The organism is Bradyrhizobium sp. CCBAU 11361 (assembly GCF_028128935.1).
In the GTDB taxonomy this organism is placed as follows: Bacteria; Pseudomonadota; Alphaproteobacteria; order Rhizobiales; family Xanthobacteraceae; genus Bradyrhizobium; species Bradyrhizobium niftali.
This window is the reverse complement of the sequence record NZ_LBJZ01000001.1, coordinates 115,665-346,350: the sequence shown is the minus strand read 5'-3', so window position 1 is coordinate 346,350 and position 230,686 is coordinate 115,665. Positions and strand designations below refer to the sequence as shown.

198 protein-coding genes, 1 pseudogene and 3 riboswitches (2 of these 202 only partly in view) are annotated in these 230,686 nt (G+C 65.6%); of the genes and pseudogenes, 116 read left to right on the top strand and 83 right to left on the bottom strand.

Going from position 1 to position 230,686, the window contains the following annotated elements:
• On the bottom strand, window positions 1-919 hold the start of the coding sequence (locus XI08_RS01480) for a hybrid sensor histidine kinase/response regulator (protein WP_271573049.1). It extends 1,775 nt beyond the left edge of the window; the window shows 919 of its 2,694 coding nt (coding positions 1-919); its start codon is at window positions 917-919; the stop codon falls past the left edge of the window.
• Window positions 916-1,941: an ABC transporter substrate-binding protein gene (locus XI08_RS01475; protein WP_271573048.1), complete on the bottom strand. Its 1,026-nt coding sequence runs from the start codon at window positions 1,939-1,941 to the stop codon at window positions 916-918. The genes XI08_RS01480 and XI08_RS01475 overlap by 4 nt, the downstream gene beginning before the upstream one ends.
• 294 nt (window positions 1,942-2,235) lie before the next feature.
• On the opposite strand from XI08_RS01475, the gene XI08_RS01470 reads away from it, so the two are divergent.
• The 3 genes from XI08_RS01470 (at window position 2,236) to XI08_RS01460 (ending at window position 21,784) form a co-directional block, all read left to right on the top strand.
• Window positions 2,236-2,982: a hypothetical protein gene (locus XI08_RS01470; RefSeq protein ID WP_271573047.1), complete on the top strand. Its 747-nt coding sequence runs from the start codon at window positions 2,236-2,238 to the stop codon at window positions 2,980-2,982.
• Between the two features lie 71 nt (window positions 2,983-3,053).
• Entirely contained in the window at window positions 3,054-20,078 is a 17,025-nt protein-coding gene (locus tag XI08_RS01465) for a leukotoxin LktA family filamentous adhesin (protein WP_271573046.1), read from the top strand.
• 11 nt (window positions 20,079-20,089) lie between these two features.
• Window positions 20,090-21,784, top strand: a complete 1,695-nt coding sequence (locus XI08_RS01460) for a ShlB/FhaC/HecB family hemolysin secretion/activation protein (protein WP_271573045.1) — start codon at window positions 20,090-20,092, stop codon at window positions 21,782-21,784.
• Between the two features lie 129 nt (window positions 21,785-21,913).
• On the opposite strand, the gene bluB is transcribed toward XI08_RS01460, so the two are convergent.
• The 3 genes from bluB to cobU are packed head-to-tail and all read right to left on the bottom strand — an operon-like array spanning window position 21,914 to window position 23,833.
• Window positions 21,914-22,546, bottom strand: coding sequence for a 5,6-dimethylbenzimidazole synthase (gene bluB, locus XI08_RS01455; protein WP_271573044.1), 633 nt, complete (start codon window positions 22,544-22,546; stop codon window positions 21,914-21,916).
• A 4-nt stretch (window positions 22,547-22,550) separates the two neighbouring features.
• Window positions 22,551-23,333, bottom strand: a complete 783-nt coding sequence (cobS, locus tag XI08_RS01450) for an adenosylcobinamide-GDP ribazoletransferase (protein WP_271573043.1) — start codon at window positions 23,331-23,333, stop codon at window positions 22,551-22,553.
• The gene (gene cobU, locus XI08_RS01445; RefSeq protein ID WP_271573042.1) at window positions 23,330-23,833 is read right to left on the bottom strand and encodes a bifunctional adenosylcobinamide kinase/adenosylcobinamide-phosphate guanylyltransferase; all 504 of its coding nucleotides are present in this window, start codon (window positions 23,831-23,833) and stop codon (window positions 23,330-23,332) included. The genes cobS and cobU overlap by 4 nt, the downstream gene beginning before the upstream one ends.
• 126 nt (window positions 23,834-23,959) lie before the next feature.
• On the opposite strand from cobU, the gene cbiB reads away from it, so the two are divergent.
• On the top strand, window positions 23,960-24,901 hold the full coding sequence (gene cbiB / locus XI08_RS01440; protein WP_271573041.1) for an adenosylcobinamide-phosphate synthase CbiB: 942 nt from the start codon (window positions 23,960-23,962) through the stop codon (window positions 24,899-24,901).
• Between the two features lie 11 nt (window positions 24,902-24,912).
• Complete coding sequence (gene cobD, locus XI08_RS01435; protein WP_271573040.1) at window positions 24,913-25,878, top strand: threonine-phosphate decarboxylase CobD; 966 nt, start codon at window positions 24,913-24,915, stop codon at window positions 25,876-25,878.
• Here the strand turns inward: cobD and XI08_RS01430 are convergent.
• Together XI08_RS01430 and cobO are read right to left on the bottom strand one after the other, a co-directional pair.
• Window positions 25,867-27,315, bottom strand: a complete 1,449-nt coding sequence (locus XI08_RS01430) for a cobyric acid synthase (protein WP_271573039.1) — start codon at window positions 27,313-27,315, stop codon at window positions 25,867-25,869. The two genes, cobD and XI08_RS01430, sit on opposite strands and share 12 nt — an antisense overlap.
• An 11-nt stretch (window positions 27,316-27,326) precedes the next feature.
• Entirely contained in the window at window positions 27,327-27,962 is a 636-nt protein-coding gene (cobO, locus tag XI08_RS01425; protein WP_271573038.1) for a cob(I)yrinic acid a,c-diamide adenosyltransferase, read from the bottom strand.
• A 40-nt stretch (window positions 27,963-28,002) separates the two neighbouring features.
• A riboswitch (cobalamin riboswitch) is annotated at window positions 28,003-28,222 on the top strand.
• A gap of 96 nt (window positions 28,223-28,318) precedes the next feature.
• Between cobO and XI08_RS01420 the strand changes: the two genes are divergently transcribed.
• From XI08_RS01420 to cobJ, 7 genes are read left to right on the top strand one after another with little or no spacing between them, the layout of a single operon-like run.
• On the top strand, window positions 28,319-28,693 hold the full coding sequence (locus XI08_RS01420) for a DUF1636 family protein (protein WP_135172683.1): 375 nt from the start codon (window positions 28,319-28,321) through the stop codon (window positions 28,691-28,693).
• Complete coding sequence (cobW, locus tag XI08_RS01415) at window positions 28,690-29,739, top strand: cobalamin biosynthesis protein CobW (RefSeq protein WP_271573037.1); 1,050 nt, start codon at window positions 28,690-28,692, stop codon at window positions 29,737-29,739. Before XI08_RS01420 ends, cobW begins: the two co-directional genes overlap by 4 nt.
• Complete coding sequence (gene cobN, locus XI08_RS01410; protein WP_271573036.1) at window positions 29,739-32,987, top strand: cobaltochelatase subunit CobN; 3,249 nt, start codon at window positions 29,739-29,741, stop codon at window positions 32,985-32,987. Before cobW ends, cobN begins: the two co-directional genes overlap by 1 nt.
• A complete protein-coding gene (cobG, locus tag XI08_RS01405; RefSeq protein WP_271573035.1) occupies window positions 32,984-34,147 on the top strand; it encodes a precorrin-3B synthase in 1,164 nt (387 codons plus the stop codon). The genes cobN and cobG overlap by 4 nt, the downstream gene beginning before the upstream one ends.
• Complete coding sequence (locus tag XI08_RS01400) at window positions 34,147-34,776, top strand: precorrin-8X methylmutase (protein ID WP_271573034.1); 630 nt, start codon at window positions 34,147-34,149, stop codon at window positions 34,774-34,776. The genes cobG and XI08_RS01400 overlap by 1 nt, the downstream gene beginning before the upstream one ends.
• Window positions 34,777-35,508, top strand: coding sequence for a precorrin-2 C(20)-methyltransferase (locus XI08_RS01395; protein WP_271573033.1), 732 nt, complete (start codon window positions 34,777-34,779; stop codon window positions 35,506-35,508).
• A complete protein-coding gene (gene cobJ / locus XI08_RS01390; protein ID WP_271573032.1) occupies window positions 35,505-36,239 on the top strand; it encodes a precorrin-3B C(17)-methyltransferase in 735 nt (244 codons plus the stop codon). Before XI08_RS01395 ends, cobJ begins: the two co-directional genes overlap by 4 nt.
• Here the strand turns inward: cobJ and XI08_RS01385 are convergent.
• Window positions 36,215-36,961 (bottom strand): cobalt-precorrin-6A reductase, encoded by a 747-nt coding sequence (locus XI08_RS01385; RefSeq protein WP_271573031.1) that lies wholly within the window; start codon window positions 36,959-36,961, stop codon window positions 36,215-36,217. The two genes, cobJ and XI08_RS01385, sit on opposite strands and share 25 nt — an antisense overlap.
• Between XI08_RS01385 and cbiT the strand changes: the two genes are divergently transcribed.
• From cbiT to cobT, 8 genes are all read left to right on the top strand, one after another.
• A complete protein-coding gene (cbiT, locus tag XI08_RS01380; protein WP_271573030.1) occupies window positions 36,960-38,141 on the top strand; it encodes a precorrin-6Y C5,15-methyltransferase (decarboxylating) subunit CbiT in 1,182 nt (393 codons plus the stop codon). The genes XI08_RS01385 and cbiT overlap by 2 nt on opposite strands.
• The gene (locus tag XI08_RS01375; RefSeq protein ID WP_271573029.1) at window positions 38,138-38,506 is read left to right on the top strand and encodes a cobalamin biosynthesis protein; all 369 of its coding nucleotides are present in this window, start codon (window positions 38,138-38,140) and stop codon (window positions 38,504-38,506) included. The genes cbiT and XI08_RS01375 overlap by 4 nt, the downstream gene beginning before the upstream one ends.
• The gene (cobM, locus tag XI08_RS01370) at window positions 38,503-39,285 is read left to right on the top strand and encodes a precorrin-4 C(11)-methyltransferase (RefSeq protein ID WP_271573028.1); all 783 of its coding nucleotides are present in this window, start codon (window positions 38,503-38,505) and stop codon (window positions 39,283-39,285) included. The genes XI08_RS01375 and cobM overlap by 4 nt, the downstream gene beginning before the upstream one ends.
• Window positions 39,285-40,595, top strand: coding sequence for a cobyrinate a,c-diamide synthase (locus tag XI08_RS01365; RefSeq protein ID WP_271573027.1), 1,311 nt, complete (start codon window positions 39,285-39,287; stop codon window positions 40,593-40,595). Before cobM ends, XI08_RS01365 begins: the two co-directional genes overlap by 1 nt.
• A complete protein-coding gene (cobA, locus tag XI08_RS01360; protein ID WP_271573026.1) occupies window positions 40,592-41,323 on the top strand; it encodes a uroporphyrinogen-III C-methyltransferase in 732 nt (243 codons plus the stop codon). The genes XI08_RS01365 and cobA overlap by 4 nt, the downstream gene beginning before the upstream one ends.
• A gap of 45 nt (window positions 41,324-41,368) precedes the next feature.
• Window positions 41,369-41,586: riboswitch (cobalamin riboswitch) on the top strand.
• A 37-nt stretch (window positions 41,587-41,623) separates the two neighbouring features.
• The gene (locus XI08_RS01355) at window positions 41,624-42,301 is read left to right on the top strand and encodes an energy-coupling factor ABC transporter permease (protein ID WP_271573025.1); all 678 of its coding nucleotides are present in this window, start codon (window positions 41,624-41,626) and stop codon (window positions 42,299-42,301) included.
• 40 nt (window positions 42,302-42,341) lie between these two features.
• Complete coding sequence (cobF, locus tag XI08_RS01350) at window positions 42,342-43,091, top strand: precorrin-6A synthase (deacetylating) (RefSeq protein WP_271573076.1); 750 nt, start codon at window positions 42,342-42,344, stop codon at window positions 43,089-43,091.
• Between the two features lie 10 nt (window positions 43,092-43,101).
• Window positions 43,102-44,154 (top strand): nicotinate-nucleotide--dimethylbenzimidazole phosphoribosyltransferase, encoded by a 1,053-nt coding sequence (gene cobT, locus XI08_RS01345; RefSeq protein WP_271573024.1) that lies wholly within the window; start codon window positions 43,102-43,104, stop codon window positions 44,152-44,154.
• Between the two features lie 6 nt (window positions 44,155-44,160).
• On the opposite strand, the gene XI08_RS01340 is transcribed toward cobT, so the two are convergent.
• The gene (locus XI08_RS01340; protein ID WP_271573023.1) at window positions 44,161-44,733 is read right to left on the bottom strand and encodes a histidine phosphatase family protein; all 573 of its coding nucleotides are present in this window, start codon (window positions 44,731-44,733) and stop codon (window positions 44,161-44,163) included.
• Between the two features lie 72 nt (window positions 44,734-44,805).
• A riboswitch (cobalamin riboswitch) is annotated at window positions 44,806-45,008 on the top strand.
• 113 nt (window positions 45,009-45,121) lie between these two features.
• On the opposite strand from XI08_RS01340, the gene XI08_RS01335 reads away from it, so the two are divergent.
• Window positions 45,122-47,479, top strand: a complete 2,358-nt coding sequence (locus tag XI08_RS01335; RefSeq protein ID WP_271573022.1) for a TonB-dependent receptor — start codon at window positions 45,122-45,124, stop codon at window positions 47,477-47,479.
• A gap of 12 nt (window positions 47,480-47,491) precedes the next feature.
• Window positions 47,492-48,913 (top strand): PepSY domain-containing protein, encoded by a 1,422-nt coding sequence (locus tag XI08_RS01330; RefSeq protein ID WP_271573021.1) that lies wholly within the window; start codon window positions 47,492-47,494, stop codon window positions 48,911-48,913.
• Between the two features lie 154 nt (window positions 48,914-49,067).
• On the opposite strand, the gene XI08_RS01325 is transcribed toward XI08_RS01330, so the two are convergent.
• Complete coding sequence (locus XI08_RS01325) at window positions 49,068-50,435, bottom strand: amidase (protein ID WP_271573020.1); 1,368 nt, start codon at window positions 50,433-50,435, stop codon at window positions 49,068-49,070.
• Window positions 50,416-51,606: an MFS transporter gene (locus XI08_RS01320; RefSeq protein WP_271573019.1), complete on the bottom strand. Its 1,191-nt coding sequence runs from the start codon at window positions 51,604-51,606 to the stop codon at window positions 50,416-50,418. Before XI08_RS01320 ends, XI08_RS01325 begins: the two co-directional genes overlap by 20 nt.
• A 26-nt stretch (window positions 51,607-51,632) precedes the next feature.
• Between XI08_RS01320 and XI08_RS01315 the strand changes: the two genes are divergently transcribed.
• Window positions 51,633-51,968, top strand: a complete 336-nt coding sequence (locus tag XI08_RS01315; RefSeq protein WP_027549002.1) for a hydroxyisourate hydrolase — start codon at window positions 51,633-51,635, stop codon at window positions 51,966-51,968.
• Here XI08_RS01315 and XI08_RS01310 read toward each other — a convergent pair whose 3' ends face one another.
• Genes XI08_RS01310 through XI08_RS01295 form a run of 4 tightly spaced genes read right to left on the bottom strand, consistent with a single transcriptional unit; the run spans window position 51,969 to window position 55,837 of the window.
• Window positions 51,969-52,784 carry an ABC transporter permease gene (locus XI08_RS01310; RefSeq protein ID WP_271573018.1) on the bottom strand — a complete coding sequence of 272 codons (816 nt, stop codon included), beginning with the start codon at window positions 52,782-52,784 and terminating at the stop codon, window positions 51,969-51,971.
• Window positions 52,784-53,647, bottom strand: a complete 864-nt coding sequence (locus XI08_RS01305) for an ABC transporter permease (RefSeq protein ID WP_271573017.1) — start codon at window positions 53,645-53,647, stop codon at window positions 52,784-52,786. The genes XI08_RS01310 and XI08_RS01305 overlap by 1 nt, the downstream gene beginning before the upstream one ends.
• 19 nt (window positions 53,648-53,666) lie before the next feature.
• Window positions 53,667-54,713, bottom strand: coding sequence for an ABC transporter substrate-binding protein (locus XI08_RS01300; protein WP_027548999.1), 1,047 nt, complete (start codon window positions 54,711-54,713; stop codon window positions 53,667-53,669).
• 29 nt (window positions 54,714-54,742) lie between these two features.
• Complete coding sequence (locus XI08_RS01295; RefSeq protein ID WP_271573016.1) at window positions 54,743-55,837, bottom strand: ABC transporter ATP-binding protein; 1,095 nt, start codon at window positions 55,835-55,837, stop codon at window positions 54,743-54,745.
• Between the two features lie 88 nt (window positions 55,838-55,925).
• On the opposite strand from XI08_RS01295, the gene XI08_RS01290 reads away from it, so the two are divergent.
• Window positions 55,926-57,305 carry an amidase gene (locus XI08_RS01290; protein WP_271573015.1) on the top strand — a complete coding sequence of 460 codons (1,380 nt, stop codon included), beginning with the start codon at window positions 55,926-55,928 and terminating at the stop codon, window positions 57,303-57,305.
• Here XI08_RS01290 and XI08_RS01285 read toward each other — a convergent pair whose 3' ends face one another.
• Together XI08_RS01285 and XI08_RS01280 are read right to left on the bottom strand one after the other, a co-directional pair.
• Entirely contained in the window at window positions 57,306-58,055 is a 750-nt protein-coding gene (locus XI08_RS01285) for an aspartate/glutamate racemase family protein (protein ID WP_271573075.1), read from the bottom strand.
• 2 nt (window positions 58,056-58,057) lie between these two features.
• Window positions 58,058-58,792: a GntR family transcriptional regulator gene (locus XI08_RS01280; RefSeq protein WP_271573014.1), complete on the bottom strand. Its 735-nt coding sequence runs from the start codon at window positions 58,790-58,792 to the stop codon at window positions 58,058-58,060.
• A gap of 174 nt (window positions 58,793-58,966) precedes the next feature.
• Between XI08_RS01280 and XI08_RS01275 the strand changes: the two genes are divergently transcribed.
• The 5 genes from XI08_RS01275 to hydA (XI08_RS01255) are packed head-to-tail and all read left to right on the top strand — an operon-like array spanning window position 58,967 to window position 63,744.
• Window positions 58,967-59,971 (top strand): ABC transporter substrate-binding protein, encoded by a 1,005-nt coding sequence (locus XI08_RS01275; protein ID WP_271573013.1) that lies wholly within the window; start codon window positions 58,967-58,969, stop codon window positions 59,969-59,971.
• Window positions 59,955-60,806, top strand: a complete 852-nt coding sequence (locus tag XI08_RS01270; RefSeq protein WP_271573012.1) for an ABC transporter permease — start codon at window positions 59,955-59,957, stop codon at window positions 60,804-60,806. Before XI08_RS01275 ends, XI08_RS01270 begins: the two co-directional genes overlap by 17 nt.
• Window positions 60,806-61,582 (top strand): ABC transporter ATP-binding protein, encoded by a 777-nt coding sequence (locus XI08_RS01265; protein WP_271573011.1) that lies wholly within the window; start codon window positions 60,806-60,808, stop codon window positions 61,580-61,582. The genes XI08_RS01270 and XI08_RS01265 overlap by 1 nt, the downstream gene beginning before the upstream one ends.
• Before the next feature lie 3 nt (window positions 61,583-61,585).
• Window positions 61,586-62,323, top strand: a complete 738-nt coding sequence (locus tag XI08_RS01260) for a maleate cis-trans isomerase family protein (RefSeq protein ID WP_271573010.1) — start codon at window positions 61,586-61,588, stop codon at window positions 62,321-62,323.
• Window positions 62,324-62,334: 11 nt separating this feature from the next.
• Complete coding sequence (gene hydA / locus XI08_RS01255) at window positions 62,335-63,744, top strand: dihydropyrimidinase (protein WP_271573009.1); 1,410 nt, start codon at window positions 62,335-62,337, stop codon at window positions 63,742-63,744.
• Window positions 63,745-63,789: 45 nt separating this feature from the next.
• Here hydA (XI08_RS01255) and XI08_RS01250 read toward each other — a convergent pair whose 3' ends face one another.
• The 6 genes from XI08_RS01250 to XI08_RS01225 all read right to left on the bottom strand — a co-directional run bounded on the left by XI08_RS01250 (window position 63,790) and on the right by XI08_RS01225 (window position 69,424).
• Complete coding sequence (locus tag XI08_RS01250) at window positions 63,790-64,626, bottom strand: transporter substrate-binding domain-containing protein (RefSeq protein WP_271573008.1); 837 nt, start codon at window positions 64,624-64,626, stop codon at window positions 63,790-63,792.
• A 71-nt stretch (window positions 64,627-64,697) separates the two neighbouring features.
• On the bottom strand, window positions 64,698-65,186 hold the full coding sequence (locus tag XI08_RS01245) for a MaoC family dehydratase (RefSeq protein ID WP_271573007.1): 489 nt from the start codon (window positions 65,184-65,186) through the stop codon (window positions 64,698-64,700).
• A 9-nt stretch (window positions 65,187-65,195) separates the two neighbouring features.
• Window positions 65,196-66,779 (bottom strand): acyl CoA:acetate/3-ketoacid CoA transferase, encoded by a 1,584-nt coding sequence (locus tag XI08_RS01240; RefSeq protein ID WP_271573006.1) that lies wholly within the window; start codon window positions 66,777-66,779, stop codon window positions 65,196-65,198.
• Window positions 66,780-66,795: 16 nt separating this feature from the next.
• The gene (locus XI08_RS01235) at window positions 66,796-67,938 is read right to left on the bottom strand and encodes an acyl-CoA dehydrogenase family protein (protein ID WP_271573005.1); all 1,143 of its coding nucleotides are present in this window, start codon (window positions 67,936-67,938) and stop codon (window positions 66,796-66,798) included.
• A gap of 16 nt (window positions 67,939-67,954) precedes the next feature.
• Complete coding sequence (locus XI08_RS01230) at window positions 67,955-68,323, bottom strand: tautomerase family protein (RefSeq protein WP_271573004.1); 369 nt, start codon at window positions 68,321-68,323, stop codon at window positions 67,955-67,957.
• Window positions 68,324-68,326: 3 nt separating this feature from the next.
• Entirely contained in the window at window positions 68,327-69,424 is a 1,098-nt protein-coding gene (locus XI08_RS01225; protein WP_027548984.1) for a LacI family DNA-binding transcriptional regulator, read from the bottom strand.
• On the opposite strand from XI08_RS01225, the gene XI08_RS01220 reads away from it, so the two are divergent.
• From XI08_RS01220 to XI08_RS01165, 12 genes are all read left to right on the top strand, one after another.
• The gene (locus tag XI08_RS01220; protein WP_167770401.1) at window positions 69,327-69,569 is read left to right on the top strand and encodes a hypothetical protein; all 243 of its coding nucleotides are present in this window, start codon (window positions 69,327-69,329) and stop codon (window positions 69,567-69,569) included. The genes XI08_RS01225 and XI08_RS01220 overlap by 98 nt on opposite strands.
• A gap of 39 nt (window positions 69,570-69,608) precedes the next feature.
• Window positions 69,609-70,517, top strand: coding sequence for a 4-hydroxy-tetrahydrodipicolinate synthase (dapA, locus tag XI08_RS01215; protein ID WP_271573074.1), 909 nt, complete (start codon window positions 69,609-69,611; stop codon window positions 70,515-70,517).
• A 14-nt stretch (window positions 70,518-70,531) separates the two neighbouring features.
• Complete coding sequence (locus XI08_RS01210; RefSeq protein WP_271573003.1) at window positions 70,532-71,722, top strand: CaiB/BaiF CoA transferase family protein; 1,191 nt, start codon at window positions 70,532-70,534, stop codon at window positions 71,720-71,722.
• Entirely contained in the window at window positions 71,719-72,882 is a 1,164-nt protein-coding gene (locus XI08_RS01205) for an acyl-CoA dehydrogenase family protein (protein WP_271573002.1), read from the top strand. Before XI08_RS01210 ends, XI08_RS01205 begins: the two co-directional genes overlap by 4 nt.
• A gap of 11 nt (window positions 72,883-72,893) precedes the next feature.
• Window positions 72,894-73,301 carry a MaoC/PaaZ C-terminal domain-containing protein gene (locus XI08_RS01200; RefSeq protein WP_271573001.1) on the top strand — a complete coding sequence of 136 codons (408 nt, stop codon included), beginning with the start codon at window positions 72,894-72,896 and terminating at the stop codon, window positions 73,299-73,301.
• A 3-nt stretch (window positions 73,302-73,304) separates the two neighbouring features.
• Window positions 73,305-73,736, top strand: a complete 432-nt coding sequence (locus tag XI08_RS01195; protein WP_271573000.1) for a MaoC/PaaZ C-terminal domain-containing protein — start codon at window positions 73,305-73,307, stop codon at window positions 73,734-73,736.
• Window positions 73,733-74,686, top strand: coding sequence for a dihydrodipicolinate synthase family protein (locus XI08_RS01190; RefSeq protein WP_271572999.1), 954 nt, complete (start codon window positions 73,733-73,735; stop codon window positions 74,684-74,686). The genes XI08_RS01195 and XI08_RS01190 overlap by 4 nt, the downstream gene beginning before the upstream one ends.
• A gap of 11 nt (window positions 74,687-74,697) precedes the next feature.
• A complete protein-coding gene (locus XI08_RS01185) occupies window positions 74,698-75,000 on the top strand; it encodes a DUF4286 family protein (RefSeq protein ID WP_271572998.1) in 303 nt (100 codons plus the stop codon).
• 122 nt (window positions 75,001-75,122) lie between these two features.
• Window positions 75,123-75,959, top strand: coding sequence for an ABC transporter substrate-binding protein (locus XI08_RS01180; RefSeq protein WP_271572997.1), 837 nt, complete (start codon window positions 75,123-75,125; stop codon window positions 75,957-75,959).
• A 19-nt stretch (window positions 75,960-75,978) separates the two neighbouring features.
• Window positions 75,979-76,710, top strand: a complete 732-nt coding sequence (locus XI08_RS01175) for an amino acid ABC transporter permease (protein ID WP_271572996.1) — start codon at window positions 75,979-75,981, stop codon at window positions 76,708-76,710.
• On the top strand, window positions 76,707-77,507 hold the full coding sequence (locus tag XI08_RS01170) for an amino acid ABC transporter ATP-binding protein (protein WP_271572995.1): 801 nt from the start codon (window positions 76,707-76,709) through the stop codon (window positions 77,505-77,507). Before XI08_RS01175 ends, XI08_RS01170 begins: the two co-directional genes overlap by 4 nt.
• Before the next feature lie 15 nt (window positions 77,508-77,522).
• Complete coding sequence (locus tag XI08_RS01165) at window positions 77,523-78,452, top strand: dihydrodipicolinate synthase family protein (protein WP_271572994.1); 930 nt, start codon at window positions 77,523-77,525, stop codon at window positions 78,450-78,452.
• Here XI08_RS01165 and XI08_RS01160 read toward each other — a convergent pair.
• The 6 genes from XI08_RS01160 to XI08_RS01135 are packed head-to-tail and all read right to left on the bottom strand — an operon-like array spanning window position 78,449 to window position 84,010.
• On the bottom strand, window positions 78,449-79,753 hold the full coding sequence (locus XI08_RS01160; protein ID WP_271572993.1) for an LLM class flavin-dependent oxidoreductase: 1,305 nt from the start codon (window positions 79,751-79,753) through the stop codon (window positions 78,449-78,451). The genes XI08_RS01165 and XI08_RS01160 overlap by 4 nt on opposite strands.
• A gap of 4 nt (window positions 79,754-79,757) precedes the next feature.
• On the bottom strand, window positions 79,758-80,516 hold the full coding sequence (locus tag XI08_RS01155; protein WP_271572062.1) for an ABC transporter permease: 759 nt from the start codon (window positions 80,514-80,516) through the stop codon (window positions 79,758-79,760).
• Window positions 80,513-81,328 (bottom strand): ABC transporter permease, encoded by an 816-nt coding sequence (locus XI08_RS01150; protein WP_271572992.1) that lies wholly within the window; start codon window positions 81,326-81,328, stop codon window positions 80,513-80,515. Before XI08_RS01150 ends, XI08_RS01155 begins: the two co-directional genes overlap by 4 nt.
• The gene (locus tag XI08_RS01145) at window positions 81,325-82,341 is read right to left on the bottom strand and encodes an ABC transporter substrate-binding protein (RefSeq protein ID WP_271572991.1); all 1,017 of its coding nucleotides are present in this window, start codon (window positions 82,339-82,341) and stop codon (window positions 81,325-81,327) included. The genes XI08_RS01150 and XI08_RS01145 overlap by 4 nt, the downstream gene beginning before the upstream one ends.
• A 23-nt stretch (window positions 82,342-82,364) precedes the next feature.
• A complete protein-coding gene (locus XI08_RS01140) occupies window positions 82,365-83,150 on the bottom strand; it encodes a class II aldolase/adducin family protein (protein ID WP_271572990.1) in 786 nt (261 codons plus the stop codon).
• Window positions 83,147-84,010, bottom strand: a complete 864-nt coding sequence (locus tag XI08_RS01135) for an ABC transporter ATP-binding protein (protein ID WP_271572989.1) — start codon at window positions 84,008-84,010, stop codon at window positions 83,147-83,149. Before XI08_RS01135 ends, XI08_RS01140 begins: the two co-directional genes overlap by 4 nt.
• 302 nt (window positions 84,011-84,312) lie before the next feature.
• On the opposite strand from XI08_RS01135, the gene XI08_RS01130 reads away from it, so the two are divergent.
• The 13 genes from XI08_RS01130 to XI08_RS01070 all read left to right on the top strand — a co-directional run bounded on the left by XI08_RS01130 (window position 84,313) and on the right by XI08_RS01070 (window position 99,943).
• Window positions 84,313-84,951 carry a GntR family transcriptional regulator gene (locus tag XI08_RS01130; protein ID WP_271572988.1) on the top strand — a complete coding sequence of 213 codons (639 nt, stop codon included), beginning with the start codon at window positions 84,313-84,315 and terminating at the stop codon, window positions 84,949-84,951.
• 67 nt (window positions 84,952-85,018) lie between these two features.
• A complete protein-coding gene (locus XI08_RS01125) occupies window positions 85,019-85,798 on the top strand; it encodes an SDR family oxidoreductase (protein WP_271572987.1) in 780 nt (259 codons plus the stop codon).
• Window positions 85,799-85,805: 7 nt separating this feature from the next.
• Window positions 85,806-86,951 (top strand): pyridoxal phosphate-dependent aminotransferase, encoded by a 1,146-nt coding sequence (locus XI08_RS01120; RefSeq protein ID WP_271572986.1) that lies wholly within the window; start codon window positions 85,806-85,808, stop codon window positions 86,949-86,951.
• Between the two features lie 11 nt (window positions 86,952-86,962).
• The gene (locus tag XI08_RS01115) at window positions 86,963-87,844 is read left to right on the top strand and encodes an alpha/beta fold hydrolase (protein ID WP_271572985.1); all 882 of its coding nucleotides are present in this window, start codon (window positions 86,963-86,965) and stop codon (window positions 87,842-87,844) included.
• Between the two features lie 4 nt (window positions 87,845-87,848).
• A complete protein-coding gene (locus XI08_RS01110; protein ID WP_271572984.1) occupies window positions 87,849-89,102 on the top strand; it encodes a Zn-dependent hydrolase in 1,254 nt (417 codons plus the stop codon).
• Between the two features lie 8 nt (window positions 89,103-89,110).
• Window positions 89,111-89,641: a flavin reductase gene (locus XI08_RS01105; protein ID WP_271572983.1), complete on the top strand. Its 531-nt coding sequence runs from the start codon at window positions 89,111-89,113 to the stop codon at window positions 89,639-89,641.
• Window positions 89,628-91,235, top strand: coding sequence for a MocR-like pyridoxine biosynthesis transcription factor PdxR (pdxR, locus tag XI08_RS01100; protein WP_271572982.1), 1,608 nt, complete (start codon window positions 89,628-89,630; stop codon window positions 91,233-91,235). The genes XI08_RS01105 and pdxR overlap by 14 nt, the downstream gene beginning before the upstream one ends.
• Window positions 91,236-91,661: 426 nt before the next feature.
• Window positions 91,662-93,671, top strand: coding sequence for a hydantoinase/oxoprolinase family protein (locus XI08_RS01095; RefSeq protein ID WP_271572981.1), 2,010 nt, complete (start codon window positions 91,662-91,664; stop codon window positions 93,669-93,671).
• Window positions 93,668-95,248: a hydantoinase B/oxoprolinase family protein gene (locus tag XI08_RS01090; RefSeq protein WP_271572980.1), complete on the top strand. Its 1,581-nt coding sequence runs from the start codon at window positions 93,668-93,670 to the stop codon at window positions 95,246-95,248. Before XI08_RS01095 ends, XI08_RS01090 begins: the two co-directional genes overlap by 4 nt.
• A 10-nt stretch (window positions 95,249-95,258) precedes the next feature.
• Window positions 95,259-96,554 carry an aminotransferase class III-fold pyridoxal phosphate-dependent enzyme gene (locus tag XI08_RS01085; RefSeq protein ID WP_271572979.1) on the top strand — a complete coding sequence of 432 codons (1,296 nt, stop codon included), beginning with the start codon at window positions 95,259-95,261 and terminating at the stop codon, window positions 96,552-96,554.
• The gene (locus XI08_RS01080; protein ID WP_271572978.1) at window positions 96,551-98,233 is read left to right on the top strand and encodes a long-chain-fatty-acid--CoA ligase; all 1,683 of its coding nucleotides are present in this window, start codon (window positions 96,551-96,553) and stop codon (window positions 98,231-98,233) included. Before XI08_RS01085 ends, XI08_RS01080 begins: the two co-directional genes overlap by 4 nt.
• 103 nt (window positions 98,234-98,336) lie before the next feature.
• Window positions 98,337-99,269: an N-carbamoyl-D-amino-acid hydrolase gene (locus tag XI08_RS01075; RefSeq protein WP_271572977.1), complete on the top strand. Its 933-nt coding sequence runs from the start codon at window positions 98,337-98,339 to the stop codon at window positions 99,267-99,269.
• Window positions 99,270-99,274: 5 nt separating this feature from the next.
• On the top strand, window positions 99,275-99,943 hold the full coding sequence (locus XI08_RS01070; protein ID WP_271572976.1) for a flavin reductase family protein: 669 nt from the start codon (window positions 99,275-99,277) through the stop codon (window positions 99,941-99,943).
• On the opposite strand, the gene XI08_RS01065 is transcribed toward XI08_RS01070, so the two are convergent.
• Window positions 99,940-100,602 (bottom strand): aspartate/glutamate racemase family protein, encoded by a 663-nt coding sequence (locus tag XI08_RS01065; RefSeq protein ID WP_271572975.1) that lies wholly within the window; start codon window positions 100,600-100,602, stop codon window positions 99,940-99,942. The genes XI08_RS01070 and XI08_RS01065 overlap by 4 nt on opposite strands.
• A gap of 56 nt (window positions 100,603-100,658) precedes the next feature.
• Between XI08_RS01065 and hydA (XI08_RS01060) the strand changes: the two genes are divergently transcribed.
• The 13 genes from hydA (XI08_RS01060) to XI08_RS01000 all read left to right on the top strand — a co-directional run bounded on the left by hydA (XI08_RS01060) (window position 100,659) and on the right by XI08_RS01000 (window position 116,230).
• Window positions 100,659-102,128 (top strand): dihydropyrimidinase, encoded by a 1,470-nt coding sequence (gene hydA, locus XI08_RS01060; protein WP_271572974.1) that lies wholly within the window; start codon window positions 100,659-100,661, stop codon window positions 102,126-102,128.
• Between the two features lie 16 nt (window positions 102,129-102,144).
• Window positions 102,145-103,119, top strand: a complete 975-nt coding sequence (locus XI08_RS01055; RefSeq protein ID WP_271572973.1) for an NAD-dependent epimerase/dehydratase family protein — start codon at window positions 102,145-102,147, stop codon at window positions 103,117-103,119.
• A complete protein-coding gene (locus tag XI08_RS01050) occupies window positions 103,119-103,868 on the top strand; it encodes an SDR family oxidoreductase (protein WP_271572972.1) in 750 nt (249 codons plus the stop codon). The genes XI08_RS01055 and XI08_RS01050 overlap by 1 nt, the downstream gene beginning before the upstream one ends.
• On the top strand, window positions 103,865-105,301 hold the full coding sequence (locus XI08_RS01045; RefSeq protein ID WP_271572971.1) for an NAD(P)-binding domain-containing protein: 1,437 nt from the start codon (window positions 103,865-103,867) through the stop codon (window positions 105,299-105,301). Before XI08_RS01050 ends, XI08_RS01045 begins: the two co-directional genes overlap by 4 nt.
• A 119-nt stretch (window positions 105,302-105,420) precedes the next feature.
• Window positions 105,421-107,040, top strand: a complete 1,620-nt coding sequence (locus XI08_RS01040) for an ABC transporter substrate-binding protein (protein ID WP_271572970.1) — start codon at window positions 105,421-105,423, stop codon at window positions 107,038-107,040.
• 28 nt (window positions 107,041-107,068) lie between these two features.
• Window positions 107,069-108,103, top strand: a complete 1,035-nt coding sequence (locus tag XI08_RS01035; RefSeq protein WP_271573073.1) for an ABC transporter permease — start codon at window positions 107,069-107,071, stop codon at window positions 108,101-108,103.
• Window positions 108,100-108,948 carry an ABC transporter permease gene (locus XI08_RS01030; protein WP_271572969.1) on the top strand — a complete coding sequence of 283 codons (849 nt, stop codon included), beginning with the start codon at window positions 108,100-108,102 and terminating at the stop codon, window positions 108,946-108,948. The genes XI08_RS01035 and XI08_RS01030 overlap by 4 nt, the downstream gene beginning before the upstream one ends.
• Window positions 108,945-110,615, top strand: a complete 1,671-nt coding sequence (gene nikE / locus XI08_RS01025) for a nickel ABC transporter ATP-binding protein NikE (RefSeq protein ID WP_271572968.1) — start codon at window positions 108,945-108,947, stop codon at window positions 110,613-110,615. Before XI08_RS01030 ends, nikE begins: the two co-directional genes overlap by 4 nt.
• 142 nt (window positions 110,616-110,757) lie before the next feature.
• A complete protein-coding gene (locus XI08_RS01020) occupies window positions 110,758-112,362 on the top strand; it encodes an ABC transporter substrate-binding protein (RefSeq protein ID WP_271572967.1) in 1,605 nt (534 codons plus the stop codon).
• A 17-nt stretch (window positions 112,363-112,379) separates the two neighbouring features.
• On the top strand, window positions 112,380-113,321 hold the full coding sequence (locus XI08_RS01015) for an ABC transporter permease (protein ID WP_027548944.1): 942 nt from the start codon (window positions 112,380-112,382) through the stop codon (window positions 113,319-113,321).
• Window positions 113,318-114,241 (top strand): ABC transporter permease, encoded by a 924-nt coding sequence (locus XI08_RS01010; RefSeq protein ID WP_027548943.1) that lies wholly within the window; start codon window positions 113,318-113,320, stop codon window positions 114,239-114,241. The genes XI08_RS01015 and XI08_RS01010 overlap by 4 nt, the downstream gene beginning before the upstream one ends.
• Before the next feature lie 19 nt (window positions 114,242-114,260).
• Entirely contained in the window at window positions 114,261-115,250 is a 990-nt protein-coding gene (locus XI08_RS01005; RefSeq protein ID WP_027548942.1) for an ABC transporter ATP-binding protein, read from the top strand.
• Window positions 115,247-116,230 (top strand): ABC transporter ATP-binding protein, encoded by a 984-nt coding sequence (locus tag XI08_RS01000; RefSeq protein ID WP_027548941.1) that lies wholly within the window; start codon window positions 115,247-115,249, stop codon window positions 116,228-116,230. The genes XI08_RS01005 and XI08_RS01000 overlap by 4 nt, the downstream gene beginning before the upstream one ends.
• Before the next feature lie 16 nt (window positions 116,231-116,246).
• On the opposite strand, the gene XI08_RS00995 is transcribed toward XI08_RS01000, so the two are convergent.
• Window positions 116,247-117,587 (bottom strand): aspartate aminotransferase family protein, encoded by a 1,341-nt coding sequence (locus XI08_RS00995; protein ID WP_271572966.1) that lies wholly within the window; start codon window positions 117,585-117,587, stop codon window positions 116,247-116,249.
• 24 nt (window positions 117,588-117,611) lie between these two features.
• Complete coding sequence (locus XI08_RS00990; protein WP_271572965.1) at window positions 117,612-118,523, bottom strand: GntR family transcriptional regulator; 912 nt, start codon at window positions 118,521-118,523, stop codon at window positions 117,612-117,614.
• 100 nt (window positions 118,524-118,623) lie between these two features.
• Between XI08_RS00990 and XI08_RS00985 the strand changes: the two genes are divergently transcribed.
• The 5 genes from XI08_RS00985 to XI08_RS00965 are packed head-to-tail and all read left to right on the top strand — an operon-like array spanning window position 118,624 to window position 124,716.
• The gene (locus tag XI08_RS00985; protein ID WP_271572964.1) at window positions 118,624-119,784 is read left to right on the top strand and encodes a C45 family autoproteolytic acyltransferase/hydolase; all 1,161 of its coding nucleotides are present in this window, start codon (window positions 118,624-118,626) and stop codon (window positions 119,782-119,784) included.
• Complete coding sequence (locus XI08_RS00980; RefSeq protein WP_271572963.1) at window positions 119,784-121,349, top strand: ABC transporter substrate-binding protein; 1,566 nt, start codon at window positions 119,784-119,786, stop codon at window positions 121,347-121,349. The genes XI08_RS00985 and XI08_RS00980 overlap by 1 nt, the downstream gene beginning before the upstream one ends.
• Window positions 121,350-121,358: 9 nt before the next feature.
• Window positions 121,359-122,303, top strand: coding sequence for an ABC transporter permease (locus tag XI08_RS00975; protein ID WP_271572962.1), 945 nt, complete (start codon window positions 121,359-121,361; stop codon window positions 122,301-122,303).
• On the top strand, window positions 122,300-123,112 hold the full coding sequence (locus XI08_RS00970) for an ABC transporter permease (RefSeq protein WP_271572961.1): 813 nt from the start codon (window positions 122,300-122,302) through the stop codon (window positions 123,110-123,112). Before XI08_RS00975 ends, XI08_RS00970 begins: the two co-directional genes overlap by 4 nt.
• Complete coding sequence (locus XI08_RS00965) at window positions 123,109-124,716, top strand: ABC transporter ATP-binding protein (protein WP_271572960.1); 1,608 nt, start codon at window positions 123,109-123,111, stop codon at window positions 124,714-124,716. The genes XI08_RS00970 and XI08_RS00965 overlap by 4 nt, the downstream gene beginning before the upstream one ends.
• A 62-nt stretch (window positions 124,717-124,778) precedes the next feature.
• On the opposite strand, the gene XI08_RS00960 is transcribed toward XI08_RS00965, so the two are convergent.
• The 3 genes from XI08_RS00960 to XI08_RS00950 all read right to left on the bottom strand — a co-directional run bounded on the left by XI08_RS00960 (window position 124,779) and on the right by XI08_RS00950 (window position 127,927).
• Window positions 124,779-125,717: an acetamidase/formamidase family protein gene (locus tag XI08_RS00960; protein WP_271572959.1), complete on the bottom strand. Its 939-nt coding sequence runs from the start codon at window positions 125,715-125,717 to the stop codon at window positions 124,779-124,781.
• An 8-nt stretch (window positions 125,718-125,725) separates the two neighbouring features.
• Window positions 125,726-127,144: a cytosine permease gene (locus tag XI08_RS00955; protein ID WP_271572958.1), complete on the bottom strand. Its 1,419-nt coding sequence runs from the start codon at window positions 127,142-127,144 to the stop codon at window positions 125,726-125,728.
• A 288-nt stretch (window positions 127,145-127,432) separates the two neighbouring features.
• On the bottom strand, window positions 127,433-127,927 hold the full coding sequence (locus XI08_RS00950; protein WP_027548931.1) for a MarR family winged helix-turn-helix transcriptional regulator: 495 nt from the start codon (window positions 127,925-127,927) through the stop codon (window positions 127,433-127,435).
• Window positions 127,928-128,086: 159 nt separating this feature from the next.
• Here XI08_RS00950 and XI08_RS00945 point away from each other — a divergent pair, with 159 nt between their 5' ends.
• The 10 genes from XI08_RS00945 to XI08_RS00900 all read left to right on the top strand — a co-directional run bounded on the left by XI08_RS00945 (window position 128,087) and on the right by XI08_RS00900 (window position 138,828).
• Window positions 128,087-129,364 (top strand): amidohydrolase/deacetylase family metallohydrolase, encoded by a 1,278-nt coding sequence (locus XI08_RS00945; RefSeq protein WP_271572957.1) that lies wholly within the window; start codon window positions 128,087-128,089, stop codon window positions 129,362-129,364.
• A gap of 12 nt (window positions 129,365-129,376) precedes the next feature.
• Window positions 129,377-131,767, top strand: a complete 2,391-nt coding sequence (locus XI08_RS00940; RefSeq protein ID WP_271572956.1) for a xanthine dehydrogenase family protein molybdopterin-binding subunit — start codon at window positions 129,377-129,379, stop codon at window positions 131,765-131,767.
• Entirely contained in the window at window positions 131,764-132,597 is an 834-nt protein-coding gene (locus XI08_RS00935) for an FAD binding domain-containing protein (protein ID WP_271572955.1), read from the top strand. Before XI08_RS00940 ends, XI08_RS00935 begins: the two co-directional genes overlap by 4 nt.
• Window positions 132,594-133,793 carry a xanthine dehydrogenase family Fe-S subunit gene (locus XI08_RS00930; protein WP_271572954.1) on the top strand — a complete coding sequence of 400 codons (1,200 nt, stop codon included), beginning with the start codon at window positions 132,594-132,596 and terminating at the stop codon, window positions 133,791-133,793. Before XI08_RS00935 ends, XI08_RS00930 begins: the two co-directional genes overlap by 4 nt.
• A gap of 72 nt (window positions 133,794-133,865) precedes the next feature.
• Window positions 133,866-135,020, top strand: coding sequence for an ABC transporter substrate-binding protein (locus tag XI08_RS00925; protein WP_135172767.1), 1,155 nt, complete (start codon window positions 133,866-133,868; stop codon window positions 135,018-135,020).
• A gap of 70 nt (window positions 135,021-135,090) precedes the next feature.
• Window positions 135,091-135,963, top strand: a complete 873-nt coding sequence (locus tag XI08_RS00920) for a branched-chain amino acid ABC transporter permease (RefSeq protein WP_271572953.1) — start codon at window positions 135,091-135,093, stop codon at window positions 135,961-135,963.
• Window positions 135,960-137,006, top strand: a complete 1,047-nt coding sequence (locus XI08_RS00915) for a branched-chain amino acid ABC transporter permease (protein ID WP_271572952.1) — start codon at window positions 135,960-135,962, stop codon at window positions 137,004-137,006. The genes XI08_RS00920 and XI08_RS00915 overlap by 4 nt, the downstream gene beginning before the upstream one ends.
• Window positions 137,006-137,788, top strand: a complete 783-nt coding sequence (locus tag XI08_RS00910; protein ID WP_271572951.1) for an ABC transporter ATP-binding protein — start codon at window positions 137,006-137,008, stop codon at window positions 137,786-137,788. Before XI08_RS00915 ends, XI08_RS00910 begins: the two co-directional genes overlap by 1 nt.
• Window positions 137,781-138,485: an ABC transporter ATP-binding protein gene (locus XI08_RS00905; RefSeq protein WP_027548923.1), complete on the top strand. Its 705-nt coding sequence runs from the start codon at window positions 137,781-137,783 to the stop codon at window positions 138,483-138,485. Before XI08_RS00910 ends, XI08_RS00905 begins: the two co-directional genes overlap by 8 nt.
• Window positions 138,478-138,828, top strand: a complete 351-nt coding sequence (locus XI08_RS00900) for a Rieske (2Fe-2S) protein (RefSeq protein WP_271572950.1) — start codon at window positions 138,478-138,480, stop codon at window positions 138,826-138,828. Before XI08_RS00905 ends, XI08_RS00900 begins: the two co-directional genes overlap by 8 nt.
• Window positions 138,829-138,934: 106 nt before the next feature.
• Here the strand turns inward: XI08_RS00900 and XI08_RS00895 are convergent, their stop codons facing one another.
• From XI08_RS00895 to XI08_RS00885, 3 genes are all read right to left on the bottom strand, one after another.
• Complete coding sequence (locus XI08_RS00895) at window positions 138,935-139,795, bottom strand: alpha/beta hydrolase (protein WP_271572949.1); 861 nt, start codon at window positions 139,793-139,795, stop codon at window positions 138,935-138,937.
• 123 nt (window positions 139,796-139,918) lie between these two features.
• Window positions 139,919-141,454 carry a glucosamine inositolphosphorylceramide transferase family protein gene (locus XI08_RS00890; protein WP_271572948.1) on the bottom strand — a complete coding sequence of 512 codons (1,536 nt, stop codon included), beginning with the start codon at window positions 141,452-141,454 and terminating at the stop codon, window positions 139,919-139,921.
• Window positions 141,455-141,483: 29 nt separating this feature from the next.
• Window positions 141,484-142,674, bottom strand: a complete 1,191-nt coding sequence (locus tag XI08_RS00885) for a glycosyltransferase family 4 protein (protein ID WP_271572947.1) — start codon at window positions 142,672-142,674, stop codon at window positions 141,484-141,486.
• 278 nt (window positions 142,675-142,952) lie between these two features.
• Here XI08_RS00885 and XI08_RS00880 point away from each other — a divergent pair, with 278 nt between their 5' ends.
• The gene (locus XI08_RS00880) at window positions 142,953-145,049 is read left to right on the top strand and encodes a GumC family protein (RefSeq protein WP_271572946.1); all 2,097 of its coding nucleotides are present in this window, start codon (window positions 142,953-142,955) and stop codon (window positions 145,047-145,049) included.
• Window positions 145,050-145,156: 107 nt separating this feature from the next.
• Here XI08_RS00880 and XI08_RS00875 read toward each other — a convergent pair whose 3' ends face one another.
• On the bottom strand, window positions 145,157-146,503 hold the full coding sequence (locus XI08_RS00875; RefSeq protein WP_271572945.1) for a lipopolysaccharide biosynthesis protein: 1,347 nt from the start codon (window positions 146,501-146,503) through the stop codon (window positions 145,157-145,159).
• Between the two features lie 432 nt (window positions 146,504-146,935).
• On the opposite strand from XI08_RS00875, the gene XI08_RS00870 reads away from it, so the two are divergent.
• Window positions 146,936-148,159 (top strand): FAD-dependent oxidoreductase, encoded by a 1,224-nt coding sequence (locus tag XI08_RS00870; RefSeq protein WP_271572944.1) that lies wholly within the window; start codon window positions 146,936-146,938, stop codon window positions 148,157-148,159.
• 30 nt (window positions 148,160-148,189) lie between these two features.
• On the opposite strand, the gene XI08_RS00865 is transcribed toward XI08_RS00870, so the two are convergent.
• Window positions 148,190-149,326 carry a GNAT family N-acetyltransferase gene (locus tag XI08_RS00865; protein ID WP_271572943.1) on the bottom strand — a complete coding sequence of 379 codons (1,137 nt, stop codon included), beginning with the start codon at window positions 149,324-149,326 and terminating at the stop codon, window positions 148,190-148,192.
• A gap of 224 nt (window positions 149,327-149,550) precedes the next feature.
• Between XI08_RS00865 and XI08_RS00860 the strand changes: the two genes are divergently transcribed.
• Entirely contained in the window at window positions 149,551-150,837 is a 1,287-nt protein-coding gene (locus tag XI08_RS00860) for an O-antigen ligase family protein (protein ID WP_271572942.1), read from the top strand.
• 20 nt (window positions 150,838-150,857) lie between these two features.
• A complete protein-coding gene (locus XI08_RS00855) occupies window positions 150,858-151,883 on the top strand; it encodes a glycoside hydrolase family 5 protein (protein WP_271572941.1) in 1,026 nt (341 codons plus the stop codon).
• A gap of 37 nt (window positions 151,884-151,920) precedes the next feature.
• Here the strand turns inward: XI08_RS00855 and XI08_RS00850 are convergent, their stop codons facing one another.
• From XI08_RS00850 to XI08_RS00750, 21 genes are all read right to left on the bottom strand, one after another.
• A complete protein-coding gene (locus XI08_RS00850) occupies window positions 151,921-152,547 on the bottom strand; it encodes an FMN-dependent NADH-azoreductase (RefSeq protein ID WP_135172780.1) in 627 nt (208 codons plus the stop codon).
• Window positions 152,548-152,550: 3 nt separating this feature from the next.
• Window positions 152,551-154,122 carry an isochorismatase family protein gene (locus XI08_RS00845; RefSeq protein ID WP_271572940.1) on the bottom strand — a complete coding sequence of 524 codons (1,572 nt, stop codon included), beginning with the start codon at window positions 154,120-154,122 and terminating at the stop codon, window positions 152,551-152,553.
• Between the two features lie 74 nt (window positions 154,123-154,196).
• A complete protein-coding gene (locus XI08_RS00840) occupies window positions 154,197-155,045 on the bottom strand; it encodes an MBL fold metallo-hydrolase (RefSeq protein ID WP_011086154.1) in 849 nt (282 codons plus the stop codon).
• 31 nt (window positions 155,046-155,076) lie between these two features.
• A complete protein-coding gene (locus tag XI08_RS00835; RefSeq protein WP_271572939.1) occupies window positions 155,077-155,961 on the bottom strand; it encodes an amidohydrolase family protein in 885 nt (294 codons plus the stop codon).
• Window positions 155,958-157,079 (bottom strand): vWA domain-containing protein, encoded by a 1,122-nt coding sequence (locus XI08_RS00830; RefSeq protein WP_271572938.1) that lies wholly within the window; start codon window positions 157,077-157,079, stop codon window positions 155,958-155,960. The genes XI08_RS00835 and XI08_RS00830 overlap by 4 nt, the downstream gene beginning before the upstream one ends.
• Window positions 157,076-157,957: an AAA family ATPase gene (locus XI08_RS00825; protein WP_271572937.1), complete on the bottom strand. Its 882-nt coding sequence runs from the start codon at window positions 157,955-157,957 to the stop codon at window positions 157,076-157,078. Before XI08_RS00825 ends, XI08_RS00830 begins: the two co-directional genes overlap by 4 nt.
• Window positions 157,958-157,967: 10 nt before the next feature.
• Complete coding sequence (locus XI08_RS00820) at window positions 157,968-158,990, bottom strand: xanthine dehydrogenase family protein molybdopterin-binding subunit (protein ID WP_027548907.1); 1,023 nt, start codon at window positions 158,988-158,990, stop codon at window positions 157,968-157,970.
• Complete coding sequence (locus XI08_RS00815) at window positions 158,991-160,577, bottom strand: xanthine dehydrogenase family protein molybdopterin-binding subunit (RefSeq protein WP_271572936.1); 1,587 nt, start codon at window positions 160,575-160,577, stop codon at window positions 158,991-158,993.
• An 11-nt stretch (window positions 160,578-160,588) separates the two neighbouring features.
• A complete protein-coding gene (locus tag XI08_RS00810; RefSeq protein ID WP_027548905.1) occupies window positions 160,589-161,065 on the bottom strand; it encodes a (2Fe-2S)-binding protein in 477 nt (158 codons plus the stop codon).
• A 6-nt stretch (window positions 161,066-161,071) separates the two neighbouring features.
• Entirely contained in the window at window positions 161,072-161,890 is an 819-nt protein-coding gene (locus tag XI08_RS00805; protein WP_271572935.1) for an FAD binding domain-containing protein, read from the bottom strand.
• Between the two features lie 2 nt (window positions 161,891-161,892).
• Entirely contained in the window at window positions 161,893-162,336 is a 444-nt protein-coding gene (locus XI08_RS00800) for an SRPBCC family protein (RefSeq protein ID WP_027548903.1), read from the bottom strand.
• Window positions 162,337-162,338: 2 nt separating this feature from the next.
• The gene (locus XI08_RS00795; protein WP_271572934.1) at window positions 162,339-162,776 is read right to left on the bottom strand and encodes an SRPBCC family protein; all 438 of its coding nucleotides are present in this window, start codon (window positions 162,774-162,776) and stop codon (window positions 162,339-162,341) included.
• An 11-nt stretch (window positions 162,777-162,787) separates the two neighbouring features.
• A complete protein-coding gene (locus XI08_RS00790; RefSeq protein ID WP_271572933.1) occupies window positions 162,788-165,694 on the bottom strand; it encodes a flotillin family protein in 2,907 nt (968 codons plus the stop codon).
• 27 nt (window positions 165,695-165,721) lie between these two features.
• Window positions 165,722-166,555: a phosphoenolpyruvate hydrolase family protein gene (locus XI08_RS00785; protein ID WP_271572932.1), complete on the bottom strand. Its 834-nt coding sequence runs from the start codon at window positions 166,553-166,555 to the stop codon at window positions 165,722-165,724.
• Window positions 166,556-166,558: 3 nt separating this feature from the next.
• Complete coding sequence (locus XI08_RS00780; protein WP_271572931.1) at window positions 166,559-168,775, bottom strand: ABC transporter permease; 2,217 nt, start codon at window positions 168,773-168,775, stop codon at window positions 166,559-166,561.
• Window positions 168,768-169,550, bottom strand: a complete 783-nt coding sequence (locus tag XI08_RS00775; protein ID WP_271572930.1) for an ABC transporter ATP-binding protein — start codon at window positions 169,548-169,550, stop codon at window positions 168,768-168,770. Before XI08_RS00775 ends, XI08_RS00780 begins: the two co-directional genes overlap by 8 nt.
• Window positions 169,543-170,625, bottom strand: coding sequence for a branched-chain amino acid ABC transporter permease (locus XI08_RS00770; RefSeq protein ID WP_271572929.1), 1,083 nt, complete (start codon window positions 170,623-170,625; stop codon window positions 169,543-169,545). The genes XI08_RS00775 and XI08_RS00770 overlap by 8 nt, the downstream gene beginning before the upstream one ends.
• Before the next feature lies 1 nt (window position 170,626).
• Window positions 170,627-171,637, bottom strand: a complete 1,011-nt coding sequence (locus XI08_RS00765; protein ID WP_135172790.1) for a branched-chain amino acid ABC transporter permease — start codon at window positions 171,635-171,637, stop codon at window positions 170,627-170,629.
• 190 nt (window positions 171,638-171,827) lie between these two features.
• On the bottom strand, window positions 171,828-172,655 hold the full coding sequence (locus XI08_RS00760; RefSeq protein WP_271572928.1) for a helix-turn-helix domain-containing protein: 828 nt from the start codon (window positions 172,653-172,655) through the stop codon (window positions 171,828-171,830).
• Between the two features lie 120 nt (window positions 172,656-172,775).
• Window positions 172,776-174,026, bottom strand: a complete 1,251-nt coding sequence (locus tag XI08_RS00755) for an ABC transporter substrate-binding protein (RefSeq protein ID WP_271572927.1) — start codon at window positions 174,024-174,026, stop codon at window positions 172,776-172,778.
• Window positions 174,027-174,258: 232 nt separating this feature from the next.
• Window positions 174,259-175,017, bottom strand: coding sequence for an SDR family NAD(P)-dependent oxidoreductase (locus XI08_RS00750; protein WP_271572926.1), 759 nt, complete (start codon window positions 175,015-175,017; stop codon window positions 174,259-174,261).
• Window positions 175,018-175,183: 166 nt separating this feature from the next.
• Between XI08_RS00750 and XI08_RS00745 the strand changes: the two genes are divergently transcribed.
• Genes XI08_RS00745 through XI08_RS00720 form a run of 6 tightly spaced genes read left to right on the top strand, consistent with a single transcriptional unit; the run spans window position 175,184 to window position 181,049 of the window.
• Window positions 175,184-176,443 carry an extracellular solute-binding protein gene (locus XI08_RS00745; RefSeq protein ID WP_271572925.1) on the top strand — a complete coding sequence of 420 codons (1,260 nt, stop codon included), beginning with the start codon at window positions 175,184-175,186 and terminating at the stop codon, window positions 176,441-176,443.
• A gap of 2 nt (window positions 176,444-176,445) precedes the next feature.
• Window positions 176,446-177,387 (top strand): carbohydrate ABC transporter permease, encoded by a 942-nt coding sequence (locus tag XI08_RS00740; protein WP_271572924.1) that lies wholly within the window; start codon window positions 176,446-176,448, stop codon window positions 177,385-177,387.
• Entirely contained in the window at window positions 177,380-178,228 is an 849-nt protein-coding gene (locus XI08_RS00735; RefSeq protein ID WP_135172796.1) for a carbohydrate ABC transporter permease, read from the top strand. Before XI08_RS00740 ends, XI08_RS00735 begins: the two co-directional genes overlap by 8 nt.
• A 22-nt stretch (window positions 178,229-178,250) precedes the next feature.
• Window positions 178,251-179,348: a Gfo/Idh/MocA family protein gene (locus XI08_RS00730; RefSeq protein ID WP_271572923.1), complete on the top strand. Its 1,098-nt coding sequence runs from the start codon at window positions 178,251-178,253 to the stop codon at window positions 179,346-179,348.
• Between the two features lie 10 nt (window positions 179,349-179,358).
• Window positions 179,359-180,003, top strand: coding sequence for a ThuA domain-containing protein (locus XI08_RS00725; RefSeq protein ID WP_271572922.1), 645 nt, complete (start codon window positions 179,359-179,361; stop codon window positions 180,001-180,003).
• The gene (locus XI08_RS00720; protein WP_271572921.1) at window positions 180,000-181,049 is read left to right on the top strand and encodes a LacI family DNA-binding transcriptional regulator; all 1,050 of its coding nucleotides are present in this window, start codon (window positions 180,000-180,002) and stop codon (window positions 181,047-181,049) included. The genes XI08_RS00725 and XI08_RS00720 overlap by 4 nt, the downstream gene beginning before the upstream one ends.
• 11 nt (window positions 181,050-181,060) lie before the next feature.
• Here XI08_RS00720 and XI08_RS00715 read toward each other — a convergent pair whose 3' ends face one another.
• Complete coding sequence (locus XI08_RS00715; protein ID WP_271572920.1) at window positions 181,061-181,939, bottom strand: IclR family transcriptional regulator; 879 nt, start codon at window positions 181,937-181,939, stop codon at window positions 181,061-181,063.
• A 167-nt stretch (window positions 181,940-182,106) separates the two neighbouring features.
• Between XI08_RS00715 and XI08_RS00710 the strand changes: the two are divergent.
• The 9 genes and pseudogenes from XI08_RS00710 to XI08_RS00670 form a co-directional block, all read left to right on the top strand.
• Window positions 182,107-182,391 (top strand): annotated as a pseudogene (locus XI08_RS00710) (MFS transporter); the annotation flags it as partial.
• A 103-nt stretch (window positions 182,392-182,494) separates the two neighbouring features.
• Window positions 182,495-183,748, top strand: a complete 1,254-nt coding sequence (locus tag XI08_RS00705; protein ID WP_271572919.1) for an MFS transporter — start codon at window positions 182,495-182,497, stop codon at window positions 183,746-183,748.
• Between the two features lie 63 nt (window positions 183,749-183,811).
• Window positions 183,812-184,774 carry a nitrilase gene (locus XI08_RS00700; protein WP_271572918.1) on the top strand — a complete coding sequence of 321 codons (963 nt, stop codon included), beginning with the start codon at window positions 183,812-183,814 and terminating at the stop codon, window positions 184,772-184,774.
• Window positions 184,775-184,781: 7 nt separating this feature from the next.
• Window positions 184,782-185,399, top strand: coding sequence for a flavin reductase family protein (locus XI08_RS00695; protein WP_271572917.1), 618 nt, complete (start codon window positions 184,782-184,784; stop codon window positions 185,397-185,399).
• A gap of 104 nt (window positions 185,400-185,503) precedes the next feature.
• Window positions 185,504-186,454, top strand: a complete 951-nt coding sequence (locus XI08_RS00690) for a PDR/VanB family oxidoreductase (RefSeq protein WP_271572916.1) — start codon at window positions 185,504-185,506, stop codon at window positions 186,452-186,454.
• Between the two features lie 17 nt (window positions 186,455-186,471).
• Window positions 186,472-187,812 carry a Rieske 2Fe-2S domain-containing protein gene (locus XI08_RS00685; RefSeq protein ID WP_027548883.1) on the top strand — a complete coding sequence of 447 codons (1,341 nt, stop codon included), beginning with the start codon at window positions 186,472-186,474 and terminating at the stop codon, window positions 187,810-187,812.
• Window positions 187,809-188,285, top strand: a complete 477-nt coding sequence (locus XI08_RS00680; protein WP_135172806.1) for an aromatic-ring-hydroxylating dioxygenase subunit beta — start codon at window positions 187,809-187,811, stop codon at window positions 188,283-188,285. Before XI08_RS00685 ends, XI08_RS00680 begins: the two co-directional genes overlap by 4 nt.
• 7 nt (window positions 188,286-188,292) lie before the next feature.
• Window positions 188,293-189,909, top strand: a complete 1,617-nt coding sequence (locus tag XI08_RS00675) for an ATP-dependent acyl-CoA ligase (protein WP_271572915.1) — start codon at window positions 188,293-188,295, stop codon at window positions 189,907-189,909.
• 2 nt (window positions 189,910-189,911) lie between these two features.
• Window positions 189,912-190,640: an SDR family NAD(P)-dependent oxidoreductase gene (locus XI08_RS00670; RefSeq protein WP_027548880.1), complete on the top strand. Its 729-nt coding sequence runs from the start codon at window positions 189,912-189,914 to the stop codon at window positions 190,638-190,640.
• Between the two features lie 6 nt (window positions 190,641-190,646).
• On the opposite strand, the gene XI08_RS00665 is transcribed toward XI08_RS00670, so the two are convergent.
• The 4 genes from XI08_RS00665 to XI08_RS00650 form a co-directional block, all read right to left on the bottom strand.
• Window positions 190,647-191,129, bottom strand: a complete 483-nt coding sequence (locus XI08_RS00665) for a MarR family winged helix-turn-helix transcriptional regulator (RefSeq protein ID WP_027548879.1) — start codon at window positions 191,127-191,129, stop codon at window positions 190,647-190,649.
• A complete protein-coding gene (locus XI08_RS00660; protein ID WP_027548878.1) occupies window positions 191,129-191,623 on the bottom strand; it encodes a MarR family winged helix-turn-helix transcriptional regulator in 495 nt (164 codons plus the stop codon). The genes XI08_RS00665 and XI08_RS00660 overlap by 1 nt, the downstream gene beginning before the upstream one ends.
• A gap of 153 nt (window positions 191,624-191,776) precedes the next feature.
• Window positions 191,777-193,342, bottom strand: a complete 1,566-nt coding sequence (locus XI08_RS00655) for an indolepyruvate oxidoreductase subunit beta family protein (protein WP_271572914.1) — start codon at window positions 193,340-193,342, stop codon at window positions 191,777-191,779.
• Window positions 193,339-195,498, bottom strand: a complete 2,160-nt coding sequence (locus XI08_RS00650) for an indolepyruvate ferredoxin oxidoreductase subunit alpha (RefSeq protein ID WP_271572913.1) — start codon at window positions 195,496-195,498, stop codon at window positions 193,339-193,341. The genes XI08_RS00655 and XI08_RS00650 overlap by 4 nt, the downstream gene beginning before the upstream one ends.
• A 364-nt stretch (window positions 195,499-195,862) precedes the next feature.
• On the opposite strand from XI08_RS00650, the gene XI08_RS00645 reads away from it, so the two are divergent.
• From XI08_RS00645 to XI08_RS00630, 4 genes are read left to right on the top strand one after another with little or no spacing between them, the layout of a single operon-like run.
• On the top strand, window positions 195,863-196,969 hold the full coding sequence (locus XI08_RS00645) for a cupin domain-containing protein (protein WP_271572912.1): 1,107 nt from the start codon (window positions 195,863-195,865) through the stop codon (window positions 196,967-196,969).
• A 41-nt stretch (window positions 196,970-197,010) separates the two neighbouring features.
• Window positions 197,011-197,919, top strand: coding sequence for a fumarylacetoacetate hydrolase family protein (locus XI08_RS00640; protein ID WP_271572911.1), 909 nt, complete (start codon window positions 197,011-197,013; stop codon window positions 197,917-197,919).
• On the top strand, window positions 197,919-198,356 hold the full coding sequence (locus XI08_RS00635; protein WP_271572910.1) for an acyl-CoA thioesterase: 438 nt from the start codon (window positions 197,919-197,921) through the stop codon (window positions 198,354-198,356). Before XI08_RS00640 ends, XI08_RS00635 begins: the two co-directional genes overlap by 1 nt.
• Window positions 198,353-199,075: a hypothetical protein gene (locus XI08_RS00630; protein ID WP_271572909.1), complete on the top strand. Its 723-nt coding sequence runs from the start codon at window positions 198,353-198,355 to the stop codon at window positions 199,073-199,075. The genes XI08_RS00635 and XI08_RS00630 overlap by 4 nt, the downstream gene beginning before the upstream one ends.
• Before the next feature lie 50 nt (window positions 199,076-199,125).
• Here the strand turns inward: XI08_RS00630 and XI08_RS00625 are convergent, their stop codons facing one another.
• From XI08_RS00625 to XI08_RS00615, 3 genes are all read right to left on the bottom strand, one after another.
• A complete protein-coding gene (locus XI08_RS00625; RefSeq protein WP_271572908.1) occupies window positions 199,126-200,970 on the bottom strand; it encodes a caspase family protein in 1,845 nt (614 codons plus the stop codon).
• A gap of 286 nt (window positions 200,971-201,256) precedes the next feature.
• Window positions 201,257-201,889, bottom strand: a complete 633-nt coding sequence (locus tag XI08_RS00620; RefSeq protein WP_271572907.1) for a tetratricopeptide repeat protein — start codon at window positions 201,887-201,889, stop codon at window positions 201,257-201,259.
• A 281-nt stretch (window positions 201,890-202,170) separates the two neighbouring features.
• The gene (locus XI08_RS00615) at window positions 202,171-202,524 is read right to left on the bottom strand and encodes a hypothetical protein (RefSeq protein ID WP_271572906.1); all 354 of its coding nucleotides are present in this window, start codon (window positions 202,522-202,524) and stop codon (window positions 202,171-202,173) included.
• Between the two features lie 1,153 nt (window positions 202,525-203,677).
• Here XI08_RS00615 and XI08_RS00610 point away from each other — a divergent pair.
• Window positions 203,678-203,887 carry a PRC-barrel domain-containing protein gene (locus tag XI08_RS00610; RefSeq protein WP_027548869.1) on the top strand — a complete coding sequence of 70 codons (210 nt, stop codon included), beginning with the start codon at window positions 203,678-203,680 and terminating at the stop codon, window positions 203,885-203,887.
• 507 nt (window positions 203,888-204,394) lie between these two features.
• Here the strand turns inward: XI08_RS00610 and XI08_RS00605 are convergent.
• From XI08_RS00605 to XI08_RS00575, 7 genes are all read right to left on the bottom strand, one after another.
• Window positions 204,395-205,018: a class I SAM-dependent methyltransferase gene (locus XI08_RS00605; RefSeq protein WP_271572905.1), complete on the bottom strand. Its 624-nt coding sequence runs from the start codon at window positions 205,016-205,018 to the stop codon at window positions 204,395-204,397.
• Window positions 205,019-205,235: 217 nt separating this feature from the next.
• Window positions 205,236-205,781 (bottom strand): peptidoglycan-binding domain-containing protein, encoded by a 546-nt coding sequence (locus tag XI08_RS00600; protein ID WP_333926649.1) that lies wholly within the window; start codon window positions 205,779-205,781, stop codon window positions 205,236-205,238.
• Window positions 205,782-205,980: 199 nt separating this feature from the next.
• Window positions 205,981-206,460, bottom strand: a complete 480-nt coding sequence (locus XI08_RS00595) for a hypothetical protein (protein ID WP_271572904.1) — start codon at window positions 206,458-206,460, stop codon at window positions 205,981-205,983.
• A 217-nt stretch (window positions 206,461-206,677) separates the two neighbouring features.
• Window positions 206,678-207,391, bottom strand: coding sequence for an ABC transporter ATP-binding protein (locus XI08_RS00590; RefSeq protein ID WP_271572903.1), 714 nt, complete (start codon window positions 207,389-207,391; stop codon window positions 206,678-206,680).
• Complete coding sequence (locus tag XI08_RS00585) at window positions 207,388-209,157, bottom strand: branched-chain amino acid ABC transporter ATP-binding protein/permease (RefSeq protein WP_271572902.1); 1,770 nt, start codon at window positions 209,155-209,157, stop codon at window positions 207,388-207,390. The genes XI08_RS00590 and XI08_RS00585 overlap by 4 nt, the downstream gene beginning before the upstream one ends.
• Entirely contained in the window at window positions 209,154-210,197 is a 1,044-nt protein-coding gene (locus XI08_RS00580; RefSeq protein WP_271572901.1) for a branched-chain amino acid ABC transporter permease, read from the bottom strand. Before XI08_RS00580 ends, XI08_RS00585 begins: the two co-directional genes overlap by 4 nt.
• Window positions 210,198-210,239: 42 nt before the next feature.
• Window positions 210,240-211,388, bottom strand: coding sequence for an ABC transporter substrate-binding protein (locus XI08_RS00575; RefSeq protein WP_271572900.1), 1,149 nt, complete (start codon window positions 211,386-211,388; stop codon window positions 210,240-210,242).
• Between the two features lie 631 nt (window positions 211,389-212,019).
• On the opposite strand from XI08_RS00575, the gene XI08_RS00570 reads away from it, so the two are divergent.
• Genes XI08_RS00570 through XI08_RS00540 form a run of 7 tightly spaced genes read left to right on the top strand, consistent with a single transcriptional unit; the run spans window position 212,020 to window position 219,352 of the window.
• Window positions 212,020-212,802, top strand: a complete 783-nt coding sequence (locus XI08_RS00570) for an aspartate/glutamate racemase family protein (RefSeq protein WP_271572899.1) — start codon at window positions 212,020-212,022, stop codon at window positions 212,800-212,802.
• Between the two features lie 15 nt (window positions 212,803-212,817).
• Complete coding sequence (locus tag XI08_RS00565) at window positions 212,818-213,246, top strand: organic hydroperoxide resistance protein (RefSeq protein WP_333926648.1); 429 nt, start codon at window positions 212,818-212,820, stop codon at window positions 213,244-213,246.
• A gap of 25 nt (window positions 213,247-213,271) precedes the next feature.
• Entirely contained in the window at window positions 213,272-214,450 is a 1,179-nt protein-coding gene (locus XI08_RS00560) for a thiolase family protein (RefSeq protein ID WP_271572898.1), read from the top strand.
• Window positions 214,447-215,688: an SDR family NAD(P)-dependent oxidoreductase gene (locus tag XI08_RS00555; RefSeq protein WP_271572897.1), complete on the top strand. Its 1,242-nt coding sequence runs from the start codon at window positions 214,447-214,449 to the stop codon at window positions 215,686-215,688. Before XI08_RS00560 ends, XI08_RS00555 begins: the two co-directional genes overlap by 4 nt.
• A 34-nt stretch (window positions 215,689-215,722) precedes the next feature.
• Window positions 215,723-216,505, top strand: coding sequence for a cyclase family protein (locus XI08_RS00550; RefSeq protein WP_271572896.1), 783 nt, complete (start codon window positions 215,723-215,725; stop codon window positions 216,503-216,505).
• A gap of 57 nt (window positions 216,506-216,562) precedes the next feature.
• Complete coding sequence (locus XI08_RS00545) at window positions 216,563-217,720, top strand: ABC transporter substrate-binding protein (RefSeq protein WP_271572895.1); 1,158 nt, start codon at window positions 216,563-216,565, stop codon at window positions 217,718-217,720.
• 9 nt (window positions 217,721-217,729) lie between these two features.
• On the top strand, window positions 217,730-219,352 hold the full coding sequence (locus XI08_RS00540) for an ATP-dependent acyl-CoA ligase (protein WP_271572894.1): 1,623 nt from the start codon (window positions 217,730-217,732) through the stop codon (window positions 219,350-219,352).
• Between the two features lie 12 nt (window positions 219,353-219,364).
• Here the strand turns inward: XI08_RS00540 and XI08_RS00535 are convergent, their stop codons facing one another.
• The gene (locus XI08_RS00535) at window positions 219,365-219,871 is read right to left on the bottom strand and encodes a MarR family winged helix-turn-helix transcriptional regulator (protein WP_271572893.1); all 507 of its coding nucleotides are present in this window, start codon (window positions 219,869-219,871) and stop codon (window positions 219,365-219,367) included.
• A 290-nt stretch (window positions 219,872-220,161) separates the two neighbouring features.
• On the opposite strand from XI08_RS00535, the gene XI08_RS00530 reads away from it, so the two are divergent.
• Genes XI08_RS00530 through XI08_RS00520 form a run of 3 tightly spaced genes read left to right on the top strand, consistent with a single transcriptional unit; the run spans window position 220,162 to window position 224,134 of the window.
• Window positions 220,162-222,480, top strand: a complete 2,319-nt coding sequence (locus XI08_RS00530) for a bifunctional salicylyl-CoA 5-hydroxylase/oxidoreductase (protein WP_271572892.1) — start codon at window positions 220,162-220,164, stop codon at window positions 222,478-222,480.
• Between the two features lie 16 nt (window positions 222,481-222,496).
• Window positions 222,497-223,675, top strand: coding sequence for an acyl-CoA dehydrogenase family protein (locus tag XI08_RS00525; RefSeq protein WP_271572891.1), 1,179 nt, complete (start codon window positions 222,497-222,499; stop codon window positions 223,673-223,675).
• Between the two features lie 18 nt (window positions 223,676-223,693).
• Complete coding sequence (locus tag XI08_RS00520) at window positions 223,694-224,134, top strand: RidA family protein (RefSeq protein WP_271572890.1); 441 nt, start codon at window positions 223,694-223,696, stop codon at window positions 224,132-224,134.
• A 91-nt stretch (window positions 224,135-224,225) separates the two neighbouring features.
• Here XI08_RS00520 and XI08_RS00515 read toward each other — a convergent pair whose 3' ends face one another.
• The 6 genes from XI08_RS00515 to XI08_RS00490 all read right to left on the bottom strand — a co-directional run.
• Window positions 224,226-227,348, bottom strand: a complete 3,123-nt coding sequence (locus XI08_RS00515) for an efflux RND transporter permease subunit (protein WP_271572889.1) — start codon at window positions 227,346-227,348, stop codon at window positions 224,226-224,228.
• Window positions 227,345-228,589, bottom strand: coding sequence for an efflux RND transporter periplasmic adaptor subunit (locus XI08_RS00510; protein ID WP_271572888.1), 1,245 nt, complete (start codon window positions 228,587-228,589; stop codon window positions 227,345-227,347). The genes XI08_RS00515 and XI08_RS00510 overlap by 4 nt, the downstream gene beginning before the upstream one ends.
• A gap of 60 nt (window positions 228,590-228,649) precedes the next feature.
• On the bottom strand, window positions 228,650-229,033 hold the full coding sequence (locus XI08_RS00505) for a hypothetical protein (protein WP_271572887.1): 384 nt from the start codon (window positions 229,031-229,033) through the stop codon (window positions 228,650-228,652).
• 259 nt (window positions 229,034-229,292) lie between these two features.
• Window positions 229,293-229,850: an HdeD family acid-resistance protein gene (locus tag XI08_RS00500; RefSeq protein WP_167770477.1), complete on the bottom strand. Its 558-nt coding sequence runs from the start codon at window positions 229,848-229,850 to the stop codon at window positions 229,293-229,295.
• A 155-nt stretch (window positions 229,851-230,005) separates the two neighbouring features.
• Window positions 230,006-230,491 (bottom strand): DUF992 domain-containing protein, encoded by a 486-nt coding sequence (locus XI08_RS00495; RefSeq protein ID WP_027548848.1) that lies wholly within the window; start codon window positions 230,489-230,491, stop codon window positions 230,006-230,008.
• On the bottom strand, window positions 230,492-230,686 hold the end of the coding sequence (locus XI08_RS00490; RefSeq protein ID WP_271572886.1) for a hypothetical protein. 405 nt of this gene lie beyond the right edge of the window; only the last 195 of its 600 coding nucleotides appear in the window; the start codon falls outside the window, past its right edge; its stop codon occupies window positions 230,492-230,494. It lies immediately after the preceding gene.

The window sequence follows — 230,686 nt, the reverse complement described above, 5'->3', positions numbered from 1 at the left end:
CCAGCACCGCGCAGGCGAGCAGAACGACGAGGAGAAACGTCGAGCGGCCGATCGACGCGTAGATCGGCGCATAGGCTTCGGTGAGCGGAAGCTCGACGAACACCACCCAGCCGAGCGAGGGCACCGTCGCATAGGTCGACAGCACGCGTTGACCGGACAGATCTTCCTTGACCAGACCGCCTGACGGTGGCCCGACGCCATCGAGCGCGGCGCGAACGTCGGCATGTCCCGAAAGATCGCTGCGGCGTAGCGCCGGCCACAGATCGGGATGTGCGATCAACAGCCCCATGCGGTCGACCACATAGGCCTTGCCGGTATTGCCGACCCTGATCCCCGCGACGAGGTCCCAGATGAAGCGCAGATTGACCTCGGCGACGATCACATTGGGACCGCGGCCGACGCCGCGCGCGGCGATCGTCATGAACGGCTCGGTGTCGCCGAAGAAGTACACCGGCCCGTAATAGGTCCGGCTTTCGTTGGCGCCACGGAAGGCGGGCGAAGCGGAAAGGTCGATCCTGCTGCCGATACGGTCCGCGACGCGGCGCGACACGCGCACCTGCTCGCGGCCTTGCGCGTCGAGCTCGGCGATTTCCGCGATCGCGGGCGAGAGGCGCAGGAGGCGGATCGCGTTCAGGCGCTCGTCCTCGTTCGTCGACAGCTCCGGGGGCAGGCGGGAGAGCCATCTGATCTGGTTTTCGATCTGGCCGATGAACTGGCCGATCTGAATGGCCGCGGACGCTGCCTGCTCGCGCTGGGTTGCCGCGAGGAGCTGCTTCTGCTCGCGATAGGAGAACCAGACGTCGAAGCCGGTGTTGATGGCGAGCGCGGCAAAGGCGAGGGCGACGATCGAGTAGAGATATTTGCGGAACAGCCGGCCGGGAGGCGTCCGCAAATGTCCCTGGTCGATCGTCTCGTTCACTCGCGGATCTCGTCGGCGCGTGCGAGCAGCGTGAATGGTATGGTCAAGCCGAGCGTGCGGGCAACCGTGCGGTTGATCAGCAATTCGTATTTTCGCGGCGATTGCACCGGCAGATCGCCGGCCTTGGTGCCGCGCAGGATGAGATCGACATAGTCGGCCGAACGGACTTCCAGCGTCGGCCCGTAGCTCATCAGCCCGCCTGCATCCATGAAATAGTGGAAGGGATAGATCGTCGGTACGCGATACTTGGCGGCTGCCGCGACGATCGCCTGCCGGTTGACCACCAGAAAGCTGTCGACGAGGGCAATCATTGCCGCCTTGGGCGGTTCGGAGAAGCGGCTGACGGCTTCGTCGATCTCGGTTGGCGCGCCGACGGGGGTGGGGGCAACGGACACTCCCGATGTCGCAGCTTCTTGCTCGATCGAATCGAGAAAGAAGCGCCCCGCACGAGGTGTGGTCGCCGGGTTGAACAGGACACCGACGCGGGTAACATCCGGCACGGCCTCCCGGACGAGCTGAAGCCATTTGCCGCCCATCTCGGCGGTGCTGCTGGTAAAGCCGGTGACGTTGCCACCGGGGTGCGCAAGGCTTTCGACGAAGCCGTTGCCGACAGGATCGTTGGCGGTCGCGAAGACGATCGGAATGGTCTTGGTGGCTGCAAGGACCGCTGCGGTTTCGATCGTCGACCCCGTCAGGATCACATCCGGCTTGAGCTCCAGCAGCTCCTGAATCGCCGCCTTCAGTTTGTCCGGTGGGCCGAAGGTCGAACGGAGTTCGAGGCGGAAGTTGACGCCTTCGACCCAGCCTCGCTGCCTGAGCCCGACGATGAGACCACCCAGGCGCGAGGTCGGGGTGTCGATCATGCTCCTTCTGGTCAGTTCGTCGTCGAGCGACAATGCCGTCAGCGATGCGACGACCCGCATGCGATCAGGTGTTGCGCCGAGCGCGAGCCATCCCGCAGCGGTTGCGCTCGCAAGGCGAATGAACCCGCGGCGATCGACCGCGAAAGGCCGTTCGTTCATGAAATTCTTTGCATGATGCTTGCCCCGAGGCGGATGCTTAGCGCGAACGGCCGGCAACCACAATTGATGAAAAAATGCGCTTGTGAATGTTCATTCGCAGCGTTTGGCAACCCGATACCGTATTCCTACGCCGCTGAGGAGTCGCTGTTTCGAGCCTTGTCTGCTCCGTGATGTTTTGTAACGCCTTGTGGCATTGCAACATTTTCCGTCTCGGGTACGACGGTAGTTCGGAGAAGCCGATTTCGTGACTGCCGATTTTTGAAGCGTTCTTTCAAGTTGTTTCGAAGGTTTTCGATGCGCAAAATCTATCTCGTTCCGGCCCTCGTCGGTCTTCTCACCTCCGTTGCTGCGGGTCCGTTGGCGGCCCAGAGCGCCGTTCCAAAGCAGAAGGCCGCGCAGGCTCCGAAGGCTGCCGCGGCTGGGGCTGCTCCGGCAGCCGGCGCTCCGGCGGCGGCCACGACCGAGGCGCCGAGCGCCGGCGCGGATGACAAGGTCAAGGCGATCGACGGCTTCCGCTCCGCCAAGTTCGGCATGAGCGAAGCCGACGTGCGCGCGGCGATGATCAAGGACTTCAACGCCAAGCCCGACGCCATCAAGGCGCAGGACAACGCGTCGGAGCTGACGCATAGCATCCTCATGTCGGTTCCAGAACTGCTGCCGAACGGCGGGACCGCCGAGCTCTCCTACGTGTTCGGCTACAAGTCCAAGTCGCTGATCCAGGTTGGCGCCGTCTGGTCGAAGGGGACCGACGCGGCGATGACGGCGGAGAAGCTGTTCTCGAACGCCAATATCCTGCGCGCCCATTTCATGGGCGAAGGCTTCAAGCCTGATTCCATCGCGGTCAACATGCCTGTTGCCGGCGGCATCGTGATGTTCCGCGGCAGCGACGCCAAGGACCGCTCGGTGATCCTGCTGCTCCAGGGCACGTTCGAGAACAAGGAGAACAACCAGCGTGTGCTGACACCGACCAGCCTCCTGCTGTTCTACGTGGCCGACGCCAAGAGCCCCGACATCTTCAAGCTTCCGCCCGGCCAGTTCTGATGCCGGACGCTTCCACGACATTCTCCCACCCGGTTGTGGATCGGCGTCAATGCCGATGACGAGGATATGAAATGCGCGGACCATCTGCGACGCGAAATAATGACGAGCTGACGCTGCGGGGGCTTGCGCGCTTCCGTTCGATGTCGCTGCTCTGCGCGATGCAGATGGTCTTTCTGCCGGTGTTCAGCGTCCGCCTTCAGGCGCAGACGGCGAACGTCATCGTTCCGGATGGCCGCACCGGGACTTCTTTGCACACCTCCGGCAGCGTCACCAACGTCACGACGTCGACGGTCTCCGGCAACAACGCCTTCAACTCGTTCTCGCAATTCAGTGTCGGGCAGGGCAACACCGTCAACCTGCAGCTGCCGGCCGGCACGCAAAACCTCGTCAACATCGTTCGCGACGCGCCGGTCTACGTCAACGGCACGCTGAACTCCTACATGAACGGCGCGATCGGCGGTAACGTCTATTTCGCCGATCCCAAGGGTTTTGTGGTCGGCCGTTCCGGCATCGTCAATGTCGGCAGCCTCAACGTCTCGACGCCGACGCGCGAGTTCACCGACAGCCTGATCGGTGCGGGCGGGGCGATCAACCAGTCGGCGGTCGGCAATTTGATGGCCGGCTCGTTCCCGGTCTCGCCCGACGGCAACATCCGTATCTACGGCCGGGTCAATGCCCAGGACGGCGTGCGGCTGACCGGGCAGAACGTCTATGTCGGCGGCGCCAGCCAGCGCGACATCGCCAATCTCGATCACGCCGCGAAATTTGCAGCCTCCGTCAACTCCAAGGGGCTGCGCAGCGCCAGCGCGATCACCGTCAGCAACGGCTCGATCCGTATCGGTGCGGTCAACAACGCTAGGGTCAACGGGCGTCTGACCGCGCGCAGCAAGAGCACGACGCCGAGCAACATCACCGTTCAGGCCGGCAACAACATCGAGATCGGCAAGAACGCCAGGCTGAATATCGCCAGCAGGACCGGCGATGCCGGCGAGATCCGGCTGAAGGCGGCCCAGAACCTGACTGTCGCGGGCGGGGCCAGGTTCAACGCCAGCGCGAAGACGGGCAATGCGGGCCTCGTCGATTTCAGCGCGAACGGAATCATCGACATCGGCCAAGGCATCAAAGTCAACGTCAGTGCGGACAACGGCAAGGCCGGCACGCTGCTGATCGACCCCACCGACGTGGTCGTGGGCGATGCCGCCCAGGGCGACTCCGGCGTGACGCTGTCGAACAGCTCCATCGCTAATGCGCTCGCCGGGCTCAGCGCGGGTGCCGACTACCTCATCCAGGCGGATCATTCCATCACGCTCGCCGCGCATGCGATGATCGATGCCCGCCGTCTCGATGGCTCCGGCCATTCGACCGGCAACGCCAACAACGTCATCATCGACGCGCCCAACATCGAGATCATGAATGGCGCGCAGATCCTGGCCCAGTCGGTCAATTTCGGCGGGACCACCTACGCCGACGGTAACGTGACGCTGAGGGCGACGGCGAGCGACATCAAGCTGTCCGGCCAGGCCACCGCCGAGACGGCGATCACGGTCGACGGCAAGATCACCGGCGGCATCATCTCGATCACCGCAACCTCGACCGCCGTGTCAAGTTTCCTGAACGGTTCTGTGGTTGGTGATTTCGCGCTTGTCGGCTCGACGCTGGCCGCCTCGCTGCTCGGGCTCAATGGCGGCTATGTCGCGGCAAGCGCCACTGCGACCATCAACATCAACAGCCATGCCGACATCAACGGCCGCGGCGATGTCACCATTTCCGCGCATGCCACGGAGACCGCGTCGGATCCGGCGGTCGCCTCCACCTTGCTTGGCAGCCTGACGCCGGTCGCGGCCGGCGTGGTCGTCGGCAAGATCGACGGCACTGCCACGACCAACGTGGCCTCGGGCGCGACGGTCAACGCCGGCGGCAACCTCGAGATCAAGGCGCTCAACGATGCGACCATCGCCGTCTCTGCCCTCGCGGTATCGACCAGCGCGCAGATCGTCCCGACGGTGGCCTATTCCAAGGGATCAGTGTCGACGACCGCCAACGTCGCGACCGGCGCGCATATTGCGGCGGGCCTGGTGAACACGACCGGCAGCACCCTGAAGGTGCGCGCGATCAACAACAATTCCTTCTCGACCAGCGCAACGTCGGTCGCGGCACCCGGGACGGGGGCGAGCGGCGCCGTCGGCGGGGCGTTCGCCATCAGCGACATCACGACGTCCGTGACCGCGACGCTCGGCGCATCGCTCGGAACCGATACCGCCAACCGGATGAACGGCTCCGTTCTCGTTGAAGCGACGTCGGACACGACGAGCAATTCCACGATGGCCTCGTCCATCGCCGGCCTGCCGGCGCTGATCGCGGCGATCGAACGAGGACTGCGCGCCGTCACCTCGCCGACGTCGATCATCAGGGACCATATGGGCTCGCTGATGCCGTTGAGCTTCGATTTCAAGGTCGCAGGCGCGCTGTCGCTGGCCAACAGCAGCCAGAGCGCGACCGCTGCGATCGCGCAAAATCCGAGCGGCGGCGCGCCGAGCATCTATGCCAGCGGCAACGTTGCCGTTGCCAGCAATGTCATCGATCGCGGCGTTCGCAGCAATGCGACGTCCAGCGCGATCACGAAGGATCCGGTGTCCGGCGAGAGCACCGCGATCAGCGCGGCCGTCGCCTGGGGCAATTTCACCCACAACTCGAACGCTTATGTCGGCAACGGAACCCTGATCAACGCGGCGAACATCGCTGTCGATGCCACCACCGAGCTGCCCATCACCAACACCTGGCTGAAGTGGGATGGACTGGGTGCGGTGCTGAGCCACCTGAACGGCAATCTCGGCGTCGGCGGCAACATCCTGACCAGCTATGCCAACGCCACGGCGGATGCCGGAGACACGATCGGCATCGCCGGTTCGCTCAACCATTTCGTCGTGAACAACAACACGACGGCGTGGGTGGCCGGCAGCGCGAGCCTGACGGCGACCTGCGCCACCGCGGCCTGCGGCAGTGGCACCGGCTGGTCGGTCGGGATGGACAATGGCGACGTCCATACCTACAACGCCAGCATCCAAATCGCGGCCACCACGACCACGGCGTCGATCGACGCCGCCGGCAATGTCGGCACGCTCGGCTTCCTGTTCGGCAACACCTCGGGCGGCTCCTCCGTCGGCGGCGCGCTCAATCTCGTCCAGTTCAACACCAATACCATCGCCGGCGTTTCGGACCGCGCGACGCTGCGTGCGGCGGACGACATCGCCGTCAACGCGATCACTTCAGACCGGTTCGTCGCTGTCGCACCGTCGTCCGGCAAGGCTGCCGGCACGCTGGCGCTGAATGGCATCACTTCGCTCGGTTTCCTGAACAACACGACGCACGCGTCGATCTCGAGCCAGGCCACCGTCTATGCACCGACCGTCGGCATCCTGGCGCAGCAGGATCTGTCGGTCGTGACGCTGTCCGGCGCGATGAGCTATAACGGGAGCGGCGGTTCGGCGGTCGGCTTGTCGGTCGCCTATCTCGGCGCAAATACCGACACCTCCGCCTATATCGGCGACAACCATTCCGACATCCGGCCCGGCGTGTTCAGCGCCAACGATCCGTTCGCTGGCACCAGCGGCGGAAGCGGGGCGGTCAATGTCGACAATCTGACACTCAGCGCGACCACGTCGGGGCGAATCACCGCGGCCGCCGTGGCGGCAGCCGTCTCCGACCCGGCTTCGTCGAATTTCTCCGACAAGGCAGGCGCTGCCGGCGCCGCCTCGACCGGAGGCACCGCCGGCGTGACGACGGCGGCGGGCAAGATCGGTTCGACTTCGGGATCGAGCACCAGCGGCTTCAGCCTCGACCTCGCCGGCAGCTCGTCGGTGAGCGACGTCTCGCTCGGCACCAGCGCCTATATCAAAAACACGACGGTCAACAAGTACACCACGACCGGCGCCGTGCTGACCAACACGATCGTTCAGGCGCTGAACGACACCATGCTTAATAATGGTTCCGGTTCCGCGGCGCTCAATCTGGCCGGAGGGTCCGCCCAGGGAGCTGCGATCGGCGGCGCGATCGCGGCGGCGATGTCGAACAACGCGACACTCGCCTACATCTACGGCACCACCATGAACAACCAGAGTTCGGTGACGGTGCAGGCGCTCAATGGCGGCTCGGAGACCGTCGTCGCCATCGGCGTCGCGGGATCGAAATCCAATGCTGCGTCGCTGTCGGCCTCCGTCGGCATCATCACGGACAGCGCCAACGCCTATATCGAGAGCTCGACGATCACGGGCCAGTCCTCCGGCGTCAACCGCGCGCTCGAGGTCGACGCCTACCAGACGGCGAACATCGCGATCGGCGCCGGCTCGCTCTATATATCGGGTGGCCAGGCCGGCGTCGGCATCGGCCTGACATATGCGTCGATTGCCGATCCCTCGGGCGGAAACGCGACCGACGCGCACATCCGCTCGAGCTCGATCTCGAACTACGATACGCTGCTGGTGATGGCCGACAGCGCCAGCGTGATCGCGGCCGGTGCGGCCTCGGGCGGGGCAGGGTCCAACGGGCTTGCCGGCGCGATCGTCGTCAGCGAGATCTCGCCCACCACGACCGCCTACATCAACAGCGGCGCAACGGTGAACATCAACGTTGGACGCGTGACGGTGCTGGCGGACAGCGGCGCTGTGTCGGCGCTGGACACCGCGCTCGGCAACCTCGTCAAGAAGTCGAACAACAATCATCTCGCCGAGGACACCTGCACGGTCGCCGGCGGCACGGGCGGGCAGAACTGCATCGACTTTGGCGCGGCTGCGCTCAACGGGGGCACGGGTAACGGCCCGGGGGCCAGCATCATCTCCGTTGCGGGGCTCATCCAGGCCGGCAAGAACAATGTCGGCGCCTCGATCGTCTACGACACGATCGCAACGACGCATTCGGCCTATATCGCCAACGTCTTGATGACGGCCGCCAGCAACGGCAATGTCAGCGTGAGTGCGGTCGACTCCTCCAAGATCCAGTCGGTCACCATCGGCTTCGGTCTGGCGACCGGACAGTTTGCGGGGGTCGGCGGCACGACGATCAGCAGCATCTCAAATACTGTTTCGGCGGCCATCGGCAACAACCTGTCCAGCGCGTCGCAATCGGCCATCACGGCCAAAAGTATTTCCGTCAACGCGACCGACAATTCCAGCATCACCGGAACCGCCGCCGTCGCCGGCGCCTCGACGCAAGGCAGCGCCGCGGGCCTGGCGCTCGTCTACAGCAGCATCGCCAACAATGTCAGCGCCGGCGTTACCGGCTCCAAGCTGACCGCCTCGGGCAACGTTGCCGTCGGTGCGAACTCGAATGCCAGCATCTCGACGGTCGCCGTCGGTATCGCGATGTCCTCGCAGGTCGGGCTGGCCGGCTCGGTCGCCACCAATCTGATGGGGACCAACGTCACCGCCAGCATCACCGCGGCCGGCACCAACGGTATCAACGGCGCCGACGTCACCGCCACCAACAACGTCGCCGTGATCGCCGGCAACAACGACAAGGCGGGCGTGTTCGCCGGCGCTGTGTCGATCAGCAAGGGGGCGGCTGGCGGTGCGGGTTCGCTGGTCACCAACCAGATCACGGGGACCACCGCGGCCTATATCAGCGGGGCGAACACCAAGGTCGACGCGCTCGGGACCAGCAGCACCGATACGCTGTCGGTCAACAACGGCTCGCTCGTGCATGCCTTCGATCTCGGCACGGCGCATGCGCCGACCGACACCACGCCCGACCTCACCGAGAACCAGGACACCGTGCGTGGCCTTGCCGTGGTCGCGAGCTCGCATCAGGCGGTCGTGACCAACGTAGCTTCGCTGGCCGCGAGCAGCGGCATTTCCATCATGATCAACCCGATCACCAACGTGATGAGCGGGGTGACGAGCGCCTATATCGACAGCGCGGCCATCGACACGCGCCTGACTTCTTCGACGCTGAAGCCGCAGATCGAGGTCGCCGCATCCAGCTTCTCCTATTCGGGCGCGTTCGGTGCCGGCATCGTGGCTCCGACCGGCAACGGCGGCGGCGGCGCCACCATCATCAGCACCACGATGCAGCGCGGTACGTTCGCCTACATCACCAATGCCACGGTCGGCGGCGTGCAGTCGTCGAGCCCGACGGTCGGCGCCGTCACCGTGAAGGCCAATGCCGAACAGGATGCGTCCTCGATCGCGATCGGCTTCAACACCGGCTCGGTCGGGCTGAACGTCTTCCAGGCAACGACGGAGGCCTATGTCGACGGCGGCGCGCTGACGGCCTCGTCACTGACGGTGAACGCCACCAACAACACCGGCATCTACTCCGCGAACGGCTCCGGCGCCTATGGCAGCCAGGCTGCGATCGGCGCGGCGTTCCTGGTCCAGGTCTCCTCGAACCGGACCGAGGCCTATGTCGGCGACGAATTCCACTATCAGGGCAATGGCGCGGCACACACGACCGCGCTCAATCTGAGCGGCGCGCTCGACGTCGAGGCCAACACCAAGAACCGCTTCGAGGCCTATGCGATCGGCGGCGCGCTCTCGACCGGCACGGCCGCGATCGCCGGCATGGCGAACATCGAGATCGCCAACAACACGACCATCGCTGGAGTGTACGACACCACGCTGCAGTCAGTGACGGGCGGCGCGGCCGGCGCGGTTACCATCAACGCGGCCGAGGACGTGGCGATCAAGGAGATCGCGGGTGCGCTCGCAGTCGGCGCGAGCGGGGCGGGGGTCGGCGTCGGCGCCGCCGCCAACGTCATCGTGTTCAAGAGCCGGACCGTTGCCGAGAGCTGGAACAGCAATCTGAACTCGTCCGATGCGATCAATGTCAGCGCGCTCAGCACCAAGGAAGTGCTGTCCTACGCGGTGACGGCCGGCATCGGTGGCAGCGTCGGCATCGGCGCGACCGTCGGCGTCATCATCATCGGCACCAACACCGCCGATGCCGACACCCAGGGCCAGCAGACCGGCCAGCTCAATCAGGGCAACAACGGCACCATCGCGTCCGTGAACAACGGCACCAACAACTCGCATGGCAGCAACGCGGTCGCCAGCGGAACGGCCGGCAATCCGAACAGCGCCAACGTCAGCTCGACCTACGACGTCAGCAGCGTGCTGAGCGGCGGCAACGACGCTGTCGTCGCGCAGATCGCGGGCGGCAACGTCACGGGCACGCAGGTCAATGTCACTGCCACCAGCGCCAATGCGGCCAAGATGTATCTTCTCGGCGCCGGCTTTGCGAAGAATGTCGGCATCGGAGCGGGCATTGGCTACACCAGCGTCAACAGCACCGTGCTCGCCAATTTGAGTGACTACGGACGCAACGGCTCCGGCGTGCTGGTGGCCGCAGATACGCCTTTGGCCGTCTCGGCACCGGTTGTCACCGTTGCGGCGGTCGTCAAGGACGCGACCACCGGACCTTATGCCGGCAAGACCATCGACACCGAGGCGATCGCCGGCGGTGCGGCGCTTTACTTCGGCGCCGATGCGGCTGTCGCGGTCGGCAATGTCAGCAACTCCGTGGTGGCGATGCTTGGCGGCCAGATCACCGGCACGGGCGGCACCGGCACTGGCGCCGCCGTCATGGCGCAGGATTCGACGACCCAGGTGGTCTTCACCGGCGGCGTCACCGGCGGCGCCGTGGCTGTCGGCGCTTCGGTCGCAACGGCAAGCCGAACGAGCTCGGTCGCTGCGAGGGTTCTGAACGGCTCCACCGTCAACGTCTCGACTCTGGCAGTTGGAGCAAGCGGCGCCGGCACGCTGACGACGACGGCCACGGCACTCGGCGGCGGCATCGTCGCGGGCGTCGGTGCGGATGCGGAGGCCCACGAGAACTCGTCCGTGCTGGCGGAGATCGGCAGCAGTGCCTCGATCACGACGTCCGCGACCGACGTCGGCACGCTGGTGTCGGCGTCGATCACGCCCAATCTTGCGAGCGAGGCGATCGGCGTTTCGGTCGGCGGCGGTGCCGTCGGCGTCGCCATCGCCAAGTCCACGGTCGGCGCCACGGTGACGGCCGATGTCGGCGACAACGCTAGCTTCTCCGGCGGTGCGCTCGCCGTGACCGCCATGGCGCTGGTTCCGACCAGCGGCACGACGACCTACGCCAAGGCGCTCGCCGGCGGCGGCGGTTCGCTGATCGGCGCGCAGGGGAGCTACGCCGTGGCGTCCGAGAACGCGACGGTGAGCGCCTATGGCGGGACGGGGATCCGGCTTCCCAACGCCAACGTCACTATCGCGGCAGAGAACGACAGCGCCCAATACGCCGAGGGAACCGGCCTTTCGAGCGGCTTCCTGGCGCTCGGTGCTACCGTCGCGCAGACGTCGTCGAGCGCGCACACCTATGCCTATCTGGGTGCGCCTGCCGACATGGATACCCTGAACCATGGCAACTACACCGGTATCCTCCGCATCACGGCGACCGGCACGGATACCAACGTCTCCAACGCGACGGTGGGCGCGGGCGGCACCTATGCCGGCGCGGCGGCGGTCGCGACCACCAGCTCGACCGCCGTAACCAATGCGCGGTTCGACGGTAGCGCGAGCGATGACACGCTCTATTTCGGCGGCCTCCGCATCAATGCCAAGCACACCACGAATTATGCCGCCAGCGGCGACGCCTACCAGGCCTCCACGGCCGGCGTCTCCGCCGGCAAGGCGCAGAACGACGTCGACTCGACCACCACTGCCGAGATCGGAACGCACCTGATCATCAATTCGGCGGGCGGCAACATGGTCGTCATCGCCAACGACATCGTCAACCAGGCCGGCGGCGGCGCACGCTCGGGCTCCGGCGGCTCGTTCTCGGGGGCTGCTGCACTCAGCACCTCGACCGTCACCCAGACCGTCACCACCAATATCGGCGCCGGCACGGTCCTGAGCCTCAACGGCGATCCGCGGACATCGGCGGCGTTCATCAATATCGAGGCCTACAATACGCTGAACACCAACGACACCGCGAGCCTCGCCACGGCCAGCTTCTTCGCTGGCGGCGGCGCCGAATCCAAAATGACGGCGAATGCCACGCTCGCGGTCAACATCAATGCCCGCGAGCTGTTCAGCGTCGGCAAGATCTATATCGGCACGGCCGCGAAGATGGCGGCGGCGAACAACGCCAATGCCAGCCTCTATGGCGCGATCGCAGGCGTCGGCGCCAGCACCAACAGCTGGGTCCACGCCATCCAGTCCGTCAATGTCGGCGATAATGCGAAGATCGCGGCCTGGCGCGACATCACCATCTACGCGGGCCTCGCCGGCGACGGAAGCGTCTTCAGCAGCGTGCAGGCGACGGCGACGACGGTCGTCTACAACAACACCGCCATTCCGATCTCCACGCTTTATCGCGGCACGGCCAATGCCGACGACACCACGAGCCTGACGCTGGCCCCCACCTCGAGCATCCTCGGCGCGCGCGACATCTATCTCGGCGCAACGCAAGGGCAGGTCACTGCGGCCGGTAACGGCAGCAACTACAATCCGTATCTGGACATCTTCAGCGCCAAGAACAGCGACAACCACAGCCACACCAGCGGAACCGGCGATGTCGCGCTCAATGGCCTGGTGGTGGCCGGCGTCAACAACGATCTGACGATCACGATCGAGCTCGGTGCGACCGCGCCGACACTGAGCACGACCAGTCCGTATTCCCTGCTGACAAACGGCTCTTCGTCGGTCCTTGAGCTCGTCTCCGACGTCAATCATTTCAGCCCGGTGATGAGCTGGAACCACCAGACGGTCCAGTACGCCATCGTCGGCAACTTCAATCCCTACCAGCTGGTGGTCGACCAACTGGCGAGGCTCACCGGTCTGACTGCGACGCAGGTCCGCTCGCAGCTCGCGGCGGCGACGCCCACGGCGCCCGCCAGCATGACGCCGTCTGGCACCGATCCGACCGGCGACATCCAGCGCCAGATCGACACGTTGATCAAGCAGGCGCCGTTCACCTCCGACGCGCCCGGCAACGCCTTCGCATTCGGCGACATCCTGGTGTCCGCCGGCAACGTCTCGATCCTGGCCCAGAAGCTGACCGGAAACAGCGGCACGAATCCCGCCCCGCCCGCGGTCATCGCGCGCAGCTCGCCGCTGATCAAGATCGAGAACAAGGGCCTCGACTTCATGAGCCTGGGCAACCTCACGGTCACCGATGTGACCGGAGGTAACATCACCTATCGCCAGATCGACCATGTCGACCCGGATTCGCATTCCAATGTGACCTTCACCGCGATGCCGAGCGCGACGCCGGTCATCGATGTCTCCGCCACCTACAACCGTCTGGATCCCGACAGCGGCCAGGGCATCGACCAGAACGGCAACGTGCTGACCCGCACGCCCGACATCTATTTCAATGGCGCCGTCAACAACGCGAACGGCCTGCTCAAGATCATCAACAATCTCGGCAGCGTCGTCGCATCGCAGTCGCTCAGTGCCGCGACCGTCCAGATCGTGGTGCCCAAAGGCACCTTCACCTTCCTCGGCGGTATCGGGAGCTTCTACGACAGCGGCAGCGCGGTCACCTCGCAATGGGCCACCACTGAAAACAGGCCGGAAGACACGCTGACCGCGGTGATGACGGCGGCGACCTATCTCGGCGCCTACGGCGACTACTATACCGCTCCGCATATCGCTTCGGGAACCGATCACCCCTATTTCTATTACTGCTGCACCGACGGCAGCCACGGCGTGTATCAACCCGTCGGCAACGCCGACGCCAGCACGATCTTCACCGCGCGCATGCTGATGACGTATTACGACGGCACCTCGCTCTATTCATCGATCTTCCTGCCGGTGGGCAGGGGTACGCCTGGGAACACCAGCACTCCCGATGCCGGCAGCGTGCCTGACATCGCGACCCTCAAGATCATCGAGGGGCAGTCGCAGGACTCGGCCAATGTCGTGCTCGCGCAGTGGAAGAAAACGACTTATGACGGCCGCAACGTCTACACCGATAGCGGTCCGTACAAGACGCCGTTCAACTGTGCGTCAGCCTGCGACAGCTCGGGCTTCTTCCAGGTGATCAACATCCAGCCGGATGCGATCACGCCGAAGACCGCAGATGCGCCGGCCACCGCGACAGCCACCCGGACCATCAGCGGTCAGGCGGTCATCATCTCGGCGTCGGTGATCAACATCAACGGCATCATCCAGGCCGGCTCGAGCAGCAACTACTCGGTCAACATCGGCGCCGCTGCGTACGATGCCATCTATGGCAGCAACGGCCTCAAGAATCGCAACGGCGGCGCGGATTTTGCCGCGGCCCAGGCCAATGCGCGGAACGGCGTCTATTACGACATCTCGGGCTCCGTGACGGCGTCGGCCAGCGGCGACGCCAAGATCGGGGTCAGGTACAACGCTCTCACCGACCAGCTCATCCTGAATGGCGTGGCGCAGGGCGCCGGCGGCTACGTCTACCTCAACGGCAAGATCATCTCGACCTCGACCGACAACACCCAGACCCAGGGTAACATCGAGATCAAAGGCGGCGCCGGCACGGTCACCGTCAACAACACCAGCGGGCTCCAGCTCGTCACCAACACCATCAATACCAGCGTCACTGCCCAGAGCGTGGTCGAGATCGTCGACCAGCTCAAGGGGAAGACGACGTGGTGGGTTTACGATCCCAAGGCTGCAAGCAGCCAGCAGGTGTCGCGGTACGAGACCAACAGTGTCACTGCGGCCGCGATCGACCCGTCGATGCTTACGGCCAGGACCGGTACGGCGGGCGTCCAGTACGCGACGCAGGAGAACATGCTCTATCAATGGGTCGACACCGCGACGCTGGATCGTCTACCCACCAGCACGCAGTTCGACTACGGCTGGAGCTTCACGCCCAATCAGGTCACCGGCGAGAACTGGACCCGCTCGACCAACCTGGTTTCAGGCACGCAGAGCAGCAACTATCAGAAAGTCACCACCGCCACAGGCAGCTATCACTGGGCGGGAGGCGTGAACCCGGATGGGAGCCCCGTTGGACTCAACACCCATTCCAACGCGTGCTGCGGCGCGGACGCCCAGTACAACTGGTACCAGGCGATCTATGATCACCTGACGCTCACGCTGACCAACACGGTCAAGGCGTCGAACCCGATCAACATCAAGTTCATCGGCGGCAGTAGCAGCGACGTCGTGGTCAATTCGACCTCGGGCATCGTCATCAACGGGTCGATCAACAACCAGCAGGGCACGACGACGCTTGCCGCCACCGGCACCAACTCGTCGATCACCGTCGGCGCCAATGCCAACAACCCGGTGATCTCGGGGACGAGCGTGACGCTTCGGGGTGACGGCGGTATCGGCACGCTCGGCACCACCAAGGCGCCCGTCCAGGTGCAGCTCTATGGCGGCAGCCTGACCGCGAGCTCGATCGACCGCGACATCGCGATCTCGGCCATCGGCGCGCTGTCGATCAACCAGGTGAAGGTGAACTCGGCAGGCGCGACGCCGCAGGGCAGCGTCTTCCTCTCGGCGACCGGCGACATCAACTCGGCGTCCGCCTATAACGTCGCCAATCCCGTGGTGATCGGCAAGAACATCGAGATCAACTCCACCTCGGGTGCGATCGGCGCGACGAGCGCCGTCGTCAACGGCGCGTCCACCCTGACCAACATCAATCCGCTGGTGATCCAGGCGACGGGCACGACACAGGCGAGCGGCGCCGTCGATGGCGGCGTTCTCGACAGCGCATCGGCCACCGGCACCTATATCATCCAGTCCAAGGGTGATTTGCGCCTCGGCACGGTCCAGTCGACCGGCGGCCCGGTATTCCTGGAGGCGGCGGGCTCCGACAACAACCCGGCCAACATCCTGAATGGCCGGGCGGCGGTCGGCCTCACCCAGGCGCAGAGCCAGCATCTCCAGGACGTCTGGACGAGCCTCGACCTGCTCAGCGGCAACGCCGCCACCAATGCCGTCAACAGCTACCAGTCGATGGTGACGTCGGCCTACAACGACTACTTCCAGCTCAAGAACATCGCGTTCACGAACGGCAGCACCTACAACCCGACCTCGGTGGGGCTGACGGTGCTGCGGGCGCAGGTGGCGGCCAAGCTCGGCATCGATCCCGCCAACGTCTCGACGACGCAGATGAAGAACGAGGCCACGACGCGGTTCCTGAGGGATCAGTTCCTGCTCGGCAAGATCACCACCGACGAACTCAAGAGCTCGCTGACGACATTGCTCGGCACCGCACCCGCGGATCCGCTGGCGACGTTGTTCGGCAGCTCGCTGTCGACGACCCTGTTCACCAAGCTGTTCGACGGCGTCACGACAGCCAATCAGCGCTTGCCGAGCAACACGGCGCTGCAGACGGCGCTGAACGCCTACAATGCGAACTACAGCTACACGCTCGCATCGACCGAGCGGGTCTACAGCATCATCACCGCGGGCTCGCAGTGGACGCAGAGCCAGCTCGCCTACACGGTGTCGTCGTCGGCCGTCGGCGCGGCGCCGCCGCCGATCGACGACAACGTCGTGGCCAATGTCAGCGCGAACCAGATCATGCTCTACGCGCCGCGCGGCTCGGTCGGCAATTCGGCCGCGCCCCAGACGTTCACCTTCACCAGCGTCGATTCCTCCTCGCTGACGCCGGAGCAGAGGGGATTGCTCGCCACCGCCGGTCCCGGCCAGCTCACCGTCGGCGCGGTCACGAATCCGACGACCCATGTCACGACCTATACGGTCAGCCTGTCGCAGCAGAACCTCGTCGTCGTCGACAACCCGATCGCGATCTCGGCCAAGGCGCTGACGAATATCTATCTCGGCAGCAAGAACAGCCTCGCGCTCGGCGGCGTCACTGCGAATTACGGCCCGATCACGGCCGCGCAGGCCAACGGCATCCAGGTGACCGGCCGCGGCGACGTCAAGCTCGACGCCGTGACCAGCATCTTCGCCAATGTGAGCGGGCCGGTGATATCAGGTGATATCGGCAACCTGACCCTGATCGCCGAGCACGGCAATGTCGGTGCCCCCGGGGCCGCCGGAAGCAATCCCGCGACCAACACCAACGCGCTTCAGATCGCGTTCGCCGATCCGGGCAACGACCAGCTCGACCAGGTTTCGTCGGCGCAGGGCATCTATGTGAAGCAGACCACCGGCGATCTCATCCTCGGCAACATCGCCGCCGGCAATGCGATTCAGCTCGCCGCGACCGGCAGCATCTACGCCGAAGCCGACTTCACGGATCGTACAGCGATCCACATCCTGGGCGCCGACCTCGATCTGCGCGCCGGCGGCAACATCGGCTTCAACGGCTCGACCTTCCAGCCGCTGCAGGTGAACATCTCCGGCGCGGTGACCGGCTCGGCGGTCGGCGATCTCAGCATCCTCGCCGTCACCGGCGATCTCGCCGTCGGCACGAGCGGCGCCTATGGGGCGCTGACGGCGGGCGGTGCCCTGACGCTGAACGTGCCGCGCGGCGCGCTCACCATCAATACCAGCATCACCAGCGCTGGCCTGATGCAACTGCTCGCCAACCGCGGCATGACCTTCGCGGCCGGCACCAGCGCGGCGCCGGTGGTTGCGACCAGCAGCTCGGGCGGCGTGACGCTGGTCGCCGCGACGCTGTCGATGGGCGCCTATTCGGCCATCAATGCGGCCGGCCTGATCTCGGTGACCACCACGGGCGATGCGACGATCGGCCAGCTGAATTCGTCGCAATCTTACGCGGCGGCCTCGAACGCGCCCTCGATCATCGTCACCGCTGGCGGCGTCGCGTCGCTGGGCGCGATCGTCGACAATGGTGACGGGCAGACCAAGTTCATCGCCTCCGGCGCGGGCGCCGAAGTGTCGCTGAGCGCATCGAACGGCATCGGCAACGCGACGAGCCGGTTCGCCCTCAACGCCGCGCGCCTGTCGGCGAGCGCGAGCGCCGGCGACATCTACGTCAAGACGCTCACCGACACTGAGACGAGCCTGCTGTCGGCGGTCAAGGGCAACGTGGACATCATCGGCACGGGCGGCCTGACGCTCGACCAGGTAGTGGCGGGCACGGCGACGGGCGCGAGCGGGTCTTTCCGCGCTGTCGCCAACAACGGCAGCATCGTCATCGGCACCGCCGACAGCAGCGGCTCGCAGACGGTCCACGCCGGCCAGAACGTGACGTTCAAGTCGCTGGCGACCACCGGCAATAGCGGCGACGCCGGCAACATCAATGTCACCGCCGACAACGGGTTCATCCTGGCCGAGACGGTGACCTCAGGCGGCATGACCACGCTTGGCTCGGTCTCGGCGCACGGTTCGGCGACGCTGCTTGCCGTTACGACCATCACCGGCAACACGCTTGCGGCGACGACCGGCTCGGCCCTGCTGACGGCCGGCGGCGGCCCGATCAACTGGAACGTCCTCAACGTCGGAACGACGCTGGGAGCGACGGCGAGCCAGGGCAGCATCACGTTCCAGACCGCGCAGAGCGGCGGCACGCAGACCATTCACGCCCGCGACAACGTGACCTTTAACGCGCTGACCACGACGGGCATCAACGGCGATGCCGGCAGCATCAATGTCACCGCTGACAACGGCTTCATCCTGGCGCAGACGGTGACGTCTGGTGGCGTGACGAGCCAGGGCTCGGTCTCGGCCAACGGCTCGGCAACGTTGCTCGCCGCCACGACCATCACCGGCAACACGCTTGCGGCGACGACCGGCTCGGCCCTGCTGACCGCCGGCGGCGGCCCGATCAACTGGAACGTCCTCAACGTCGGAACGACGCTGGGCGCGACGGCGAGCCAGGGCAGCATCACGTTCCAGACCGCGCAGAGCGGCGGCACGCAGACCATCCACGCCCGCGACAACGTGACCTTCAACGCCCTGACCGCCATGGGCATCACCGGCGATGCCGGCAGCATCAACGTCAACGCCGACAACGGTTTCATCCTGGCGCAGACGGTGATGGCCGGTGGCGTGCCGACGCTCGGCTCGGTCTCGGCCCATGGTTCGGCAAGGCTGATCGCCGCGGGCACCAACACCGGTCATAACCTCACGGCCTCGACCGGCAACGCAGTCTTGAGCGGAACGGTCGTTCGTTGGGATAATCTCAACGCGGGCGGCACGCTCGATGTCACCGCGACCGCCGGAGGGATCACCGTTGGCACCGCCATCAGCGGCGGCACGCAGACCCTGCACGCCGTGAACGACATCGTCTTCAGCCAGCTCACCACGACGGGTATCCCGGGCGATGCCGGCGACCTCAACGTCAAGTCCGACACGGGCTCGCTCCGCGGCGGATCGATCTCAGCGCACGGCGATACGCATTTCGATGTGGCCGGATCGGTCTCGCTCGACCGGATCAGCGGCGACACCGTCAGGATGACCTCGTCGGGTGACCTGACGATCGGCTGGGTCAGCGTCGTGAGGGAGCTCGACCTGGCGGCAGATACGATCAACGTCAAGGGCGAGCAGATCCGCTCGAACCCGCCGATCCCGCTGATCATGAACGTCACCGGCTATAACGGCGGCGTCGCGAAGTCCGCCAACATCTCGATCGATCCGGACAGCATCATCGTCAACCAGTTCAGGGTGGTGGACGCGAACTTCTTCACCGATGCGCACGCCGTGACGATCCTGAACGGCTACGTGCCGGGCCAGCTCATGCTCACCACCGCCACGCAGCAGGTGTTGCTCAACAACCGCACGCCGGCGCCGTCCAACTGGCCGACGCTCCAGCTCTACCAGCCGGGCGGCCTGTTCACGATGAGCCAGGTCGGCAACGCCAATGTCAGCAATGCCTATGTGGTGTTCTACACCGGCGACGTCTCGGCCACCGTCACCAACTACGGGCCGACCCACATCTGCTGCAACAACTTCACCGGCGCCAGCATGGCGCGCAACATCTCGGTCGACGGCGAGGGCAGCGAGAGCATCGAGACCTGGATGGCGAAGAAGGACGGCGGGACGTTCTACCTGCTCGGCCTCTCCGGCCAGGCGCGTCTCGATGCGCTGCTGACGCCGCGGCCGGTCGAAACCATCGGTTCCGGCCCCGCCGTGAATATCGAGGGATTGAGCGACATGCGTAAGCTCCGCCGTCAGGGACAGCGTGTGGGTCGCACCGGCTGGAGGGATGCAGCGGTTGAGGCGGCGAAGCCGGCCGTTGGCCGTCTCGCGCAGGCATGGTAACGGGATTCGGGATGCGGATTCTCGGGGCAGCGTTGGCGGTTGGAGTGGCAGCGTCCTGCATCGCTTCCGCGCGCGCGCAGGTGCCCTCGATCAATCCCGGCGTGATCCAGAACGACGTCGACCGGCAGCGTCGCCAGCTCGAGCAGCAGAGCGCGCCGCCAAAGCTCAGCGGGCCGGCGGTGATCGGCGGCGAGCGGGAAAAGTCCCAGCTCCTGAAGCCGGGCGGGCCGAAATTCCGCCTGCGCAAGGTCGAGTTCGACGCGTCCAAGTTCATCACGCCTGCGGAGCTCGACGAGATCGCCAAGAAATATGTCGGCAAGGACGTCGACATCGCCTCGCTGTTGCAGCTCGTCGCCGACATCAATGCCGTCTACACCGCGCGCGGCATCGTCACGGGCATCGCGACGTTGCCCGATCAGGATGCCAAGGGCGGGGTGGTCAAGATCAAGCTGACCGAAGGCCGGCTCCAGAAGACGACCATCGAGGGCAACGAGCAGACTCGCACCGACTACATCCTTCAGCGCGTCAAGGAGCCGGAAGGCGAGGTCCTCGACGTTCCGAAACTCAATCGCGACGTGATCTGGTTCAACCGCACCAACGATGTGCAGATCAAGGCGCTGCTCCAGCCCGGCACGAGCTTCGGCCTGACCGACCTCCAGTTCGCGGTGATCGAGCCGCCGGTCGACACCTGGCAGCTCTTCGTCGACAACCAGGGCGTGGAGAACACCGGCCGCTGGGAAGGCGGCACGTTCTACAAGCGCCACGGCCTGTTCGGCGTCGACGACCGCCTGACCTTCTACGGCGTCCGCTCCGACGGCAATCTCAACGGCAACGCCGCCTACAGCATTCCGGTCAATCCCTGGGGCGGCCGCGTCGGCGTCAGCTACACCGAAGGCAAGATCAAGATCATCCAGGGACCGTTCGTCGCGCTCGACGTCACCGGACGCTCCAGCCAGGCCGCCGTCAATTTCAGCCAGCCGGTCTGGGTGACGCAGGACTGGCTGGTGCTGCTCAACGGCGCGGTGACCGAGGGCAAGACGGTGAGCCGCTTTACCACGGTCGCCGTCACCGACGATCACTACGACAAGGCCACGGCCGGCGTCTCGGTGACCAATTCCGGCAACAGCTATTCGATCACGGTCTCGCCGGCGGTGAACTACATCGAATGGCAGGACCACGTGCTCGGCAACAACCGCACGTTCAACACCTATACCGGCTCGCTGATCGCGACCAGCGCGGCGGGACCGGCGAATTTCAGCACCAACGTGCTTGCGAGCTGGCAGTACACGCAGGAGAAGCTGCTGCCGGGCGACCAGATCTTCTCGATCGGCGGCCCGACCACCGTGCGCGGCTATCCCTCCAACTCGGCGTCCGGCGACAGCGGCTATTATTTCAACGCCGAGCTGCACTACAACTGGTCGCAATGGCTCAAGGGCTTCGACACCTACATCTTCACCGACTGGGGTGCGGTGTATTCGACATTCCCCGGCGTCACCGAACTCGGCTCGGTCGGCGTCGGTTTCTCCTGGACCTACGCGCCGTTCATGACGTTCGAGGCAAATTACGCGACGCCGTTGAAGATGGCCGTCTCGACCCAGAACCATTATGAGGCCTATGGCCGCGTCATTTTCCGGCCGTTGTTGATGTTCCAGAAGCAGGAAAGCGCCGCGCCTGTGGCGGCGGTTGCCGGCAAGAGCAAGTCGTAGCGAGAGGTTGCACTGCTTCTCTCTGTCGTCATTGCGAGGAGCTCTTGCGACGAAGCAATCCAGAATCCGTCCGCAGAGAGATTCTGGATTGCTTCGCTGCGCTCGCAATGACGGAGGAGGGCGCGTTTGTCAGCGCCGCAGCGTGAACTCCTCCGCCCCGCGCCGGTGCTCCCACTTCGCCTGCTCCAGCTCGGGCTGGTCGCATTCGGTCTCGGGATAGCCGATGCAGAGATAGGCGATGAATTTCCAGGTATCAGGCACGTCGAGAATGGTGTGGATGCGATCCGGATGCAGGATCGACACCCAGCCGAGCCCGATGCCCTCGGCGCGCGCGGCGAGCCACATCGCGGTGATCGCGGCGACGACTGAATATTCCGTCGTCTCCGGCATCGTCGCGCGGCCGAGGCCGTGCCCGATGTCGCTGGCCTTGTCCGCGAACACGGCGAGGTGGCCGGGGGCCTGTTCGAGGCCTGATAGTTTCAGCGTCGCATAGCGCGCCGCGCGCTCGCCTGAGTAGCAATCGAGCGCATCGGCGTTGCACGCCCTGAAGTCGTCGATCACGGCGCGGCGCCGTGCGGCGTCATCGACGGTGACGAAGCGCCAGGGCTGACTCAGGCCGACCGAGGGCGAGAGGCAGGCGGTTTCGATCAGGCGTTCCACGGCGCCGTCCGGCAGCGGATCGGTGCGAAAGCGGCGCACGTCACGGCGCCATACGAACAGCTCGCGCAGATGTTGGCGGAAGGTGTCGTCGAACTCGACCATGGGGTCAGTGTCCCATCTGGAAAGCCGCGGCAACGAGCAGGATCACGATCTCGCCGGTCTGCTCGAAGGCGCCGAGGATGTCGCCGGTCTGCCCGCCGATCTGGCGGATGGCAAGCCGTGCCAGGATCCAGCCGGCAAGCGACAGCAGGATCAGGCCGACGAGGGCCTTACCCGGTCCAAGTGCGAGGGTGAGCGCGAGAGTTCCAACGGCAAAGGCGATGGCGACGCTGCGGCCCGGCGGCGATCCGGCGCTTGCCGACAGACCGTCAGGCCGCGCCGGCGGTACCAGCGACATGAAGGCCGGCACGCCCGCGCGGGCGGCGCAATGCGCAGCGCACAGCGCCAGCGTCACCAGCCACGGATTGGCGATCGTTGCGAGCGCGCTCCAGCGCAGGCCGAATGACAGGATCAGCGCGCAGACGCCATAGGTGCCGATCCGGCTGTCGCGCATGATCTCCAGCTTGCGCTCGCGCGTCCGGCCGCCGCCGAGCCCGTCGGCGGTATCGGCAAGGCCGTCCTCGTGCAGCGCGCCGGTGATGAGGGCGGTTGTGACCAGTGCGAGCAGGGCGGCAAGGTTCGGCGTCAGTCCGAGCCGGCTGAAGATCTTGTAGACCAAGGCGCCTGCAAGTCCGACCAGCAGGCCGGCGACCGGCAGCGCCCAGGTCGCGCGCGCGATGGCGCCGTCGGCCGCGGGCTTTGACGATCCGACGGGCAGGAGCGTGACGAACGACGCCGCGATCCTGAGATCGGCGATGACATCCCGGATCGTCTCTGCGCCCGGCATCATTTCAGCTTCATCGGCAGTCCGGCGACCACGAACTCGACCTCGTCGGCAACGCCGGCAAACGTCTGGTTCATGATTCCGGCAGCATCGCGATAGGCGCGCGCCAGCGCGTTGTCGGGCACGATGCCGAGGCCGACCTCATTGGTGACCATGATGACCGGACTGCGCAAGCGAGGGAGAACCTCAGCGAGGTGCGTCACCTCGCGCGACCAGTCGCGCTCGGAATGCAGCAGGTTGGACAGCCATAGCGTCAGGCAATCGACCAGTCTCGCGCCGCCGCCCTCGGTTTCGACCAGGGCCTGCACCAGGTCGAGCGGCACCTCGCGCTCGATCCAGTCGGCTCCGCGTCGCGCGCGATGCTTTGCGATGCGATCCTCCATTTCGGCGTCGAGCGCCTCGGCCGTGGCAATATAGACGGGCCGCCCGGGAAAGGCCTGCGCGCGCGCCTCCGCGCGCCGGCTCTTGCCCGATCGCGCTCCGCCCGTGATCAAGATGACGGCCATAAAAGTCTCCTGTCGGCCAGCACTAATCACCAAACGGGGCCAAAGACAAAGCCGAAATCAGGCGGGCGGGGGCTTGCGCTCGGCCGGAGCTTTGCGCAACAGGGGCGGAGCGAGACGGAGATTTGCGTGGGCTTTGCGGGTGCGATGGCGGTGGCGATGGCGGTGGATGCCCTGTTGGGCTGGCCGGCGCCGCTGTTCGCGCGGATCGGCCATCCCGTGACCTGGCTCGGCCGGCTGATTACGACGGTCGACACCGCCTGGAATCGGCCGTCAGATCCGCCGGCGTTCCGCCGCGCCGCGGGCGTTGCCGGCGCGCTCGTGGTGATTGCAGTCTCTGCCGCTCTCGGCTGGGTCCTTCAGTCCGTGCTCGCGCTGGGCTGGATCCAATTCGTGCTGGTGGGCATCCTCGCGTGGCCGCTGGTCGCGCTACGCTCGCTCGATGATCACGTGGCCGCCGTCGCAAGCCCCTTGCAGGCTGGCGACATCGCCGGCGCACGCGAGGCAGTCTCGCGCATCGTCGGCCGCGATCCCGCGACGCTCGATGAAGCCGGCATCGCTCGCGCGGCGATCGAGAGTCTTGCGGAAAACGCCTCCGACGGCATCGTGGCGCCCGTGTTCTGGGGCGCGCTGTTCGGCCTGCCCGGCATCTTCGGCTACAAGGCCATCAACACGCTGGACTCCATGATCGGCCATCGCAGCGAGCGACACGAAGCCTTTGGCTGGGCGGCGGCGCGGATCGACGATGTCGCCAACTTCATTCCGGCGCGCCTGACCGGGTTTCTGTTCGTGCTGCTGGCGCCGCGCCGGGCGGAGGCATTGTCGTGCATGACGCGCGATGCCCGCCGGCATCGCTCGCCCAATGCCGGCTGGCCGGAAGCGGCGATGGCCGGCGCGCTCGGCGTGCGGCTCAGCGGTCCCCGGATCTACCACGGCAGCATCACCAACGAGCCCTGGCTCAACGAAGGCGCGCGCGATCCGCTCGCCGCCGATATCACGCAAGGGTTGACCGTCTACCGCCGCGCCATGCTGCTGCTCGCAGGCCTGCTTGCGATCCTCAGCTTCGCGTGAAAGAACAGGACATGCGCGAGCACGGTGGAAATCTCGATCTGGCCCAGCAGCGTTTTGGCGGGCGCGCCGAGGACTGGATCGATCTCTCGACGGGGATCAACCGGCTGCCTTATCCGGTGGGCGAGGTCAGCATGCGCGCGTGGAGCGCGCTGCCGTCGCGGGCCGAGATCGACGCCCTGCATCAGACGGCGCAGCACGCTTACCGCACCAACGCGGCGCTCGTTGCGATGGGCGGGGCGCAAGCCGCCATTCAATTGCTGCCGCAACTTGGGCCGCGCGGCCACGCCCGCATCCTTGCGCCGACCTACAACGAATATTCCGGGGTCCTGTCGGCTGCGGGCTGGGACGTCCAGGAGGTCGCGGATCTTGACGCGCTGGCGGACGCGGACCTCGCCATCGTCGTCAATCCCAACAACCCCGATGGCCGGTGCCATACGCCGAAGGACTTGCTGGCACTGCTGCCGCGCGTCGGCCGTCTCGTCATCGACGAGAGCTTTGCCGATGCCGTTCCGCAGCTGTCGCTTGCGCCGGAAGCGGATCGAACGGGGCTGCTGATCCTGCGGTCCTTCGGGAAGTTTTATGGTCTGGCTGGCCTGCGGCTCGGGTTTGCGATCGGTGGCGCGGCCGACATCGCAGCGATCGCCGCGATGTCGGGGCCATGGCCGGTCTCGGGGGCCGCGATCGCGATCGGCTGCCGCGCATTGCGCGACGATGCCTGGGCGAAATCCACCTCGGCGCGGCTTGTGCGCGACTGTGCCCGTCTCGACGACATGGCGCAAGTAAAGGATTGGACGCTCGTCGGCGGCACGCCGCTGTTCCGTCTCTACGAGACGCCAGATGCACTTGCAGCGCAGGAACAGCTCGCGCGTGGCCAGATCTGGTCGCGCGTCTTCACGCAGAAACCGACATGGCTGCGGCTCGGGCTTCCCGGCAGCGAAGCCGAATGGACGCGCCTTGCCGAGGTCCTAGCGCGCTAGCGAAAGCAGGCCTTCGACGTCGAGATGCTTTTCGATGTGGTCGGCGAGCGCGTCAAGCGCGCTCTCGACCCTGGCATGATAAGGCTCGTCGCCTGCGGGAATGTCGAGCTTGGCCAAATACGCCTTGCGGAAATCATCGGACGTGAACAGGCCGTGCAAATAGCTGCCCTGCACACGGCTGTCGCTGGAGATCGCGCCTTCCGGCTCGCCATTCAATGTCGCGAACGGCCGCGTGCGATCCGGCCCGTCGGTGCGGCCGATGTGGATTTCGTAGGCCTCGATCGGTTGATCCGTGGCGGCGTGCACGGCCGCAACACGCGTCAGCGTCTTCTGCGGGCTCATCACCGTCTCGACATCCAGAAGTCCGAGGCCCGGCGTGTCGCCGGCAGGGCCTTCGATGCCATCGGGGTCGGCGACGCTGCGTCCGAGCATCTGATAGCCGCCGCAGAGGCCGAGGATGTGGCCGCCGCGGCGATAATGCGCCAGGAGATCAATGTCCCAGCCCTGCGCGCGCAGGAAGGCGAGGTCGCCGCGGGTCGATTTGGAGCCGGGGATGATGACGAGCCTCACGTCGCCGGGGATCGCTTCACCCGGACGGACCATCACGAGATCGACGCCGGGTTCGAGCTTGAGCGGATCGAGATCGTCGAAATTGGCGATCCGTGACAGCGCGAGGCAGGCGATCTTGCATTGGCCCGGCTTTCGCGCGTCGCTGAGGCCCAGCGCGTCCTCGGCCGGCAGCTCGCCGGCGCGCGCAAACCAGGGCAGCACGCCAAAGCCGCGCCAGGACGTCTTCTGCTCGATCAGCTTGTAGCCGTCATCGAACAGCGTGGGATCGCCGCGAAACTTGTTGATGACAAAACCCTGGATCATCGCGGCATCGTCAGGGTCGATCACCGTCTTGATGCCGACGAGCTGGGCGATGACGCCGCCCCGGTCGATATCGCCGACCAGCACAACCGGCACATCAGCCTTTCGGGCAAAGCCCATATTGGCGATGTCGGCCTTGCGCAGGTTCACCTCGGCGGGACTGCCGGCCCCTTCGACCAGCACGAGATCGGCCCGCGCCTTCAGCCGCTCGAAGCTCTCCAGCACGGAGCCCATCAGCTGTGGCTTCATCGCCGCATAGTCACGCGCACGCGCAGTTGCGATGCGCTTGCCATGCACGATGACCTGCGCTCCGACATCGGTCTCCGGCTTCAGAAGCACCGGATTCATGTCGGTGTGTGGCTCGACGCCGGCGGCGAGGGCTTGCAGTGCTTGTGCGCGGCCAATCTCGCCGCCATCGACGGTCACGGCCGCATTGTTCGACATGTTCTGTGGCTTGAAGGGAAGCACGCGCAGGCCGCGCCGCGTGAAGGCGCGCGCGAGACCGGCGACGATGAGCGACTTGCCCACGTCCGAGCCGGCCCCCTGGATCATCAATGCGCGCGCCATCGCGTGTATCTTCAGAACTCGACGCCGGCCTGCGCCTTGATGCCGGAGCGGAACGGATGTTTCACCAGCGTCATCTCGGTGACGAGGTCGGCGATCTCGATCAGCTCGTCCTTGGCATTACGCCCGGTGAGCACGACATGCGTCATCGCAGGCTTTTGCGTGCTGAGGAATTCGACGACCTCGGCGATATCGAGGTAGTCGTAGCGCAGCGCGATGTTGATCTCGTCGAGCACGACCATGCGCAGGTTCGAATCGAGGATCAGCTCCTTGGCCTTCTCCCAGCCGGCGCGCGCGGCCGCGATGTCGCGGGCGCGGTCCTGCGTCTCCCAAGTGAAACCTTCGCCCATCGCATGGAACTGGCAGAGATCGCCGAAATGACCCGTGAGCAGGCGGCGCTCGCCGGTGTCCCAGGCGCCCTTGATGAACTGCACCACCGCGCAGGGGAAGCCATGGGCGACGCAGCGCACGATCATGCCGAAGGCCGAGGACGACTTGCCCTTGCCCGCGCCGGTATGGACGATGATGAGGCCTTTTTCGCCGCTCTTGGTGGCCATGATCTTGTCGCGGGCGGCCTTTTTCTTCGCCATTTTTTGAGCGTGGCGGGCGTCGGTTTCCTCGCCCGTTTGGGTATCCGGTTCAGGCGTCATCGTACCTGGTCCTTCGGCTTGACAAGAGGCGGCCGGGGGCAAATGGTGGCCCGGCGTTGGTTCCTGTCCTATGACAGGCGAAGAGGGAATGCGATAGGGTCCGAATCGGCAAGATTTGGGTCCAAAATGCAGCCGCCCCCGCGACCGTGACCGGAGAGATGCCCGAAGCCACTGACCCCTCACGGGATCGGGAAGGCGGGGATCGAAGGGCAAAACCCTGCTCCGCAAGCCGGGAGACCTGCCAGCGCGGACGATTTTTGGACCGGCGGACGGGGTGTTCCGCGACGGGGAAACGGACCCTCGCAAGATCGGTTCGTGGGCCTCTTCGCCTCCCGCTGTTTATTCTGGAAGAGGCGATGACCGTCACACTTCACGTCTGCATTACCTGCCGCGCCGGCGAGACGCCTGGCGAGGGCGAAGTCACTCCGGGCAAGCGCCTTCACGGTGCGATCCTGGAGGCCGGCGTGCCCGATGGTGTCAATGTGGTTCCCGTCGAATGCCTGTCGGCCTGTAACCAGGGCTGCTCGGTCGCGCTCAGCGCGCCCGGCCGCTGGTCCTATGTCTATGGCCGCCTGTCGGATGCCAACGCGCGCGACGTGATCGCAGGCGCCGCGGCCTATGCGGCCGCGCCCGACGGCCTCGTGCCCTGGCGCAGCCGCCCCGAGATCTTCCGCAAGCAGTCGCTTGCCCGCATTCCCCCCATTGCCGTCGTGCCGGAGGCCGCCGAATGAATTCGCTCGCAAAAGTCCCTGTCACGGTGGTGACCGGCTTTCTCGGCTCCGGCAAGACGACGCTGATCCAGCATCTTCTCGCAAATCCCAACGGCAAGAGGCTCGCCGTGCTCGTCAACGAGTTCGGCAGCGAGGGCGTCGACGGCCAGATCCTGAAGTCCTGCGCCGATGCCAATTGCCCGGAGGAAAACATCGTCGAGCTCGCCAATGGCTGCATCTGCTGCACCGTTGCCGACGATTTCATCCCGACCATGGAGCTGTTGCTGGCGCGGCCCGTAAGACCCGATCACATCCTGATCGAGACCTCGGGCCTCGCGCTGCCCAAGCCGCTGCTCAAGGCGTTCGACTGGCCGGAGATCCGCTCGCGCATCACCGTGGACGGCGTGATCGCGCTGGCCGATGCCGAGGCCGTCGCCGCCGGACGCTTTGCCCCGGATCCGGCCGCGGTGGAAGCGCAGCGCGCGGCGGACGAAAATCTCGATCACGAGACGCCGCTGTCGGAAGTGTTCGAGGACCAGATCGCCTGTGCCGACATCGTGCTGCTGACCAAGGCCGATCTTGCCGGCCCGGCCGGACTCGAAGCGGCCAAGGCTGCCATCACCGCCGAGATGCCGCGCCGCGTGCCGATGCTCCCCATCACTGATGGTGCGATCGACGCCCGCGTCATCCTCGGCCTCGGCGCTGCCGCCGAGAATGATCTCGCCGCGCGCCCGTCGCATCACGACGGCGAAGAGGAGCACGAGCACGACGATTTCGCTTCCGTCGTGATCGACCTTCCGGAGGTGGCGGATATCGACACGCTGGTCGCCTCGGTTCAGCGCCTGTCGCGCGAGCAGAACGTGCTGCGCGTCAAGGGTTACATCGCGGTCGCGGGCAAGCCGATGCGCCTGCTGCTCCAGGCCGTCGGCGAGCGCGTGCGCCACCAGTTCGACAAGCCCTGGGGCGCGATCGCGCGGCAGTCAAAGCTCGTCGTGATCGGCGAGCACGGCGATATCGACGAGGCCGCGATAAGAGCGGGACTTGGTCTTTCAGGATCTGGCATCTGATGCACGTCGTCTTCCGCGAGAGCCGCGGTCTGGAAGAGACCGCGACGCCAAGGGACATCGGCCAGGACCCGGCCGATCTCGTGGTGCTCTCGTACTCGGATTCCGATCTGGCCGCGTTCGCGGCCGGCTGGCGGCGAGGCCGCGACAGCCTGCCGTCGCTGCGGCTCGCCAATCTCGCGGAACTGCGTCATCCGCTTTCGATCGACACCTACATCGAGCGCACGCTGGCCCAGGCACGCGGCATTCTGGTCCGCCTGATCGGCGGTGAGTCCTATTGGCCCTACGGACTCGCGGCTCTCCAGCAACTTGCGAAGGCGCGCGGCATCGTGCTCGCCGTGCTGCCGGCCGATGGCCGCGACGACACACGGCTCGATGCATACTCGACTCTGCCGGTCTCGACGCTGCGCCGGTTGAAGGTGCTCTGCGACACCGGTGGTCCGGTCGCAGCGCAAGCGGCGATCGCGCAGCTTGCGCTGGCCTCGGGCCTCTATGCCGGTCCAGTGGTCGGCGAGACGACCGTGCCCGAGATGGGCTTCTATGATCCCGCGCGCGGCGTCATCGTGGCGATACCGGACGGCGAAGGCAGGCCTCGCGCGCTGGTGACGTTTTATCGCTCGTACTTGACCGCCGCGGACACCGGTCCGGTCGATGCGCTGATTGCCGCGCTGCGCGAGAAGGGATTTGACGCCTATGGCGTGTTCGTCACCTCGCTGAAGGCCGCGGGCGTTGCGGACTGGCTGCGGGCACACCTTGCGCAAGATCCTCCGGCCGCGATCGTCAATGCGACCGCGTTCTCCGCGGTCGGCGATGACGGCACGACACCGTTCGATGCTGCATCGTGTCCTGTGTTCCAGGTCGCGCTCTCCACGGCGCGGCGCGAGGACTGGGCGGAATCGCTGCGCGGCCTGTCGCCCGGCGATCTTGCGATGCATGTGGTGCTGCCCGAGGTCGACGGTCGCCTGTTCGCGGGCGTGGTGAGTTTCAAGTCGGCAGCGGAACGTGATCCCGATTTGCAGTTTTCGCACCTTGCGCATCGGGCTGATGAGCAATGCGTGAAGGCCGTTGCCGCACGTATCGCAGCCTGGCAGAAGCTCGCGGTGAAGCCGGCCGGCGAGAAGCGGCTGGCGATCGTGCTGTCGAACTATCCGGGCCGTCCGCACCAGATCGCGCACGCGGTGGGTCTCGACGCGTTGGCCTCGGTCGAAGCGTTGGTATCAGATCTCGCGGAGACTGGCTTCTATCTCGCGCCGGTTCATGCGCTCGGCGAGACGCTGCTGAGGCAGCAACTCACCTGGAGCCTCGCCGATTATCGCGCGGCGCTCTCGCGTCTTCAGCAATCCTTGCAGGATGATCTCGCGCAAGCCTGGGGCGCGCCGGAGAGCGATCCGAGCTGCCGCGATGGCGCGTTCCACTTCGCCGCGATCCAATGCGGCAAGTCGATCATCGCGGTTCAGCCGGGGCGCGGCGATGCAACCACGCGCGACGCCGACTATCACGATCTCGCCCGCACGCCGCGGCATGCCTATGCCGCGTTCTATCTCTGGCTCCGCGAGCAGGGCTGTGATGCTGTCGTGCACATGGGCGCGCATGGCACGCTGGAATGGTTGCCCGGAAAATCCGTGGCGCTGTCATCGAGCTGCTGGCCGGAAGCCCTGATCGGTGATCTGCCTGTCATTTATCCTTTTATCGTCAACGATCCCGGCGAGGCCGCGCAGGCCAAGCGGCGCATCGGCGCCGTCACCATCGGCCATCTGCCGCCGCCGCTGGCAAGCTCGACCGTGCCGGAAGGCTTGCGCCGGCTTGAACAGCTCCTCGACGAATATTCGACGGCCGATGGTCTCGATCCCGCCCGCCGCCAGCGCCTGATCGCCGCGATCCGCGACGAGGCGCGCGCGGCCGGACTGGAGGACGACCTCGGCCTCGATGCATCGGCAGCACCAGCCGAGGCGATCCCGCGGATCGATCGCTTTGTCTGCGATCTCAAGGAAAGCCAGTTCGGCGACGGCCTGCACGTATTCGGCCGCGGCGCCTGCGGCGAAGCGGAGCGGGACGCGTTGCGCGCCGCACTCGCGGGGAAGCGCATCGCGCCGGGGCCATCAGGGTCGCCCTATCGCGGGCGTCAGGATGTGCTGCCGACGGGACGCAATCTCTTCGCCGTCGATCCGCGCGCCGTGCCGACGCCGTCGGCGCATGCGCAAGGCATCAAGCTCGCGGAAGAGCTGCTTCGCCGCCACTTGCAGGATCACGGCGACTGGCCGAAGGGCCTCGTCATCGATCTCTGGGGCTCGGCGACGATGCGCACCGCCGGCGAAGAGTTCGCGATGGCGCTGCATCTGGCGGGGCTTGCACCGCGCTGGGATCACGCCTCCGGCCGCGTCACCGGCTATGACATCATCGCGCCAGCCGAGCTCGGCCGTCCCCGCATCGACGTCACGCTGCGGCTGTCGGGCCTGTTCCGCGATGTCTTCTCCGGCCTCGCCCAGTTGTTCGAGGCGGCGGCCGAGGCGCTCGCCGCGCGCGAGGAGGAGGGCGACGAGAATCCGTATCGCCACCGTGCGTCCCGCGTGTTCGCGCCGCGCCCCGGGCAATACGGCGTCGGTCTCTCGGCGATCCCTGATGCCTTCACGCCTGAGACGCGCGATGCGGCCGGCGAAGCCTGGCTGTCGGCGTCGTCCTGGGCATTCTCCGCTGACGGCGCGATCAGGCCCGATCGCGCCGGCATCGAACAGCGGCTCGCGTCGGCCGATGCCTTCGTCCACGTCCAGGACTTGCCGGAAACCGATCTTCTGCTCGCCGCAGACTATGCCGCGCATGAAGCCGGCGTTGCGGCGGCCGCCGCACATCTCGGCGCGATTGCGCCGTCGCTCTATCATCTCGACGCGACGCGTCCCGAGCAGCCGCATGCGCGCACGCTGACGGAGGAAATCTCACGCGTGGTCCGCGCGCGCGCGGCCAATCCGGCCTGGATCGCCGGCATGATGCGCCATGGTTTTCGCGGCGCCGCCGAGATCACCGCAACACTCGAGCACATGGCCGCCTTCGCCCATCTGGCGGACGCCGTGCCGCCGCATCTGTTCGATCTCTATTACGATGCGACGCTCGGCAATGCCGATGTGCGCGCCTTCATGGCGAACGAAAATCCGGCGGCGCTCGCCGCGATGGAAGCATGTTTCACCCGTCTGCATGAGGCCTCACTCTGGCGAACGCGCCGCAATTCGATCGCGGCAGCGTTGCGGGAGGCGTCATGAGCGCGGCCATGGTCAAGGGCTGGTGCCCCGGCGCGCTACGGCCGATGCAATCGGGCGACGGCCTCGTGGTCCGCGTGCGCCCGTTCGGCGGCCGGCTCGATGCGGCGCAGATCTCGGGACTGGCGCATCTGGCCGAACGCCATGGCAACGGCCTGATCGATGTCACCAGCCGCGCCAATCTCCAGATCAGAGGCGTCAGCGAAGGCAGCCACCGGCTGCTGCTCGACGGTCTTTCGCAACTGGCGCTGCTCGATCCCGACGCCGACGCCGAATCCCGGCACAACATTCTGGTGACGCCGTTCTGGCACGCGGGCGACGAGACCCAGGCGCTTGCCGCCGAGCTCGAGGAGGCGCTCGAGAACAGTGCGCTCCCGCTTCCGACGAAATTCGGCTTTGCCATCGATGACGGCACGTCGCGCGTGCTCGCCGGCGATTCCGCGGATGTGCGGATCGAACGCGATCGCGCCGGCGGACTGCTGGTGCGGGCCAATGGCGCCAGCCTCGGCCGTTCCGTTGGACGCGGCGAGGCTGTGACCGCCGCGCTCGCGCTCGCAAATTGGTTCGTGACATCAGGCGGTGCCAGGGGCGGGCGAGGGCGGATGGCGACGCATCTTGCCGCCGGCGCGGCCCTGCCTGACGCGTTGTGCGGTGAGGTCGAGCCGGTGCCGATCATGGCCGCGGCGCGTCCCGGCCTTTATCCGCAGGGCGCGATGGTCGGCGTCGCCTTCGGGCAAATGCCGCATGCGACGCTCAGCCAGTTCGCCGGCTGCGGGCATGCGCTGCGCATGACGCCGTGGCGGATGGTTCTGAGCGAAGGCAAGCGGACGATGCCGTCCACGGCTGGTCTTATCACCGAAGCCTACGATCCGGCGCTGCGTGTCATCGCCTGCAGCGGCGCGCCGCGCTGCCGCGAGGCGCATGCCGATACCCGCGCGCTGGCGGCAGCGTTAGCGCCGAACATCGGTGCGGCCGCACGGCTTCACGTCTCCGGCTGCGCCAAGGGCTGCGCTCATTCCGGTGCGGCCGCGATTACGCTGGTCGCGACCGGCGCCGGCTTCGATCTCGTGCGCGGCGGTTCGACGCGCGACGAGCCCATCCTGCGCGGCTTGAAGCGCGACGATATCGTCGGCAATCCCTCCATCCTGATGGGAGGGCATTGATGCCGCATGTCTACGAGACCGACGGCGCGGCGATCTACCGGCAATCCTTTGCGACCATCCGCGCCGAGGCCGATCTTGCGCGTTTCACGCCCGATGAGGAACAGGTCGTCGTTCGGATGATCCATGCCGCCGGCATGGTGGGCCTGGAAGCGCATATCCGCTTCACATCAGGCATGGCGACCGCCGCGCGTGCAGCGTTGCAGAAGGGGGCGTCGATCCTGTGCGATGCGCGCATGGTCTCCGAGGGAATTACGCGCGGGCGACTTCCCGCGGCCAATGCCGTCATCTGCACGCTGGGCGATGCCGCCGTCCCGGCGCTGGCGCAATCCATGCGCAACACGCGTTCGGCCGCGGCGCTTGAGCTGTGGCGGCCGCATCTGGGTGGTGCGATCGTCGCGATCGGCAACGCGCCGACCGCGCTGTTTCATCTTCTCAACATGCTGGAGGACCCGGGCTGCCCGCGGCCGGCGGCGATCATCGGCTGTCCGGTCGGCTTCGTCGGCGCGGCCGAATCCAAGGCGGCGCTGATGGCCGATCCGCCGGTCCCGGCGCTGACGGTCGAGGGCCGTCTCGGCGGTTCCGCGATCACCGTTGCGGCCGTGAACGCGCTGGCGAGCCGGAGCGAATAGATGGGACGCATCATCTGCTGCGGTCTCGGCCCCGGTGATCCCGATATGATGAGCGTGCGCGCCGATCGCACCGTGCGCGGCGCGCAGCACGTGGCTTATTTCCGCAAGAAGGGTCGGCCGGGCCAGGCGCGCCGCATCGTCGAGGGCATGCTCGCCGGCGGCGTCACCGAATATCCCATGGAATACCCGGTCACCACCGAGATCGCTTTCGACAGTGCGGAATATGTCCAGCTGCTCGCGGTCTTCTACGACGAATGGGCCGAGCGCCTGGCGCGGCTGGCACGCGCGGTCGACGTGGTCGTGCTCTGCGAAGGCGATCCCTATTTCTACGGCTCCTTCATGCATCTGCATACGCGCTTGCAGGGACGCGTCGAGATCGAGGTGATCGCCGGCATTCCCGGCATGGTCGGCTGCTGGAATGCCGTGGGACAGCCGATCTCGCTCGGCGACGACGTGACGACGGTGCTGATGGGCACGCTAGCGGAGGACGAGCTCGAGCGGCGCATGCACGATTCCGATGCGCTGGTCATCATGAAGACCGGCCGCAATCTTGCGAAAGTGCGGCGCGCGCTTGCCGCCGCCGGCCGGCTCGACGATGCCTGGCTGGTCGAGCGCGGCACGATGCCGGGCGAGCGCGTCGCGCGGCTCGCCGAGATCGATGCCGCCGACTGCCCCTATTTCGCGATCGTGCTCGTGCACGGCAAGGGTCGGCATCTGGACGCCGCCGAATGATGGGCGCGCTGACCATCGCCGGCCTCGGACCGGGCAGTGACGCGCTGGTGACGCCCGAGGTCTCCGCCGCACTGGCCTCCGCGACGGATATTCTGGGCTACGCGCCCTATGTCGCGCGCGTGCCGCCGCGGCCGGGGCTCACGCTGCATCCATCCGACAACCGCGAGGAGCTGCAACGCGCGCACGAGGCGTTGCGTCTGGCCGCCGAAGGCGGGCAGGTCGTCGTCGTGTCCTCCGGCGATCCCGGCGTGTTCGCGATGGCGTCGGCCGTGTTCGAGGCGCTCGAACTGGCGCCGCAATATCGCGAACTCCCGATCCGCGTGCTGCCCGGCATCACCGCGATGCTGGCGGCGGCCGCGCGTGCCGGCGCGCCGCTCGGCCATGATTTCTGCGCGATCAATCTCTCCGACAATCTCAAGCCATGGGCGCTGATTGAGAAGCGCCTGCGGCTGGCTGCGGAAGCCGATTTTGCCATCGCGCTATACAATCCGCGCTCGGCGAGCCGACCGGAAGGATTTGGCCGCGCGCTCGCGGTGCTGAAGGATGCCGGCTGCGGCGAGCGGCTCGTGATCTTCGCGCGAGCGGTTAGCGCATCCGACGAGAAGATCGAGACCGTCACGCTCAACGCGGCGCGGCCCGAGATGGCCGACATGCGCACGCTGGTGATCGTCGGCAACTCGCAGACGCGCCGTGTCGGCCGCTGGGTCTATGCGCCGAGGCAGGTGCGATGACCGAGCCACTGCATGATCTCGGCCACGCTCTCGACCCGCTGGCGCCCGGGCAACTCCGGCCGCGCGATCATGATCACGGGCAGGCCGAGCGTGCGGGCCGCGTCGATCTTGGCGCGCGCGCCATCGCCACCGGAATTGCGGGCGACGATCGACATGATGCCGCGCGTGCGCAGCATGTTCAGCTCGCCATCGAGCGTGAACGGTCCGCGCGACACGATCACGTCAGCCGGGAAGGGCAGCGGCGCTTCGGGTGGATCGACGAAGCGCAGCGTGTAGGCGTGTTGCGGCTTGGTCGCGAACGGCGCGATGTGCTGGCGGCCGATGGCGAGGAACAATTTTGCCGGCAAGTCGGGCAAAGCGGCGACCGCTGCATTGACGTCGGCGACCTCGATCCAATTGTCACCGGGCGCCTTGGCCCAGGGAGTGCGCTCGAGCGCGATCAACGGCGTGCCCGTTTCCGCGCACGCCCCGACGGCGTTGCGGCTCATCTCGGCGGCAAAGGGATGCGTCGCGTCGATCACATGCGTGATGCCTTCGCAGCGCATGTAATCGGCGAGCCCGCTCACGCCGCCGAAGCCGCCGATGCGGGTCGGCAGCGGCTGCTCGGCAGGCGCACGGGTGCGGCCGCCATAGGAATAGACGGCATCAAGCCCGGCGCGCGCGATCTCCGCCGCAAGCTGGCTCGCATCGCTCGTTCCGCCCAGAATGAGGGCGCGTGTCATGGCTGATCCCTGGCTGACCATCATCGGTATCGGCGAAGATGGCCTTGCCGGGCTGTCCGAGGCAAGCCGAAAGGCGATGCGTGAAGCCGAAACCGTCTTCGGCGGCGAGCGGCACCTCGCGCTCGCGGGCGTGACCGGGCGCGGCCATCCGTGGCCGGTGCCGTTCGATGCGGAGGTCGTGCTCGGCCGCCGCGGCCGGCCGACGGTGGTGCTCGCCTCCGGTGATCCGTTCTGGCACGGCGCCGGCGCAAGCCTTGCCGAGAAGCTCGAGGCGGGCGAGTGGGTCGCACATTCGGCGCCGTCGACATTCTCGCTTGCCGCCGCGCGGCTCGGCTGGCGCCTCGAAGCCGTTGCCTGTCTCGGTCTGCATGCTGCGCCCTTCGAGCGCCTCGTGCCGCACCTCGCACCTGGCGCGCGCATCATTTGCCTCGTGCGAGATGGCAATGCCGCGGGAGACCTCGCAAAGTGGCTGAGCGAGCGCGGATGGGGCGCCTCCGCTTTCTGGACGCTTGCCGCGCTCGGCGGGCCGCGCGAAAGCATTGCGGAACATCGTGCCGATGGCGTTGCCGGCGATCTCGCCGGAAACCTGGTCGCGGTGGCCGTGGAGGCGAGGGGAGCGCAGGGCATTCCCCGCAGCGCAGGACTTGCAGACGATCTCTTTGCCCATGACGGCCAGATCACCAAGCGGCCGGTACGAGCGCTCGCGATTTCGGCGCTGGCCCCGCGCCCGGGCGAACGGTTGTGGGACATCGGCGCCGGCTCGGGTTCGATCTCGGTCGAGTGGGCGCTCTGCGGCGGGACGGCGACTGCCATCGAGATGCGCGAGGATCGCGCCGCGAATATCCGCAGCAATGCGTCGGCGTTCGGATTGGCGCATCGGATCGCTGTTGTCACGGGCCGTGCGCCCGAAGCTTTCGCTGGGCTGGATGCGCCGGATGCCGTCTTCATTGGCGGTGGTCTCGATAGCGCGATGTTCGACGCGATATGGCGGCTCCTCGCACCGGGCACACGGCTCGTCGCACATGCGGTGACGCTGGAGACGGAAGCGCTGCTGAGCGAACTGCACCAGCGCCACGGCGGCGAGTTGATGCGGGTCGAGATCGCCCATGCCGGCCCGCTCGGCCGCTACCGATCCTGGGAGGCGGCGCGTCCCGTGGTGCAGTGGAGCGCGGTCCGATGAAGGTCGCCGGGCTCGGATTCAGGCAGGATGTCACCCTGGCCTCGTTGCGTGAGGCACTGCTGGCGGCCGGCGGCGCTGAAGGCCTTACGGCAGTGGCGACCGTCAGCGACAAAGCCGACGCGGAGGCGTTGAAGCAGCTCGCGCGCGAATGCGGTGTGCCGATCAAGGCGGTGCCGCCCGATGTGCTTGCCGGCATCGACACGCCGACGCAGTCAAGACTCGTCGCGGAAAAATTCGGCACGGGATCGGTCGCCGAAGCCGCGGCCCTTGCCGCGGCTGGCCCTCGTGCGCGATTGATTGCGACCCGGGCGGTCTCGCAGGATCGCACCGCGACGGCTGCAATCGCGGAAGGAGACGGCGCATGACGGTGCATTTCATCGGCGCCGGGCCGGGCGCTCCCGATCTGCTGACGTTGCGCGGACGCGACCTGATCGCCGCCTGTCCGGTTTGCCTTTATGCCGGCTCGCTGGTGCCTGAGGGTGTGCTGACGCATTGCCCGCCGGGCGCGCGCATCGTCAACACGGCACCGTTGTCGCTCGACGAGATCATCGCGGAGATTTCCGCCGCGCATGCCGACGGCAAGGACGTCGCGCGCCTGCATTCCGGCGATCTCTCGATCTGGTCGGCGATGGGCGAGCAGCTCCGTCGTCTCCGTGCACTCGGCATTCCCTTCACCGTGACGCCCGGCGTTCCGTCCTTCTCCGCCGCCGCGGCAGCTCTCGAAGCGGAGCTGACTTTGCCGGGGCTCGCACAGACCGTCGTGCTGACGCGTACGCCAGGCCGCGCCAGCGCGATGCCCGAGGGCGAGAAGCTCGCCGCCTTCGCTGCCACCGGCGCGGTACTTGCCATCCACCTTTCGATCCATCTGCTCGACCAGGTCATTGCGGAGCTCCTGCCTCACTACGGCGCGGACTGCCCGGTCGCTGTGGTCTGGCGCGCGAGCTGGCCGGACCAGCGTATCGTCCGCGCCACGCTTGCAACGCTCGACGCGGCCGTCGGCAGCGAGATGGAGCGCACCGCGCTCATTCTGGTCGGCAAGACATTGGGCTCGGCTGATTTCGACGAGAGCCGTCTCTATGCCGCCGATTACGATCGCCGCTATCGGCCGGTCGGCGCCGAGCCGCGCTTTCCGGAGGCCTCCTGATGCCGGCAGGGCTCGTCATCTCCGCGCCTGCCTCCGGTGTCGGCAAGACGACGCTGACGCTGGCGCTCGCGCGCGCCTGGCGCAATCGCGGATTGAACGTGCAGTGCTTCAAGAGCGGGCCCGATTATATCGATCCCGCCTTCCACGCGGCCGCCACGGGCCGCGCCTCCGTCAATGTCGATAGCTGGGCGATGGATCGCGCGACGATCAGCCATCTCGTCAGCCGTGGCGCGGACGCTGACGTTGTCCTCGCAGAAGGTTCGATGGGTCTGTTCGACGGCGTCGCCGCGCGTGGCGTCTCGGGCACCGGCGCCACCGCCGACATTGCGGAGATGCTGGGCTGGCCGGTGCTGCTGGTGATCGATCCTTCGGGACAGGCGCAGACCGCGGCGGCGATCGCCGCGGGTCTCCGCGACTACCGCCCTGGCGTGCGCCTTGCCGGCGTCGTGCTCAACCGGGTCGCCAGCCAGCGCCATGAAGACCTCGTACGGCGTGCACTTGACGACGCCGGCATCGCCGTGTTCGGCGCGCTGCCGCGCCATGCCGAGATCAACCTGCCGAAGCGGCATCTCGGCCTGGTGCAGGCCGAGGAGCAGGCCGAGATCGGCAAGCTGATCGACGAGGCCGCGCGCTTCGTCGCCGAGCATGTCGATCTCGATGCGGTGCTGCGATCGGCAGCCAGCTGGTCGCCGCAATCCGCGGCGAACGGTCTGAACGTGACGCCTCCCGGGCAGCGGATTGCGCTTGCCCGTGATGCCGCGTTCTCCTTCGTCTACCCGCATATGCTGGAAGCCTGGCGTGCGGCGGGCGCCGACATCTCGACCTTCTCGCCACTTGCCGATGAAGCGCCCGATGCGAGCGCCGATGTCTGCTGGCTGCCCGGCGGCTATCCCGAGCTTCATGCCGGGAAGATCGCGGCCAACGCGCACTTTCGCAGCGGCTTGCGCGCCTTCGCCGAGACACGACCGGTGCACGGTGAATGCGGAGGCTATATGGTGCTGGGAACCGCTTTGACCGACGCCGACGGTGTCTGCCATGAGATGGCGGGCCTGCTCGGCCTGGAGACCAGCTTTGCCAAGCGCCGCATGCATCTGGGCTATCGTCTCGCCGAACTCGCCGCGCCGATGCCGGGACATCGCGCCGGCGCACGCCTGCGCGGCCATGAGTTCCACTATTCGACCATTCTTGCCCAGCCCGACACGGCGCTCGCGGTCGTGCACGATGCGACCGGTGCTGTCATCGCCGAGACCGGTTCGCGCCGGGGCAATACCACCGGCACGTTCTTCCATCTGATCGCGGAGGACCGGTGAGCGGTTTTGTCTCCTTCATCTCCGCCGGTCCCGGCGACCCCGATCTTCTCACGCTCAAGGGTGCCGCCAGGCTGCGCGAGGCCGATGTCGTGCTCTATGACGACCTCGCCTCGGGCGCGATCCTCGACCTCGCCCGTCCCGGCGCCAATCTCGTTGCGGTCGGGAAGCGGGCCGGGCGGCCCTCGACCAAGCAGCATCACGTCAACCGCCTGCTGGTCGACTATGCCGCGACTGGCGCGCGCGTGGTGCGGTTGAAGTCCGGCGATGCCGGCATCTTTGGCCGGCTCGAGGAGGAGCTCGAAACGCTGCGCGAAGCCGGCATCGGCTATGAGATCGTTCCCGGCGTCACTTCGGCCTGCGTGGCCGCTGCGCAAGCCGGCATACCCCTGACCCGGCGCCACACCTCGCGTCGGGTGCAGTTCGTGACCGGGGCCGACGTCACCGGAGAGTTGCCGCAAAACCTGAACTGGGCGGCGCTGGCCGACCCGGAGGCGACGACCGTGGTCTATATGGGCCGCCGCACCTTTCCGGCCCTTGCCGCAAAGTTGATCGCGCACGGCCTCGCGCCGACCACTCCGGCGCTGTTCGCCGAATCCCTCGGCCGGCCCGACGAGCGGCTGGTCCGCACCACCATTGTCGAGCTGGCCGAGCAGCTTGCGCGGGGCGGGGCGGCTTCGACGGCCGCCGTGATCCTGTTCGGCGCACTGGCGGGAGAATACCCGTCATGATGGTCTCAATCGCCCTTCAGCCCTTGACGCCCGGCTGGCGAAAGGGGCACACAGGACGGGCATGGTGCTCGATGCGGTGCAAACCGCCGAAGCATAATCGGGAATGGGGGTGGGCGGACAGTTGCGCCGCCCAAAACCCCAGCCGCCCCCGCGACTGTAAGCGGTGAGGGGCTCCGATCAGCCACTGGGCCGCAAGGCTCGGGAAGGCCGGAGAACCCCAGTGAACCGCGAGCCAGGAGACCGGCCGTGCATGTTTTGTGGCCAAGGCCGTCGGGTGTGACGGCAGGAAGGAACTGAACCATGCATATCGAACCCGGCGTCGTATCGGGCGCCAAGCTCGTGTTGAGTTACGCAACCGGCATCGCCGTGGGCGGCGTTGCGTTGAAGCTCGCGGTCGAGACCATGCGCGAGCAGGGCATCACATCGTTCGCGGCGCGGACGCTCGCCACCACGGGCCTCGTGTTCGTCTTCTTCGAGATCCTGCCGCACTTCCCGGTCGGCGTGTCCGAGGTGCACTTCATCCTTGGCTCGACCCTGTTCCTGCTGTTCGGGGCAGCGCCGGCGGCCTTCGGCCTTGCGTTCGGCCTGCTGTTCCAGGGTGTGTTCTTCGAGCCGCCGGACCTGCCGCAATACGGCATGAACGTCACCACGCTGCTGGTGCCGCTGTTCGCGATCCAGGCGATCGCCGGACGGATCATTGCCCGCAACACCGCCTATGTCGATCTCAGGTATCGCCAGGCGCTGGCGCTTTCGACGACCTATCAGGCCGGCGTCATCGCCTGGGTCGCGTTCTGGGCGCTCTATGGTTCCGGCTTTGGCGCGACCAACCTCGTCAACATCGCGACCTTTGCGGCCTCCTACGCGCTGGTCATCGTGATCGAGCCGCTGGCCGATCTCGCCGTGCTGGCGCTGGCAAAATCGCTGCGCGGCGTCACCGCGCCCGGCCTCGTCACGCCGCGCCTGCACAACGCGGCTTAAGAGACAAGGGGCGGCCGCGATGGCCGCCCCCACACGCGCGATGCTCACGCTCTCCCTGATAGGCATCGGTTGCGGTGATCCCGAGCAGCTTACGCGCGCCGCCGTTCAGGCCATCAACGCGGCCGATCTCATCCTGATCCCGCGCAAGGGGACGGCGAAATCCGATCTCGCCGATCTCAGGCGGACGATCTGCGCGGATGTGCTCACCAATCCAACGACGCGCATTGCCGAGTTCGACCTTCCCGTGCGCGACGCCGGTGAAGTGGACTATCGCAAGGGTGTGGACGATTGGCACGATGCGGTCGCGGCGACGTGGTCGCGGGCAATCACGAGCCATCTCGAAGGTGACGGCAAGGTCGCGCTGCTGATCTGGGGCGATCCTTCGCTTTACGATTCCTCGCTGCGCATTGCGCGCCGGCTCGATCCCTTGCCGGAGATCGAGGTCATCCCCGGTATCACGTCGATCCAGGCGCTGTGCGCGGCGCATGCGCTGCCGCTCAACGACATCGGCGAGCCCTTTCTGGTCACGACGGGAAGGCGCTTGCGCGAGGGCGGCTGGCCGCAGGGCGTCGACACCGTGGTCGTGATGCTCGATGGCAGCACCGCATTCCAGTCGCTCGATCCGGCCTGGCTCGACATCTGGTGGGGCGCTTATCTCGGCATGCCCGATCAGATCGTCATGTCCGGCGCGCTTGCCGAGGTAGGGCCGCGCATCGCCGCGCTGCGGCAGCAGGCGCGCGAGCGGCATGGCTGGATCATGGACAGCTACATTCTCAAGCGCAGGCCGTAAGCGAGGCAGCATGCTCCCCGACTGGGTCACCCAAAAATGCCCCGAAATCTCCGCGGTCCATCGCGAGGCGGCGATCGCGCGGCAGGCGCAACTGACGAAGCCGACCGGCGCGCTCGGCCGGCTCGAGCAGCTCGCGATCGAGCTCGCGGGCCTGCAAGCGACCAAGCAGCCGCGCGCGGCACGCGTGCCGATCATCATTTTCGCCGGCGATCACGGCATCGTCGCGCAAGGCGTGTCGGCCTATCCGCAAGGAGTGACCACCGCGATGATGGCGAATTTCGCCTCCGGTGGCGCTGCGATCTCGGTGCTGGCGCGGGAGCTTGGTTCGAGCCTGGAGGTGGTTGACGCCGGCACGTTGGCGCCGGAGGCGGTAGCAGGCATCGTCATCGACAAGCCGCGCAGCGGCACACGCGATTTCAGTGTCGAGGCTGCGCTCGCACCGTCCGAGCTGGCCTTCGCCTTCGAAGCCGGCCAGCGCGCCGTCGCGCGCGCGGAAGCCAGCCAGCCCGATCTTCTGATCTTCGGCGAGATGGGCATCGGCAACACCACGACCTCGGCGGCGATCGCGGCGAGCCTGCTCGGCGTGAGCGCCGAGGAAATCGCCGGCAGCGGCACCGGCGTCGATGCCGCTGGCCGTGTGCATAAGGCGCGCGTGATCGATGCCGCGATTGCGCGTCACGGCGTTGCGGGTGCGCCGCCCGAAAAAATCCTGTGCGCCGTCGGCGGCCTCGAGATCGCGGCCATCTGCGGCGCCATCATTGCGGCCGCGCAGCGCCGCATCCCTGTATTGATCGACGGCTTCATCGTGTCGGTCGCGGCGCTGGCGGCCGTGCGCCTCAATCCGTCCTGCCAGCCGTTCCTGCTGCCCTCGCATCAATCGGCGGAGCAGGGGCATCGTCTGGTGCTGCGCGCCCTGAACGTGCAGCCGCTGATCAGCCTCGATCTCAGGCTCGGGGAGGGATCGGGCGCCGCCATCGCGCTGCCGCTGGTGCGGCTCGCCTGCAGCCTTCACAACGGCATGGCGACCTTCGCGCAGGCCAATGTGCCGGATCGCCCGGCCTGATCCGGCTCATGCTGTGCGCTGATTGACCGACGCGACGCGCCAGCCGGTCGCGAGCCGGTCGATCCGGGTCAGCGACAGCGGATCGATCACGAAGCGCAGCGCGGCTTGCGGCGCAAGATCCAGCGCGATGCACAGCGCGGCGCGGATCGTGCCGGAATGCACGACGAGCGTTGCGGGTCCAGCTTCGATCCGTGACAGCCCATGTCGGACGCGCGCGACCTGCTCCTCAAAGCTTTCACCTCCCGGTGGTCGTGCGCGCGCCGGATCGCCCCAGAATTGCGCGTAGGCATTGCCGCCCATTGCGGCGAGGTCGTCATGCCGGCGGCCGGTCCAATCGCCGAAATCCTGCTCGCTGAACTCGCCCACCAGCTCCGGGTCGAGCCCCAGCACGCGCGCGGTCTCGACCGTGCGCCGCGACGGGCTGGCATAGCTCGCAGAGTCCCGCGGCAGGTGCTGCCGCAGCGCTTCCAGTCGCGTGCGATCGCCGAGATCGGCGGGCGCATCCGGCGCGTGGATCGTGCCTTTGATGCCGTCGACGGGCGCATGACGGATCAGCCAAAGGAAGGTCTCGCCTTCCATGCTTCTCTCCAAGGAAGTTGGTCGCTGTGGCAATAACGCCGCAACTGGTACATTGACTCTGTCTCGATCGTAATCCTAGATGCTCGCGACGGTTTCCCCCGAGAGGGGATGAAAAGGGAATGCGGTGCGGGGATGTTTTCCCCAACGCCGCGGCTGCCCCCGCAACTGTAAGCGGATAATCCTTCGTCAGACGCCACTGGGTCCTCGGTCCCGGGAAGGCGACGAAGTGGTGACGACCCGCGAGCCAGGAGACCTGCCGTCAGCCGTGGTCACACGCGAAGATGTCGGTCGGGGAGTACAGACATTCGGCTTCATCGGAAGGCTGACAAGCCAAGGGTGAGACCTCGTTCGCTGTGACGTGCCACTGACGTCATACCGAGGTCCCGCTGTGTCTTCTATTCGTCTTGGACGATCGCGCCGTTTCCTGCTCGCCTCCGCTGCCTTCACGTCGTTTACAGTCGCCGATCTGCCTGCCGCGCTGGCGCAGCAGGTCCGCGAACCGCTGCCACCCGTCGAGGTGTCGCCCAACCAATCCCGCAAGCAGGCGAGGCCAGCCGGCCGGGACGCGCAGAGTGCGCGTCGCGCAACGCCGCGCCGGCCGGCGGCCGCATCGGCGGCGCCCAAGCCTGCCGTGCCAGCCGCGGAGGCGCCAACGCCGCTCAACAGCAACGCGGTGGCCGAGAGTGCCTCGCGTCTCGGCCTCACCGTGCGCGAGACGCCCGCGACCGTCGAGGTGATCTCGGCCGCGACCATGCGCGAGCAGGGCTATCGCACCGTGTCCGAGGTCGCCCAAGGTGCGGTCGGTGTCACCTCCGGCGACGCTCCGGGGGAGCCGGCAGGCTTCTCGATGCGCGGCTTCACCAACAGCCAGATCAACACGCTCTACAACGGCATCAAGATCGGCCCGCAGAACATGACCTCGCGGATCATGGACACGGCCAATCTGGAGGCCGTGGAATTCCTGAAGGGCCCGGCCTCGCTGATCTCGGGCGAGGGCGCCGCCGGCGGCTCGATCAACCTCGTCACCAAGCAGCCGCACACCGGAGCGATCCGCAACGAGGCAGACTTCTCGTACGACTCCCTGAATTCGTTCCGCGCGCATTACGGCTCCGGCGGCAGCACCAACGTAGAAGGACTCGACTATCGCTTCGACATCAGCCGCTCCTCGCTCAACGGCTTTGTCGACGACACCAATACCAAGACGCTCGACGTGTCCGGCCAGCTCAACTACCGCGTCTCCGACAGTCTCAAGGTCTGGGGCGCGATCGAGTACCGCGAGGATCGCGGAAAGGCCTATTGGGGCGCGCCGCTGGTGCCGGTCGCGTTCAGCGGCTCGCATGCGACGACGGGGATTGTCTCGGGCAACTACGTCTCGAACTTCAACAAAACCAATCTAGGAGCGGTCACGATCGACGACCGCACCTTCAACACCAACTACAACGTTCTCGACAACCGCAATGTCGCGCAAGAAGTCTGGCTGCGCGGCGGGTTCGAGTTGAAACTGGCGCCCGACCTGACGCTGAAGAGCCAGGTCTATGGCTATGGTGCGGAGCGGACGTGGTTCAACAACGAGGTCGAAGCGTTCAATTCGACCACGAACATGGTGGATCGTGAGCGCTTCTATGTCGCACACAGCCAGCGCCTCGTCGGGAACATCACCGACCTGACCTGGGATGCGAATATCGCAGGTTTTGACAATCGCCTGGTCACGACGCTGTCCTCGAGCTATCTCGATTTTGTCAGGCCGGGCGCCGCAAATTTCCCCGGTGACTCCGTTTCGTTGGTCAATCCCGACCGCGGCTTTTACGGCCTGCTCACGACCAAGCAGCAGACCGCGCGCATCGACAACGAGGCGCTGTCGTTCGAGGATCGGCTGAAGCTGACGCGCAGCTTCGCACTGGTCGGCGGTCTCCGCGTCGAGCATATCGGGCTCGACCGCAACTCGACCGACAAGAACGGACTGGAGAAGGCCGGCTTCCCGTTCACGCAGGACTGGGCGCCGGTGACGGGCCGCATCGGCTACACCTGGGAGGCCGTTCCCGGCCTGACCTTCTTCAGCCAGTACGCCACCGGCGCCGACGTATCCGCCAACAACATCTTCCTGTTGTTGCCGACCCAGCCGCTGGACCTGACGACGTCGCGCACCTACGAGACCGGCGTCAAGCATCTGTTCTGGGACAACCGGGCGGAGTGGTCGTTCTCGGCCTACGACATCCTGCGCAAGAACGTCTATGCAGCGGCCGGCGGGCAGGCGCTCAATATTGCGGGACGGCAGGAGTCGAAGGGCGTCGAGCTCGCAGCATCGGTGCGCCCGATCGAGCCCCTGCGGCTGTGGGGCAACATCGCCTATGTCGATGCGCGCTATGCCGACTACAATTTCGTCGGCGGCTCGTTCTCGGGCAACACGCCGCCGAACGTGCCGCGCATCGTCGCGAATGCTGGTGCGTCGTACCGGTTCTTCACGCCGTGGCCGGTGGAGCTCGGCATCGTCGGCCGCCACGTCGGCGACCGCTACAACACCGACGCCAACACGGTAACGATGAACGCCTACACGGTCGGCGACGTCTATGCCTTCGTCGACATTCCCAAGACGGTCTTCAACGCCGTCGATCAGGCTCGCCTGGCCTTCCGGGTACGCAACTTCACCGACAAGCGCTACGCGATCTGGGGCGATCCGTTCTATCCCGACCAGATACTCCTGGGCGCGCCGCGCACCTACGAGATCTCGGCGGCGTTCAAATGGTAGGGCGCTGAGCGCATGATGGGCGCGATCGTCCTGCTGCATCGCTGGCTCGGGATCGCGTTCTGTCTGCTGTTCGCGATGTGGTTCGCGACCGGCATCGTGATGCATTTCGTTCCGTTTCCGTCATTGACGGAAGCGGAACGTTTTGCCGGCCTTGCTCCGGTCGAGCGCGTGCAGGCCACCATGGCGGTTGCCGATGCCGTGGCTGCAAGCGGGATCGCCGATGCTACGCGCGTGCGCCTGATCCAGCGGAGCGACGGACCGGTCTACGTCGTGTCGGGGCCCTCGCGTTCGCGCGCGGTCCGCGCTTCCGACCGGCAGGATGCATCGGTGTCATCGCCCGAGGTCGCGCTCGCCATCGCGCAGGCGCATGCGCGCCAGCGCGGCCTGGATGCCGCGCATGCGGCTGTCGTTGCGCACGCGGACTACGACCAGTGGAGTGTACCGAACGGCTTTGATCGCCACCGGCCGCTGTTTCGCGTGGCCCTTGGCGATGCCGCCGGAACGGAGATCTACGTCTCGTCCCGTACTGGCGAAACCGTCCTGGATACGACGCGGAGCGAGCGCGGCTGGAATCTCGTCGGCAGCGTGCTGCACTGGATCTACCCGACGGTTCTGAGAAGCAATTGGGCGCTGTGGGACGGCGTGGTCTGGACGCTATCGCTGCTGGCCCTGATCGCCGCGATGTTGGGAACGGTGCTCGGGATCGCGCGGGTGAGGATGCAGGGACGTCAGATCTCCTCGCCCTATCGCGGCTGGCATGCTCTGCATCATATCGTCGGCCTGGCGGCAACAGCCTTCGTGCTGACCTGGATCTTCAGCGGCTGGCTCTCGATGGACCACGGCCGGCTGTTCTCGCGCGGGCAGTTGACCCCCGCTGAGGCTAGCGTGACGAACGCCTTGCCGGACTGGAAGACGGCCGCCTCGCTCGATGGGAAGCCGGTATCGTCCTCAGCTCGCGAAGTCGAATGGCTTGGCTTTAACGGCATGGTCTATCGACGCGAACGGATTGGTCTCGACCAGCAGGTTTTGGTCCGGCTGAACGTCCGAGAGGCAGGCGTGTTCAGCGCGCAAGAGGTCGAGAGTTTGATGACGCGCCTTGCGGCCGGCTGCGGCGTGTCGTCCGTTCTTGCGGTCAATGACGACTATCCCGCGCAATCCATTGTCCCGGGGGCTCCCGTCTACCGTGCCCGCTGTGGCGACCTCTGGTTCGACATCGACAGCGCCGACGGCAGCGTGCTGCAAAGGCTGGATGCGTCGCGGCGGGCCTATCGCTGGTTCTACGGCGCGCTGCACACGCTCGACTTTCCGGTCCTGTTGGCGCATCCGCGGTTGCGCGATGTCCTGATCGTCGGCTTCTGCGCGCTCGGGCTTGTGTTCTCGATCACCGGAATCGTCATCGGGTGGCGGCGGCTGCGTCTGTCTTTCGCCGGCTAGACGGGCGCGCGCGGCGCCCGATCAAACAAAAAATGCGAAAACAACCCCATGCACAGTAGCCGGTGATAATGGAATCAACGGCTTACGCACGTGTCGACGCGATTTGACCCGTCGGGCAAAACAGGGGTATGTTGCTATTATTCCGAAATCGTCGCTACGCCTGCAACTGCGCCTCGATCTGCCGGGCGGCGCGCAGCAGCGTGCGGTCCTGGCCGCGCCGGGCGATGATCTGGAGGCCGAACGGAAGCCCGCGCGTGTCGGTCCCGCACGGAATCGAGATCGCCGGCAAGCGGGCGTGATTGACGAAGGGCGTGAACACGGCATGCCCGCGCGGGCTCGCGGGGCGGCCACCGATCATATCAGGCCCCAGCTGGGTGAACGGCCAGGCGACGCAGGGGACGGTTGGCGTGAGCAGCAGATCGGCTTCAGTGAAGAAGGCCGCGAAGGCATTGGCGATCGCGGCGCTCGCCACCAGCGCACCGGCAACGTCCGCGCCTGACCAGGAGAGCCCTCGCTCGATCTGCCTGGCGATGTCAGGATCGAAGACAGTCGGGTCCTTGCGGAAGACGTCGCCATAGAGCGCGGCGAGGCCGGCATGCTGAAGCGGCATAAGGGCGTCTTCCGTCGCGCCGGCGGGCCAGACGGGATCGCGCTGCGAAATAGGCAAGCCTGTAGCGGCTAGCCGCGCGATGGCTGAAACGAGTCCATTGGCGACCACATCATCGACGGCAACATCAAGCCCGAGCCGCGGGGAGAACGCGATGCGCAGGCCGGCAAGATCATCGGCTCCTCGCGCGATGATGGCCGAATCCGGATCGCGCGGATCGGCGCCGGCCATGGCTTCGAACGCCAGCGCGATATCGGCAACATCGGCGGCGATCGGCGCGATGACCGACAGGCCGAAGAACGGCTCGGCGAAACCGGGCCCATAGGGGATCGCGCCATAGGACGGCTTGAAGCCGGCGACGCCGACATGGGCCGGAGGCCTGCGACTGGAGCCGCCCGCATCGGTGCCGATCGCGAGCGGCACGAGGCCGGCGGCGACGGCCGCGGCCGGTCCGCCCGACGAGCCACCGGGCGTCAACGCGGGATCGAAGGGATGTCGCGTCGGCCCGAACAGCGGCGATGTCGTGACGCCCTTGCTGGCGAATTCGGAGGTTGCGCCAATGCCGACGACGACCGCGCCGGCCTTGCGCAGCTGCGCGACCGCAATTGCATCCTGTGGCGCGATGAAATCGGCGAACAGGCGCGAGCCCTGCGTGATACGCCAGCCGCTGGCCCAGATGTTGTCCTTGACGACGATGGGCACGCCGGCGAGCGGCATTGTCTCGCCGGCACGCAGGCGTTCGTCGACCGTGGCGGCATCGGCCAGCGTGCGCGCGGGATCGATCGTGACCACTGCATTCAACGCCTTGGCGGCCTCGATGCGGTCGAGGGCAGCCCTGGCGGTCTCGACGGCGCTCGTCCGTCCAGCCGCGACATCGGCCGCGATCTCGCGGGCGCTATGTGCTGGCTTTGTCATGGCCTCCCCAGATCAGCGCCACTGTGCCGCAGAGAGCGAGGCAGGCCAAGGCAAAGAACGCCGCGCCAAGGCCGGCCACACCGTCCAGGATCGACACCACGGCCGGCGCCGCCAGAAGGCCGGCATAGGACGCGGTCAGCACCGCGCCGGTGGTCTCGCCGATCCGGTCCTGCGGGGCGAGGCGCGCGATCTCGGCGATGAAGACGCCGTTCCAGCCCGACGCCGTCAGGCCGAACAGCGCCACCACTGCGAACTGCCAGGTACGGCTGAGCGATCCGCCGTCGAGGCCGAGCAGCGCAGCGCAGAAGGCCATGCCGAGGCCGATGACGATGAGCACGGCGCGGGAGGCGTCGAGGCGCATGGCGACGTAGCCCCAGCCGAGCCGGCCGATGAGACCGCCGGCTTGCGCGCAGGCGAGCGCCATGCCGGCCTCGATGTGGCTGAGGCCGAGCTCGCGCGTGCCGAGCGTGACGAAGACCGTGTTGAGCGACACCTGCATCGCGCTGAACGGCATCGAGGCCAAGGCCAGCATCGCGATGCGCCGGTCCGCCGTCATCAGCGCCAGCCGCGCGCGGAGATCGAGCTTCGGGGGCGGGACGACCTTGCCGGCGTAGGCCGGCCGCAGCCACTCGAACAGCGCGATCGCGAGCAGCGCCAGGGCGGCAACGGCCGCATAGCACCAGGCCGGCCCGAACGCGATGGCGATCGCGGGCAGGGCCAGCGAGCCGCAGACCGCGCCGATCTGGTTGCCGGTCTGCCGCACCGAGAAGACGAATGCGCGGCGCTCGGCGGTCACCAGCCGCGCCAGCAGCGCCGCGCTTGCGGGCGTCTCGGGCCCCATGGCGAGGCCGAGGCAGAGGCCTGCGGCCAGCAGGGCGGCGCTCGATCCGAGTGAAGCCAGCGCCATGCCGACGACGATGGCCGCCGCGCACAGGCTCGCGATCCGCAGCGAGCCGACCCGCGCGATGAAGCCGCCGCCCCAGAACGAGGCGGGGATACCGACGGCGAACACCGCGCATGAGAACATCGAGAGCTGCCAGACCTCGATATGGGCGCGTGGCGCGACCACGCCGGGCGCGAACAAGGCGAGCGCGACGAGGGCCTGGAGCCAGGTCATCGCGCCCAGGGCTGGCAGCAGTGCTGGCCGAGCGGCAGCGTTTCCGTCTATCATGGTGGCGCGCTCAGCGGAGGAACATGGTGGCAGGCGGTATTTCCATTCACGCGGTCGATGTGGCAAGCGGACAGCCCGCGCAGGGGCTGCGCGTCGAAATCTGGCGGATCGATCCCGACTCCTCGCGCATCGCCGACGGGCGGCTCGGCGCCAACGGCGTGCTCGATCACCCCATTGCGCAAGGCGCCGGCGTGACGGCCGGCGAGTACGAGGTCCTGTTTCATCTCGGCGAGTTCTTTAGCGACAGCGGCGGTTTTCTCACGGTGACGCCGTTCCGCTTCCGCATCAAGGAGGTCGACGAGCATTTTCACCTGCCGCTGAAATTCACGCGCTGGGGTTATTCGCTGTTCCGCGGCGCCTGATCAGTTCGTCAGCCGCCGCGACAGGCCCGTGACGCGCTCCATGACGGCGACCAGCGCGACAGTCGCGATGATCAGCACACCCGACAGCGCGGCGATGGTGACATCCAACTTGCCTTCGAGATCCTGCCACATCCGGATCGGCAGCATGTCGGTGGCGGCATCGCGCAGGAACAGCGAGACCGGCACGTTGTCGAAGGACGACATGAAGGCGATGAAGGCGCCCGCGATGATGCCCGGCCGGATCAGCGGCAGCACGATCCGGCGGAACGTATAGAGCCGGCTGGCGCCCAGTACCGCGGAGCTCTCAAGCAAAGTCGGCTCGAGCTGGGCGAGCGCTGCGATCGTGTTGCGCACCACATAGGGAACGCAGACCACGGTGTGGCCGATCACCAGCGTCAGCGGCGACACCGGCAGGCCGACCAGTGAGAACAGCATCAGGGCGGCAAGCCCGAAGGCCAGCGCCGGCAGGACCAGCGGCGACATGAAGAGGGAATCGAGCAGCCGTGCCGACAGCGTCCGCGAGCGCGAGATCGCAAGCGCGGCGGCGACGCCGAGGACGACGGACAGGCCCGTCGCCCACAGCGCGACGATGAAGCTGTTCTTGGCCGCGAAGTGCAGCTGCCAGGCATTCCACAGTTCGGCGTACCAGCGCAGCGAATAGCCCGGCGGCGGGAACCGCAGCGAGAAGCCGCTGGTGAAGGAGACGATCAGCACCACCAGCGACGGTGCGATGATGATAACAAGCGCGATCACCGCGATCACGGTCATGACCAGCTCGAAGCTGATCGCCTCCAGGGTGCGCTTGCGACTGCTCATCACGCGCCTCCATAGCCGCGCGACAGGCGGCCGAGCGTGGTGAAGACGGAGACGACCGCGAGCACCGCGAGCAGGAAGATGATCGAGATCGCGGATGCAAAGGGCCAGTTCTGCAGTGTGGAGGCCTGCTGATAGAGATACATCGGCATGAACAGCATCTGTCCGCCGCCGATCAGCGACTGGGTGATGAACGCCGTGATCGCGGCGGCATAGGTCAGCGTGCAGCCGGCGATCACGCCCGGCAGCGACAGCGGCAGCACGATCCTGAAGAAGGTGCGCCAGCTCCCGGCGCCGAGCGAGCAGGAGGCATCGTCGAGATTGGGGTCGATGCGGCCGAGTGCGGTGATCAGCGGCAGCGTCATCAGCGGCATCTGCACCTGCGCCAGCGCGATCACGACGCCGAACTGGGTGTAGAGCAGCTTCAAGGGCGTATTGATGATGCCGAGCGATTGCAGCGTCGCGTTGATGATGCCCTGGCGGCCGAGGATGACGATCCAGGCGAAGGTGCGCACCACGACGCTGGTCAGGAGCGGCAGCAGCACGATCAGGATGATGACGGTCTGGAGCTTTGGCCCGACCCGCTGGTAGAGCCAGGCAATGGGAAAGCCGAGCACGAGGCACACGGCCGTCACCTCGGCGCCCAGCAGCAGCGTCGAGCCGAGCACCCCCAGGCTGAAGGGATCGGTGAGGAAGTGCAGGTACTGGCCGAGCCCCCAATGGAGCCCGGCCGTGTCGTTGTGCAGCGAGAGCCAGAGCAGTTGCAGCAGCGGCGCCACGAAGAAGACCAGGAAGAACAACGCCAGCGGCACTGCCAATCCCATCCCGTAGGAGGTCACGTCCCGTGATGCCGGTGCTGCACCCATCGTCAGATCCTTAAAGCTCTTAGATCTTGATCTCGCGGTTGAAACGCTCGATCCATGCCGAGCGCTGCTCGTTGATCTTCTTCCAGTCCTGGAACACGAACTTCTGCTTCAGTTCGGCCGTGTCCTTGGCGAGCACGCGCGCGATCTCGCCGCCCATCGTCACCTTGGAGTTGGTGGGCACGATCAGGTAGGGCGGGTTCATCAGCGTGGTCTGCACTTCCGGCGTCAGCGCCGCCTCGATCAGCTTGAAGGCAAGCTCGCGGTTCGGCGAGTTCTTGACGATGTGGATCGTGGTCTTGAAGGCGATGGCGCCTTCCTTCGGGGCCACGAACTCGACCGGCACGCCGCGCGCTTTCAGGATCTGGATGGCGTTGAAATTGCCGGGCGAGATGTCGATCTGGCCCTGCTGGAACAGGGTGGCGAGCGCGCCGGGATTGGCGGCCACGGCCGCGAGATTGGGCTTCAGCTCTTCCAGCGCCTTGAAGCCGGGATCGACATTGGCCTCCGAGCCACCGCGCATCTTGGCGATCTCGACCAGCCATCCGGTGCCGAGCGTCGAGTTGAGGTTGGTGATGCCGACGCGGCCCTTGAATTCCGGCTTCCAGAGATCGGCCCAGGAGGTCGGCGGCGTCTTGACGGCTTCCGGATTGTAGGTGAGGCCGACGACCTGGAAGAACGGGGCGGGGCCCATCGGCTCCTGCGCCTCGGCAATCAGGTCCTTGTAAGAGGCGCTCTTCTCGACCGGGTAGGGCTCGACCAGATCCTGGCCGATCGCGACGAGGGCGGGGCCGGGATCGTGCAGCATGACGTCGATCGGCGGATTGGCCTTGGCGGCATTGACCTTCGCGATCTGGTCGACCGAGAGCATGGGATCGAGCACCATCGCGGCGTCCGCGTTGGCTTTGCGGAAGGCCGGCACCAGCACGGCTTTGTGCGCTTCCTCCCAGCTTCCGGTGAAGGTCGCAAACACCAGCGGGCGGGCCTGGGCGAAGCTCAGGCCGGGAAACGCCTTCATGGCGCCGAGTGTGAGTGCGGTCGTCATCAGGCTTCGGCGGTTCATGATCATGTGGAACTCCCTCTGAACAAGGACTGGATCTAAAGCGTTGCGGGAAAGGCGTTGGCGAGCGACGGGGCGAGCGGTGCGAGGCGCACCGCGGCGCCGTTCTCCAGCGCGCGCGTCTCGCCGATGCGCGCCTGCGAGACCTTGACGCCGGAGCCGTCCGCGGTCGTGACTTCGTGCACGACGGTGGCGCCCAGCGGCAGCGACATGCCGACCACGCCGGCGAAGCCGGTTTCGTCGCCGACGAATTGCAGGTGCTCGGGCCGGATGCAGACGGTGACGCGGCCACCTTCGGCGAGCGCGCCGCCGGCGGGCCGTGCGATGATCTCCGCGCCGGCATCGAGACGCACCTTGGCGGCGGTGCGGTCCGCCGAGACCACGACACCGGGCATGCGGTTGGTCGAGCCAACGAAGGTGTTGACGAACAGCGTCTGCGGACGGTCGTAGACGTCGGACGGCGAGCCGAATTGCTCGAGCTTGCCATGGCTCAGAACGGCGACGCGGTCGGCCATCGACAGCGCCTCTTCCTGGTCGTGCGTCACGATCAGCGTGGTGATGCCGGAGACGCGTTGCAGCCGCTTGACCTCGATCTGCATGTCGAGCCGCAAATTCTTGTCGAGCGCGGCAAAGGGCTCGTCGAGCAGCAGGATCGACGGCTTGATCGCGAGCGCGCGGGCCAGCGCCACGCGCTGCTGCTGACCGCCCGAGAGTTGCCGCGGCAGCCGCTCGGCCATTGCAGGCAGTTGCACCAGCTCCAGCAGGCGCTGCGCCTCGCGCTGGCGGCTCGCCTTGTCGATGCCGCGCGCGGCGAGCCCGTAGGCGACGTTCTCGCTGATCGACAGGTGCGGAAACAGCGCGTAGTTCTGGAATACGATGCCGACCGCGCGGCGGTTCGGCGGCAGCGTATCGACGATGTCGTCGCCGATGATGATCCGCCCTTGCGTCTGCGCGATGAAGCCGGCGATGATCCGTAGCAGGGTGGTCTTGCCGCAGCCTGACGGGCCGAGCAGGGCGATGATCTCGCCGCCCTTGATGTCGAGATTGATGTTCTCGACCGCGAGTGCGCCGCTCGGATAGCGGTGCGTGACGGCGTCGACGACGAGCGAACGTCCGCTTGGCGCATCAGCCATGGTGTTGCCTCCCGTTGGTCCAGAGGAGAAAGCAAGTCTCGTGCCCGAAGCGCTCGCCTTTCGATGCGCGTTTTGGCATGGTGGCCGAATGACATCGGTTTGCGACCTCACGGCCACGGAGCTTGCGCGCGCCATCGCCAGGGGCGAGCTGTCCTCGCGTGAGGCCGTCGAGGCACACCTCGCGCGGATTGCGGACCTCGATACCCAATTGGCGGCGTTCGTCACGGTCGATGCGGAGGGCGCCCGACGTGCGGCGGACATCTGCGATGCCGCGCCCGCGCCGATCGGACCCCTGCATGGCGTGCCGATAGGGATCAAGGACCTCAGCGACACCGGCGAAATCAGGACAACTTACGGATCGGCTCTGTTCCGCGATCACGTCCCGGCCGAGGACGATCTCGTGGTCGCGCGGCTGCGGTGCGCCGGTGCGATCATTCTGGGAAAGACCAACACGCCGGAGTTCGGCTTCGGTGCGGTCTGCACCAACCGGTTGCGCGGGCCGACGCGCAACCCCTTCGATCGCGAACTGACCTCCGGCGGATCGTCGGGCGGCTCCGCCGTTGCGGTCGCGGCCGGCATGGTGCCGCTGGCGCATGGCACTGATTTCGGCGGCTCCGTGCGCACGCCCGCCAGCTTCTGCGACGTCGCCTCGATCCGGCCGACGCCCGGCCGCATTCCGTCGCCGCGCCGTCCGCTCGGATGGGACATGCTGGCGACCCACGGCTTCCTCGCCCGCGGCGTTGACGACCTCGAACTTGCGCTGTCGGTATGCGGGGGAAGCGACGCGCACGATCCGCTCTCGGCCGGAATTGTCAGTGACGACCTGGCGATCGCAGGACGGCCCCGGATCGCCGTCACGCCCGATTTCGGCGTCGCGCCGGTTGCGCGCGACGTTCGAGCTCGCTTTGCCTCCGCCTGCGAGGGGCTCGCGCGTGTTGCCGATCTCGTGCCTGCCTCGCCCGATTGCGCCGGCGCGATCGAGACCTTTCGGACGCTGCGCGCCGCTCACATTGCCAACAATTATGGTGATCTGCTGAGAACGCGCCGCGCCGAGCTCACGCCCACCGTGATCTGGAATATCGAGGTGGGCGCAAAACTCTCCGCCGAAGATTATCTCAACGCCGAGCGCCGCCGCACGGCCATCTACCGCAGCTTTCGCGAGCTGTTCACGCGCGCCGACTTCCTGGTCGCGCCGGCGGCATCGGTCTTGCCCTGGCCGAACGAGATCGGCGATGTCACCGCCATCGACGGCACTCCGCTGGAGACGCCGATCGACTATCTCGCCGTCACCTTCATCGTGTCGCTGGTCGGCTTTCCGGTCCTGACCCTGCCGGCACCCCGGGGAGTGAACGAGTTGCCGTTCGGCATCCAGATCATCGGGCCGCCGGGATGCGAATCCCGCTTGTTTGCCTTCGGCCGCATCATCGAGAACGAATTGGGTTTTTCGCATCGCCGGCCGCCTCTCTGATCAGCTGTCGCGATGCTCGAGCCGGGCGGCGAGCGCGTCGGCAAGACCGATGGTCGGCTTGGCGGCGGGCCGGCGGAACGTGCCCACCGTCGCCTTGCGCAGGCGCAGCGCCACCAGCGCCTCGGCCTGCTTCACGGCGGCAATGACCTGATCGACCACTGGGACGGGGACCCGGTCGGCGACGCGTTCGGCAAGGCCCGAGAGCGGTGCGCCGGCGAAGATCAGCACGTCGGCCTCGTCCTCGACGATGGCGCGCTGCGCGAGATCGACCAGCACATTCTCCTTCTCGGTGCCGACCTCGGAGATCGCCTGGAACGGCGTGTCGAGCATGCGGATGCCGGCGCAGCGATCCCACAGCCCGTGGGCGCGGACGCACTCTTCGTACCAGGGCCCCAACGCCTGGGCGAAGGTGACGATGGCGAAGCGGCGGCCGGCCATGCACGCCGTCAGCATCGCCGCTTCCGCCATGCCGACCACGGGAATGTCGAAGGTCTCGCGCGCGGCGAACAGGCCGGGATCGCCGAAGGCGGCGATGATCGCGGCATCGACCTTGTTGTGCTGTTCGGCCAGCATCTCCAGCGCAATGGCGCCGCCGATCTGCGCCTCGGTCCGCGTCGCGATATAGGGCACGCCGCGGGTCGCGGTGCAGGGGATCAGCTCCGTGCCGGGCGAGACCGCGCGCTGCCCGACCCGCATCATCAGCTGCGTGACTTCGGTGCTGGTGTTGGGGTTGAGCAGCAGCAGCTTCATGGTCATGCCGCCGTCTGCTTGGCTTGAGAGGTGGCGATCACTTCGAGCAGGGCGGTGCCGGTGCGCCGGACATGGGCGCCGAGCAGGCGGCCGGCCGCTTCGCTGTCGCGCGCCTCGAGCGCTGCCAGGATATCGGCGTGCTCGTCGACCGAATTGCTCCAGCGGCTGTTAGCGCCGAGCGCGAGGTAGCGCGCGCGTTCGGCGCGGGAGATCAGCGTCTCGTGCGCCTCGCGCAGCGGCGTGTTGCGCGCCATGCGGACGATGGTGTTGTGGATCTCGCCGTTGATGGCGAAGTAATCGTCGAGCTTGCCGTTGCGGTGATGACCCTCCATGCGGGTCTGAAGCGTGCGCAGGCGGGCGAGATCGCGATCGGTGGCGCGCTCCGCGGCAAGCTCTGCGGCCAGCCGCTCGATGCCGGCCAGCGCCTCGAACAGTTCCGAAATGCCGTCGACGGCGATGTCCGCGATGCGAGGGCTGCGATTGGGGCGCAGCTCGATCAACCCTTCCGCCGCCAGCACCTTCATCGCCTCGCGCAAGGGGGTGCGCGACACGCCGAGCTCCTTCGACAGCCTGGTTTCCTGGGTCTGCGATCCCGGCGGCAGCTCGCCACGGATGATCATCGTCCGCATCCGCGCGGCGGCGCGCTCATGCAGGCCCATCCGCTTGAGTTTGGGCGACTTTCGTCCCTTCGGCGCTTCCGATTTCTGCTGCACGCGTGCCTCACTGCTTGCGCTCATCTTAGCCGTTTCCAGCCCTTTGACTTGCTCAAAATACCGACGCATCTCGCTGAAAACAATGGCACAACGCGCAAATTGTATGCAGCATGCAGAATCCCCGTTGCGCTGCCGCAAAGGCCGACCGATGATCCCTGGCGACGCGCGAGACCTCGCGCCTTCGAAACGGAGTAGGCGATGCGGACGAGATTGCGGTGGGGCCTCGTGGTGATGGCGGCGATGTTCGGTGGAAGCGATCTCGCCTCCGCGCAGACCGCCAAGATCAAGCTCGGTTACGCCAAATGTGCACACTGCCTGCCGATGTCGCTCATTGCAGGCATGGCGAAGGGTGTCGAGGTCGAGGCCACCGGCTTCAACTCGGGCAATGACGTTCTCACCGCGCTGGTGTCGAAGAGCATCGACGTCGCCCAGGTCACCTACCTCCACTACATCACGGCGCTCGACAAAGGCTTTGACGTCGTCGCCGTGTCCGGCCAGATCAATGGCGGCTCGGAATGCCTCTCCTCCGCGAAGCTGAACCTGCCGCCGGAGGACTGGGCTACGTTCAAGGCGACCGCTCTGAAGGCGAAGAGCGACGGCCAGCCGCTGAAGGTCGCAGCGTCCCGCGGCAATGCGCAGGACATCCACATGCGCGGCGCGTTCCTCAAGCAGGGCGTCGATCCCAACAAGGACATCCAGTTCATCAACATTCCCAATCCGTCGGACCACCTCGCAGCCTTGCAGCGGGGCGAGGTCGACTTGATCTGCTCGGTCGAGCCGTTCGCCTCGCAGATCAGGCTCGCCGGCGCCGGCAAGCACTTCGTGCTGCCCTACGACCAGGCCGCCGGCAATCTGACCAACCTCATCGTCACCCGATCCGACGTGATCGCCAGCCAGCGCGCCGGCGTCCAGGGCGTGGTCACCGCGGTGGTCGAGCTTGACAACAAGCTGATCGCCGACAAGGCGCCGTGGATCGACGTCATCAACAAGCTCACCGGCCTCGACAAGACGGTGGCGACCGAAGCGCTGAAGAATGCCTCGCCGGATCCCGCGATCCATCGCTCGCAGACGCTCGCGATCGCCGCGATGATGCGCGATCTCAAATACATTGCGAAGGACGTCTCCGCGGACGCGGAGAAGAACATGGACTATTCGTTCCTCGAGCAGGCTACGGGAAAGCCGAAGAATGACCTCGGTTATTGACGCCGCGCCGGCAAGGGGCGCGTTCCGGCTGACACGGGCGTTTCAGGGGCTCGAACGCGTCGTCGTCCCCGCGCTGCTGATCGCCGGTTGGGAGGCCTTCGCCCGCAGCGGCGTGCTGCCGCCGGCGCTGCTGCCGGCGCCGAGCGCGGTGCTGCATGCGCTCGGTGACTGGGTGTTCGGCTTCGACGAGACCACGCAGACCTATTCGGGCCACTGGCTGCGCGATGCGCTCGCCAGCGCTCTTCGCGTGTTCGGTGGCTTTGCGCTGGCAAGCCTCTTCGGCATCCTCGCCGGCGTCGCGATCGGCTGGTCGCGCCTGTTCGAGAAGACGCTGGAGCCGACGCTCCAGATGCTGCGGCCGATCCCGCCGGTGTCCTGGATTCCGCTCGCGATCATCTGGTTCGGCATTGCCGACAAGCCGGCGATCTTCCTCGTGTTCCTCGGCGCCTTCTTTCCCGTGCTGATGAACAGCATTCACGGCGTCAAGACCGTGGACCACAATCTCGTGCGTGCCGGCGCGATGATGGGCGCAAGCCAGCGGCAGATGCTGACCGACATCGTGCTGCCGGCGGCATTACCCTCGATCTTCGCAGGCCTGCGCATCGCGGTCGGATCGGCCTGGATGCTCACGGTCACCGCCGAGATGGTCGCGGTCAAGAGCGGCCTCGGCTACGTGCTGTGGGATTCCTACTACTTCCTGCGCTACGACATCGTGTTAGCTGCGATGATCTCGATCGGGCTGCTCGGCTATCTCTCCGATCTCGGCCTCAAGGCGATCATGGCGCGCACGCTGCGCTGGCAGCAGACGACCACCGTGCAGGGCAGGGCAGGCTGATGGCGGCAATCGAGCTTCGCAACATCGTCAAGGTGTTTTCGGACAAGCGGCGCGGCCGTGACTTGCTCACCCTCGACAACATCAATCTCGACATCGAGGCCAATGACTTCGTCTGTCTGCTCGGTCCGTCCGGCTGCGGCAAGTCGACGCTCCTGAACATCATCGCCGGCTTCGAGCAGGCGACGAGCGGCCGCACGCTGGTTGGCGGCAAGCAGGTGGAGCGGCCCGGCTCGGACCGTGGCGTGGTGTTCCAGCAGCCGACCCTGATGCCGTGGCTGACGGCGATCGACAACATCGCGTTCCATCTCAAGCTCAAGGGCGTCAGCAAGGCCGAGCGGCACCACCGCGCCATGGAGTTCATCGATCTTGTCGGCCTCAGCGGTTTCGAGCACCATCATCCTTCCGAAATGTCCGGCGGCATGAACCAGCGCGTCGGCATCGCCCGCGCCCTCCTGATGAACCCGGGCGTCATCCTGATGGACGAGCCGTTCGCGGCGCTGGACGCCCAGACCAAGCTCGAAATGCAGGAGGAGCTGGTCGCGATCTGGCAGAAGCGCCGCTGCACCATCGTTTTCGTCACCCACAGCGTCGATGAGGCGCTGGTGCTCGGCAACAAGATCGTGGTGATGACGAAGCGGCCGGGCCGGATCCGCGAGGCCGTCAATTTCGACCTGCCGCGCCCGCGGGACATCACCAGCCCCGAATTCAACGACGCCAAGCGCCACATCCTGGCTTTGATCCGCGAGGAGTCGACGCGCCTTGCGCAGGCGTCGTAGAGTATGGTCATGCGCAAGCGTCTCGGCATGATCACGCCGTCCTCCAACTCGGTGCTCGAGCCCGTCACCAGCGTCATGCTGCATGGCGTGGCTGATGTCACCGCGCATTTCTCCCGCTTCCGCGTCACCGAGATTGCACTGGACGCCGCTGCGCTGAGCCAGTTCGATGCTTCCGCGATGCTGCCGGCGGCGGATCTGCTGGCGGATGCCAAGGTCGACGCCATCGCCTGGAACGGCACGTCCGCAAGCTGGCTCGGCATCGGCCGCGACCGGAGCCTCTGCGAGGCGATCACGGCGCGCACAGGCGTGCCGGCCACCACGTCGACGCTCGCCTGCATCGATGCCGCCCGTGCGCTCGGCGCCAAACGGGTCGGCCTCGTCTCGCCCTACACCGACGACGTGCAGCGGCGGATCGGCGATGTCTGGGCCGAGGAGGGAATCGCCCCGCACACGGAGCGGCACCTCGGACTGCGCGACAATTTCTCCTTCGGCGAGGTCGCGCCTGCGACGATTGCCGGCATGATCCGCGCCGTCGCGGCCGACGGCGCCGACGCCGTCGTCATCCTCTGCACCAATCTTGACGGCGCGGCGCTTGCGGTCTCACTCGAGCGGGAACTGGATATTGCGGTGCTGGACTCGGTTGCGGTCACGCTTTGGCGAACCCTGAGCCTCGCCGGGGGTGAGATCAGGGCTCTTGCGTCGTGGGGCCGGATCTTCCAGACATCAGCGATCATCAAGTGACGGAGACGCAAGTGACGCAGCTCGATCTCGCCATTCGCGGCGGCACCATCGTGACGGCCAGCGACGAATTTCGCGCCGATATCGGCATCCGCGACGGCCGCATCGTCAGCATTGCCGATCATCTCGAGGGCGCGGCGCGCGAGATCGACGCGACGGGCCTGCTGGCGCTGCCGGGCGGGATCGACAGCCACGTCCACATCTCGCAAGCTTCCGGCCCCGACGTGGTGATGGCCGACGATTTTGCCTCGGCGACGCGCGCGGCGGCGGCCGGCGGCAACACCATGGTGCTGCCCTTTGCGCTTCAGGAGAAGGGCACCTCGCTGCGGACCTGCGTCGAGAACTACCGCAAGCTCGCCGAAGGCGAGTGCTACATCGACACCGCCTTCCATCTCATCATCTCCGATCCGACCGCGGTCGTGCTCGGTCAGGAACTGCCGGCCCTGGTCAAGGACGGCTACACCTCGTTCAAGGTGTTCATGACCTATGACGACCTCGTGCTCAGCGACAAGCAGCTGCTCGAGGTCTTCGACGTCGCGCGCCGCGAGGAGGTGCTGGTCATGGTCCATTGCGAGGGCTACGACGCCATCCGTTTCCTCACCTCCAAGCTGGAACGCGAGGGCCATATCGCGCCTTACTATCACGGCGTCTCGCGGCCGCAGGCGGTCGAGCGCGAGGCGACGCATCGCGCCATCAGCCATGCCGAAATCGTCGGCGTCCCCATCATGATCGTGCACGTCTCCGGGCGCGAGGCGATGGAGCAGGTGCGTTGGGCCCAGCAGCGCGGGTTGCCGGTGCATGCGGAGACCTGTCCGCAATACATCACGCTGACGGCCGACGACATGAAGGGCCTGAACATGGACATTACGGGCGCGAAATACGTCTGCTCGCCTCCGCCGCGCGACGCCGAGAGCCAGCAGGCGATCTGGGAAGGCATCACATCAGGTGTGTTCCAGACCTTCTCGTCCGACCACTGTCCGTTCCGCTACGACGATCCCAGGGGCAAGCTGACGCCGAACGCACGCACCTCGTTCCGCTGGGTGCCGAACGGCATCCCCGGCGTCGAAACGCGGCTGCCGATCCTGTTCTCCGAGGGCGTGTCGAAGGGACGGATCAGCTTGCAGAAATTCGTCGAGCTGACCGCGACCAATCACGCGCGCATCTACGGCCTCTATCCGCGCAAGGGCTCGATCGGTGTCGGCTTCGATGCCGACATCGTGCTGTGGGACCCCAAATTGAAGAAGCCGATCCAGCAGGCCGATCTGCATCACGGCGCGGACTATACGCCGTGGGAGGGGTTCGACGTCACCGGCTGGCCCGTCACGACGGTTGCCCGCGGCCGCGTGGTGTACGAGCACGGCAAGATCGTCGGCGACAAGGGCGCGGGCGAGGTGCTGAGCCGCGGCAAATCCAGCCTGGTGTGATCGCCACTCGATGTGGGGATCACATCGGGTAGGCGGTCTCTGCCCTCAGTTCGTCGGCCCCTCGCCACGAATGACGAATGTCGTGGCCTTCAGCTTGGTCATGCCGAACTTGTCGAACAGCTTGTCATAGGTGCCGTCGGCGCGGATCGCGGTGAGTGCGTCGGCAGCGGCCTGGGCCAGCAGCTTGTCGCGGAAGGCGAAGGTGATGTCGGTGCCGGCGATGTCGCGGACCCAGATCTTTGCGATGCCCTTCTGTTCCAGCGAGTTGGCGGTCTCGTTGATGTTGAGCGCGGCCTCGAGCTGACCGGCGCGCAGCGCCGCCGAGGTGGCGGTGACGGTGGTGAAGGTGCGCAGCTCGACCGGCTTGAGGCCCTTGGCCTCCATCGCGGTGCTAAACTCGCGCGCCTTGCGCTCGGTGTAGGTCGCCGATTCCACGCCCACGACGCGGCCGGCGAGATCCTCGAATTTCTCCAGCTTCAGGCTTGAGGAGGGGTCGGTGTAGATGCTGATCGCCTGCTGCGCGTAAGGCACGAGGTAGAGCATCTTCGAGCGCTCCTCGGTCCAGAACAGGCCGGTGTTGATGGCGTCGAACCGCCCCGAGCGCAGCGCCGGGATCATCGGCGGGAAGTCCATGCGCAGGAACACCGCCTCGACGCAGATGCGCTTGGCGATCTCGCGGGCGAGCTCGACATTGAGGCCCTGCAACTCGCCCTTGTCGTCGACGAATTGCTGCGGCGGCAGCGTCGGGTTGATCGACATCTGCCATTTCGGCGCTTCGATCAGGCTCGATGCCGGCACCTTCGGCGTACAGGTCTGGGCGCCGGCTGCCTGGGACAGGCCGATCAGCAGGGCGAAGGCGGAGAAGGTCTTGGGAAATCGCATCTGAATACTCCGATCAAATCGTGGGTGGCAGAGGAGCCGTTCTCCGGTCCGACGTCTTTTTCATTGTCTCGTCACATGGCCGCCGTCGCGTCGCGATCGGCCTGCCTGGTCAGGATCAGCGAGGTGTGGCGGGCCGCCGTCACCACCTCGTCGCGCTGGTTGAGAAGGTCGAGCGTCTCGATGACGATGCCGCGCGCGGGATTCCTGGTCGGCCGCTTCTCGACGAAGCGGAAGCGGACGCGCAAGACATCGCCGGCGACGATCGGCGCCTTGAACCGCACCTCGTCCCAGCCGAGCGAGGCGACGGATGTCTCCTCGTACAGCCTCAGCTCCGACTTCAGTCCTTCCATCAGCGACAGGCCGAACAGTCCGTGGCCGATCACCGCGGGAAAACCGCGCGACTCTGCATAGTGGGCATCGACGTGGAGCGGATGATGGTCGCGCGTGACGTCGGCGAAGACTGCGATATCGGCCTCCGTCACAATGTGCATGGCGGTTTCGAACTCCGCGCCGAGCGCGATGTCCTCGTAACGGAGATTGATCGGGGCGCTTGTGTCCATCTAGATCCCTCAGGCGACCTTGCGCGGCCGCGCCGGCAGGGCCTTGAAGCTCTGCGCGATGCCCATGGGCCCGGAGCGGAAGATGCGCGGATCCATGTCCTTCAGTTGCGGGCTGATGCGCGGCCGAAAGCCCATATGGGCGAGGATGTCCTCCTCCAGGCGCGCGCCCGGCGCGATCTCGGTCAGGGTCACGCTGCCATTCTCGAGCTCGAACACGGCACGCTCGGTGACGTAGCTGACGTGCTGGCCACGCTGCGCGGCGAGCGAGGCACTGAAGCTGATCTGGCCAACCTGCGGCACGAATTTGCGGAAGGCGCCGTCGCGCCGGATCGCGAGGCGCCCGTTCTCGACGCCGATGTCGAACTTGCCACCGGTCATGGTGCCGCTGAAGATCAATCGCTTGGCGTTCTGCGTGATGTCGATGAAGCCGCCGGAGCCGTCACGGCGCTCGCCGAAGCGGGTGACGTTGACGTTGCCGGCCTCGTCGACCTCCGCGAAGGAGAGGAAGGCGCAGGAGAGGCCACCGCCGTCGTAGAAGTCGAACTGATAGGCCTGGTCGAGGATGACGCGCGGATTGATGGCAGTGCCGAATTCGCGCGCATGGCCCGGCACGCCGCCGACCACGCCGGATTCCACCGTCAGCGTGATCAGGTCCGAAATGCCTTCCTCGGCAGCGACATTGGGGATCATCGCGGAGATGCCGACGCCGAGATTGACGACGTCGCGCGGGCGAAGCTCGAAGGCGGCGCGGCGGGCGATCACCCGACGCTCGGTCGGCGGATCGGGTGTGATCATCGCCACCGGCACACGCGTTTCGCCGCAGCGCGCCGGATCGTAGGCCGTGCCGTAGGTCTGCATCTGATCGGGCTCGAGCACGACGTGGTCGATCAGGAAGCCCGGAATCTTCACCATCTGCGGATGGATCGCGCCGCGCTTCACGATCCGCTTGACCTGGCAGATCACGGTGCCGCCGGCATTGTGCACGGCCTGCGCGATCGACAGGTCCTCGCGCGTCGTGCCCTCGTGCTCCATGCTGATATAGCCGTCTTCGTCGGCGGAGGTGCCGCGGATGATGGCGACATCGGGCGGAGCGGGGACGCGGTACAGCAGCCAGGACTGGCCGTGCAGTTCGAGCAAGTCGACCAGCGGCGCGGTGGTGCGCTTGTTCATGCGGCCGCCGTCCTGGCGCGGATCCATGTAGGTGTTGAGACCGACATGGGTGAGCACGCCGGGATGTTTTGCCGCCATGGCGCGGCAGAGCTGGCTCATCACCCCTTGTGGAAAGTTATAGGCGTCGATCAGCTCGTCGCGGACGAGGCGCATGAACGGCACTTGCAAGCCGAAATTGCCGCCGATCACGCGCGCGATCAGGCCTTCATGGGCGAGATGGCAGAGGCCCTTCTCGGTCACGGCGCCGACGCCGGTGATGTTGATCAGCGTCAGATTGTGCGGGCCCTGGCCACTGATGAAGCGTTGCTCCAGCGCGTCGAGGATGGCTTCGGCTGCGCCAGTGCCGCCATTGCCCCCGACGATCAGCGTGTCGGCATCGCGGATGAGGCCTGCGGCCTCTGCCGCGGTGATGATGCTCAGCATGACCGCACGCCCCGCATCACGCGGCCTCCTTCTCGACCTGGCGGGCGATGATCAGCCGCTGGATCTGGTTGGTGCCCTCGTAGATCTGGGCGAGGCGCACGTCGCGGAACAGCCGCTCGATGCGATACTCGCGCGAATAGCCGTTGCCGCCGTGGATCTGGAGCGCGTTGGAGACGTGCTTCATCGCCATGTCGGTCGTGAACAGTTTTGCCTGCGCCGCCTCCTTGGCGATCGGCTCGCCGGCATCGTGCAGGCGCGCGGCGTGATGGATTAGAAGCCGCGCGGCGGCGATGTCGGTCGACATGTCCGCGAGCATGAACTGAACCGCCTGGAAGCCGATGATGGCCTGGCCGAACTGCTTGCGGTCGCGGGCATAGGCGGTGGCGTCCTCGAAGGCGGCCTGCGCCATGCCGAGCGCCATCGAGGCCATCATCAGCCGGCTGAAGTTGAAATTGCTCATGGCCATCTTGAAGGCCTGGTTCTCCGTCCCCATCACGCTGTCCGCCGGCAGCTGCACGTCGGAGAAGGTGATCTGGCAGTCTTCGAGGCCGTGCATGCCGAGAAGCTCTTCGTTCTTGCCGCGGGCGATGCCGGGCAGGGCGCCGTCGACCAGCAGGCAGGAGATGGCGCGATGGCCCGCATCCGCGCCGGTGCGCGCGAACACCATGATGCGATCGGCGACGCCGCCGAGCGTGACCCAGGCCTTGGTGCCATTGAGCCGCCAGCCGTTGCCGTCGCGCACCGCATTGGTGCGGATGCCGGCGACGTCGGAGCCGTGGTCGGGCTCCGAGACGGCGGTCGCGGGAATGATGTCGCCGCTGAGAATTTTGGGGATCAGCGCCTTGTGCGCATCGGTGCCGTGATGGTCGAAGAACAGCGCCGCCTCGACAGGGATCGCGAAGGCATTGGCGACTGCGCCGGAGCATCGCGCCAGCTCCTCCATCGCGATGCAGGCCGCGACCGCATCGAGCCCTGCGCCTCCAGCGCCCTCACGCAGGCAGATGCCGAACAGGCCGAGATCGGCCATGCCCTTGTAGAGCGTGCGGTCGAAACGGTCCTCGCGGTCGATCGTGGCCGCGCGCGGGAGGATCTCTGCCTCCGCGAAGCGGCGCGCTGTGTCGCGCAGGGCTTTCTGGTCTTGGGAGTAGAAGCGGTCCATGGTGTGCGGGCTCCCGTCAGTCGCTGGCGAGCTTGGAATCGTGCGAGACCTCGCTGCGGTCGCGATCGAGGAAATAGACCGCGACGTCGTCGCCGGGCACGCCATAGGCGCTGCATACGCTGCGGGTCAGCGCGATGGCGGCGGCGCGGCGCTCGGCCTCGCTGCGGCGAAACGCGTGCACCTTGAGCAGGATGCGCTGTCCGGCGTCCCCAGCTCCCGTCGTGCCGGCATGGGCGTAGTCGTCGGGCGCAATGGTCAGGAAATAGAGCGTGACCGTATCCGCGGTCACGCCGAACGCCGACATCAGGCCGTCGGTCACGGACCTCGCCAGCGCAGCCTTGCGCTGGATTGGGGCTTGCGGGGCTAGCACTTCGACATAGGGCATCGATCAGACCTTCGCGGGCTTGGACGCAGACGATTTGGCCGCAGACGATTTGGACGGGGATTTGGGCTTCGTGGACCTGGCCGAGACCGGGGCGTCGAGCTGGCGGCAGGAGTCGCGCTTGATCAGCCGGGCGCCGACGCGATATTCGCGAACGCCGTCGTTGCCGTTGCCCTTCGCCTCCATGCGATGCAGCAAGCGGTCGACGGCGAGATTGGCGAGATCGCGCGCGCCGTTGTCGACGATGCTGATGGCGGGCCGATGCCATTCGAACCACGGCATGTCCTCGTAGCAGAGCAGCGAGAGATCGTCGGGGATCGCGATGTTCCGCTCCGCCGTCACGCGCAGCACGCCGAGCGTTGCCTCGTGGTTGGCGACGAAGATCGCGCTCGGCGGGCGCGGGAGGTCCAGCAGCTCGCGGCAGCCCGTCGCACCGGTCTCGGGAACGAAATGGCCGGCATGAATCAATGTGTCGTCCCTGGTGATGCCGGCTTCGCGCAGCGCGCGGACATAGCCGGACAGCCGCTCGCGGCCGGACGTCGTGTCCTGGCGGCCGACGATCAACCCGATGCGCTTGTGGCCGAGCTCGATCAGGTGGCGCGTGCCGAGATAGGCGCCCTGCGGATCGTCCGCGAGCACGGTCTCGAGATCGGTTGCGTCATCGCGCCGCACCAGGCAGACGATCGGAACATCCTTCGCCAAAGCCTTGAGCTGCGGGCCGTTCTTGCCGGTGGGGACGACGATCAGCCCGTCGATGCGATGGTCGACCAGCGTGGTGAGGGTGTCGCTCTCCTGCTGCGGATCGTCGCCGCCGATGCACAGAAGCATCTGATAACTCAACGCCTTCAGGCGCGCCTGCACCACTTCGGCCATCACCTGGAACGAGGCGTTGGTGAGATTGTGCACGAGCAGCGCGACGAGCCGCGATTGTCCGGTCTTCAGTCCGCGCGCGATGGGGTTCGGCCGATAGCCGAGCTCGCGCGCGATACGCGTCAGGCGCTGCTGCGTGCGCTCGCTGGTCAAGCCGGTTCCAGTCAGTGCGCGCGAGGCGGTACTGACCGAAACGCGGGCCGCCTGTGCCACATCTTTGAGCGTGACGGTCATCAAACCTGCCGATAGACTGCAATCGATTGCAAGAACGCTATGGGCTATTTCCACATGGATCAAGCCCAAAAAATGGATGGTGTTGCTCAATGCAGAGCCAGTTACGCAATCGATTGCAAAAATACTGCGGATATTCCGCAGTTGATCGTTGTCCTCTAAATCAACTTGATCACCCGGCAGCTCCCTGATGAAGACGTTTCGCGGCACCTACACCGTCATGATCACCCCGTTCACGCAAGGCGGCGACGTCGATGTCGCGGCGTTGCGCGCCTTTGTCGACTGGCAGATCGCGGAAGGCATTCATGGGTTGATCCCGCTCGGCTCGACCGGCGAATTCCTGTCCCTCGACGATGACGAGAAGGCGCTGGTGGCGGAGGTCGTCATCGGCCAGGCCGCGGGGCGCGTGCCCGTGCTGATCGGCACCGGTGCGGAGGATACCCGCGAGGTGGTTCGTCTCAGCCGCCGTGCCGAAAAGCTGGGCGCCGACGGCGTCATGATCATTCCGCCATTCTACTCGACGCCGACCGACGACGAGCTCGTCCATCACTATAAGACGGTGGCCGACGCGATCGCGCTGCCGATCATGGTCTACAACAACCCGGCGACCGCCAATGTCGATCTCAAGCCACAGCTGGTGGCGCGCATCGCTGAGATCGACAATTGTCTCTATATCAAGGAGTCGACGCTGGAGGTGACGCGGGTGCGCGACATCATCCGGCTCTGTGGCGACAAAATGACCGTGTTCGGCGGCATCCTCGGCTTCGAATCCTTCGTCGAGGGCGCGCAAGGCTGGGTCGCCGTCGCCTCCAATGTCGTGCCGTCCGAGATGGCGCGCATCTTCAGCCTCGTCGCAGACGAGGGCGCCATCAAGGAGGCGCGCGAGCTCTATCTGAAATATCTGCCGGTGATCGAATTCGTCGGCGGCCAGGCCTATGTCGCCGGCAGCAAGGCGCTGCTCGGCCATATGGGGCTTGCGGTCGGCGACCCGCGCCCGCCGCGCCTGCCATTGCCGGCCGCGCAGGACGCAGCTGCGCGTGCATTGGTCAAGACGTTCGATCTCGCGTGGCGCGGCGCGTCCATTGCGGCTGCTTAAACGGGTGTGACCGGATGAACCTGCTCGACGGCGTCAAGATCCTCAGCTTCAACCATTATCTCGCAGGCCCGCTGGCCGCACAGACGCTCGCCGATCTCGGCGCCGACGTCATTGCGGTCGAGCCGATCGAAGGCGCGTTTCAGCGCAACTGGGCGGTGGCCAATCATTTCGTCGCGGGCGACAGCGTCAATCATCTGGCGACCGGGCGCAACAAGCGCAGTATCGCGGTCGATCTCAAGCATCCCGACGGCATCGCGGCCGTGAAGAAGCTGGTGACGACCTCCGATGTCGTGATGGAGAACTTCCGGCCGGGAACGATGGCCAAGCTCGGCCTCGGCTACGAGACGCTGAAAGCGATCAATCCAGGCCTCATCTATGCGGTGGCAACCGGCTTCGGATCGGAAGGGCCCTACAAGGATCGTCCCGGCCAGGATCTGCTGCTTCAGGCCTTGTCGGGCCTTGCGATGCGAACCGGGCGCGCCGATGGCGAGCCGACCGCTGTCGGCGCGGTGATCGTCGATCAGCATGCGGCCTCGCTCTATGCCATGAGCATTCTCGCCGCGTTGTTTGCCCGGACCAAGACGGGGAAGGGGCAGCTCGTCGAGGTGAACCTCTATCAGGCCGCCCTCGATCTCCAGGTCGAGCCGCTGACCGCCTGGCTCAATGGCGCGCCGTCGCCGACGCCGCGCGGTCCGGCCGGAATCGCCGCCTGGTTCAGTCCCGGGCCTTACGGCATTCACGCGACGGCCGACGGCCATCTCGCGATCTCCATGGCGGCGCCCAAGGCGCTCGCGGCAGGGCTCGACTGCGAAGAGTTGAAGCGGTTCGGCGAGGCTGACAGTTTCTCGAAGCGCGAGGAGATCACGCGGATCGTCGCGGCGCGCCTGAAACAGAAGTCGACTGCCGATTGGCTGCCCTCGCTTGAAGCGGCGCGGATCTGGCACGCGCCGGTGCAGGACTATCGCGACCTCGAGGCCGATCCCCAGCTCAGACATCTCGGCGTGTTCAAGAGCGCCGAGAGTGCAGGGGGCGCGCAAATCCGGATGGTCGCGCATCCCGCGCGCTATGACGGCCGGACACCGGAGGTGCGGCTGGTTCCGCAGCGGTTGGGTGCGCAGACGCGCGAGGTGCTCGGCGAGATCGGCTACGGCGCTGCCGACATTGACGCGATGATCGCCGGCAAGGCGGTGGGAGTGGCGCGATGATCGACTTTTCAGTCCCCGAGGATACCCGCCTGCTGGTCGATACCGTCCGCCGCTTCGTGGAGACGGAGGTGCAGCCGCTCGAGGACGAGGTGGAGCGGACGGCCAAGGTGCCGGCCGGTGTGCTGGCAGTCACCAAGGCCAAGGCCCAGAAGCTCGGCCTGTATGCGATGAACATGCCGGCCGATGTCGGTGGCGGCGGGCTGTCCTGCGTCGAGCATTGTCTCGTCGAGGAAGAGTTCGGCAAGACCTCCGATGCATTGATCCGCCGTGTGTTTGGCCAGGTCTATCCGATGCTGATGGCCTGCAAGGGCGATCAGGTCGAACACTATCTGCTGCCGACGGTGAAGGGCGACAAGATCTGCGCCATGGCGATCACCGAACCGGGCGCCGGCTCCGACGCGGCATCGATCAGCACCACCGCTCATCTCGATGGCGACCAGTGGGTGCTCAACGGGACCAAGCATTTCATCAGCGACGGCGACATCGCCGATTACGTGATCCTGATGGCGCTGACCGACAAGGAGAAGCGCGCCCGGGGCGGCATCACGCTGTTTTTGGTCGATCGCGGTACAGCTGGCTTCAAGGTCGCGCGCACGCAGCCGATGATGGGCCACCGCGGCTATGGCCATGCCGAGCTGAGCTTCGAGGACTGCCGGATTCCGAAAGCGGCCGTGCTCGGCGAGGTCGGCGGCGGCTTCAAGCTGATCATGCAGAGCGTGCTCCAGATCCGGCTCGCCCATATCGGGGCGCGTGCCGTCGGCATGGCGCAGCGGGCGCTGGAGATGATGCGCAAGCATGCCGGCGAGCGGCGTCAGTTCGGCCAGCTCATCGGTGACTTCCAGATGGTGCAGAAACTGATCGCCGATTCCGCCACCGAGATCTTCGGCGTCAAGATGATGGTGATGAACGCCGCCTGGGACATCGATCAGGGCCGGGATGCGCGCGACAAGGTCTCGATGATCAAGGTCGCGGCGTCCGAGATGCAGGGCCGCGTCGTCGACCGCGCCATCCAGGTGTTCGGCGGCATGGGCTTCAGCAAGGACCTGCCGCTGGAGCGCATGTATCGCGACGCGCGGGTCACCCGCATCTATGACGGCACCTCCGAAATCCACCGCATGCTGGTCGCGCGCAGCACCATCAAGAACGGCTTGCAGCTCTAGGGAAACGACCGATGTCTCACGCACCTCTCAGGCCCGGCGCCGTCTTCGCCTTCCGCAAGACCATGACGGTGGCGGAGCAGGCGATGTTCACCGGCATCAGCGGCAATCTCGGCGGTCTCTATGTTGATGCCGTTCGCGCCAAAAAGGCCGGCGCCTCCAACATGGTCGCCTTCGAGCTCGCGGTCGGCGGCCTTGCCACGACCTGCCTCAGCCAGCTCGGCGGACCGACGCGGCGGATCGGCAGCATCGCGCTGAATTTCGCTGCGCCCGTGATTGTCGGCGAGTCCGTCGAGGCCAAGGCCGAGATCGTCTCGGTTGCCGGTGATGACGCGGTCTGCCGTGTCACCTGCACGCTGTCGCCCTCGGGGGCGACCGTGGTGGACGGTACCGCGACGCTGGTTCCGTTCGCGAAGGGCTGAGCCATGTACGAGCCGAAATCCTTCGACGATCTGAAGGTGAACGACAGGGTCAGCCTCAGCAAGACCATCACAGAGGCGGATGGCGCGCTCTATATTGCCGCGACCGGTGATTTCGGCCCCGTCCATGTCGACGAGGTCTATGCGGGCGCAACGCGCTTCGGCCGCCGGCTCGCGCCGGGGATCATGGTCGCGGGGCTCTGCACCAGCATCCTCACCAGCGAACTGGTTGGCACGATCGGCGTCTCTGTCGAGGACCGGTTCTGGTTCACCGGCCCGGTGTTCTACGGCGACACGCTCACCTTCGACGTCTGGATCGCCGAGCAGCACGACGAGACCCGCACGATCATCTGGGAGGCAAGCGCCCGCAACGAGAGCGGCCTCGAGGTGCTGAAGGCGCGCGCGAGCCTGAAATTCCCGCGGCGGAAACCGTCATGAGCAAGCCGATGAAGAAACCCGATTTGCGCGGCGTCACGGTCGCGACCGTGCTGCCCTTCAAGGACGACAGCGCGATCGACTGGGACGGCTACGCCCGCGTGCTCGACTATTGCGCATGCCCGGACGGCATCGCGGCCGTGTTCGTCAACGGACATGCCGGCGAGGGCGGGTCGCTCTCGGACGACGAGCGACAGGCGGTGATCGAGCGGACGCGCAGGCAAATCGGCGGCAAGCCGCTGCTTTCAGGCATCATCGCGCATTCCACCGCGGAGGCAATCCATCAGGCGCAGCTCGCGGAAGCTGCCGGCGCCGATTGCGCCGTGTTGTTCCCGCCGGCACCGCTTGGTGGCGGTGCATCGGCGACCTCGCGTGCACCGGTGGCCTTCGTACAGTCGGTTAGTTCCGCCATCGGCATTCCAGTGTCGATCTTCCAATATCCACTGGCGTCCGGATTTGGCTACTCGCCGGAGACGCTGGCGAAGATCGCAGCGCTCGACGGTGTCATCGCCATCAAGGAGGGCAGCGACACCATCTTCGCCTATGACGAGAACCGCCGGGCCGTGAAACAGGCCGATCCCACCGTCGCGATCCTGCCGTCGAATTTCAACTGGTTCCTGCCGCAGCTTGCCATCGGCGGCGACGGCATTCTCTCGGGTCTCGTCAGCCTCGCGCCGGATCTGTTCGTCGCGCTCTGGCAGGCGGCGCTCGCTGATGATCTCGCTGCGATGCGCGCGGTCAACGAGCGGCTCTATCCGATCGCGCGGGCGATCTACGGGCCGGCGCCGATTATGGACATGCACACGCGCATGAAGGTCGGGCTCAAGGCGCTCGGCCTGATCCGCAATGCGGATCCGCGACCGCCGTTGCTGCCGGTCGTTCCTGCGCTGTGCGACGTCATCACAACGACCGTCGGCGCGGCGCGCGCGGCCGGCAACATCCGCCTGGCGTGACGGAGGCACGGATGCCCAACGAGGCCTTCATCCACATCGTGCGGGTCGATATCGATCCCGAGCACGAGGCCGCGTTCAACGCCTGGTACGAGCAGAGGCATTTTCCCGATCTGCTCGCCTGTCCCGGCTGGCTGTCCGCAAGGCGCTTCGTCTCGATCGGCGAGGGACCGAAATACGCGGCCATTTACGAAGTCGCGGGACGATGGGCGTTCGAGACGCCGGAGTTCCTGAAGGTGAAGGGATTCGGTCCGTTCGAATCCCTGGTGAAGAACTTCATGCGAATCCAGCTCAAGCCGATGTCGGGACCGGCTTGAGGGAGCGAAGACGATGCTGCCTGTCGTGTCGTGAGATCCGGCCGGCCACATCCAAGAAACATTGAGGGGGAAACCCGGACGAGGGACTGCATCGGTCATTGGCGTCTTACTGGAGGTATCACATGCTCTCGACACTGCTTCGCCTGAGTGCGGCTGTCGCACTCGCTCTCGCATCCACGGCCGCGCATGCGGCCTGTACGCCTGGGATTACCGACGACAATCTGATTGCGCCCGGCAAGTTGCAGCTCTCGATCAATCCGACCAACCCGCCGCAGCAATTCGTCGACAAGGACGGCCAGTTGCAGGGCCTCAACGTGGAACTCGCCGCCGAGCTCGGCAAGCGGTTGTGTCTTCCGGTCGAACTCGTCCGGATGGATTTTCCGGCGATGATACCGGCCATGGCCGCGGGCCGCATCGACGGCATCGACACCGGCATGTTCTGGACCGAGGAACGTTCGAAGCTGATGTTCATGGTGCCGTACGCCATCCAGGCGATTTCGGTCGTTGTTGCGCCCGACAGCGGCACAAAAATTGCTACCGAGAATGATCTGATCGGAAAAACATCTGCCGTCGAGGTCAGCACCTACCAGATGAACTGGCTCAAGAAGCTCAGCGATGCGAGCGTGGCGAAGGGCGGCGCAGCCGTCGAGATGCGAACGTTTCCCACCGCCACCAACGTCGTCAGCGCACTGCTCGCAGGGCAAGTGGACAACGCGCTGCTCGTCGATAGCGTGGCGCGCGATCTCACAAGCCGCGGCCGCGTCAAGGAAGTGCTGAGCGGGCTCGGTACAGCACGCACCACGCTCGGCTTCCGCAACAAGACGGTGGTCGACGCCGTCGTCAAGGCGCTGAACGCGATGCGCGCCGACGGCAGCTACCAGGCGCTGTTCGACAAGTTCGGACTGACCAGCATGCCGGCCGATCAGCCGCTTGCGATCGCCGGCCCGGGTCCGGCCTGATACCTACGGAGACGAGCCGATGAGCCATTTCAGTCCGACGGCCGCCGTCAACTACTTCTTCAACTACTTCCTGATGAAGGGGGTGCTCGTCACCATCGGCTTGACGGTGGCGGCGGTCATCGGCGGATTGATCCTCGGCATGGTCATCGCGTTGATGCGCATGTCGTCCAACCCGGTGCTGTCAGGCTTCTCGCGCTTCTACATCTGGTTCTTCCGTGGCACGCCGCTCTTGATCCAGCTCGTGGTGATCTACAGCGGCTTGCCGCAGCTCGGGATCAAGTTCTCCGTGATCACCTGCGCGCTGGTCGGCTTGATCCTCAACGAGGCGGCCTACCTCGCCGAGATCGTGCGCAGCGGCTTCATGGCGGTTTCGGCGGGGCAGCGCGAAGCCGCCTGGGCGCTCAGCCTGTCGCCCTGGGTGACGTTCCGCCGTGTGACCCTTCCGCAGGCGTTCCGGCTGATGATCCCGCCGCTCGGCAACTCCATCAACTCGCTTCTGAAGGCGACGTCGCTCGCCTCGGTGATCTCGGTCGAGGAGCTCATGCGCCGCAGCGACATGCTGATGCAGGAGCATTTCCAGATCCTCGAAGTCTACGCGGCGGCCACGGCCTATTACCTGATCCTCACCTCGGTCTGGGATGCGATTCAACGCCGGCTGGAGAAGCATTTTGGCCGGTCGAGTGCCGCGAAGTCGAGGCGGATCGCGGCGACGGCGCCGGTTGCGCAGGCAAGCGTGGAGGCCCGGGCATGAGCGAGATGTCGATGAATACGGCCAGTGGTGTCGAAGGCGCAACGGCGCAACCGCAATTGCGCGATGTGCCTGCGGTTCGCATGGAGGCCGTCTACAAGCACTATGGCGACTTCACCGCGTTGAACCAGGTCGATCTCAAAGTCGCCAAGGGCGAGAAGATCGTGGTCTGCGGTCCCTCCGGCTCGGGCAAGTCGACGCTCATCCGCTGCATCAACCACATCGAGAAGCACGACGAGGGCCTGATCTACGTCAACGGCATCGAGCTCGATCATCAGCGCAAGAACATCGATGCGGTCAGGCGCGACACCGGCATGGTGTTCCAGAGCTTCAACTTGTTCCCGCACATGACGGTGCTGGAGAACTGCGTCTTGGCACCGATGACGGTGAACAGCATGAGGGAGGCGGAGGCAAAGGACCTCGCCATGCATTTCCTGACAAAGGTCCGGATTCCGGACCAGGCCGAGAAATTTCCCGGCCAGCTGTCGGGCGGCCAGCAACAGCGCGTCGCCATCGCACGCGCGCTGTGCATGCGGCCGAAGATCATGCTGTTCGACGAGCCGACCTCCGCACTCGACCCCGAGATGGTCAAGGAGGTGCTGGAAACGATGAAGAAGCTCGCGGAGGAGGGCATGACCATGCTGTGCGTGACCCACGAGATGGGCTTCGCCCGCGAGGTCGCCGACCGCATCGTGTTCATGAACGAGGGCAAGGTTGTCGAGCAGGCTGCGCCGGAGGAGTTCTTCCAGCATCCGAAGTCCGAGCGGGCGCGGACGTTCCTCGACCAGATCATTCACTAGCCGATGTCGAGCGGGATGCGGACATTCGGCGATCGCCTGCGCGGCATCCATGCCGCCACGATCGTGCCGATGACACCCGATTATGGGATAGATGAGGCGCAGCTGGCGGCGCATCTCGCCGCGGTCGCGTCCACGCCGGGCATCAATGGGCTGTTGGTCAACGGCCACGCCGGTGAGAATTTTGTGCTGTCGCTCGCCGAAAAACAGCGCGTGGTGGAGCTGGCGCGCGAGTACGCACCGAAAGACTGCCTGATCGTCTCTGGCGTCAATCACGAATCGAGCCTGGAGGCCGCGCGCGAGGCGGCTGCGCTGGAGCGGGCGGGCGCGGACGGGCTTCTGGTGTTCCCTCCCAACAGCTGGGCGCTCGGTCACGCCGATGACTGCGTCATCGCGCATCACCGCCATATCCGCGAAGCGACAACCGCACCCTTGATGCTCTACGCTGCACCAGTTGGTGCGGGAGCCATGGCCTATGCGCCGCCGCTGCTGGAGCAGCTCATCGCCGATCGCCGCTTCGTCGCAATCAAGGAAGGCAGCTGGGAGGTCGCGACTTACGAGCAGAATCTGAGGTTGATTCAGAAGCTGCGTCTGGAGTTCGTTGTGCTCGGCTCCGGTGACGAACATCTGCTGACAAGCTACCTCGTCGGCTCGGCCGGCAGCCAGGTCAGCCTTGCCTGCGTCGTGCCCGAACTCGTGGTCAGCCTCTGGAAAGCTGCCGAGGTGGGCGATTGGGAGCGGGCGCGGGCCGCGCACGAGAAGCTGTATCCGCTTGCGGTCGCGATCTACCGCGATGCGCCGGGAGGACGCGCGACGGTGCGGCTCAAGGCCTGCCTGAAGCTGCTCGGACGTCTGGCGTGCGACGCGGTACGGCCGCCGCAGCCGCCGGCGACGCGAGGCGAGTTGCAGGCGCTCGAGCAGGCGCTGCGGATCGCCGGCGCGCTCTAAGCCTGGAAGAACGGATTGGCCGGCCGCGCAAGGCCGAGGTGATCCCGCAACGTCGTCCCCTCATAGTCCGCACGGAACAGCCCACGCTCCTGCAGAAGCGGCACGACGAGCTCGACGAAATCCGCGAACCCTTCGTGGAAATAGGGCGGCATGACATTGAAGCCGTCGGCGGCCTGCTCCTCGAACCAGAGCTGGAGCGTGTCGGCGATGCGCTCGGCCGAGCCGCACAGCACCCAATGGCCGCGGGCGGCGGCGGTGAGATTGTAGAGATCGCGCAGCGTCATGTTCTCGCGGCGGCCCTTGGCGAGCATGACGCTGGCGAAACTGTGATAGCTGTCGGACGGAGCGATGTCAGGGATCGGTCCATCGAGATCGTAGGCCGACATGTCCCGGCCGAAGCGGTCGGACAGGATCGCGAGCGCATTGCTGCCGCTGACAAAGCTCTGGAGCACGTTGAGCTTCTCGAACGCCTCCTTGTCGGTGCGGCCGACGACGGGCATCACGCCCGGCAGCACCGTGACGTCGTCGGCCTTGCGGCCGAACGCCGGCAGTCGCGTCTTCAACGACCTGTAACCGGCCTTGGCCTCCTCGATGTCCTGCACCACCGAGAATACGATGTCGGCGGTGCGTGCGGCGAGAGCCTGGCCGGCCTCGGAGCCGCCGGCCTGCAGCACGACGGGGCGCCCTTGCGGGCTGCGGCCGATGTTGAGCGGGCCCTTCACCTTGAAGAACACGCCGTCATGGTCGATCGGGCGGAGCTTTGCCGGGTCGATGTAGAGACCGCTCGCGCGGTCGGCGACGATGGCATCGTCAGCCCAGCCGTCCCACAGGCCTTTGACGACATCGAGGAATTCGCCGGCCATCTCGTAGCGCCGCGCGTGGTCGGGATGGGTGGTGCCGAAATTCGCGGCCGTGGCCGGATTGGCCGTCGTCACCGCATTCCACGCCGCGCGTCCCCCGGAGATGTGGTCGAGCGAGGCGAACACGCGCGCGACCGAGAACGGATCGCTGTAGGTGGTCGAGACAGTCGCGCCGAGGCCGATGTGGCTGGTCGACGTCGCGAGCGCGGCGAGCATCGTCAGCGGCTCGAGCCGCAGCGTGTAGGAGGGATGGGCGGCGGCATCGGCATAGAGATTGTCGCCCATGAAGATCAGGTCGAACTTGCCGCGCTCGGCGGTGCGGCCGATCTCCTGGATCGCCGCAAAGTCCTGGAAGCTGTCGACCGCGCCGGGATAGCGCCAGCCGGCGACGTGGCTGCCGGTTCCCAGGATGAACAGTCCGAGATGCATCTGTCGTTTCATGGCGTCATGTCCAGAACAGGATCTTGCGTTCGAGGAAACCGATCAGGCCGAAGAAGGCGAGGCTCGCCGCGGATGCGACGAAGATCGCTGCCCAGACCTGGACGAAGTCGATCTGGAGCACGGCCTGGTAGATTACCCAGCCGAGCCCGCCATGCGCGCCGAGCATCTCGGTGACGATGGCCACGATCACGCTGCGCACGGTCGAGACGCGCATGCCGGCGAGCAGCAGCGGCAGGGCAGTCGGCAGGCGCAGGCGCCACAGCACACCGAAGCGGCTTGCGCCAAAACTCTTCATGAGATCGACGGCGCGGCGGTCGACACGGTCGAGCCCGGCCAGCATCGAGAGCAGGATGGTGAAGCTCACCGCCATCGCCACCATCACGATCTTCGAGCTGACGCCGATGCCGAACCAGAGCAGAATCAGCGGCGAATAGCCGACCACGGGCACTGAATTGATCGCGGTCGCGAGCGGCAGGATTGCACTGCGAAGCGCCGGAACCAATGCGATTGCGACGGCGAGGCCGATACCGATCAGGCAGCCGAGGCCGTAGCCGACCAGCGCTTCGAGCAGGGTGTAGCCGGCAGCGTCAATAAGTGTCGCGCGCTTGGACCAGAGGCCTGCGAGGATATCGCTGACGGCGGGCAGAACATAGGCCGGCAGATGCAGTCCGCGCGCCGCGCCTTCCCAGCACGCGACCAGGAGGACGGCGCCCAGGATGCCGCGCTGGACGGCGAGCGAAGGTGAGGCAAGCGCGCGGCTCATTGCTCGGCGTTCCAGAACACCAGCCGTCGCTCGACCGCGGCGACGACCGCATAGAAGCCGGTGCCGAGTAGCGCGGCGGCGAGCAGGGCGGCCCAGATCGCGACGACGTTCTCGGTGAACATGGCCTGGAGCAGCAGCACGCCGAGCCCGGTGGTGTCGCCGAACCATTCGCCGACGATGGCCCCGACCAGGCTGAGCGATGCGGCCAGCCGCAGCGCGACGAAGATCTGCGGCAATGCGGTTGGAAGCTGCAAGCGGAGCAGGAGCTGGCGGTTGGAGGCGCCGAAGCTGCGCATCAAGGCGACCTGCTTGGGATCGACGGTTTCGAGGCCCAGCAGCGTGTTCACCGTCACCGGAAAGAAGGTCAGATAGAACGCAATGATCGCCTTGGCGAGCAGCGTATTGCCGAACCACAGCACCACGAGCGCCCCGAAGGCGATGACCGGAATGGTCTGCGACACCACGAAGATCGGAAACACCATCTCGCGCAGCGCGCGGACGCGGAAGAACATGACGCCCATGAGCACGCCGAAGGCGCCGCCGGACGCAAAGCCGATCAGGGTTTCGGCGAGCGTGCGCAGGAAGCCGTCGACATAGGCGCGGGGTGTGGCCGCCATCGCCAGCAGGATGGTGCTGAGGCGCGGCAGGTAATAAGGCCGGATGCCGAACAGCTGCACCGCGCCTTCCCAGATCACCGCCGCGATGGCGAGGCCGAGCAGGAGCCGGATCAGCTTGCGCAGTGAAGCCGGCATTGCCATCGACCGCGCCGCCGCGCCGGCGTCACCAAGCGAAGTCGCCGCAGGGCTGGTCACGGCAGCCGATCCGCCTGCGGAACGCCCTGGATGAAGCTTGCATCATACGCGGCGGCAAGATCCACCGGCTTGGAGATGACGCCGTACTTCAGGAAGAAATCGTGGGCGGTCTTGACGGCGTCGGGATCGATCCAGAACATGCCGTTCTTCGCCGCCGTGCCTGCGGTCATCAGGCGCTTCACCTCGGTGAGCATGAATTCCTGCTGCGCGCGGTCGAGCGTCGGGGCTGTGGCCATCACGGTGTCGACGGCGCCCTTGGGATCGGAGAAAGCGTCCTTCCAGCCGTTCAGCGAAGCACGCAGGAATGCCTTGACCAGCTCCGGCTTTTCCTTGGCGGTCGCCTCGGCCACGATCAGCGTGTCGCGCGGGAAGGTGATGCCGTAATCCTCGGCGACGAAGGTCTTCAAACTGTCCTTCGGCATGCGCGCCTGGATGGTGTAGAACTCGTTGTAATAGGTCGCCGTGACCACATCGACGCTGCCGTCCACGAAGGGCGTCACCGAAACCTGCTGCGGCTGGATCTTCAGTTCGTCCGGCTTGATGCCTTCCTTGGCCAGCATGCCGTTCAGCACATGGTTGGCGCCGGTGAACCAGGTGGTGACCGTCTTTCCTTTAAAATCCTGGATCGTCTTCACCGGGCCGTCCTTGCGGGTGACGAAGATGAAGGGCGTGATCTGGTGCGACACGCCGATGCAGACGATCGGCAGTCCCTTGTCGCGCGCGGCGAACACGCTGTCGGTGCCGCCGGACAGGCCGAACGTGTCGGCGCCGGTCGCGACCAGGTTTTCGGTGAGCAGGTTGGGCCCGCCGGGATTGATGGTGAGGTCGATGCCCTCGGCCTTGTAGTAGCCCTTGGCGGCCGCAACGTAGAATCCGGCGAACTGTGCCTGCGGCAGCCATTTCAGGCGCAGGCTGGCCTTCTGCAATTCGGCGGCTGGCGCGGCCGTGACAAGCGAGCCGGTCGCCACTGCGATGGCGGAGAGGACGGAGAAAGCGTGGCGTCGGCTCAACATGGTCATACTCCAGGCGGTGAAAATCAATTGCGATAAGACGGATCGGTGCGGTCGAGCTGGCGCATCAGCGCCGGCCATTCGCGTTCGCCGGGCACGAGGATGTCGCCCTGCAATTCCCAGAACTGGCGCGCGGCTTTCTCGCAGACCTCGTGCGACGGCATGACCAGCTTGGCGCCGGCAGCAGCCGCAGCCTGCATCTGGAGCTGGATCCGCGCGGCGCGTTCGAAATAATACAGCAGCATGAAAGCCTCGCCGGGCGTGCGGCCGACGGTGAGGATGCCGTGGTTGCGCATCAGCATGACCTTGTGTGGACCGAGGTCGCGCACCAGGCGAACCTGCTCGTCGAGGTCGATGGCGACGCCTTCGTAGTCGTGGAAGGCCTGGCGGTCGTAGAAGCGCATCGCGAACTGGCTGAGCGGCAACAGGCCTTTCTCTTGCCCTGAGACCGCGACGCTCGCGTCGGAATGGGTGTGCAGCACGCAGGCCGCGTCGTGGTTCGAGGTGTGGATCGCGGCATGGATGACGAAGGCCGCAACGTTGACGGCCTGCGGCGTGTCGTCGAGCTTGTTACCCCCAGTGTCGATCTTCACCAGGCTCGACGCCGTGATCTCGTCAAACAGCAGGCCGTAGGGATTGATCAGGAACTGATCCTCGTGGCCGGGCACGCGCAAGGAGATGTGGTTGTAGATGAGGTCGTCCATCCCGAGCTTGGCGACCATGCGATAGCAGGCCGCGAGCTTGACCCGCGCATCCCACTCGGCTGGCTCGATCCCGCGCGGCGCGGCTTGCGGCGCTGACATCGCGTTCACGGCGTCTTCTCCTGCGCGATGGAGGATTGGAATGACTTCATGCTTTCCTCCTCGATGGCATCGAGCAGCGTGCGCTTGAGGCGCACGAATTCGGGGGAGGTGACGATCTCGGGCCGGCGCGGACGGGGAAGGTCGACGACCTGTTCGAGCTTCACCGAGCCGGGACGCGCCGTCATGACGAGCACGCGGTCGCCGAGGAAGATCGCCTCGTCGACGTCATGGGTGATGAAGAGAATGGTGCGGCGGTATTTCTGCCAGACGTCGAGCAGCCAGCGCTGCATCATCGCCCGCGTCAGCGCATCGAGCGCGCCGAACGGCTCATCCAGCAGCATCAGATCGCGTTCGAAAAGGAAGGTCCGCATCAGGGCGACGCGCTGGCGCATGCCGCCGGACAATTGATTGGGATATTGCTTCTCGAAGCCGGCGAGCCCGAACTCGGGCAGCATCTTCAGCGCCTTGGCGCGCGCCTGCTCGCGCGGCATGCCCTCGACCTCGAGCGCGAGGATGGCGTTGTCGACGACGTTGCGCCAGGGAAACAGCAGGTCGCGTTGCGGCATGAAGGAGACGCGGCCGAGCAGGTCGGCGGCATGGCAGCTCTTGCCCTCGAAGCGCAGGATGCCGCCGGTATCAGGCTCCTCGAGGCCCGCGACGATGTTGAAGAGGGTGCTCTTGCCGCAGCCGCTCGGGCCGACGACGGTGACGAACTCGCCGGGGGCAACGCTCGCCTGGAGTCCCGAGAGAGCAGCGACCGGACCGAAGGTCTTGTTGATCGCACGCAATTCGAGCAGCGGCTCAGGCTTCGGTTGCGCCTGCGGGGCTTCGGTGGCCGGTCCGGGATTGGGGAGGCGGGCAGCCTGCACCGGGATGTCCTTGTATAATGGCGGCGGCCATTCGCATACGAAAGCGGGCCGCGTCGAAATCTCTTAGCAACTCGTGTGCCAGTGCGATTTCGCGTCAAATCAGGCATAAGATTTGCGAGTTCGAAGGTGGATATCCGGGAGCTGCGCGCGTATCCGCGAGAAAATCGGTCCGTTCACTGGAAGTTTGGTGCCATTTTGTATACGTATATCGATATCGGAGAAACATGATGGCGGATATTGGTGCACATGCCGGAGGCGAGCGCGTGAAAAATGGGCACGAAACCCTCAGCGCGGGCCCCGGCATGACGCTCGCCGAGAGCCTGCGCCAGAAGCTCGAAGGGGCAATCGCGGCGGGGCATCTCGAGCCGGGCAGCCGGCTCGACGAGCAGGAGATCGCCCAGCGCTTCGGCGTCTCGCGCACGCCGGTGCGGGAGGCGTTCCGCCTGATGGCCGCCAACAACCTGGTCGAGCTGCGCGGCCGGCAGGGCGCGACAGTCCGCAGCATCAAGGCGCAGGCGCTGATCGAGATGTTCCAGGTCATGGCGGAGCTGGAGGGGCTCTGCGCGCGGCTCGCCGCCAGGCGCGTTTCCCAGGCCTGGGGGACTGAAATTGGCGAGATTCACCAGCGGCTTGTGGCGGCGGGTGAAACCGGCGACATCGACGTTTTCTACGACATCAACCAGGAATTTCACGAGGCGATCTACGAAGCCTCGCGCAACGCCTTCCTGGCCGAGCAGACCCGCAAGCTTCGCAACCAGGTGGCGGCGTATCGCCGCCGGGTGACGCGCATGCCGAACCGGATCGCCGACACCTTCCGCGAGCATGAGGCGATCATGCAGGCGATCCTGGCCCATGATCCGGAGCGGGCGCACAGCGCTATGCGGGACCATGTCAACCTGCTCGGCGACAACCTTTTGGACTTCCTGGCCGCCTTCGAATGACCCTGGGGTCGCTTGGTATGCAAATTGCTAGACCTTGTATATCTGGCTTGCATCCTGGAGACCCGGAGTGGACCTTAAGCTGACGAACAAGACCGCCCTGATCACCGGCGCGTCGAAAGGAATTGGACTTGCGGTGGCCGAACTCTTCGCCGCGGAGGGCTGTCATTTGCATCTCGCCGCCCGCAACGGCGAGGCCATGCTCCAGGCCAAGCGCGATCTCGAAGCCCGCTTTGGCGTGAAGATCACCATCCACGCGCTCGACCTGTCGAGCACAGCTGTGATGGAGAAGCTCGCGGCCGAGGTCGGCGACATCGACATCCTCATCAACAATGCCGGCGACATCCCGGCCGGTTCGCTGGAAATCCTCGACGACGCGGCATGGCGGCGCGGCTTCGATCTCAAGGTGTTCGGCTACATCACGCTGTCGCGTCTCTATTATCCGCGCATGAAGGGCAAGGACGGCGTCATCATCAACATCATCGGCAATTCCGGTGAGAACTGGGACGCGAGCTACATCGCGGGCTCGACCGGCAACGCCGCGCTGATGTCCTTCACCAAGGCGCTCGGCGGCCGCAGCCTCGATCACGGCGTGCGCGTCGTCGCGGTCAATCCGGGGCCGGTTGCCACCGACCGCATGCTCAAGATCATGAAGCGCAAGGCGATCGACATGCTCGGCGACGAAAGCCGCTGGGAAGAGCTGTTCGACAAATATCCCGGCAAGCGGCCGGCGACATCCGAAGAGGTCGCCGATCTCGTCGCCTTCCTGTCCTCGCCGAGGTCCGGCTACATCACCGGCACCGTGGTGACGATCGACGGCGGCATCGCAGCTCGCGGCTCGGTGATCTGAGGCGTCGATGTCGAAGCCTCAATCCGCGGCACTGGTCCGCAACCGCTATTTCGACGAGCTCTCGGCGACGCCGGGACTCTACTGGCTCGGCCAGAACACCAACCATGTCGAGAGCCACCCCGCCGTGCGCGAGGCGATGCTGCGCTCGATCGAGGCTGGCGAGTTCAACGCCTATGCCCCGCCGCTCGGCTTCGAGGCGCTACGCGCTGCGATCGTCGCCGACCTCGGCACACCAGGCGCAGAGGCGCTGGTGACCGAGGGCGGCGTCAACGCGCTGGCGATGATCTGTCGCGCGCGCTGCAAGCCCGGCACAACGCTGGTGACGACCGATCCGACCTGGAAATGGCCGTGCCTGTTCGCGCGCCAGCAGGGCGCCGAGGTGATCGAGATTCCGATCTACGATCCGGCCTGCAACTACCGCCTGACGCCCGAGGCGCTGAAGGCGAATGTCGATGAGCGCACCGCGATCATCTATCTCGTCGATCCCAACAATCCGCTCGGCATCCGCTACACGCGCGAGGAGATCGAGAGTTTTGCGGCGATTGCGCGCGATTGCGGCGCGCTGCTGGTGCACGACTGCACCTACCGCGATTTCGCCGATGGCCACACGCCGGCGCTTCACGTGGCGCCGCAAGGCTCGGTCGTTTCGACCAGCTTTTCGAAATGGCTCGGCCTTGCCGGCCTCCGCATCGGTGCTCTGGTCGCTGCTCCCGATCTGTTCGAGGAACTGGTGCTGACGTCCACGAGCGTGCTCGGCGCGAGCGTCATCGCCCAGCGCGCGGCGCAGGCGGGGCTCTCCGTCAAGGCCGAATGGATGAAGAAGGTCCGCAGCACCGACCGGGCCAACAAGGCGATGATCCAGGAGGCGGCTGCGGCGATTGAAGGATTGGCGCTGCCGATCATGCCTTCGCACGGAAACTTTCTGGTGCTGGAGACCATCGCGGCGGGCATCCGTCCCGAGGCGCTGGTCGAGTGCTATCGCCGGCAGGGCATCATGATCCGCCAGGGCACGTATCACACGCAGCGCTTCGGCGACCGTTTCGTCAAGATCAGCACCTCCGTGCCGCAGGCGTGGGTCGAGAAGCTCTGCACGCTGCTGCCGGACATGGTTGCGCAGGCGCGCACGCTCAACGACCTGCCGCCGCAATTCTAGGGATGATGCCGATGACGATGATCTCCACCAAAGACGGTGTGAAGCTCCATGTGGAGGAGGCGGGTGAGGGCACGCCGATCCTCTTCATCCACGAATTCGGCGGCAATCACGAAAGCTGGGAGCCGCAGCTGCGTTATTTCAGCCGGCGCCACCGCTGCATCACCTACGCCGCGCGCGGCTATCCACCGTCGGATGTGCCTGACAGCGTGGAGGCCTTTTCGCAGGCGATCGCCGCTGACGATGCGGTCGCCGTGCTCGATGCGCTCCGAATCGAGAAGGCGCACATCGTCGGCCTGTCGATGGGCGGCTTCTGCACGGTGCATTTCGGCCTGCGCACGCCGGAACGCGCCTTGTCGCTTACCGTGGCTGGCGCAGGCTATGGCTGCGAGAAGGAGTTCGAGGAGTATTTTCGCGGCGTCTCGCTTGAAGTCGCCGACAATTTCGAGAAACAGGGCGCCAGGGAATTCTCGAAGATCTATGCGCTTGGCGCGAGCCGCGTGCAGTTCCAGAACAAGGATCCGCGCGGCTGGCAGGAATTCGCCGATCGCCTCGCCACCCATTCCGATCGCGGCGCTGCCAACACCATGCGCGGCGTCCAGGCGCGGCGGCCGTCTTTCTACGATCTCGAGGACGGCTTGAAGAAGATGATGGTGCCGACGCTGGTCGTCGTCGGCGACGAGGACGATCATTGTCTGCAGCCCGGCATCTTCCTGAAGAAGACCATTCCGGCCTGCGGTCTCTCCGTCTTCCCCAAGACCGGCCACACGCTCAATCTGGAAGAGCCGGCGGCGTTCAACGCGCTGCTCGCCGAATTCATCGCTCAGGTCGAGGCTGGGCGCTGGCTGCCGCGCGATCCGCGCGCATTGCCGGGTCAGATCATGCGCACGAAGTAGGTCGATGGGATCGAGCACCTTGATCAACGCCGATCGGCTCTGGACCCGACTGATGGCGCTCGCCGAGATCGGCGCAACGCCGGCCGGCGGGGTCAACCGCCAGGCACTGAGCGACGGCGAGATTGCCGCCTGGCGCCGCGTCATCGGCTGGGCACGCGAGGCGGGCCTGACGCCGTCGACGGATGCCGCGGGAAACCTGTTCCTGATGCTGGCCGGGCGCGATCGCGCAGCGCCGCCGCTCCTGCTCGGCAGCCATCTCGACAGCCAGCCGACCGGCGGGAAATTCGACGGTGCGGCCGGTGTCATGGCGGCGCTGGAGGCGACGGTCGCGCTCGCCGAGCAAGGCGACGCGCCGGCACGCGATGTGATCGTGGTCGCCTGGATGAACGAGGAAGGCTCGCGCTTTGCCCCGGGCATGATGGGCTCGGAGGCCTTTACCGGCGAACGCGATATGGACGTAATCCGCGCCGCGCGCGATGCAGACGGCATCAGCGTCGGCGAAGCGCTCGATCGTTTCCACAAGGCTTTTCCTTATCTGCCGCACAGGCCGCTCGGCTTTGCGGCCGGAGCCTATCTCGAATTGCACATCGAGCAAGGGCCGCTGCTGGAGGCGGCCGCCTGCATCATCGGTGTCGTCACCCGCATCCAGGGCAAGAAGACGTTTCAGGTGGTGGTCGAGGGCGCCGAAGGACACGCCGGCACGCTGGCGCAGCAGGAGAGGCGGGATGCGCTCGCGGCCTTTGCCCGGATGGCGACCGCGCTCCATGCGGAGATCGGCGCCATCGATGCTGATATCAAATTCACCATCGGCCGGGTTACGGTCTCGCCGAATGCACCGTCGGTGGTGCCTTCGCGCGTCAGCTTCAGCATCGATCTGCGCCATCCTGACAATGCTGTGCTCGATGCCGCGGGCGCGCGCATCGCGGCTCTTTGTCAGGAGAACGCCGCGCCTTGCACGGTCACGGTGACACCGCTCGTCGATGCGCCGTCGAACGATTTCGATGGGCGCCTGCGGGCAAGCATCGCAGAAGCGGCGCGCGACCAGGGTCATCCTGCGATGGCCATTCTCTCAGCCGCCGGTCACGACGCCCGCCACCTCGCCAAGATCTGTCCCGCAGCGATGATCTTCATCCCGTGCCGCGATGGCGCAAGCCATGTCGAGCACGAATGGGCCGAGCCCGATCATGTTGCCGCCGGCGCCTCCGTGCTGGCACAGGTGCTGCGCGAGCTGGCGTTTGCACCTGGCATTGAAGCGTGAGGACGCCGATGCAGGACGTGGCCCCACAGGACTACCGCGATGCGATGGCCTGTCTCGGCGCGGCCGTCAACATCGTGACGACCGACGGCAGCGCGGGTCGCGCGGGATTTACCGCATCCGCGATTTGCAGCGTCACCGACGATCCGCCGACGCTCCTGGTCTGCATCAACCGCGCGTCCTCGGCCTATGCCAGCGTGACGCGCAACGAGGTGGTGTGCGTCAACGTGCTCGCGGCCCGGCACGAGCCGCTGTCCCGGCTGTTCGGCGGCAAGGTGCCCGCCGAGGAACGGTTTGCCGCGGCCGCGTGGTCGACACTCGCAACCGGTGCGCCGGTGCTGGCCGACTGCGCCGCGGCGTTCGACTGCCGGATTGCCGATATCGTCAACGTCGGCACGCATGACGTGCTGTTCTGCCGCGTCGTGGCCCTGCAAAGATCCAGCTGCACCGACAATCTGATCTATTTCGGCCGCACCTACCACACGGTCGGGGTGACCGATCCAGCCGAGGCTGGACCCGAATCCGCTCTTGACGCATCCTGAGGTGAGGCTGGCGATCGCCGGCCGTTCCAACAGTCACCTCTGCGCGATGGACAAGAGCCGTCAACCGAACAAGCGCGTATCTCTCGCCGGGATGCATATCGACCGGACGTCGGCCGTGCCGCTGCACTTGCAGATCGCGGCCCACATAAGGGGCTGCATTCTGCGCGGCGTCTTTCCGGCCGGAACGCAATTTCTGGGATCGCGCGAGATCGCGCGGGAGTTGGGCTGCTCGCGCACGGTGGTGTTGACCGCGTGGGACCTGCTCTACGCCGAAGGCTATCTTGAATCGACCCCGCGCGGCAGCGTCATGGTGGCATCAGTCGCAACACCACATGCGGAGCTGACGTCGGTCGCCTCGCCCGCGGCCGCGCCCGCCCATATGTCGAAGCGCTGGCAATCGCTGCTCGCCTTCGACTACGAGACCAACTGGCCGTCGGAGTTCAGTCCCGGCGCACCCGATATCTCGACGTTCCCCTTCAAGGACTGGTCGCGCCTGCTGCGCCAGGCCTGGCAAAATCCGCGCGAGCAGGAGTGCCTCGATCTCCCGCCCGAAGGTCATCCGCGGCTGCGCAGCGAGATTGCAAATTTCCTCGGCTCGGTGCGCGGCCTGGTCTGCTCGCCGGAGGAGGTTGTCGTCACGTCAGGCACGTCGGGGGCGCTCGATTTCTGTAGCCGAATGATCCTCGATCCCGGCGACGAGGTCTGGGTCGAGGAGCCCGGCTTTGTCGAGGCGCGATGGGCCCTCACGGCGGCCGGCGCGAAGCTGGTTCCGGTTCCGGTCGACGACAAGGGGCTGGTCGTCTCGGAAGGGATCAGGCGCGCGCCGGGGGCGCGGCTGATCGTGGTCACGCCGTCGCATCAGTACCCGCTCGGCGTCAGCATGGGGCTGGAGCGGCGTCTCGAGATGCTCGACTGGGCCAACAAGAACGATGTCTGGGTGATCGAGGACGACTACAATTCGGAGTTCAGGCATCAGGACAGCATGATCGCCTCCTTGCGCTCGCTCGATCGCGAGGGGCGGGTGATCTATTTCGGCACCTTCTCGAAGATCATGATGCCGGCCTTGCGGCTCGGCTACATCGTCGCCAACAGGCATTTCATCGATGGGTTTTCCCGGGGCCGCGCGCGGATCGACGTCCACACCTCCGGCGTCGGTCAGCTGGCGCTGGCGGAGTTCATGCGGGAGGGGCATCTGCTGCGGCATCTGCGCGGCATGCGCCGGGTCTACGCCGTCAGGCGAAAGGCGTTGATCGACGCGATCGCCGCGCTGATGCCTGACGATCTGTCCGTGTCCGCGGCGGTGACGGGACTGCATCTGGTGGCGCTGTTCACTGATGCGATGCGGGCGCGGATGAGTGATCGCGAGGCGGCTGCGGTCCTGAAGCAGGCCGGCATCCACGTGCAGCCACTGTCGCAGAATTTTCTGGCGCAGCCGACGCTGCAAGGCCTGGTGTTCGGCTACGGGCGGCTGCGCGTCGAGGATGCATCTCCGCTGCTTGCGAGAATCGCGGCTTGCATCGGCAGCGGCCGCCGCAATGCACCATCCGACCCGGCAATATCGTCTCTGACTGTTCGTACAATAAAGAGAGGCTGAGCCGACCGCCATGCATAGCTCATAGGCAGGCGAATATCCCGCGGTACCGTTCGATCGCCTGCAAATTAGACAGACGATTCTGAGCGCTCCGATTGCGGTGCAGCAGGCGTCATGATTTGTGCGGAGAAATCCGTGGTGCGCTGCACTTTTCCCGCGTGGAACAGTCCTCGTTGACGTGCTCCTTGTGCGGGCAGCGTTGCACCAAAACGTGCAGCAGGTGGCGCGGTGCGCGGCGTCGCTCGCGCGCTGGTCTAGTGGTTTGCGACAACTCTGGCCCTATCCCGCGCCCATCGCTCTGTCGCACGCTCGCTCATGGTGGCATGACAGGGGATGCATGATGAGCGGTCTCGGTTTGGCATTGGACGTTGCGATGGACGGGAAGGACCCGGCGTCCGGTCAGGACGTCATCCGTAGCTGACCCTGCACATGAGCGAATCCGAAAATCACTGGGAAGTCGGCACCGATATCGGTGGCACCTTCACCGACATCATCGCGATCCGGCGTGGCTCCGCGGAGGCACGGATCGCGAAGGTGCCGTCGCGCCCGCAGGCGCCCGTTCAGGCGATGCTCGAGGCCATCGAGGCGGTGGGCCTGCGCAAGAGCGAGGTCAAGCGCTTCGTCCACGGCACCACGCGCGTCACCAACGCCATCGTCGAGGGCCGGCTGCCGAAGGTGGCGCTGGTTGCGACCCAAGGCTTTGCCGACGTGCTCGAGATCGCGCGTTATCGCCGCCGCGATCTCTATCGTCTCGACATTCCGCCAAAATCGCCGCCCCTGGTGCCGCCGGAACGATGTTTCGGGCTCGCCGAGCGCCTCGATCACGAAGGTCGGGTGCTGAAGGCGCTTCAGGACGCCGAGATCGAGCGGCTGGTGGCGTGGCTGAAACAGACCGGCGTGCAGAGCGTCGCGGTGGCCCTGCTGCATGCCTATGCCAACCCGGTGCACGAAAAAATGCTCGGCGAGCGTCTCAAGGACGTCGTCGCCCATGTCTCGCTGTCGCACGAGGTCAATCCCGAGGCGCGCGAATATGAGCGGACCTCGGCAACCGTGTTCAACGCGGCCGCGATGCCGATCGCGGTGGAATATCTGAGCGAGCTGGAACAGCGGCTGCCGATCGGCCCCGGCTTGCAGGTGTTCCACTCGGCCGGCGCGATGATCCCGATTTCCGCGGTGAAGCGGCGGCCGCTGGTGATGGCGATGTCGGGCCCCGCGGCGGGCGTCTCGGCCTCCGTCAGCATCGCGCGTCAGCTCGGCACGTCGCGCATGCTGACCTTCGACATGGGCGGCACCACGACCGACGTCTGCCTGATCGTGGACGGCCAGGCCGAGATGACCGACGGCCGCATGCTCGGCGACAAGCCGCTGCGCCAGCCGATGCTCGCGGTTCATTCCATCGGTGCCGGCGGCGGATCGATCGTGCGCAACGGTCCGGGTGGCCTGACGGTCGGGCCGGAGAGCGCAGGCTCCGAGCCGGGGCCGGCCTGCTACGGCCGTGGTGGCACCGAGCCGACGATCACGGATGCCAACGCGGTGCTCGGCTATCTCAATCCCGAAACAAAACTCGGCGACCGCATCGGGATCGACATCAAGGCCGCCGCTGATGTCATCGCCCCGATCGCCCGCGCACTTGGATTGAGCCTGACCGAGACGGCGCTCGGCATCATCAAGGTCGCGAATGCCACGATGGCCCGCGCGCTTCGCCGCGTCACCGTCGAGCGCGGCATCGACGGGCGCGACTGCACGCTGCTCGCCTTCGGCGGCGGCGGCCCGATGCACGCCGCGGGCCTTGCCGATCTCTACGGGATTGCAGCGGTCGTCGTGCCCAGCGCATCGAGCGCGTTCTCGGCGCTGGGCTGCCTCACCGCCGATTTCAGCTTCCTCCAGCAGCAGACCTTTCGCGCGGCGCTCGATGGCATCGATCTCGCGCGCGTGTCGGAACGGATCGGGACGTTGATCGCCGATGCGTCGGCACCGCTCATCGCGAATGGGGTTGCGAAGGCGGAGATCCAGGTCGAGCTGGTAGCCTTGATGCGCTACGCGGCGCAGAACGACGCCATTCCGGTGCCGTTTGCACTGCCGCTCGACGTGGCGCGGCTGAAGAAGGACTTTTTGACGAGGCATCACGAGCTGTTCGGCTACGCGACCGGCGAGCCCTGCGTCATCGAGTCCGTGCGGGTGCAGGCCCGCCGCCCATCGACAACTGTCGTCAGCCGGCCGGCGACGGCGGCGAGGGCGGTGTCGTCAGGCAAGCGGAGCTGCTCGTTCGACGGCTTCCACGATATCGCGACAGCGATCATCGACCGCGCTTCGCTCACGGAGACCGTCAGCGGTCCGGCCATCATTGAGGATGCGTGGTCAACAGTGGTCGTGCCACCCGGCTGGCAAGCGAGGCCAGACGCCGCCGGCAATCTGTTCCTGACGCGGAGGGACGCATGAAGCTCGACCCGTTCGTCGTCGAAGTCATCAGGCACGGGCTTTCCGCCGCGGCCGAAGAGATGAGCCTGGTGATGACGCGCTCGGCGCGCTCGCCGCTGTTGCGCGAGGCCGGCGACCTGTCGTCCGCGATTACGGACGGTCGCGGCGGCCTGGTCGGGCAGGGTCGCGACATCCCGATCCATCTCGGCGCGATGGCCTACACCGTTCCGGAACTTCTGAAGGTCGTGCCGATCGAGACCCTGAACGACGGTGACGTGCTGATCTACAATGTCGGCGCGCTCGGCGGCAATCATCTCAACGACGTCAAGGTCGTGCGCCCCGTCTTCGTCGACAGCGAGATCGTGGCGTTCGCGGTCAGCCTCGCGCACTGGCCCGATATCGGCGGCACCTGGCCCGGCAGCTATTTTGCGAAAGCCATCGACACGTTCCAGGAGGCGATGCGCATTCCGCCGGTGCTGATCGCGACTGCGGCCGGCGTCAACGCCCCGATCGTGCAGTTGCTCAAGGCCAACGTTCGCGACCCTGAGTCCTGCGAGGGCGATCTGCTCGCGCAGATCGCGGCGACCAAGGCCGGCGAGAAGCGCATCGTCGAGCTCTGTCGCGAGCACGGCAAGGCGGTCTTCACGGCGACGCAGTCGCGCCTGCACGATCTCTCCGAGATCGAGATGCGCAAGGCGCTGCGCGCGCTGCCGGATGGCGTCTACGAAGGCGAGGATTACCTCGACGACGGCGGCGTCAACAACGCGCCGGCGCGGATCCACGTCAAGATCACCATCGCAGGCGACGAGGCGACCTTCGACCTGTCAGGAAGCTGCGACCGCGTCTCGAACTTCTGCAACACGACGCCGTTCATGGCGCGCTCGGCTGTCGCCTATGCCGCGCGCATCATGAGCGGACGCGACATGAACCAGAATGCGGGTGCACTCCGGCCCCTAACCATCATCACGCGCCCGGGCTCGATCCTGGAGCCGGGCTGGATGGCGTCGGTTGCCGCCGGCAACCACGAGACCTCCATGCGCATCGTCGACGCGATCTTCCGCGCGATGCAGGACACGATTCCCGAGCGGCTGTCGGCCGGCGGCGCGACCACCGCCGGCGTGCTGTTCTTTGCCGAACCGCGGCCGAACGGTTCCTGGAAGATGCTCTACGAGGTCCATGGCGGCGGCGAGGGCGCGCGGCACGATCGGGCCGGCATGTCGGCGACCCGCGTGCATCTGTCCAACACGTCGAACACGCCGGTCGAGGTGATCGAGGCGAGCTACGCGATCCGCCTCGAGCAGCAAGCCATTCGCCGGCAGTCCGGCGGCGCGGGGGCTCATCGCGGCGGTGACGGCTCCGTCCGCACCTATCGCATCCTCGCACCCTCGATGCACCTGACCACCTGCATCGAACGCATGGTGATTGCGCCGTTCGGCATGCGGGGCGGCGAGGCCGGCAAGGCCTGCCGCATCTCGCTGCTCCGGCGGGGCGCGAACGTTGCGATCGACGGCAAATCAAATTTGGTGTTGCAGCAGGACGATCTCGTCACGATCGAGATGTGCGGTGGCGGTGGCTGCGGCGCCGCGTCTGCGGAGTGAGGGGATTGCGATGAGCAAATTGTTGCGAACCGGGCTGAATGCGGGCGAGAGCGCACCCATGGCCGTGGTCGGCGGCGAGGGTGTCTACTTTCACCTCGCGGACGGCCGCAAGCTCATCGACGGCAGCAACACCGGCGGCGGTCTCGGGCATCGTCATCCCGCGATGGTGGAGGCGATCCGCCGCGCAGCCGATACGCCGGTCGTGAACGAAGGGTGGACCTGGGTCGGCCGCGAACAGGCCGCCGACGACCTGATGGCCACCGCGTTCAGGGGTGAAGAGGATTGGGTTGGCGCGGTCCGCTTCTGCATCAGCGGCAGCGAGGCCAACGACATGGCGCTCTCGCTCTGCCAGGCGCTGACGCAGCGTTCGGCACTGGCAACGCGCGAGCGCGCCTATCACGGCATCACCGGCCTGTCGCGCAGCATGACCGTGCAGCCGCAATGGCATGGCGGGCTGGCGGTGCACTCAGGCGGCTCGCAGCTGCCGGCTCCGATGGCGCCGGTACGGATTTTGGCAGCGCCGGATGGCGCGATCTACGGCGCGCCGGCCAACAATACGCCGCCGAGCGAATATCTCGCGGATGCCCCGCGCCTGCTCTCCGACACGGCGGCGACGATCATCGACTACACGCAAGGTGGCATCTATTACGACGGCGCCTATCAGGACGAGGTGGCGCGCTGCGCGCGGCAGGCGGGCTCGTACTGGATTGCGGACGAGGTCGTGACCGGCGCGGGGCGCGCGGGACGCTGGTTCGCATTTCAGGGAGCCGAAAGCCGCCCCGACATCGTCACGCTCGGGAAGTCGCTCGGCGGCGGCGCGGCAGCGGTGGCCGCAGTCGTGGTGTCGAAAGATATCGTCGAGCGGCTCAAGGGCACGAGCTGGCAGAATTACGGCACGCTGCGCGGTCATCCCATCAGCATGGCCGCCGTCAGCGCCTATTTGAAGGTCGTCGGCGACGACAGGATTTTGGATCACGTAGCGAGCCTCGAAAAGCTGTTCACCCGCCGCCTGCTCGCGATCGCGCAGAAACATCCGAGCGTGCAGCGCGTGGCGGGGCAGGGACTGCACTGGACGGTCGAGCTGCACGGTCCGGACTGGCGCACTTGGCATGCCGACACCACCGAGGTGCCGATCGCCTCGCGTGTGGCGGAGCGAGCGCTGGAGGCCGGCGCGGTGATCGGCACCAGCGGCGAGCAGACCTCACTGTTCCTGGCGCCGCCGCTGGTTATCTCCGAGCGCGAGGCTACGCTGCTGCTCGATGCGCTCGACCACGGCCTCGATATTGCCGACGAGGAGCACGGGTGAGCGCGGACCACGCAACACCCCATCGCTCGCCGGCCTGGCCGGCGGATGAGCCCTGGCATCTCGCGATGCCGGAGGGGACCCTTTACGACGCGCTGGCACGCGCGGCGAATGACCGGCCGTCCCATTCGGCGACGGTATTCTACGGCGCGAGCCTGAGCTACGCGGAGCTGCGCGAGCGCGTCGACGCCTTGGCGGGTTTCCTGCAGGGTGCTTGCGGCGTGAAGCGTGGCGACCGCGTCATGATCGCGCTTCAGAATTCGCCGCAATATGTCATCGCCTATTATGCGGTGATGCGGGCGGATGCCGTGATCGTGCCGGTCAACCCCATGAACAGGACCGTCGAGATCGCGTATTTGGCATCGGACAGCGGCGCCAGGGTTGCGATCCTCGGCAGCGATTTGGGCGACGTGTTTGCGCCGTTGGTGGGTAACGCCATCACTCATGCGATCGTCGCGCAGTATCGCGACGAGGTTCCGGTCGCGCCCCCCTATACGCTGCCGTCCTGCGTGACCGAAGCGTCGACGGAGGTGCCGTCGTCGCCGGGCTGGCATTCCTGGTCGAACGCAATCGCGCAAGGCTTGCGGCCCGGCGCAATGACCGCGGGGCCGGACGATCTGATGATCCTGCCCTATACGTCGGGCACGACAGGCAAGCCCAAGGCCTGCATGCACAGCCATCGCAGCGCGCTGTTCACCGCGGTGCTGCAGGCCCGCTGGTACGGGCTCGGCGGCGGCGATGTGATGACCGGCTTCATGCCGCTGTTCCACGTCGCGGGCATGCAGGGCTCGATGAATGCGGCGATGGTGACGGGCGCCACGCTGCTGCTGATGGCGCGGTGGGACAAGGATCTGCTGCCCGATCTGTTCGAGACCTATGGCGTGACGTTCTGGAACGCAGCCCCGACCATGATCGTCGACGTCCTCGCAAGCGCCCGGTTCCGCGACCGGTGTTTTGCGAAGCTGAAGGTGCTGACAGGCGGCGGCGCTGCGATGCCGGCGGCGGTGGCCGAGCGGCTGAAGGGACGCTTCGGCCTCGATTTCGTCGAGGGCTACGGCATGACCGAGACCATGTCGCCGACGCACCTCAACCCGATGGCTGCGCCGAAGCGGCAGTGCCTCGGCATCGCCGTGCAGGAGACGGATGCAAGGATCGTCGATCCCGAGAGCCTGATCGAGCTGGACGACAACGTGGTCGGTGAGATCGTCGTGCACGGGCCGCAGGTGCTGCAAGGCTACTGGAACCGCCCGCAGGCCGACGCTGAGGCGTTCATCGAACTCTCAGGCAAACGGTTCCTGCGCACGGGCGATCTCGGTTATCGCGATGCCGACGGCTTTTTCTTTGCGGTGGACCGCCTCAAGCGGATGATCAATGTCAGCGGCTTCAAGGTGTGGCCGGCGGAGGTGGAGGCGGCGATGTACCAGAACCGCGCCATCAGGGAGTGCTGCATCGTCTCTGCGCCGGACGATTATCGCGGCGAGACCGTCAAGGCCCTGGTGGTGCTGGACGAGGCGATGCGCGCGACGACATCGGCGGACGACATCGTTGGCTGGGCGCGCGGTGCCATGGCGAGCTACAAGGCGCCGCGCGCCGTGGTCTTTGTCGATTCCCTGCCGCGCACCGCGAGCAACAAGATCAACTGGCGTCTTCTTCAGGATGCCGAATGGGGGCGGACCGCATGAGGTGTGCCCGGCTGGAAATTCGGTGCGAGGCTGCGTTATGCTGCGCGCGTCAGACAATCATCGAAGCTGCGGCTTCGCCCAAGAGATCACCAGGAAATCGCTGATGCGTATCGTCAATGTTGCCGCCGCCCAGATGGGCCCGATTCAGAAAGCCGACAGCCGCGAGGCCGTGGTCAAGCGCATGATCGCGCTGATGGACGAAGCCAAGGCCAAGGGCGCCGACCTGATCGTCTATCCGGAACTGGCGCTGACGACGTTCTTCCCACGCTGGTACGTGGAGGACCGGGCCGAGTTCGACAACTGGTTCGAGCGCGAGATGCCGAGTGCGGCAACGAAACCGCTGTTCGAGCGCGCTGCGCAGCATCGGATGGCGATGAATTTCGGCTATGCGGAGCTGACACCCGACGGCCATCACTTCAACACCGCTGTTCTCACCGACAAGTCTGGCAAGATCGTCGGCAAATATCGCAAGGTCCATCTGCCGGGCCACGTGGAATACGACACCAAGCGCTCCCACCAGCACCTGGAGAAGCGCTATTTCGAGCCGGGCGATCTCGGCTTCAGGGTCTGGCGCGAGCTGGGCGGCATCATCGGCATGGCCATCTGCAACGACCGGCGCTGGCCCGAGACCTATCGCGTCATGGGCCTGCAGGGCGTCGAGATGGTGCTGATCGGCTACAACACACCCTCCGTGAATGCGGAGAAGAGCGAGGAGGGCGTCGAGAAGCGCCTGTTTCACAACCGCCTCTCGGTGCAGGCCGGCGCCTATCAGAATGCGACCTGGGTGGTCGCGGTGGCCAAGGCCGGCAATGAGGATGGACATCCGCTGTTCGGCGGCAGCCTGATCGTCGATCCCAATGGCGAGATCGTCGCCGAGGCGAGGACGGAGGACGACGAGGTTCTGGTTCACGCTTGCGACCTCGATGCCACCGTTTTCGGCAAGACCACGATCTTCGATTTTGCCCGGCATCGCCGCATCGAGCATTATGGCCTGATCACCAGCCAAACCGGCGCGGTGCCGCCGCCGGGGAAGTGACGTCGATGGCAGGCAAGGACTCATCGGGCATTCCCCTGCGCGAGCTCGATCCGCGCGATCGCTACAAGCTGCTCTGCGGCGTGGTGGTGCCGCGGCCGATCGCGCTGGTGACGACGCTGGACGAGAACGGGGTGGTGAATGCCGCGCCGTTCAGCTTCTTCAACGTCTTCTCCGAGAGTCCTGCGCTGATCGTGCTGGGGCTTCAGCACAAGCCGGATCACAGCCCGAAGGACACGACCCGCAACATCCATCGCGACGGCGAGTTCGTGGTTCACATGGTGGATGAGGCGCTGTCGGGAGCGATGAACGACTGCGCGGTCGATTTTCCCTCCGGCGACAGCGAGGTCGTCGCGACCGGGCTTGCCACGCTGCCCTCCATCGATGTGAAGGTGCCGCGCCTTGCCGCGGCGCCCTTCGCGCTGGAATGCCGCCGCCACGTCGTGATGACCTTCTCGCCCGATCGCGAGCTTTTGGTCGGCGAGGTGCTCAGGATTCACGCCCGCGAAGGCCTCGTCGACGAGGCCAACATGTATGTCGATCTCGACGCCTACCGGCCGATCGGCCGCATGTTCGGCAATCTCTACACGACGCAGCGGGATACGTTCGCGCTCGTGCGCGAGAGCCACGCGCAATGGCTCGCGCGGCAGGACGCCAAAGAGCCGAAGGACGCCTAGTGAGCCGAGAACTGCACCGTACCCAGTGCCATGGTGACGGCCGCCTGTGTCGGGTCGATCACGGGAATACGAAGCGCGTCTTCCAGCGGGCGGCGATGGCGCGCCATGCCGGCGCAGCCCATCACGATGGCGCGGGCGCCGTCCTCGTCGCGCAGCGCGCGGCCGATGTCGATCATCTTGGCCAGCGTGCCTTCGCCCGAGGCGGTTTCCGCAACGCTCATGTTGAGCGGCCGTTCGCCGGCGAGGCGGTCGGTCAGGCCCATCTGCCTGAGATAGCGCATGTGTCGGGGGATCGAGCGCTGGGCAATGGCGATGACGCCAAACGTCTCTGCGCGGGCCAGCGCCGTCAGCACGCCGCACTCGGCGATGCCGAACACCGGCCGGTCGGTGCCCTCGCGGCAGACCTGAAGACCGGGGTCGCTGTAGCAGGCGATGACGAAGGCAGCCGAGCTGTTGTCGCTTTCCACCAGCCGGCGCAGCGGCATCGCGACGCCGTCGACGTCGGCCTGGCTTTCAATGCCGAATGGACCCTCGGCCAGGCTCTGGCAGACCAGTTCCGGCCCGCTCTCGAAACCGAGCGGCTTCAAGGCATCTTCCAGCCCTTGCGTCACCGCGGGATTGGAGTTCGGATTGATAACGAGAATGCGTGGCCGGGGCATGCTGGTCTTTCTACGAAATTGCGATCACGTGCCTCAAGCCTATCACGGAGTGCCTCATGACTGAACCCACCTACGACCTGATCATTCGCGGCGGCCGCGTCGCGACCACAACGGATGTGTTCGAGGCCGACGTCGCCATCTCCGGCGAGACCATCGCAGCCGTCGGTCGCGGCCTTCCGGCGGCCAAGCGCGAGATCGACGCGCGCGGCAAGCTGGTGCTGCCTGGCGGCGTCGACAGCCACGCCCATATCGAGCAATTGTCCGCGGCCGGCATCATGAATGCCGATACGTTCGAGAGTGCGACCGTCTCAGCCGCGTTCGGCGGCACCACCACGGTGATCCCGTTCGCCGCCCAGCACGTCGGCATGAAGCTGCCGCAGGTGGTGGAGGACTATCACGCGCTGGCGAAGAAGGGCGCGGTGATCGACTACGCCTTTCACATGATCATTGCCGACGCGACCAGGGAGACGGTCGAGGAGCACATTCCCGCGCTGGTCAAGCAGGGGCATGCGTCGATCAAGATCTTCATGACCTATGACCGGCTCAAGGTCGACGACGAGCCGCTGCTCGACATCCTCCTCGCCGCGCGGCAGTCTGGCGCGATGCTGTGCGCGCACGCCGAAAACCACGGCATCATCGCCTGGATGGTGAAGCGCCTGCTCGCGCGCGGCTACACGCTGCCGAAGTACCACGCGGTCAGCCACGCCCGCGTGTCGGAAGCCGAAGCCTTCACCCGGCTGATCGGCATGGCGGCGCTGATCGACCAACCGATCATGATCTTCCATGTCTCGACCGCCGAGGGCGCCAAGGTGATCCGCGACTCGCGCGGGCAGGGGCTCAAGGTGTTCGCCGAGACCTGTCCGCAATACCTGTTCCTGACCGCCGCCGATCTCGACAAGCCGGGCGCGGACGGCGCCAAATGGATGTGCAGTCCGCCGCCGCGCACGCATTCCGACCAGGAGGCGCTGTGGCAGGCGCTGTCGCTCGGCGATCTCCAGACCATCTCGTCGGATCACGCACCCTATCGCTTTGACGAAACCGGCAAGCTGCGCGCGGGGCCCAATCCCAACTTCAAGCAGGTCGCCAACGGCCTGCCGGGACTGGAGCTGCGGCTGCCGCTGCTGTTCGACGCCATGGTGTCGAAGGGGCGGCTGGGCCTGGAAAAGTTCGTCGAGCTGACTTCGACCGCGCCGGCCAGGATCTACAATCTGCATCCGCGCAAGGGCTCGATCGCGGTCGGCGCCGACGCCGATATCGCGATCTGGGATCCCAACCGCGAGACCGTGATCGCCGACGAGATGATGCACGATCTTGCCGGCTACACGCCGTTTGCAGGCCGCAAGCTCAAGGGCTGGCCTGTGTCGGTGTTGTCGCGCGGCCGCGTGATCATCGACGGCAATAAGTGCCTGGCGAGCGCCGGCAGCGGCAAGTTCCTCGCGCGCAGCGGCGGTGAGGCGGCCAAGCCCACCGGCCGGCTCGTCGCCGACATGGATCCGGAGCGGAATTTTGGAGCGAAGCTGCTGTGACGGTGGATCGCTCCCGATGAAGATCGTCATCTTCGGCGGCACCGGCTTTGTCGGCCTCAATCTCGCGGAGGTGTTGCTCGCGCGCGGTCATGACGTGACGCTGTATGACCGCAAGCAATTGCCGCCGGGAGCGGAACGATCCTTTGTCGATTACCGGGACCGGCTCACGGTTGTTCAGGGCGAGATCACGGACGTCGAGAGGATCGACGCGCTCGTCAAGCAGGGCTTTGATACGATCGTTCTCGGGGCCGCCATAACTGCCGGGGACCAGCTCGAACGGTCCACCACCTCGAGCATCCTCGAGATCAACGTGATGGCTCAAATACCGATCTTGAGCGCAGCGATCCGTCGTGGCGTTCGACGCGTGGTCAACCTCTCGTCCGCGTCCGCCTACGGTGCGGCGGGACAGCGCTATTCGGTATTGGACGAGGAGACGCCGTGCGATCCCGTCTCGTTCTACGCGATCAGCAAGTTCACCTCGGAGCGCTCGGTGGCACGGCTGGCCGAGCTATGGGGCGGCGATTTCCTCAGCGTCCGTCTGAGCGCCGTGTTCGGTCCGTGGGAGCGGATCGGAAAGGTACGCGACACGCCGAGCCTCCAGTTCCAGATTCTGGCCGAGTTCGCTCGCGGCGAACCGGCCCTCATGCCGGGACCCGGGATCAAGGATTGGATCTACGCTCCGGATGCGGCGGAAGCCGTGGCGGTGCTGATCGAAGCCGAGCGGCCGCGCCACCGGCTCTACAACATCTCGACCGGCGAGGCATGGTCGGCCCTGCAATGGGGCGAGGCCTTTGTGGCGCTGCACCCCGGCCTGCAATGCCGGCTGGCGGCGCCGGGCGAGAAGACGTTCATCAGGCTGCACGGCGCCGATCGCGCGCCGCTGTCGGTCAAGCGGATGGCCGATGAATTCGGCTGGCGTGCGCGGTTCGGCTGTGCGGAGTCCGCGGCTGCCATGAGCGCTTGGTGGATGCAGCACAAGGAGGCGATCTGATGCGGCTGCAGGGGCGCACGGCCATCATCACCGGCGCGGGCTCGGGCATCGGCCGCGCCAGTGCAAAGCTTTTTGCGGAAGAGGGCGCCCAACTTGCTTTGGTCGATCGCGATGCCGCAGGTCTTCAGGAAACGCTGAGCCTCGTGCGCGAGGCAACGACGCATGTCGGCGACGTCGGTGATGCCGGTTTCGCCGAGAGCGTTGTCGGTGATGTCGTAGCGCGGCATGGACGGCTCGACATCTTGATGACCGCGGCCGGCTTCTCCTGCGGCGGCACGGTGCTGACGACGAGCCCGGACGATTGGGACGCGGTGTTCCGCGCCAATGTCGGCGGCACCTGGCTGTGGGCGCGGGCCGCCGTGCCTCACATGCAGCGGCAGAACAGCGGCTCGATCATCACGCTGGCGTCGCAGCTCGCGATTGCCGGCGGCAAGGGCAACAGCGCCTATATCGCCGCCAAGGGCGCGATCGTCAGCCTGACGCGGACGATGGCGGTGGATTTCGCCACCGACGGCATTCGTGTCAACGCGATCGCACCGGGCGCGATCGACACGCCAATGCTCCGCCGCAGCTTTGCCCGTCACGCCAATTCGGACGAGGTGCGCGAAGCCTCCCGCAGCCGCCATGCCATGAAGCGCTTCGGCCAGGCGGAGGAAATCGCGCAGACGGCGCTGCATCTCGCCAGCGATGCGTCCTCGTTCACGACAGGCACCGTGATGGTGGTCGACGGAGGCTGGCTCGCGGCATGAGTGACGCGCTGACAGAGCTCGAAGCCGATATTCGCGCCGATCTCGCCATGATCGCGCATCCGGGCGCGGCGTGGCTCGACCCGAAGATCGGGCCTGATGGCAAGCCGGCGCTGGACGTGCTCATCATCGGTGCCGGCCAATCCGGCATCGCCATCGGCTTCGGTCTGATGCGCTCCCGCGTCAGCAACATCCTGCTGCTCGACAAGGCCGCGGAGGGGAAGGAGGGCCCGTGGCTCACCTATGCCCGCATGCCGACGCTGCGCAGCCCGAAGGACTACACCGGCCCGGACCTCGATATTCCCAGCCTGACCTACCAGTCCTGGCACGAAGCCCGCTTCGGCAAGCAGAGCTGGCAGGAGCTCGGCCTGATCGAACGCGGTCATTGGGCCGAGTATCTGCTCTGGCTGCGGCGCACGATCGGATTGCCGGTGCGCAACGGTTGCGAGCTTCTCGATATCGCGCCGGCGTCCAATGGCCTGCTCGCCGCCCGCGTAAAACGTGCAGACGGAGTCGAGACGCTTTATGCGCGCAAGATCGTGCTGGCGACGGGGCAGGAGGGGATGGGCGACTGGATAATCCCGGAGCAGTTGCGTGATCTGCCTGCGAGTTCGGTCGCGACCGTCGCCGACGACATCGATTTCGAAAAGCTTCGCGGCAAGCGGGTTGCCGTGATCGGCGCTGGCGCATCCGCCTTCGACAACGCGGCGACCGCGCTGGAGGCGGGCGCCGCCGAGGTGCATCTGCTGTGCCGCCGCGCGCAGATCCAGGTGATCCAGCCCTATCGCTGGCTGACCTTTCGCGGCTTCCTGCGCCATCTCAGCGATCTCGACGATGCCTGGCGCTGGCGTTTCATGCGCACCATCCTCGAAATGCGGGAAGGCTTTCCGCAGCCGACCTATGATCGCTGCGCGCGTCATGCCAAGTTCACATTGCACGAGGGCGCGCCGGTTGAGGCGGCCCGGGAGACGGGCAAAGGCGTCGAATTGCAGACGCCGCGCGGCGCTATCGCGGCGGATTTCGTCATCTGCGGCACCGGGATCGACATGAACTTTGCCGGGCGCGGCGAGCTCAGCGGGTTTGCCGGCAACATCGCGACCTGGGCCGACCGCTATCAGCCGCCGGAGGGCGAGCGCAACCAACGGCTCGGCCGCTTTCCCTATCTCGCCGATGATTACGCCTTCACCGAGCGCGTAGCCGGCGAGACGCCGTGGATTTCCGACATCCATCTCTTCGCCATCGCCTCCTCCATGAGCTTCGGCCCGTCGGGATCGTCGATCAACGCGATGACGACCGCCGTCCCGAAGCTGGTCCACGGCCTGACGCGCGGCCTGTTCCGCGCCGATGTTGCGCGGCATTGGGCTTCGCTCAGCGCCTATGACGTGCCGCAGGCCGTGGTCACGCGACCGGCGCGAAGATCGGGGGAAACGCGATGATCATCCATGCGCCGCCGCGACGAAGCCTCCCCAACAGCGCACCATGAGACTGGCGCGCAACTTGCTTGTTTCTTAACCTGCCTTGCTGGCGTTCTCTTTCGAAATTCAGGGAAAAACGAATGCGTTTTGTGTCTTTCAGGCCGGCATCCTCCGTGCTCGCCACTGTCGCGCTTCTGCTCATCGCGAACGCGCCTTCGCAGGCCCAAACCAGGGCGGAAACGCTGCGCTATGTGACGGGCGCATCCGTCAACACGCTCGATCCCAACATCCCCGGCTCGACGCGCGAGTCCTTCGCGCTGAGCATGAGCACCTACGACCGGCTGGTGGCGTTCGGCCGCAAGCAGCTCAACGGCAAATGGGTGTTCGATCTCGACACGATCACCGGCGAGCTTGCCGAATCCTACGACGTCAGTCCCGATGGACTGAAGCTCACCTTCCGCCTGCGCAAGGACGCCAAGTTCCAGGACGGCTCGCCCGTGACGGCCGAGGACGTGAAATGGTCGCTCGACCGCTGCGTCACCGCGCCGATCCTCGGCAAGGCGCAGCTCCTGACCGGCTCCTTGACGTCGGCCGACCAGTTCAAGGTGATCGATCCGCTCACCATCGAGGTGACGCTGCCGAAGCCCGACAAGCTCGCGCTGCCGAATTTGGCGACCGTCTATCCCATGATCATCAACTCGAAGTTGGCGAAAGAGCATGCGACCGCGGATGATCCCTGGGCCACCGCCTGGCTCAAGGAGCACACCGCCGGCAGCGGCGCCTATGTGGTCGAGACTTTCAAGCCGGGCGAGCAGGTCATCCTCAAGCGCGACGAAGCCTGGAACCGCGGTTCGGCCAACAAGCCCGCCTTCTTCAAGCGCGTGATCGTGCAATCCGTGCCGGAACCGGCGACCCGCGCCAACCTGGTCGAGCGCGGCGATGCCGACATCGTCGTCGATCTCCAGGCCAGCGACGTGCAGTCGCTCGAGGCCAAGGGCAAGCTCAAGGTGATCTCGACGCCGCAATACAATGCGATCACCTTCGTCTCGATGAACAACCAGATCCCGCCCTTCGATAACGTCAATGTCCGCCGCGCCATCGCCTTTGCGCTGCCCTATGACGACATGTTCAAGGCCGCGCTGTTCGGCCGCGGCGCGCCGCTGTTCGGCGCGACCTGGGCGGACGGCAAGCCGGCGAACGGCATCTATCCGTTCCAGGCGCCGGTGAAGACCGATCTCGACAAGGCCCGCGAATATCTCAAGGCCGCCGGCCTTCCCGAAGGTTTTGCCACCACGTTCAGCTTCAATGTCGGCCAGGCCTCGACGGCCGAGCCGATGGCTTCGCTGGTGAAGGAATCGCTTGCGAAGATCGGGATCAAGGTCGACATTCAGAAGCTGCCGGATGCGCAGATGTCGACGCAGATCAACGAGAAGAAGCTGCCGTTCTTCACCGAGGGTATCGTCGCCTGGCTGCCCTCGACCGACTATTTCTACCGCAACTTCTACACCGGCAATCAGCGCTGGAATTACAGCTCCATCAACAATCCCGAGATCGCCGCGATCGCGCAGGAAGCCCGCTTCGAGCCTGATAAGGCCAAGTACGAGGAGGACGGCCGCAAGCTCAACGCGATTCATTTCAGCGAGATGCCGCAGATCCCGCTGTGGCAGCCCAACCAGGACGCGGTGATGGCGTCGTCGATCGAAGGCTATACCTACGAGTTCCATCGCCAAGTGGATTATCGCGACGTCAGCCGCAAGTGAGATCGGCAAACGAGAGAGGCTCTGAATGGTGATGACCGGACTTGGCGCAACGATGGTGCGGGCGGGCAGGCGGCTTCTGTCGTCGCTGCCGGCGCTGTTCGGCGTGCTGGTCTTCACCTTTCTCCTGATGCGCGTCCTGCCCGGTGATCCCGCGGTGTTCTTCGCCTCGGGACCCAATGCCGGCAAGGAGGAGATCGAGCAGATCCGCAAGCAGATGGGGCTCAACAGGCCGGTGCCGGAGCAGCTCGTGTACTATCTCTCCGACATCGGCCACGGCAATCTCGGCCGCTCCATGATGACCGGGCAGCCCGTGCTGAAGGATTTGCGCGAGCGGCTGCCGGCCTCGCTCGAGCTCACCTTCACCGCGCTCCTGATCGCATTGATCGCGGCGGTGCCGCTCGGCGTCGTCGCGGCGCTGCGGCCGGGATTGATCGTCGATCACGGCGTGCGGCTGTTCTGCGCGCTCGGCGTCTGCGTGCCGACTTTCGTCTCGGGCCTGCTGCTGATCTATGTCTTCTATTATCTGCTCGGGCTTGCGCCTGATCCCACCGGGCGGATCGACGTCTTCACCTCGCTGCCGCCGCAGCGCACCGGCTTTCTGTCGATCGATTTCCTGCTGGCCGGCGATTTCGAGGGCTGGTGGGCGGCCTGCAAGCAGCTGGTCCTGCCGGCCGTGAGCATGGCCCTGTTCGTCATCGCGCCGCTGGCACGGATCACGCGCGCCTCGATGTTGGTGTCGCTCGGCAGCGATTTCGTGCGCACCGCGCGCTCGGTCGGACTGTCCTGGCGCAAGGTCGTCGTCACCTACGCGCTGCGCAACGCGATCCTTCCCGTCATCACAATCGCCGGCATCGTGTTCTCGACCATGCTGGGCGCCAACGTCCTGGTGGAGAAAGTGTTCTCCTGGCCGGGCGTTGCCTCCTACGCGCTCGATGCGCTGCTGTCCTCCGACTATGCGCCGGTGCAGGGCTTCGTGCTGCTGATGGCGAGCCTGTTCGTGCTGGTCAATCTGGTGGTCGATGTCTGCTACGGCATCGCCGATCCCAGGGTGTCGATCGAATGACCAGCGCCACTCTCCGTCATTCGGTCTGGATCCTGCGCGGCAATCCGCTCTCGGCCGTCGCCGCGACCGGCGTTCTGCTATTCATCCTGGTTGCGATCTTCGGCCCCTGGATCGTGCCTTACGATCCCGTGGCCTCCAACGTTTCGGAAGCGCTGCTGCCGCCGAGCGCGGCGCACATCGCCGGCACCGACCAGCTCGGGCGCGACGTGTTCAGCCGCCTCGTCATCGCGGCGCGGCTCGATCTCGCCATAGCAGTCTCGGCAGTGGGCATATCCTTCGCGATCGGTGCCGTCGTCGGCTCGTTTTGCGGCTATGCCGGCGGCAGGCTCGATCGTGGCGTCGGCCGCTTCGTCGACGTCATGATGGCCTTTCCGCTGTTCGTGCTGGCGATGGCGATGGTCGCGGCCCTCGGCAACCGGATCGAGAATATCGTGATCGCGACCGCGATCATCAACCTTCCCTTCTACATCCGCTTCGCGCGGGCCGAGGTCAACGTCCGGCGCAATGTCGGCTGGGTCGAGGCCGCGCGCGCCTGCGGCGAGAGCCATTTCTCGGTGGTGCTGCGCTTCCTGCTGCCGAACATCCTGCCGGCGATGGCGGTGCAGATCTCGCTCAACCTCGGCTGGGCCATTCTGAATGCGGCCGGCCTGTCCTTCATCGGCCTTGGCGTCAAGCCGCCGACGCCGGAATGGGGCATCATGGTCGCGGAGGGCGCGCGCTTCATCTCGACCGGACGGTGGTGGCTGGTGGCCTTCCCGGGCCTCGCGCTGATGCTCGCCGTGCTCTGCTTCAATCTGCTCGGTGACGGGATGCGGGACATTCTCGATCCCCGCATGCGCACATGAGCGAAGAGCTGCTCAGGATCGACGATCTCCACGTCTCGTTCTCGACGCGGCGCGGCATGGTCGAGGCCGTGCGCGGCGTGACGCTCACGGTCAAGGCCGGCGAGATGCTCGGCCTCGTCGGCGAGAGCGGCTCGGGCAAGTCGGTCACCGGTTTTGCGACCACGCGGCTGCTGGATGCGGCCGGGCGCGTCACCGGCGGCAAGATCCTGTTTCGCGGGCAGGACGTGACAAAACTCCGGGGCGACGATCTCCGTCAGCTCCAGGGCGCCGCGATGTCGATGATCTTCCAGAATCCGCGGGCGGCGCTCAATCCGATCCGGGCGATCGGCTTGCAGATCGCGGATGCGATCCTCACGCATAAGCGGATATCGAAGGACGCCGCGCGCGCCGAGGCGCTGGAGCTGCTGCGCGCCGTCCAGATCCGCGACCCCGAGACGCGGATGAACGCCTATCCGCACGAGCTCTCCGGCGGCATGTGCCAGCGCGTCATGATCGCGATCGCGATCTCCTGCAATCCCGCGCTGCTGATTGCCGACGAGCCGACCACCGGCCTCGACGTCACCACGCAGAAGGTGGTGATGGACCTGCTGGCCGACATCGCCGCTGCGCGGGGCATGGCGACGATCCTGATCACGCACGATCTCGGGCTCGCGGCCCGCTATTGCCGCCGCATCGCGGTGATGGAGCGTGGACGCATCGTCGAGGAGGCTGGTCCCAGGACGCTCTTCTCCACGCCGCAGCACGCCTACACCAGGCGCCTCGTGGCGGCATCGCCGACCGCGACGTCGCGGATCGAGGATCTCGTGACGGAGGAGGAGCGGGAGCGCCAGGCGACGTTTGTCAGCAAGCCCAGGCCCGAGCCCGCGCACGGGACGCCGCCGCTGCTGGAGGTGCGCAAGCTTGCGAAACGTTTCGACCAGGGTTCTGCGGCGGTCGCGGACTTCTCGATGACGATGGCCGGCGGCGAGAGCGTCGGCCTCGTCGGCGAGTCCGGCTCGGGCAAGAGCACGACGTCGCGGATGATCTGCCGCCTGATCGATCCGAGCGAGGGCGACATCGTCTTCGACGGGCAGTCGATCGGCCATGTGGCGTCGCGCGATTTTCACCGCTCGCCCTTGCGCAAAGACATTCAAATGGTCTTCCAGGACCCGAACGAGAGCCTCAACCCGCGCTTCACCGCCTTCGACTGCATCGCCCATCCCCTGATGCGGCTCGGCGGCATGCGGGCAGGCGACGCGCTGCGCACGCGGGTCGAGGAATGTGCCGAGCGCGTGGGACTGCCGCTCGATCTCTTGCCGCGATTTCCGCACCAGCTCTCCGGCGGCCAGAAGGCGCGCGTCGGCATTGCGCGCGCCATCGCGTGCCGGCCCCGCCTTCTGGTGCTGGACGAGCCGACCGCCGCGCTCGACGTCTCCGTGCAGGCGGTGGTGCTGCAACTGCTCGACCGGTTGCGGCGCGAGAACGACATCGCGCTGCTGTTCGTCAGCCACGATCTCAACGTCGTGCGCATGCTCTGCGATCGTACCATCGTGCTGCGCAATGGCGGCATCGTGGAACAGGGCGAGAGCCGGGCGCTGTTCGACAATCCGAAGACCGACTACACGCGCAAGCTGGTCGAGGCGATCCCCCATATCGAGACCGGGCCGACGCTGGCGGCGGCGCTTTGAGGCCAGGATCGTCCAAAATGGCGGTGAGATCCCGCTGGCGAAGGCCTGGTTACTGGCATACCATTTGCACGCCAATGGGCTTCGGTTTCACCTGCTCTTGGCCAATGATTGGCCGGCATCACGGCATTACTGGGAGGACTTAATGGATCGCAGGACCGTATTGAAGGGACTGGCTGGCGCGAGCGGTCTGGCATTGACGGGTGGCCTTTCGGCCCCGGCGATCGCCCAGGGCGCAGCGGGGCGCACCCTGCGCTTCGTGCCGCAGGCCAACCTCGCCAATTTCGACCCGATCTGGGGCACGCAATATGTCGTGCGCAACGCCGCGGCGATGGTCTGGGACACGCTTTACGGCGTCGATTCATCGCTCCAGCCGCAACGTCAGATGGTCGAGTCCGAGGAAGTCACCGACGACGGTATGACCTGGACGTTCAAGCTCCGATCAGGGCTCAAATTCCATGACGGCGAGCCGGTGCTGAGCAAGGACGTCGTCGCGAGCCTTGTGCGCTGGTCGGCGCGCGATCCGATGGGGCTCATGATCAAGGCGCTCCAGCAGGAGTTGACCGCCGTCGATGACCGCACCTTCAAGTTGGTGCTCAAGCAGCCCTTCCCGAAGCTGCTCTATGCGCTCGGCAAGAACAACTCGCCGTGCGCCTTCATCATGCCGGAGCGGATTGCGCAGACCGATCCGTTCAAGCAGATCACCGACTATGTCGGCTCCGGGCCGATGAAGTTCGCCAAGGGCGAATGGGTGCCCGGCGCGAAAGCGGTGTTCGAGAAGTTCGCCGACTACGCGCCGCGTCAGGAAAAGTCCTCGTGGCTTGCCGGCGGCAAGCAAATGCTGGTCGACCGCATCGAGTGGGTGGTGATGCCGGATCCGGCCACCGCGGCTGCCGCGTTGCAGAATGGCGAGATCGACTGGTGGGAGAATCCGATCGCGGACCTCGTGCCGGTCCTGAAGAAGAACAAGAACATCAGCGTCGATATCGGCGATCCGCTCGGCAATGTCGGCTCGTTCCGCATGAACTTCCTGTATCCGCCCTTCAACGACGTGCGGGCGCGGCGCGCGGTGCTGTTGGCGCTGAGCCAGGAAGACTACATGCGCGCGATCGTCGGCGACGACACCGCGCTCTGGAAACCGCTGCCGGGCTACTTCACGCCGGATACGCCGCTCTACACGGAAGTGGGCGGTGAGATCCTGAAGGGCAAGCGCGATCTCGACGCGGCCAAGAAGCTGCTCGCCGAGAGCGGCTATTCCGGCCAGCCGGTGACGTGTCTCGTGGCGCAGGACCAGCCGATCACCAAGGCGATGGGCGATGTGACCGCGGACCTCCTGAAGAAGCTCGGCATGAATGTCGATTTCGTCGCGACCGACTGGGGTACGGTCGGCTCCCGTCGTGCGCAGAAGACGCCGCCGGGACAGGGCGGCTGGAACATGTTCCACACCTGGCATGCGGGTGCGGACTGCATCAATCCGGCCCCGTACACCGCCATTCGCGCCAACGGCGACAAGGCCTGGTTCGGCTGGCCCACCAGCGCCGGCACCGAAAAGGAGGTCACATCCTGGTTCGAGGCCAAGAACCTCGACGAGGAAAAGGCCACCATCAACCGCCTCAACAAGGCGGCGATGGATGACGTCGTCTATGCGCCGACCGGCTTCTTCCTGAGCTACACGGCGTGGCGCAAGAACGTCTCCGGCATCACAAAGGGGCCGTTGCCGTTCTTCTGGGGCGTATCGAAGTCCGCATGATCGTGCACTGAAGTCAGATGCTCTCCTACATCCTCCGTCGCATCGTCGCGACCTTGCCGGTGATGGCAATCGTCGCGCTGTTCGTGTTCAGCCTGCTTTACATCGCGCCGGGTGATCCGGCCGTGGTGATCGCGGGCGATCAGGCAAGCCCGGAGGATGTGGAGCGCATCCGCCAGAGCCTCGGTCTCGACCGGCCGTTCCTGATCCAGTTCGGAAGCTGGGTCTGGCGCATCCTGCACGGCGATCTCGGCACCTCGATCTTCACCAATCTGCCGGTCTCGACGATGATCGGGCAGCGTCTCGGACCGACGCTGTCGCTGATGATCGTCACGCTGCTGCTCACGATCGTGGTCGCGGTGCCGCTCGGCGTGGTGGCGGCGTGGAAGGCCGGCAGCCTGATCGACCGCGTCATCATGGGCTTTGCCGTGTTCGGCTTCTCGCTGCCCGTCTTCGTGGTCGGCTACATGCTTGCCTACATCTTCGCGCTCGAACTGGAATGGCTTCCGGTGCAGGGCTACACGCCGCTTGCCCAGGGCTTTTGGCCCTGGCTGGAGAATTTGATTCTGCCGGCGGTCGCGCTCGGCTGCGTCTACATCGCGCTGATCGCGCGCATCACCCGCGCCACCATGCTCGAGGTGCTGCAGCAGGACTATATCCGCACCGCGCGGGCCAAGGGGCTCGGGCAGGGCGGCATCCTGTTTGTTCACGCGCTGAAGAACGCGGCGGTGCCGATCGTGACCGTGATCGGGATCGGCATCGCGCTCCTGATCGGCGGCGCGGTCGTCACCGAAAGCGTGTTCGCGATTCCCGGCCTCGGCCGGCTCACCATCGACGCGATCCTGCGCCGCGACTATCCCGTCATCCAGGGCATCGTGCTGCTGTTCAGCTTCGTCTACGTCCTCGTCAATTTGATGATCGACGTCATCTATACGCTCGTTGACCCGAGGATCCGCTATTGACCGACACCACCGTCAATCCGCAATCGCTTCCGGCCGGGTTCGTCCTCGCGCCGCAACTGCCGGAGATCCTTCGGCCGGTCAAGATCCGGCGCGGCTTCATCGGCTTTCTGCGCGGTCATCCGACGGTCGCCATCGGCGGCGCGCTGCTGCTGATGCTGGTCCTGATCGCGATCTTCGCACCTTATCTCGGAACGGTCGATCCGACCGCGCTCGCGCCCGCCAAGCGCACGCGTGCGCCGTCGGCGGACTACTGGTTCGGCACCGACGTGCTCGGCCGCGACATCTATTCGCGCGTGCTGTTCGGCGCGCGGGTCTCGCTTACGGTCGGCCTGTCCGTTGCGATATGCGCGTCCGCTATTGGCCTTGCGATCGGCATCGTCTCCGGCTTCGTCCGCTGGGCCGACGGCATCCTGATGCGCTTCATGGACGGCCTGATGTCGATCCCGCCGATCCTACTGGCGATCGCGCTGATGGCCTTGACGCGCGGCAGCGTCGGCAACGTCATTCTGGCCATCACCATCGCCGAGATCCCGCGCGTCTCGCGGCTCGTACGCAGCGTGGTGCTGTCGCTGCGCGAGCAGCCCTACGTGGATGCGGCGGTGGCGTGCGGCACGCGCACGCCGATGATCATCCTGCGTCATATCCTGCCCAACACGCTCGCGCCCATGCTGGTCCAGGCGACCTATATCTGCGCCAGTGCCATGATCACTGAGGCGATCCTGTCCTTCATCGGTGCCGGCACGCCGCCCACCATTCCGTCCTGGGGCAACATCATGGCCGAGGGCCGCGCGCTGTGGCAGGTCAAGCCCTATATCGTGTTCTTTCCGGCGGCCTTCCTGTCCGTCACCGTGCTTGCCGTGAATCTGCTCGGCGACGGCCTTCGCGATGCGCTCGATCCGCGCATGGCCAAGAGCCTCTGATGTATCGAGGCTGATCACCATGGCGTTGCTCGAAGTCGAGAACCTTCAGACCCACTTCCGGACGCCCAGCGGAATCAACCGCGCGGTCGACGGCGTGTCCTTCCATGTCAACGAAGGCGAGACGCTCGCCATCGTCGGCGAGTCCGGCTGCGGCAAGTCGGTGACCTCGATGTCGCTGATGCGGCTGATCCCGGAGCCGCCGGGCAGGATTGCCGGGGCGATCCGCTTCGCGGGCAGGGACCTGCTCAAACTATCCGATCGCGAGATGCGCGCGATCCGCGGCAACGACATCTCGATGATCTTCCAGGAGCCGATGACGAGCCTCAATCCGGTCCTGACCGTCGGCCGCCAGATCCGCGAGACGCTGATGATTCACCAGGGCCTGGACAAGCAGGCCGCCGAAGCGCACGCGATCGAGATGCTGACGCTGGTCGGCATTCCCGAGCCGAAGCGGCGCGTGCGCGAATATCCGCACCAGCTCTCCGGCGGCATGCGCCAGCGCGTGATGATCGCGGTTGCGCTGGCGTGCAATCCAAAACTTCTGATCGCGGACGAGCCGACCACCGCGCTGGACGTGACCATCCAGGCGCAGATCCTGAAGCTGATGCTCGACCTCAAGAGCCGGGTCGGGGCTGCGATCATCCTGATCACACATGATCTCGGCGTCGTCGCCGAGATCGCCGAACGCGTCATGGTGATGTATGCCGGCCGCAAGGTCGAGGAGGCGCCGGTCGCCGAGCTGTTTCGCTCGCCGCGGCATCCCTATACGCAAGGTTTGCTCGGCGCCGTGCCGCGGCTTGGCTCGTCGCTGACAGGCACCGCGAGACGGCTCGCCGAGATTCCCGGTCAGGTGCCGGATCTCCGCAAGCCCATCACTGGCTGCGTCTTCGCCGGGCGCTGTGCGCTCGCGACCGATCTCTGCCGCCAATATGCACCGGGGCTCGAAGAGAAGGCGCCTCGCCACGTCGCCGCCTGTCACTACGCGGCCAAGGGAGCCGTCGCGGCATGAGTCCTCCTCTGCTCCAGGTCAACGACCTCAAGAAGCATTTTCCGGTCAGCAAGGGTCTGTTCGGGCGCAAGTCCGAATGGGTCTATGCGGTCGACGGCGTGTCCTTCGAGATTGCGCGCGGCGAGACGCTGTCGCTGGTCGGCGAGTCCGGCTGCGGCAAATCGACGGTCGGCCGCGCCATCCTGCGGCTGTTCGACATCACTTCGGGCCAGGTCATCCTCGACGGCCAGCGTATCGACGACGCGCATCCGAGCACGATGCGCCAGATGCGTCGGCGCGTGCAGGTCGTGTTCCAGGATCCGTTCTCCAGCCTCAATCCGCGCATGCGCGTGCGCGACATTCTCGCGGAGCCGATCCGCAATTTCGGCCTCGCCAAATCCGCGGAAGATCTCGAGGTGCGCGTCACGGCGCTGATGGACACCGTTCGTCTGCCGCGCGAGGCGCTGAACCGCCGGCCCCACGAATTCTCCGGCGGCCAGCGCCAGCGCATCGGGATCGCGCGGGCGCTCGCGGCCGAACCCGAGCTGATCGTCTGCGATGAGGCGGTCTCCGCGCTCGACGTCTCGGTCAAGGCGCAGATCGTCAATCTGCTTCAGGACCTCCAGCAGAAATTCGGCCTCGCGCTGCTGTTCATCAGTCATGACCTCGCCATCGTCGAGCACATGACCCATCGCGTCGCGGTGATGTATCTCGGCAAGATTGTCGAGGTCGCGCCGCGCCGGGAGATCTTTGCCGCGCCAAGGCATCCCTACACCAAGGCGTTGCTCTCGGCGGTACCGCTGCCCGAGCCGGGTGCCCAGCGCAACCCGATCATTCTCGGCGGAGACGTGCCGAGCCCGATCAATCCGCCGAGCGGATGCCGCTTCCACACCCGTTGTCCGTACGTGTTCGACCGTTGTCGCACGGAAGAGCCGCAGCTCCGTGCCGCCGAAGGCGATCAATGGGTGGCGTGCCATTTGGATGCATTGCCGGCGGGATGAGTCCCGGGAAACGGCGTCAGCCCATGGCGGTCAGGGCCCGGCGGATGGCGGTGAAGATGTCGTTGATCTGCTCCTCAGTGATGATCAAAGGTGGCGAGACCAGGAGCGTATCGCCGCTGCCGCGGATCAGGATGCCGTCCTCATAGCAGCGGCTGGCGCACTCAGTGCCGCGCGCCCCCGGTGCGCCCTCGCGCGGCTTCAGGTCGATTGCGGCCAGCAGCCCGATGTTGCGGATGTCGATGACATGGGGAAGGTCGCGCAAGCCGTGCGCGTGGTTTTCCAGAACCGGCGCGAGGCGGTGCGCCCGCCCGAACAGGTCGAGATCCTGGTACACGTCGAGCGCGGCAAGACCCGCCGCGCAGGCGAGCGGATGGGCCGAATAGGTGTAGCCGTGGAACAGCTCGATCGCGTTGTCCGGCCCCTGCATGAGCGCGTCGTAGACCTTGCCGCTGACGATGACGCCGCCCATCGGCACGGCAGCGTTGGTCATGCCCTTGGCGCAGGTGATGAGGTCGGGCGTCACGCCGAAGGCGTTGGCGCCGAATGCTGCGCCGAGGCGTCCAAACCCCGTGATCACCTCGTCGAAGATCAGGAGAATGCCGTGCTGGTCGCAGATCTTGCGCAGCCGCTCGAGATAGCCGACCGGCGGCGGCAGCACGCCGCCGGAGCCGGTCACGGGTTCGACGATGACGGCGGCAACGGTCGAGGGATCGTGCACTTGCAGCAGCTTTGTCAGCTCGTCGGCAAGATGCGCGCCCCATTGCGGCTGGCCCCGTGAGAACGCCATGTGCTCCGGATCATGCGTGTGCGGGAGGTGGTCGACTTCAGGGAGCAGCGGGCCGAAATCCCTGCGGTGGCGGACGATGCCGCTCACCGACAGGCCGCCCCAGCCCATGCCGTGATAGGCCTTGGCGCGCGAGATGAAGCGGATCCGGCTGGCCTCGCCGCGGGCGCGGTGATAGCCGCGCGCGATCTTCAGCGCGGTGTCGACCGATTCCGAGCCCGAATTGGTGAAGAAGACATGGTCGAGCCCCGCGGGCGCGATCTCGGTGATGCGCCGGGCAAGCTCGAAGGCGGCCGGATGGCTCATCTGGAACGAGGAGACGAAATCGAGCTTCGCCGCTTGCGCCTGGATCGCATCGACGATGCGCCGCTGCCCGTGTCCCGCGTTCACGCACCACAGCCCCGCCATGCCGTCGAGAATGCGCCTGTTGTCATCGGTGACGTAGTGCATGCCCTCGGCGGCGACGAAGATGCGCGGCTTCGACTTGAATTGCCGGTTCGGCGTCATCGGCAGCCAGAACGGCTCCATGGCCTCGCGGGTGAGGGGGCTGTTGGAGGAAGCGAAGGCGCTCATGGGCATGACAACTCTTGTACGTGTTCAGGAGGATTTTGACGGAGCGGAATTGGCGGGGCTGCGTTTGAGCTTGGCGGCGCCTTCGAGATGCCGGCGCAGCAGGGCGGCGGCGGCCTCGTTCTGGCCGGCTTCGAGCTGGTCGAGGATGGCGAGATGCTCGCGGCAGTTCACGATCACGCGCTCATGGCCGAAGGTCCAGTCGTAGTTTCCGAAGCGCCGCAGCCGGTTCTGCTGCTGAACCGCGACCAGCAGATAGCGGTTGCCCGACGCGGCGGCGAGGCCTTCGTGAAAGGCCGCGTTCATCTCGTAGAGCGCGATGCTGACCGTGTCGCTCCACGGCATCGCCAGCATCTCCTGATGACGGCGGCGCATCTCGGCGGCCCATGCCGGATCGAGCTGAAATCCTGGTTCGAGCAGGCCCGCAGGCTCGATCAGCAAACGGTAGCGATAGCTTTCGTCGCGCGCCTGTGAATCTGCGAGGGTGGGCTGGAAGCGCCAGCCATGTCCCGGCTTGCGCTGGACTGCGGCAACTTCGGCAAGCCTGGTGAGGACGCGCTGCACGATCGGCCGCGTCGCATCGTAGCGCTGCATCAGGTCGCGTTCCGAAACCTCATCGGGCAACCGGCCGGCGCGGCGATCGCGCGCGATGGCGAGGAACAACCGGTCGGTATCGTCGGGGCTTGGCTTCGGCGGCGTCTTGTGCGGGGCAGGTGTGGTCTCGGCGACGAAATAGCCGCGACTGGCGCCGGCGTGGACGAGCTTACGTCGTGCCAGGAACTTCAGCGCGGCGCGCACCGGCGTGCGTGAGACCTGGAGGCGCGCGGCCAGCGCAACTTCGGCAAGACGTGTTCCGGGTGCGAGCTGTTCGCTCCGGATCAGGTTCATGATCCCGGCGGACAGTTCGCGCTGAAGACGGCTTGGGGACGCTTTTTCCAAGGTCGATTTCGAGGCTGAAGATTTTTGTTTCATGTCATCACAAAATACATTAGGCTTCGCCGGAAGGCAAAAGGAACTTCAAGAAGGAATTTGGCGTCCCATGGTCGAGCCCTTTCCCCTCATCGAAATCTCCGGTCCTCCGCGCGAGCGTGGACGTCAGTACGGGCAGAAGGCGGCGGGCCGGATCAAGAAGGGGACGACCCATTACTTCGCGCAGTTGAAGGAGCTCTCGCTCGATGCGAAGGGCGTGGCCGCGCTGGTGCGCGACTATCTGCCCGTCATCGAGGCGTTCGAGCCGAGCTATATCGAGGAGATGCGCGGCATCGCCGAAGGCGCCGACGTTCCGTTCGAGGACGTCGTCCTGCTCAACGCCCGCACCGAGATCATCAAGCTTGCCAACCCGGCCATCCGCGCGCGGCTGAAGACGCCCGACGAGCCCGACGGCTGCACCGGCGTCGTTGCGCTGCCGGCGGCGACCGCCAATGGTCGCCTGATCCATGCCCAGAACTGGGACTGGAAGCGCGAATGCGCGGAGACCGCGGTAGTGCTTAGGGTGCGGCGCGATGACGGTCCTGATCTCATGACCTTCACCGAGGCCGGCGCCCTCGGTCGTTGTGGCTTCAACGCTGTCGGGATCGCGATCACCGCGAACTATCTCCAAAGTGACCGTGATTATCGCCAGGTCGGCGTGCCGCTGGCGCTGATCCGGCGCAAGGTGCTGGAGCAGGAGCATCTCGCGCTCGCGATGCGTGCCGTCTATTGCACCAGGAAGTCGGCGGCCAACAACATGATCGTCAGCCATCGCGAGGGCGTGGCGATCGATTTCGAATGTGCGCCGGATGAGACCTTTCAGGTGCATCCGCAGAACGGCCTGCTGGTGCACGCCAATCACTTCGTGAGCCCGGTTGCGCTCGGCAAGCTCAAGGACGCCGGCATCCAGGATACGCCTGACAGTCTCTACCGCGACATCCGCGTTCGCGATCTGCTTCAGCCGCACATCGGCAGCATCACCTTCGACACCGTCAAGAATGCGCTGTTCGACGAGTTCGCCTATCCCTGGTCGGTGTGCCGCCCGCCGCGCCGCAACCTCAGCAACAATCTCAGCGCCACCGTGGCGATGATCCTGATGGAGCCGGCGAGCGGGCTGATGCAGGTGGCGCCGCTGCCGGCGCTCAATCGCGAGTTCACCAGCTACCGGCTCGAGATCGACGAGATCGGGCGCGCCGCGTTCGAGCGGTCGGCCGCGGCGGGGGCGGCGTGATGCGGCGGCGTCGGCCATCGCCGGTATGGGCGGTTGGTCTCGCCGCCTTGGCCCTGCTGGCCATGCTGGGGAAGGCCGGCGCTGAAACCTTGCTGCGGACGCGGCTCAACGCCGATATCCGGTCGACCGATCCCGGTACCAATCGCGATGCCAACACCGACGGCGTGATCGCGCATGTGGTGGAAGGGCTGGTCGCGTTCCGCGACGATACTTCGATCGGCCCGATGCTGGCTGACAGCTGGAGCGTTTCGAGCGACGGCAAGACCTACACGTTCCGCCTGCGGCAGGGCGTCAAGTTCCACAATGGTGCGACCATGACCGCGGATGACGTGGTGTGGTCGCTGAAGCGCTGGCTCGACCCGGCAACGCAATGGCGCTGCCTGTCCGAGTTCAGCGCCACCGGAATCGCGCTGATCGAGAAGATCGAGGCGCCGGACCCGCAAACTGTCGCCATCACGCTCGATCAGCCGAGCGCCTTGTTCCTCCCCACTGTGGCGCGGCCCGATTGCGGCCAGACCGCGATCATTCACCGCGACTCCGTCGGCGCGGACGGCAAGTGGATCGCCCCGATCGGCACCGGCCCGTTCAAGCTCGCCGAGTGGAAGCGCGGACAATATGTCGATGTCGTCCGCTTCGACGGCTACGTCTCGCGCAGCGAGCCGCGTAACGGCTACACCGGTGCCAAGGACGCCAAGGTCGATCGCGTGCGTTTCAACGTGATCCCGGACAGCTCTGCCGCGAAGGCGGGGCTGCTCAGCGGCTCGCTCGACGTCATCATGAGCCTATCGATCCCCGATCTCGAGGAGCTCAAATCGCGTCACGAGGTGCAGCTCAGCATCACGCCCGCGCTCGGCCTCACCGGCATCCTGTTCCAGACCAAAGACCCGTTGCTGAAGGACGTGCGCATCCGCCGCGCCATCGCGCTGTCGATCGACACCGCGCAGATCGTCGATGCCGTGATGATGGGCACCGCGCGTCCGAACAATTCCGCGCTGCCGCTCGGCAGCCCGTTCTATAGCGAGGCGCAGTCGCACGGTTATGCGCAGAATATCGCGGAAGCCAAGAAGCTGCTGCTGGAGGCCGGCTACCGCGGCCAGCCGGTCAAGATGATCACCAACAAGCGCTACAGCTTCGTGTTCGACTCCTCCGTGCTGGTGCAGGCGATGGCGCAGACCGTCGGGATCAATATCGAGCTCGAGGTGATGGACTGGGCGGCGCAGCTCGATCGCTACAACCGCGGCGACTACCAGTCGATGGCCTTTACCTATTCGGCGCGGCTCGATCCCTCCTTGAGCTTCGAGATGCTGACCGGGCCGAAGGCGACGCAGCCGCGCAAGGTCTGGGACAATCCGCAGGCGCAGGACATGCTGCGCCAGTCGATGATGATCGACGATCCCGCGAAGCGGCAGGCGCTGTTCGACGACATGCACAAGCGCTTCATCGCCGACGTGCCGATGATCGTGCTGTTCAACGGCGCCGAGCTGACGGCGCTGCGCAAGGGCATCAAGGGCTATGCCGGCTGGCTGTATCCGCAGCCGCGGTTCTGGGGTGTCACGGTCGAGTAGGGCGGCGCCATGTTGGGTTACCTCGCAAGACGGCTGGCCATGACGATCCCGACGCTGCTGCTGGTCGCGATCGCCGTGTTTGCGCTGGTCCGCCTCATCCCCGGCGATCCCGTGCAGGTGATGCTCGGCGATGCCGCCGACCCCGCGCAGGCGGCGCAGCTCCGCATGCAGCTCGGGCTCGACCAGCCGATTCCGGTGCAGTTCATGCACTGGATCGCCAAGCTTGCGGCCGGCGATTTCGGGCACTCCATCACCAACAATCTCGCGGTGCTGCCGCTGATCCTCGACCGGTTCCAGGTCAGCGCGGTCATCGTGCTGGTGGCGGTTGCCGCGGCCGCCTGTATCGCCGTCCCGGCCGGTCTCGTTGCGGCCTGGAAGCAGAACAGCCTGCTCGATCTCTCCGTCGTCGGCGGGGCCACGCTGCTGCTGTCGATCCCGAGCTTCTGGCTCGGCCTGCTGTTGCTGCTCCTGTTCGGCCTCAAGCTGAAATGGCTGCCGGTGATCGGTTATGTGCCGTTTGCGGAGAACTTCTGGCAGGCGGCGACCTTCATCGTGCTGCCGATCGCGACGCTCACCATGGTCGAGATCGGCGTACTCACGCGCATGGCACGTGCCGCCTCCATCGAGGTGCTCAGGCTAGAATATGTCACGCATGCGCGCGCCAAGGGCGTACCGGAATGGCGCGTGCTTGCCCGGCACGTCCTGCCCAACGCGTTCGCGCCGACCTGGACGCTGATCGGCCTCGTGCTCGGCCATCTCCTCGGCGGCATCGCCGTGATCGAGACCGTGTTTACTCTGCCCGGCCTTGGCCGGCTCCTGGTCGATTCGATCTTTGCACGTGACTATCCGGTGGTGCAGGGCTGTCTGCTGTTCACTGCCGTGATCTACGTCGTGGTCAATTTGATCGTCGATCTTTGCTACCCGCTGTTCGATCCCAGGGTGACGGTGGCATGAGGATGCGCGCCAACACCGCAATCGGCGGCGCGTTGATGGCGCTCCTGCTCGGCGCGGCCGTCACCGGAGCCTTCTGGACGCCGTTCGATCCGCTGCGCATCAATTTGCGCGCGCGGCTTCAGGCGCCGTCGCCCATTCACTGGCTCGGTACCGACGAATTCGGCCGCGACGTGCTGAGCCGCATCATGGTCGGCGCGGGCGCCAGCGTCGTGATTGCGCTGGTCACGGTGATGCTGGCGATTGCGGCCGGCATGGTGATCGGCTGCACGGCCGGTTACATCCGCGGCTGGGTCGACCGCGTCATCATGGCGGTCAATGACGCGCTGCTCGCCTTCCCCGGCATCCTGCTGGCGCTGGCCGTGATGATCGTGGTCGGCGCCAACAAGGTCGGGCTCATTCTGGCGTTGGGTCTTGCCTATATCCCGTCGGTCGTCCGCGTGGTGCGTGGCACGGTGCTATCGATCCGCGAGAAGGAGTATGTCGAGGCGTCGCGCGTCATCGGCAATTCCGAGGGCTATTCGATGATCCGCCATGTGATGCCGAATGCGATTGCGCCGGTTGCGGTGCTCGCAACCAGCATGTTCGGCTGGGTGCTGCTGGCCGAGAGCGCGCTGAGCTTCCTCGGCCTCGGCGTGCCGCCGCCGGCACCGACCTGGGGCAACATGCTGGCGGCGAGCCGTCCGTTCATGGAGACGGCGGCCTGGCTCTCGATCGCGCCGGGCCTCTGCATCGCGCTGACGCTGCTCGGCATCAACCTGCTCGGCGATTCCTTGCGCGATCGCCTCGACCCCAGGATGGCGCACGGATGACGCTGCTGTCGGTCGAGGATCTCCGTATCGAAGTATCGGCCAGCAAGGCCGTGATCGTGGAGGGCGTCTCCTTCGCGGTCGAGCGTGGCGAGTTCCTCGCCGTCGTCGGCGAATCCGGCAGTGGCAAGACGGCGGCCGCGCGCGCCGTGCTCGGCCTGCTGCCATCAGGTCTTCGCCAGGCTGGCGGCCGGATCGTGCTCGACGGCATCGACCTCGCCAGCGTCTCTGCGCGACAGATGCGGGCGCTGCGCGGGCCGACCGTTGGCATGGTGTTCCAGGAGCCGATGGTCTCACTCAACCCCGCCATCAGCGTCGGCGCGCAGATGGCGGAGGGGCTTGGCCTGCATGAGCGGCTTGGCAAGCGCGAGATCCGGCGCCGCTGCCTCGATATGCTCGCGCGGGTTCAGATCCGCGATCCCGAGCGGACCTTTGATGCCTATCCGCACGAATTCTCCGGCGGCATGCGCCAGCGCATCATGCTCGCCTCGGTGATGCTGCTGAAACCGAAGCTGCTGATCGCGGACGAGCCGACCACGGCGCTGGACACCCTGACCCAGCGTGAGGTGCTCGACCTCATGGTCGGGCTCGCCCGCGATCACGGCACGTCGGTGCTGCTGATCACCCACAATCTTGGCCTTGTGTCGCGTTATGCGCAGCGCGCGCTGGTGTTGCGCCAGGGCAGGATGGTCGAGACCGGAACGACGCGGCAAATCCTGTCCTCGCCGCGCGAAGCCTATACCAAACGGCTGGTCGAGGCCTTGCCGCGCCGCGGCACCACGACCAAGGCGCGGCAGGCCGGCGAACCCCTCGTCAGCGTACGGGGCCTCAAGGTCGGCTTCGCCGGGCGGCAGCGATTGTTCCGGCGCGATGCCGGCGTCCCGGCCGTCAACGGCGTCGATCTCGACATCGCCGCCGGCGAAACGGTTGCGGTGGTCGGCGGCAGCGGCTCGGGCAAGACCACGCTCGGCCGCGCCATGCTGCGTCTCATTCCGACCTCGGGCGGAGAGATCAGGTTCCGGGGCAGGGACGTCACGTCAAGTGTCGACCGCGACTTTCGCCTCGCCTCGCAACTGGTGTTCCAGGATCCTTATTCCTCGCTCGATCCACGGATGCGCGTCGGCGAGATCGTCGCCGAACCGCTGCGCCACGTGCCGCAGTTGACGGCGAGCGAGCGCGACAGGCGCATGGAAGCGATGCTGGAGGAGGTCGGGCTTGTGGGCCTCGGCAAGCGCTGGCCGCATGAATTGTCCGGCGGTCAGCGCCAGCGGATCGCGATTGCGCGTGCCATCGTGCGCGAGCCGGCCTTCGTCGTGGCGGACGAGCCGGTCTCGGCGCTCGACATGACCATCCAGGCCCAGGTGCTGAAGCTGTTCGAGCGGCTCCAGGCGCAATACGGCTTCGCCTGCCTGTTCATCAGCCATGATCTCGCCGCCGTCGAGCAGGTCGCCGACCGGGTGGTGGTGATGCAGGGCGGGCGGATCGTCGAGCAGGGATCGCGTGACGAGATCTTCGATCGTCCGCAGCATGACTACACCAAGGCGCTGCTCGCGGCCGCGCCCGTGCTGGACTTTGCTGGGGCGGCAACTGCGCGCGCCTCGGGCTAAGCGGGATCTTGCGTATGAAGCGTTCTGCCGATCGATCCAGGTCTTGAACCCGGCGGCATCGGTCACGGCATGCGTGATTTCGCCAGCACGCAGTGAATGCCCTTGTTGCCGTCGACCAGCTGCGTGACGCGCAGGTCTGCGGCGATCGAGCAGAGCGTATAGGCATCCTGGGCGCTGAGGCCGCTGCGCTCGCGGATCAGCGCGATCATGTCGCGCAGCGCGGCCTTGGCGGCGTCGTCGAGATCCTCGTCAAAGCCCATGGTGATCCAGTCGGACGCCGTCTCGGCGCGCGGCGAGGCGAGGCGAAGATCGCGGCGGACGTGGAATTCGAAGGTGCCGGTGAGCGCCGCCTCGATCGCGGTCAGGCAGACTTCGCCATCGCCCTGGAGCGCGTGGCCGTCGCCGGCGGAGAACAGCGCGCCCGGCACGAAGACCGGAAAATAGAGTGTGCTGCCGGCGCCGAGCTCCTTGTTGTCCATGTTGCCGCCGAACGCGCGTGGCTCCTTCGAGGACAGCCGGCCCCAGGCGGGCGGTGGCGCGACGCCGAAATTGCCGAAGAAGGGGGAGAGCGGCAGCTCCTGTCCCCAAGGGAGTTTTGCGACGTTGCGCACGCGGTCCAGCGGAATGTGGATGCGGCGGAACTCCGGAAAATCCTCAGGCAGCGTGCCGAGCGTCGGGACCTGGAGATTCCAGCCCCAATTGCAGCGCAGCTCGATGTTCAGCACGCGCACTTCGAGGACGTCGCCAGGCTCGGCGCCCTCGATGTGGACAGGTCCGGTGAGAAGGTGCGGGCCCGGACCGCGGAACGCGCTTGCCAGCACTTCCGCATGTCCGGGCACGCTGTCGAAGCCGAGCGACGGATCGGGCAGATCGTCCGGCTCGCCCGACAGGGTCTCGATGGTGACGCGGTCTCCGGATGCGATCCGGAGCACCGGCTTCAGACGTCCGTCCCAGAGTCCCCACTGGACGTTTCCGGGGGTGGATCGCAGGACGAAGTCCATGATCTCGGCTACCTTCCCGCGCTGCTCGCAACGATCGAGGAGGGCGACGTGACGTGCTTGCCCAGCGCCAGATAGACCAGCCCCGAGACCCCGATTCCGAACAGCCAGCTCAGGTCGGCCCCGCCCAGGAGGTTGATCGAGACCGGCCCCTGGAGCGCGCCGACGAGGCCGTCCTCCACCAGCCATCCGGCGACGAGACCGGCGAAGAACGCGATCATGCCGGCCCAGTTGATGTCGCCATAGGCGCTGGTCTCCGGCGAGCGGTAGAGCTCGGCGACGTCGATCTTGCCCTTTCGCTTGATGAAGAAATCCGCAAGCACCACGCCGGCCCACGGGCTCATCCACAACAACAGGCTGATCATCCAGTTGTCGAACGCCTTCGCAAAGGACGGCGCGAAGATGAAGTACAGCGTCACCAGATAGCCGGCGACGCCGACGATGACGGTGAGCCAGAAGCGTGAGAACTTCAGCCCCGCGCTCAGCGCCGCCAGTGTCGCCGAGTAGACGTTGAGGATGTTGGTCGCGATCGGGCCATGCAGCACCATCAGCAGGACGAGGATGCTGACCGGTCCGCCGAACACCGCACTGACCATCTTTGCGGGATCGGTGTCCAGCGTCGTCGAGGCGATGGTCGCGCCGAGAATGCCGAGCCAGACCGTCGGCACGAACATGCCGACATAGCTGTACCAGAACACGGATTTCGACGACACGCTTCGCGGCACGAAGCGCGAATAGTCGGAGGCCCAGGTGACCCAGGAAATGCCCCAGCCGACGCCGATCGCGGTCATGAGCAGGGTCAGCATCGCCAGATGCGCGCCAGGCGGCAGCGACGTCGTGAGGCTCCAGTTGACGACACCGGGGCGCGTCCAGGCCAGAATGCTCATCAGCACCATGACGGCGATGGTGGGCGGCACCGTGTATTTCTCGAAGGTGCGGATCGCGTAGAACCCGTAGACGCCGATCAGGACCTGCGCCGCCATCACCAGGGTGATGATGACGATCTCGATCAGCCAGGTGTCGGGCACGCCGAACTGGCCGAGAATGCCGATCGAAACCTTCACCGGGAAGTAGGTGTTCACGCCGATCCAGCCCAGCGTCATCACGAACATCAGGATGCTGGGCAGGTAGGCGCCGCGGACGCCGAACGCGGACCGGCTCAATACCATCTGGTTGACGCCGGTCTTGTGCCCCATCACCGTGAAGGTGGCGAAGATCGCGCAACCGACGATGTTCCCGAGCACGATGACCGCGATCGTCTCCATCAGTCCGAGCTTCAGGATGATGCCGAGCGCGCCGAGCGCCCAGTTGACCGGCGCGATGTTGGCGCCGGCCCAGATCCACATCTGCTGCGGTCCGGTCGAGTCCCGGTCCCCATCGGGAATTGGCTCGATGCTGTGAATATCAGCGCGAAGTTCGGAATCCGTCATGACATCCCCCAATACGAAGCACGCTGCGCATCGTCGCAGCATAAATCGTGCCATTGGTCGCACAGCCGCCGGAGCAGGGCGTGCGCCGATGCCGGATGCAATGTGGTTCGCGCCGGATTGCTGTTGAAATTTCAAATGCGATCGACGTCACGCGCAGGCTTGTATCGGCTCATGTCGAGCCACCTGTTTGCAACCCGGCGACCGGCGCGGAGCCTCAGGGTCTTGCGCGCGCGAGCAGCGGTACGATGATAAATTGGGCAGCCCAACTCAAAAGTGCAGCAGCCGCTTCTAGTCGAATAGGGCAGCGGCGCTGTCGCGGCTGGGATTGCCGGCCACGATGCGCTGCATCATTTCGATGAAGAGCGCCTGTTCCCGCTCGCTCAAATCGCCGAGCGTCGCGCGGTGCGCCCGTCGCGCCGCGCCCTCGATCTTGACCAGCAGGGCGGCGCCGGCAGGCGTCAGGCGGCACAATCGCGCGCGGCGATCGTCCTTGTTGATGGCGCGCTCGACCAGACCTCGTGCGGCGAGCCGCTTCAACGCGCCGGTCGTCGTCGTTCGATCGAGGGCGATATCGGCCGCCAAAGTGGTCTGATCGGCGGTTTCGCGCACCGCCAGCGCCGAGAGCAGGCTGTATTGCAGCGGCGTGACCTCGAACGCGCCGCAGGCTTCCTGAAACAGCGCGACATGAATCTGGTGCAGCCGCCGGATCAGATAGCCGGGACGTTGCGACAATGGCCAGGGGCGGTGCTTGCCCCCGCTGCGACGCGTCTTCCCTTGCCGCAATGCACGCTCTCCCAAGCTGGAACCCCGCCGCGCTTAGCTCGATTCGAGTGCGCCCGCCACCGTCAGATCATGGCACGAAGCTTGCTTTTGTCAAAATGCGAAGCATGCTTCGTATTTTCAGGGGCGAAGCAATCGCCGCCGTGAGGAGAGGAGAGCGCCATGTCCATCACTGCCAGCTTCGACCTTCTGCTGCGCGGCGGTCGCGTGATCTGCCCGGCCTCGGGCGTGGACGGCATCAGGGACGTCGCCATCCGCAACGGCAAGATCGCGGCGGTCGCGCCGGACATCCTGCCGACGAGTGCGAAGGAGGTCGTCGATGTCGGCGGCAAGCTCGTGCTGCCCGGGCTGATCGACACCCATGCGCATGTCTATCAATATGTCTCCGGCCGCTTCGGCATGAACCCCGACATGGTCGGCGTGCAGTCGGGCGTGACGACGGTGATCGACCAGGGCGGTCCGTCCTGCATGACGCTGCCGGGCTTTCGTCATTTCATCGCCGAGCCGTCCCATACGCGCGTCTATGCCTTCCTGTCCGCCTATCTCGTCGGCGGACTCGAGGGACATTATTATCCGCAGCTCTACAGCCCCGACGGCGTCGACATCGACGCGACCGTCAAGGCGGCGACGGCCAATCTCGACATCGTGCGCGGCATCAAGGCCCATGCCGAGATCGGCGGTTTTGCGCGCTGGGGCATCCGCGTCATCGAGATGGCGGCGGAGATCGGCAGGCGCGCCGATCTGCCGGTGTATGTGCATTTCGGCCAGCTCTGGGGCCTGCCCGAGAGCGGCGCCAATGGCGAGGATGCCGATACGATCCTCACGCGCGTGATCCCGCTCTTGCGCGAGGGCGACGTTCTCGCCCATCCGTTCACGCGCCACCCCGGCGGCTTCGTCAACCGCGAGGGCGAAGTGCATCCGGTGATCCAGGCGGCGCTCGATCGCGGCCTGAAGGTCGATGTCGGCCACGGCAGTCATTTCTCGTACCGGCTCGCGAAGAAGGCGATCGCCGCCGGCATCATTCCGACCACGCTCGGCGCCGACATTCACGGCTACAATACCCATGTGCCCGCGCCGGCCGGGACGCCCGACCAGCACGAGGACGAGGAGAACCATCCCTTCGCGGGGCAGGCCAAGTTCAGCCTGGTCCAGGCGATGAGCTCGATGATGGCGCTCGGCCTGTCGCTGGAGCAGGTGGTGCCGATGGTCACCGCCAATCCCGCAAAAATGCTCGGCCGCAGCGAGGAGATCGGCGCGCTCAAGGTCGGCATGGACGCCGACGTCTCCGTGCTCGCGGAGAAGAACGGCCGCTTCGTGCTCAAGGATAACGAGAAGAACGAGGTGATCGCCGAGCGCCTGCTTCAGCCGGCCTTCTGCCTGCGCGCCGGCACGCGCTTCGACGCGGTCGCGCCGATCCTGCCGCAGGCCGTCGCGGCGTAAGGCCGCGCGGTGATGGAGAACGCCGGCGTGCGCAACGAGCGAGAGTTTCCTTCAGGCAGATCCGGGCAGGGCGTCGGCGCACGGCTGCCGCGGAAGGAGGACGACCGCCTGATGCGCGGCCGCGGCCAGTTCGTCGGCGACATCAGGCTTGCGGGTCTTCAGGACGTCGCCTTCGTGCGCAGCCCGCTGGCGCATGCGCGCATCCGCGGCATCCACGTGCCCGAGCGTCATCGTGGCAGCGTCTTCACAGAGGCGGACCTTGTCGGCGTCAAACCGATCCGCGCGGTTTCAGGACTTCCGGGTTTCAAGATCTCGGAGCAGCCGGTGCTCGCCACCGGCAAGGTGCGCCAGGTTGGCGAGCTCGTCGCCATGTGTCTCGCGCCGACGCGGGCCGAGGCGGAGGACATCGCGGCCTCCGTGACGCTGGATCTGGAGGAGCTGCCCGCGATCACCGACATGCTGAAGGCGCGCGAGCCGGCTTCCGCGCTGGTGCACGAGCATTGGGGCGACAACGTCTTCCTGGAGACCAATTACGAGGTCGACATATCAGCTGCACTCGACGCGCCGATCAAGGTGACGCGCGAGATCTCGACCGCGCGGCAATGCATGTCGCCGCTCGAAGGCCGCGGCGTGGTTGCGACCTTCGATTCCAGACTCGATCAGCTCACGCTGCATTCAGCCGCCCAGATGCCGCATATCACGCGCAGCGGCCTTGCCGAATGCTTCGGCATGGAAGAGGGCCAGATCCGCGTGATTTCACCCGATGTCGGCGGCGGCTTCGGCCACAAGGGCATCCTGCTGCCCGAAGAGGTCTGCCTGTCCTGGCTGACGATGCGCTGCGGCCATCCCGTGCGCTGGACCGAGGACCGCCGCGAGCATCTCGTCGCCAGCTCCAATTGCCGCGAGCACCACTACAAAATCACGGTCTATGCCAACAGCGACGGGACGTTGCGCGGCATCGATTGCGAGGCGACCGTGGATTCCGGCGCGTACTCGTCCTACCCGTTCTCCGCCTGTCTCGAAGCCGCGCAGGTCGCAAGCATTTTGCCCGGTCCCTACAAGATGCCGGCCTATCGCTGCCGCACTTTCTCCGTTGCCACCAACAAATGTCCGATCCTGCCGTATCGCGGCGTCGCGCGCACCGGCGTCTGCTTTGCGCTGGAGTTGATGCTCGATCTGGTGGCGGCCGAAGTCGGGCTCGAGCCCGGCGAGGTGCGGCTGCGCAATCTGGTACAGCCGGAGCAGATGCCGTTCGACAACATTACCAGGAAGCATTTTGACAGTGGCGACTATCCGGAGGCGATGCGGCGCGCGCTCGCTTCCATCGATGTCGAGGCCATTCGCGCCAAGCAAAGCCTGGACGAGGCCGATGGCCGCCGCATCGGCGTCGGCGTCTCCATCTATTGCGAGCAGGCGGCGCACGGCACCTCGGTCTATTCCGGCTGGGGCATCCCGATGGTGCCGGGCCATGAGCAGGCATCGGCGCGGCTGACGCCCGACGGCGGCCTCGAGCTGCGCGTCGGCGTGCATTCGCACGGGCAGGGCATGGAGACGACGCTCGCCCAGGTCGCGCATGAAATGCTGGGGATAGACGTCGCAAAAATCCGCATCATCCTCGGCGACACCGCGATGACGCCCTATTCGACGGGCACCTGGGGCTCGCGCTCGATGGTCATGGCCGGCGGTGCGGTGGCCACCGCCTGCCGCGAGCTCGGCGAGCGTGCAAGGCGCATCGGCGCCAAATTGTTGCAGCATGATCCGGCCTCGGTCGTGTTGCAGAATGGCGAGGTGCGCGGCGTCAATGGCAGCGTCAGCCTGAAGGCGATCGCCCACACCTGGTATCGCCGTCCGCAGGATCTGCCTGCCGACGTCGATCCCGGCGGGCTCGAAGTGACGCAGGGCTACAAGCCCGTGCGCGACAGCGGGACCTTCAGCTACGCCGCGCATGCGGCCGTCGTCGCGGTCGACCCTGATGTCGGCGAGGTCGAGATCCTCGACTATGTCATCGTCGAGGACGGCGGGGTGCTGGTCAACCCGATGGTGGTCGACGGCCAGATCTATGGCGGTCTCGCCCAGGGCATCGGCACGGCGCTCTACGAGGAAATGCCGTTCGATGCCTCCGGCCAGCCGCTGGCGACGACGCTCGCCGACTATCTGCTGCCCGGTGCGACCGAGGTCCCGGCGGCGCGGCTCGATCACATGGAGACACCGTCGCCCTACACGCAGTTCGGCGTGAAGGGCATCGGCGAGGGCGGTGCCATCGCGCCGCCGGCCGCGATCGCCAACGCCGTCAACGACGCGCTGCGCCCGCTCGGTGTCGAGCTGATGCAGTCGCCGATCACGCCGCATCGTGTCGTCGCAGCCGTGCTGGCCGCGCGCGCGGCCGAACGGAGCGCGGCATGAAACCGGCTCCGTTCAGTTACGAGCGCCCGCGCGATCTCAATTCGGCGCTGTCGATGCTGGCAGCAAGCAATGGATCTGCGAAGATCATCGCCGGCGGCCAGTCGCTCGGGCCCATGCTCAATCTACGGCTGGTGCAGCCGGAGCTGATCGTCGACATCTCCGGCCTTGCCGAGCTCAAGCAGGCCGGGCTTTCCGGCGGCGAGCTGGTGCTCGGGGCCCTGGTGACGCATGCCGACATCGAGGACGGGCGCACGGCCGACGTGACCCGCGGCGCCATGCGCGGCGTCGCGGCTAACATCGCCTATCGCGCCGTGCGCAACCGCGGCACGATCGGCGGCTCGCTCAGCCATGCCGATCCCGCCGCGGACTGGGTTTCCGCGCTCGCGGCCTTGGGTGCGCGCGTCACGCTGCGCAGTCTTGCCGGTGCGCGCACGATGGCGATCGAGGCCTTCGTCGTCGGCGCGCTGGAATCGGCGCTGCACGCCGGCGAAATCGTCGAGGCGATCCATGTGCCGGCCCGAGCGGCCTCCGCGCATTGGGGCTATGCCAAGAGCTGCCGCAAGACCGGCGAGTTCGCCCATGCCATCGGCGCGGTCCTTGTCGATCCCGCCGCCACCGCCCGCGTCGTGATCGGCGCGATCGACACGGCGCCGATCGTCGTGACCGATGCGGCGGAGCTGTTCGGTGGCCGGATTGCGGCCGACTACAAGCAGCGTTTCGACGCCCGTGTTGCTGATGCTCTTCTGATGAAGGCCGGCATCGACGATGCCGCGCAGCGCCATATCCATGTCAGCGTGTTGAAGCGCGCGGTCCTGGAGGCCGCCGCATGAATACGATCGCGCTTCATGTCAATCGCCGCGCGGTGGAGGTGTCGGCCGAGCCGCGCACCAGCCTTGCCGACTTCGTGCGCGACAAGCTCGACCTGACCGGTACGCATCTCGGCTGCGAGCACGGCGTCTGCGGTGCCTGCACCGTGCTGCTCGATGGCGTGCCGGCGCGCTCCTGCATCACCTATGCGGTGGCCTGCGAGGGCGCCGACGTCACCACGATCGAAGGCCTCGATGAGGACGAGGTCACAACCGAGCTGCGCGCCGCCTTCACCCGTGAGCATGCGCTTCAATGCGGCTATTGCACGCCTGGCATGCTGGTTTCGGCGCGAGATCTGGTGTTGCGTCTGCCTGACGCCGACGAGCGGCGCATTCGCGTCGGCCTGAGCGGCAATCTCTGCCGCTGCACCGGCTATGTCGGCATCGTGCGGGCCGTGCAGTCCGTGATCGAGGCGAGGCGCGCGCGCAACATCGCGCCGCAGACAGGTGGCGGCCGGACCAGTCTCGGCCCCGCCGGATCGGGGCGAGCCACGTCAGATCGAAGCGAGCCTCAGCCTGCGCGGCAGGCGTTGGCCGCGGCATCAGACCGCGCCGCGGCAGGCACCATTCCCGACTTCACCCCGGCGACCATTCTCGATCAGCGCTTCACGCTGCCGCACCCGCCGGCAAAGGTGTTTGCGATGTTCGACGATATCGCCGGCATCGCAGCCTGCCTTCCCGGCGTGTCGCTGACGGCGCCGCCAAGGCCCGAGCGCGTCGGAGGCGTGATCCGGGTCAGGCTCGGGCCGATCGCAGCAAGCTTCGAGGGCGCCGCGCGCGTCGAACGCGATCCCGCGACACTCTCCGGCCGCATCATCGGCATCGGCACCGACCAGCGCAGCCATTCGGCGACACAGGGCGAAATCCGTTATCGCCTGATCCCGCTCGAGGGCGGCACGGCGACCGCCGTCGAACTGTCGATCGGCTACACGCTCACGGGCATGCTGGCGCAGATCGGCCGGCCGGGCCTGGTGCGGGATCTCGCCAGGCGCCTGGTTGCGGAGTTCGCGGCAAATCTCGACCGCCACATGTCGGGCGCGCCGTCGGCGCAGGCGGCCCCGGCGGAGCTCAGCTTCTGGTCGCTTGCATCAGACGTTTTGCGCGCCCGGCTCGCGCGCATCCTTGGCCGCGTCTTCACCGGAAAAGGTGGAGCGGAATGACCGGCGCGCGTGCCGCAGAGTGACGAAGCCTGGACTGCTAGACATCAACAGCGTGGGATTTGGAGAGACAACATGACACGAGCACTCGGACTGGTTGGGACAATCGCGCTGGCGACGGCCCTGGTCGGCGGCGCCGTACAGGCGCAGACCATCAAGATCGGCGTCAACGAACCGCTCACCGGCGCGTTCGCGGCGTCCGGCACCTACGTCGTCAATGGCGCCAAGATCGCCGCCGACGAGATCAACGCCAAGGGCGGCATCCTGGGCAAGAAGATCGAGCTGGTGATCGAGGACAACAAGAGCAACCCGACCGAAGCGGCCGCCGTTGCCGAGAAGCTCATCACCAGCGACAAGGTGCCGGTCCTAATGGGGGCCTGGGGCTCGAGCCTGACGCTCGCGGTGATGCCGAAGCTGATGGAATACGAGACGCCGATGGTGGTGGAGACCTCGTCCTCGGGCAAGATCACGACGACGGGCAATCCCTTCATCTTCCGCATCTCGCCGCCCTCGGCGGTCGAGGCCGCGGCGTTCAAAGGTATCGTGGACAAGCTCGCCCTGAAGAAGGTCGACTTCCTCGTCATCAACAACGACTGGGGCCGTGGCACAGCCGAGGACTTCAGCAAGATGATGAAGGACAAGGGCATCACGATCGGCCTGGTCGAGACCATGGACCAGGGCGCGCAGGACATGAGCGCCCAGCTCTCCAAGATCAAGAGCTCGGATTCCGAGACCGTCATCGTCACGACCGCGGTCGACCAGCTGACGCTGATCTTCAAACAGGCCGCTGCGCTCGGCCTGAAGAAGCGCATCATCACCACCGGCGGCTCGCAGAATCCCGACCAGATCATCGCCCAGGCGGGAGCCGCCGCCAACGGCACCATGCATCTGACGACCTTCCTGCCGTGGTTCCCGGACAAGACGCCGAACCCTGAGGCGACCAACTACTTCATCACGGAATGGAAGAAGCGCGGTTTCGAGTTCGCCGGCTGCACCGAGAGTTTCCGCGGCTATGACGGCATCCGCACCGCGGCGGCCGCGATCGAGAAGGCGGGCAAGGCCGAGCCGGCTGCGATCAAGGCGGCGTTCTGGGACATCAACATCAAGGGGCTCAACGGCGACATCGTGTTCCGCAAGTCCGGCCCCGAGGGCAAGGAGAGCGGGCAGAGCCAGCCGAACGTCTATCTCATCGAGATCAACGACGGCAAGGTCGAGATGAAGACGCTCTAGCGTCAACCAGCCCTGGGCGAGGGCGGCACATCGCGGCCCTCGCCGACATCTGGATCAAACGGGAACAGCCTTGAGCGAGTTTCTCCAGCATCTGGTCAACATGCTCGTGCTCGGCGGCACCTATGCGCTGCTCGGGATCGGGCTGACGTTGATCTTCGGCATCATGAACGTGGTGAATTTCACGCATGGCGTGCTCTACACGTTCGGCGCCTACATCATGTTCATCGTGGTGCAGCAGATCGGGCTGAACTTCTTCCTGGCGTTGCCCGTCGCCGTCCTGGCCGGGTGGCTATTGGGGGCGGCTATCGAGCTGACATTGCTGCGGCCCCTGCGTGGCTCCGACATCGACATCACGATGCTGGTCATGATCGGTGCCTGGATCGCGATGCAATCAGGCACATTGTGGATCTGGGGCGGCGTCGCCAAATCGGTGGCGACGCCGTTTCCCGAGGCGCCGCTGGTGCTCGGACCCGTATCCGTGTCCTGGCTGCGGCTGTTCGTGCTTGCCGCCGCGGCACTGCTGATCCTGGTGACGTACCTGCTGATCAACAGGACGAGCCTCGGCCGCGCGATGCGGGCAACGTTCCAGGACCACGACACGGCCTCGCTGATGGGCGTCAATGTCGACATGATCTACACCTCGACCTTCGCGATCGGCTCCAGCCTTGCCGCGGCAGCGGGAGCCCTGCTCGGACCGGTCTACGTGATCTTCCCGCAAATGGGCGATCTCGCCGCCGTCAAGGCCTTCGCCATCGTCATTCTCGGCGGTCTCGGCAACATCACGGGCGCGGTGATCGGCGGCTTCATCCTGGCTTTGGCCGAGGAACTCGGCGCCGGCTACGTTTCATCTGGCTATCGCGATGCGATGGGCTTCGTGATCATCATCGCGGTTCTCATCTTCAAGCCGACCGGCCTGTTCGCCCGCGCGGAGCGCGTCGGATGAGAATAGCCCTCACCATTCTCGCCGTTGCTGCCCTTGCCTCGGTGCCGCTCTGGCTGCGCGATCCCTATCTCCTCAATGCGCTGATCACGACCGGAATCTTCGTCATCGGCGCGATGAGCCTCAATCTTCTGCTCGGCTTCACCGGCCAGCTCAGCCTCGGTCACATCGCCTTCTTCGGCATCGGCGCCTATGTCAGTGCGCTGACGTCGCTCGGCTTCGACGTCGGCCTGCCCGGAGGCTTTCGTCTGGTTCACGCGCCCTGGCCGCCCATCGTGGGATTCGTGCTCGCGATCATCATCGCCGGATTGTGCGGCTATTTCGTCGGGCTGCTGTCATTCCGCGTCCGCGGTGCCTATTTCGTCATTGTCACCATCTCCTTCGCTGAGGTCGTGCGGCTGGTCGCGCTGAACTGGGTCGAGCTGACGCAAGGTCCGCTGGCGCTGACCAACATTCCCTCCATTGGGCTGCCGTTGCCCGGCTTTGGCGAACAGACGCTGCGCACCAAGCTGCAGAACTACTATCTCGTGCTGGTCGTGGCTCTCATCGCCTATCTGCTGATCGCGCGCCTCGTTCGTTCCCATTTCGGCCGCGCCATGCGCGGATTGATGGAGAATGAGACGCTCGCCGTCTCCGTCGGCATCGACGTGACGAAGACGCTGACGCTGGCGGCGGTGATTTCGGCCGCGATCGCGGGCGCGGCCGGCAGCCTCTATGCCCACTACATCCGGATCATCGATCCGGAGGTGTTTGCCTTCATCAACACCGTCACCATGGTCATCATGGTCATCAGCGGCGGCAAGGGCTCGCTTGCCGGTCCGGTCGTCGGTGGCCTGATCTTCGGGCTGCTGCCGGTCGCGCTGCGTCCGGTCATGGCGCCGGAGGCGCAGTGGATCGCCTATGGCGGCGTGCTGATCGCCATCCTGTTCGTACTGCCGCGCGGTATCGTGCCCTCGCTCGCGCAGCGATTTCGTAGGAGTCGGAGCGGCACAACGGCGCTGGCGCCGGTGGCCCTCGCCGAGACAGCCGTCAAGGAGCGGGCGTGATGACGGCGCGCAGCGTTGCCATGACGATCGAGCAGGTCGCGGTTCGCTTCGGCGGGCTCGTCGCGATCTCCGACATGAGCTTCACCGTGGGCGAAGGCGAGATCGTCAGCCTGATCGGGCCGAACGGCGCCGGCAAGACCACCGCCTTCAACGTCATGACCGGCTTTCTGACGCCGAGCGCGGGCCGCGTCACCTATCAGGGCACGACGCTTACCGGATTGAAGCCGCACGAGATCGCGGACCTCGGCCTGATCCGCACCTTCCAGCGCACCAGCGTGTTTCCCAACGACACCGTCTACGACAACCTCCTGATCGGACTGCACCGTCAGGGCAGGGTCCGGCTGCTTGACGCCATCCTCGGCCTCCCGGGCGCGCGCGCCTCGGAGCGCAAGCTGCGACAACGGGCGAGCGAGCTGATCGAATGGGTCGGTCTCGAACGCCGAGCCCACGATGCGGCCGGCTCGCTCTCCTACGGCGAGCAGCGCCTGGTCGGCGTCGCGCTGGCGCTCGCGGCGGAACCCTCGATGCTGCTGCTCGACGAACCCGTCTCGGGCATGAATGCCTCGGAGACGCACCGGTTTGTCGAGCTCATCCGCAGCATCCGCGATCGCGGCATCACGATCCTGCTGGTCGAGCACGACATGCCGATGGTGATGACGGTCTCGGATCGCATCGTGGTGCTCAACTACGGCCGCATCATCGCCGAGGGGACCCCGGACGTGATCCGCAACGATCCTGCCGTGATCGAGGCCTATCTCGGGCATGGAGCGGCGCGTGCTTGAGATCCGCGACATGGTGTGCGGCTATGGCGGCGTCACCGCGCTGCGCGGCATCTCGCTCGACGTGAAGGCCGGGCAATTGGTGGCGCTGATCGGCGCCAACGGCGCCGGCAAGAGCACGACGCTACGCGCGATTTCCGGCCTTGTGCCGCCGCGCGCAGGCCAAATGCGGTTCGAGGGCATCGACATCACCGGGGCGAGGCCCCCGCGCGTGCTGGCGAGCGGGATCGCGCATTGTCCGGAAGGGCGGCGCGTGTTTCCGCACATGAGCGTCGAGGAAAATCTCGACATGGGGGCTTACCTCCGTCGTGGTTCGGGCGAGATCGCGGCCGATCGCGATCGCATCTACACGGAATTTCCGCGGCTCGCCGAGCGGCGCCGGCAGGCAGCGGGCACGCTGTCCGGTGGCGAGCAGCAGATGCTCGCGATCGGGCGTGCGCTGATGTCGCGGCCGCGGCTGATCATGTTCGACGAGCCCTCGCTCGGCCTTGCCCCCAACATCGTCGAGCGCACCTTTGCGATCATCCGCGGCATCCGCGATGCCGGCACCACGGTGCTGCTGGTCGAGCAGAACGCGTTCGCTGCGCTGGAGATGTGCGACCACGCCTATCTGCTCGAGAACGGCCGCATCGTTCTGTCCGGTGCCGGCTCTGAGCTGATCGAGAACGAGCATGTGCGGAAGGCCTATCTCGGTGGATGATCCGGCGGTCCGTCCGGACGAGCCGGCGTGGATTCCGGTCTGTGATCTCGGCCGGCTGAAGGCAGAAACGATCGTCCGCGTCGCCGGGCGCGACCTGCTGGTGATCTGGAACGAGGGCGATGTCATCGCGTGCGAACGCGCGTGCCCGCACGAACAGGCGGATCTCGGCTTGGGGCAGGTGGCGGCGGGCCGGCTGCAGTGCCCGCGCCATGCGGCGTCGTTCGATTTGCGCGACGGGACGATTACTTCGGGATGGCCGAGCCCACCGTTGCGGCTCTATCCGGTCAAGGTCACGGGAGAGCAAGTCTGGATCGCGGCGCAGGAACGACAACCGGGGCGATGATCGCGTCATGCCCCTGTTTTGCCCGACGTGTCAAAGCCATCCGCGGCGCGGATTTACCTTTGCAAACAACGGCACTCTACTGTGCATGGGGTTGTTTTCGCGTTTTTTAGTCCAGCAGCCGGCGGGCGGCGTCGACCAGAGCGCCGTCCGGCCGACGCAGCGCCTCGAGGATGGTGAAATGGTCGGCGCCGGCAACCGGAATGAGCTTGCCGGGCGCCTGCGCGGCCGTACGCTTCTCATGGAAGTTGATTGAATCCATCACCAGGGCCGGCAACTCGCTGCTGCCATAGGCGATATCGAGCCGCTTTGGCGTCACGGGCAGGCGAAGCGGCGAGAGCGTGGCGATTTCCTCATCCGTCAGCTTCAGCGCGTTGTTGAGGCCGGTATCGCGGATCGGCGCCAGGTCGTAGACACCTGATATCGCAAGCCCGGCATGGACGCGCGGATGGTCCAGCGCCATCGCCACGAGGTGGGCGCCGGCTGACCAGCCCGACAGGACGACCGGTCCGCCGACGCCATAGGATTCACCATGGGCGGCGAGCCAGTCGAGCGCGCGCGGGATTTCGGCGACGATGTCGGTCAGGGACACTTCGGGCGCCAGCGAATAGCCGGGAATGGCGACCGACCAGCCATGTGCGGCGACGCCTTCGACGAGCATGGCGAACAGCTCGCGGGAATTGCGCTGCCAGTAGCCGCCGTGCACGAACATCAGGCAGGGCGCATCGGGCTTTGCGGCGGGGTAGAGATCGATCTTGTTGTTCGCCCGCTCGCCGTAAGGCAAATCGAGATGAGACTTCAGCGTACCGCGCAGCCGACTGGAGGCTTCGTTGCGCTCGGCGATCAGGGCAGGGCTGTTCTTGACCGCCGCATTGTTGTCATAGGCGGCGCTGCGTTCCGCCTGGGACAGTTCGGCCCATTTGCTGCGAGGGTCGAACGGCCGATGTGTCGAGCTTGTGTTGTTGACCATGGAGTCTCCGAGCGGCCGGTCGTGGCAATGATCGGCGTCGCTCGCTCCTGTCTGCCACGAATCCCGTTTGAATTGCACATCGCTTGCGCTCAGACGAGGGATGCGCCGTTCGCGGAACTTGTTTCAGCAGGCCGTGGATGGACGGGTCCGCGGCGGCAAAACCGCCGATGGAAATTGACGCGCAAAGGCACTCGTCTTCGGCTGAACACGCGATCCATCGATCACCTCGAGCCGGCCGCAGCGGTTCAGGGTGTGCAGCTTTCGGCCGGGCCATGTCGGTCCGGGCTTGAGCGAGTGGCGGACGATCTGCTTGAACGTCGTCGGCGATAGTTCGACGACTTCCGCGAGGCCAAGCGCCGCGCCGTATCCGTCAGCGCAATTCTGCACCGGTCGCCACAGCCTGTCGTTGATGGTGACGAAATTCCCAGCCGGTCGCGTACTCGCGCGATCGATCAGGACCGGGTTGCTGGCATGAGGCAGCCAGGGGCCGAGCAGGCGGTCGGCGTAATAGATCACGAGCGAATCCGAATAGCCGCCGGTTCCGTCGCGCCAGGCGCCAAACAGATAGTTCAGGCCGTTGTGCCGCGTGATCGTCACGTCGGCGAGCTCGAGGCCCGAGAGCAGCGTCGTGTGCCGCTCCCATTTGTCCGGAAACCGAACGCATTTGTAGAGGGCGACGTCCCCGTTGACCGAGCTCTCCGGGATCATCCACAACTCGCCATCGTCCTCGATCAGGAACGGATAGGACAGGTGCCAGGGCTCTTCCAGCACGGGCACGACGTCGCCGACTGGCCCGCTGTCACCAAACTCGATCGCCGAAATGATTCCCTTGCCGACACGGTGATCGAGATCCTCAAAAAAGACGAACGTTCGTCCACGCCAGGTGACGGGAAAGGGATCGGCGTAGAAGTGGTTGCCGGGGTCTCCCAGAACGTTCCAGCGAGGCCCGGAGAGATCTCCCGTCTGCCAGACACCTGCGCCGTCGTTGAAGCGCCATCCGATATGCCAATGCGGGGCGTAGCAGCAGAGACGATAGATCTCCTTGGAGATCGAGGCGGCGAGGCCGCGCGCGACATAGCCAAGCGGTCCACGGCGAGTTGCATCGCCGGCGGGGCGTGCTAGCTGCGGCAGGATGCGCGGCCGTCCCGACAGGATTGCCGCCACCATGGTCAGGGTTCGCGCCATGACCGTTTCGAGCGCACCGCTCAGGCCGGCCGCAATCTCTCCCGACGGGTGACCGCGATCGAGCACGGCGCCGTCGATCTCGTTGACGATGTCGATCACCGGCAGCTCGCCGCCGAGAATGGCGGCGAGGGCGGCGTTTTCCCCTGCCCTTCCGTTGAACAGCGGGCGCAGATACAGCGGAGCCGAACAGTCCCGTTCCCGCGCGCCGCCTGTAAAATCGACGATCACGTCGGCCGTGCCAGTGCGAGCCTGCGTCCGCTCCGGAATGATCTTCAGCCTTTCGGCGCCGCTGGGTTTGCCCTTGTGCAACACCACGCGTTCGAGCGCGAACAGCGCGTCGAGACCTGCGGGACGTGACTCCGCCGTCGTCGTCCAGGCAATTTGGACCGGAACGTCCCGCCCGTCGATCGACAGCGTCTCGCGGCGCATCCACCGCCGCGCATGCTCACGTTCACAGCGAAACTCGATGATCATGTCGAGCTAATCCATTCCAGCGGATCAGGTCACGTGACCTGGCCGAGAATTCGAACGTATTCCTCCACCATGGCGTCGACCGAGTACCGCAACTTCAGGCCTTTGGCGTTTTGCTGCAGCTCCTCGCGCAGGGTTTGGTCGGTCAGGAGTTTCGAGACGGCGGCCGACAGCTTCGCATGATCGGAGGCATCGACGAACAGGGCTGTCGGCTTTCCTTCGAAGGACAGCACCTCGCGCAGGACGGGAAGATCGGTGACGACGGAGGGAACGCCGGCGTTTGCGGCCTCGACCGCGGCGAGGCCGAAGGTCTCGGCCTGTGTCGGAAATACGAACACGTCGAGGCAGGCCAGAAAATCGGCCATCTGACGCGGGGCGATTTCGCCGAGCAGATGCAATCTGTCCGATACGTTCAAATCATCCGCCAGCCGCCTCAGCCGGGCCTCGTCGACTCCCTGGCCGGCCAATGCGAGGTGCCAGGATGGTTGATCTGGCAGGAGGCGTATCGCCGCATCGAGCCGCTTGTGCGGGTGCAGCCTCGCGGCACAGCCGAGCAGGACGCGGTCGGTCGGCAGATTGAACTTCTCTCGCGCAGCTTGCCTCGGCAGAGTGAGTGCCTTGTCGTCGAAGCCGTGTGGCACATGCACCATGCGCGACCGGTAGGCCGCGGGGTAGCGCGAATATTCGCGTTGCATGTCCAGCGAGTTCAGCGTGATGCGATCGAAGAAGCCGAGGCTGCCCATGACGATGTCGGCCGTGCGGACCGGCCAGCTCATCGACAGCGCGGACGACACCTGATTGGCGATGACGGGTGCGCGGCAGACGAGGCGAGACACGCCGGCGCCGATGACGTTGCCGAAATGCTGAAAGGTCAGAACGGCATCGGGCCTGGTGGTCCTGATGTGATGGCCGAGCGTCCGCAGCATTTGCAACAGGGCCAGCGGATGTCCCGGCCGGCTCGATGCGCAGTAGAGCGTATCGGGCGGCTCGTCGAAGGAATCCGACTTGCGGAAGAAGAACAGATTGGTGACCCGATAGCCGCGCGCGGTCAGGCCGGCGCCGAGCAGCCTGGAGATCTCCTGGGCGCCCGCATTCTCGGCCTGCGTCTGGACCAGAAGCACGTGCAGCTTTGGTCCGCCGCTGCCCCGACTTGCGAGTGCTGCTGCTGTCGACGGCAGCCTCGGTGCCTCGCCCAGTTCTGCGCCTGGCTGGTAATGCAGCACGGATTCCGACCTGCTAATCAAACGTTCACCTTCTTGATGCCGTACCTAACATGCGAGCCTCGGGCGGACACCGACTAGCAATAAACGGAGTTAATGCGCTGGCCGCCGGGACCGCATCATTCACGTCGGAATGACGGCGGTTTCCGCACGGAGCGAGGCGCGCGCGTTAACCAATTGGTCATCTTCGCGTGGCGGCGGGTAACTGCGGATTAACCATAGATATTTACGGTGGAGCAGGCCGCTGAACAGTGCTTGCCAGTTGAATCCGAGTAAAGTCCATGACGTTCGGTCGCCGCGCAGACCCGACAAGTTCCGGATCGACCGGTGTCTCCGCGTCGTGGCAGACTCAAAATGCGTCGAACGGTGAGACTGACAGTGCCGCAACACGTCTTGGCGGTGTGCTCACTGCCGCAGGCGCGCTCTCCTTCATTCGGGACAATGCTCGCCGCATCCTGACGCTCGCTCTCGCGATCTTCGCCCTCGGCGTCGTCGTTCTGCTGGTGATCCCGGTTCGATTTGCGGCGACCGCGCTGGTCGTTGTCGATCCCCGGGAGCAACGCGTGACTGCGGACCAGGACGTTCTGCCGGGCATAGGGCAGGACAGCGCCGCGCTGCAGAGCCTGGTCGAAGTGGCGAAGTCCGACGGCTTTCTCAAGCCGCTGATCGAGCAGCTCAAGGTTCAGGACGACGAGGACATTTCCGGGGGACATACCGACCCCGCGCGCCTGCTCGAGAGATTCCGCAACCGTCTCGACATTTCCCGCCGCGGGCTCACGTACGTCATCGCCATCCGCTTCAGCTCGAACCGTCCGGAGCGGGCGGCCTATTATGCGAACGCGATAGCGGAGTCGTTCGTCGCTAGTCAGACGCGCAACCGCACCGAGGCGACCGACGATGCGGCCGATTGGCTCAGCGGGCGGCTGAAGACGTTGAACGACCGGCTGAGGGCGTCGGAGGACGCCGTGGCCACGTTCAAGCTCGAGCACAGGATCGTCAACGCGGGCAAGGATGCCACGACCCAGCAATTGCGCGTGACCGAGCTGTCGCAGCAGGTTGCCGCCGCGCGCGCCCGGACTGAAGAGGCGAAGGCTCGCTACGAGCAGGCTCAGCGCGACCTGAAGGCGAATGTCGAGGGTCCCGTCAAGCAGGATCTCCTGAGCGCGCTGCGTGCGCAGCGGTCGGCGCTCAATGATCAAATCGCGCAGAAGCGGGCGGTGTTCGGCGATCGCCATCCCGACCTCGTCATGTCCTACAGTCAGCTGAACGATCTCAACAGGCAGATCGAGGTCGAGCGGACAAAGGGCATCGACACCGCAAAGTCGGAATACGAGGCCCAGCGCGAACAGCAGAAGGCGCTCGAAGGCCAGATGAAGGCGGCTGAATCGCAGATCCTGGTCGACGGTCAGGCCCTGGTCCGGCTCCAGGAGTTGCAGCGCGACGCCGAGGCCAACAGAAACATCTACGAACAGTTCCTCTCGCGCTCCAAGACGACGAACGAGCAGCGTCTCTTGCAGAGCTCCCAGACCAAGATTGCTTCGTCCGCCATTCCGCCGCTGCGCTCGACGCTTCCGCCGCTGCCCTTGCTGCTCGCCGCGCTCGCGATCGGCTCGCTGCTGACATCGACGGCGGTCGTTGCGGCAACCGGACGCGGATCGGACAAGGCTGCCGAAGACGTTCGTGCTCCCGATCCGGCTCCACGCCACCCCGCGTCGTCGCCACGCCCGCCCGTGTGGGCCCGCATTCCCGACCTGCTGCCGAGCGATGTGCCCAGGAACATCTGGCAAGGTCCGGTCTCCGCGACGGCTGAGCTCGATCTCGGTCCCCATTTGCGCCCGCTGCTCGACCGGCTGGAGAAATTGCCGGGAGCCCGGGGCAAGGTCGCGCTCGTGATGTCGGTCGGCAAGCGGGCCGGCGGCAACACCGTCGCGCGGTCGCTGAACCGGTGGGCGGTGAACAAGGGGAAGCTGAGCGTCCTGATCCGGGTCGAGCCGGACCTCGGCGGTGCCGGGGCTGGCCTTGCCAAGGGCCAGTCGGACGGCATGACCACGGCGGATTTTCGCAGCGTCGATGCGCTTCTGGGCGCCGGCAAGCGGCCCGAGGCATCGCCCGCGGACGACATTCGCTCGGAGTTCGATCTGATCGTCGTCCATGCCACCTCGCTGGCCTTGCAGCCGGAGGCGGCGGCGCTGGCCGCTCACGCCGATCTGGTCGTCCTGGTCGCTTGCGAAGACGCGGTCGATTCCGCTGCAATGCGCAGGGCAATGGCTGCGCTCTCCCGCTTTGGCGGCGTGCCGACCGGGCTCGTCATCAATCGCGTCCCGGCCGATCCGTCGGCGGCGCGCCGTCGAGGCGAAGTGTTGGGCCTGGCCGGTTGATCCGCGCCTAGAGCGTTTTCGAGCGAAGTGGATACCGGTTCGCGTAAAGGAAACGCGTCAAAACAAGAATCGAGAGCCCCGTTCCGATTCCATCGGAACGGGAAGGGCTAGTCGCCGGAGTCGGCGCCGCGAACGGCGAAGGCGCCGCGTTTCGATGCCGAGAAGCGCAAGAGCACGAGAATTGAAGGATCGACTCCGGTTCGCCGGCGACACAGGATGTTGAGCGCGATGGTCGCGAGCGCCAGCGACACCGTCGCCGAGATCGCTGCGCCAAGCACGCCGAGCCAGGGAATCAGGACCAGAAATCCGACCAGCCGCAGCGCCACGTTCGCCGCGACGACGGGGACATAGACGCGCTCATGGCCGGTCAGCTGCAGGATCGCCGCGGATGGACCGCCCGCCGCCTGGAAAGCCGTGCCGATCGCGAGCACGATCAGGACCCAGTGCTGTTCGGCGAAATGGGGCCCGAACAGGTTGAGAAGCTGGGGGCCGCCGATCCAGATCAGGAGAAGTCCACTGGCCACGCAAAGCCCGGTCACTTCCGCCATGAGCTGCAACGTTCGCCCGAACTCCTGGTGGTTCTTGCTGAAGTACAGCGAAGGAAGCCGGCGCGCCCCGAAACTGTACAGTGCTGCCGAGACCATGGCGAAGATGTTGGCCAGGCGCGAAGCGGCAAAATAGATTCCGGCGGTCGTCGGATCCAGCATCCAGTAGACCAGGATGACGTCGAAATACTGGTTGGCGGCTTCGAGGATGGACGCGACCCAGAAATGAAGCGCGCTCGATCTCCAGCGTGAGGTCTCGGAACTTGCCGCTGTGCTGCGCAAGTCGGGCAGGGCGCGCGCAATCGCAACTATCTGCGCGACAAGGCCCACCGACATGGCGATCGTCATCACGGCGAACAACTCGGCGGGATCGAGCTGCCGATGGCCGAACAACATGGCAAGCAGAAACAGGACGACGATGACCCGCCAGAAGAGCTCGCGGTTGCCTTCGCCCATGAGAATGCTGACCAGCGAGCGGGCGATCTGGCTGCCGAGCATCAGTCCGGCATTCACCGCAGTGTAGGCCGAGAGAGCAAGGATCAGCAGCCACCAGTCGCCCTTCAAGCTCGCGGCCAACGCGACCGCGGCGATCGCGATCAGCATCGCGACGGAGGTCATCCTGAAGCTCGACAGGAGGACACCTTTGATGAGGTCGGGCCTGTCTCCGACCTGATACTCGTTCAGGAATCGCACCAGGAGCGATTCCTGGCCGACCAGCCCCACGACCGCTGCGATCTGGGCAACCGAAAGCCAGGTCGCAAAGATGCCGAATCCATCAGGCGACATCGTTCGCGCCGCCAGCGAGAACAACGCAAACGCAAGCGCGCCGCTGCCAACCTTGAGGAGGATGGTCCCGACAACACCGCGCGTCACGTCGCGCCGCAGGAACTGGACGATGGATTCGATCATGGACGTTGCGGGACGACTTTCCCCTGGAGATACGCGTTACGATAGCGGTGACAGCCTAGCATGGTGAAAAACCGCGAGTGTTAATGGGGGCCTCTGGAGTCTTTTTGGTCGCGGCCGATATCGGCGAAACGCCCGCTGCGTCACGGTGGGACACATTCGTTCCGCCTGTCCCGGATAGAGCGAAGGCCGGCTCTGTCGAAAGCGACGTGATGTCGCTCTGACGCGAAGCAGCCATGCATTCCACCGTGGCATTGCCGAAGACCGGCCCTTGTCGAACATCCTGAGCAAGACGCGTGCCGGGATATCATCCGGCCGATCGAGTCTCCGGTTCATTAACCTCGATCGATGGAAATGATCGCGCTCGGTCCTGCGATGCGACATCAGGCGGGATAATTGCACATGGAACCACCGTTAACCGTGGGAGCCTGGACCATGACGGCGGATAGCACCGTGACCGAGCCGATCGCCGCAGCTGCGACCACGACGACGTTCGCGGACATCGCGATTGTCGGAGGTGGCCTTGCGGGTTCGCTCGCGGCTTCTGTCCTTGCGCGCGCAGGGCATCGCGTCGCGCTGGTTGATAAGCGCGCGGTCTATCCGGACGAGTTTCGGGTCGAAAAGATCGGAGGCCAGCAGCTGGAGATGCTCCGCAGGCTGGGCTTCATCCACAGCCTCGCGAGCGTCGCCTGTCCATACGATCGCGTGCTCAATGTCAGGGAAGGCAAGGTGGTCGATGTCAGCGTCGGCCAGGCCTACGGGCTTCCCTATGCCGGCCTCGTTGCCATGGCGCGCGGCCAGATCCCCGATCCGTCCAGTCTGATCGTCGACGAGGTCACCGCAATGACCTGTAGCGACGACGTTCAGCATCTCGAGCTCGCCTCCGGACGGCGGCTGAACGCGCGTCTTGTCGTTCTGGCGACGGGCATGGCGGGGGCTCTCGGCTACAAGCTGGGCATCAGGCGGCGCGTGCTGGCCGCAGGCCACTCGGTTTCCTTCGGCTTCACGATCGCGCGTCGGGACGGCACGCCGTTCGATTTCAAGGCGCTGACCTATTACGGCGAGCGCACCTCCGACGGCGTCGATTATCTCAGCCTGTTTCCGGTACCCGCCGGCATGCGGGCCAATCTCTTCATGTTCCGCGACCCGGCCGATCCGGTCATGCGCGATTTGCGTCGCGACACGGAAGCGACAGTCCTGCGGCTGCTGCCGGGATTGCAGCCCTACCTCGGTGATTTTCGCGTGACGGACCGGGTCCGGAACTGGGTGATGGACCTGTCCGTCGTCGAAGGACACCTCCAGCCCGGAATCGTGCTCATCGGCGATGCGTTTCAGACCAACTGTCCTGCTGCCGGAACGGGCGTAGCCCGCCTGCTGGTGGACGTCGAGCGCCTCTGCACCGAATATGCGCCGCGGTGGCTCGCGACCGAAGGCATGGGCATCGAGAAGATATCGGAGTTCTATTCCGATCGCGACAAGATCGCCGCGGACCAGCAGTCACTGAAGATGGCGCGCTTCCGCCAGGCGCTGACGTCCCGCGACGATATCGGCTGGGATGTGCGGCGACGGCTGCACTTCCTGAGGCGCAGCATCACGCATCGGGTCGATCAGATGCGGCCGGGCTGGCTTGCGCATGTCCGCAGCGCACTGCGCGCCTGAGGACTGCAATCCGCCGGCGCCTCGCGCCGGTCAGCGCGTCGGCGTCGAGGTGCGGGTCGGTGAGAGCCTGAACTCCGAAATTCGCTTGGCGGCAAGTTTGAGCCAGGGCGCCTGCTTCAGTGCGAACAGGGATATCGCGCCTGTGGTGCTGCCGGCGTGCGTGACCGCCCACATCGGCGAGGGCTGCCCGCCGAACAATTTCTTGTATGGCTCGTCACCAATGGTGAAGTCGAGCATCTGATCCCCGCGCTCGATGCAGTCCTTCGCCACCTGCTCGAACATCAGCGCGCCGAGGGATTGGCTCTTGTATCCGGCAATGTCGAAGGCACTCATGATGACGAGGAAACTGTCGCGGTGGTGCAATCCGAGCACGGCGGCGATCACCTCGCCATCCATCTTCATGGCATAGAGCCGCGCAAGGGAGCCGAGACCACGGACCGCAATGTCGGAATAGAAGTCGTAATATTCGGGCCGCTGGAGCAGGTCTCCGTCGCCCTGCGACTGGAACCGCGGGCCGCGAAACTTCCTCATCACGTCCAGCGCCTCGAGGACGGCGGCGCTGTCGTCGCAGCACGAGAAGCTCAGCGCGCCCTTCTTCTGGAGCTGTCGATACTTCTTTGCGAGCTCCTTCTGATAGGAGCGCTCCATCGCACTGGTCCGCCATTGCTCGAATGGGGCGAGGAGAACCGTTGCGTAGGCATTGGTGTCCATCGCGACGCGGCGGGGCGCACCCAGAAGGTTCTCGATCGGGAGCCGCCCGTCCGGCAGCTTGGTCATTCGGAGCAGGTCGAAAGGGCGAACGAGGCGGCGAATCTCGGCGCATGCATCCGCATCCCTGAGCAGTTCGGAAAAGACCATCGGGCTGCAAACCGGTGCCAGATAGTCGGAGACGCGCAGGTCGGCGAATTCGACGGCCCGTATCGGGCCGCGCCGGATCCGCAGCAAGGGCAGCACCATCGCAAGGGCGCCCGTCGCGCGGTAGCGAACCACGACGACAAGAGGCGTTGCTCCCGCATGCGACGCAAGCCTGCCGTAGAGGCTATGCAGCCAAAGCGGATGCTGGAACGCGGTGGCAGCCGAGTGATCGAACAGCTCTGCATAGTCCGGCGACAGGAAGTCGAATGCCGGTTCGTCGGCGATATCGAACGTGTTGCCAGGCGTGTTCATGCGTAACCAGGGAAACCGGATAATTTCGGGAGTGCTCGATCGAGCTCAGGGCTTATAGCAGGGGAGTGACGGTCGAGATACCGAGGTGGTACGATTTGCATTAAACGGACTAAGCCGGGTTCGCATCGTTACCGAAGTCTTAAGATTTCGCGGCCGCGACGGCTCGGATGTCGAGACCTGGCCGCGCTAGCAAATAATTAACCGCGTTTAAGGAAGGTCAATTCATGGCCAGCCTACAGACCAAGGTGGACTCCGGGGCTCCCGGGAGCGCGATCTGGAAGACGCGCAGCGTTGGCGTTGAGAGGATTGCCAGGGCCGCGATTGGCTGTTCGATCACCATCAACGTCGTCGCGTCGATGGGCACCTTCAATACCGCGCTGTTGCCGGCGGAGCTGACCTATCTGCAGCAGGCCGTCGCGATCCTGATGTGGGGCGTCCTGATCTATGCCAGCGCGTTCGTGCGCCCGCGGCTGCGTTTGCAGTTCAATCCCGATCTGATCGTCCTGGTCGCATTCTACGCCTTCGCCGTCACTTCGGTGTTCTGGACCAGCCTGAACGCTGCTGCCATCATGAAGAGCCTGGCGCTCGCGATGACGACCTTCGGCGCATTCTGTCTCATCACGCGCATCGACATGGACGAGGTCGTCAGGGCCACGGCCCTTGGGCTTTTCATATTGGTGGCCGCATCGGCCTTCTGTGCGCTCGCCGTGCCCGATATCGGGATAGACCACAGCTGGATGCATAACGGTCAATGGCAAGGCGTCTATGAATCGAAGCAGACCCTCGGTTTCGTCGGCGCGTATCTGATGTTCTTCGCCTGCTATCTGAAGATGAAGGGGCAGGGGTGGTCGGCTTTCCTCCTGGTGTTCCTTCTGGCGTCCACATGTGTCCTCGCGTCGGAATCGCGAGGCGCCGGTGCCGTTGCCCTGGCCGCCTGTGCATTGCTGGTGACCTCGATGTGGTCGGTCACCTGCATGAGAATCTATGCGCTCCTGCCGTTCGTCATGTGCTTGCTGGCCGGCGCGCTGATCTTCTATTTTTACGCGACAGGGTATGACGCGATCCATGTCGGTGACGCGTCCATCGATCTGACCGAGCGGACGTTCATCTGGCATTACGCCATCAGCCATTTCGATGACGCACCGCTGCTCGGCTTCGGGATCAACGGCTTCTGGACGGTTCCGTCGATCTACGACTATTTCGAACAGAACCACGGCTGGGTGCTGGATAATTATCACAGCGGCTATATCGCGATCCTGATGGAGACGGGGTTTCTCGGCTACACGCTTTTCGCCGCGAGCGTCCTTCTGTTCTCGAACAAGGTTCTCCATCTGATTACGGCCCGCGCGATCGACCGGTCGCACTGCGCGCTCATCATCGGATTTGTCGCTCTCAGCTTTCAGACCAACTTTACCGAGACGACGTTCCTTCGCTCGACGATGTTCACGTCGGTGCTGCTGGTGGCGTTCTTCTTTGCGACGTGCAGGCCTGTGCCGCAGACCGATTTCTAGTCTCAACGAATGGAAGCAAGATGAGAGCCATCCGCGCTCGCTGGACGAGAAGCTTCAATGTTGCGGCAACGGCTTTTTTCCTCGCGTCGTCTTGCTTCCATGCCCATGGCGCCGGGCAGGCGGCGTCCCGTGACCTGCCGAAATTGGGGCGCGGCATCAATATTCTCGGCTATGACGGGATCTGGGAAGGCGGCCGGAACGCGCCGTTCCGCCTGGATAATCTCACCGCAATCAAGAAGGCCGGATTTTCGCACGTCAGGATCAATTTCTTCGGCTTCAAGTTCATGGGCGAGGGAAACGTCCTGGACGAGATCGTTCTGAGGCGGCTGGATGCCGTCATCGAGGAAGTCCTCGCAAGGAACCTCATTCCGGTCGTTGACGAGCACGACACTCATGTTTGCCAACGCGACGTTTCCGGATGTGGCGAGAAGCTCAGGGCGCTCTGGCGGCAGATCGCCGAGCGCTATGCCGGAAAATATCCCGCGCTGGTCTTCGAGGTCCTGAACGAGCCCGGCGGGCAAATGACGTCCGCCGACTGGAATTCACTCCTCAACGAATGTCTTGAGATCATCCGCCGCACCAATCCGGCGCGGCCGGTCATTGCCGCGGTTCTCAACACGGACGACATCCCCGTCGACGACCTCGCGCTGCCGGCCGACGACAGGAACCTCATCGTCACGTTTCACTATTACGCGCCGATACGATTCACGCATCAGGGCGCGCCGTGGTCTTCGACGTTTTCGCGGATCGGACCGCTGGATTGGGGCAGTCCGGACGACGAAGCGAAGGCGGCCGCTGACTTCAGGAAGATGGATCTCTGGGCGCAGAAGGAGAAGCGCCCGGTTTATCTCGGCGAATTCGGGGTGTATGAGCGTGCGCCATCCGACAGCCGCGCGAGATATTTGTCGTTCATGGCAGGAAGCGCCGACAGGCTTGGCTGGTCATGGGCCTATTGGCAATTCGACCATGATTTCGCGGCCTTCGACAGCGCGCGGCAGGCCTGGAAGCCGGACATCCTGCGTGCGCTGATCCCGCCGCAGCGTTGAAGCCCGCAATCGCTTAGCGTAACGCGGCACCAATCGATCAAAACCATGTGGCGATCTCCCCGAGGCGTCGATACGCCGTCTCGCGCGCGGCGAGGATCGGGCCCGCCGGGCCGGTGGTCGGCCCGATCGGCACGAAGCGCACGTCGCTGATGCCAATGAAGCGCAGTGCCTCGCGCAAATAGGGTGTCGCCATGTCGGTGCGGCCGCGATTCATTCCGGTGACGAAGTCGCTGCCGCTGGCGAGGATGACGATGGTCGGCCGGTCCTTTAGCAGCGGGACATATCCCGTCGCCGGGTCGAACCGGAAGGTGAGCCCGGGCTGGACGATGATGTCGAACCACTGCTTGAGCTTGTAGGGGATGCCGAAATTCCACATCGGCGTCGAGATCAGCACGCGCTCGGCGAGCGACAGGCGCGTCGCCATGCGCTCGGCCTCGGCAAAGCTGTCGCGCTGGGCGTCGTCGAAAGCCTGGGCCTTCATCCGGGCATATTTGGCCTCGACAATGGGCCCCGCAAACTCCGGCATCCGCTCCCGCCAGAGATCCATGACATCGATGTCCCAGTCGGGACGCGCCTCGCGAAATCCGTCAAGGAAGACGCGCGCGCCGGCGCTCGACTCCGAGTCGGGACGCGGCGAGCATGAGAGGTGCAGGAGCTTTGCCACCGCTCATCCCAGCGCTCTGATGACGGCATCCGCACGCGTGACGATGGCGACGTTCTGCATGGCAAAGTTGATCGAGGCGGAGTGCCAGTCGGCATTCATGGTCGAGCAGCAATCCTCCGGCACGATCATGAAATAGCCCTTGTCGGCGCCGGTGCGCGCGGTGTGCTCGACCGACATGTTGGTCCAGGCGCCGGTGTTGATGATCATGTCGCGGCCGGTGGCCTTCAGGATCGTCTCCAGCCGCGTCCCCTCCCAGGCGCTCATCCGCATCTTCTCGACGACGAAATCGCCGGGCCGCGGCTCGAGGCCCGAGACCGGCGCCGCGCCCCAGCTGCCCCGCACCATCGCCTTGCTGTCGACCAGACCCTCGAACAGCGGCGCGTTCAGCGTCACGCCGGGGGCGCCGGGCTCGACCACGAACCAGACATGGATGATGGCGACGCCGCGCGCCCGCGCGGCCTCGGCAAGACGCCGGACATTCTCGATGACATGCTGCTGCTTCGCGTGAGCAGGCGCGCCTGACTCGGCGAATGCGCCGCCATCCATGATGACGTCGTTCTGAAGGTCCTGGATGATCATGGCGCAGCGCTGCGGATCGAGCTGCATCTCGCCGTCGGTGAGGATGGGCGCTGCGGCCGCGGGGCCGGCGCTTGCGCCGCCGCCGCGCTTGCCGCTCATATAGGGCTCGTGGCGCGGTCCCACCTTGGTCGGGATGGCATAGACCGAATGCGTCGAGGTCAGATAGAGCGTGCGGAAATCCGGCCCGCCCCAGGCGAGGTTGGCGACGAGCTCGGGCACACGAACCTTGCCGAGCAGTTCGCCGCGCGGCGTATAGACCCAGACGCCGCCGGGTGCGGTGACCCAGATATTGCCGTGCTGGTCGCACTTCATGCCGTCGGGCAGGCCAGGCTCGAGCTCGGACTTGATTCCGCTTGCGAACACGCGCGCGTTCGAGAGCGTGCCGTCGGCGTTGACGTCGAACACGCGGATCAGGGCCTGCACGGTGTCGTTGACATAGAGCAGCCGTTCGTCGGGCGAGAAGCACAGCCCGTTCGGCTGGTCGAACAGATTGCGCTCGACCACGAGCTTCGGCTCGCCGCCCGGCATGACGCGATAGACGCCCTGGAAGCCGAGCTGCCGCGGCCGCTCGACGCCATAGACCGGCATGCGGCCGTACCAGGGATCCGAGAAATAGATTGCGCCCGAGGAGTGCACGCAGACGTCATTGGGGCTGTTGAGCTCCTGGCCTCCGAAATGCGAGGCCAGCACCTCCCGCCGGCCGTCCGGCCGCTCGCGGATCAGCGACGAGGTGGCGTGCTCGCAGACGATCAGGTTGAGCTCGGCGTCATAGGTCATGCCGTTGCATTTGTTCGACGGGCGCTTGACCTCGGTCACGCCGCGCCGCAGGTCCCAACGCCGGCGAACGTCGCCAGGCATGTCCGAGAACAGGAGGTAATAATCGACAGGATGCCAGATCGGGCCTTCCGTGAAGTCAAAGCCCGTTCCGACCTGCGCGACCGGCGCATAGGGATCGATCAAGGTCTCGAACTCACTTCGCAAGGTGACATGTGTCATCGGTCGATCCTCGGAAGCATGATCCGGAAAAGTGTGGAGCGGTTTTCCGAAAGGATCATGCGTGAATAAAAGCGTCAGGCCGGGAACCAGTTGCGCGGGGGCAGTGACTGCACGATCGGGCCGGGGACCTGGTCGTGCAGACGGCCGACGACCATGCCGCCCTCGATCTTGGCCGGCCTGTCGTGCACCGGCAGCAGATAGCGCGAATTGCTCAGCAGCTTCTTGATCGAGGCCTTCTCCGCGCGTTTGCTGGTGCCGTGGTTGCCGGTCGTCCGCGGCTCCCAGTCGTGAATCTCGTTGAACGGCGTGACGATCTGGTCGTTGAAATCGTAGATCACGTCGCCGCAGATGGTGGCAATGCCATCGGCGGTCTCGACGATGATGTTCATGGAGCCCTCGGTGTGGGCGTTGGCGGCGTCGCAATAGACGCCGGGCATCAGCTCGATCGGGCCGGTGATCTCCAGGTCGAGGAAACGCAGCGCGCTCTTGGTGTGCAGGCGGTCGATCAGGTGCTTGATGTCGGGCGCCGGATATTGCGGATGCATCAGGCCGGAGACCGAATATTCCAGCTCCTTGCGGTTGAGGACGACGGTCGTGTTCATCGGGAACAGATCGTCCTTGCCGGCGTGGTCGATGTGCAGATGGGTGTGGCAGACGAAGCGCACGTCGCCCATGCGCACGCCATGGCGGGCAAGCTGGTTCTCGATCATGTGCTCGTGATACTGCAGCCCGCGCATGCCCAGCGTTTCCATGATCTGGTTGGAGCGGTAGCCGGTGTCGACCACGACAGGATATTTGCCGCCGAGGATCAGAAAGCCGAGCGTGAGGACGCGGCGGGTGCGGCCGCAATCGCGGCCGAGAACCAGAAAGCTCGATTCCAGCTCGATATCGCCATAGTCCAGGATCTTGATCTCCAGCGCCATCCGTGTCTCTCCCTGTCTCGTTTCTTGTCCGTCAAAGCCGATAGACGCGCGCTGCGGTGGTCCGGAAGATCGCGTCCTGTTGCTCGGTACTCAGCGGAGCGGCCGCCGCGCGAAACGCGTCGATGAGCTCGCGATAGCTGGTCCACAATTTCTCGATCGGGAAATTCGATCCGAACAGGCAACGCCCGGCGCCGAACGTCGCAACCGTGTCGGTCAGCACCGCCGCGATATGCGCGGGATCGTTGCGGTGAATGAACGTGCCGAGCCCGGACAGCTTCGACACCACGTTGGGACATGCGGCGAGGCGTGCCATTCCCGCGCGCCAGGCCGCGCGGCCTGCCGGCGAAAGATCCTCCAGCATCCCGGCGTGCTGGAGGATGAACGTCACCTTGGGGCAGGCCTCGGCAAGGTCGGCGGCGCCCGGCATTTGCGGGGTGAACACCTGAAGGTCGAAACTCCAGCCGTAGTCGGCGAGGTGTCCGATGTTGCGGCGGATCGAGGGGGCGAGACAGAGGTCAGGCCGGGCGGCAAAACGATAAAGCGGGTTCTCGTGCCAGTGCAGCTGCATCCGCACGCCGCGCAGGAGCGGATAACGCTTGAGGCGGTCGAGCTGCGGGCGGACGTCGTCGACGGCGAAATTGGCGTAGGCGACGATGGCGTGGGGCCAGCCATGTGCGTCCGCGGTCTGCTGCACCCAGGCCGCCTCGTCCTCGAAACGGTCAACGGCCCAGTTGGTCTGGACATAGACCGAGCGGGTGACGCCAGTGCCGTTGAGGTCGTCGAGATATTCCTGGATCGGATAGTCGCGCCGGATCGGCTCGTAGGGTCCGAAGATGCGGGGCTGCATGGGGCCGATCAGCCAGGGCAGGTCCGCCTGCCGCCAGATGTGATGATGCCCGTCGACAATCTCGGTCACGCAACTCTCCTACGTCCCAGTGCCAGCACGTGCGCGACGATCGACGCGCTCGACCCGCCGTCGACGAGATCGTCGACGAAGCGTTCGATGGCGACGAGCGCTTCGGTCTGTGGGCGAAAGCCCGGGCTCGTCGCGAGCGGCGTCAGCCAGCTGAGGCGCCAGGCCCGCCGTGACAGCTTCGCCACTGCGTCGCGCAGCGCCTCGGGTGCGCCGCGCTCCAGCCCGTCCGAGACGACGATGACGGCCGCCCCGCGCGCATAGCCGCCGAACCTGGGCACCGCGAGGAAGGCTTGCAGGGCATCGCCGATCCGGGTGCCGCCGTCCCAGTCGCTGACGAGATGGGCGGCTGCATTCAGCGCCTGTTCGCGCCGCTTCATCCGTAGCGCGCGGGTGACGCGGGTCAGGCGCGTGCCGAAGGTGAAGACCTCGACATTGGGCGCGGCCTGCACCAGCGCGTGAGCGAGCTTCATGTTCTCCTCGGTGCGGCTTTTCATCGAGCCCGAGACGTCGATCAGCAGCAGAAATTTTCGCGGGCGCTGCCTGCGCTTCAGGTGTCTGAGACGCAGGACCTCGCCGTCGCTGCGCACGGAGTCGCGCAAGGTGCGGCGGAGATCGGCGAAGGGACCGCGACGCGCCTGCCTGCGCCGGTGGCCGCGCCGCCTGGGTAGACGCCGTGGCGCTTCGCGGGTCAGGCGGCGGAGCGCATCGGTCGAAGAGAGTTGCGCGAAGCGGCGCTCGACCAGCGCCTCGCTGCGGGTCGCGGCGAGGCCGGATTCGTTGGCGTCGTCGGAGAGCAGTGGCTCCTCGTCGCCGCGGCCTTCCTCTTGAAGCCGGACGGTCTCGTCGTCCTCGCCGTCGTCATCGCGCGTGATGGCTTCGCTGCCACGGAAATGGAGGTCGAACAGCCGGTCGAAGGTCGCGCGTCGCTCGGGCGGTGGGGCGAGGGTGGCCAGCGCCGCCTGGCGGATATCGCCGAGGTCGCGCGGGCCGAGCAGCTCGATCGCGGTGAGGAACATGGTGGTCTGCTCCGGCGCGACGGCAAAGCTGTTGGCGCGCAGCAGTGCGACGAAGGAGACGAACACGCGCGCCGCCTGCGGCAGTTGCAGTTCGACACTCATGCGGTCGCCTCCGCAAGCATCGCGTCGAGCCGGGGCGAGATGAAGTGCAAGTCCTCCTCGTCTTTGAGCGCCACGCCGATCGAGCGCCTGAAGGCATCAGGCCAGCGCGCGCCGCCCTTGTGCAGCAAGGTTGCCGCCTCGGCCCAGTCGACGGCTTCAGCAATGCCCGGCGCCTTGCTGAGCGGCTCGCGCCGCAATTTGCCGACCGCCGCGACGACGGCACGCGCAGTCGCCTCCGCGACGCTGGAGGCGCGCAGCATCACGATGCGCGCCTCGCGCTCTTCCGTGGGATAGTCGATCCAGTGATAGACGCAGCGGCGGCGCAGCGCCTCGTGCAGGTCGCGCGTCCGGTTCGAGGTCAACACCACGACGGGGCGCTCCGCCGCGCGGACCGTGCCGCGCTCGGGGATGGAGATCTGGAAGTCGGACAGGAATTCGAGCAGGAAGGCCTCGAACTCCTGATCGGCACGATCGATTTCGTCGATCAGCAGCACGGTGGAATCGGGCGCGCGCAGCGTGGCGAGCATCGGCCGTTCGATCAAGAACGTCTCGCCATAGATGTCGATGCTCTCGTCGCCGGCCTGGCGGATCGCCAGCATCTGCCGCGGGTAGTTCCACTCGTAGAGCGCAGCGGAGGCGTCGATGCCCTCATAGCATTGCAGCCGGATCAATCGCCGCCCCAGCACGGCGGCGATGGCTTTCGCGGCTTCGGTCTTGCCGACGCCCGGCGCGCCTTCGAGCAGCAGGGGCTTGCCGAGGGCGAGGCCGAGATAGGCTGCGGTCGCGAGCCCCTCGTCGGCGAGGTAATAGGCCGCGCGCAGCGCCTTCTCCAGCGCTTCGGGGCTGTCGATGCCGACGATGTTGCTGCGGACCGCCATTCCAAGTCCTCTAGCGCCGTGCCTGCGGTCGCGCGCCGCCCTGCGTCTTGATCGCGCGCAGCACTTTTTCCGGCGTGATCGGCAGATCGTCGATGCGGACGCCGACCGCGTTGAAGATCGCGTTGGCAACGGCCGGCAACACCGGATTGGCGCACATCTCGCCGGGGCCCTTGGCGCCGAACGGACCATCCGGCGCAGGGCGCTCCAGCACGGCGATGTCGTGCGGGCAGATATCGCCGGGGCCGGGCATCAGATATTCGACGAAATCGCGGGGTCCGTGAACGGGATCGGGATAGTAGGGTTCCGGCGTCTCGTACAGCGCATGGCTGACGCCCATCCAGGCGCCGCCGACCAGCTGCTGCTCGACCAGGCGCGGATTGAGCGCGCGGCCAAGCTCGTAAGCGGAGTCCATGCGCACCATCGCGACCTCGCCGGTCTCGTCGTCCACCTCGACCTCGGCGACCAGGCAGGCATGGGCGTAGCAGGTTGCCGGCGACATCTCGCCGGTCTCCGGATCGACATTGGAGAGAGGGACGAGGAAGATGCCACGGCCGGAGATGGTCTTGCCCTGCTTGAACTGCGCGGCGATCGCGACGTCCTTGGTCGAGATCGAGCGGTGCGGCGCGCCCTTGACGTGGATGTTGCCGCGCCCGTCGGTCTCGAGATCGGCAGCGTTGACCTCCAGCTCCTCGGCGGCGGCCTCCATCATCACGCCGCGCGCCTCGCGGGCCGCGGCCATCACGGCGTTGCCGACGCGGTGGGTGCCGCGCGAGGCGAACGAGCCCATGCAATGCGGGCCGGTGTCGGAGTCCGCCGTGTCGACATAGACGTCCTCCACCGGCACGCCCAGCGTCTCCGCGCAGATCTGCCGCGTCACCGACTTCATGCCCTGGCCGAGGTCGATCGACGACAGCGCCACCGTGAACTTCCCGCTCGGATTGGAGTGCACCAGCGCCTGGCTGGGGTCGCCGCCGAGATTCATGCCGATGGGGTAGTTGATCGACGCCATGCCGCGTCCGCGATGCCGGGTCATCTAGCGCCTCCTGGTGCCGAAGACGGAGGAGAAACGGGTCGCGCCATGCGAGGGCGCAGCGGGCCGCGGGGGAGGCGGCGCCGGTGGTGGCGGCTCACGCGGCGGTTCGCGGGTGACCGTCGGCGGAAGCCGGTCATAGGTCGTGCGCTGCTGCGCGGCCACCGCCGGCCGGCTGCGCGAATCCGCCGGGGTCGGCGGGATCACGGCGCGGCTGCCGCCACCGTCCTTGCGCGAGGACGCCCGCTTGAACTCGTCGCGGATCGGCCATTTGGCCTTTTCGGCCGCGACCTGGACGCATTCGATCAGCGCGGTGTTCTTGGCTTCGCGCCTGTGCGCCTTCATGTCGCCGTCGCGATAGGCGTTCAGGATGCGGAACTCCATCGGGTCCATGCCGACGAGGTTTGCCAGCTTGTCCATCTGGCATTCGATGGCAAAATCCATCGCCGTGACGCCGAAGCCGCGCATCGCGGTCGCCGGCGTCCGGTTGGTGAAGACGCAATAGACGTCGCCATACACGTTCGGGATGGTGTAGGGGCCGGGCAGGTGCGCGGCGCATTTCACGGCGGCGTAGCTGGACAGCCGCGTATAGGCGCCGCTGTCGAAATAGGCGCGGATCTTGCGCGCGACGATGCGGCCGTCGCGCATCACGCCATCCTTGATGAAGATGCGCTCGGCGCCGCGCGGCGGGCCGTATTGCATCTCCTCTTCGCGGCCGAACACGTAGCGCACGGGGCGTCCCGTCAGCATCGCGCCGAGGATCGCGAGCGGCTCGGTCAGCGTGTCCACCTTGCCGCCAAAGCCGCCGCCGACGGTGCCGCCGATGAAATGGAAGGTGTTGGACGGCACGTCCAGGATCTTGGCGCAGGTGTCGACCGAGAAGAACAGCGCCTGCGTCGAGGTATAGACGACGTAGCGGCCGTTGGTGTCGGGCGCGGCGATCGCCCCGTTGGTCTCGGTCGGCGCGTGCTCGATCGGCGACATCTGGTAGCGCTGCTCCAGCACGTGATCGGCGGTGGCGAGCGCCGCATCGGCGTCGCCGAAGCGCAAACGCTGGTGATCGTAGACCTCGTGATAGGTGAATGTGTTCTTCGGGTAGGTCTCGTTGACCACGGGCGCGCCGGGCTTCAGCGCGTCCTCGACGTCGAACACCGACGGCAGCACCTCGTAATCGACCTTGACCTTGGCGATCGCCTCAAAGGCCTCGCGCTCGCTGTCGGCGACGATGGCGACGATCGGCTCGCCCTTGTAGCGGACCTTGTCCACCGCCAGCGACGGCTCGTCATCCTTGCCGAAATTGATGAGGCTCAGCAGCGTGTTGAGATTGACCGGCACATCGGTGCCGCGGATGATCCGGCGCACGCCGGCCGAGCGCTCGGCCTCGGTGGTGTCGATACGGCGGAGCCTTGCATGCGCCTCGGTCGAGCGCACGACCTTCAGGTGCAGCATGCCCTGGAGCTTATGGTCGTTGAAATAGCTCGACGTGCCCGTGACGTGGCCGAGCATGTCCTGGCGTTGCGTCCCCTTGCCGATTTCCTTCAAATTATCGTCGCGCTCGTCGGCGAAGATGTCCTTGCGCAGTTCCAGCATGATGGGGATCCTCAGGCACTCGCTCGGCTGCCGGAAGCAGCGAGGATGGCGTCGATGATGGGCTCGTAACCGGTGCAGCGGCAGATGTTGCCGGAGATCGCCTCGACCACCTCGGCGCGGCTCGGGGCGGGGTTGCGGTCGAGCAGGGCCTTTGCGGCCATCAGCATGCCCGGCGTGCAATAGCCGCACTGGGCGGCAAAATGGTCGGCAAAGGCGCGTTGAAGCGGATGCAAATTCGGGCCCTGCTTCATGCCGTCGAGCGTCTCGACCGCGCGGCCCGCGACGGTCTCGGCCAGCGTCAGGCAGGAAAGGTGAAGCTCGCCGTCGATCAGCACGCTGCACGTGCCGCAGCCGCCCTGGCCGCAGCCGAATTTCGGCGTCATGTCGCCGATCAGCTCGCGCAGTGCCACCAGCAGATTGGTGCCGCCGTCGACGAAGATCGCGACGTCGCGGCCGTTGTGACGAAATTGCAGAGGTATCTTGGACATGACGATCTATTCCTGGCCGGACAGCAGACGCCGCAGATGAATGCCGACGATCTCGCGGCGATACCAGGCGCTGCCGAGCGCGTTGTCGGATGGCGATGTTCCTTCGGTCGCTGCGGATGCGGCGGCCGCGATGGCCGCGGCATCCAGCGAGCGGCCCTCGAGCGCGCGCTCGGCTGCGCGCGCGCGGATCTGCGTCGGTGCCATCGAGCCCAGCGCGATGCGGGCGCCCGCGATCCGGCCGCCGCTGACCGGCAGATGCGCGGCAAGCGTGATGACCGAGCCGCCCTTCGGCTTGATACGCGCGATCTTGCGATAGTGGAAAGCCTCGCTGCTGGCCGGCCGGGTGCAGGACACCGACAGCACCAATGTCCCGGCCTGGCGGTCGCGCGCCTGCAAAAACTCTTCGATCGGAATGTCGCGCGCGCCAAAGCCGCCTTGCACGGCGACGGTGGCGTCGAGCGCCAGCAGCGCGACGGTGAAATCGCCATAGGGGCTGGGCGCGAAGAGATTACCGCCCACGGTGCCCATGTTGCGCACGGCGGGACCGCCGATCGAGCGGGCAGGGGCATGCAGGAAGGCGAGGTCCCGTTCGGCGAGGATTCGCGCGAAGGTGACGCCGGCCCCGAGCGTCACGCGCGGACCGGATGCGTCGATCCGGGTCAGCGCCCGGTCGTGGGCGCGAACGACGGTCGAGATCGTGACGTCGCCCTCGTTCAGCGCGCGCATCACCAGCGTGCCGCCGCCGAGATAGCGCGCGCTACGGTCCGAGGACAGCGCCCCGGCCGCCTCGCTGGCGCTGTTGAACGTCTTCACTGTCACGGCCATGATTATGCGGCCTCCTTCAAATGCCGCCGGATCGCCTCGAACCCGGCCTGGTAAATATCTTCCGCGACCATGTGGGTGATGCGGTCCTTGTCTTCCGGCCTCGTGGTGAAGCGTGACTCCCAGTGCCAGAAGGTGCGGTCGCCGTCGGTGACCGGCAGCAGCCGGACATGGGCGACGTAATTGAACATCGGCACCGGCGTATCGAGCAGGCAGTAGCTGAAGGACTGTTCGAGGTCGGACAGCGCCAGGAGCTGCTCCCGCAGCTCGGAGCCGTCCTTCAGCTTGAAGCGCCTGACGCAGCCGATCTTGTCGGAGGATTGTGCGCGTTCGATCGTGGAGGTCGCAACTGCCGGGTGCCAGCGGTCGTGCCCGTTGAAATCGCGCAGCACGGACCACGCCGCGTCGGTCGGTGCGTCCAGGATCGTGCTCTTGACGATATGCGGCACCGTCAACCTCCGAACACGCGCTTCAGCGCGTCAAACCCGCCCTGGAACACGCCGCCGCCGATATTGTTGACGAGTTCGGTCTCGCGCTGCGGCGCGCAGTCGAACTCGGCGGTCCATTCCATAAACGTCTGGTCGCCGTCGGTGACGGGCGTGAGCCGCAGGGTGGCGACGTAGTTCTCCACGCCCATCGGCGATTCCAGGATCGAATAGGTGCAGAACATGTCGTAGTCGGAGAGGCCGAGCAGCTTCTCGCGGATGCGGTCGCCGTTGCGCAGGCGAAAATCTCGCACACATCCGATCTTGTCCGAGGGCTCGCCGCCTTCGATCCGGCTCTCGGCGATCGCGGGATGCCAGTTCGGCAGGCCGTTGAAATCGCGCACCCGCGCCCAGACGCGGTCGTTGCGGGCATTGACGACGGTGGAGACGTAGACGCGGGCCATGAACGCGATCCTCAGCTCTTCTTCCGCGGCCCGCGCTCGGCCGGCGGTTCGCCGCCGCCCTCGGTCGCAGGCGGGGAGGCGGCTGGCTTGTCGCCGCCACCGCTGCCCTTGCGCGCGGACTCCTTGATGCCCTGCATATCGCGGGCTTCGCGGATCAGGCCCGGCATCTTGGCGAGGCTGCCGCCCTCGACGCCGATATCCGACAGGAGGGAATCGATCAGCGGCGCCTGGACGCGGTAGCGCAGCGCCGAGTCGATCACCTCGTCGGTGGCGCTGCGGCCGCCATTGCCGCCATGGCCGTTGCCGTTGAGCCCGTCCACCTGAAGAATGCGGATACCCTCGATCTTCTCCATCGGCTTGACGCTTTCGCGCACGATGCCCTCGATGCGGTCGAGCAGCTTGCGGCGGAACAGCGAGTAGCGCGCCTGATCCGTGAGGACGTTCTCGGCCTCGTTGAGCATGCGCTGCGCTTCGGCCTCGACGGTGGCGCGGACGCGCTCGGCGTCGGCCGCAATCCGGGTCTCCTCGGCCTGCTTCTCGGCGAGCAGCACCTCGACCGTCTTGCGCCGCCTTGCGATCTCGCTCTCGCGCGCGGTAATGACGCGCTCGGTGGCCTCCGTCGCATGAATGCGGGCTTCCTCCGCAGCAGCGCGCGCTGCGGATTCTTCCAGCGACTTCTGATGAATGGCGATGGCCTTCTCCATCAGAACCGTCTCGACGTCCTTCTCGCGGTTGACCTCGAGCTTGCGCAGCTCGCGCTCGCGGCCGATGCGAGCCTCGTCCAGGCCGCGATCCGACGCGATCCGCGCGCGCTCGACCTCCTCGCGCGCGGCAATCTCGGCCTCCTGGAGCGACTGGACGCGGGCGACCTCGAGTTGCTCGATCGCGCGGCGGCGCTCGATCCGCGCCGCTTCCAGCGCCTGCTCGCGCGACACGTCGGTGGTCTCGACGTCCTTGCGCGCGACGATCTCGGCCTGCTTGACCTGACGGTCGGCGTCGATCCGTTCCGAGCGCTTGGTGGAAAGCGCGATAACGCGGTCCTCGTCCGCGATCTCGATCGCCTTCTTCTGCTCGATATTGAGCACTTCGCGCTTCTTGGACGAGTTGATTCGTTCGGCCTCGAGCGCGAGATCGACGCCGATGCGCTGGCGTTCGATCGCGTCGCGCCGCTTCAGCTCGGCCGCCTCCAGAACGCCGGTGCGCTCGATCTCGAGCGCGCGGGTTTCGCGCTCGGCCTGGATGCGCTCGGCCGCAACGGTCTTCTCCTGCGCGATCCTGGCGGCCTCGATCGCTTCGCGCGAGGCGATATCGGCTTCCTCGACGGCGCGATTGCGGGCGATCTCCAGCGAGCGCACCCGTTCTTCCTGGGCAATGCGGGAGGCTTCCGTGGCCTCGCGCGCGACGATGCCAGCAACATCGAGCGTCTGGTTGCGCTCGATCTCGAGCTGCCGCGTGTTCTGCTCGGCGGCGATGCGCTCGGCGGCCAGCGTCCGTTCGCGGGCGATGCGGGCGGCCTCGACCGCGCGCTGCGCCTCGATCTCGGCCTCTTGGATGGTGCGGACCTGCTGGATTTCCAGGGCACGGGTACGCTCGTCCGAGGAGATGCGCTCGACATTGACCGTCATGGTCTGGGCGATGCGCGCCTTCTCGGTGGCCTCGCGTGCCGCGATCTCGGCCTCCTCGACGGCGCGGGTGCGCTCGATCTCGCGGCGCCGCGTCTCCTCCTCATTGGCGATGCGGGCATCGGTGACGACGCGGTCCTGCTGGATGCGGGCCTTCTCGATCGATTCGCGTGCGGCGATCTCGGCTTCCTCGACGGTGCGCATGCGCTCGATCTCGCGCTGGCGCACCTCGCGCTCGGAGGCAATTCGGGTGGTGTCGATCGCGCGCTGGTTGGCGATCCGGGTCTTCTCGATCTCCTCGCGCGCGAGCAGCTCCTTTTCCTCGATGGTGCGGGTCCGCTCGATCTCCTTCTGGCGGGTCTCGCGCTCGGAGGCGATGCGGGCCTCGGCAATGGCCTGGTCGTTGGCGATCCGCGCGCGCTCGATGGTCTCGCGCGCGGAGATCTGGGCCTGTTCCGCCTCGGTCTCGCGCAGTGCGCGTTCGCGGGCGACTTCCGTGCGTTGGAGCGCGCGGCGCATCTCGATGTCGCGCTCCTGCTCCAGCCGCGCGGTCTCGCTCTCGCGCTCGATCTCCAGCGCCTGTCGCTCGGCTTCCAGATTGCGGGAGCGGATCTTGATCATCGAGTCCTGCTCAATGTCGTTGCGCAGCTTGCGCTTGGCCTCGATGTCCTCCATCAGGCGGGTCAGGCCTTCGGCGTCGAACCGGTTCGAGGGATTGAAGAATTCAAGATCGGTCTGGTCGAGATCGGTGATCGCGACGGACTCGAGTTCGAGTCCGTTCTGGGCAAGTGCCTCCGCCGCATTGGTTTTGACGCGCACGACATAGTCGCCGCGCCGTTCGTGCATCTCCTCCAGGGTCATTTCGGACGCGACCGACCGGATTGCGGAAATGAACTTGCCGGCCAGAAGTGCGTGGAGCCGTTCGGGCTCCATGGTACGGCGGCCGAGTGTGGCGGCCGCGATCGAGACGGCCTCCTTGGTGGCCTGGACGCGGACATAGAAATCGGCCTCGATGTCGACGCGCATGCGGTCGCGGGTGATCACGGCGTCCTGGCGGGAGCGCACGATGCCCATCGGCAGCACGTTCATGTTGACCGGCGTGTAGTCGTGGATGAACGGCAGCACGAAAGCGCCGCCGTTGATCACCACGCGCTCGCCGAGGAAGCCGGTCCGGACGAACGAGGTTTCCTTGGAGGAGCGATGGTAGAGCCAGTTCACGATGTAGACCGCGACGACGATCACGATGATCGCGACGATCAGCCAGAGGATCAACTCGCCGACCAGTATCCCTGACATCTTGTCCTCCCTCGAACTTTAAAGGCGTTATCGTGCGCCGATCGCCTTGAATTGCCGTACCTGTTCCGTCAGAGCCCGCTCCACGGGCAGTCGCTCCATCGAGGACGCGCCATAGAAGCCGTGACAGTTGCGGGTGTTCTTCATGATGAAATCCGCGTCCGCGGGGTCGGCGATCGGCCCGCCATGCGCGAGCACCAGTATGTCCGGATTGACGCTGAGCGCGGCCGAGGCCCAGGTGTCGATGCGCGCCGGGCAGTCCTTCAGTTTCGGCGCCGTCTGCGCCCCGATCGTGCCGCCGGTGGTGAGCCCGAGATGGCAGACGATGATGTCGGCCCCGGCGATCGCCATCGCGGCGGCTTCCTTCTCGCTGAAGACGTAGGGCGTGGTCAGCAGGTCCTTCTCGCGCGCCTTCGCGATCATGTCGATCTCGAGCGCATAGGACATTCCGGTCTCTTCGAGATTGGCGCGGAACACGCCGTCGATCAGGCCGACCGTCGGAAAGTTCTGCACGCCGGCAAAGCCGATCGCCTTCAGCTGATCGAGGAACACGTCCATGTCGCGGAACGGATCGGTGCCGTTGACGCCCGCGAGCACCGGCGTCTTGCTGACCACCGGCAACACTTCGCCGGCCATCTCCAGCACGATGGCGTTGGCGTCGCCGTAAGCCATCAGCCCGGCGAGCGAGCCACGGCCGGCCATGCGGTAGCGGCCGGAATTGTAGATGACGATGAGGTCGACGCCGCCGGCCTCCTCGCATTTGGCCGACAGGCCGGTGCCGGCGCCGCCGCCGACAATGGGCTCGCCGCGTCGTGCCATCTCGCGGAACCGCTTCAATAATGCTGCGCGTTCAAACCGGGCCATCGGTCACCTCGCTAGTCGCCGGCGCGCCCCAGCGCGGCCGAACAGCGTTCGGAACGCAGCTGCGATGGTGGAGGCGAACTCGGGATCGTTGATGTTCTTGGGGACACGAATGAGCTGACGGTTGGCGGTCTGCCGCACGGACCGCTCCAGCGCGCGGAACAGCGCTGCGTCGGCATCCGGATCCCAGAATGGCTGCCCTCGCGCGTCGAGCGCGGAGACGCCGCCCTCGGGCAGGAAGAAGCGCACCGGCCCATCCATCTGGTTGAGCTTTTCGCCGATCCAGCGGCCGATGCGCTCGTTCTCTTCGGCCGTGGTCCGCATCAAGGTCACCTGCGGATTGTGGACGTGGAACTTGCGGCCGCGGTAGCGCTCCGGGATGGTGTCGGGCGCGCCGAAATTGACCATGTCGAGTGCGCCGACCGAGCCGACATAGGGGGCGCGTGTGCGGATGATCGCACCGAAGCGATCTTCGGTGGCGGGAAAAACGCCGCCCATCAGGAGGTCGCAGACTTCGGTCGTGGTCAGGTCGACGACGCCCGCGAGCTGGCCGGTCTCGACGAGCTTCTCCATCGAGCGGCCGCCGACGCCGGTGGCGTGGAAGACGAGGCATTCGAAATCCTCGCGCAAATCGGCGGCGATCTTCTGCACGGCCGGCGTCGTCACGCCGAACATGGTGATGCCGATCGACGGCAGGCTGGCGGCGGTCGCGCGCTCCCTGGCCTCGCGCTGATCGAGGCGCGCCTTCACCATGCCGACGATGGCATTCGCGCCGTTCGACAGCACCGCGCGCGAGATCGCGTTGAGCCCCTGCACGTCGGTGACCGAATACATCATGGTGATGTCGGCGGGCCCGACATAGGGGCCGACATCGCCGGAGGCCACGGAGGAGATGATCAGCTTCGGCACGCCGACGGGCAGGGCACGCATGCCCGGCGCAACGAGCGATGCCGCACCCGAGCCCCCGGCCGTGATCACGCCGGCGATATTGCCTTGCCGCCGCAGCCAGTTGGCGAACGCATCCGCCATCGCGGTCACGGCGGCGCCGCGGTCCGGGCCGAACACGGCCGAGCCGCCGCGTCCGTGGTTGAGCGCGATCTCCTGCGCGGAGACGTCGCAGCTCGCTTGCCTGCCGCTGGTGGAGACGTCGACCAGCCGTGTGCGCAGGCCGCTCTCCGCGATGATGTCGCGGATGAAGCGCAGCTCGGCGCCCTTGGTGTCGAGCGTTCCGACGACCAGCACCACCGGCGGTCCGGATGTCTGCGCCGTCGCCGGCTCGCGCTTGCGCCGCGCGGTCTCGTCGAGACGCGCAACCTGCGTCGAGAGCGTGCGTGCGGCGGCTTCGATCCGCGCGATCGGGACCGGCTGCGACCAGCGCGTCGGCAAGGTGGGATTGGAGACGTAGATCCGGATCGGCCCGCTCGGCCGCGACGGCTGCGGGACCGGCTTCGCCTCGGCGCCGGCAGCGGGCGCGTCGGTATCCGGCTCGAGCGCCGCATGCAGGCCGACGCCGAGCAGGCGCTGCTGGAGCTCGCGATCGGCGGCAAGCCGCGCCGAATCGATGATGCGGTTGATGCGGCCGTTGACCATGATCGCGACATTGCGCGAGACCGCGGTAGCGACGCCGATGTTCTGCTCGATCACGAGCACGGCCATGTCGCCGTCCTCGCCGAGCCGCAGCAGCATCTCCTCGACCTGTGCCACGATGACGGGCGCGAGCCCCTCGGTCGGCTCGTCCATGATCAGCAAATGCGGATTGGTGAGCAGCGCGCGCGAGATCGCGAGCATCTGCTGCTCGCCGCCGGAGAGCTGGCCGCCGCCATGGTCCTTGCGCTCGGCGAGACGCGGGAAGGTGTCGTAGATGCGCTCGACGGTCCAGGCGCCGGATCGCATGCTGCCGGCGAGGCGCAGATGCTCGTCGACGCTGAGCGAGCGCCAGAGACGGCGGCCCTGCGGCACATAGCCGACGCCGAGGCGGGCGATGTGGGCCGGCGAGCGCCGTGTGATGTCCTCGCCGCGGACGCGGATCGATCCGCCGCTCACGCCCACCAGGCCCATGATCGCCTTGCACAGCGTGGTCTTACCCATGCCGTTGCGGCCGACGACGGAGAACACGCCGCTCTCCAGGGTGAGGTCGACGCCTTGCAGCGCGTGCGAGTGGCCGTAGTAGACGTCGAGGCCGCGGACCTCGAGCGCGGCGGCTGTGCGGCGGACCTCATTCATGGCCGCCTCCGAGGTAAAGCTCCTGCACCTCGGGATCGGACTCGATCTCCTGCGGCAGGCCTTCCTTGAAGACGCGGCCGTTGTGCATCATCGTGACGCTCTCGACGACGCGCAAGGCGACGTCCATGTCGTGCTCGATGATGATGTAGCCGATGTGGGCGGGGAGCGAGGTCAGGATCTCGATCAGCTCCTGCCGTTCGGTCGGCGAGAGACCCGCGGCCGGCTCGTCGAACAGCACGAAGCGCGGGGCGCCGGCGAGCGCGAGCGCGATCTCGAGCTGGCGCTGCTGGCCATGCGCGAGCTCGGCGACACGCTGGTCCTTCACCGCGGTCAGGTGCACGGCCTGCACGAGGTTGTCGGCGGCGTGCATCAGGGCGTCGTTCTGTCCCGAGCGCAGGAACGAGAAGCGTCCGCGCGAGATGCCGCGGCAGGCGAGATAGACGTTGTCCTGCACGGTGAGGCCGGGGAACAGTGCCGAGATCTGGTAGGTCCGGCGCAGCCCGCGGCGGATGCGTTCATAGGGCGGGAAGTGCGTGACGTCCTCGCCGAAGAAGCGGATGGTGCCGGAGGAGGGCGGGAAGTCGCCGGTGATGCAGTTGAACAGCGTGGTCTTGCCGGCGCCGTTCGAGCCGAGCACGGCGCGCCGCTCGCCGGGACGCACGGTGATGGTGACGTCGGTCAGCGCTGCCAGCGCGCCGAACAGCCGCGTGACGCCGCGCAGCTCGAGCGCGGCGCCGGCGCCGACGGCGGAGAGGCGTTGGGCGACGCTATCCATGACCGTGCGCTCCGCCCGAACTGCCCGTCGTGGGGCGATGGCTCTGGCGCCAGCGCTGCCACAGGCCGATGACGCCGTCCGAGGACCAGAACACGATGGCGAGGAAACCGAGCCCGATCAGCAGCCGGAAGCGATTGCCGTCGAGCCCGAACTTGATCAGGACATCGAGCGCGAAGGTGCGCAGCAGCACGAAGATCAGCGCGCCGATGAAGGGACCGATCGGGCGCGTGATGCCGCCGACCACGGCGATGATCAGGACGTCGATGCAGGCGCTGACGCTGACCGAGCCCGGCGAGATCTGGCGGTAGTTCCAGACCTGGAGCACGCCGGCGAGCGCCGCGACGAAGGACGCGAAAGCATAGGCGGCGACGCGGTGCGCATTGACGTTGAAGCCGAGCGCGGCCATGCGGCGCGGATTGTCGCGCACGCCCTGCAGCGCCAGGCCGAACGGTGCGCGGGAGATGTAGTCGACCGCGAAGTAGCACAGCGCGGCGACCGCGAGCACGACGTAGTAGAAGGGAATGTCGGCGCGCCAGTTGACGCCCCAGAAATGCGGCGTCGCGACGGTGTTGATGCCGGTGTGGCCGTTGAAGATCGCCCAGTTCTGGTTGGTGAAGTAATAGAAGGCCGCGCCGATCGCGAGCGTGATCATGATGGTGTAGATGCCTTCGGTGCGGACGGCCAGCGCGCCGCCGAGCGTGCCGAAAATGGTCGCGAGCGCGAGCGCCATCGGGACCGCGAGCCACCATGGCCAGCCGAGGCTGATATTGGTGTTGGCGCTGACGCCGAACACGGCGACCATGTAGGCCGCAAAGCCGGCGATGGTGAGCTGCATCAAGCTGACCATGCCGCCATAGCCGGCCAGGAACATCAGGCTCAGCGCAATGGTGCCGAGGATCAACGTGGTGGCGAAGATCTCGATCAGGAAGAAGCCGTTGGCGATCAGCGGCATGATCAGGAGAAGGACCGCGACGATCCATGCGGCGGGATTGTCGATCTCCGGCCATGCCCGTGCGGACTGCTGCGCCGTGGTGGCGGGGCGGACGGCAACGCGGGCGTCGTGGGCGAGGGACATGTCAGCGCCTCGCCAGCAGGCCCTGCGGCCGGATCGCCAGCACCAGCACCATGATCAGGAAGGTCACGACGATGGCGTAGGTCGGGATGTAGACCGAGCCGAGCTGCTCGGCGAGGCCGATGATGAGCGCGCCGAGCGCCGCACCGGGGATCGAACCCATGCCGCCGACGATCACCACCACCAGCGAGGCGAGCAGGAAGCGGATGTCCTCGCCGGGGGACAGCGACTGGAAGGTGCCGCCGACGACCCCGGCGATGCCGGCAAGCCCGGCGCCGAACGCGAACACCAGCACGAAGACGAGCTGGATGCGGACGCCGGTGGCGGCCAGCATGTCGCGATCGTCGACGCCGGCGCGGATGATCATGCCGATCCGGGTGCGGTTGAGCGCGAGCCACATGCCGACGCCGATCACGACGGACGCTGCGAAGATCACCAGCCGCACCACCGGATATCGGAGGTAGACCGGCTCGCCCGAGGATTTCACCGCCGTGATCAGCGGCAGGTCCATGGGCCCGACCAGCCAGCTCGGGGTCTGGATCTGGTAGAAGTCGCCGCCGCAGGCCCAGAGCATCAGGTCGGCGAACACGATCGAGAGCCCGATCGTCACCATGGTCTGCCTGAGGTCCTGGCCTTCCATGCGCCGGAACACGATCACCTGGAGCAGCACGCCGACCAGTGCAGTGAGGAGGAAGGCAAGGATGAAGCTGAGGAGCCAGGAGCCAGTGGCTGTGCTGATGGCGTAGCCGACATAGCCGCCGAACAGATAGAGCGAGCCGTGCGCCAGGTTGACGTTGCGCATCAGGCCGAAGATCAGCGTGAAGCCGCTCGCGACGAGGAAGTAGAGCCCGCCGAGCGTGACGCCGTTGAATACGGCGTTGAGGAAGACGCGCTTGCGGCCGATCGCCTCCTCAAGGCCCGGCGGCCAGACTGCGAAGACCAGCCAGAGCGCGACGGCAATCGCGATGATCACGATCAGCGCCCAGACGGGATGGCGTTCGATGAAACGGCTCATGGGCGCCACCCGCTTGCGAAGGCCGCGCGCCGAAGCTCCACCGAATGCAGGTCAGACAGCCTTGCAGCGGCTGCTTGCCTCGCCATGAACGTGCGCTCCCGTCGTCGCGACCATCTCGGGATCGCGTTGCGCTCATCCTAGCCGGGCTTGGAGAGGGACGTTTGATCGTGAGTATCTTTTCGCGCGGCGGTCAGGCGCGCAAGACCTTGGCGGCGCGACGATAGTCGGTCGGCGCCATCCCCACATTGGCGGCGAAGAAGCGGGTGAAGCCGCTCTGCGAGGAGAAGCCGAGATCGAAGCCGATATCGGCGATCGGTGCCTCGCTGGCGACCAGCGCTTCGAGCGCCTGTTCCATGATCAGCGTGTTGAGATAGAGGTTCGGCGTGACGCCGGTCTGGACGCGGAACAATCGATAGAAGTGCGGCCGCGACAGGCCGGACTCGCGCGCGATCGTGTCGAGCTCGATCTCGGCGCCGGGGCTCTCCGACATCATCTTGATGCATTTGCGCACGCGAAAATCGGTGACGGAGCCACTTGCGCGCGGATAGCGCGCGGTCTCGGCCTGTTGCCAGCTTTCGTCGTAGCAGATGTCGATCAGGCGCCGGAGTTCGGAATCGAGGCTGGAGAGCGATGGTGCGCCGCACACCAAGGCAGCGGTCCGCCGGATGTGCTTGTCGAGCGCGACGGTGCGCTTGAACTGCGTGCGGCCGAAGCGCAACCGGTCGGAGCCCGGTGCATCGGGCGCAAACCATTCGGGATTGACGTAGAGCACGAAGAAGATCGCGCCGCCGTCGAGGTCGGTCGGCAGAAAATTATGCGGCTCCCAGGGATTGACGGCAACGACGGAGGTTTCGCTGAGATCGTAGTGGCCGGCGCAGACATCGATGCATGCGGGCATGCCGCCGACATGGAAGATCAGATGACCTTCACGATGGGCGTGGATATTGAAAGGGCGGTTCAACTGATAAACCGTCGCCCGACCGAAGCGGCCGTGGAAGACGGCGAGCGCACGGCTCATGCCTTCCCTCCCGAATGTTCTTGTCTTTTCAGCCAGCGTTCAACAACGCCGCGGAGATTGCAAGAGCGGAGAGCGCCCGCGTCAGCAAGTCGCTCCCCGCTCGTGTGCTGTCGCGATGCGTCAGTATTTCTTACATTCCGGCACGCTACGGCTCGGGAGCCCGATCTTCGAGAACACGGCCGCATCGTATCCGAGCGTCTGGTTCACGTTCGGGATCACCTTCACGACCTTGCTGAACAGCGCGCCCTTGCCGTCATCGACGACCTCGGTGACGAAGTTGGTGCCGATCGCCTGACGATTGGAGTCGAGCTTGATCTTGCCGTTCGGCGCGTCGAGTTCGATCTTCGCGAGCGCAGTCCTGAAGTTCGACTGGTTGTCGCTGAGATCGCCCTTGACCTCGCGCAGCGCCAGGATCAAGGCCATCGTCGAGCCGTAGTAGTTGGTCGCAAGCAGTGACGGGCTTGGAAAGCGCTTGTTGGGCGGGAAGGCGTCCTGATAGGCCTTCACGAACTTCTGCCAGCCCGGATCCTCCCAGGTATCGGCTTGGCCGCTCGCCGCGATGGTGCCGATCAGCGCGTTCTTGGCATTCCCCTTTGACGACAGGATGGTCTGGTCGATCATGATGGAACCTCCCATCAGATGCGCCTTGCCGCCGGCCTGCTGATACTGATTGAGGAAGTTGACAGCGTCCGCGCCGCCAAGTCCGAGATAGATGGCATCGACATCGTCGGGCAGCGCGGCGATGACGGAAGCAAAGTCCTTGGTGCCGAGCGGCACCCATTGCCGGTTGGTGACCTGGCCGCCGGCGCCGCAGAATTCGAGCACGAGGCCGAACACCTGGGTGTAGATGAAGGAGTAGTCTTCGCCGACGGTCGCGATCTTGCGATACTTCTTTTCGTCAAAGGCGTATTTGCCGAGGCCGACCTGCCATTGCGCGCCGTCCATGTTGTAGCGGAAGAAGTTCGGGGCAGGATCGACATAGGTCGTTTCCTGGGCGCCGGACGCCGCATTGATGAAAGTCAGCTCGGGATGGGTCTTAGCAAAGTTCTTCACCGCGATGCCCTCGTCGCCGGAGAGCGGCGACAGCAGGATCTGCACCTTGTCCTGCTCGATCAGCTTGCGGACGGCGCGCACAGCCGAATCCGGCGTCGCGTCGGTTGACGCGACGATGAACTCAAGTTCCTTGTCGCCGATTTTCTTGCCCAGCACGTTGAGTGCCGTCTGGTGGCCGCGCATGCCGTCCTCGCCGAGCACCGTGTAGGTGCCTTCGAGTGTAGCGGTCACGCCCACCTTGATCTTTTCCTGGGCGATCGCCGCGCCCGAAAGAAACAGGCTGCTCAGCGCGAGCAGTCCCACACTGCATTTCGACATTGTGCTCCTCCCTGTGTCGTCGCTTTGCCGCGCCGAACCCGGCGCGACGCCGGTGGCTCTCGAACGGCCCCGGCTTTGGAGGGAAGCTAGCCGAAGTCGAATGCGGTGCCTGCGTGCGCACCTCGTCCGGTTTGACGGGCAGTCTCATTTTTGAATGCTGCGGCGCAAGTGGTGTTGCGGTGCAATCGGCGGGTGTGCCGCGCCCTGATGCGCCCGCGAGCCTCAAAGCGTCTCACACCCAGCCGCCATCCACGATGTAGTGCTGAGCGGTGCAGGCGGAGGCCTCGTCGGACGCGAGGAAGACGGTGAATTTCGCGACCTCGTCCGGAACCAGCCGGCGCTTCAGGCACTGTCGCTGCTGCAGTTCGATCTCGCCCGCCGGCGTCATCCATTTCTCGAGCTGGCGCTCGGTCATGATCCAGCCCGGCGCGATCGCGTTGACGCGGATGTTGTAGGGACCGTAGTCGCGCGCCAATGAGCGCGTCAGGCCGATCACGCCCGATTTGCTGGCCGTGTAGGCGGCCATGCCGCCTTGCCCCGCGATCCACGACACCGAGCCGAAATTGATGATGGCGCCGGCATTCGCCGCCTTCATGTCCGGCAGCACCGCCTGCGACGCGAAGAACTGGTGCTTCAGATTCACCGCGACGCGGTCGTCCCAATATTCCGGCGTCATCTCCTCGGTGTTGTGCCGCTCGTCATGTGCTGCGTTGTTGATCAGGATGTTGATCGCGCCGTGCACCTTGCGGGCCTCGATTACGCCGGCGCGTAGCGCGGGGATGTCGGTCAGGTCGACGCGCTGAAAATGCACAGCCAGTCCCTGATCGGAGAGCTCGCGGGCCAGGCGTTGGCCCTCGTCGACCTTGATGTCGAAGAACACGACATTGGATTTCTGCTGCGCGAAGTGCCGCACGATCGCAGCGCCAATTCCCGCAGCGCCACCGGTGACAAGAACGACCTTGCCGGCGAGGTCGGAATAAATGGCAGCCATGGGCACCTCTCGAGTTGCGTTGGGGGCAGCGCGACGCACCGTCCAAGTCTCCCCGGACCTTAGCCACTCCCGCCGTGAGGTCCATAGATCAGAATTTTAGTTGCGTACCTCAAAAATCGAAGGCAGGATTGCAGCCAACGAATAAGAGCCTATCGGGAGGAATGTGATGAGACTGCTCGGGAAGCTGGGACTCGCCGCTGCCGCATGCCTGCTTTGGGCCAACTCTGCCGCAGCCGACACGACGGTGAAATGGCTCCACATCGAGGTCAATCCAGCCCAGGTGAAGATCTGGGAGGAGGTTGCGCGCGCCTATGAGGCGTCGCATCCGGGCGTCAAGGTCGAGATGCAGTTTCTCGAGAACGAGGCCTACAAGGCCAAGCTGCCGACCATCCTGCAATCCAAGGATCGGCCGAACATCATCTACAGCTGGTCCGGTGGCGTCCTGAAGGCGCAGATCGAGGCTGGTGTCCTCGACGACATCACGGATTCCGTGAAGGGTTACAGCGACAGCCTGACGCCGGCAGCGCTCGCCGCCTTCACAAGCAATGGCCACGTTTATGGTCTGCCGACCGCGCTGTCGCAGGTCGGCTTCCTCTGCAACAGGGAGCTGATGGCCAAGGCGAAGGTCGATCCCGCAGGGATCAAGAGCTGGGATGACCTGCTTGCCGCCGTCAAGACGTTGAAGGCCGCCGGCGTCACGCCGATCGTGGTCGGCGGCGCCGACAAATGGCCGTTACACTTCTACTGGACGCATCTTGCCGTGCGCATCGGCGGCAAGCCGGCCTTCGACGCGGCGCTGCGTGGCGAGAATGGCGGCTTCGCCGGCGAAACCTTCCAGAAGTCCGGCGAGCTTTTCAAGCAGCTCGTCGATCTTCAGCCGTTCCAAAACGGCTTCCTGGGCTTCAAGAATCCGCAGGCGGTCGGTTATTTCGGCGACGGCAAGGCGGCCATGACGCTCGCGATCAGCAGCGTCTATCATCTGCAGCGCGCGCTCGCCGCCGACAAGGTCGGCCTCTCCGAGGACAAGATCTGCTGGTTCGACTTTCCGGTCGTACCGGGCGGCAAGGGCGCGCCGACCGACACGCTCGGCGGCATCACCGGCTGGCTGATCACCAAGGGCTCGCCGAAGGAGGCGGTCGATTTCCTGAAATACTTCGTCTCCAAGGACGTGCAGACGCGGCTTGCGGCGAGCAATTTCATCATTCCGGTGGTGCAGGGCGCGGATGCCGGCCTCAACAATTCCTTCATGAAGCTGATCGCGGCCAATCTGGCGAAGTCGAACTACCACCAGAACTTCTATGACCAGAGCCTCGGCCCCTCGGTCGGCCGCGTCGTCAATGACGTGGCTGCCGAAATCGCCGGCGGCAGCATGAACCCGCAGGACGCTGCCAAGGCGATCGAGGCGGCCTGGAAGCAGGGCAACTGACGGTGGCGCGACGGATCGCGAGCGCGCCGGCGATGAGCGTCGCGCCGACGTCGTTCTCGTCGACGGCGGTGCGCGGTCCCGGCTGGGACGGCCGCTTCACGGTGCTGATCCTGTTCCTGCCGCCGGCGCTGCTGCTGTTCACGCTGTTCGTGGTGCTGCCGATCGGCGAGGCCGCCTGGTACTCGGCCTTCAACTGGAACGGCTTTGGCAGACCGACCAACTGGATCGGCTTCGACAATTACCGCTTCGTGCTGGAGACGCGCGCCTTTTGGCTCGCGCTGCGCAACAACGGGCTGATCATCGCGGTCTCGCTGCTGGTACAGTTGCCGCTTGCGCTCACGCTGGCCTTGATGCTCGCCGAGCGTTTCCGCGGCGCAGTGGCGCTGCGGATGCTGTTCTTCATGCCCTACATTCTGGCGGAGATCGCAACCGGGCTGATCTTCTCGTTCGTCTATGACGGCGATTATGGCCTGGTTGCCTCGATCTGGCGCACCTTCGGCGCCGAGGCGCCGCATCTGCTGGCCTCGACCGACACGGCGATGCTGGCGGTGCTGATCGTCATCGTCTGGAAGTATTTTGGCTTCCACATGATGCTGTTCATCGCCGCACTCCAGGGGCTCGACAAGAGCCTGGTCGAGGCGGCCACCATCGACGGCGCGACGCGGTCGCAGACGCTCCGCCACGTCGTCATCCCCTTGCTCTATCCGACGATCCGGCTCTCGGTGTTCTTCGCCATCATCGGCTCGCTGCAGCTATTCGACCTGGTGATGCCGTTGACGCGCGGAGGACCTGCGGATTCCTCCAACACGATGGTGAGCTTCCTCTACAACAACGGCATTTCCCGCATGCGCGTCGGCTATGGCAGCGCCATCGGCGTCATCCTGTTCGTGATCTGCGTGACCTTTGCCTTCACCTACAAGCGATGGTTCATGCGCGATGAATGACGCCGAGACCACCCGCACCCCGTTCGATCCCGCAATATTGTTCAAGGCGCTGTTCCTCGCCGTGATCGCCATCTTCGTGCTGGTGCCGCTGCTCGCGACCCTGCTCGGCGGCTTCAAGTCGCTCGGCGAGCTGCGCGTCAATCCGTTCGGCCTGCCCAGGCACTGGGAATGGCAGAACTATGCCGACATCCTGTTCTCGGCGCGCTACTGGCAACTGCTCCGCAACTCGCTGGTCATCTCGACGCTCGCGGTGATCCTGACCCTGATCACGGCCTCGATGGCCGCGTTCACCTTCGCCCATGTCAGGTTCTACGGCTCATCGATGCTGCTGAGCTATCTGACGCTCGGCCTGCTGTTTCCGGCCGCCACAGCGGTGCTGCCGCTGTTCATCAAGGTGCGCGATCTCGGGCTGCTCGATACGTATTTCGGCGTCGCGTTGCCGCAGGTCGCGTTCAGCCTGGCCATGAGCGTGCTGCTGCTGCGGCGCTTCTTCAAGGACATTCCCTATGAACTGCTCGAAGCCGCGCTGGTCGACGGCTGCAGCTATATCAAGTTCTTTCGCTACGTGACGCTGCCGCTGTCACGGCCGATCCTTGCCACCGTCGGCACCATCACCTTCGTCAACAGCTGGAACGCCTATCTGCTGCCGCTGGTGATGCTCAACACCGATGCGCTGTATCCCTGGCCGCTCGGCATCATGGTTTATCAAGGCGAGTATTCGTCCGAGTGGCACCTGATCCTGGCCTTCATCACGCTGACCATCCTGCCGACGGTCGTTCTCTTCCTTCTGGCGCAGAAGCACATCGTCGCCGGCCTCACCGCAGGCGCGGTCAAGGGATGAACGGTATCTCACGGAGATCACAATGAGAAGAATAGGCATCGGAATCATCGGCTGCGGCAATATCAGTACCGCCTATCTGAAGGCGGCCCAGCGCTTTCCTTTCATGGAGGTCAAGGCGCTCGCCGACATGCGCAGCGATGCCGCCGAGCGCCAGGGCGCGGCCTTCGGCCTGCCCGGGATGCGGGTCGATCAGTTGCTGAGGCGCGACGACGTCGAGATCGTCATCAATCTCACCGTGCCGCTCGCCCACACCGACGTCAGCCTCGCCGTGCTCAATGCCGGCAAGCATGTCCACTCGGAGAAACCGCTCGGCATCAACGTTGGAGAGGCGCGCAAGGTTATGGATCTCGCCGCGCAGAAGAACCTCCGCGTTGGCTGTGCGCCGGATACGTTCCTCGGCGGCGGACACCAGACCGCGCGCAAGCTGATCGACGACGGTGCGATCGGCACGCCGGTTGCGGGCAGCGCCTTCTTCGGTTGCCCCGGCCACGAGCGCTGGCATCCGGCGCCGGGGTTCTACTACCTGCGCGGTGGCGGGCCGATGCTGGACATGGGGCCGTATTACATCACCGATCTCGTGCAGCTGCTCGGCCCGGTCGCAAGCGTGATGGGCTCGACCGCGCGTCCGAAATCCGAGCGCGTGGTCACCAGCCAGCCGATGAACGGCACGCTGATTCCGGTCGAGGTATCGACCCACGTGGCGGGCACGCTCGAATTCGAGAGCGGGGCGGTCGTCTCGATCGCCATGAGCTTCGATGTCCCAAAGCACCGGCACGCGCCGATCGAGATCTATGGCGACAAGGGCAGCATGCTGGTGCCGGACCCGAACCGCTTCGGCGGCGAGGTGCAGGTGGCAAAGACCGGCGGTGAATGGGAGACGGTGCCGCTGACGCACGGCCATGTCGACGGCGAGTTCCGCTCGATCGGCGTCGCCGACATGGCTGCTGCGATCCTGAACAACCGGCCGCACCGCGCCAGCGGCGCGCTTGCCTTCCACGTGCTGGAGGTGATGGAGGCGTTCCAGACCTCCGCCGACGAAGGCCGGCGCGTCAGGATCGAGAGCCGCGTCGAGCGGCCGGCGATGCTGCCGGCCGGACGCGAAACCGGACAGATCGACTGAGGACAGAAACATGCGCAAGGCAATGATTGTTTGGGGCGGCTGGCCGGGACACGATCCGGATCTCTGTGCCTCGATGATCCGCGGCTGGCTGAAGGCGGAAGGCTTCGAGGTGCGGATCGAAACCACGACGGCGGCGTTCGCCGATCCGGCGATTCACGATCTGTCGCTGATCATCCCGATCTACACCATGTCGAAGATCGAGAAGGCGGAAGCGCTCAATCTCTGCGCGGCGGTGCGCGACGGCGTCGGGCTCGCCGGCCATCACGGCGGCATGTGCGACGCGTTCCGCGATTCCGTCGACTACCAGTTCCTGTGCGGCGGGCAGTGGGTCGCGCATCCCGGCAATATCATCGACTACAAGGTCGACTTGACGAAGCCGGATGACCCCATCATGAAGGGTCTGAAGAGTTTCGAGCATCGTTCAGAGCAGTATTACATGCATGTCGACCCCGCCAACGAGGTGTTGGCGACGACGACCTTCACCGGCGAGCACGCGCCCTGGATCGAGGGCGTGGTCATGCCCGTGGTGTGGAAGAAGCGCTACGGCGCGGGCAGGGTGTTCTACTCCTCGCTCGGCCACCGCGCCTACGAGCTCGACGTCCCGGAGATCCGGACGTTGATGACCCGCGGCATGCTGTGGGCGGCGCGCGAATGACAGGCGGCGCGGCGCAGCCGGTGCTTCGCGCCACGCTCGAGGATGTCGCGCGCGCGGCGGGCGTTTCGCTCGCCACCGTCGACCGCGTCGTCAACCGGCGCGAGGGCGTGCGCGCCAAGACGGTCGCGCGTGTCGAGGCCGCGGTCGCTAAGCTCGGCTATCGTGCCGACGTCGCGGCCGCGCGGCTCGCCCGCGGCCAGACGTTCCGCTTCGCGTTCGTGCTGCCGACCGGCAGCAACAGCTTCATGACCAACCTGACCGAGCAGGTCCAGCGCGCCGCGGACTGGCTCGCCGGCCAGCGCGGCTTCATCGATATCCTCCATGTCGACGTGTTCGATCCGGACGTGCTGGCCAGTGCGCTGGAAAACCTGTCGCCAGCCTATCAGGGCGTCGCCGTCATCGCGCTCGACCATCCGAGGGTGCGCGCCGCGATCGACGAACTCACAGGCCGCGGGGTCGCCGTGGTGACTCTGGTGTCGGACGCGCCGAGCTCGCGCCGCCTGCACTATGTCGGTATCGACAACCCGGCCGCGGGGCGGACTGCGGCCACCCTGATGGGCCGTTTCCTGGCCGGCCGCGAGGGAGCGGTCGCCGTGATCGCGGGATCGCTGTCGCTGCGCGATCACACCGAGCGGCAGTTCGGTTTTTACCAGATCCTGTCCAGCGAGTATCCGGATTTGCGCGCGCTGCCGGTCATCGAGGGCCGCGACGACAGCGCACGCACGCGGAAGCTCACAGCTTCGCTCCTCGCCCGCCACGCCGACCTCCGCGGCATCTATTGCTGCGGCGCCGGGAACCGCGGCATCGCCGATGCGCTCGAGGCCTCGGGCCGCGCGCGCGACGTGGTCTGGATCACCCATGAGCTGACCCAGCACACGCGGCGTTTTCTGGTCCGCGGCACGCTCGATGCGATCATCAACCAGGATCCCGGCCACGAGGCGCGGTCTGCGGCGCGAGTCCTGCTCGCGCATTGCTCGGGTGAGCCCATCAGCCCCGATCAGGAACGCATTCGCATCGACATTTTCCTGCGGGACAATCTGCCGTAACTCCGAGCGGTTCAGCCTCCGCCTTGCCAGCCGGCGGTCGCGGAGACGGCGCGCGCGTGAGCGATCAGGGCCGTCGCTGTCGGACCTTTCAGGTCATCGTCGAGAATACCGATGGGTCCCATCATCGTGATGGCTGCGATCATGAACCCGGCCTGGTCGAAGATCGGTGCGGACAGGGAGGTGAAGTTCGGCAGAAGGGCGTCACGACAACGGCTGATGCCATCGCGCCGGATTGTGTCCATCATCTCCTCCACCTCGGCCTTGGTGGTTGGCGCGTCATCCACCCGCGTCTCGCGCGAACGTTCCTCCTTGAGCTCCCGATCCAGCATTTCGCCGGTCAGCGAGCGCGGCAGATGTGCAAGGAAGTTTCGCCCGAGCGCAGACCGCAGCAGACTCAGGACGCTTCCGACACGCAGCTCGATGATGGGGCGGCTGGCTCCGCCCTCGACGCGATAGATGATGGTCGGGCCACGATTGCCCCACACGCCGAGAAATACGGTGTGGCCGATCGTCGTTGCGAGTTCGGTCATGGCCGGCCGCGCGACGGCGAAGACGTCGAATTGCTCGATGGCCGCCATGCCGAGCTTCAATGCGTAGGGGCCGAGGGCATAGCAGCCGGTGTCGCTCTCCTGCCGGACGATGCCCACCGCCTGAAAGCTCACGAGATAATAATGGACGTTGGCCGCTGACATTCCGGTGTTGGCGGCGATCATCTTCAGCGGCACGGGCCGCATTTCGGTCCTGAGGTAGTCGAGGATCTTGAAGCCGATCTCGATCGACTGAATGCCGCGCCGTCCGGGCCGTTCGGCCTTGCTGATTTTGCCGGGTTTGGCTCCTCGTGCGGATGCAGGCGCCGGATCCGGCGGGCGGGGTCGGCGCGGCTTCTTCACTGAAAATCCTTATAGATCAGGGTGTTATGGCGGGTGTCGTGCTGTCGCATTATTGGGCGCGTCGCGCCGGATATTCAAGCTTGCTGTATTTGACGACATCATATGTATATGACTAAATAAAATTGTCTGAAGCGGGGCTGGGTCTGGCCGCGGGCGCAAACAGGGGAATGACGATGGATGCACGAGCGACGGCGGTACCCGCCGACCAGAATCTGACGCGCAGCGAGGAGCGGCAGGTCGTTCTCGCCTCGACCCTCGGCACCGTGTTCGAGTGGTACGACTTCTTCATCTACGGCTCGCTGGCCGTGTTCATGAGCTCGGTATTGTTTCCGCCGGACAACCCGACCGCCGCCGTGCTTGCTTCGCTCGGTGCTCTTGCGGCCGGCTTCGTGATCCGGCCGATCGGCGCGGTGGTCTTCGGCCGCATCGGCGATCTGGTCGGTCGAAAATATACCTTCCTCATCACCATCGTGATGATGGGAGGCGGCACGGCCTTGATCGGCTTCCTGCCCCACCTATGCCAGCGTGGGTCACGCTGCATGGATTTCGCTGGTCATGCTGCGATTGATCCAGGGCCTCGCGGTCGGCGGCGAATATGGCGGCGCCGTCATCTATGTTGCGGAACACTCGCGCCCGGATCGGCGCGGGCTTCTGACCGGCTGGATCCAGATCACATCGTCGGTCGGGCTGGCGCTCTCCATCGCGGTCATTATCGGGACGCAGAGCGTCATGAGCGAGGCCGATTTCAAGGCCTGGGGATGGCGCGCTCCGTTCATCATCTCGATCGCGATGCTGGCGTTCTCGATCTACGTCCGAGCCAGGCTGCACGAATCGCCCGTCTTCACGCGTCTCAAGGCTGAGCGACGCCTGTCCAGGAGCCCGGTCAGAGACACCTTCGCCCGGTGGTCCAGCCTTCGCCTGGTGTTGATCGCGCTGTTCGGCGTGACCGCGGGGATGGGGTCAACCTACTTCACCGGCCAGTTTTACGTGATGATCTTCATGCAGCAGATCGCAAGGATCGACCTGCAAACATCCTACACCCTGATGGCCATCGGCCTCGTCATCGGGGCTCCCGCGTTCGTCTTCTTCGGCTGGCTGTCCGATCGGGTTGGACGCAAATGGTTGATGATGACGGGGCTCGTGCTGTCGGCGTTGTGCTACCGGCCGATGTTTTCGTCGCTGCTGGAGGCTGCAAATCCGCAGCTCGTGGCGGCGACGCGCAGTGCGCCGGTGACAGTGCATGCGGACACCACCAGCGAAGCGTGCAAGTTCGGCCTTGTGGCCGCGCTGCTGAGCTCGCACGGCGATCATGGCAAGCCCTGCGTCCAGGCCAAGAAGCTGCTGATCGGAAGCGGCATCAACTTCAGCTATGCCGCTCCGGTCGACGGCCAGGCCGTATCCATGACGGTCAATGGCAAAACGATTTCCGGATACGATGCGGCGGCTTATCGCAAGGCCTTGTCCGAGGCGGGTTACCCCGCCAAGGCGGATCCCGCAAAGGTGTCGTCGGCCTACATCGTCTTTCTGCTGGTCGTCATGACCGTCATCGTCGCGATGGTCTATGGGCCGGTGGCGTCGTTCCTGGTCGAGGTGTTCCCGGCGAACATCCGATACACGGCGCTTTCGTTTCCCTACCACATCGGCGCCGGCATCTTCGGTGGCTTCCTGCCGTTCTTTGCGACCTATCTCTCGCTCGCGGTCGGCGACGTGTTTGCGGGGCTGTGGTATCCGGTCGTCATTTGCACGGTCGTTGCCGTGGTCGGATCGATCATGCTGCCGAACCGGCCGCAAATCGAGACTGATCACTGAGTGTGACATGCTGGCGGGCCGCAGTAGCGGCCCGCTCTCCGTTTCCGTGCCCGGGATGACGTTATGGATATCAATCGACCGAATACGTACAAGGCGGCCGTCGTTCAGGCCGCGTCAGATCCGACAAGCTCGCTGGCGTCGGCACAAAAGGCGGCGGCCCTGATCGAGAAGGCCGCCGACGCCGGCGCCAGGCTGGTCGTTTTCCCTGAAGCCTTCATCGGCGGCTATCCCAAGGGAAATTCGTTCGGCGCTCCCGTCGGCATGCGCAAGCCCGAAGGACGCGAGGCGTTCCGTTTGTATTGGGAGGCGGCGATCGATCTCGATGGCGCGGAGGTCGAGACGATCGCCGCGGCAGCGGCCGCAACCGGTGCCTTCACGGTCATCGGCTGCATCGAGCGAGAACAGGGCACGCTCTACTGCACGGCGCTGTTCTTCGACGGGGCTCGTGGGCTCGTCGGCAAGCACCGCAAGCTGATGCCGACCGCGGGCGAGCGGCTGATCTGGGGTTTCGGCGACGGCTCGACCATGCCGGTGTTCGAGACCTCGCTCGGCAATATCGGCGCGGTGATCTGCTGGGAGAACTACATGCCGATGCTGCGCATGCACATGTACAGCCAGGGCATCAGCATCTACTGCGCTCCAACCGCGGATGATTGCGACACCTGGCTTCCGACCATGCAGCATATCGCCCTAGAGGGGCGGTGTTTCGTCTTGACGGCCTGTCAGCATCTCAAGCGCGGCGCCTTCCCGGCGGACTACGAGTGCGCGCTGGGTGCCGATCCCGAGACCGTGCTCATGCGCGGCGGCAGCGCCATCGTCAATCCGCTTGGCAAGGTGCTGGCGGGGCCATGCTTCGAGGGTGAGACCATCCTGTATGCCGACATTGCGCTCGACGAGGTGACGCGCGGCAAGTTTGATTTCGACGCGGCGGGGCACTATTCCCGTCCGGACGTTTTCCAGCTCGTCGTCGACGATCGACCGAAGCGGGCAGTATCAACCGTCAGCGCCGATCGCGCGCGCAATTGAGGGACCGATGCTCTTCGATATGGGCCAGCTTCCGGCGGATATCCGCTACAAGATTCTCACCGCGACCGTTACGCCGCGCCCCATCGCGTGGGTAACGACCCGCTCCCGGGACGGCGCCGCCAATGCCGCGCCCTTCAGCTTCTTCAACGTCCTCGGGCATGAACCGCCGACGGTGGTGCTCGGCCTGCTGCGCCATCCGAACAAGGGTTTGAAAGACACGGCGCAGAATATCGTCGAGACGCGTGAGTTCGTCGCTCACCTGGTGTCGCACCAAATGGCTGAAGCCATGAACGCGACGGCCGTCGATGCTCCGGCCGGCGTCGACGAGATGGAGATTGCGGGGCTTCAAACCATTCCTTCGCAGATGGTCGCGCCTCCGCTCATCAAGGGGTGCCCGGTGGCGTTCGAATGTCGCTCCCTCTCGGTTCACGAGACCGGGCCCCGGCAGATCGCGGTGATCGGCGAGATCGTCTGTGCTCATGTGGCGGAGCAGTTCGTGATCGATGCACAGCGAGGCTATATCGATACGGTCGGCCTCGACCTCATTGCCCGCATGCACGGGTCGGGCTGGTATGCGCGGCCTCGCGATCTCTTCCAGCTGGTGCGGCCGGCGCCGATCGAGTAGGGCGGCCGGCGCCGGTGCCTCCGGGTCGCCCCATACGGCCGATTGACATCCAATTATTACATGTCTAAAAATATGCAAATTCATATAATTCGTGAGATGCCTGAATGGACGCGCATCCGCTCAAGCTCAAGGTCAGGTCGTATGCCGCGGAGACGCCGTTCATACGGAGCCTTGTGTTTGACGTGGAGGACGGCCCCGTGCCGCGATGGCAGGCAGGCGCCCATGTTCGCGTGGCGCTCCCGAACGGAGGCGACCGGCCGTACTCGCTGATGGCCTTGCCGGGCCTCCCTGAGGGTACGCTGGCGCTCGGGGTGCTGCGCGAGGAGGCCTCGACCGGCGGTTCGCAGTTCATGCATGCGCTGAAGATCGGCGATGTCGTGAAGGCGAGCGCGCCGGTGAACAATTTTCATCTGCATGAGGGGCCAGCGCCCGCGCTGCTGTTTGCCGGCGGCATCGGTGTCACGCCGATCCTGTCGATGGCGGCAGAGCTCACCGTCCGCGCAAGTCCGTTTCGCCTGCACTACGCGGGCCGCACGCAAGGACTCTTGGCGTTCCTGCCGCATCTGCGGGACATTTGCGCCAAGGGCCTGTCCGTTCACTACGACAGCGAGGAGTCCCGTCTGGATATTGCCGCGGCGCTCAGGGAAGCGGCCGCAAACTCTCACATCTACGTCTGCGGCCCTGCGGGGATGATCGACGCGGTGAAGGCGGCCGCGCTTGCCGGGGGCGTCCCGGCGGACCGCATCCACTACGAACTCTTCAAGGCGGAGCAGCCGTCCTCACCCGACCTGCCGTTTGAGGTCGAGATCAGATCGACCGGACAGGTCGTCGGCGTCGCAGCCGGCCAGACCATCATCCAGGCGCTGGAGGCGGCGGGCCTCGACGTGCTCTATGACTGCCAGCGCGGCGATTGCGGCATCTGCCAGTGCGGCGTGGTCGAAGGGGTGCCCGACCATCGCGACGTCATCCTCAGCGACGACGAGAAGGCCTCCAACAAGGTCATGCAGATCTGCGTGTCGCGCGCGAAGTCGGAACGTCTGGTACTGGATTTGTGAGGGAGGCGAGGGACGCCATGGCGAAATACGGAAGGGATGCCCACGCGATTGCCGCGCTGGTGCGCGAGGCCGAGGTTCATCGCGACGTCTATGTCGACCCCGAGATCTTCGAGCTCGAGATGGAGCATCTGTTCCCGAACAGCTGGGTCTATGTCGGGCATGCCAGCCAGTTGGCGAAGCCCGGCGATTTCATCACCGCCAATATCGGCCGGCAGCCGGTGCTGGCAAGCCGCCATACCGACGGCTCCATCCACGTGTTCTACAATCGTTGCCCGCACAAGGGCACGAAGCTCGCCTCCGAGCCCTGCGGCAACACCGGAAAGTTCTTCCGCTGTCCCTATCACGCCTGGTCTTTCAAGACTGACGGCTCGCTGCTCGCGATCCCCCTGAAGAAAGGCTACGAGGGCACCGGCTTCGGCGATACCCAGGCGAATGAGGGGCTGTCCAGGGTCAAGAACGTCGTCATCCATCGCGACTTCATCTTCGCACGGCTGAGCGACAGCGGCGTGTCCTTCGAGGACTATTTCGGCGAGAGCCTTTCGACCATCGACAACATGGTCGACCGCTCCCCGGAAGGGAAGCTCGCCGTCATGGCGACGCCGATCCGCTACATGCACACCTGCAACTGGAAGATGCTGGTCGAGAATCAGACCGACACCTGCCACCCGATGGTGGCGCATGAGAGTTCGGCCGGCACCGCGGTGAAGGTCTGGAAGCGCGAGCAGGGCGATTCCACGGAAACGCCGATGGCGGTGCAGCTCTACGGTCCCTTCATGAGCCCGTACGAGTTCTACGAGCAGAGCGGCATCAGGATCTGGCCGAACGGCCACGGCCATACCGGCGTCGCCAACTCCATCCATTCGAACTACTCGGATATCCCGGGCTATCTCGACCAGATGGTCGCGGCCTATGGTGAGAAGCGGGCGCACGAGATCCTCGGCGAGGTCAGGCACAACACCGTCTATTTCCCCAACATCATGGTCAAGGGCGCCGTCCAGATCCTGCGCAACTTCATCCCGATCGCGGTCGACAGGACGCTGGTCGAGAGCTGGGTCTACCGCCTGGTCGGCGCGCCCGACAAGCTCTACGAGCGGGCGCTGATGTACAACCGTTTCATCAACGCGCCGACCTCGATCGTCGGACACGACGACCTCGAAATGTATGAGCGGGCGCAGGAGGGGCTGAAGTCCAACGGCAATCAATGGGTCAATCTGCAGCGGCTCTACGAGAGCGATGAAGAGCAGGACGTCACGGCGGTGATCAACGGCACCTCCGAGCGCCAGATGCGCAACCAGTTCCACGCCTGGGCGAAATTCATGACCATGGACATGGACAAGCGCGTCGAGGCCGCGGAATGATCACCGAGAAGACGATTACCGACTTCATCTATCGCGAGGCCGATCTGCTCGATACGATGCAATGGCAGGCCTGGCTCGATCTGTTTCACCCCGAAGGGCGCTACTGGATGCCGCTGGAATGGCAGCAGCAGGATCCGGTGCTCCAGCCGTCGCTGATGTACGAGGACCTGTTGCTCCTGAAGGTGCGGGTCGAGCGTTTGGCCGGCGAACGCACCTTCAGCCAGAAGCCGAAGAGCCGTTGCCATCATCTTTTGCAGGCGCCGCAGATCGTGGCGTGCGACACGGCTGCCGGCGTGTTCAAGGCGCGGACGTCCTACATCTACACCGAGACGCGCGGTGACATGCTGGAGCGCTATTCGGGATGGGCCTCGCACGATCTCGTTCAGGTCGGCGATGCCCTGAAGATCAAGCTCAAGCGCGTCGATCTCGTCAATTTCGACGCGCCGTTCGGCAACATCCAGCTCTTCATGTGAGACGAATTTGACCGCTGCGACCACAGTCTACGCCCGTTTTCGCGAGACCGCGCTTCGCCGCGGCGAGGCGGGCTTCCTCAACGTGCTGCCGGAGACGGCTGGCATCTACGGCATCGCGGCGGAGGAGATCTCCTATCGCGCCATGCTCGACCGGGTCGAGCGCTGGCGCGCCGCGTTCGCGAGCTGCGGCTATGGCGAAGGCCACCGGGTCGGGCTGCTGCTTCAGAACAGGCCGGTGTTCGTCGAGCTATGGTTCGCGCTCAACGCCCTCGGCGTCTCCGTGGTGCCGATCAATCCGGATTTGCGGTTGAGCGAGCTCGAATACATCATCGCGCATTCCGAGATGAATGCGGCGTTCGTCCTCGCCGAGCGGCGCGACGAGGTGGAGACGGCGGCGCGCCAGGCCGGCCGGCCGATCCCCGTCGTGACCAGCGAGGACGATGTGCCCGCGCCATTCGGCGGCTTGCGGCAGGCGAGCACGGGGGACGGCGCGACCGAATGCGCGCTGCTCTATACGTCGGGGACGACCGGGCAGCCCAAGGGCTGCGTGCTCACCAACACCTATTTCCTGCATTCCGGAAACTGGTATCGCGACGTCGGCGGACTGATCGCTCTCAAGCCGGATGGCGAGCGCATGATCACGCCGCTGCCGCTGTTCCACATGAACGCGATGGCGGTGTCGCTGATGGCGATGCTGTCGGTCGGCGGCAGCCTGACCATGCTCGATCGCTTCCATCCGCGCAGCTGGTGGGCTTCCGTGCGCGACAGTCGCGCCACCTGCCTGCATTATCTCGGCGTCATGCCCTCGATGCTGATGAGCGCGCCGCCGTCCGGGCAGGACCGCGCGCACACCGTGCGCTTCGGCTTCGGCGCCGGCGTCGACAAGCAGCTGCACGCGCCGTTCGAGCAACGCTTCGGCTTCCCGCTGCTGGAGGCCTGGGCGATGACCGAGACGGGCAGCGGCGGCGTCATCGCCGCCAATGTCGAGCCGCGCAAGATCGGCACCAGCTGCTTCGGACGGCCCGCACCCGAGGTCGACGTTCGTATCGTCGACGACAGCGGCAATGACGCCCCAAGCGGGACGCCGGGCGAGCTGCTGGTGCGGCGGGCAGGCGCCGATCCGCGCTACGGCTTTTTCCGCGAGTATCTGAAGAACCCGCAGGCGACCGCCGAGGCATGGGACGGCGGCTGGCTGCACACCGGCGATATCGTGTCGCGCGATGCGGATGGCGATCTTCATTTCGTCGACCGCAAGAAGAACGTGATCCGCCGTTCCGGCGAGAACATTGCCGCGGTCGAGGTCGAGTCGGTCCTCAACCGCCATCCCGCGATCCGGCAGGCCGCGGTTGCGGCGACGCCCGATCAGGTGCGCGGCGACGAGGTTGCGGCGGTCATCATCGCTGAGGAGGCCGGTGCCGGCCGCGCGCTCGCCGAAGACATCGTCCGCTGGAGCCTGGAGCAGATGGCCTATTACAAGGCGCCGGGCTGGATCTGTTTCGTCGACAGCCTGCCGCTGACCGCAACCGAGAAGATCCAGCGCGGCGGGCTGAAGGATTTTGTCGCAAGGCTGATGCGCGATGGCGCGTTCTTCGATCTGCGCGACCTCAAGAAGCGGCAGGTTTGATCATGGGCGAGATTCGCACGACACTCATCACCGGCGGCAATTCCGGGATCGGCGAGGCGCTGGCGAGAAAGCTCCTCGAGCGCGGGCAGCGCGTGGTCTCGGTCGGGCTGGAGAAGCCGGACTGGACCCATGATCTGCTCGCGGCCTATCGCGCCGACCTGACCAATCTCGAGGAGACGCGCGCGGTCGCGCAGGAGATCGGCCGGGATCACGCCATCGATTGCCTCGTGCACAATGCGGGCGTCATCCTGCCGAACCTGCTGCCCGATGCGAAGCCGGAAGACATTCTGATGCTGGCGCAATTGCACTTGGGCGCGCCGATGCTGCTGACCCAGGCGGCGCTGGAGGGGATGCGGTCGCGCCGCTTCGGGCGCATCGTGTTCGTCTCTTCGCGCGCCGCGATGGGCGCGGCGACGCGCTCGGCCTATTCGGCCACCAAGGCCGGCGTGCACGGCATGGCGCGGACCTGGGCACTGGAGCTTGCCGCGAGCGGCATCACCGTGAACGTGGTCGCGCCGGGGCCGATCCTGACCGACAATTTCTGGGGCGTCATCCCCAAGGGCTCCGAGCAGCAGGAGCGGATGGCGCGCAACGTCCCGGTCGGGCGGCTCGGCTCGCGCGAGGATGTCGCGCACGCGATCAGTTTCTTCCTCGACGAGCGCTCGGACTTCGTCACCGGCCAGGTGCTCTATGTCTGCGGCGGCACCAGCCTCGTCGGGCTCGGTCCCTGACGCGCCCTAGATCTGGTTCTGGCGGATGTTCTCGACCATCCTGGCCAGCACGCGCGCGCAGACCTCGATGTCATCAGGGTCGATGCCTTCGATCAGCTTGTCGTAGTTGTCCGCCATGACCGGCCAGATCTTGCGCAGCAGTGCCTCGCCGTCCGGCGTCAAACCCACGACGCGGCGGCGCTGGTCTTCCTCCGCGATCTCGCGTTTGACGAGGCCTGACGACACCATGGACTCGACCATGCGGCTCGCCGTCGACTGCTCGGTCACCGCGAGCACGGCGATCTCGTTGACGGTGAGGGTCTTGTAGATGAACAGGACCGACAGCGTCCGGAACACGACATTGTTGACGCCGTGTTCGCTCAGGTCGCGATTCTGGTCGAGATTCCAGCGATTGGCGAGCCGGTTGAACAGATACGGGATGTAGGTTTGCAGCTGGTCCCTGGTCCTCGGTGGACCCGACTTCCATCTGCTCTTGGATTCTCTGGCCATTATCTCTTGCGACTTTGCTTCTTGCTCTCGGTACGAAGTTTTGACGAGAGCGATTTCAACACGGACAGGGCGATGTCCAGCTCCTGGGCCGAAAGGTTCTCGAGCCGTTTGCCGAGATGCTTCTTGTGGACGTCGGCCGCCTTCCTGAACAGCGCTTCGCCCTTCGGCGTCAGGCGCACGATGAAGGAGCGCCGGTCCTCGCTCGACATCTCCCTGCTGATGAGGTCGTCGGCGAGAAGACGCTGCACGAGGCCCGAGACATTGCCGCCGGTCACTTTGAGGTTTTGCGACAGCTGCCCGAGCGCAAGTCCGTCCCTGTAGCGATCGAGCAGGGCCAGCACGTCGAATTTTGCGAGCGACAGGCCAAACTCGGAGTTCAGCATCGAATTCAGCGAGGCGAACAGCTCGCCATGCAGCGACAGCAATTGAAGCCAGAGCCGGGTCTCGATCTGCCCAGGGACGGGAACAATGTTCTCTTTGAGTGCTGCCGGCATCGCATGACCATCGAGTACAGAATGTCTCGTCGATTGGGGTGAATTATCGCGGGTCTTTCGCTCCGATTAGCAACCTGAGAATCGTAGTCAAGATTGATCCTGACGTCCTGCGAGGCGAACGGCAATCCAATCCTGCGTCCCGCTCCGATGGAATCATGCAAAAGTCTTGATGGTCTGGATCACGCCGTCGAGCTCCTTGCCGGCGCTGTCCTTCAGCGCCGCCTCGCGCAGGCGGCGCGCCCAGTCGGCGGCATCCTCGCGTCGCTCCACCAGCTTGATGGCCGCCAGCGTCTTGTCGAATTTCGACAGCCCCCGGCTGTGGGTATCGGAATAGCCTTTCACGAGGCGGCGGCATTGCAGGATCTCGACACCGAGCTGGTAGTTGGTGCCGACCGCGTCGGTCGCGGCCTTGAGCCATCCGTCCCGGTGAGTCGTCTCGATGGCGTGACGCAGCGAGCGGCGGCGCAGGCCGCGCAGGCCGGCCACGACATAAAGCGTCAGGAACCACGGCAGCGAGTAGGTCCGCACCCGGCGCCCCCGGTTGACGCGGCGATCGAGCCAGCCGAGCAGGCGAGGCTGTCCGCCAAGCCAGCGGCTGAAGCCCGCGGGCAGCACGCCCATCACCTCCTCCATGCGCGGATGCATGAATTCGGTGGTCTGGAGCAGCTGTCCTTCCGACATCTCGAGCTCGCTCTCGATGCGCGCGCGGCGACCGGCGCGCGTCTTGAGGTCAGCGACGCGGATGACGTCGTCATAGGTCATGGCGTTGGCGAGGTACTTTGCCGCGGCTTCCGTGAAGGCATAGGCCCGCGCGCCACCGCCGGCGTTCCGGTCGGCCGTGTGCAGCGTCTTGAGAATGTCGAGATACTCGGTGCCATAGGCGACGTCCTGGAAGTCGACCACCTTCTTCAGGCCGGCGCGGGCCATTGTGAGCGCGGGCTCGGGCAGCTCCTGCTTCAGTCTTGCGATGAGCGCGGTGAGATCCGGATCGGGCGTTGCGGGAGAGGGGATACTGCCGGCGTGTTTCGGTTGCGGCGGCGCTGCAACATCGGTAGCGCCGGTCTTGACCCGGTCGAAGGCGGCCTCGAACGTCTCGACGCTGGCCTTCGCGCCTTTCCCGCCCGCACGGATCACGTCGAGATAGCTGTCGCGGTTGAAGGGAAGCACACCGGCCGCGGCGAGCGCGCCGAACATCGCAGCCGAGATGACGCTGCCATGCGCGATCGCCAGCGCGTTCAGGTCGAAGATGATCTCGGTCTTGGCGGCGATCCCGATGGCGCCGGTGACGGCGCCGCCGTCGGCGATGCCGTTGCCCGGAGCGATCTTCTCGCCGATCGCAAAGGACCGGTGGTTGGAGGCGATCAGCGTGGTGCGGTCCGGCGTCACCAGGCCGCGCAGGATGGAGCGGCCGGCCTCCATGAACTCCGCCGCCATCACCACGTCGACGTCGCCGGGCGTCGGCATCAATGACAGGATCGGCTTGCGGCCGTCGAGCGGCGGCATCGCCTCGATATAGTAGATCGTGGCGCCGGTGCGCTGCGCGACGCCGGGCACCGAGGTCGACTGCGCGACCCAGCCATGGTTCTCGGCAAGCTGCACGATCCAGTCGGTCAGGACGCCGCCGCCCTGGCCGCCCATCGCGACGATCGCGATCGAGATCGGCCGCTCGGTTGCCTCGCCCGCGGCGGGGAGGGCCAGCCGGATCGTCTCGTCCCTCATGCCAGTGCCTCGAGTGCCGGGCGCCGGCGATCACGCCGCCGTTGCAGCCAGCCGATCACGGCCATGGCGACCCTGGATTTGAAAATGTCCCAGCGGGTCGGATTGTGGATGACGTCGGCGCGGTAGAACGAGGGGCAGAGCACGGCGGCCTCGGCGACCTCGCCGCAATTGCCGCAGCCGACGCAGGTATTGTCGATCGCCGCAACCGGATCGTCGCGCAAGGGATCGTCGAGCTGCTTCACCGACAGCGACGGGCAGCCGGAGAGGCGGATGCAGGCATGGTCGCCGGTGCAGACGTCCTCGTCGACGCCGAATCGCTCCTTGACGATGCGCACCCCGTCCTTGATGGCCTTGTTGATCTGCGGCTTCACGCGGCGCTGCTTGTTCAGCATGCATTCGGAGGACGCGACGATGACCTTGGGGCCTTCGTCCTTGGTCGTCAGCGCTTCCTTCAGCGTGTCGCGCATCTTGCCGACGTCATAGGTGCGGTCGAGCTGACGCACCCACTGGCCGCCGATGCCCTTCACGGCTTTGACGATCGAATTGTTGGTGTCTCGCCGCTTGTTGATCGCGCGCGATGACAGGATGTCCTGACCACCGGTCGCCGAGGTGTAGAAATTGTCGACGATGACGAACACGCCGTCATGCTTGTTGAACACGGCATTGCCGATGCCGCTGGTCAGTCCGTTGTGCCAGAAGCCGCCGTCGCCCATCACCGCGATCGAGCGCTTGTCGGCCTTGACGTTGAAGGCCGAGGTCGAGGCCGGGCCGAGGCCGAAGCCCATGGTGGTCGCGCCGATGTTGAAGGGCGGCAGGATCGAGAACAAATGGCAGCCGATGTCGGCCGAGACGTGGTGCTGGCCGAGCTCTTCCTCGACCAGCTTCATGGCGGCGAAGATCGGCCGCTCCGGACAGCCGGTACAGAGCCCGGGCGGACGCGCCGGCACGACCTGCTTGAGCTTCTCGATCGCGGGGTGATTGAGCACGGGCGCTGCGTCCGGCGCCGGCGGCCGGTTGCCGAGCAGCCGCGGCTCGGTCTTCTCCAGGAACTCCCTGACGCCGCCGAGCAGGACCTGCGCGGTGTAGTCGCCGCCCATCGGCAGCACGTCCTTACCATGGATGCGCGCCTGGATGTCCCTGCGGCGCAGCACCGTGTTGATCGCCTGCTCCAGATATTCCGGCTGGCCCTCCTCGACGATCAGCACGGCATCCTTGTCGACGCAGAATTCCGCGACCTCGGTGTCGATCACGGGGTAGGTGACGTTCATGACGTAGAGCGGGACTTGCGTGTTGCCATAGGCATCCGACAGCCCGAGATATTGCAGCGCGCGGATGACGTTGTTGTACATCCCGCCCTGCATGATGATGCCGACCTTGCCGTGCTTCGGTCCCATCCACTCGTTCAACTTGTTGTCCCGGATGAATCCGACAGCCGCGGGCATCCGCGTCTTGATCTTCTCCTGCTCATGCTCATAGGCCGCCGGCGGCAGCACGATGCGGCCGACGTCGCGCTTGGGATTGTTGAGCGCATCCTTGATGGTATGCGCCGGCTTGACGTTGTCCTTGCAGGCGAAGCTGCCGTGCATGTGACAGGCGCGGACGCGAACTTCGAGCATCACGGGCGTGTTCGAGAACTCGGAGAGCTCGAAGCCCTTCTCGATCAGGTTGACGATGCATTCATGGTCGGGGCGAGGGTCGAGCAGCCACATCTGCGATTTCATCGCAAAGGCATGGGTGCGCTCCTGCATGATGGAGGAGCCTTCGCCATAGTCCTCGCCGACGATGATCATGGTGCCGCCGGTGACGCCGCCCGAGGCGAGATTGGCGAGCGCGTCGGAGGCGACGTTGGTGCCGACCGTCGACTTCCACGCCACCGCGCCGCGCAGGGGATACATCACCGAGGCCGACAGCATCGCCGCCGCGGCCGCCTCGTTGGCGGAGCTCTGGAACACGACGCCGAGATCGTCGAGCACGTCCTTGGCGTCGGCGAGCACGTCCATCAGGTGCGAAATCGGCGAGCCCTGGTAGCCGCCGACATAGGCGACGCCCGATTGCAGCAACGCCTTGGTGATGGCGAGGATGCCTTCGCCGCGGAACGTATCGCCGTCGCCGAGCCGGAGATCCTCGACTTCGCGAGCAAAAGACCGTTCAGCCATTGCACCCTCCAGAAATATGCGATAGCATACGTTTACATGTGAAGTAAGTCAACGCCGCGCCATGCTAACACGCTTGCGGACCTCTTCTCCGACAAGGCGGTCATGAGCCGGCGACAGGGTAGGGCCAATGCTGAAGCTGCCTCGCTCTAGAGCCGCCGCCGTCCAGGCTTCACCTGTCTATCTCAACGCCGGCGCGACAGCGACAAGGCGGCTTCACTGGTCCGTGAAGCCGCAGCGAATGGACGATATCGTCGATCTGCGGGTCAATCGGCGTCCGCTGGCGCCGCTTGGCCCGCGCAAACCGGAATGAAGGTTCGGGACGCGTCGCACCGACGACGCCACGAGACAGGACTTGGAGGATAGGATGCGCGAAAACACCGTCGGCCGGGCCAATGTCGAGGACACCCCCGAGCTCAAGGCCTATTACAAGGACCTCGAAAAGTACGAAGCCGGCGCCCTGTGGACGGTCGCCAACAAGATCGAGCCATGGGCTCCGCAATCGGCCTCCGTTCCCGTGCTCTGGCGCTACAACGATCTGCGCGAGCACGTGCTGCGTTCGGTCGAGCTGGTCTCGCCCGAGAAGGCGGGGCGGCGGGTGATCTACCTCAACAATCCCGGCCGCCGCGACGTCTCGGCCGCGGTCGGCTGGCTCTATTCGGGATTGCAGGTGATGCATCCCGGCGAGGTCGCGACCGCGCACGCGCACTCGGCTTCGGCCCTGCGCTTCATCATGGAGGGGGCGGGCGCCTACACCATCGTCGATGGTCACAAGATGACCTTGGGGGCGCGGGATTTCGTGCTGACGCCGAACGGCACCTGGCATGAGCATGGCGTTGAAGCCAACGGTTCGGTCTGCATCTGGCAGGATGGCCTGGACATCCCGCTCGTCAACGCGCTGGAGGCGAACTTCTTCGCGGTCCATCCCAAGGTTCAGCAGGAAGACTCCGGCTATCCCGTGGACGACATGACCAAGACTTGGGGCAATCCCGGGCTTCGGCCGGCGGATTCGAAATGGTCGAAGGGCTATTCACCGATGTTCAAATACGAGTGGGAGCCGACCTACGAGTCCTTGCGGAAATATGCCGCCGCGACCGATGGCTCACCCTATGACGGCATTCTCATGAACTACGTCAATCCGATCACCGGCGGGCATGTGATGCAGACGATCGGCGCCAGCATGCAGCTGCTGCGGCCGGGCGAGAAGACGAAGTCGCATCGGCATACCGGCAGCTTCATCTACCAGGTCGCCAAGGGCCGTGGTTATTCGATCATCGGCGGCAAGCGTTTCGCGTGGGAGGAGCGCGACATCTTCTGCGTTCCCTCCTGGGCCTGGCACGAGCACGGCAACGCCTCGGACAGCGAGGACGCCTGCCTGTTCTGCTTCAACGACCTGCCTGTCATCGAAGGCCTCGGCTTCTATCGCGAAGAGGCCTATGGCGACAATGCGGGCCACCAGCCAGTGGCGGCCTGACGTCACCCGCAATTCAACCGAAAGAGCCGGATAGAGATTCGATGCGCCTTGTTACCTACACTTTGGGCTCCAGCGGTGCCCGCCTCGGGGTCCTCGTTGATGGATTGGTCGTGGACGTCGAGCACCTCGGTGCGTCGCAAGGCTTTGCATGGCCGAGCGACATGCTGTCGTTCATCGACAACAGCGTGACACTGTTGCCGGCGCTCAGGGAATGCCTGGACAGTACCAATGGACGCTTGCCGGCCGGCTCCGCCGTTCCGGTCGAGGATGTCAAGCTGCAGGCGCCGATCCCGCGTCCGCGAAAGAACATCTTCGGCATCGGGCTGAACTATCGCGCGCATGTGGCCGAATCCGCCAAGAGCCTGGATACCGACAAGGATCTGCCGAAGCAGCCGGTCGTCTTCTCCAAGCCGCCGACGTCCGTGATCGGCCCGGGCGCGGCGATCCAGCACAACGCGAAGATGACGCAGCAGCTCGACTGGGAAGTCGAGCTCGCCGTCATCATCGGCAAGACCGCGACGCGCATCGCGGCCGAGAAGGCGATGGACCACGTCTTCGGCTATTCGGTGATGATCGACATTTCCGCGCGCGACAATCGCCGCGCCGGCCAGTGGATCTTTTCCAAGGGCATGGACACCTATGCACCGTTCGGCCCCTGCATCGTCACCGCGGACGAAATTCCGGATCCGCATGATCTGCGGCTGTGGCTGACCAAGAACGGGGTCATGAAGCAGGACTCCAACACCAAATACATGATCTTCGACATCCCGGTGCTGATATCGGACATTTCGTCGGGCATGACGCTCGAGCCGGGCGACATCATCGCGACCGGAACGCCCGAAGGCGTCGGCGCCGGCATGAGCCCGCAGGAATGGCTGTGGCCGGGCGACGTGGTGGAAGCGGGGGTCGACGGCGTCGGTGTCATCAGGCACCCTGTCGTCGCGATCTGATGACGAATTTCTCGTTCGATCGCGAGCTGAGGTTCGGCGATTGCGATCCCTCGGGGATCGCGTACTTCCCGTCCTACCTGAACATCCTCAACGGCGTCGTGGAAGACTTCTGGGCGGAGATCGGTTTTCCATGGCCGGAATTGATCACGGTCCGGAAGATCGGGACGCCCACGGTGCACCTGACCTGCGACTTTTCCCGGCCGTCGATGTTCGGCGATCGCCTGACGTTCGACCTGCGCATCCGCCGGGTCGGCGGATCATCTCTCCATCTGGAGCATGTCGTCTCCGGTGTGAATGGCATGCGCTGGCGCGCCCGCCAGATCCTTGCCGCGACCTCGCTGGTGGATCACCATGCGATCCCCTGGCCTGATGATATTCGTGCCGCACTCATGGCGCATGTGAGCGCGGGCGAGGGCGCTGAGGCAACGCCGGCATGATCTCGCTCTTCATGACGTTCTCCGATTCCACAGGCGAACGGCGGATTCATCCCGACGAAGTTGCCGCCGTGGCTGAGCTGGTCGGATCGATCCCTGACATGACCGAGGGCTTGCTGTTCACGCCGCTGGAGGAGTCGGTCGATCATCCCTACAAGGCCGACGGCTCCGGCCCCGTGTTTGCGCTTCAACTGCGCTTTCCCGACCTGCTCGCCTGCGAGGCGGCGATGGATCGCAGCGGAATCCTTGCCAGCCTCGCGACGGGGGCGAGCTTGCCAGGCCTCACCGGACTGGATGTCACGCACCAGGTGATGCTGACGCGCTCCTTTCCCGTCGATGTCGCGGCGTATCCGGAAGGCACCACCACTCCGTGCAGCTACCTCGTCCACTATCCCGGTCCGGCCGAGGACATGAACGCCTGGAACCTGCACTATCTGGAGCACCATCCATCGATCATGCGGACGTTCCCTGATGTCCGCCAGATCGAGATCTACACCCGCATCGATTGGGTCGACCGGCTGCCGTCGCAGCGGGTCGAGCACATGCAGCGCAACAAGCTGGTGTTCGACAGCCCGCAAGCCCTCGCGCACGCGCTCGGCTCCGACGTGATCAAGCGCATGCGCGCAGACTTCGTCCAGTTCCCGCCATTCGCAGGCGGCAACAAGCACTTTCCGATGCTGACGCGGGCGGTCAGGCCGAAGGCTTGGAGAACCGGGAGCTAAACAGCGGGGCGCCAGCGCACAAATTCAGAGTGATCGCCAGATGAATCGAGCTAGTTGCACTCCTCTTGTGGCTGACCGGTGCTAACGGACCCGTGCTTGAACTGTTGATAGGGCACCACCCGGCATCCAGGCTTTACCGGACGGCAGCCCGCACTATTGCAAATCAACTGCCCAGTCGCCTGCGGCTTTGCGGGCGCGGCTTCGCTCTTCTTTCTCTCGTCGTCGCGCGGCTTGGCGTCCTCGCGGATCGCGACGGGCTTCTTATCCTGAACCTTCTCGCACTCATTGTCGCTGTTGACGCGATAGCCTGCGCGGCAGGCGATCTTAACACAGGCATCGCCATCAGCCCTAAAACCGCGGTCACAGACCAGCGGGCAGACGCGCCCCGGCTTGCTCTTGATAGCATCGAGCACGTCGAAGCTGGCCAGCCTGGTGTCATACTTCGTCCCGGCATGCTGGTTGAACAGCGTCAGCGAGCGCTGTGAGGCCGCGTTCCAATCTCCGTCAGCGGCGCCAGTCAGACACCCGACCCGACGGAGTTCTGACTGCACCAGTTTGGCAGTCTCCTGCGGCGAGAGGCTCGGCGCCGATTGTGTTGGGGCAACTGCCGCGACCTTCTGCTCGCCGTCACGCTGAGCCTTCTCAGTCGCCTGCTTTGCTGCCAGCTCGGAAGCCGCCTTGTCGTTCGCGATCTTGTCGGCGAGCGCCTTCTCGGCAGCCTGCTTGTCGGCCAGCGCCTTGGCGACGGCGGCCTCGGCATCCTTCCTGCGCTGCTCGGCCGCGGCCGCCTTGGCTTCCTCGATCTGCTTGGCCTTCTCGGCCGCGAGCCGGGCATCCTCGGCGGCCTTGGCGGCGGCCGCCGCCTTGTCCTGCTCGGCCTTCTTCGCGCGTTCGGATGCCAGCCTTGTCTTCTCCTCCTCGGCCAGCCGCGCCTTCTCAACCGCTGCGGCGCGGGTCTCTTCCGCGGCAATCCGGTTCAACTGCCCCTTGGCCAAGCTGGCGTAGAATCCGTCTGCGTACTTTGCGAGGAATGCGGTCCAGACCTCGCGAGTGCCGATTTGCAGGGCCAGCTCATAGTCGCGACGGACCGCCTCATCGGGGTTCGCCTGTGGTCCCGTCGCAACCGGCTTCGCTACGACCAACGGCACGTCATCGCCGCCGAGCGAGCCGTAGACATAGGGCTCCTGCTTGTTGCCGGTATTTTTCAAGACATCGTCGCGGACGAAGCCAAAGGCCTTGCGCAGATCGAGCCCTGGCGTCGGCAGACGCTCGACGAGAGCTGCCGCGAACGGACTGTTTTTGGAATCGCCATCTGACGCCGTCGAGCCCGCCTTCGCCGCGAAAGCAATCATCGTGTTCGGGCTCGTCGGCTCGATCTTGGCGAGGCCGCGCCCGATGGCGCGCGAGGCGATCGTCCGCTTCATCGTCTTGGCAAACGGATTGTCGCGGCAGGCATCGAGAATGACGAGGCGGAGCTTCTTCGCGGGGTCGACCGCGAACAGCGCGCGGTCCAGAGCAATCGTCTCGTCGAGAACGTCGCTATCCCTCTCCAGCGTTGCGTCCGTGGGGATCAGATAGTTGGTGCCATCAAGTTCGATGCCGTGACCGGCGTAATAGATCACGGCGACCTCGGCATCCTTCGTCTTGTCGCCAAAGTCACGCAGTGCCCTTCGCATCTCCGCGACAGTGAGGTCGAGCTTGATGTCGACAGCTTCGAAACCTGCCTTCTTGAACATGCTGCCAACTAAGGTGGCATCGTTCGCTGGGTTGGTTAGCCGGGCCACGCTCTTGTACGCCGAATTTCCGATCACCAGCGCGACGCGCCGTTCGGCCATTGCCGGTACGCATCCGAGCCACACGGCAAAAATGATCAAGAAAAACCGAAGCGCGCCCATTACAGCCCCAAATCAAACGTGAGCAGCGTATTCACAGCCTGCCGAAAGGCAAGCGGATGGTATGTGAGGTTGGTCACAAAGGCGCGGCCAGTCCAATGCACTCGGGATTGGCACTTTGTCTAATGTCTGAAGCGGATCAAACTGAGAAGTCCGGGCGTTCAGCCGGCAGGTCGGCTTTACCCCCAACTCCAGACAAACGCTGCATCGGACTAACTGACGCGATGGGCCGTTTCCGGACTTTTGCCCCAGGCATACTTTGAGCAGATCGAGGATCGCCACCCGATGTTCATTTCTCTTTTGAAGGTTCTGTCCGGGCTACTGCATCCCAGAACTTCTTCTCTAATGCTTGTGCCCTCTCATCGTCCCTGGCGGCTTCGATGTCCATGTGCAATTCTCGATAGGCTTTTGCGCGCCATCGAAATGCCGTGTACATTTCGGGCGCGAGGCGTATGGTTTCACTGTACGCCTCCACCGCGTCTTTGAGCTTTCCCTGCGATGCATAAGTGCGTCCGAGGCCATATGGAAAGGCACTATTTCGTGGCGCGATTTGCCTTCCGTGTTCGAAATCTGCGAGGGCCAAATCGTAGTGCTTCTGCCCGAGATAGAAAAAACCTCGTGAGGAATATAAGCGGGCTTCCGTTGGGCTAATTCGAATAGCTTCATTCCAGTCTGCTTCTGCCCCAGCCGTGTCGGAGATTTGCTCCCTGGCGTGGGCGCGGTCACGGAGTAGACATGCGGCGTCTCGGGACGAAAAGGTTTTTGCCAAAACCTCCGTATAGCTCCGGATTGCTTGATCGTAGTCGCGGCGCGCCAAGGCTTGGCTGACTTCCAGAAGAGGTGGACAATCTAAGCCATTATCCGTTGTAAGAGCACGTGGCCAGTAGCCTGCCCTGTCGATAGCATAGGCAGCCGTCAGCACTACAACGAATGCTAACACTAATGCTATCGACAATTGTCTATCATGCCGTTGCATCGCAAACCGATCTTGTCCATCCGCGTCGAGATACTCACAACCAAACGAACTCTGGCGATCACAACATCCTTGGCATGCTGGGCAGACTATTCGGTGCGTCGATCCCGCCTGGCGGCTGCTATCTTGCATCGTAAGGTAATGATGCCAGCCTTCCCAATCTGAGAAAAATACCGGGCAATGTCCGCTCAGGGTCAATACCAGTCCTGCGTCCCAAGGACGTCGATGGGTCACACCTCGTGCCGAATGACTTTCCACGCCAGAACACCGGCGATAAGAAATGACACGGTGCAGAATGCGACAGTTCCCCAGATACGGACATCGGGACGTGTCTCATTCAGCCAAACCAGTGCCGCGAGGCAGAGGATCGCCGGGATCGCGCACGCCTGTGTCGCAATATACCGACGGCGCAATGCGCGCGGTGCGCGTGAGCTCCAGACGAAACTATCAACCTCGAACCTGCGGGAAATGGTGTCCATTGGCTCTTGCGGATACCATTTGCTTAGCTCCAACATAGCGGACCGGAAACACCATGCGGCAACGCCGAGCAGCGCAATGGCAAGTAGGCATAAAATGAGCGACATCTCGCTTCTCCAGCTTCCCTAAGCTATCGAGCGTCAAACATAATAGTCCGCTAAGGGGCAAGCTGAGAAGTCCGGGCGTTCAGCCGGCAGGTCGGCTTTACCCCCAACTCCAGACAAACGCTGCATCGGACTAACTGACGCGATGGGCCAATATCGGAAGTAACGGACACGAAGTTGCGGCGTAGGCGGAGGCAGCGTTCAATCCGACAGACGAGGAATGCGACGGCTGGATGCGAGCGCGATGGGATGTGAGGCAAAGGCGTTACAGCCTTGCTTGTCGAACGGGCGCGATGCCCCATGACTTAAGGCAGCGCCGCCAATGCATTTCTGAATTACACCGGCCGCTTTAGCCACCAGACCGGATCAAATACGGATCCAAGGACCCAGCTAATCGGTCCGCCACTTGTATGGCGGCCGGCGTGGACTGCTTTTCGCGATGAAGCGAGCCGACGGAATTCACGACCAGCCCACTACAAGCAAGAACAGCTATCGCAATCGCAGCGAGATATTTGGTCCTCATGATGATGATCCCCTTTATCGCCCCATGAACTAACCGGGCACCCTCAGAAATGGTTCCCGAACACTGCGGCCCAATGTTTTCGGCCGCATCGGAAGTTGCTTCCATGGCGCCAGCGACTACCCGCTGGGGCAGGTTCCCTCCTTCGGAATGGAACATCGCGGTCGCGATCAGAAATCAAGGAACGAAAGCGTCCGCCAGGCTTTAGAAAAACTGAGGCCGTCGCTCGCCGGTAGTAACACGGCGCATGTCGCGGATAGCCAAAGGTCGTGGCGAACGACCCGCTGTTCTTAACACAAGTCTTAACACAAGCGCTCGCGCAGATAGCCCAAAGCGACGGTCTCCAGTTCTATTCAAAATCGCCAGCAGTGCCCCGATCGGTTGCGGGGGGGAGGCACGGGGTGCTGCCGGAACCGAAGGCTCCGTCATGCGCAACCGAATTGACATTGACCACATACACTGTCGGGCCATCATTCGAGAGATCGGCGAGAGACTACGTGCGTCGCTGAAACCAGAGTCGAAACTACCGGCGAGCCTGAGAGCGCAAATCGATCGGCTCCGCGAATTCGAAGCGGCCGAGCACTGTAACAAGCCGCGCGGTTGAGCCGCAGTCGGCTGGGCGAACATGGATGAACGATGCCGCCGGTGAAGCTTCGTGCATCGACGATCTTGAATGAGTACGGTAAGGCGCAATCCGAATTGATCGGCAAAACCGTCGTCCTTACTGACGGAAAGGCAGGCACGGTCGAGAAAGTTTGGCTGGATGAATTGCACGGGCTTCGGATTTCAATCAAAGGTCATGACGGAAGATGGCCGGTCTCAACCATCAAGTTCGAGGAGAACTAGACCTTCGCACCCGCTGCGCATCACCCCAATAGCGCGCTATTTCAGAACATTCCGATCAGGATGAAAAACCCGATCTCGATCAGGAACGTCGTGCTCATAACCGCGACCGTAAGGAACACGTCGCTCGCCGAAAGAGGGTTCATGAATGCCTCGCATCTTGCGAAGCCCCGGGAGTAAATCGTTCAGGCTAGAAAATGTTTCAGTTCCAAACGCAGACGGCGCGAGAGTATCGGGCAAAGTTTCAAAAATGTTGGCAGCCGACATGACACGCGCTCAATCGACCTTCGGCTAAGGGCCACGAGCGGAGGTAGCCCTTCGCCAAAGAAACGACCATTGCGGATAGATGAAGATCGGATGGTTACTCCAGTCGCGACCTAAGCCGACGCGGTGTCGAGCCCGCCGACCATGGGATGAGACACTCGCGCAGAAGGTCCGCCCTGCTTTGCAATTGCCACGCTCTGCCAAGCCGTCATGAGTTGAACCAACTCCTCTGCGCGGCGTCGCGGTTCAGGAGCAGCGGCGGAACACACTGAATTGGAATGATTGATCGGTGCCCCAAGGCGTCGCATGAGCGTGCCGCCGGGTCTCAACGAGTTGGAACGCGCTACCGAGGGTCTGACCGAGGCTCGCAGCATCGTACCTCACGACGGGAAGGCCGCTGCATCGTTCAGGTCCGTCGAGCGCAAAGGTGGCAATGATTGCGTGCCCTCCGACTTTCAAGGCCCGTCCGAGACGCGCGACATACGCAGCACGGTCACGCTCCTCGGTCAGGAAATGAAAGGCCGCCCGATCGTGCCAAACATCGTAAGCCTTCAGCGGCTCCCAGGCTGTTGCATCCGCGACGATCCAATGAACCTGTGCGGCCCGGCTTCCAAGGCGGGCTTTCGCGGCCTCAAGTGCCGCCCCGGACAAATCGAGGACGGTTACATCCTCAAAGCCCCGATCAATGAGATTGTCGACCAGGCGCGAAGCACCCCCACCGATGTCGATGATGGCCGAAGCCTGAGCCGCGCCGACCCGGGCAATCAACTCAAGCGAAGGAGCCGGACTTTCCTGAAACCAGCTTACTTCGTTCTCGCCCTTGTGGGTGTAGACGCCTTCCCAATGGGCTTGACGGTTCTCGCTCTCCATTGCGTGTTCCCTCCACCCAAGGGGCCGCGATTAGTTCAGAACATGGCAACTCCCCCAATCCTTGACAATAAGCACAGAGCAGCCCTGGACACATTTGCCCGTACCGATGTCGCGGCGCATCCGGAAGGCACCACCGCCCCGTGCAGCTACCTCGTCCACTATCCCGGCCCGGCGGGGACATGAACGCCTGAAACCTGCACTACCTGGAGCACCTCGGTCACCTGCGTCCGAACAGTCCCCCCACCACGCCGCCAATCAGTCCGCCGGGACCACCCCCGCCGTGCTGATGGTGAGCACCCGTGCGACGACGGGTTGGACGGTCGTCATCGGATTTGTCGCTGCCGCTGACGCCGGCATGCGCCGCCGAGGCGGATTCGGTCAGGAGCGCCTGATGCTGCAGCGGGTTTAGGAAGCCTGTCCTGGGATAGCCGCGTGCCGCCTGCCAGCGCGTGATGACGGCGCGGGTCGACCCGTCGAACCGTCCGTTGACCTTGGTGTCGAAACCGAGATCGGTCAGCCGGCGCTGCACGTCGCGACGCTTTCCCTTGTTGAGGCCGATCTGATCTTCGGTTTCCTGAGTTGCCTCGCCGGCAACGATCGCCGGATCGACGGATGCGATCAGCTCACGGTCGGTCGTGCTCGGACCGGCCACGGCACCATTTGCACCGACGAGAATTCCCAAGACTGACAATGCGAGGATGAAGACACGCAATGGCATATCCTTCGCTGATCTTAAGTCTCGCGATGATTTCGCGTTGAACACCTATCGGTTCAAATGCGCCGCTGTGACACTCGAACGTCCAGCGGCGTCTAAATCAAAGGTCGACTCCGGGTTCTGTCGCTGGCAACTGTTACAGGGGGACACTTGTTCCTTGGCGGGCGTTGATTGTTGCACGGCATCGCACTGAGATGGACCGACAGGAAGGACAGGGACATGATCATCGGCTGGACAGGCCGTTCAGTTATTGACGTAGGTCAGGGTTGCGTACCCGGCTCTGTCGCGAAGCAAGGGCGGACTCGCGGACGAACGTTGCAATGCTCGCCCCCCAGACGAGCGCCATGCCGAGCAGCACCCATTTGAAATCCGATTGGATCATGAAGTTGACGGCGGCCATCAACCCGATCGAGAGCCCGCCAGCAACCCCGGCGCCGACCGCAGCCACGGGGCGATGGTCGCGGAAGGACGTCGCGGCCAAGGTGAGCGCGAGCATTCCCGTAGCCGCCACGTAGCCGCCCATCACACGAAAGACGTAGGTCAGCCATGACATGAGCCTGGGCCCGACCGACTGCAATTCGGCCGGGGTGAGGCTCATGTACCGGATGTCCTCCGGCAGCAATGGAGGGCGGAGGAACAGGAAGTAGATGCCGACGCCGACCAACAGGGTGCCGGAGACCGCCAGGAGCATCGAGGATAGATGCCAGCGGTCCCGCGTGTCGCGCATCGTTGCCTCCGGATCAGCACGGCGCCCAACCAGCCAACGACTGGGGTGAGCGCGGCGATGATGGCATCATGCCCCTGTTTTGCCCGACGGGTCAACTCTGCTTCGAAAAATCAGAAGCGATGGCGAGGGGCTGTTAAGCCATTGATATCACTGTCCCCGGCTACTGTGCATGGGGTTGTTTTTCGACTTTTTGTTGTGCGGCCTGCAAGGGCCGGTCCTAGTGGCCGCCGAGATAGGCCGTGATCAGCCGGGGATCATGGATGAGGTCCTTGGCGGGGCCGGACTGCACGATCTCGCCGGTTTCGAGCACGTAGCCGTAGTCGGCCGTCTCCAGCGCGGCGCGGGCGTTCTGCTCCACCAGCAGGATCGACACGCCGAGGTCGCGCAACGACGCGATAGTGCGAAAGATCTCGCGCACGATCAGCGGCGCGAGGCCGAGGCTCGGTTCGTCCAGCATGAGAAGCTTCGGCTTGGCCATCAGCGCGCGCCCGAGCGCGAGCATCTGGCGTTCGCCGCCGGAAAGCGTGCCGGCGGCCTGGCGCTGCCGCTCCTTCAGGCGGGGAAAGCGATCATAGACCTCGTCCAGCGTCTTCTGGACGCCCGAGCGGTCGCGCAGGCTGTAGGAGCCGAGCAGGAGATTGTCGGCGACCGACATGTCGGAGAACAGCTCGCGCTTTTCCGGGACGAGGCATAGCCGCCGCTCGACGCGATCCTCGACGGACATCTTCCCGATGTCATTGCCCTGAAACGCCATGCGGCCGCGCGAGGCGAGCAGGCCGATGGCGGCCATCAGCAGCGTGGTCTTGCCGGCGCCGTTCGGACCGATGACGGTGACGATCTGCCCTTCCTCGACCGACAGCGAGACGTTGCGGACCGCCTCGACATTGTCGTAGCAGATGGTCACGTCCGTCATGGAAAACATCTCGCTCACGCGACGCCTCCGAGATAGGCCTCTTGAACCCGCTCGTCGCTGCGGATCGCGGCTGGAGCGCCTTCGCAGAGCTTGGATCCGAAATCGAGCACCACGATGCGGTCGACCAGCGACATCACGAACTCCATGTCGTGCTCGACGATCAGGATGGTCAGGTGATCCGACCGTAGCGATCTGAGCAGCTCCGCAAGCCGCAGCTTCTCCTGGCGGCGAAGGCCGGCCGCCGGCTCGTCCAGAACCAGCAGCGCCGGGTCCGCGGCGAGCGCACGCGCGATCTCCAGAATGCGCTGGTTGCCGAGCGGCAGGTTGCCTGCGAGCTCGAACGGTTTTTCGCCGAGCCCGACGCGCTCGAGCTGCGTCAGCGCCTCGTGCCGCGCGCTGGCTTCCTCGCGCTGGTTGAGACGGAGGGCGCTGGCGAACAGGCCGGTGCTGGTGCGGGCGTAGGTGCCGAGCATGACGTTTTCGAGCAAGCTCATGCGCGGCCGCAGCTTCACATGCTGGAAGGTCCGCGCGATCCCGGCCTTGGCGATGCGGGATTGCGGATCGCGTGTGATCGGGCGTCCCGCAAAGATGATCTCGCCCTTGTTGACCCGGAGCGCGCCGGTCAGGCAATTGAACATCGTGCTCTTGCCGGCGCCGTTCGGGCCGATGACGGCAAGGATCTCGCCGGAGCGTACCTCGAAGCTGACATTGTTGACGGCGACGAGGCCGCCGAACCGGCGCTCGGCGCCGTCGACCTTCAAAAGTAGTTCGCCCGGTGCCGGTTGTGCGCGGCGGGGCAGGGGAGCCGCCGGCTCCGGCCGCTCGCGTTTGATCTTCGGCAGGTAGCGCGCAACGAATGGCACGATGCCCTGCCGCGCCCATTGCAGGAACAGGATGAACAGCGCCGAGAAGGCGACGATCTCGAGCTGCCCGGAAGCGCCCTTGGCGATCAGCGGCAGATAATCCTGCACGCTGTTCTTGAGCAAGGTGACGACCGCGGCACCGACGACACCGCCGAGAAGGCTGCCGGCGCCGCCGACCATCGACATCATCAGATATTCGATGCCCATGCCGGCATCGAACGGGCCGGGGCTGATGAAGCGGCTCATATGGGCGTAGAGCCACCCGGAGAGCGAGGCCAGGAAGGCCGCGATGACGAAGGTCACGAGCTTGATCCGGAAGGCGTTGATGCCGAGGCTCTCGACCAGCGTGTTGCCGCCGCGGAGCGCCCGCATGGCACGGCCGAGCCGGGAGTCCAGCAGGTTGTATCCGAGCAGGAGGACGGCCGCGACGATGCCCCAGATCAGGAAATAAATCTGCGCGCTCGTAACAAGCGCGAACGATCCGATGCTGATCGGCGGGATCGACGAGATGCCGTTGAAGCGGCCGAGCCCCTCGACATTGCCGAACAGGAAGCCGATCGCAAGGCCCCATGCGACGGTCGAGAGCGAGAGGAAATGGCCCTGAAGCCGCAAGGTGACGACGCCGAGGATGGCCGCGACGCAGCAGGTCAGCGCCACGCCGAACAAGAGGCCGAGCCACGGGGAGTATCCGTTCAGCGCGGAGACCCACGCCGTCGCATAGGCCGCGACGCCCACGAACGCTGCCTGTCCGAAGGATACGATGCCGCCGACGCCGGTGAGCAGGGCAAGGCCGATGGCGACCAGCGAATAGATGCCAATGTAGTTCATCAGCGTGATGCTGAACGGACTGAGCACGAAGGGGGCCACCGCCAGACACGCCAGCGCCACCATTGCCACGAGCTGAATTTGGAAGCGCGTCATTCCTCGATCTCCTCCTCGGAATGCAGCGAGGCGAGGGAACGCCAGATCAGGATCGGGATCAGAAGCGAGAACACGATGACGTCCTTCAGCGCGCTGCTCTCGAAGGATGCGAAGCTTTCGAGAATGCCGACGCCGACGGCGCCGATCGCCGCGCCGGGATAGCTGGTCATGCCGCCGACGATGGCGCCGACAAAGGCCTTGAGGCCGATCAGGAAGCCGGAATCGTAGAACACGGTGTTCACAGGCGCGATCAGGATGCCCGATACGCCGGCCATCAGCGAGCCCAGCAGATAGGCGATCGTGCCGGCGCGGGCGGGCCGTATTCCCATCAGGCGGGAGCCGGTCCGGTTCACGGCGGTGGCGCGCAGCGATTTTCCGACCAGCGTGAAGTCGAAGAAGAGATAGAGCAGGCCGCTGAAGACGAGCGCTGCGATCACGATCAGCATGGTCTGGCCCGAGACCAGCACACCGGCCAACTCGGTCGAGAGCGACGTCAGCGGTTCGGTTCTGACGCCTTCAGGTCCGAAGAAGAGCAGGCCGAGGCCGACAAGCGCGAAATGCAGTGCGACCGAGACCGTCAGGAGCAACAGCACCGTTCCGTCCGCGATGGGGCGGAAGACGATCCGGTCCAGAAGCGGGGCGATCGGCGTGATCAGCATCAGCGCGAGCACGAGCCTGACGGCTAGCGGAGGATCGGCGCGCATCGTCAGCCAGGCGAGGCCGACCACGGCCAGCGGAAGCGCGAGGTAGAAGAAGAGCGCGCGTGGCAGCAGCCGAAGCTCGCCGGCGCGCATGAGCGAGACGATCTCGATCAGGGTCGCAAGGCAGGCCAGGATGACGACCAGCGCCCCCGTGCCCGGAAAGCGCTTCGCATCGAGGGCCGCCAGCGTCAGCGCGGTGAATGCGGCGATGTCGCCAAAGGGAATGAAGATGACCCGTGTCACCGTGAAGATGAGGACGGTCCCGATCGCCACCAGCGCGTAGACTGCGCCGGTGGCGATCCCGTCGATCGCAAGAATGGCTGCGATATCACTCGTCATTGAGACGCCGTTCCCCCGTTTTGACTGTCTGCCGCCTTCCGACTACGGCGCGTACTTCCAGGCGCCTCCGGTCAGGCGCACCACGACGAGCGCGCGCTCGTCGACGCCGGTCACCGCACCGGGCTTGAAGTTGTAGACGGCATGCACGCCCGGCAGCTCCTTGGTGCTGAGGATCGCGTCCCGCAGCGCCGTGCGGAATTCGGCCGTTCCGGGTTTCGCGGTCTTGAGCGCGCGCTCGGCGGCGTTGGCGAAGATCAGCCAGGCGTCGAAGGAGTAGGCCGAGAAGCCGTCGGTGGTCGGGATGTTATGGGTCTTCTGGTAGACGCTGCGGAAGTCGAGCGCGATCTTCTTGGCAAAGTGCTCGTCGGGAAGCTGCTCGGCGACGATCACGGGACCCGCAGAGACCTGGATGCCGTCGGCCGCCTTGCCGCCGACGTTGACGAAATCCGGATTGACCAGCGCCACGGTGCCGTAGGTGTTGCCCTTGAAGCCGCGCTCGGCGAGGCTGAGCAGAGGCAGCGCGCCTTGCGTCCCGGAGCCGCCGTCCAGCACCGCGTCCGGCCGCGCGGCAAGCACCTTCAGGATCTGCGCGGTGACCGAGGTGTCGGTGCGGGCATAGCGCTCGTTGGTCTGGATCTTGATGTCGCCGGCGGTTTCGGCGGCCTTGGCGCCGTTGTAGACGAGGTCGCCCCACGCGTCGGAGAAGCCGATATAGCCGATGTTCTTCATGCCGTCGCGCTTCATGCGGTCGGCGACGATCTTGACGAGGAGGGAGGCCGGCTGCGGCACCGACACCACCCATTGCTCGGGCGTATCAGGCAGCTTGCCGATCGGCGAGACCGCGATCATCGGCACCTTCAGCTCGCTCGCCACCGCCGCCATGGCGATGGTCGAGGGGGCCGTCGCGGTGCCGATCAGGAGGTCCACCTTCTCTTCTTCCACCAGCTTGCGGGCATTGCGGGTCGCGGCCGACGGGTCGGAGCCGTCGTCGAGCTGGATCAGGCGAACGGTCTCGCCGTTGATGGTCTTCTTGTATTCATAGGCGGCGTTGATGCCGCGCCCATAGGGGATGCCGATCGACGAGCCGTTGCCGCTGAGCGAGGTGACGAAGCCGATGGTGATGTCGGCCTGCGCCGCCGGGGCTGCGACGATGCCGGCGACAAGTGCAAGTAGGCTCAGAGTCTTGCGCATTTGCGTTCTCCTCCGTTGATGCTGGATAGGAATGCTTTGATGCCGCCGCGCGGGGAGCCCGAACGACAGACGAACCGATTGAAAGCATTGCTGCAGCGCCAAATCATGGGCGCGGCCGACGCGAGTCTGCTCGGCCGGGCGTCAGCAGCCATGATGTTGCTTGCCGCTCGAACAACGGGCCCATCGGCGAATGCGGGCGGGCCTTATCTGAAGCGATGAAAGGTCGTTGGCCCTGCCGCGATGCGCGACCGGCGGTGCTGCTGCTGCCGGCTGTCCGAGCACGGCGACTGTCCACACGATCGAGTCTCTCAAAATCGGTGCCCTGCAACATCATTGTCATGGCCACCGGTCCCTGACCGGCGAGGAATTACTTAAAGCCTAAAGTATTATCGGTGGGGCCGTCAACACGTGTCACGGTGCTGTCAGAAAAAAATGTCGTTGCATACAATTTCGTCACAGCGCGGCGCTTCTTTGCCATTGGATCGGACGAAAAGGCTGTGCCTGCCCTGCCGCGACGGGGCCCGTCGGCGGCGCCGCCGCGCGCATTTGACGCGTGAATTAGTTTATGATTGAAATATATTCATCGGCAGCCGACGACCGATCCTCCGATCACCGCTTGAGGAGAAGGACGATGCGCATCTTCTGGCAGAGCTTCGTTGATGCGAGCGTGAACGCGCCCTACATGGCGCGGCTGTCGGAATACCTCAACAACATCGCTGCATCGGGCACGACGGTTCATGTCGAGGGCATTACGCCACCGGACCGGGAGTTCGGGCGGCTGGCGGAATTGCGCTGCGCGGTCCAGGCGATCGACAACGGCATCGCGGCCGAGGAGGGCGGGTTCGACGCCTTCGTGATGGGGCATTTCCAGGATCCCGGACTCTACGAGCTGCGCTCGGCGCTCGACATTCCCGTGATCGGGACCGGCGAGGCGACGTTGCTGGCGGCCTCGCAGCTGGGCCGGCGATTAGGCCTTGTGACGCTCGATCCTGTCTTCGAGGTCTGGCATTACGAGCAGGCCGAGCGTTACGGCCTCGGCGGCCGCGTGGTCCACGTGACCGGCCTTGGCTGCAAGCCGGCGGATTTCGCCGATGCGTTCGCCGGAGACGATGCCGCGCAAGCCCGCATGATCGAGGATTTTGTCGCCTGCGCACGTCCGGTCGTCGAGCGCGGCGCGGATGTCGTGATTCCGGCCGGTGTGCTGCCGGGTCTCCTGATCGGCAGGGAGCATGGCCTGAAGATCGGCCACGCGCCGGTGGTCAACTGCGCGGCCGTGGCGCTGAAGAGTGCCGAGATGTGGGTGCAGCTCCGGAAGCTCAATGGCACCGAGCCCAGCCGCGGGCCGAGCTTCAAGCGGGCCAGCGCCCAGGCGCGCGACGATTTCCGCGCGCTGCTTGCCCGCAACAGCCGCTAGTCCTGGAGAATAATCATGATGGTTCCCGAAAAGATCCTGTACGAGACCGAGGTGACGGCGACCGGAGGTCGGGATGGCAAGGCTGCCAGCGCCGACGGTCTCTTGTCGGTGTCGCTGTCCTTGCCGAAATCGATGGGCGGCCCCGGCGGCGAGGGCACCAATCCCGAGCAGCTCTTTGCGGCCGGCTATGCCGCGTGCTTTCTCGGTGCGGTCAAGCTGGTCGCGCGCACCCGCAAGGTTGCGCCAGCCGCCGAGCCAACCGTGACGGCAAAGGTTGCGATGGGGCCGGTTCCGGTCGGATATGCGCTCGCTGTCGAGCTGAAGGTCAATCTGCCCGGTGTCGAGAAATCAGTGGCCGAAGAGGTCGTCGCCGGCGCGCACGAGCGTTGCCCCTATTCGAACGCAACCCGCGGCAATATTGCCGTGAAACTGACGGTGGTTTGAGGCGGATGAACGAGGCGGGCGGTCGGTGACCAATTCCTTACGCACACCGTACGACGGCGTCGTGATTGCGGCTCCCGTCACGATTCCCTATGTGCGCTACTCCATCGAAAGCGCGCAGTGGTGGATCGGCCGTGCGCTCAGCGCGCTCGTCGCGCAGGCCGGCATCAATGCCTCGGACATCGACGGCCTGTGCGTCTCCAGCTTCACCATGGGGACCGACAGCGGGATCGGGTTGACGCAGCATTTCGGCCTCTGCGTGCGATGGCTGGATACGATTCCGCTCGGTGGCGCCAGCGCCGTCGCCGGATTGCGAAAGGCGGCGCGCGCGGTTCAGGCTCATGACGCCGACATCGTGGCGTGCGTGGCGGGTGACACCAACCACGTCGATTCCTTCCGGCGGACGCTCGAGAATTTCTCGCGCTTCAACCAGGATGCCGTCTATCCCTACGGCGCGGGTGGCGCCAATGCGAGCTTCGCGCTGATCGCGCGCAACTATATGCGCACCTTCGGCGTCACGAGGGAGGATGTCGGTCGGATCGCGGTCGCCCAACGGGCCAATGCGCTGCGCAATCCGCACGCATTGATGAAGACGCCGTTGACGCTCGAACAGTATCTCGCGGCCCGGCCGATCTCCGATCCCATCCATCTCTTCGACTGCGTGATGCCCTGCGCCGGCGCGGAAGCGTTCCTCGTCATGCGCGAAGACACGGCGGCATCGCTGGGGCTGCTTGCGGCGCGACTGCTGTCGACGATCGAACGGCACAACGCCTTTGCCGACGACCCCATGCAGGTGCGCGGCGGCTGGGCGATGGATATCGGCGAGCTCTATGCGATGGCCGGCGTGAAGCCTGACGACCTCGATGTGGTCCAGACCTACGACGACTATCCCGTCATCACGATGATGCAGTTCGAGGATCTCGGCTTCTGCAAGAAGGGGGAGGGGGCCGAGTTCGTGCGCCAGCACGATCTCACCATCGACGGTGATTTTCCGCACAACACCTCGGGCGGACAACTCTCGGCCGGGCAGGCCGGCGCAGCCGGCGCCTATCTCGGCCTCGTCGAAGGTCTGCGGCAGGTTCTGGGGACTGCAGGCCCCACCCAGGTCAGGAATGCGAGCCTCGCCTTGGCCTCGGGGTTCGGTATGATCAACTACGATCGCGGTCTCGCCTCGGGCGCCGCGATTTTTGCAGGGCCGTCGCGATGATAGAGCCGATCAAACCGCCCCGGCGCAAGAACCCGCTGTTGCGGACGCGGCTGCCTGCGTCGCCACCGCGACCGCGCAGCAGGACGTCGCATGGGTTCACGCGGGCAGCCGCCGAAGGCCGCTTCATGCTGCAACGCTGCGAGGCTTGCGGCGCCTTTGCTTATCCGGCGCGGGAGGCATGTCCGTCATGCCTGTCGTCCGGCCTCGCCTTCGTCGATGCGCCGCGCCGGGGCATGCTTCTTTCCGAGACCACGGCGCGCGTGCCGAGCGACGTCTATTTCCGCGAACGGGCGCCCTGGCGCATCGGCCTCGTCAGGATGGACTGCGGTCCGACGATCGTGGCGCATCTCCATGCCGACTGCGTGGAGGGCGCGCCGGTTCGCATGTCGCTTCAGCTCGACAAGAGCGGTCAGGCGGTGGCCTTTGCTCATCCCGAGGGGGAGACTCCCAACATGGCAGACGACAAGCAGTGGCGGGAAATGACGGCCGATCCGAAATTCCGGCGCGTGCTCGTGACCAACGGCCGCAGCGTGATCGGCCAGGAAGCCGTCGCCGCCTTGAAGGCCGCGGGCGCCAAGACGGTCTTCGTCGGCGTTGCCGAGCCGTGGCGGCCTTTCGCCGGCGAGAAGCTGCTGCGCGGCCAGGACGGGATCGAGATCGTGACCCTTGATGCGGCTGACGAAAAATCCGCGGCCGATCTCGCCGCCGACATCGGCGGCAAGGTCGATATCCTCGTCAATACGACGGAATATGTGCGGCCGGGCGGCCTGCTCGACCGCAGGGGCACGAGCATCGCACGGGACGAGATCGACCATGCCTATCTCGGCTTCATCAACCTCGCGCAGGCTTTTGGCCCGGCCATGCGGATGCGCGGTGCCGATGGCATCAACAACAGTGTAGCGTGGGTCAACATTCTGTCGGTCTATGCGCTGTCGAACTGGCCTGCCTTTGGCGCCTACTCGGCCTCGCAAGCGGCGTGCCTGTCGCTCTCGCACTGCCTTCGTGCCGAACTCAGGCCCGGCGGCGTCAGGGTGATGAATCTGTTCACCGGGCCCGTCGATACCGAATGGTTCCAGACCGTGCCGCCGCCGAAGGTCGCGCCGCGCGCCATTGCGCAGGCGATCGTGTCGGGACTCAAAGGCGGGCTCGAGGAGATGTACGTCGGGGATGTCGCCGAAGAGATACGGCAGCGTCTGGCGGCCAATCCGAAAGCACTCGAGCGCGAGCTCGACAGGTGACATCGAGAGTTCAACCAAGCCGGAGGACGTGACGATGCAGAGCAACAATCTCCTGGAGCTGGCGGGTTCGATTTCTTCCGGCGCGGTGCGCGTCGTCGATCTGACCTTCACGCTCAGTCCGGACTTTCCGGTCATCGTGCTGCCGCCGGAGTTCGGCCAGGCGGCGCCGGTCCGCATCCAGGAAATCTCGCGATACGACGGTCGCGGCCCGGCCTGGTACTGGAATAACATTACGTTTGGCGAACACACCGGCACGCATTTCGATGCGCCGATTCACTGGTTCACCGGCAAGAACCTGCCGAACAATGCCGTCGACACGATGCCGGCCAAGGACATGATCGCGCCGGCCTGCGTCATCGATTGCTCCGCGCAGGCGGCCCAGGATCCCGATTTCCTGCTGACCGTCCCGCTCGTCGAAGCCTGGGAAGCCAAGCACGGCCGGATCCCCGAGCGGAATTGGGTGCTGCTCAGGACCGACTGGTCGAAGAAGGGCTGGCGCGACTACTCCAATCTCAGGGATGACGGCGCGCACACGCCGGGCCCGAACCCGGCTGTCATGAAGTGGCTGGTGGAGGAGCGCGGCGTCATCGGATTTGGCACCGAGACCATCGGCACGGATGCGGGGCAGGCCGGCCATTTCGAACCGCCTTATCCGGCGCATCACTTCCTGCACGGCGCGGGTCGCTACGGCCTGCAATGCCTGTGCAACCTGGATCAGCTTCCGGCCACCGGGGCCGTCATCGTGGCCTCGCCGCTGAAGATCCAGAACGGCTCCGGCAGTCCGCTTCGCGTCATCGCGCTGGTCTCGTCGACCTGAAACGAAGGCATGGCGCTTGCCAATCAGACCAAGACATTCACACGAAAGACAGGTGCCATGAACTTGATCAAGAGCCTGCTGGCCGCCACTGCATTGCTTCTTGCCGTCCCGCAGCTTGCGCAGGCCGAGATCCTCGTCGGATTCGTCACCGGCCTCAGCGGGCCGGTGTCGTCGATTGGAATTCCGAACGGGAAGGGGATCGCGGCGGGCCAAGTCTATCTCGGTGAGATCGGTGGCGAGAAGGTCCGCGTCATCCAGTTGGACGACGGCTCCGATCCGACCGCGTCGGCGCGCAACGCCCGCAAGCTCGTCGAGCAGGAAAAAGTCGATGTCCTCATGGGCACGTCCGGTGCGCCCCAGACGCTCGCGATGGCGACCGCGGCCATCGAGATGAAGATTCCGATGATCGCGGTGTCCCCGATCGCGCCGGTGCCGCCGGGCGAGGGCGGTCCCTGGGTCGTGCAGACGCCGCAACCGACGCCGCTGCTGTTGCAGGGCATCGTCGACAACATGAAGGCGAAGGGATTGAAGAGCGTCGCGTTCATCGGCTTCTCCGACGCGTTAGGTGACCTCTTCTACGATTCCCTGGTGCAGGCCGCCAAGTCGGCGGACATCAAGGTGATCGCCAATGAGCGCTACGCGCGTTCGGACTCTTCGGTCACGGCGCAGGTGCTGCGCGTCGTCGCCGCGCATCCCGATGCGATCATGCTGGGTGGGACGGGAACGCCCGGTGCGCTGCCGGTGATCGCGCTGTCCGAGCGCGGCTACAAGGGGCCGCTCTATGGCAATCACGGCATGATCAGCGCCGATTTCCTTCGTCTTGCCGGCAAGGCCGCCAACGGCATCATCTGCCCGACCGGGCCGGTGACCGCGGCGGAGCAGCTTCCGGCCAGCAATCCGATCCAGAAGGTTGCACTGGATTTCCGCGCGGCCTTCGCGAAGGCGAACGGCGAGGCGCCGACGGATTCATTCTCGTCCTATTCCTTCGACGGCTGGCTGGTCTTCGCCGATGCCGCCAAGCGCGCGATGGCGACCGGCGCCAAGCCCGGTTCGCCGGAATTCCGGACCGCGCTTCGTCAGGCGCTGTTCATGACCAAGGAAGTTGTGGGGACGCAGGGCGTCTACACCTATACGCCGGCGGACCGGCATGGCGTCGACGATCGCTCACGCGTCATGGTCCAGATCGAGGACGGCAAATACAAGCTGTTGCCCTGAGGTCGGAGCATGAGCGTGACGGAGAACGTGACGCCGGCCTGGGCGCGTGCGGTGACGTCGTTTCCGCCGTCGGATCGGATCCTGTCCACCATCCTCACGCGGCAGGCCGAGCGCTATGGCGATCGCGTCCTGCTGGTTGCGGGTGAGACGCGCTGGACCTTTGCGCAGGCCGCGGCGATCGCCGCCGCGTCCGCCCAGGCGCTGGTCGATGCGGGGATCAAGCCGGGCGATCGGGTCGCGCTGATGTGTTCGAACCGTCCGGAGTTTTTGCAGGTCTATCTCGGCTGTGCGTGGCTCGGGGCCATCGCAGTCCCGATCAATACCGCGCTCCGCGGTTTCCAGCTCTCCCACATCTTCCGCAACTCGCGTCCTGCGCTCCTCGTCGTCGAGGCTCAGTTCGTTGTCGCGATCGAGAGTGTCGAGGCGGGTGTCGAGCTGCCGCCCCGGACCTGGACCATCGGGGCTGCCGCCGATGCAATCGATGCCAGGCTTTCCGCGTTACCGTTGCCGGCGCTCGGAGCCGCGGCGCCGGCGGCTGCCGTCCGCCCCGGCGACACCGTTGCGATCCTCTACACATCGGGCACCACGGGGCCTGCAAAGGGTGTGTGCTGTCCGCAGGCGCAGCTGTTCTGGTGGGGCATCTATTCGGCGCTGGCGCTCGGCGTCCGCGAGGGCGATGTGCTGTTCACGACGCTGCCACTGTTCCACACCAACGCGCTGAATGCGTTCTATCAGGCGCTCCTGAACGGGTGCACCTATGTGCTGGAGCCGAAATTCTCCGCCTCCGGCTTCTGGGCCGCCGCGCAACGGCACAATGCGACGGTCGGCTATCTGCTCGGTGCGATGGCGTCGATGCTTCTGGCGCAGCCGACCAATGCGAACGATTCGACGCATCGTCTGCGCGTTGCGCTTGGCGGCGGCGTGCCGCCGCAAATCCATGGTCCTTTCCTCGCGCGGTTTGGCGTGCCGCTGGTCGACGGCTACGGGTCGACCGAGACGAACTTCGTGTTCGCAGGCACGATCCCGTCCGATCGTCCGGGGACGATGGGCTATCTCGCCGACGGAATTGAGGCGCTGGTCGTCGACGAGAATGATTCAGCGCTTCCGGATGGACAGGCCGGGGAGCTGCTGCTTCGCGCAAGAGAGCCCTTTGCCTTCGCCACCGGCTATTTCGGCATGCCGGAGAAGACGGTCGAGGCGTGGCGAAATCTGTGGTTTCACTCGGGCGATCGGGTCGTTCGGGACGCCGACGGACACTATCGCTTCATCGACCGCATGAAGGATTCCATCCGCAGGCGCGGCGAGAACGTATCCTCATGGGAGGTCGAGCAGGCCATCCAGTCCCATCCCGCGGTCGCCGCCTGCGCGATCTACCCGCTGCCGTCGGAATTGGGAGAGGACGAGGTTGCGGCTGCGATCCTGCTGGAACCGGGCCAATCGCTGGAGCCCGTCGACATCGTCAGGCATTGCGAAGGGCAGATCGCCTATTTCGCCATCCCGCGCTATGTGCGCATTCTGAGCCAGATGCCGTTGACGGAGAACGGCAAGATCAAGAAGGGCGTGCTGCGCGAGGCGGGCGTCACCACGGACACATGGGATCGCGAGGCGGCCGGAGTGAGGGTGCGGCGCTGACCGGCGGTCCGCTCAGGGTTTTTGCAGCGCGTCCTTGATGGCGCCCTTGAGTTCGTCGAGCTCGCCGATCAATCCGTCGAACCGGTCCGCCGGGAAATCCGCCAGCAGCTCGGCAAGCCACGCGCCATGGCTCTTGGCCATTCGCCTGAAGGCCTTGCGGCCTTCGACCGTCATGCAGACGATCTGCACGCGGCGGTCGAGATTCGATGGCGTGCGGGTGATGTATCCGTCTTCGACCAGGCGATCCACGATCGGCGTCAGGTTCCCGGCCGAGACCATCAGGCGCTTGGGCAGCTCTCCCAGCACGAGTCCGCTCGGCTCGCGGTCGAGCTGGGCGAGAACGTCGAAGCGAGGCATCGTAAAATCGAATTCTTCGCGAAACCGGCGCCGCAGCTCCCCCTCGATCAGGGTCGTGCAGGCGAGCAGCCGGAGCCAAACTCGCGTTTGAGCCCTGTATTCGGCCTCCTGATCCGCCCCATTCTTGGCTGAAACAGGCGTGGACTCCTTCGCGAGCGCCAATCGAATCTCCCGGGCTTGGTGGCCTGACGAAAGCTGATGCAGCTTTCGCGGATGCCGGCAAGATAGTTCGTGCCAAAAGTAAATTCAAGGCTGAGCCCGGGTGCCCCGGAATCTGCTCTGCCTGTGTCCAATTTGATTGTATCTCAAGATCGACGCTGTGGCGCCGGGGGCGTTGCCCGGGCTCCTTGCAGAACCCACCTTGACAAGGCCCGTCCGGACAAATTACTTTATGCTTAAAATAATTCGGGCGAGAGCTCGGCACACGGCGCGGCGCGCGAAAGCGAGGGATCATGCGCATAGTCTGTATCGGCGGCGGCCCGGCGGGTCTCTATCTGGGCCTGCTGATGAAGCGCCGGCATCCGGAGCACGTCATCTCGGTCGTCGAGCGCAACAAGCCCTACGATACGTTCGGCTGGGGGGTCGTGTTCTCCGATGCCATGATGTCCGCGATGCGGCTTGCCGACCCCGAGAGCGCCGCCGAGATCGAGGACGCCTTCAATCACTGGGACGATATCGAGCTCGTCTTCAAGGGCACGCGTCAGCGTACGACCGGCCATGGCTTCATCGGTATCGGGCGCAAGCATCTGCTCAACATCCTTCAGAGGCGCTGCGAGGCGCTGGGTGTCGAGCTCGTCTTCGAGCGCGACGTCGAGTCCGATCTCGAATTTCCCGACGCCGACCTGATCGTCGCCTGCGACGGCGTCAATTCGAGAATCCGCTCCCGCTATGCCGAGCAATTCCAGCCCGACATGGTGATCCGGCCGAACCGCTACATCTGGCTCGGCACCAAGAAGGCGTTCGACGCCTTCACGTTCGATTTTCAGAGGACCGAGCACGGCTGGTTCCAGGCGCACATCTACAAGTTCGATGCGGAGACCTCGACCTTCATCGTCGAGACCACGGAAGAGGCCTACAACGCCCACGGGCTTGGCGAGCTCGATCAGCAGGCGTCGATCGATTTCTGCGAAAAGATCTTCGCCGAGACGCTCGATGGCGCGAAGCTCCTGACCAACGCCCGCCATCTGCGCGGCTCGGCCTGGCTCAATTTCAGCCGCCTGATCTGCGGCAAATGGAGCGTGTTCAACGGCAAGTCTCATGTCGTGCTGATGGGAGATGCCGCGCACACCGCGCATTTCGCGATCGGGTCGGGCACCAAGCTCGCGCTCGACGACGCCATCGAGCTCGCCAACCAGTTCGATCGCCATGGTCACGGTCGCGCCGGCATCGAAACCGTGCTGGGAGCCTATGAGGAGGTGCGCCGTGTCGATGTCGCGCGCATCCAGAACGCGGCGCGCAACGCCATGGAATGGTTCGAGGTGGTCGGCCGGCGTTATGCCGACACGCTCGAGCCGCCGCAATTCTTCTATTCGATGCTGACGCGCTCCCAGCGTATCAGCCACGAAAACCTTCGCCTGCGCGACCGCACCTGGCTGGAAGGTTTTGAGCGCTGGTTCGCCGCGCGCTCGGGCATCGCCGTCAAGGACGGTGAGCGGGTGCCGCCGCCGATGCTGACGCCGCACCGCGTGCGTGGCCTTTCGCTCGCGAACCGCATCATGGTGTCGCCGATGGCGATGTATTCGTCCGAGGACGGGCTCATCAATGACTTCCACATTGCCCATCTCGGCGCGCGTGCCATGGGCGGCGCTGCGTTGATCTTTGCCGAGATGACCTGCGTCTCGCCGGATGCGCGGATCACGCCGGGCTGCCTCGGGCTCTGGAACGATGCGCAAGAAGCGCAGTGGCGCCGGCTGGTCGAGCTGGTCCACAGTCTCGGACACGCCAAGGTCGGAATCCAGCTCGGCCATGCCGGGCGCAAGGGCGCGACCAGAGTGCCATGGGACGGGATCGATCAACCCCTTGAATCCGGAGAATGGCCTCTGATCTCCGCGTCGGCCTTGCCGTATCTGCCCCACAGCCAGTTGCCGCGGGCGATGGACCGCAGCGACATGGACCGCGTGCGCGACGATTTCGTCGCGGCGACACATCGCGCCGCTGCCGCCGGCGTCGAGTGGCTCGAGATCCATTGCGCCCACGGTTATCTTCTGTCGAGCTTCCTGTCGCCGCTGACCAACCGGCGCACGGACGAATACGGCGGCAGCCACGAGAACCGCGCGCGCTTTCCGCTCGAGGTGTTCAAGGCGATGCGCGCGGTGTGGCCGTCCGAACGGCCGATGTCGGTGCGTTTGTCCTGCCACGACTGGACCGAAGGCGGCAACACTCCGGCCGATGCGGCGATCTTCGCCGCGATGTTCAAGAAGGCGGGGGCGGACGTGATCGATTGTTCCTCGGGGCAGGTCTGGAAGGAGGAGCGGCCGATCTATGGGCGCCTGTTCCAGACGCCGTTCGCCGACCTGATCCGCAACGAGGTCGGCATCGAGACGATTGCAGTCGGCGCGATCTCCGAGGCCGACCACGCCAACTCGATCCTCGCGGCCGGCCGCGCCGACCTCTGCGCCATTGCGCGGCCGCATCTTGCCGACCCGGCCTGGACGTTGCACGAAGCCGCGCGCATCGGCATCACGTCGGTCAGTTGGCCGAAGCAGTATCTGTCCGCCAAGGGGCAATACGAAACCAATCTGGCGCGCGCCGCGGCAGCTAGCGCGCAGTGAGCGGAGGAGGGATCAGATGAGCTCCGTGGCAAAGGTCATCAAGCGGGACTGGCTGGACTGGCCGTTCTTCGAACAGCGCCACCACACGATCGGCGAGCGGCTCGACCGTTTCGTGCAGTCGGGGGTTCTCGATACAATCGATCACAGCGATGTCGACGCCGCCTGCCGCAAGCTCGTGCGCGCGATGGGCGAGGCGGGGGTGCTCGATTGCGCGGTTGCGGCACCCGACGGCGATGCGACGACGATCGATTCCCGCTCGATCTGCCTGTCGCGCGAGTCGCTGGCCTATGCCGATGGCCTCGCCGATTTCGCCTTCGCCATGCAGGGGCTCGGCTCCGGCGCGATCGCGCTCGGCGGTTCGGCCGAGCTGCGCAAGGCCGTGCTGCCGAAGGTTCGCTCCGGCGAATGGCTTGCGGCTTTCGCGCTGTCCGAGAAGGAGGCGGGGTCGGACGTCGCGGCGATGTCCTGCACCGCGCGCGCCGACGGCGGCGACTACGTCATCGACGGCGAGAAGACCTGGATCTCCAACGGCGGCATTGCCGACGTCTACACGCTGTTTGCGCGAACCGGCGAGGCGCCGGGCGCGCGCGGCATCTCGGCCTTTGTCGTTTTTCCCGATGATCCCGGCTTCGGCATCGCCGACCGCATCGACGTCATCGCGCCGCATCCGCTGGCGACGTTGCGCTTTGCCAATTGCCGGATCCCGGCGAGCCGTCGCCTCGGCGCGCCGGGCGGCGGGTTCAAGCTCGCGATGCAGACGCTGGATATTTTTCGCGCGTCGGTCGCGGCCGCTGCCCTCGGATTCGCCCGGCGGGCGCTCGACGAGGCGCTGTCGCACGCGCGCAGCCGGCGCATGTTCGGCGCGACGCTGGGAGATCTCCAATTGACCCAGGCCGCGCTCGGCGACATGGCGACCGACACCGACGCCGCCGCGCTCCTGACCTATCGCGCGGCCTGGCGCCGCGATGTCCAGAAGCTTCCGACGACGCGCGAAGCTGCAATGGCGAAGCTGACGGCGACCGAGACCGCCCAGCGCGTCATCGATCGCGCGGTCCAGATGTTCGGCGGACGCGGCGTGCGCAAGGGTGAGGTCGTCGAAAGCCTCTACCGCGAAATCCGGGCGTTGCGCATCTACGAGGGCGCGACCGAGGTGCAGAAACTGATTGTGGCGCGCGATTTACTGAAGTCGCGCTGAGACGATAGAGAGAGACCGATGAGTGTGATGAGACAGCCGGGCGCAGCGGCTCCCGACACGGCGAACGGTTTGCGGGTGCTCCAGCCCGGCGGTTGGCCGCAGCCAAAGGGATATGCCAACGGCATGATGGCCGACGGGCGCCTCGTCGTGACCGGCGGCGTCGTCGGCTGGGACGTTTCAGGCCGGTTTGGCGACGGATTTGTTGCGCAGGTCCGCCAGGCGCTCGAAAACATCGTCGCGATCCTGGCCGAAGGCGGCGCGCGGCCGGATCACCTGGTTCGCCTGACCTGGTATGTCGTGGACATGGACGAATACGTCTCCAACCTCAAGGCGCTCGGCAAAGCCTATCGCGAGGTGATCGGCACCCACTATCCCAGCATGGCGCTCGTTCAGGTCGTGCGTCTTGTCGAGCCGGCCGCGCGCGTCGAGATTGAAGCGACGGCTGTCGTCCCGCGTTGAACGACTGCGGCCTAGCGTGCCCGTTCGACGTGGCCCGCATCGCATCTCGCGCGATATCGATCCAGCCATGCCTGAGTTTCGCTGGCGCAACTCAGTGGCTGGATGTTGGCGCGGTCTTGATCCGCTCCCGCAGACGCTGGAACGTCACGTAGAGCGTCGGGACGAGAAAGATGCCGATTGAGCTTGCCGCAAGCATGCCCGCAAATACGGCCGTCCCGACGGCCCTGCGACTGAGCTCCGCAGCACCGGTTGCAATCACGAGCGGCAGGAGGCCAAGAATGAAGGCGACCGACGTCATCATGACCGCGCGAAAGCGCATATGCGCGCCCTGGATCGCGGCGTCGTTGAGCTCAACGCCCGCTTCGCGTTGCTCCTTGGCAAATTCGACGATCAGAATGCCGTTCTTGGCGGCGAGCGCGATCAGGACCACGAGCCCGATCTGGCCGTAGAGATCGAGATTCAGGCCGGCGAGCTTGATGCCGATATAGGATCCGAGCACGCCGACGACGACCGACAGCAGCACCGGGATCGGGATCACCGTGCTCTCATAGAGCGCCACCAGGAACAGGTAGGCAAACAGCACCGCAAGCATGAGCACGATGCCGGTCTGGCCGGCGGCCTGCTGCTCCTGATAGGCGGTGCCGGTCCACGCGAAACTGTAGCCTGCAGGCAGCACAGTGTTGGAGATTTCCGCCATTGCGGCCATCGCGGTTCCCGAGGAGACGCCCGGCGACGGGCTGCCGTTCACCGTCACCGATCGATAATTGTTGTAGCGGGTTATCACCTGAGGCCCGGTCACGATCTTGATCCCGGTGAGCGACCTGATCGGGACCATCTGGCCGGCGCCGTTGCGCAGATAGATCCGCCAGATGTCCGAAATATCGGCGCGATCGAACGCTTCGCCCTGAACGTTGACCTGCCAGGTACGGCCGAACAGGTTGAAGTTGTTGACATAGATGCCGCCGAGCGTCGCCTGCAAGGCGGTGAAGATGTCGCTGACCGTCACGCCGAGCGCCTGCGCCTTGCGGCGGTCGATGTCGAGATAGACGGACGGATTGGTCGCAGTGAAGGTCGAAAAGACACGCGCAAGCCGTGGATCGGCGTTGGCTGCACCGATCAGCGCCCCCGTGACGCTGGAGATCGCGGCCGGGTTCTGTCCTTCCAGCGCCTGAAGCTGGTATTCGAACCCGCCTCCGGTGGAGAGCCCAATGATCGGCGGCAGGTTGAACGGCAACACGTTGGCCTGTCGAATCTGTGCGCCGGCTGCGAAGGTCTGCCGGATCAGCGCCTGTACGGAATCGGCTGCCGCTTTGCGATCGGAAAACGGCTTCAGGCGCGTGACCACCAATGCGCTGTTCGGCTCGGATGCGCCGTCGAGCAGAGAAAAGCCTACGATGGCAAGGACGTGATCGACGGCGGGGATCTGCTTCAGGAGATCCTCGATCTGCTGGGTGACTTCGCTGGTTCGCGCCACCGATGCGCCGTCTGGCAGTTGCACCGAGGTGAAGAAGGCGCCCTGGTCCTCCTCGGGGAGGAAACCTGTTGGCGTGATCAGCGACATGCCGAAGATACCGGCGGCAAGGACGGCGACGAGCGGCAGTGAGAGGCCCGCCACGCGCAGAAGGCGGCGGACGCCGCCGCTGTAGCGGTCGCGCAGCCAGTCGACGAAGCCGAGGACGCGCCCCATGATGCCGCGCCTGGGGCCGGTGTGGCGCAGGAACAGCGCGCACAAGGCGGGCGACAGCGTCAGCGCGTTCAACGCCGAGATCATCATCGCGGCGCTGATCGTCACCGCAAACTGGCGAAACAGCGTTCCCGAAATGCCAGGAATGAATGCGATCGGTACGAAGACGGAGAGCAGCACCAGGGTGATCGCGATGATCGGCGCGGTGATCTGGGTCATGGCCTTCTTGCTGGCCTCGGCGGGGGAAAGGCCCGGCTCCTCCTCCATCACCCGCTCGACGTTCTCGACGACGACGATGGCGTCGTCCACCACGATGCCGATGGCGAGCACCATGGCCAGCAGCGACACCGTGTTGGCCGAATAGCCCAGCACCAGCAGGACGGCGAACGTGCCGATCAGGCTCACCGGAACGGCAACGGCCGGGATCACCGTGGCGCGCAGATTGCCGAGGAAGAGGTACACCACGATCACGACCAGAATGAAGGCCTCGCCCAGCGTCCGTAAGACCTCCGTGATCGTGTCGCGCACGAAGCTCGTGGAATCGTATTGTACGAGGTAGGTCAGGCCGGTGGGGAAACGCAGCGACAGCCGCTGCATCGTCGCGGCCACGGCCTGTGCGGTGGTCATCGCATTGGCACCCGGCGCCAGATAGATCGCGATCGGCACGGCCGCGCGGCCGTCGATCCGCGCTTCGCTGTCGAGATTTTGCGCGCCCATCTCGACACGGGCAACGTCCTTCACGAGCAGTGACGAGCCGTCCGGGTTGGCACGCAGCACGATATTGGCGAATTGGTCGACGGTGGCGAGCCTGCCCAGGGTCTGCACATTGAACTGGAGCTGCTGGTCGTCGCTGATCGGACGTGCTCCGATGCGCCCCACAGGCGCCTGGACGCTTTGCGTGCGGATCGCGGCAATGACATCGGATGGCGTGAGATCGAGGCTAGTGAGCCGCTGCGTATCGAACCAGATCCGCATCGAGTAGTTCATCTTGGCGAACAGGTTGGCCTGGCCGACGCCGGGCGTACTGGCGATCGCATCAAGCACGTTGATGATCGCGTAGTTGGTGATGAATAGCGGATCCTGCTGGCCATTGGCGCTGTAGAGCACGAGGAATTGCAGGATCGACGAGGACCGCTTGTGCACCGTCACCCCCTGCTGCTGCACTTCGGTCGGTAATTGCGACAGAGCGCTCTGCACGCGGTTGTTGACGTTGACGGTATTGATGTCGGGGTTGGTGCCGAGCGCGAACGAAACCGTCAGAGTGTAGCTGCCGTCATTGGCGCTGGTCGATTTCATGTAGAGCGCGCGGTCGACGCCGATGATCTGCGCCTCCAGGGGTTGGGCGACGCTGCTCTCGACCACCTCGGCGGATGCGCCGGGGAAGGTGCCGGAGACCGTGACCTGCGGCGGCACGATGTCCGGAAATTGCGCCACCGGAATCTGCATCAACGCCAGCGCGCCGGCGATGGTGATGATGAAGGCGATCACCATCGAAAGCCGCGGGCGGTCGATGAAAACGGCAGATATCATGGTTTGCGGTCCAGCGGTCGGCTCTTGCCGGAGGCGCCGTGATCCGCTTGCGGAGCCGGGGCGTCTGCGGTGGGCTTCATGCTCGACAGGATCAGCGGACTTGCCGGTCCCGGCGAAACGGTCTGGCCGGGACGAACGCGCTGCAAGCCTTCCGCGATGACCTTGTCGCCGGCCGCAAGTCCGGCGATCACGGCGGCGATGGTCGTAGTCGATTGTCCGAGCTGGATGCGGCGCTGCTCGGCCTTGTTGTCGGCGCCGACAGCCAGCACATAGTCGCCCTGCTGATCGGAGAGCACGGCGGCGCGCGGGATCGCCAGCACCTCGATCGGCTGGACACCCTCCAGCACGACGGTGACGAACTCGCCGTCGGTGAGTTCGTGGACGATGACGCCAGCCGCCGAAGAGGCCCGCAGGACTGGATTGCCGATCTCCCCGCGTACGGTGATGGTATCGGTGCCCTGGGCGATGGTGTTGTCGACGAAATTCAGCTTGCCGGAGTGGCCGTACATGCGGCCATCGGGCAGTCTCAGCCTGATCACCACCGCGTCCAGGCCGCCCTGTGGTCCGTATCGTTCCCGCAGCTCGAGCCCCTGGCGGAGCGGCACCGGGAAGGTGACATACATCGGGTCCTGGCTGACGATGGTGGTCAGCACGCCCGAGCTTGGACCGACGACGTTGCCTTCCGTCACCGCCGTGCGTCCGATCTTGCCGGCGATCGGTGCGTTGATCATCGTGTAACCCAGATTGATCTGAGAGGCTTGAACCTGGGCTTGCGCGGCTTGCACCTGGGCTTCGAGGCTGAGCTGGTTGGCGATCGCTGCATCGTAGGTGGATTGTTGCCCGGCTGGGCCTCCGAGCAGTGTCCGCGCGCGCTCGGTCGTCAATTTGGCATTTTCGAGCGTTGCCTGGAGCTGCGCGACCTGCGCCTGCTTCGATGCGAGATCCGCTTCGAAGGGACCACGCTCGAGCCGGTAGAGCTCATCGCCTTCCTTGATCTCGGCGCCCTCGTCGAACAGGCGCTTGTCCAGAAATGCCGTCACGCGCGCGACCACGTTGACCCGATTGATCGCCTCGATCCGTCCAAGAAATTCGCTGGTCTCGGTGATCGGCCGCCTGGTCGCTTCCACGACGCCGACCGCAGGGGCCCCGGCCGGGGCGGATTGTGTCCGGGCGGCCCCACCGGCGATGATCGTCAGGAGAATTGCCGCCAGCAACCTGATCGAGACGCCAGCAAGGTTCATTGTCCGCTCCTTGCTCCAGACCTAAGAGCCGGGCCGGGTCGGTGCTGCACCAGCGCCTCGTTACTCCCGCCGTATCCGATCGCTGCGCGCGGGTTCGTCGTAACCCTTGCGACGGCTATAGAACATCAGCGCGATCAGGCCGCAGCCGAACACCAACATCAGGATGACGGCCCCTCCGAGGATGATGTTGCGGTAGAGCGGCATCGACGGAGTTGCCTGCCAGACCGACACGCAGAAGGCGGCTGCCACCACGAGTAGGGCTATCAGAGCGGCCCACAGGAGCCATTGATTCGCGTGGCGCACGATCGCCTCCATTGCCCGGGTCGGGGCCTGCATCGCCTTCGTGTCAAATCTGCCGCCGGCGGATTGCGCAAGTTGAGAGGGGCTTCCTAGCGCCACCGCCATCCGCAACGACGACGACCGCGATGCCACCAGCAAACCCATCGGCGCCTGCGCGGCGGTGGGCGGCCCCAGCCCGGACCAGGTCCCCAACCGGGACCGGCCGGGGGTCCCCACCACTGAGCTTGCGTCAGGAGGTCTGTCGGCTCGCTGGCCTGGCCAAGATCGCGGGCAATCGGCATCGCTTCCGCAGTCTCAATCAGACGAACTCCGATAGCGCCGATCGCCGCGGCAGCAACGGCATTCTGAGCGAAGCCAAGGAAAGCTCGACGGGTGGGAGTGTCCATCATCATGTTCTCCTTCGTTACGCAGCTCGCCGCACGGATTGAAGCGCATAAAGCAGCCACGCCAGGCCGTGCGAGATCAGGTCGACGCCAAGCAGGAATCCGAGGGCCCAGACGCTGATGGTCGGAAAGCCGAACAGGATCAGCACGCCCGCGAGCAGTCCGAAGATGCCGGAGATCAGCATCATCCATCCGTTCTGTCGCCAATGGGCGAAGCTCAGCACGCATCGAATGACGCCCGAGGCGAACAGCACCGCGCCGAGGAAATAGGTGAGGATCAGGGCACCGGAAGCCGGCTGGGTGAGCAGCACAAGCCCGAAGGCGAGATAGAGCGCGCCGAGAACAATCTGCCACAGGAAGCCGCCCCATCCTTTGGTCCAGAAGGCATGGGCGATCTCGAATGCGCCGGCCGCGATAGCCGTCAACCCGATCAGCTTGACGCTGATGATCGTCGCGAAGACCACGTCGCTGAGAGCCGCGATGCCGGCGACGATCATCACGATGCCAAGGAGAGCGCAGACCCACAGCGGGGGCGAGCCCAGAACCCCGATGTCCGACCGGCTGTCATAGACCGTCATGCCATCCTCCTGATCCGCGCGATGATTGGCACGCTTGGGATGGTAGCTTCGAGCCCGCGCGGTCGACATCCGACGAAACCCTGAGCGACGGGGTGGGAATGTTCGCGTGGGCCCAACCGGACTCCAGCGATCGCGCGTGAAATCGCTGTTGCGAGCTATCGGCTGCCGCGCGGGCCCAGCGTCAGATTGGTGACGCCGGCCGCGAGATTGATCCCGATTGACCGCTCGATCGACAGCGGCTGCAACATCACACTCCTGCGCGAGCCGCCGATCAGGACGTTGGCGCCGAGACCGGGGCCGAATGCGAGGCTGCCGCTCGCGCCGACATAGTTGCCGCGCAGGGTGGCGGACCCGATCCGCGAGTTCTTGGCGAGCACGGCCCAGGACAGGGAGCCTGCACTGGTCACGCCGAGATCAAGGCCGACGCGCCGGATCCGTCCCTCATAGATGAACTGCCTCGGCGGGTTTCTCGCGAAGAATGTGCAGCGCAGTGACTGCGCTGATCCAAGCACAAGCCCGACGCGCGGGGTGCTCAGGCAGAGGAGCCGGCCGACCCTGAACGTTTCGGCGCGCGCGGGCAGGTTGGCGATGCATAGCAGCGCGGATGTGCCGAAGACTGCAACAAGCCGTGTCATTCGCATTCAGGCCTCCACTTGGCTGTTGGTGTCGGAGGGCGCGATCCTCGGTCGGCCGTCCTGGCGGAGCCAGAACGTGATGCCGAGGCCGATCAGCAGCACTGCGCCCAGCAGGAAGAAGAAGACGGACTGCTTCAGCCAGGAGATCGCGGGGACGGCGACGCCCATCGCCAGGCCGAGGAACGAGATTTGCAGCGACAA

Bases quoted from the DNA above. Each gene is read 5' to 3' on its own strand.
- XI08_RS01105 (WP_271572983.1), top strand. From the start codon at position 89,111: ATGCAGGACGTGGCCCCACAGGACTACCGCGATGCGATGGCCTGTCTC.
- XI08_RS01300 (WP_027548999.1), bottom strand. From the start codon at position 54,713: ATGATCATGAACCGCCGAAGCCTGATGACGACCGCACTCACACTCGGC.
- XI08_RS00860 (WP_271572942.1), top strand. From the start codon at position 149,551: ATGGCCAGCCTACAGACCAAGGTGGACTCCGGGGCTCCCGGGAGCGCG.
- XI08_RS00805 (WP_271572935.1), bottom strand. From the start codon at position 161,890: ATGGCCGTGACAGTGAAGACGTTCAACAGCGCCAGCGAGGCGGCCGGG.
- XI08_RS00700 (WP_271572918.1), top strand. From the start codon at position 183,812: ATGGATATCAATCGACCGAATACGTACAAGGCGGCCGTCGTTCAGGCC.
- XI08_RS01385 (WP_271573031.1), bottom strand. From the start codon at position 36,961: ATGACACGCGCCCTCATTCTGGGCGGAACGAGCGATGCGAGCCAGCTT.
- XI08_RS01470 (WP_271573047.1), top strand. From the start codon at position 2,236: ATGCGCAAAATCTATCTCGTTCCGGCCCTCGTCGGTCTTCTCACCTCC.
- XI08_RS01200 (WP_271573001.1), top strand. From the start codon at position 72,894: ATGTCTCACGCACCTCTCAGGCCCGGCGCCGTCTTCGCCTTCCGCAAG.
- XI08_RS01050 (WP_271572972.1), top strand. From the start codon at position 103,119: ATGCGGCTGCAGGGGCGCACGGCCATCATCACCGGCGCGGGCTCGGGC.
- XI08_RS01320 (WP_271573019.1), bottom strand. From the start codon at position 51,606: ATGATAGACGGAAACGCTGCCGCTCGGCCAGCACTGCTGCCAGCCCTG.
- XI08_RS00575 (WP_271572900.1), bottom strand. From the start codon at position 211,388: ATGCGCAAGACTCTGAGCCTACTTGCACTTGTCGCCGGCATCGTCGCA.
- XI08_RS01275 (WP_271573013.1), top strand. From the start codon at position 58,967: ATGCGGACGAGATTGCGGTGGGGCCTCGTGGTGATGGCGGCGATGTTC.
- cobM (WP_271573028.1), top strand. From the start codon at position 38,503: ATGACGGTGCATTTCATCGGCGCCGGGCCGGGCGCTCCCGATCTGCTG.
- XI08_RS00975 (WP_271572962.1), top strand. From the start codon at position 121,359: ATGTTGGGTTACCTCGCAAGACGGCTGGCCATGACGATCCCGACGCTG.
- bluB (WP_271573044.1), bottom strand. From the start codon at position 22,546: ATGGTCGAGTTCGACGACACCTTCCGCCAACATCTGCGCGAGCTGTTC.
- cobF (WP_271573076.1), top strand. From the start codon at position 42,342: ATGCTCACGCTCTCCCTGATAGGCATCGGTTGCGGTGATCCCGAGCAG.
- XI08_RS01375 (WP_271573029.1), top strand. From the start codon at position 38,138: ATGAAGGTCGCCGGGCTCGGATTCAGGCAGGATGTCACCCTGGCCTCG.
- XI08_RS00770 (WP_271572929.1), bottom strand. From the start codon at position 170,625: ATGTCCCTCGCCCACGACGCCCGCGTTGCCGTCCGCCCCGCCACCACG.
- XI08_RS00795 (WP_271572934.1), bottom strand. From the start codon at position 162,776: ATGGCCCGCGTCTACGTCTCCACCGTCGTCAATGCCCGCAACGACCGC.
- XI08_RS00830 (WP_271572938.1), bottom strand. From the start codon at position 157,079: ATGAGTGTCGAACTGCAACTGCCGCAGGCGGCGCGCGTGTTCGTCTCC.
- XI08_RS01070 (WP_271572976.1), top strand. From the start codon at position 99,275: ATGGCAGGCAAGGACTCATCGGGCATTCCCCTGCGCGAGCTCGATCCG.
- XI08_RS01005 (WP_027548942.1), top strand. From the start codon at position 114,261: ATGGCGTTGCTCGAAGTCGAGAACCTTCAGACCCACTTCCGGACGCCC.
- XI08_RS00650 (WP_271572913.1), bottom strand. From the start codon at position 195,498: ATGGCTGAACGGTCTTTTGCTCGCGAAGTCGAGGATCTCCGGCTCGGC.
- XI08_RS00750 (WP_271572926.1), bottom strand. From the start codon at position 175,017: ATGGCTGCCATTTATTCCGACCTCGCCGGCAAGGTCGTTCTTGTCACC.
- cobO (WP_271573038.1), bottom strand. From the start codon at position 27,962: ATGACGCCTGAACCGGATACCCAAACGGGCGAGGAAACCGACGCCCGC.
- XI08_RS00765 (WP_135172790.1), bottom strand. From the start codon at position 171,637: ATGAGCCGTTTCATCGAACGCCATCCCGTCTGGGCGCTGATCGTGATC.
- XI08_RS00890 (WP_271572948.1), bottom strand. From the start codon at position 141,454: ATGATCATCGAGTTTCGCTGTGAACGTGAGCATGCGCGGCGGTGGATG.
- XI08_RS01245 (WP_271573007.1), bottom strand. From the start codon at position 65,186: ATGGACACAAGCGCCCCGATCAATCTCCGTTACGAGGACATCGCGCTC.
- XI08_RS01185 (WP_271572998.1), top strand. From the start codon at position 74,698: ATGCCCAACGAGGCCTTCATCCACATCGTGCGGGTCGATATCGATCCC.
- XI08_RS00880 (WP_271572946.1), top strand. From the start codon at position 142,953: ATGACGTTCGGTCGCCGCGCAGACCCGACAAGTTCCGGATCGACCGGT.
- XI08_RS00550 (WP_271572896.1), top strand. From the start codon at position 215,723: ATGCAGAGCAACAATCTCCTGGAGCTGGCGGGTTCGATTTCTTCCGGC.
- cobG (WP_271573035.1), top strand. From the start codon at position 32,984: ATGAGCGCGGCCATGGTCAAGGGCTGGTGCCCCGGCGCGCTACGGCCG.
- XI08_RS01260 (WP_271573010.1), top strand. From the start codon at position 61,586: ATGGTCATGCGCAAGCGTCTCGGCATGATCACGCCGTCCTCCAACTCG.
- XI08_RS01295 (WP_271573016.1), bottom strand. From the start codon at position 55,837: ATGGCTGATGCGCCAAGCGGACGTTCGCTCGTCGTCGACGCCGTCACG.
- XI08_RS00685 (WP_027548883.1), top strand. From the start codon at position 186,472: ATGGCGAAATACGGAAGGGATGCCCACGCGATTGCCGCGCTGGTGCGC.
- XI08_RS00555 (WP_271572897.1), top strand. From the start codon at position 214,447: ATGATAGAGCCGATCAAACCGCCCCGGCGCAAGAACCCGCTGTTGCGG.
- XI08_RS00855 (WP_271572941.1), top strand. From the start codon at position 150,858: ATGAGAGCCATCCGCGCTCGCTGGACGAGAAGCTTCAATGTTGCGGCA.
- XI08_RS00670 (WP_027548880.1), top strand. From the start codon at position 189,912: ATGGGCGAGATTCGCACGACACTCATCACCGGCGGCAATTCCGGGATC.
- XI08_RS00565 (WP_333926648.1), top strand. From the start codon at position 212,818: ATGATGGTTCCCGAAAAGATCCTGTACGAGACCGAGGTGACGGCGACC.
- XI08_RS00790 (WP_271572933.1), bottom strand. From the start codon at position 165,694: ATGTCAGGGATACTGGTCGGCGAGTTGATCCTCTGGCTGATCGTCGCG.
- XI08_RS00865 (WP_271572943.1), bottom strand. From the start codon at position 149,326: ATGAACACGCCTGGCAACACGTTCGATATCGCCGACGAACCGGCATTC.
- hydA (WP_271572974.1), top strand. From the start codon at position 100,659: ATGACTGAACCCACCTACGACCTGATCATTCGCGGCGGCCGCGTCGCG.
- XI08_RS00610 (WP_027548869.1), top strand. From the start codon at position 203,678: ATGCCGCCGGTGAAGCTTCGTGCATCGACGATCTTGAATGAGTACGGT.
- XI08_RS01460 (WP_271573045.1), top strand. From the start codon at position 20,090: ATGCGGATTCTCGGGGCAGCGTTGGCGGTTGGAGTGGCAGCGTCCTGC.
- XI08_RS01365 (WP_271573027.1), top strand. From the start codon at position 39,285: ATGCCGGCAGGGCTCGTCATCTCCGCGCCTGCCTCCGGTGTCGGCAAG.
- XI08_RS01265 (WP_271573011.1), top strand. From the start codon at position 60,806: ATGGCGGCAATCGAGCTTCGCAACATCGTCAAGGTGTTTTCGGACAAG.
- XI08_RS00725 (WP_271572922.1), top strand. From the start codon at position 179,359: ATGCGCAAGGCAATGATTGTTTGGGGCGGCTGGCCGGGACACGATCCG.
- XI08_RS01180 (WP_271572997.1), top strand. From the start codon at position 75,123: ATGCTCTCGACACTGCTTCGCCTGAGTGCGGCTGTCGCACTCGCTCTC.
- cbiT (WP_271573030.1), top strand. From the start codon at position 36,960: ATGGCTGATCCCTGGCTGACCATCATCGGTATCGGCGAAGATGGCCTT.
- XI08_RS00665 (WP_027548879.1), bottom strand. From the start codon at position 191,129: ATGGCCAGAGAATCCAAGAGCAGATGGAAGTCGGGTCCACCGAGGACC.
- XI08_RS01305 (WP_271573017.1), bottom strand. From the start codon at position 53,647: ATGGGTGCAGCACCGGCATCACGGGACGTGACCTCCTACGGGATGGGA.
- XI08_RS01420 (WP_135172683.1), top strand. From the start codon at position 28,319: ATGACCGTCACACTTCACGTCTGCATTACCTGCCGCGCCGGCGAGACG.
- XI08_RS00735 (WP_135172796.1), top strand. From the start codon at position 177,380: ATGAATGACGCCGAGACCACCCGCACCCCGTTCGATCCCGCAATATTG.
- XI08_RS00930 (WP_271572954.1), top strand. From the start codon at position 132,594: ATGAATACGATCGCGCTTCATGTCAATCGCCGCGCGGTGGAGGTGTCG.
- XI08_RS01000 (WP_027548941.1), top strand. From the start codon at position 115,247: ATGAGTCCTCCTCTGCTCCAGGTCAACGACCTCAAGAAGCATTTTCCG.
- XI08_RS00955 (WP_271572958.1), bottom strand. From the start codon at position 127,144: ATGACGGATTCCGAACTTCGCGCTGATATTCACAGCATCGAGCCAATT.
- XI08_RS00745 (WP_271572925.1), top strand. From the start codon at position 175,184: ATGAGACTGCTCGGGAAGCTGGGACTCGCCGCTGCCGCATGCCTGCTT.
- XI08_RS01085 (WP_271572979.1), top strand. From the start codon at position 95,259: ATGAGCAAATTGTTGCGAACCGGGCTGAATGCGGGCGAGAGCGCACCC.
- XI08_RS00690 (WP_271572916.1), top strand. From the start codon at position 185,504: ATGGACGCGCATCCGCTCAAGCTCAAGGTCAGGTCGTATGCCGCGGAG.
- XI08_RS00755 (WP_271572927.1), bottom strand. From the start codon at position 174,026: ATGTCGAAATGCAGTGTGGGACTGCTCGCGCTGAGCAGCCTGTTTCTT.
- XI08_RS01055 (WP_271572973.1), top strand. From the start codon at position 102,145: ATGAAGATCGTCATCTTCGGCGGCACCGGCTTTGTCGGCCTCAATCTC.
- XI08_RS01175 (WP_271572996.1), top strand. From the start codon at position 75,979: ATGAGCCATTTCAGTCCGACGGCCGCCGTCAACTACTTCTTCAACTAC.
- XI08_RS01015 (WP_027548944.1), top strand. From the start codon at position 112,380: ATGCTCTCCTACATCCTCCGTCGCATCGTCGCGACCTTGCCGGTGATG.
- XI08_RS00870 (WP_271572944.1), top strand. From the start codon at position 146,936: ATGACGGCGGATAGCACCGTGACCGAGCCGATCGCCGCAGCTGCGACC.
- XI08_RS00960 (WP_271572959.1), bottom strand. From the start codon at position 125,717: ATGGACTTCGTCCTGCGATCCACCCCCGGAAACGTCCAGTGGGGACTC.
- XI08_RS00705 (WP_271572919.1), top strand. From the start codon at position 182,495: ATGCTGCGATTGATCCAGGGCCTCGCGGTCGGCGGCGAATATGGCGGC.
- XI08_RS00970 (WP_271572961.1), top strand. From the start codon at position 122,300: ATGAGGATGCGCGCCAACACCGCAATCGGCGGCGCGTTGATGGCGCTC.
- XI08_RS01165 (WP_271572994.1), top strand. From the start codon at position 77,523: ATGCGGACATTCGGCGATCGCCTGCGCGGCATCCATGCCGCCACGATC.
- XI08_RS00910 (WP_271572951.1), top strand. From the start codon at position 137,006: ATGACGGCGCGCAGCGTTGCCATGACGATCGAGCAGGTCGCGGTTCGC.
- XI08_RS00940 (WP_271572956.1), top strand. From the start codon at position 129,377: ATGGAGAACGCCGGCGTGCGCAACGAGCGAGAGTTTCCTTCAGGCAGA.
- XI08_RS00530 (WP_271572892.1), top strand. From the start codon at position 220,162: ATGCGCATAGTCTGTATCGGCGGCGGCCCGGCGGGTCTCTATCTGGGC.
- XI08_RS00980 (WP_271572963.1), top strand. From the start codon at position 119,784: ATGCGGCGGCGTCGGCCATCGCCGGTATGGGCGGTTGGTCTCGCCGCC.
- XI08_RS00495 (WP_027548848.1), bottom strand. From the start codon at position 230,491: ATGCGAATGACACGGCTTGTTGCAGTCTTCGGCACATCCGCGCTGCTA.
- XI08_RS00965 (WP_271572960.1), top strand. From the start codon at position 123,109: ATGACGCTGCTGTCGGTCGAGGATCTCCGTATCGAAGTATCGGCCAGC.
- XI08_RS00815 (WP_271572936.1), bottom strand. From the start codon at position 160,577: ATGCTGGAACTGCGCAAGGACATCTTCGCCGACGAGCGCGACGATAAT.
- XI08_RS00730 (WP_271572923.1), top strand. From the start codon at position 178,251: ATGAGAAGAATAGGCATCGGAATCATCGGCTGCGGCAATATCAGTACC.
- XI08_RS01030 (WP_271572969.1), top strand. From the start codon at position 108,100: ATGACCAGCGCCACTCTCCGTCATTCGGTCTGGATCCTGCGCGGCAAT.
- XI08_RS00720 (WP_271572921.1), top strand. From the start codon at position 180,000: ATGACAGGCGGCGCGGCGCAGCCGGTGCTTCGCGCCACGCTCGAGGAT.
- XI08_RS00785 (WP_271572932.1), bottom strand. From the start codon at position 166,555: ATGGCCCGGTTTGAACGCGCAGCATTATTGAAGCGGTTCCGCGAGATG.
- XI08_RS01120 (WP_271572986.1), top strand. From the start codon at position 85,806: ATGTCGAAGCCTCAATCCGCGGCACTGGTCCGCAACCGCTATTTCGAC.
- XI08_RS01340 (WP_271573023.1), bottom strand. From the start codon at position 44,733: ATGGAAGGCGAGACCTTCCTTTGGCTGATCCGTCATGCGCCCGTCGAC.
- XI08_RS01400 (WP_271573034.1), top strand. From the start codon at position 34,147: ATGCCGCATGTCTACGAGACCGACGGCGCGGCGATCTACCGGCAATCC.
- XI08_RS00925 (WP_135172767.1), top strand. From the start codon at position 133,866: ATGACACGAGCACTCGGACTGGTTGGGACAATCGCGCTGGCGACGGCC.
- XI08_RS01330 (WP_271573021.1), top strand. From the start codon at position 47,492: ATGATGGGCGCGATCGTCCTGCTGCATCGCTGGCTCGGGATCGCGTTC.
- XI08_RS01155 (WP_271572062.1), bottom strand. From the start codon at position 80,516: ATGAGCCGCGCGCTTGCCTCACCTTCGCTCGCCGTCCAGCGCGGCATC.
- cobS (WP_271573043.1), bottom strand. From the start codon at position 23,333: ATGATGCCGGGCGCAGAGACGATCCGGGATGTCATCGCCGATCTCAGG.
- XI08_RS00820 (WP_027548907.1), bottom strand. From the start codon at position 158,990: ATGACCCGGCATCGCGGACGCGGCATGGCGTCGATCAACTACCCCATC.
- cobD (WP_271573040.1), top strand. From the start codon at position 24,913: ATGCGCGAGCACGGTGGAAATCTCGATCTGGCCCAGCAGCGTTTTGGC.
- cobJ (WP_271573032.1), top strand. From the start codon at position 35,505: ATGATGGGCGCGCTGACCATCGCCGGCCTCGGACCGGGCAGTGACGCG.
- XI08_RS01110 (WP_271572984.1), top strand. From the start codon at position 87,849: ATGGGATCGAGCACCTTGATCAACGCCGATCGGCTCTGGACCCGACTG.
- XI08_RS00520 (WP_271572890.1), top strand. From the start codon at position 223,694: ATGAGTGTGATGAGACAGCCGGGCGCAGCGGCTCCCGACACGGCGAAC.
- XI08_RS01195 (WP_271573000.1), top strand. From the start codon at position 73,305: ATGTACGAGCCGAAATCCTTCGACGATCTGAAGGTGAACGACAGGGTC.
- XI08_RS01020 (WP_271572967.1), top strand. From the start codon at position 110,758: ATGGATCGCAGGACCGTATTGAAGGGACTGGCTGGCGCGAGCGGTCTG.
- XI08_RS01235 (WP_271573005.1), bottom strand. From the start codon at position 67,938: ATGGACCGCTTCTACTCCCAAGACCAGAAAGCCCTGCGCGACACAGCG.
- XI08_RS00540 (WP_271572894.1), top strand. From the start codon at position 217,730: ATGAGCGTGACGGAGAACGTGACGCCGGCCTGGGCGCGTGCGGTGACG.
- XI08_RS01075 (WP_271572977.1), top strand. From the start codon at position 98,337: ATGCGTATCGTCAATGTTGCCGCCGCCCAGATGGGCCCGATTCAGAAA.
- XI08_RS01310 (WP_271573018.1), bottom strand. From the start codon at position 52,784: ATGAGCAGTCGCAAGCGCACCCTGGAGGCGATCAGCTTCGAGCTGGTC.
- XI08_RS00640 (WP_271572911.1), top strand. From the start codon at position 197,011: ATGCGCCTTGTTACCTACACTTTGGGCTCCAGCGGTGCCCGCCTCGGG.
- XI08_RS00935 (WP_271572955.1), top strand. From the start codon at position 131,764: ATGAAACCGGCTCCGTTCAGTTACGAGCGCCCGCGCGATCTCAATTCG.
- XI08_RS01250 (WP_271573008.1), bottom strand. From the start codon at position 64,626: ATGCGATTTCCCAAGACCTTCTCCGCCTTCGCCCTGCTGATCGGCCTG.
- XI08_RS01230 (WP_271573004.1), bottom strand. From the start codon at position 68,323: ATGCCCTATGTCGAAGTGCTAGCCCCGCAAGCCCCAATCCAGCGCAAG.
- XI08_RS01270 (WP_271573012.1), top strand. From the start codon at position 59,955: ATGACCTCGGTTATTGACGCCGCGCCGGCAAGGGGCGCGTTCCGGCTG.
- XI08_RS01355 (WP_271573025.1), top strand. From the start codon at position 41,624: ATGCATATCGAACCCGGCGTCGTATCGGGCGCCAAGCTCGTGTTGAGT.
- XI08_RS00840 (WP_011086154.1), bottom strand. From the start codon at position 155,045: ATGGCGCTGGAGATCAAGATCCTGGACTATGGCGATATCGAGCTGGAA.
- XI08_RS00515 (WP_271572889.1), bottom strand. From the start codon at position 227,348: ATGATATCTGCCGTTTTCATCGACCGCCCGCGGCTTTCGATGGTGATC.
- XI08_RS01115 (WP_271572985.1), top strand. From the start codon at position 86,963: ATGACGATGATCTCCACCAAAGACGGTGTGAAGCTCCATGTGGAGGAG.
- XI08_RS00760 (WP_271572928.1), bottom strand. From the start codon at position 172,655: ATGAGCCGTGCGCTCGCCGTCTTCCACGGCCGCTTCGGTCGGGCGACG.
- XI08_RS01280 (WP_271573014.1), bottom strand. From the start codon at position 58,792: ATGAGCGCAAGCAGTGAGGCACGCGTGCAGCAGAAATCGGAAGCGCCG.
- XI08_RS00995 (WP_271572966.1), bottom strand. From the start codon at position 117,587: ATGAGCGCCTTCGCTTCCTCCAACAGCCCCCTCACCCGCGAGGCCATG.
- XI08_RS01145 (WP_271572991.1), bottom strand. From the start codon at position 82,341: ATGTTGAGCCGACGCCACGCTTTCTCCGTCCTCTCCGCCATCGCAGTG.
- XI08_RS00845 (WP_271572940.1), bottom strand. From the start codon at position 154,122: ATGACACATGTCACCTTGCGAAGTGAGTTCGAGACCTTGATCGATCCC.
- XI08_RS00630 (WP_271572909.1), top strand. From the start codon at position 198,353: ATGATCTCGCTCTTCATGACGTTCTCCGATTCCACAGGCGAACGGCGG.
- XI08_RS01465 (WP_271573046.1), top strand. From the start codon at position 3,054: ATGCGCGGACCATCTGCGACGCGAAATAATGACGAGCTGACGCTGCGG.
- XI08_RS01190 (WP_271572999.1), top strand. From the start codon at position 73,733: ATGAGCAAGCCGATGAAGAAACCCGATTTGCGCGGCGTCACGGTCGCG.
- XI08_RS00500 (WP_167770477.1), bottom strand. From the start codon at position 229,850: ATGACGGTCTATGACAGCCGGTCGGACATCGGGGTTCTGGGCTCGCCC.
- XI08_RS00775 (WP_271572930.1), bottom strand. From the start codon at position 169,550: ATGGATAGCGTCGCCCAACGCCTCTCCGCCGTCGGCGCCGGCGCCGCG.
- XI08_RS00570 (WP_271572899.1), top strand. From the start codon at position 212,020: ATGCGCATCTTCTGGCAGAGCTTCGTTGATGCGAGCGTGAACGCGCCC.
- XI08_RS01040 (WP_271572970.1), top strand. From the start codon at position 105,421: ATGCGTTTTGTGTCTTTCAGGCCGGCATCCTCCGTGCTCGCCACTGTC.
- XI08_RS00545 (WP_271572895.1), top strand. From the start codon at position 216,563: ATGAACTTGATCAAGAGCCTGCTGGCCGCCACTGCATTGCTTCTTGCC.
- XI08_RS00680 (WP_135172806.1), top strand. From the start codon at position 187,809: ATGATCACCGAGAAGACGATTACCGACTTCATCTATCGCGAGGCCGAT.
- XI08_RS01065 (WP_271572975.1), bottom strand. From the start codon at position 100,602: ATGCCCCGGCCACGCATTCTCGTTATCAATCCGAACTCCAATCCCGCG.
- XI08_RS00595 (WP_271572904.1), bottom strand. From the start codon at position 206,460: ATGCGCGACACGCGGGACCGCTGGCATCTATCCTCGATGCTCCTGGCG.
- XI08_RS00510 (WP_271572888.1), bottom strand. From the start codon at position 228,589: ATGAACCTTGCTGGCGTCTCGATCAGGTTGCTGGCGGCAATTCTCCTG.
- XI08_RS00645 (WP_271572912.1), top strand. From the start codon at position 195,863: ATGCGCGAAAACACCGTCGGCCGGGCCAATGTCGAGGACACCCCCGAG.
- XI08_RS00505 (WP_271572887.1), bottom strand. From the start codon at position 229,033: ATGGGTTTGCTGGTGGCATCGCGGTCGTCGTCGTTGCGGATGGCGGTG.
- XI08_RS00660 (WP_027548878.1), bottom strand. From the start codon at position 191,623: ATGCCGGCAGCACTCAAAGAGAACATTGTTCCCGTCCCTGGGCAGATC.
- XI08_RS01240 (WP_271573006.1), bottom strand. From the start codon at position 66,779: ATGCTGAGCATCATCACCGCGGCAGAGGCCGCAGGCCTCATCCGCGAT.
- XI08_RS00985 (WP_271572964.1), top strand. From the start codon at position 118,624: ATGGTCGAGCCCTTTCCCCTCATCGAAATCTCCGGTCCTCCGCGCGAG.
- XI08_RS01225 (WP_027548984.1), bottom strand. From the start codon at position 69,424: ATGACCGTCACGCTCAAAGATGTGGCACAGGCGGCCCGCGTTTCGGTC.
- nikE (WP_271572968.1), top strand. From the start codon at position 108,945: ATGAGCGAAGAGCTGCTCAGGATCGACGATCTCCACGTCTCGTTCTCG.
- XI08_RS00945 (WP_271572957.1), top strand. From the start codon at position 128,087: ATGTCCATCACTGCCAGCTTCGACCTTCTGCTGCGCGGCGGTCGCGTG.
- XI08_RS00580 (WP_271572901.1), bottom strand. From the start codon at position 210,197: ATGACGAGTGATATCGCAGCCATTCTTGCGATCGACGGGATCGCCACC.
- XI08_RS01160 (WP_271572993.1), bottom strand. From the start codon at position 79,753: ATGAAACGACAGATGCATCTCGGACTGTTCATCCTGGGAACCGGCAGC.
- XI08_RS00695 (WP_271572917.1), top strand. From the start codon at position 184,782: ATGCTCTTCGATATGGGCCAGCTTCCGGCGGATATCCGCTACAAGATT.
- cobT (WP_271573024.1), top strand. From the start codon at position 43,102: ATGCTCCCCGACTGGGTCACCCAAAAATGCCCCGAAATCTCCGCGGTC.
- XI08_RS00895 (WP_271572949.1), bottom strand. From the start codon at position 139,795: ATGGTCAACAACACAAGCTCGACACATCGGCCGTTCGACCCTCGCAGC.
- XI08_RS01285 (WP_271573075.1), bottom strand. From the start codon at position 58,055: ATGAAGCTGCTGCTGCTCAACCCCAACACCAGCACCGAAGTCACGCAG.
- XI08_RS01290 (WP_271573015.1), top strand. From the start codon at position 55,926: ATGACATCGGTTTGCGACCTCACGGCCACGGAGCTTGCGCGCGCCATC.
- XI08_RS01395 (WP_271573033.1), top strand. From the start codon at position 34,777: ATGGGACGCATCATCTGCTGCGGTCTCGGCCCCGGTGATCCCGATATG.
- XI08_RS01090 (WP_271572980.1), top strand. From the start codon at position 93,668: ATGAAGCTCGACCCGTTCGTCGTCGAAGTCATCAGGCACGGGCTTTCC.
- XI08_RS01170 (WP_271572995.1), top strand. From the start codon at position 76,707: ATGAGCGAGATGTCGATGAATACGGCCAGTGGTGTCGAAGGCGCAACG.
- XI08_RS00585 (WP_271572902.1), bottom strand. From the start codon at position 209,157: ATGACGCGCTTCCAAATTCAGCTCGTGGCAATGGTGGCGCTGGCGTGT.
- XI08_RS00875 (WP_271572945.1), bottom strand. From the start codon at position 146,503: ATGATCGAATCCATCGTCCAGTTCCTGCGGCGCGACGTGACGCGCGGT.
- XI08_RS01205 (WP_271573002.1), top strand. From the start codon at position 71,719: ATGATCGACTTTTCAGTCCCCGAGGATACCCGCCTGCTGGTCGATACC.
- XI08_RS00525 (WP_271572891.1), top strand. From the start codon at position 222,497: ATGAGCTCCGTGGCAAAGGTCATCAAGCGGGACTGGCTGGACTGGCCG.
- XI08_RS01210 (WP_271573003.1), top strand. From the start codon at position 70,532: ATGAACCTGCTCGACGGCGTCAAGATCCTCAGCTTCAACCATTATCTC.
- XI08_RS01325 (WP_271573020.1), bottom strand. From the start codon at position 50,435: ATGACAAAGCCAGCACATAGCGCCCGCGAGATCGCGGCCGATGTCGCG.
- XI08_RS00635 (WP_271572910.1), top strand. From the start codon at position 197,919: ATGACGAATTTCTCGTTCGATCGCGAGCTGAGGTTCGGCGATTGCGAT.
- XI08_RS00605 (WP_271572905.1), bottom strand. From the start codon at position 205,018: ATGGAGAGCGAGAACCGTCAAGCCCATTGGGAAGGCGTCTACACCCAC.
- XI08_RS00780 (WP_271572931.1), bottom strand. From the start codon at position 168,775: ATGAATGAGGTCCGCCGCACAGCCGCCGCGCTCGAGGTCCGCGGCCTC.
- XI08_RS00825 (WP_271572937.1), bottom strand. From the start codon at position 157,957: ATGGCGGTCCGCAGCAACATCGTCGGCATCGACAGCCCCGAAGCGCTG.
- cobW (WP_271573037.1), top strand. From the start codon at position 28,690: ATGAATTCGCTCGCAAAAGTCCCTGTCACGGTGGTGACCGGCTTTCTC.
- XI08_RS00625 (WP_271572908.1), bottom strand. From the start codon at position 200,970: ATGGGCGCGCTTCGGTTTTTCTTGATCATTTTTGCCGTGTGGCTCGGA.
- XI08_RS00655 (WP_271572914.1), bottom strand. From the start codon at position 193,342: ATGAGGGACGAGACGATCCGGCTGGCCCTCCCCGCCGCGGGCGAGGCA.
- XI08_RS01475 (WP_271573048.1), bottom strand. From the start codon at position 1,941: ATGAACGAACGGCCTTTCGCGGTCGATCGCCGCGGGTTCATTCGCCTT.
- XI08_RS01430 (WP_271573039.1), bottom strand. From the start codon at position 27,315: ATGGCGCGCGCATTGATGATCCAGGGGGCCGGCTCGGACGTGGGCAAG.
- cobU (WP_271573042.1), bottom strand. From the start codon at position 23,833: ATGGCCGTCATCTTGATCACGGGCGGAGCGCGATCGGGCAAGAGCCGG.
- XI08_RS00615 (WP_271572906.1), bottom strand. From the start codon at position 202,524: ATGTCGCTCATTTTATGCCTACTTGCCATTGCGCTGCTCGGCGTTGCC.
- XI08_RS01045 (WP_271572971.1), top strand. From the start codon at position 103,865: ATGAGTGACGCGCTGACAGAGCTCGAAGCCGATATTCGCGCCGATCTC.
- XI08_RS00810 (WP_027548905.1), bottom strand. From the start codon at position 161,065: ATGTCCAAGATACCTCTGCAATTTCGTCACAACGGCCGCGACGTCGCG.
- cobN (WP_271573036.1), top strand. From the start codon at position 29,739: ATGCACGTCGTCTTCCGCGAGAGCCGCGGTCTGGAAGAGACCGCGACG.
- XI08_RS01095 (WP_271572981.1), top strand. From the start codon at position 91,662: ATGAGCGAATCCGAAAATCACTGGGAAGTCGGCACCGATATCGGTGGC.
- XI08_RS01130 (WP_271572988.1), top strand. From the start codon at position 84,313: ATGACGCTCGCCGAGAGCCTGCGCCAGAAGCTCGAAGGGGCAATCGCG.
- XI08_RS00915 (WP_271572952.1), top strand. From the start codon at position 135,960: ATGAGAATAGCCCTCACCATTCTCGCCGTTGCTGCCCTTGCCTCGGTG.